This window comes from Sinorhizobium sp. CB7 (assembly GCF_041357635.1).
GTDB lineage: Bacteria > Pseudomonadota > Alphaproteobacteria > Rhizobiales > Rhizobiaceae > Rhizobium.
The window spans coordinates 454,276-627,236 of sequence record NZ_JAULLL010000002.1 but is presented as its reverse complement, the minus strand read 5'-3'; the positions used below and the strand labels follow the sequence as shown (position 1 = coordinate 627,236).

Sequence of the window (172,961 nt, the reverse complement as noted above, 5' to 3'; positions counted from 1 at the left end):
GGTTCCCTAATGCGCTCGACGGAGACCACCTTCTCGTCCTTCGCAGTCGAGAAGAAAGCCGTTCAATCAGAAACACAGCGTATTCTGAATATCGGTCCTGCACCATTTGCGAACTGATTTTTGAACCCGGGCGCAGTCGTCGTGCCCGGGTTTCTTGCGTCATAGTCTTCCAGAAACGAAAAACCGGACGGTTTCGCCGCCCGGTTTTTGCTTATTCGTCAATGGCGAAGAGTTACTCCTCGCCGTTAGACTCTCCGGTTTCCGGGGCTTCCGCCTCGGCGACGAGATCCTCGGCTCCCTTTTCCTGTTCCGGTTCCCTAATGCGCTCGACGGAGACCACCTTCTCGTCCTTCGCAGTCGAGAAGATTGTAACACCTTTCGTCGCGCGGCTGGCGATGCGGATGCCGTCCACCGGGACGCGGATAAGCTGGCCGCCATCCGAAACCAGCATGATCTGATCTCCCAATTCAACCGGGAAGGCGGCGACGAGCTTGCCGATCTCGCTGGTCTTCGACGTATCGGTGGCCCGGATGCCCTTGCCGCCGCGACCGGAAATGCGGAAATCGTAGGAGGACGAGCGTTTGCCGAAGCCTTTTTCCGAGGCTGTCAACACGAATTGCTCGAGCGCCTTGAGCTCTTCATAGCGCTCGTCGGAGAGCTGTCCCTCTTCCGTCACCTCCTCGCCGACCAGAGCGATTTCTTCCGCCTCGCCGGTAACGGAGCGCCGTTCGGCGGCCGAGCGCTTGAGATAGGCGGCACGTTCCCACGGTTCGGCATCGACGTGGCGAACGATCGTCATGGAAATGATGCTGTCACCGTTCGCAAGCGTAATGCCGCGCACGCCGACCGAGTTGCGTCCGGCAAAGACGCGCACGTCGGAGACGGGGAAACGGATGCATTGGCCGATGGCGGTCGTCAGAAGCACGTCGTCATGTTCGGTGCAGGTCTCGACGGAGAGGATTTCATCACCCTCCTCATCGAGCTTCATGGCGATCTTGCCGTTGCGGTTCACCTGGATGAAATCCGACAGCTTGTTTCGCCGCACGGTGCCTCGCGTGGTCGAGAACATCACGTCGAGATTATCCCAGCTCTCCTCGTCCTCGGGGAGCGGCATGATCGTGGTGATGCGTTCGCCGGGCTCCAGCGGCAGCATGTTGATGAGTGCCTTGCCGCGCGACTGCGGCGTGCCGATCGGCAGCCGCCAGACCTTCTCCTTGTAGACGATGCCGCGTGAAGAGAAGAACAGCATCGGCGTATGGGTATTCGCAACACATAGCCAGGTAACGAAATCCTCGTCGCGCGTCGTCATGCCGGAGCGGCCCTTGCCGCCACGGCGCTGAGCGCGATAGGTCGTCAGGGGTACGCGCTTGATGTAGCCGAGGTGGGAAACCGTGACGACCATGTCCTCACGGGCGATCAGATCCTCGTCATCCATTTCGAGGCCGCCATCGACGATTTCCGTGCGGCGCGGCGTTCCGAACTCGTCGCGGATGGCTGCAAGCTCGTCCTTGACGATCGTCTGGATCCTGATCCGTGAAGACAGAATTTCAAGATAATCCTTGATTTCCAAGCCGATTTTGTTGAGCTCGTCGCCGATTTCATCGCGGCCGAGAGCGGTCAGACGGGCCAGACGCAGTTCGAGGATGGCGCGCGCCTGCTCCTCGGAGAGGTTATACGTGCCGTCCTCGTTGATGCGGTGGCGTGGGTCATCGATCAGGCGGATGAGGCTTTCGACATCCTCGGCCGGCCAGCGCCGCGTCATCAGCTCTTCGCGGGCCGACTGCGGATCCGGTGCTTGGCGGATGACACGGATGACTTCATCGATGTTGGCGACCGCAATCGCGAGACCGACGAGGACGTGAGCGCGCTCGCGCGCCTTACGCAACAGGAATTTCGTTCGCCGGCTAACGACCTCTTCGCGGAAGGCGACGAAAGCGCGCAGCATGTCGAGCAGAGTGAGCTGCTCCGGCTTGCCGCCGTTGAGCGCCACCATGTTGCAGCCGAAGGACGTCTGCAGGGGCGTGTAGCGATAGAGCTGGTTGAGAATGACCTCGGCATTGGCATCGCGTCTGAGCTCGATGACGACGCGGTAACCCTGGCGGTCGGATTCGTCGCGCAGATCCGAGATGCCCTCGATGCGCTTTTCACGCACCAGTTCAGCCATCTTCTCGATCATCGTCGCCTTGTTCACCTGGTAGGGGATCTCGGTGATGATGATCTGTTCGCGGTCACCCCGCATGGGTTCGATGTTGGCGACGCCACGCATGATGACGGAACCGCGGCCTGTCTCGTAAGCCGAGCGGATGCCGGCACGGCCAAGGATCTTGGCGCCTGTCGGGAAATCCGGGCCGGGAATGATTTGCATGAGCTCCGGTAGCTCGATCGCCGGATTGTCGATCAGTGCAATACAGCCGTCGATCACTTCGGACAGATTGTGCGGCGGAATGTTAGTGGCCATGCCGACGGCAATGCCGCCAGCACCATTGACCAGGAGGTTCGGAAACTTCGCGGGAACGACGACCGGCTCGCTCAGCGTGCCGTCATAGTTGTCACGGAAGTCGACCGTCTCCTTGTCGAGGTCATCGAGCAAGGAGTGCGCCGCCTTCTGAAGCCGGCATTCGGTATAACGTTCGGCCGCCGGCGGGTCCCCGTCGACCGAGCCGAAGTTGCCTTGCCCGTCGATTAATGGCAGTCGCAGTGACCAGTTCTGTGCCATGCGCGCAAGCGCATCGTAGATCGCAGCATTGCCATGCGGGTGATATTTACCCATGACATCGCCGGTCACACGGGCGCATTTCACATATTTCTTGTTCCAGTCGATGCCGAGTTCCGACATGCCGTAGAGAATGCGCCGGTGAACGGGCTTCAACCCGTCGCGCACGTCCGGAAGTGCGCGGCTGACGATCACGCTCATGGCGTAATCGAGATACGACCGCTGCATTTCCTCCATGATGGAAATCGGTTCGATGCCTGGCGGAAATTTCCCGCCGCCTATGGTGCTTTGTTCAGTCAAAACAGATCACGATCTCTCTTAGAATCACTGGAAGATTTATAGCGGAAAGCCTGCTGCAGCGCCAATTTGGACGCGGATTTTTGAACAGTCTTTTGCGTTCTTAAGACGGCAATCCAGTCATTTCCATGGCCGTTTTTGTGGGACGAATGCATGTCGCTCAAAAGTGCGCAGCGATTTTGCGGCAACGACATACCTGAAAGCAATTACCTAAAGCCTTCCGCGTGTCTCTTTTCACGTGACAGGCTTTAGGTGGGGCAGTCTGGCTTTCCTAATCGGAAATCCGTAGATAACAATCGCAATCGCGAGAATCCAGTGCTGCCGGAGCCCATATGGCAAGTCCCGATCTGTTGATCAACGCCTTCACGACGCTGCTTGTCACGACCGATCCCCCGGGACTGGCCCCGATATTCCTGGGGCTGACGGTCGGCATGAGCCGCGTGCAGCGCAGGCAGGTTGCGCTGCGCGGTTCGCTGATCGCCTTCGGCATCCTTGCTGTCTTTGCCCTTTTTGGCGCCGGTGTGCTGAACGTACTCGGCATATCGATCGGCGCATTCCGCATCGCTGGCGGCCTGCTCCTGTTCTGGATCGCTTTTGAGATGATTTTCGAGAAGCGACAGGATCGCAAGGAAAAGACGTCGGAAACCGCGATCACCAAGGATCACATGCACAATGTGGCTGTCTTTCCGCTTGCCCTTCCCCTGATAGCCGGGCCGGGAGCCATTTCGGCAACCATCCTTTTGGCCGGCAGGCTTGAAAGCGCTGTCGATCGCATCCAGCTGATCGCCTTGATCGCCCTCTGCCTTCTTATCGTGTTTGCCGCACTTGTGATCGCCGACCGGCTGGACAAATTTCTGGGCGTTACCGGCCGCACGATCCTTGAGCGGCTGCTTGGGGTCATCCTGGCGGCACTTGCCGCCCAGTTTGTCGTAGATGGCGCCAAGGCGGCGTTGGATCTTTCGGCAGTCGTTAACGGATAACGGAATGGAGTAGTTGGCTGCTCCATCCTTTAGTCATCCTCAGAATGGGATGTCGTCGTCCAGGTCGCGAGAGAAGTTTCCACCGCCTCCGCCACCGCGGTTGGAAGACGAAGGCGCCGACTGACCGTAATCGTCACCATAACCGCCGCCGTAATCGTTGTTGCCGCGACCTCCGCCCGACGATGCGGGCATTCCGCCGCCCTCGCCGCGTCCATCCAGCATGGTCAGCGCCGAGTTGAACCCCTGCAATACGACCTCGGTGGAATATCGGTCCTGACCATTCTGATCCTGCCACTTGCGGGTCTGCAACTGACCCTCGACATAGACTTTGGCGCCCTTCTTCAGATACTGCTCGGCTATCTTGCACAGGCCCTCGTTAAAGATGACCACGCGGTGCCATTCCGTCTTCTCTCGCCGTTCACCCGAATTGCGGTCGCGCCATGTCTCCGAGGTGGCGATGTTGAGGTTGGCGATCGGACGGCCATCCTGCGTGCGCCGGATTTCCGGATCAGCGCCCAGATTTCCGACGAGAATTACCTTGTTCACACTACCAGCCATGTCACCCTGCCTGCCGCCTGCCAGCGGCCTTTAAACCAATCGACGCACCTTAGACTATTGCCGCCTTATGGTGCGATTATATGCCGCCATAATCCACAAGGATTTTGTTCTTTATTTGTTCTAGTTTGTCTATATGATCTTGTCAACCGAATCGAAAACCTGACCCACCCTGGAATTTCGGTCTCGACTCGCCGGCGCCTATCACTAAATAAGGGGCTGGCACTCCGACACCAAGATCAAGCAGAAGACGATGAGCGAACTGAAGACGATCTCCATCCGCGGCGCGCGCGAGCACAATTTGAAGGGCATCGACCTCGACCTGCCGCGCAACAAGCTTATCGTGATGACTGGCCTTTCCGGATCCGGCAAGTCTTCGCTCGCCTTCGATACGATCTATGCGGAGGGGCAGCGCCGCTATGTCGAAAGCCTGTCGGCCTACGCACGCCAGTTCCTGGAAATGATGCAGAAGCCGGACGTCGATCAGATCGACGGGCTCTCGCCAGCGATTTCCATTGAGCAGAAAACCACCTCGCGCAACCCGCGCTCCACGGTCGGCACCGTCACCGAAATCTACGACTATATGCGCCTGTTGTTCGCACGCGTCGGCGTACCCTATTCACCGGCGACGGGCCTTCCGATCGAAAGCCAGACGGTGAGCCAGATGGTGGACCGCATTCTCGACCTCGGTGAGGGAACAAGGCTCTACATTCTGGCGCCACTGGTGCGCGGCCGTAAGGGCGAATACAAGAAGGAACTGGCGGAGCTCATGAAGAAGGGCTTTCAGCGCGTCAAGGTTGACGGCCAGTTCTACGAGATCGCCGATGTTCCGGCGCTCGACAAGAAGTACAAGCACGATATCGACGTAGTGGTCGACCGCATCGTCGTTCGGCCGGATGTTTCCGCCCGTCTCGCCGACAGCCTGGAGACCAGCCTGAAGCTCGCCGATGGCTTGGCCGTTGCCGAGTTTGCCGACAAGCCGCTGCCGCCTGAAGAAACCGCCGCCGGCGGATCGGCGAACAAGTCGCTGAACGAGACGCATGAGCGCGTTCTGTTCTCGGAGAAATTCGCCTGCCCGATCTCCGGCTTCACCATTCCGGAAATCGAACCGCGCCTTTTCTCCTTTAACAATCCCGCTGGTGCCTGCCCCACCTGCGACGGCCTTGGCTCTCAGCAGAAGATCGATCCGGACCTGATCGTGCCGGAACCCGAGCGCACCTTGCGCGACGGCGCGATCGCGCCCTGGGCCAAGTCGACCTCGCCTTACTACAACCAGACGCTCGAGGCGCTTGGCAAGCACTACGGCTTCAAGCTCGCCAGCCGCTGGAGTGATCTGCCGGAAGAGGCCAAGGACGTCATCCTGAACGGCACGGACGAGAAGATCGAGTTCCATTATGCCGACGGCGCCCGGTCCTATACGACGCACAAGAATTTCGAAGGCATCGTTCCGAACCTGGAACGACGCTGGAAGGAAACGGATTCCGCCTGGGCACGCGAGGACATCGAGCGCTTCATGTCGGCCGCCCCCTGCCCGGCCTGCGCCGGCTACCGTCTGAAGCCGGAAGCACTGGCGGTGAAGATCGACAAACTCCATATCGGCGAAGTGTCGGACATGTCGATCCGCATTGCGCGCGATTGGTTCGAAGCGCTGCCGGCAACATTCACGGCAAAGCAGAACGAGATTGCCGTTCGCATCCTCAAGGAGATCCGCGACCGCCTGCGTTTCCTCAACGACGTCGGCCTTGAATATCTGAGCCTCTCGCGTAATTCCGGCACGCTCTCGGGCGGTGAAAGCCAGCGTATCCGGCTCGCCTCTCAGATCGGCTCAGGGCTGACCGGTGTGCTGTATGTTCTGGACGAGCCCTCTATTGGCCTGCATCAGCGCGACAACGCCCGTCTTCTGGAGACGCTGAAGCACCTGCGTGATATCGGTAACACGGTGATCGTCGTCGAGCATGACGAGGATGCGATCCTGTCGGCGGACGACGTCGTCGATATCGGTCCGGCGGCCGGCATTCATGGCGGCCAGATCGTGGCGCATGGCACGCCGCGGGAAGTCATGGACAATCCGAATTCCCTGACCGGCCGGTATCTATCGGGCGAACTCGGCGTGCCGGTGCCCGCCGAGCGGCGCAAACCGAAGAAGGGCAAGGAGATCAAGGTCGTTGGTGCCCGCGGCAACAATCTGAAGAATGTCACGGCGGCGATCCCGCTCGGCGTCTTCACGGCCGTGACCGGCGTTTCCGGCGGTGGAAAGTCCACCTTTCTCATCGAAACGCTCTATAAGTCCGCCGCCCGTCGCGTCATGGGCGCACGCGAAATTCCGGCCGATCACGACCGTATCGACGGCTTCGAGCATATCGACAAGGTGATCGATATCGATCAGTCACCGATCGGCCGCACACCACGGTCCAACCCGGCAACCTATACCGGCGCCTTCACCCCGATCCGCGACTGGTTCGCAGGCCTTCCCGAAGCGAAGGCGCGCGGCTATCAGCCCGGTCGTTTCTCCTTCAACGTCAAGGGCGGCCGCTGCGAAGCCTGCCAGGGTGACGGCGTCATCAAGATCGAGATGCACTTCCTGCCGGACGTCTATGTCACCTGCGACGTCTGCCACGGCAAGCGCTACAATCGTGAAACCCTCGATGTCACGTTCAAGGGCAAGTCGATCGCCGACGTGCTCGACATGACCGTCGAGGAAGGCGTCGAATTCTTTGCCGCCGTGCCCGCCGTTCGCGACAAATTGCAGTCTCTGAATGATGTCGGCCTCGGTTACATCAAGGTCGGCCAGCAGGCCAATACGCTTTCCGGTGGCGAAGCGCAGCGCGTCAAGCTCGCCAAGGAACTGTCGAAGCGCTCGACAGGCCGCACGCTCTATATCCTCGATGAGCCGACGACCGGTCTGCATTTCCACGACGTAGCCAAGCTTCTGGAAATGCTTCACGAGCTGGTCAACCAGGGCAATTCGGTTGTGGTCATCGAGCACAACCTGGAAGTCATCAAGACTGCCGACTGGATCCTGGACTTCGGCCCCGAGGGTGGTGACGGCGGCGGCGAGATCGTCGCGACCGGCACGCCGGAGACGATCGTCAGGGAAAAGCGGTCCTATACCGGCCATTTCCTGAAGGAACTGCTGGAGCGCCGGCCGTTCAAGAAGGCCGTCGCTGCGGAATAGTTGATCGGGATATTTTGGGAGGAATGAATGGCGAAATCCGGCACAATCCGCACAGGCATCGGCGGCTGGACCTTCGAGCCCTGGCGGGGGCATTTCTATCCGAATGATCTGAAGCAAAAGGATGAGCTCAACTTCGCCAGCCGGCAGTTGAAGGTCATTGAGGTCAACGGCACCTATTACAGCACGCAGAAGCCCGAGACCTTCGCCAAATGGGCGGCCGATGTGCCGGAAGGTTTCGTTTTTTCGCTGAAGGCAACCCGTTTCGTCACCAATCGGCGTGTTCTGGCCGAGGCCGGGGAATCGATGGAGCGCTTTCTTTCCTCCGGCATCAGCGAACTCGGCGATCATCTCGGGCCGTTGCTCTGGCAGTTTGCGCCGACGAAGAAGTTTGATGCTGAGGATTTCGAAGCGTTCCTGAAGCTTCTGCCGGGCAAGCAGGATGGGTTGCCGCTACGTCATGTGGTCGAGGTCCGGCACGATTCCTTCAAGGTTCCGGAATTTATCGCGCTTTTGGAAAAGTACGGCGTTGCGCCTGTCTGCGCGGAACACTTCGAATATCCGATGATTGCCGATGTGACTGCAGATTTCGTCTATGCGCGGCTGCAGAAAGGCTCCGACGATATCGAAACCTGCTATTCGCCGAAGGACCTGAAGACCTGGGCGGGACGGCTGGAGACCTGGGCCGAGGGCAAGGTGCCGGACGATCTGCCGCTGATCGATGAAAAGCGCAGCGTCAAGCAGGAGCCGCGCGATGTCTTCGCCTTCATGATCCACGAGGGAAAGGTCAATGCGCCGCATGGTGCGATCGCCTTGCAGAAAGAAGTGAAGGTGTAAAATCTCCTTGCATGTCCAATCGGACACGCAACTTCGAGCGGACATATACGCTAAAACGGCGCTACCGCGGCGACGAGCTCTTCCGCCGTCAGCCCCTTCCCGGCGCGCTGACCCGCTTCGCCATGTAGCCAGACGCCGGCAGCCGCCGCCTCGTAAGTTGGCATGCCCTGAGCCAACAATCCGCCGATGATGCCGGCGAGTACGTCGCCCGAGCCGGCGGTGGCAAGCGAGGGCGGCGCATTCGTATTGATGACGGCGCGGCCATCGGGCGATGCTATGACAGTATCGGCGCCTTTATAGACAAGCCCTGCATTGGCGCGCGTCGCGGCGGACCTGGCTTTCTCCACCTTGCCCATGGCATCGTTGGCTGCGATGTCGGGAAAAAGGCGGGCGAACTCGCCCTCATGCGGCGTCAGCACAAGTCTCGCTTCGCCACCGGCGAAGGCGTCGAACAGTTCCTCCGGCGCGTCCCGGAAAGACGTGATGCCGTCCGCGTCGAGTACGAGGCGGCGCTCGCTCAGAGCTTGCGCGAATTGCCGCGCCTTTTCTCCCGCCCCAAAGCCGGGGCCGAGAACGAAGGTCTGCAGGCGCTTGTCGTCCAGCCACGTGGCAAGCGCATCACCGTCCTCCACAGTATGCAGCATGATTGCCGTGAGATGGTTCGCATTGACGGCGAGAGCATCCTTTGGCGAAGCGACCGTCACAAGGCCAGCTCCGACCTTCAATCCGGCCATGGCGGTCAGTCTGGCTGCGCCCGTTGCTCCCGAATTGCCCGAAAAGACGACAAGATGCCCACGCCTGTATTTATGCGTTTCGATATTCGCTGCGGGTACATGGTCTTGCCATTGGAACGGACCGTTTTCCGCAATCTGCCCGGAGGCGTGGCTCCGGACGATCCGCTCCGGAATGCCGATGTCGAAAACCTCGAGTGTTCCGCAGAGTTCTCTCCCCGGCATCAGCAGGTGAGCCGGCTTACGGGTCATGAAGGTGACCGTGTGAGCGGCGCGGAAGGCGGCACCGAGGACCTGCCCGGTTCCTCCATGCAGCCCGGACGGCAGGTCGACGGCAATCACCGGAATGCGCTCCGCCGTCACGCGGTCGACAAGGGATTGGACTGCCGGGGGCACGGCGCGCGCCAGTCCGGCACCGAAAATCGCATCTATGATGGTGTCGCCCGGCTCGGGCATGTAACGTTCTATATCGTCCGTGGAAAGCGGGCACAGATCAAAGGCTCGGGCCGCATCGCTCTTGAGCTTTTCCGTTTCCCCGAGGTGAAAGAGTTCTACCCGAGCACCAGTCTGAACCAATGCTCTTGCGGCGACATAACCGTCTCCGCCATTGTTTCCCGGTCCGCAAAGGACGACGAAGCGCCGCGTGGCTGGAAACAGCCTGAGCGCTGCGGCCGCGACCGCCTGCCCCGCCCTTTCCATAAGGTTGAAAGAGTCGATTCCTGATGCTGCAGCGCCGGCGTCGACCGCGGCCATTTCCGAGGGCGTAAGAAGAAGATCGGCAAGTTTCGATGTCATGGTTCCATTGAATTGCAAAACTGCGCAAAAAACAATCGTCGTTGCATCTTCTGGTGTGGCTGATAAATATGCAAATGATGAATTTTAAGGCGTTTACGCTGGGAAAATCATTCGGCTGCGGAAGTTGGATTTTTTTGGTTTTGGGCTGTTTTTTGGCCTTTCGACATAAATCCTGGGCGGATTCAATGTATTTTTGCCCAGTTTACACTCGGATTCGTGCGTTTGCGGTCAGTTAATGCCAATTTTTCCCAAGGTTGGCTGCAGACTGGCACGATAAGTGCATCATGCAGGCGAAGCGGGATATTCCTGCTGTAACGGGAGAAGCGGAGAGATATTTTCTCATGAAAAAGATCGAAGCGATCATTAAGCCTTTCAAGCTTGACGAAGTGAAAGAAGCACTTCAGGAAGTCGGCCTGCAGGGTATCACTGTCACGGAAGCAAAAGGCTTCGGTCGTCAGAAAGGCCACACGGAGCTTTACCGTGGTGCCGAATACGTCGTCGACTTCCTGCCCAAAGTGAAGGTCGAGGTCGTATTAGCGGACGAGAATGCGGAAGCGGTCATTGACGCAATCCGCAAGGCCGCGCAGACCGGGCGCATCGGCGACGGAAAGATTTTCGTCTCCAATGTGGAAGAAGTCATTCGTATCCGCACCGGTGAAACAGGCATAGACGCTATCTAACCCGCCTCGCCGTTCGGTCGAGGTCATAATCGTCATCCAAGTCAAGGGAAGCATTTTAATGACGACTGCCAGTGAGATTTTAAAGCAAATCAAGGACAACGACGTTAAGTTCGTAGACCTGCGCTTTACCGACCCGAAGGGCAAGCTGCAGCATGTCACCATGGACGTCGTCTGCGTCGATGAAGATATGTTCGCCGATGGCGTCATGTTCGACGGCTCCTCGATTGCGGGTTGGAAGGCTATCAATGAATCTGACATGGTGCTGATGCCGGACCCGGAAACGGTCCACATGGATCCGTTCTTCGCTCAGTCGACCATGGTTATCATCTGCGATATCCTCGACCCGATCTCCGGCGAAGCCTATAACCGCGACCCGCGCGGTACCGCCAAGAAGGCCGAAGCCTATCTCAAGGCCTCCGGCATCGGTGATACGGCTTTCTTCGGTCCGGAAGCCGAATTCTTCGTTTTCGACGACGTCAAGTACAAGGCTGATCCGTACAACACTGGGTTCAAGCTTGATTCGAGCGAACTGCCGTCCAACGACGACACCGACTACGAAACCGGCAATCTTGGCCATCGTCCGCGCATCAAGGGCGGATACTTCCCGGTTCCGCCAGTCGACAGCGCACAGGACATGCGTTCCGAGATGCTGACGGTGCTCGCCGAAATGGGCGTCGTCGTCGAAAAGCATCACCACGAAGTGGCTGCCGCCCAGCATGAGCTCGGCATCAAGTTCGACACGCTGGTCCGCAACGCCGACAAGATGCAGATCTACAAGTATGTCGTACAGCAGGTCGCCAATGCCTACGGCAAGACGGCAACCTTCATGCCGAAGCCGATCTTCGGCGATAACGGCTCCGGCATGCACGTTCACCAGTCAATCTGGAAGGGCGGCAAGCCGACCTTCGCCGGCGACGAATATGCCGGTCTTTCCGAATCCTGCCTCTTCTACATCGGCGGCATCATCAAGCATGCCAAGGCCATCAATGCCTTCACCAATCCGTCGACGAACTCCTATAAGCGTCTCGTCCCGGGCTATGAGGCACCGGTTCTGCTTGCCTATTCAGCTCGCAACCGTTCGGCTTCCTGCCGTATCCCGTTCGGCTCCAACCCGAAGGCAAAGCGCGTCGAAGTCCGCTTCCCCGACCCGACTGCGAACCCCTATCTCGGTTTCGCCGCCATGCTGATGGCTGGTCTCGATGGCATCAAGAACAAGATCCATCCCGGCAAGGCCATGGATAAGGATCTCTATGATCTGCCGCCGAAGGAACTGAAGAAGATCCCCACGGTTTGCGGCTCGCTGCGTGAGGCCCTCGAAAGCCTCGACAAAGACCGCAAATTCCTGACGGCCGGCGGCGTCTTCGACGACGACCAGATTGACGCCTTCATCGAGTTGAAGATGCAGGAAGTCATGCGCTTCGAGATGACCCCGCATCCGGTCGAATACGACATGTACTACTCGGCCTGATCGGCTTGAAAAGGAAAGCCCCGGCGCCCATCGGGGCTTTCACCAAATGATCGATGTCTCCACGGCCGGGATCGGCTATGTGACAGTCATGTGACGAAATGCCTGCAAAAAACTTGATTTGCGTGGGCCCGATCACCAAATTTGGTGATGAAAGGAAGTCGTACCATGAAACAACGCAATGCAAAGTTCAGTATAGGTGAAGTGGTCCGGCACAGGGTCTTTCCGTTTCGCGGCATCGTCTTCGATGTAGATCCGGAATTTGCCAATACAGAGGAATGGTGGAATTCCATTCCCGCCGAAATGCGGCCCAGCAAGGATCAACCGTTCTATCACCTTCTCGCTGAGAATGATGAAACCGAATACGTGGCCTACGTCTCGGAACAGAATCTCGTAAGCGATGAGAGCGGCGTACCGCTCCGTAATCCGCAGATCTATCAGATTTTCGACCGCGCCCCGTCCGGCCAGTTCAAACCGAAGATGAGTTTCGCTCACTAACCTCCCTGAGCGAAATCTGGGGATTCTGCTCCCAGGAATCCCCTTCTTTCCCAATTACCTCAATAAATAAAAAACCCGGCAAAAGCCGGGTTTTTCTTTAATCCATGGTCGCCCGCTTATTGAGCCTTGGCGGCCTTCTGGGCGTCTTCCAGCTTTTTACGGGCTTCTTCTGCCTTTTTCTGCATGCCTTCCTGCAGGCTGCGCTGGGTTTCGGCGAGCTTCGATTCAGAGATCGGCTCGCCGTCATAGGCGCCGGTGAAGCCCTGGAGCGAAACCTTGATCGGGTTCGGGGCGCGGCGGAAGTTGATCGAAGTAAAGACCACTTCGGTGCCCTTCTTCAGGCTGGCAATCATCGCATCGGTCAGCGGAATTTCAGCCGTGCACTTGTCGGGAAGGCAGACGGCATAGTCGATCTTCTGTGCCTTGCCGCCGTCGATCTGCATGCCAATGCCGGGCGGGATAAGACGCGCGGTCGGGACCGAGACCTGCAGGATCTTGCGGTTGATCTTGCCTTCGACCGTGATCAGGCCGACGGCCGTAACCAACTGGCCGCCATTGGCAAGTACGAGGTTCTGGACGACGCAGATGTCGTTGTCTTCCTGCTTGTTGCAGGTCTTGTACCAGCCAAGACGCGGAGCACCCGGTGCTGCCTGCGGGGGGGCAGCGTTCTCGGGGGCAGGCGCCGCCGCAGCCGGGGCGGCAGCGTCCTGCGCGAAGGAGGCCGACGGAGCCAATCCCGCGCCGATCACTACCGCCAAGGCGGCTGCTGCCACCTGCATTTTCTTGTCAGACTTGAACACCATAACGAAATCCGTCTCCTGAATTCGCCCAAAGGGCAGCGCCTCTGCCGCCCACTCTACCGAGCCGATTGCACTCCACCTTTCGAAAAAATGAGGCAAATGCATGACCCGAACCCTTCTGGCACTCCTGTTACATCGCAGCGGCCATGATATCCAGCCTTTCTTTGATTTTTCTCATCCGCTTGCCCCAAAACCGCCGTTGAATGTTGGATTTGAGACCCCTCGTGCTAGTCTGCCGGCGAATCGCGCCTTCTGCCGGAAAGGATTTCAATGGTGCTCCGGATCGCTTTTTGCCTGCTTCTCACGCTTTTGCCCGGTCTTGCGGGCGCCGAGCCGTTGCACGCGATCGCAATGCATGGGCAACCCGCCCTGCCCGCGGATTACAAGCACTTTCCTTACGTCAATCCGAGCGTGAAGAAAGGGGGAAGGATCACCTATGGCGTTGTAGGCACCTTTGACAGTCTCAACCCGTTCATTTTGAAAAGCATGCGCACGACGGCGCGCGGCATGTGGGATCCGGAATTCGGCAACCTCGTCTATGAGCCGCTGATGCAGAGATCGCGCGACGAGCCCTTCACCCTCTACGGCCTGCTCGCCGAAAGCGTCGAATGGGACGAGGATCGCACCTTCATCCAGTTCAATCTCAATCCGAAAGCCCGTTGGTCGGATGGTGTTCCCGTCACACCTGATGATGTGATCTTCACCTTCAACCTTCTGCGCGACAAGGGGCGCACGCCCTTCAGCAGCAGACTCGATGCGGTCGCAAAGATGGAAAAGGTGGGAGACCACAGCGTTCGCTTCACTTTCAACGACAAGGCGGATCGCGAATTCCCGCTGATTCTGGCTTCGGCCACTCCAATCCTGCCGAAGCACGCCATCGATCCGGACAGTTTCGATCGCAGCTCGCTTGCCATTCCAGTCGGCTCCGGCCCTTACCGGATAAAATCGCTGAAGCCCGGCGAGAGCATCACCTTCCAGAGAAATCCGGATTACTGGGGCAAGGACATCCCGTCCAAAGTCGGCTTCGATAATTACGACGAGATCACGGTGATTTACTTCCTTCAGGACACCACACTGTTTGAGGCTTTCAAGAAAGGCGATGTTGATATCTATGCCGATGGCAGCCCGGGGCATTGGGCACGCGCCTATGATTTTCCGGCGGTCGCCTCCGGCGAGGTGGTCAAGGAGGTCTTCGAGCCGGAGCTGCCGAGCGGGATGTTGGGCTTTGTCTTCAACACGCGCCGCGCGATCTTCTCCGATCCAAAGATCCGCGAAGGCCTGTCACTTGCCTTTGATTTCGAATGGGCGAACCGGACGCTGTTTTCGGAAGCCTACAAACGCACCCAGAGTTTCTGGCAGAATTCCGATCTATCCAGCCTGGGGGTGCCTGCCGATGCACGCGAACTGGCGCTCCTGGGTCCGATCAGGAACCGTATCGCGCCGGATATTCTTGATGGAACCTACAGGCTTCCGGTCACCGACGGATCCGGTCGCGACCGCGCGGTGCTGCGCCGGGCCGTGGAACTGCTGAAACAGGGCGGCTATACGATCAAGGACGGCAAGATGGTGGATAGCGCCGGCAGGCAGCTCTCCTTCGAGATCATGACGCAGAGTGTCGATCAGGAGAAGCTCGCCCTCATCTATCAGCGTTCGCTGCAACTGCTCGGTGTTGCCGTATCGATCCGCACGGTCGACGATTCGCAATATCAGAGCCGCACCATCAACTTCGATTACGATATGATCATCAAATCCTTTTCGTCATCGCTCTCGCCTGGCGCCGAACAGCTTGGCCGATGGGGCTCGGCTGCGAAGGAGCGTGAGGGCAGCGAAAACTTCGCCGGTGTCGCCGACCCGGATGTCGACACGCTGATTTCGCATATTCTAACGGTTCATTCGGCGGAGGATTTCCAGGCGGCCGTACGCTCGCACGACCGGATGCTCCTGGCCGGTCATTACGTTCTGCCGCTTTATCATGTCGGTCAGCAATGGGTCGCCCGTCACAAGCATATCGTCCGTCCAGATGCGCTTCCGCTTTATGGCTATCAGCTTTCCACCTGGTGGGACGCGGACGCGCAATAGCGAACGTTTGACCGAATGCCGTTGGTTCCCTTTCGGTAACCGGTTGAACGAGCGTCTGCCAGGGCCTAAATGCCGCTTGTCATTAGTCGGAAAAGAGGAAGCTGCCATGGAACGCATCACCATCGACATCATCTCGGACGTCGTCTGCCCGTGGTGCTATCTTGGGAAGGCACGCATGGAACTGGCAATCGCTGAAGTGCAGGCCGAAATCGGCGTCGACATCAATTGGCGGCCCTACCGCCTCAATCCCGACTATCCGCCCGAGGGCGTTGACCAGAAGAAGATGCTGGCCCGAAAGCTCGGCGGCGAAGAGCGTGTCGCAGAGGCACACAAGATGCTTACCGATTTCGGTCGGGAAGTCGGTATCAATTTCAATTTCGATGCAATCAAGATTGGCCCCAACACGCTCGATGCCCATCGGCTCATCCATTGGGCGATGACGGAGGGCCGCGACGTGCAGGAGAAGGTCGTATCCGCCCTCTTCAAGGCCAATTTCGAAGTGGGCCGGAATGTCGGAGACCATGCTGTTCTGCTCGACATCGCTGAGCAGTCCGGGCTTGATCGCGCAGTCATCGCATCGCTGCTCGCATCAGACGCCGACCGCGACACGGTGCTTGCCGAAATCGATGCGGCTCAGCAAATCGGCGTCAACGGCGTGCCCTTCTTCATCTTCGATCAGCAATATGCCGTCAGCGGCGCACAAACGCCGGATGTACTTGCCGGCGCCCTGCGCGACATTGCCAAGGCCAAGGCGGAAGCGCGCTCAAGCCTGAACTGAAGTCCCTGCAGTCTGTTTCGCCAATTCCGCGAGCTGCGTCATAACGACGGCGGCACCCTGCAGCCGCTTTTCCGGCGTCGGCAGGTCGCGCGTCAGAAACACGCTCTGGTCAGGCCGGATCTTCGCCATCGTACCCTGCCTGGCGATATAGCCGACGAGCGCTGCTGGGTTGGGGAATTCCTTGTTCCGGAACTGAAGGACGACGCCCTTCGGCCCCGCATCGAGCTTCTCGACATTGGCGATGCGGCAGAGCGACTTTATGTAGACGATCTTCAGCAGATGCTGAACTTCGATCGGCATCGGCCCGAATCTATCGATCATCTCCGCGCCGAAACCGTCGATGTCTTTCAACTCCGTGATCTCACCGAGGCGGCGATAGAGCGCCATGCGCAGATGCAGGTCCGGCACATAGTCGTCCGGGATCATGACCGGAGTGCCGACAGAGATCTGCGGCGACCAGCCCGTATCCTGGATTTCGTCGACGCCCTTGACCTCGGCGACCGCCTCTTCGAGCATCTGTTGGTAGAGTTCGAAACCCACCTCCTTGATGTGACCAGACTGCTCCTCCCCGAGCAGATTACCGGCGCCTCGGATATCAAGGTCGTGGCTTGCGAGCTGGAAGCCGGCGCCGAGTGTGTCGAGCGACTGCAGCACCTTGAGGCGACGTTCGGCCGTGGCCGTTAGTACCTTGTTGACCGGCAGCGTGAAGAGCGCGAAGGCCCGCACCTTCGACCGGCCGACGCGGCCGCGAAGCTGATAGAGCTGAGCAAGGCCGAACATATCGGCGCGATGGACGATCAAGGTATTCGCCGTCGGCACGTCGAGACCCGATTCTACGATCGTCGTCGACAGCAGGACATCGTAGCGCCCCTCGTAGAAGGCGTTCATGACGTCTTCAAGCTCACCCGCAGGCATCTGGCCATGCGCCACCGCGACCTTCAGCTCCGGCACATCGGATTGCAGGAAGGCCTGAATGTCCGCCAGATCCGCAAGCCGCGGACAAACGTAGAAGCTCTGGCCGCCGCGATAATGCTCGCGCATCAGTGTTTCGCGGATGACTAGCGAATCGAAGGGCGAAATGAAGGTTCGCACGGCCATGCGATCGACCGGCGGCGTGGTGATGAGCGAGAGTTCGCGCACGCCCGTCATGGCGAGCTGCAGCGTGCGCGGAATCGGCGTGGCGGAAAGCGTCAACACATGTACATCGCTTTTCAGCTCTTTCAGCCGCTCCTTGTGCTTGACGCCGAAATGCTGTTCCTCGTCTATGATGAGCAGGCCCAGATTGGCGAACTTTACGCCGGCGCCAAGCAGGGCATGCGTTCCGACAACGATATCCGTCTTGCCCTCGGCCACTTCTTTCTTCGTCAGCGCCAGGTCTTTTGAGCCGACGAGGCGCGAGGCCTGCTGAAGCCTGATTGGAAGACCGCGGAAACGCTCTGAGAATGTCTTGAAGTGTTGGCGCGCCAAGAGTGTCGTCGGCACGACAACGGCGACCTGTGCGCCATTCATGGCAGCGACGAAGGCGGCGCGCAGCGCCACTTCCGTCTTTCCGAAGCCGACATCGCCACAGACCAGCCGGTCCATCGGCCGACCGGCTCCCAGATCTTCGCGTACCGCCTCAATCGCGTTCATCTGGTCTTCGGTTTCCTCATAGGGGAAGCGTGCGGAGAATTCGTCATAGAGGCCATCCGGCGCAGTCAGAGCCGGTGCATGGCGCGTCAGGCGTTCGGCAGCGATACGGATCAGAGCATCGGCCATATCGAGCAGGCGCTTCTTGAGCTTGGCCTTGCGCATCTGCCAGGCGCCGCCGCCGAGCTTGTCCAGCTGGGCATCGGTCCCCTCGCCGCCATAGCGGGACAGCAGATCTATGTTTTCGACCGGCAGGAATAGCTTGGCGTCGTCGGCATACTGTAGTTCAAGACAGGCATGCGGCGCGCCTGCCGCCTCGATCGTCCTGAGGCCGATGAAACGCCCGATGCCATGTTCGGCATGGACCACGATCGAGCCTTCGTCCAGCCCTGCTACCTCGGAGATGAAATCGGCGGCGCGCTTGCGCCGTTTGGAGCGGCGAACCATGCGGTCGCCCAGAATGTCCTGTTCGCCGATCACGGCGAGATCGCCCGCCTCGAAGCCGGATTCGAGACTCAGCACAGCCGCTGCCGCCTCGCCTCTTGTGAGCGAGCCGATATCGTTCAGCGCCTCGATCGTCTTGACCCGTTCCAGGCCGTGCTCGCTGAGCACCTGCAGCAATCGCTCGAGCGAGCCTTCGGTCCAGCCGGTGATGAGGACCTTGGAGCCGGCGGAGCGGCGGTCTGCGATATGCTTGACGACGGTGTCGAAGACGTTGATGCGCTCTGCATCCGTGCCTTCTACCGACGAGCGCGCCCAGCGCGGTCCCTGCCGTGCTTCGATATTGACAACCCGGCGGCGCACCTCGCCCTCGTGCTCGTTGAACGGCGAAATGCGTATGGTGCTGAGCGCATCGAGCGTCTTTGCGAAGATCTTGCCGTCAAGATAGAGCTGGCCGGGCGTTACGGGTTTGTAGGGCGTGCCCTGCGCCATTTGGCTCTTACCCTGCTGACCGGCATTCAGGCGCGCATCGTAATAGTCGAAGACCAGCTTCGAGCGCTCTTCGGCTGCCTCGCGGACCGTATGATCGGTAACGAGTTGAAATCCCTGCAGATAGTCGAAGACAGTTTCAAGCTTCTCGTAGAAGAGCGGCAGCCAGTGTTCCATGCCGGCGTAGCGGCGGCCCTCGGAGACGGCAACATAGAGCGCGTCGTCGCGCGTCGCGGCACCGAAGGCGGAGAGATAATTCCTGCGGAAGCGGCTGATCGTGTCCGGCGTCAGTGTTACCTCGCTCATGGGATTGAGGTCAAGCGAACGTACCTGCCCTGTCGTGCGCTGGCTCGCCGGATCGAAGCTTCGGATGCTTTCCAGTGTGTCGCCGAAGAAATCGAGCCGGACAGGCTCTTCCGTTCCCGGCACGAAGACATCGAGAATGCCGCCGCGAACCGCATATTCACCGACTTCCCGCACCGTCGCGACGCGATCGAAACCGTTGCGCTCCAGGCGGTCCGCGATGTCTTCCATGCGAAGTTGGTTCCCGGGTCTCGCCGAGAAGGCCAGGCTCTCGATGATCTCCTGGGGCGGCACCTTCTGGAGCATGGCGTTGACGGTGACGAGCACGATCGCGGGATGTGGTTTTTTGCGATGCGCGATCAGTCCGGCAAACGCTGCTAGCCGCCTTGCCGAAGTGTCGGAGCTCGGCGAAACGCGGTCGTATGGCAGGCAGTCCCAGGCCGGCAGCATCAGCACCGGGATATCAGGGGCCACGAAGCCGAGCATCTGCTCGATATCCGCCATCCGCTGTCCATCGGACATCACATAGGCGACCGGCTGCCCTACCCTTGCGAGTTCCGCCAGCAGCAGCGGTTCGAGGCCGGAAGGCACATTGCCGAGCGTCAGCGGCTCCCCACCGGCGGCTAATTTCTTTACGTCAAATCCAGGGATCATTCCGGTTTCCTGAAACTATCCGCTAGAGCGGGATGCCGAAAAGTGTGCGCGGTTTTCGGGTAACATCCCGCTCTACCTTCTTGATGTAGAGACGGATTCAGATTTCAGGTCGATTCGACCTGAAATCATCCGGCTCCCGTCGATTTTCGAAATGGGGCTTGTAGGAGGAAAGCCGTTCAAAGAGCGGTGTGCGCAAACGCTCAGGAAGCGGCCATGTCCCCATGATCCATTTGAGGAGGTCATTGTCTTCCTCCGCCATAATCGTTTCGAATTCATCCAACTCGGCATCGGAAAGCGTCTTGATCTCTGCTTCGGCGAATTGCCCGAAGACCAGATCCATCTCGCGGATGCCGCGATGCCAGCACCGAAACAGAATCCGCCTGCGGCGCGGATCGAGATCGGCACTGCTGAGTGTCAGTCCTGTCATGAGAAAAACCTTCCTGTTGCTGCGCTCTATAAAGCATCGCTCGAAAAAGTGGGAACCGGTTTTTTGGAAAAAAGCGACGCATCGCGAAATCTTCGGCACAATGAGGCGTTAGAGCTTGGAATACGGCTTGTCAGCCTTGCCAAGACCGCAATTCTCGTTTCATTTGCGCAACATGCGGCCCGCTGTTCTCGATCCCCTTTTTTCCTCCGTCTCGGCGCTTGCCGGCGTCGGGCCGAAGATCGCCGAGCTTCTGGTGAAGCTGCTTGGCCGTGAAACGATCGAGGATTGCCGTGTCGTCGACCTTCTCTTTCACGCGCCCTATTCCGTGATCGACCGTCGCCATCAGCCCGGTATCGCGCGGGCGCCGCAGGGTGCTATCGTGACGATCACAGGACGCGTCGATAGACACCAGCCGCAACCGCGCGGACGCAAGAACGTACCCTACCGCGTTTTCCTTCACGACGACACAGGCGAACTGACGCTGGTCTTCTTTCGCGGACAGGCGCAATGGCTGGAAAAGCAGCTTCCGATCAACGAGGAAGTCGTTGTCAGCGGCAAGATAGACTGGTTTAACGGCCGGGCCTCCATGGTCCATCCCGACTACATCGTTCGTAAGAGCGAAGCGGAGAATCTGCCGCTTATCGAGCCTGTTTATTCACTGACGGCGGGCCTGTCTCCGAAGTCGCTGCGCAAGATCGTCGAGACCGCCATCGCGCGGGTGCCGGAGCTGCCGGAATGGATCGATACGCCGCTCCTTCAGAAGCAGGGATTTTCTTCGGTAGCAGATAGCTTTCGCATGCTGCACGAGCCGCGCGATGCTGCCGATATCGATCCGCAGGCGCCCGCACGCCGGCGTCTTGCCTATGACGAATTCCTGGCCGGACAGCTGTCATTGTCGCTTGTCCGCCAACGGTTGCGGAAGGTCGCCGGCCAACCCGTTCATCCTACTGGAGCAATCAGCCGGAAGATACTGGAGACGCTGCCCTTTTCCATGACGCGCAGCCAGAGCGAAGCAATTGCGGATATCCTGCAGGACATGGCGGGCACGGAGCGCATGCTGCGACTGCTGCAGGGGGACGTCGGCGCCGGCAAGACGCTTGTGGCATTGATGGCGATGGCAGCCGTCATCGAAAGCGGTGGTCAGGCTGTGCTCATGGCGCCGACCGAGATCCTTGCTCGGCAGCACCACGCGACGCTCTCGAAATTCGTGGTCTCTGCCGGTCTTTCCATCGAGGTGCTGACCGGCCGCACCAAAGGCCGCGAGCGCGACGCCATACTCGATCGGATCGCCTCCGGCGAGGCGCAGATCATCATTGGCACGCATGCGCTGTTCCAGGAGAGTGTTTCCTACGCCAACTTGTTGCTCTCCGTCGTCGACGAGCAGCATCGCTTCGGTGTCCATCAGCGCCTGCGGCTGACGGCGAAGGGCATTTCTCCGCACATGCTGGTCATGACCGCCACGCCGATCCCGCGCACACTCGTTCTGGCAGCCTTCGGCGATATGGACGTTTCCAAGCTCACCGAGAAGCCCGCCGGCCGAAAGCCGATCCAGACCATTACCATTCCGACCGAGCGTACCGGCGAGATCATATCACGACTTACGAGCGCGCTTGCCGAGGGCCGCAAGGCCTACTGGATCTGTCCGCTTGTCGAAGAGTCGGAGGAACTGGATCTCATGTCCGCCGAGGAGCGGCATGAGATGCTGAGGAAAGCGCTCGGACCTGACATCGGTCTCATTCACGGCCGCATGAGCGGTCCGGAGAAGGACGCCGTGATGATGGCCTTCAAGAACGGCGAATTGCGGCTGCTCGTCGCCACCACGGTCGTGGAGGTGGGCGTCGACGTGCCCGACGCGACGATCATAGTGATTGAGCATGCCGAGCGCTTCGGACTGGCGCAGTTGCACCAGCTGCGTGGCCGAGTGGGCCGTGGCGAGGAGGCTTCGACCTGCATCCTCCTCTACAAGGGTCCGCTCGGCGAAACCGGCCATGCACGCCTCTCGATCATGCGGGAAACTGAGGATGGCTTCCGAATAGCAGAAGAAGACCTGAAATTGCGCGGTGAAGGCGAGTTGCTCGGCACCCGCCAGTCCGGAATCCCTGGCTTCCGCATCGCGAGCCTCGAAGACCATGCCGATCTGCTTGAAATCGCCCGCAAGGACGCCGCCTATCTGATCGAGCAGGATCCAGAATTGACGAGCGAACGCGGAACAGCGACACGCACCCTGCTCTATCTCTACCGTCGTGACGAGGCCATCCGGTTCCTGCGGGCCGGCTAGAGCAATTCCAGGAAAGGTGCGTAGCGGTTTTCCGTTCGGAATTGCGTAAAATAGAAGCTTAGAGTGGTTCTGCGATTCAAAGAAGCTAAACCGCTCTAACGGTTCGTTGCTTCCAAACCGCTTTAACCCTCGGCCGGCGCTACAAGCTTCTTGGGACGCACCAGTTTTTCCTTTTGCTCCGGCGTCACCAGTCCGCCCGAGATCAACAGCTTGGCGGCATCCTCTGGGCTCATGTCCAGAAGAACAATTTTTTCACGCGGGACAAAGATGAGGAATCCGGCGGTAGGAACAGGCGTCGGCGGCAGAAAGACTGTCACCATGTCCTGGCCCATGGCGTTGAACTTGGACGCGATTTCGCCCTTCGCATCGGTCGATATGAAGACCAGGGACCAGAGCCCGGGGCTTGGATATTCGATCAGCCCGACCTTTTTGAAGGAATTGGACTGTTCCTTGAGAACGGTCTCGAATATCTGCTTCACGCTCCTGTAGATGGTGCGCACCAGCGGCATGCGCTGCACGATGGATTCACCGAAGCGTACGATGCTCTGGCCGATCAGGTTCTTACCCAGAAGGCCAACGATCGTGATGAGGACGATGGCGATCAGCAGCCCGAAACCCGGGATGGCGAAATTCAGATAGCTTTCAGGATTATAGCGCGCGGGAATATAGGGCCGCACCCAGCTGTCGGCCCAATGGATGAACGTCCAGGTCAGCCAGATCGTGATTGCAAGCGGTGCGCAGATAATCAGTCCGGCAAGAAAATTGTTTCTGAGCCGCGTCGCGAAGGACAGCCGGTTCGGGTTCTCCGTCATTGCCCTTGATAAACTCCATTGAGCCTTTGACACGCCGGCCTCCCGGACGATTCCCCGCGTCGCTATCTGAAAAATTGCCAGAAAATAGCGACTTAGACAACCTGAAACACGGAGCTGTGGATGGATCTGGAGTGGTCGATCAGACTGTGGTCGCTATTCCACCGTGACGGATTTTGCGAGATTACGCGGCTGGTCGACATCGGTCCCCATGAAGACGGCCGTATGATAGGCCAGCAGCTGAATCGGCAGCGAGAAAATCATCGGCGCGATGATCTCGTCGACGTTCGGCAGGGCAATTGTCGCCATTGTCGGCAGCTTCGAGGCGTTCGCACCGTTTTCGTCGGTGATGAAGATGATCCGGCCACCGCGCGCCGCCACCTCCTGCATGTTCGAGACGGTCTTGTCGAAAAAGCGATCGTAGGGCGCAATGACGATCACCGGCATGTTCTCGTCGATGAGCGCAATCGGTCCATGTTTCAGTTCGCCGGCTGCATATCCCTCGGCGTGGATATAGGAGATCTCCTTAAGCTTCAGCGCGCCTTCCATCGCCAGCGGGAAGCTGGTGCCGCGCCCGAGATAGAGCACGTCCTTGAATTTCGAGAGCTCGCGCGAAAGGCTTTCCATCTGCGGCTGAATGAGGTTGAGGACGCGGCTCATGACACGGGGCATCTCGGCCAGGTGCCGGACCAGCAGCTTCTCGTCCTCAGCGCTGACAGTACCGCGTGCGCGCCCTGCCCCGAGCGCCAGCGAAGCGAGGACGGCGAGCTGGCAAGTGAAGGCCTTTGTCGAGGCGACGCCGATTTCAGGACCGGCCATGATCGGGAAGACCGCATCGGACTCGCGGGCGATTGTCGATTCCTGCACATTGACGATCGCGCCGATCTTCAGGCCGTTTTCCTTGCAATAGCGCAGTGATGCCAGTGTATCGGCGGTCTCGCCTGACTGCGAGATGAAAAATGCGGCCTGCGTCGGCAACAGCGGCATTTCGCGATAGCGAAACTCTGAGGCAACATCGATTTCGACAGGAAGGCGCGCGTAGCGTTCAAACCAGTATTTGCCGACGAGACCGGCAAGATAGGCAGTGCCGCAGGCCGATATGGCCAGCCCGGAGATCGACTTGAAATCGATTGCCGAGGCGTTCGTCCGTACGGTCTTGCTGGCGAAATCGACATAGTGGCTGAGCGCGTGGGAGATGACCTCCGGCTGCTCGTAGATTTCTTTCTCCATGAAATGGCGGTGATTGCCCTTGTCGACGATGAAGGCGGTCGCCTGCGATATTTGCCGGGCGCGTTCGACTGGCCTGCCGGAATAATCGACGACCGTTGCTCCGTCCCGCGTAATGATCGCGCAGTCACCGTCGGAGAGATAGGTGATCTCGTTCGTAAAGGGCGCGAGCGCAATGGCATCGGAGCCGAGGAAGGTTTCATCCTTGCCGAAGCCGATGGCAAGCGGTGGACCGAATCGGGCGGCCATCAGCGTGCCGGGGTCGTTGCGGAACATCACCACCAGGGCGTAGGCACCGGTGACCCGGTTCAGCATCTTCAACATTGCCGAGCGCGGATCGAACCCCTCGCGGGCGTATTTCGCCAAGAGATGCGCGACGACCTCCGTATCGGTCTGCGTTTCGAAGACGGCCCCGTCCACGGTAAGTTCATCGCGCAACTCGGAAAAATTCTCGATGATGCCGTTATGCACGACAGCGATGTCTTCAACGAAATGCGGGTGAGCGTTGGTTTCGTTCGGAACGCCATGGGTCGCCCAGCGTGTATGCGCGATACCTGTCGTGCCGGGCAACGGCTCTCCGTCCAGCTTCTTTTCGAGATTGAAGAGCTTGCCTTCCGCACGTCGGCGCCGCATCGCCCCTTCATGGATGGTCGCAACGCCTGCTGAGTCATAGCCGCGATATTCGAGACGTCTCAGGGCATCGACCAGACGGCCCGCCACCGGCTTGTTTCCGACAATGCCCACAATCCCGCACATAGGTTCCTCTCAGCTGGCAGCAATTCAACGTGTTACAGCGACCTTTGTGCGTCTAAGACGCGGTGCTGCAGTGGCGCCAGTCGTAGCAATTTTCTCATATTTCTCAATGGATACGGCAGTCACTTTCGGTTTCCGGCCGTTACCGAATTCGCAGTAGCGCGCCATGCATCCGGATGGACGCATAAAGGTCGCGCTAACCTATTGGACTACGCATCATGCTTTCCGATTTTCGGGCCCATGCGTTAGGCCTTCGCCTTTCTCGCTTCCTTTAGGGCCAGGCTCTTTGCCCGGATGGCCTTGGCTCTTTCCGGCTTTACCTCCTGACGCGCGCGGCCGAAGGCAAGAGCATCGTCAGGCACGTCTTCAGTGATGACGCTGCCGGATGCCACATAGGCGTTCTTGCCGATGCGAACCGGAGCCACCAGGGACGAATTGGAGCCGATGAAGGAACCGGCGCCGATATGGGTCTCGTGCTTGTTGACCCCGTCGTAATTGCAGGTGATCGCACCCGCGCCGATATTGCTGCCGGCACCCACAAAAGCGTCGCCGATATAGGTCAGATGGTTGACCTTGGCGCCCTCCCCGATCTTGCCGTTCTTGACCTCGCAGAAATTGCCGACCTTCGATCCTCGATCGAGGTCTGCGCCTGGCCGCAGTCGTGCGAAGGGGCCGACTTCGGCACCGCTGCCGATATGCGCCCCTTCGAAATAGGAGAAGGCATGGATCACAGCGCCACTTTCAATGACCACGCGCGGGCCAAGGACAACATTCGGCTCGATCAGGGCATCCTGGCCGATCACGGTGTCGTAGGACAGAAAAACGGTTTCCGGCGCGATCATGGTGACGCCGGAAATCATCAGTTCGTGACGCCGCCGCTCCTGCCAGAGACGTTCGATGATCGCGAGCTCCGCACGGTTGTTGCAGCCGGTCATCTCCACTTCCGGCGCATCCACCGCCGTCGCATGACCGCCGAGCGACCGGACGATTTCCACAAGATCGGTGAGATAATATTCGCCCTTGGCGTTGCCGTTGCCGATCCGCTGCAGGAGATCCAACGCCTTGCGGCCGTTGATGGCCATCAGGCCGCTATTGCACCATGTGATGGCGCGTTCGGCGTCCGTCGCGTCCTTTTCCTCACGGATGGCGATCAATTCGCCATCCTTTACGATCAGGCGGCCATATCCCGTCGGCCTGTCGGTGTGGAAACCAATGACGACGATATCGTTGCCTTCGGCAAGGCCCTGCCGGGCGGCGCGCAGCGGACCGTCGGTGATCAGCGGAACATCGCCGTAGGCCACGAGAATATCGTCATAGCCGCGGGCGATTGCTTCACGTGCGGCAAGCACTGCGTGGCCGGTCCCGAGCCGCTCCTTCTGTATGTAGCTCTCAACCTCGATCCCGTCGACGCGCGCCGCTGCCGCGACCTCGTCGGCATCGCGTCCGACGACGAGTGCGGCTGCCGATACGTCCGTCCGGGCAATGGCCTCCATCACGTGGGCGATCATGGGGCGATTGGCGATCGGATGCAGGACCTTCGAAATGGAAGATTTCATCCGGGTGCTGTCACCAGCCGCGAGAATGACGGCAAGGCAAGTGCGTTCCATGAGCTGCTCCATATGTCCTGTTCAGTGCGGGCGACCGCTTTCTCGCCTCTTAGCAGCAAGATGATACTGGGAGAAAGATCAAATTACGGCTGGATTGCCGCATCCGTTCGGCCGAGCGGCAAATGTCAGGGAAATGACAAAACCGGCGGTTGTTGGGGATAAGCCGCAATTCTCGTAATTGTGAAGTCGAAGGGACAGTTTTTACTGGTAGGGATTGTTCCATGCCGTGGAAGACCGGACATGATGTCCAGCTTCGGCATCTCCCGCACCGGTCCATGATGGGCCGGTGCGGTTCCATTTCGATCGGCAATTCCGCGAATGAAGAAGGGCGCCGATGGCGCCCCTCGCATGGACCGAATAAATCGGAGCTTATTGCGGCAGCTTGTCGTCGACACCTTCGACGTAGAAGTTCATGCCGAGCAGCGTCTTGTCGTCGGCCTTCTCGCCTGCCTTCAGCCAGGGCGTACCATCCTGCTTGTTGATCGGTCCGGTGAAGGGATGCAACTCGCCGGACTTGATCTTGGCTTCCGTTTCCTCAGCCATCTTCTTCACATCGTCAGGCATGTTGGTATAGGGCGCCATCTTCAGGATGCCGTCCTTCAGGCCATCCCAGCTCTGTTCGGACTTCCAGGTGCCGTCCAGAAGTGCATGAACGCGCTTGGAATAATAGTTGCCCCAGGTGTCGACGATCGCGGTCAGCTGCGCCTTCGGGCCGGCTGCAATCATGTCGGATGCCTGGCCGAAAGCATGGACGCCCCGCTCCTCGGCAACCTGCATCGGCGCGGTCGTGTCGGTGTGCTGCGTAATGACATCGACGCCCTGATCGATCATCGCCTTGGCGGCATCGGCTTCCTTGCCGGGATCGAACCAGGTGTTCACCCAGATGACCTTCAGCTTGAAGTCCGGATCGACCGACCTTGCGCCCTGCTCGAAGGCGTTGATGCCCATCACCACCTCGGGGATCGGGAAGGACGCGATATAGGCAGCTCCATGGTTTTTCGACGTCTTAGCGGCGATCTGGCCGAGGATGTAGCGGCCCTCGTAGAAGCGCGAATTGTAGGTCGCGAGATTTGGGCCAGATTTGTAGCCAGTCCCGTGCTCGAATTTCACATTCGGGAACTTGGACGCAACCTTCACGGTGGCGTCCATGAAGCCGAAGGACGTGGTGAAGATCAGCGAGCAACCGGAACGCGCGAGACGTTCGATGGCGCGTTCCGCGTCCGGACCTTCGGGTACGTTTTCGAGATAGGGCGTCTCGATCTTATCGCCGAATTCCTGCTGGACCTGCTGACGGCCCAGGTCATGTGCCTGCGAGTAACCGCCGTCCGTGTGCGAACCGACATAGACGAAGCAGACCTTCGTCTTGTCCTGCGCCTGGGCGGCGGAACTGAGGCTGATGATGGCCGCTGCCGCCGCAGCGAGTGCGAGTGATAGTTTCTTCATGATGACCTCTGTTGGTTTGAAGTTCGGAATTCCGTTTGGTTGTTGTTTTACCGCTCCGGCACGAACGCTTTTCCCAGCGATGCCGGCGTATTGATCAACGTCGTGCGGCGATTATGAGAAATGATGATGAGAACCACAATAGTTGCCGCATAGGGCAGCATGGACAGGAATTGGGCCGGGATGCCGATGCCGAACGCCTGCGCGTGAAGCTGCAGGATCGTCACAGCGCCGAAGAGATAGCCACCGGCAAAGACGCGCCATGGACGCCATGAAGCGAACACAACGAGCGCCAGTGTGATCCAGCCGCGGCCCGACGACATGTTCTCCACCCATTGCGGCGTGTAGACGAGCGAGAGCTGTGCTCCGGCAAGCCCTGCGCACGCGCCGCCGAAGAGGACGGCGAGATAGCGGGTGCGAATGACATGGATGCCAAGCGCATGGGCGGAGCCGTGGCTATCGCCGATGGCGCGGAGCTTGAGACCGGTCCGGCTGCGGAAGAGAAACCAGTTCACGCCGATCACAAGCGCGATGGAGAGATAGAAGGTGAGATCCTGGCGAAACAGCACCGAGCCAAGAAGCGGAATTTCGGACAGGAACGGAAAGACGATCGGCTGCAGGCGTATGCCGGGCACGCCGACATAGCCTTCGCCAAGCATGCCGGATACACCGAGCCCAAGCAACGTCAGCGCCAGGCCGGTCGCGACCTGATTGGCGACTAGCGTCAGCGTAAGAAAAGCGAAAAGCAGCGAAAAAAGCGCGCCGACGACGATGCCGGCAATCAGGCCGACATAGGGCGATCCGGTCATCTGGGCACCGGCGAAGGCAGCGATGGCGCCCATGATCATCATGCCTTCGACGCCGAGATTGAGCACGCCGGAGCGTTCCGCCACCAATTCGCCGAGCGCTGCGATGACGAGCGGTGTCGACGCGGTGATGACCGTCAAAAGGATGGCTTCGAACATGCTCATACCGCACCTCCCCTGATCCGCGACCAAACAATGCGAATTTTGTAATAGATCAGCGTATCGCAGGAGAGGACGAAGAAGAGAAGCAGGCCTTGGAAAACGCGCGTGACCTTGTCGGAGACCCCGATTGAAAGCTGTGCGGCCTCGCCGCCGAGATAGGTCAGCGCCAACACCAGCCCCGAGGCAATGATGCCGAGCGGATTGAGGCGGCCGAGAAAGGCGACGATGATTGCCGTGAAGCCGTAGCCGGGTGAAATCGCCGGCTGCAGATGGCCGATCGAGCCGGAGACTTCGGCAATGCCGGCAAGCCCCGCGAGTGCTCCGGAAAACAGGAAGCTGAACCAGATCATCTTCTTTGACGAGAATCCGGCAAAGCGCCCTGCCCGTTCCGACCGGCCGAGAACGACGACCTCGAAACCCTTCAGCGTATAGCGCATCATGAACCAGACGAGGACGGCTGCGACAAGGGCGAAGATGAAGGCCCAATGCGCACGACCGGAAGCTTCCCATATCGCCGGCAAGGTCGCTTCCGGGGCAAAGCTTCTGGTTTCCGGAAAATTATAGCCTTCGGGGTTGCGCCAGGGACCGCGCACCAGCCAGTCCAGGAAAAGCTGGGCGATATAGACCAGCATTAGGCTCGTCAGAATCTCGTTGGTATTGAAATGCGCCTTGAGCAGCGCCGGGATAGCGGCAAAAAGCGCGCCGCCGATCGCTCCCATGACCATCATCGCCGGCAGGACCAGCGGCGAATGCCAATCGTAGAAGAGGACCGGCAGAATTGAGCCGGTGATCGCGCCGACAGTATACTGGCCTTCGGCGCCGATGTTCCAGTTATTGGAGCGGTAACAGACGGAAAGCCCGACCGCGATCAATATGAGAGGTGCTGCCTTGATCGCCAGTTCGTGCAGCGACCAGACCTCCAGCAGTGGTTGGACGAAAAATGCATCGAGTGCCGCAAACGGGTCCTTGCCTAGCAGTGCAAACATAAGGCCGCCGACAACGAGTGTCAGCGCCAGTGCCATGACCGGCGACAGGAAGGCGAAGAGCCTCGAAACCTGGGGCCGCCTTTCGAGCTCAATGCGCATGCGCGGCCTCCGGCGAGCCGGCGCGATCCTCGTGCAGACCGCCCATCATCAACCCGATCTTCTCGCGTGTGAGTTCGCCGGCCGGATAGGCGGCCGAGAGCCGACCCTCGGAAATGACGGCGATATTGGTTGCCACCTCGAAAATCTCATCGAGGTCCTGGCTGATGACGAGCACGGCCGAGCCGTTGCGCGCGAGATCGACAAGCGCCTGACGAATGCGGCTGGCAGCACCCGCGTCGACGCCCCATGTCGGCTGATTGACGACGAGGACGGCGGGCTGCCGGTCGAGCTCGCGTCCGACGATGAATTTCTGCAGGTTGCCGCCGGAGAGCGAGCCGGCGGTAGGATCCTCGCCACTCTTGCGCACGTCCATGGCTTCCGAAATTCGCCTTGTTGCCTGTCTGACCGCACCATGGCGGATGATGTTCAAGAGCCCGCCGCCGAGGAAGGCCCTGCGATCAGACTGGCTGCGTGCGAGCACGAGATTGTCGGAGAGCGTCATCTCCGTCACGGCGGCGTGCCCGTGACGCTCTTCCGGAACGAAGCCGGCGCCGAGCAAGCGCCGGGCCGTGATTCCGCGTCTGCCGACGGGTTTTCCGCGAATCGAGATCATTTCGTCGGATGCAACAGGGTACTCACCGGAAACGGCGTCGAAGAGTTCACCCTGTCCATTGCCGGCAACGCCGGCGATCGCAAGCACCTCGCCCGTCCTGACCCTGAGCGACACATCCTTTAGCGAGACGGCGAAAGGCGTGCGCGGAGCCACACTTAGCCCCGTTATTTCAAGCTGAACGGGTCCCTTCTCCCCGCGGTCGTCATGCGTCACGCTGGGCACATCGTTGCCGACCATCATTCGCGCCAGCGATGCGGTCGTTTCCCGCTTCGGATCGCATGCCCCTGTCACCTTGCCGAGCCGCAGAACGGTTGCACGATCGCAGATGCGCTGTACTTCCTCCAGACGATGGCTGATGTAGAGGACCGATCTTCCCTCCGACTTCAGCTTGATCAGCGTCTCGAACAGCCGGTCGGCCTCCTGCGGAGTCAAGACAGAGGTCGGCTCATCGAGAATGATGAGCCTCGGGTTCTGCAGCAGCACGCGCACAATTTCGATGCGCTGGCGCTCGCCGACCGAAAGATCGGCAACATGCGCGTGCGGGTCGAGCGGCAGACCATAGGCGCGCGACAGCGTCGCCGCCTCCTGAGCGATCCTGCCGATCGGAATCGTATCATCGAGCGAAAGGGCGATATTCTCGGCGACCGTCAGCGCCTCGAAGAGCGAGAAATGCTGGAAAACCATGCCGATGCCGAGGCTGCGCGCCTCGCCGGGCGAGCCGATCGTAACAGGGCGGTCTTCCCAGAAGATCTCGCCGTCCGTCGGCTCGAGGATGCCGAAGAGCATCTTGACCAGAGTCGACTTGCCCGCCCCATTTTCTCCGAGCAGGGCGTGGATCTCGCCGGGCTGTAAGTCGAGATCGATTCCATCGCAGGCAGTAAAGCTGCCAAAAAGTTTCGTCAGCTTGCGAACCGACAACAACGCACCGGTTCTCAGCATATCGGATGACGACACGGTCCCCTCATTTCTGCCACTGCCAGCCCGTCCGTTCCGGATCTTTCAAGGAATGAGCAGTGTAGTACCAGTTGTTTTTCTTGCTTCCAGATCCGTATGGGCCCGTCCCACATCCCGTAGCGGATAGGTCTGGTTGATATTGATACGCACTTTATTGCTTTGCACAACAGCAAATAGCGCGTTTGCCGAATCCCGCAGCTCTTCGGGAGCGGCAATATAGGTAACCAGCGTCGGTCGTGTTGCAAAAAGCGACCCGCGCTGCGCCAGCATTGCGAAGGTGAAATTTTCGATCGGTCCTGAAGACTGGCCGAAGGAGGCAAATAGCCCGCGCGGTTTAAGACAGTCAAGCGATTGCGGGAATGTATCGCGTCCGATCGAATCATAGACGACATCGACACCCTTGCCCGCTGTGAGCTCGCGTACCCGTTCGACGAAATTCTCCGTGCGGTAGTTGATGACATGGTCATAGCCATGCTCGAGGGCGAGGTTCACCTTCTCGTCGGAACCCGCCGTGCCGATGACCGTCGCCCCGAGCGATTTCGCCCACTGGCCGGCAATAAGCCCGACACCGCCGGCGGCGGCATGAAACAGCAGCACTGTCCCGGGACCGACCTTGAACGTGCGGTTCAAAAGATATTCCGCAGTCATGCCCTTCAGCATCATCGATGCCGCCATTTTGAGCTCTATATCATCAGGGACTTTGACGAGATGGCGGGTTTCGACATTGCGCTCGATACTGTAGGCGCCGTCGGCATTCGCATAGGCGACGCGGTCGCCGACCGCAAAATCCGTCACGTCGGGTCCGATATCGATCACTGTGCCGGCCGCCTCCCTGCCAGGGATGAACGGCAGATGCGGCGCCTTGTAGACACCACTGCGGTAATAGACGTCGATGAAGTTGAGCCCCATCGCGGCATGCCGGATCTGAACCTCGCCGACGCCGGGTGATGGCAGGGCCACCTCCTCAAGTTTCAACACATCCGGTCCGCCATTTTCGCGAAAGAGTATTGCCTGTGTGGTCTTCATCGCCAGGATCCTTCTATTTTCCGAGCTTGGGGAAAAATTGCAGAACGGCGCCGATACAGTAGAGATAGATGCCGGTTACGATGAAGGCAATCAAGGCCCATTGCGGCGTGTTGAAATTGATAGAGAGCGAATAGACGCCGAGCGCGGACCACAGCAGGAAAACGCCGAGATTAAGCGGCCGCAGCCGCTTGACCCGCACGGGATGCAGGAAGTTGATCGGCAGGAATGTCAGCACGACCGAGACGATGATCAGCGCCATTGCGGTGGTTGCGTCCGCCTGGATGACGAACAGCGTGAAAATCACCATGTTCCAGACGACCGGAAAGCCTGAAAAGAAGTACTCCTCCGTTTTCATGCCCATATCCGCGTAGTAGATGGCGCTTGAAACCACGATCATGCCGGCGGCGACGAAGGACCAGGGCTCGCCGATCATGCCGCTCTGATAAAGCGCGAAGGCCGGCAGCAGGACGTAGGTCACATAGTCGATGATGTTGTCCAGCGTATCGCCGGACCAGTTGGGAAGCACTTCCTTGACGCGGACCTTGCGCGCAATCGGACCATCTATGCCGTCGACGAGCAGCGCCAGTCCCAGCCACCAGAACATGTGCGTGAAGTGATGTTCGGCCGCCGCGACGACGCCCAGGAAGGCCAGAAAAGAGCCCGACGCAGTCAGGATGTGCACGGAAAAGGCGCGCATCTCCGCGTAGGGCACCCTTTTATAGTTGAAGATTTTCATGCTCCCCTACCGTTCTTATGCGCCACCCGACAGGCGATGGTTTTTAGTAAGCACTCTTTGCATCAATTCGCCAGCGCAAAGTATTAGATCCAACGGCAGTTCCGGTGAGAGATCATCATTTTCGTAGCTGCGATATTTCACGCCATGGATTTCACCCAGGTAACGGATTAGGCTTATCGGAATTCACAGTGGAAGCAACAACATGAAGCATTTCGATATAGCGGTGATCGGCGGTGGTCTGGCAGGCTTGATCGCGGCGGTTGCCCTGGCGCGCGGCGGCCGGAAGGTCGCACTCGTTTCCATTCCTCAGGGTAAGGCTGACAAGCGGACGACAGCGCTGATGGACCAGTCGATTCGCTTTCTCGAGCGTCTTTCGCTCTGGGACAAGATCGCGCCCTCGGCGGCGCCGCTCAGCACGATGCAGATCATCGACGGGACCAACCGCCTGTTGCGGGCGCCGACGGTCGCCTTTCGCGCCGCGGAAGCGGGACTCGACGCCTTTGGCTACAATATCCCGAACGCGGCGCTGATCGCGGTGCTTGAAGGTGCCGTCCGCGCGGAGGGAAACATCACCTGGGTTGAGGAATTGGCGCAATCCGTCGCTGCGGGCGAAGACGCCGTTTCGATCGGGCTCGAAAGCGGCGAAACCATTTCCGCTGACTTCGCGGTTGGGGCTGACGGTCGGGGCTCACGCTTGCGTGAGGGTGCCGGAATCGCGGTGCGGAGCTGGTCTTATCCGCAGTCGGCGATGGTCCTGAATTTCGCCCATTCCCTGCCCCACCGGAATGTTTCGACGGAATTTCATACTGAAAGCGGTCCGTTCACGCAGGTTCCGCTCCCAGGCAACCGTTCCAGCCTCGTTTGGGTTCAAAAAACAGCCGAGGCCGCCGCAAGAAGCGAACTTCCGCTTGAAGAGCTCGGCCGCCTTATCGAGGAGCGGATGCAATCGATTCTCGGCCAGGTGACGGTGGAGGAAGGCGCGCAGGACTGGCCGCTATCAGGCATGATGGCGCATCATTTCGGCAAGGGAAGGATCGCGCTCGTCGGCGAAGCTGCCCATGTCTTTCCGCCGATTGGCGCCCAGGGCCTCAATCTTGGGCTGCGTGACGTGATGACCTTGGCCGAGATCCTCTGTTCTCATCCGGAGGCGCCGATTGGCAAAGCTGCCGGTGACGCCTTCGACCGCAAGCGGCGCGTCGACATCATAAGCCGCACCATGAGCGTCGACCTGCTGAACCGCTCGCTGTTGTCCGATTTCCTGCCTGTCCAGTTGCTGCGGGCCGCGGGCCTGCACATTCTCTCGGCCATCCCGCCGCTACGTTACGTCGTGATGCGCGAGGGCGTCGAGCCTGGGCGCGGCTTCAAGGCGATGCCGTCGGCGCTACGGGAAAAGCTGCGGCGGTAGCATCCCGGATTTGATGACGATCAAAACCAGAGACACGCTGACCACAGAAAGCGCAGTCGTGATGAGAATCGTGGCCGAAGCGCGCTCCTGCCAGACGCCATATTGTTGGCCGATCACGAAGACGTTGGTGGCCGTCGGCAGAGATGCCAGCAACACCGCCGCATAGATCCAGATCGGTTCGAAACCGCCGACGGCTTCGAGCGCGATGTAGACGACAAGCGGATGCAGCAGCAGTTTCGCCGGAACAATATAGCCGATTTCAGCAGGAATACGTTTAAGAGGACGCAATGCCAGTGTCACGCCCATGGCAAAGAGAGCGCAGGGCGCTGCTGCCTGCGCCAGATAGTCGACCAGCCTTTGGAACGCTACCGGTTGGCCGATCGAGAAGGCAGCGGCAGCAAAGCCAAGCGCTGTGGAGAGGATGAAGGGATGCAGCCCAACCTTCCGCAGGATGTCGACCGCAAGCTCGCTCTTGGAGCGCTTGTCGTCCCCGGCGACCGCCATCAGTGCGGGCGCTACGATGAAATGCACGGCATTTTCGAGACAGACGATCAGCGCGACCGGAACCGCCGCACCCTCGCCGAGCGCCAGCAGCGCCAGGCCCGGTCCCATGTAGCCGATATTGCCATAGGCGCCGGCGAAGGACTGGATAGTGCAGTCGTCGAACGAATTTCGGCGCAGGAAGCGTCCGACGATGAACAGCAGAATGAAGATTGCATAGGTAGCCGCGATGTCGGTGACGATGAAATCGACGCGCGTCAGTTCCTCGATTGGTGTGCGCGAAACGAGCTTGAAGAAGAGTGCCGGAAGGGCCGCATAGATAATGAACGTGTTCAGCCAGCCAAGCGCTTCCGCCGGCTGTTTCGTGGTGCATCCCGCAATGTAGCCGATGAGGATCAGGCCAAAGAACGGCAGCAGCAGACTGATGATGTCAGTCAACGGGGTCTCTCGTTCCGACTGGAGTTGAGGATGAGATAAGGAGTCCTCTAGCCGATTTGCATCAGGATAGGAAAGGTCTGCTGGAACCAGATGGCCACGTCGCTGACGAAACCGAACATGAAGGCGAGCCCGGTCAGCACGAGAAAGCCGCCCATGACCTTCTCGACCGTGCCGAGATGGCGACGGAAACGAGAAAGAAAATTCATGAAGGCGCCGGAAAAGCCGGCGGCGATCCAGAAGGGAATGGCAAGGCCGAGCGAGTAGACGGCAAGCAGGCCGGCGCCCGAGCCCACCGTTTCACGCGACGCCGCAACGCCGAGGATCGCACCGAGAACCGGTCCGATGCAGGGTGTCCATCCGAAGGCGAAAGCAAGCCCCATTATATAGGCGCCCGTCAGTGTTGCCGGCTTGCCGCCTCCCTGAAAACGGGCCTCGCGCGCCAGGATGCCGAGACGAAAGACGCCGAGGAAGTTGAGCCCCATGACGATGATGATGAGGCCGCCTATCTTGGCGAGCACATCCAAATGCTGGCGCAGCAACATGCCGATACTCGACGCACCCGCGCCAAGCGCCACGAAAACCGTCGCGAAGCCGAGCGTGAAGAAAAGCGCCGAAAAAAGCACGCCGCGGCGAATGTCAGGGCCGATGACCGCAGCAGATCCGCCGCGGAACTGCTCCACCGAAATGCCGGCCATGTAGCACAGATAGGGAGGAACGAGCGGCAGCACGCAAGGAGACAGAAAGGACAATGCACCCGCCAGCAAAGCGCTCAGCAGCGAGATATCTGCAATCGACAAGGGGCTCTCCGGCTAAAGATTTGGTGATTTCTAGCCCTCCCGCCCTGGGAATGCCAATCACCTGATGGTGAGCGCGATGGGATTCGAACCCATGACCTACTGATTAAAAGTCAGTTGCTCTACCGGCTGAGCTACGCGCTCCCACCGCCGCGGGTGATTTGCACCCCGGCTGGAAGTGCGCGGAACATATGCAGGCACCCCAATGCGGTCAACCGAAAAATCGTCGAATTCCGCTCATTCATCACTTTTCTTGGTGCAAGCGCCACGTTCCCCGGATTCGATCGCATCAAAATCTTTGCAACCGTGATATGCCTGACTGCAGCAGGCCGGAACGCGCCGCGGTCCCGGGTTTTCCGGAGCGGGAGAAGTCTGGAGAATAAAAAGAAAACGCCATATGGGCGCTTCATAGGTGGGGAAGTGAGAATGCGGATCGGACGGGTTAGAAGCTCGCCTGCCGATTCGTTGGCCATAGGGAGAAAACGGAAAAATCCCTATGTTCTCCGTCCCCGTCGCGTCCGTTTGACACGATCCGCAATCTCGTGAAGGGAACGGGCCTTCTGCAATTAGGTTCCATCTTTACGGCGTACGCGCAGCGATTTCGTGTGCCGTGGCCTGAAGCTGCCTGACTCTTTCCAAACGCTCCCACTGCCCTACCTCCCACAATGACGGACAGGAGGCTAGGATGACAGGAGTTTCGACACATGGTCCGGCGCGCAAGGTCATGCGTGGAAGACCTTACAGTATGTCCGAATTTGCCAAGAAGTATCGCCTGGACCATGCGGAGGCCAAGCGGCTTTATGAAAAGTTCGGACCTTCAGCGACCGAGCTTGATCTGCTGATGGCTGCCAAACGACGGCCGCCTCGTCTTCCAGAAAATCTGAACGGCTGATTCGACCAATGCCGCCCGGTGGAAAAGAACAAACTGAGCGGACGGGCGGCTGCCTTTGCGGAGAGGTGCGCTATCGCGTCGACGGCAAGCCTCTTCGCATCGGTCTTTGTCACTGCGCCGATTGTCGGAAAACAAGCGGATCGGCTTTCGTCACCTTCGCAGTCTGGCCGCGGCAGGCTTTCGCCTTTTCGGGGGATATCGCCACCTTCCAGGGCAGAAGCTTCTGCCCGCGTTGCGGGTCGCGACTTTTCTGTCTGGGCGAGGAGGAAACCGAAATCCGCGTCGGCTCACTTGATGACGCGCCGACCGATCTTTCGCCGACCTATGAAATCTGGGTCAAGCGGCGAGAGCCCTGGCTCGCTCCCCTGCCCGGCCGCGCTCAATATGACGAGGACGCGCCCACGGGATAGCAACCGCCGGTTCAGCTCATCCTTGCCTGAGCGGCTGTTACAAAACCTTACATTACCAATATTTCATTCCCCATATCGGGCGTAGTATGTCATCGAGACTGCGACGGTCATCGCCGGTTCAGTTTACGGGGCTTATTTGAAAGCCAATGGTTCGCGACCGGCCTTAGGCCGATGATCGCAGAAATGCCCGAGGATATCGATGAACGCGCCCTTAAACCCGAACGACACTCAGGTTGTTACAGACCGCAGCACGGAGCTCGGCTCCATTCTGGCTGCATCCAAAGCGCGCAGGAAAACCGGCCGCTGGCGCCGTTGGCTGACGTCCCTTGTCCTGGTCCTGTTGGTCGGCGGGGCCGCTGCCTATTTTTATCTCGGGCGCGGGGCGAACGAATACACCTATACGACGCAGCCGGCGAAGCGCGGCGATATGACGGTCCTTGTCACAGCGACGGGCTCCGTTCAGCCGACGGAGAAGGTTGACATATCGAGCGAGCTTTCCGGTACAATGCGCGACGTTAATGTCGACTATAACAGCACGGTCAAGAGAGGCGATGTTCTGGCGGTTCTCGATACCAACAAGCTGGAAGCCGACGTCAAGAGTTCCCGCGCCAAACTGAATTCCGCCAAGGCAAATGTCCTGAAGGCGACTGCCGATCTCGAATCGGCACAGACATCGCTGGAGCGCCTGCGCAACCTCGTGAAGAGCAATGTTTCGACGCAGCAGAGCCTTGAGGATGCGACCTACAAGTATGATTCCGCTGCCGCCACCAAACAGATCAACGAGGCGGATGTGCTGGCTGCGGAGGCGGATCTGCAGCTTGCGGAAGTCAACCTTGCCAAGGCGCGCATCATTTCACCGATCGACGGCGTCATCCTTACCCGTGCCGTCGATCCCGGCGCGACCGTCGCAGCCTCGCTATCCGCTCCGGTTCTTTTCACCATCGCCGGCGATCTGAAGAAGATGGAGCTGCAGGTCGACGTCGATGAAGCCGATGTCGGACAGATCGCCGTCGGTCAGAAGGCGACCTTCACCGTAGACGCCTTCCCCGACCGCACCTTTCCGGCCGAGATCGAACAGATCCGCTTTGCGTCCGAAACCACCAACAATGTCGTCACCTACAAGGCGGTCCTCTCGGTCGACAACAAGGAACTTCTGCTTCGCCCGGGCATGACGGCGACCGCGGACGTCACGGTCAAGTCGATCAAAGATGCGTTGATGGTACCGAATGCGGCACTGCGCTATGCGCCGCCGGCGACAGCGACAAACCGCAGCTCCGGTATTTTCAGTCTTTTCCGCCCGCCGCGCATGGGACGACGCAATGCGCCTGAAAAGGCTTTGACTGGTTCCGACCGGCGCGTCTGGGTGCTGAGGAATGGCCACTCGGCTCCTGTCACGGTTCAGGTCGGCTCTTCGGACGGACAATTTACGCAGATCGTAAGCGGTGAATTGGCCGAAGGCGATGCCATCATCACCGATGCGACCGCGCGGACGCGATAGTTCGGAGGATGTCATGGCCAAGCCGCCTCTGATCGAATTCCGCCAGGTATCCAAGATCTATGGTGCAGGAGAAGCGGCGATCCACGCGCTTAACCGGGTGAATCTGTCGATTGCAGAGCATGAATTCGTCGCGATCATGGGGCCGTCCGGCTCTGGAAAGTCGACCGCCATGAACATCCTCGGCTGCCTCGACGTGCCGACATCCGGTGAGTATTTTTTTCAGGGCATACCGACGAGCGGGTTCGACCGGAGCCATCTGACGCTTCTGCGGCGTCATATGATCGGTTTCGTCTTTCAGGGCTTCAATCTTCTGGCGCGAACCTCCGCCGTCGAGAATGTTGAGCTGCCGCTGATCTATCGAGGCATGGCGGCCGGCGAACGCCATCGCCGTGCGCGGGAAGCGCTCGCGCTTGTCGGTCTTTCTGGTCGCGAACACCATAAGACGCAAGAGCTGTCCGGCGGCCAGCAGCAGCGCGTGGCTATTGCCAGAGCGATCGTCACCCATCCGGCACTTTTGCTCGCGGACGAGCCGACCGGCAATCTCGATACGAAAACCAGCATCGAGATCATGGATCTGATAACCCGGCTCAACCGCGAACAGGGGATCACCATCGTCATGGTGACTCATGAGAACGACATCGCCGCCTATGCAAAACGCCTGCTGCGGTTTGTCGATGGCAAGCTCGAAGTCGACGGAGCGCATAGGCCGGAGGTGGCCCATGTTTCTTGAGACCCTTAAACTGGCGTTGCGGGCCATCAACCGCAACATGCTACGCTCCTTCCTGACGGTGCTCGGTGTGGTCATCGGCGTTGCCGCTGTGATCGCGCTCGTAACCATCGGCAATGGCACGACGGCACAGGTGTCCGCCGAGCTTTCGCGCCTCGGCACAAACATGCTCTTTGCGCGCCCCGGCCAATTCGGCCCTGGGCGTGCCAGCTCGGAAGCGAGACGATTCACGATCAAGGATGTCGATGCCATCCGCGAACAGATTTCCGGTCTTCGCGCAGTCGCACCTCTCAATCAGACAACCGCGACCGTGATTTACGGCGGACAGAACCATTCAACCACCGTATATGGCACGACGAACGAATATCTCGTGGCGCAGGACTGGAATCTGGTGCTTGGCCGAGACTTTCTTCCATCTGAAGAACGTGGTCAGGCCAAATGCATCATAGGTGAAACGGTGCGTTCCGAGCTGTTCGGCGCCGCCGATCCTAGGGGACAGCAGATTCGCGTCGGAAAGGTTTCCTGCGGCGTCATCGGCGTGCTCGCGAAACGCGGCCAGTCCGGTATGGGCAACGACCAGGACGATGTGGTCATCATGCCGGTCAAGGTTTTCCAGCGCCGCATCGGCGGCAATGCAAACGTCTCGCTGATCGTGATCTCGGCGCGTGACGGAGTCTCCACAACCAAGGTGCAGTCCGAGGTGGAAAATTTGCTCAGGGAGCGACGCAAGATCATTATCGGCCGCCAGGATGACTTCAACGTCAACGACATGACCCAGATCGCCGATGCCATGACAGGTACGACGACGCTGCTCACCGGTCTTCTCGGTTCCGTGGCGGCGGTCAGCCTTCTTGTCGGCGGCATCGGCATCATGAACATCATGCTGGTATCGGTGACAGAACGAACCCGTGAAATCGGCATCAGGCTCGCCATCGGCGCGCTGGAAAGTCAGGTCCTGATGCAGTTTCTCGTGGAGGCAGTCGCCTTGTCACTCTTCGGTGGCATTGCCGGAATCGTGCTCGGCCTGGGACTTGCGTTCAGTGCCGTGAGCTTTCTGAAGGTCCCGTTCGTCGTGAGTCCTTTCATCATCTGTGTCGCCTTCGTCTTCTCAGCCGCCATCGGCATGATCTTCGGCTTTTTTCCGGCGCGCCGCGCCGCTCAGCTCAACCCGATAGAAGCGTTGCGCCACGAATAAAGGGCGGGGGCATCGTTCCTGGTCGCTTATGGGGCCGCCCTCAAGATAGTGATATATCAGCTAAACTTGTCATCCCGCATGCGGCATGTCAGTATGTGATATATCACGACCTGACGGATTCGGCTGCATGCAGGACTCACAAAGCCACCGCGCTTACCTCGCCCTAGAGCATCTGATCGTAACGCTGGCGCTTCGTCCAGGGGCACTCGTCACGGAAAGACAGCTCATCGAATTGGCGGGGCATGGACGGACGCCGGTGCGTGAGGCGATCCAGAAGCTTGCCTGGCAAGGGCTCATCCTCGTCAAGCCGCGCGTCGGCCTGCAGATCGCCGAGATCAAGGCGGACGACCATGCTCATGTGATGCAGGTGCGCCGGGAGTTGGAACCGATCGCCGCAGCGCTGGTCGCCGATCATGCCACGGACGATCAGCGCCTGCAGCTTCTGGAATGCGAGCGGCTGATGACGGACTGCGCCGTCACGGGTGACCTCGCCGGTTTTTTTGCAGCTGACAAGACCTTCGATGAGATCCTCGAGGACGCGTGTCCCAATGCGTTCATTACGGCCGCTCTCGGCCCGGTGCAGACCCATTCACGGCGGCTCTGGTACTCGACAGCGACGCCTGATCGCATGCAGCGCTCGATCTCGCTGCATGTTGGCGTCATAAAGGCCATCCATCAGGGAAAGGCTCAAGAAGCGCAAACCGCCATGGCGACCTTGATCGACTATCTGGGCGGCAAATAAAAAGCGGCCCCGTCTCCGGAGCCGCCTAAAACATAGATCCTACGCCGATCAGCCGACGAAGGCGCGTTCGATTACGAACTCGGCCGGCTTGCTGTTGGCGCCCTCCTCCATACCGGCCTTTTCGAGCAGTTCCTTCGTATCCTTCAGCATCGCGGAGGAGCCGCAGATCATGCCGCGGTCGATGGCCGGGTCGAGAGGCGGTACGCCGAGATCGGCAAAGAGCTTGCCATTGGCGATAATGTCGGTGATGCGGCCCTTGAGCGGATAATCCTCGCGCGTCACTGTCGCGTAATGACGAAGCTTGTTCCCGACGATTTCGCTCAGGATCTCGTCGTTCCGGATCTCGTTGATCAGATCGAAGCCGTATTTCAGCTCGGCCACCTCACGGGTCGTGTGCGTAAGGATGACCTCCTCATATTTCTCATAGGTCTCCGGATCCCGGATCAGGCTCGCGAAGGGCGCAACGCCGGTACCGGTCGAGAACATGTAAAGCCGTTTGCCGGGTGTCAATGCATCGAGAACCAGCGTCCCCGTCGGCTTCTTGCGCATCAGCACCTGGTCACCCGGCTTGATGAGCTGCAGGTGGGACGTCAGCGGGCCGTCCGGCACCTTGATGGAGAAGAATTCGAGCTCCTCGGCCCAGGCGGGGCTTGCGATGGAATAGGCACGGAAGATCGGTTTGCCCTCAATCATGAGGCCGATCATGGCAAACTCACCCGAGCGGAAGCGGAAGCCCTGCGGCCGGGTCATCGTGAATCGGAAGAGCCGGTCGGTATAATGCGTCACACTCAACACCGTCTCGGCAAAGACGCCGGCGGGGATGGGGGTGGCAAAGTCTTCTGTCTTCGTAGGGGCGTTCATTCGGTATCGAATCCCATTCGTCTCAGATCTGTCTCGATAACGGGCAGTTATTATAAAACTTCCCGCCTTTAAAGGCATTCCATTTCATGCATGCACGCCATCAAGAAATATGCATGCGACACTCAACATTCAACCTGTCATCATCGGTCCGGATCATGCCGCAAGCGAGGCACGCCGCCTTGATGTCGCTCAAATTGCCGCGACGGGTTCTTGATCAGGCCGCAGGCTTGGCTTGACGACGCCAGCTAAAGCCCTCCCCACCTTCCGCCTTGCGCGCCGTCGGCTGGTAGTGATGCGGTATGCCCGTCAGGCGGCTTTCGGCAAGCCGTTTCAGCGCGGTCGCGTTGGTCACGGCGAAACTGTCGATGCCGACGCGTAGCATCAGCGGGATCTGATCGATCAGCACGTCACCGACCGCGCGCAGCTCATTGGTATAGCCGAGGCGCTGCCGCAGCAGTGAGGCGTGGCTGAAAGCACGACCATCGTTGAAAGCCGGGAAAGCCAGGGCGACGATCTCTAGGCGATAGAGGTAAGGCTCCAGCCTGGTCACGTCGTCCGCTGGCTTGATCACGACGCCAAGGCCGATGTCGTTGCTTTCTTCCGCCTTGGCGATCAGCTCCTCGAGACCAAGCAGAGATTTTTGCTCTTCCGTCGCCTTCACATCATCGGTCTCGATCACCCAGGGGTCATTTTCGACAAAACCGGTCTCTCTCCAGATCTTCGTCATCATCCCCTCCTTACGCAGCTTCCGCAGCCGAGCCGTAGAGCGCATCCTTGAAAGGTTGCGGTCCGACGCGGCGATAGGCAGCAAGGAAAGTCTCGGACGGATCCAGGCGCAGGCCGAGATATGTATCGACGATCGTCTCGACCGCATCGGTCACCCTATCCGGTTCGAACCCACGGCCGATGATCTCACCGATCGAGCTATGTTCGTCACCGGATCCGCCGAGCGTGATCTGATAGAGTTCCGCTCCCTTCTTCTCAACCCCAAGCAGGCCGATGTGCCCGACATGGTGATGGCCGCAGGCATTGATGCAGCCGGAAATCTTGATCTTCAGTTCGCCGATCTCTGACTGCCGCTCGGGCGAGCCGAAACGCCTCGAGAGTTCCTGCGCAACCGGAATCGAGCGTGCATTGGCAAGCGCGCAATAGTCCAGCCCCGGACAGGCAATGATATCCGTGATCAGCCCGGCATTGGCCGTCGCCAGACCGATCGCAACGAGCCCGCGATAGACGGACTCAAGATCGGCCAGCGCAACATGCGGCAGGATCAGGTTCTGCTCATGGCTGACGCGGATTTCGTCGAAGGCATATTCCTCGGCGATGTCGGCGATCGCATCCATCTGCGCATCGGAGGCGTCGCCCGGGATACCGCCGATGGGCTTCAGCGAAATCGTCACCATGCCGTAATCGGGGTTCTTGTGCGGCTGCACGTTCTGCTGCACCCAGCGGGCAAAGTCCGGATCGGCCTTCTTCCAGCGTGCAAGATTTTCCCAACCTTCCGCTCGCTCCGGGAGAGCCGGCGGAGCAAAATAGGCAGCGATCGCCCGCACGTCGGCATCGGGCAGCTTTAGCTCGGTGTCCTTCAACTGGGCGAATTCGGCTTCAACCTGCCGCGCCAGTTCCTCCGCGCCGGTTTCATGCACGAGGATCTTGATGCGCGCCTTGTACTTGTTGTCGCGGCGGCCATGAAGATTGTAAACGCGCACGATTGCGGTTGTATAGGAAAGCAGATCCTCTTCCGGCAGGAAGTCGCGGATCAACTTGGCGATCATTGGCGTACGCCCCTGCCCGCCGCCGACGTAGACGGCGAAGCCAATCTCGCCCTTTTCATTTTTCTTGAGATGCAGACCGATATCATGCACCTGGATTGCCGCACGGTCGCGCGCGGCGCCGGTGACGGCGATCTTGAACTTGCGTGGCAGGAAAGAGAATTCCGGATGGACCGAGGACCACTGACGCAGGATTTCCGCATAGGGACGCGGATCGGCGATTTCATCGGCCGCAGCGCCTGCAAAATGATCAGCCGTCACGTTGCGAATGCAATTGCCGGAGGTCTGGATCGCGTGCATCTCGACCGAAGCGAGTTCCGCCAGCACGTCTGGAATGTCGGAGAGCTTCGGCCAGTTGAATTGCAGGTTCTGGCGTGTGGTGAAATGCCCATAGCCGCGGTCGTAGGTGCGCGCGATATGGGCGAGCATCCGCATCTGACGCGAGCTCAGCGTGCCATATGGGATCGCGATGCGCAGCATATAGGCGTGGAGCTGCAGATAGACGCCATTCATCAGCCGCAGCGGCTTGAAGGCATCTTCCGAGAGTTCGCCCGAAAGGCGCCGCTGGACCTGATCGCGGAACTGCGCAACGCGTTCGGCGACAAAGGCGTGGTCAAATTCGTCGTACCGGTACATAGTCTTCCTCAGACTGCAATGAATTCTGGATCCGCCGGCGCATAGCCGGGCGCATATTCCATGGTCGGGCCCTGTGCGCGGATGCGCTCACGAAGGCGCAAAGGCCAGAGCGTGCCATTGGTTTCCTGGACATCGACGACATTCACGTCGACAACCTTGTTGTCGCTATAGGCCTTCTTGCCGATTTCCTCGAGCGCGGCCACAGCTTCCGCATGACGGGCGACCAGCGCTTCCTGGAGGGTGGTCGTCCATTCACCGTTCGCGTTCAGCCAGACGGCGATGCCATCGGTTAGCCGATTGGCCGTCAGAACCTTGTCTACCATATTCATCTCCTGGAAAATTCCGAGGCGATCGCCTCGCGGCGGACAAGCGGCTCGGACAATTCGAAATTAGCGCCTGCGACCGCATCGCCGATAATGACCATCACCGGTCCGGTCAGTTCATCGCGATGCTCAAGATCGGGAAGATCACGCAAAATGCCATGCAGCAGTCGGCGGTCATTGCGGCTGGCATTCTCGATGATCGCGACCGTCGTCTCGGCTGGCAGACCGGCCTGCATCAAGCGCCCGGCGACGGATGCGGCGACCGTTCGGCCCATATAGACGGCGATCGTGGCACCAGACAGCGCAAGGCTCGCCCAATCGGGAAGCACGTCGCCTGTCAGGTCATGGCCGGTGGTAAAGATCAGCGAGGAGGCAACCCCCCGCAGTGTCAGCGGCAGCTCGAAATCGGCGGCCGCCGCAAAGGCGGAGGTGATGCCTGGCACGACTTCGTAGGAGATGCCGGCTGCACGCAACGCTGCCATTTCTTCCCCTGCCCGGCCAAAGACCAGCGGATCGCCCGACTTCAGGCGGACGACGCGCTTGCCTTCACGGCCGAGATGAACGAGAAGGTCGTTGATCTCCTCCTGCGACTTCGTATGGCAGCCCTTGCGCTTGCCGACGGAAAGCCGCTCGGCATCGCGGCGAGCCATATCGATGATCGCCTGGGGTACGAGCGCATCGTAGACGATGACATCGGCCTCCATCATCACGCGCTGGGCACGCAAGGTCAGAAGATCCTCTGCGCCGGGACCTGCACCGACGAGCCAGACATGGCCATGAACCCTGTCGCCTGACTGCAGCAGGCTATCGGCGGCGCGATGCGCCTGCGGCAGGTTTCCCCGGTTGACCGCGTCCGCGACAGCTCCGGAAAAGAACCGCCGCCAGAACACGCGGCGCGCAACGCCGCGCGGTATGAGATGTTCGACCGACTTGCGGTAGCCTGTGGCAAGTTGAGCCAGCTTGCCGAGCGAAGGCGCCAGCATCTGGTCGATCTGTGTCCGGATCATCTGCGCCAGGACCGGCCCGGCACCCTCGGTGCCGATGGCAATAGCGACGGGCGCGCGGTTCACTAAAGCCGGCGTGAAGAAATCACAATAGTCCGGCTGGTCGACAGCATTGGCCGGTATTTTCTCCGCGCGAGCGGCCGCCACGATTGCGCGGTCGGCTTCGGCATCGCCGGTGGCTGCAAAGACGAGAGCGGCACCCTGCACCTGATCCGGCGAAAACGGGCGTCGGACGATGTCGATGGAATTGGCGATCAGAAAGGCATGATAATCGGCTTCCGGCCGATCGGCATGGGCAACGATCCGCGCCTGCGTGTTCATGAGCAGTCGCGTCTTCGCGAAAGCCTCATCGCCATTGCCGAAAACAGCCGCGATCCTTCCTTCCACGCGGAAGAAGGCGGGAAATGCGGCAAGCTGTTCAGTCTTGGGAGACATTATCATTCCACTTTCGAGATTGGCCGAATATGGCTGCAATTGCCCACGGATTGAAGAAACAGAAATTCATAAGGAATTGCCACGGCGTATTCTTTTACTCGACATTCAACGCATTTGAGCAAAACTCACCGGCGGCGTCCACCGGTATTAAATACAGGAAATCGATGGTATTTCAGGATTTCTCCGGTGCGCAGGCTCATATTCTCTGTGGTGAAGCCGGCGGATCTGTCATTTCCGCTTTCCGCACGGCTGGCATTGCGGATAAGGTGGCAACGAATTCAGGAGCAAGCCCAATGTCTTCACGGTCGATCGCCGCCCGCCTCCTCGACGTGATTGAGGAGAATATCCTCCCTTTGACCGACATGGGTGTCGCGATGGGAAACAAGATTTTCGGCGCCGCCATCCTGCGCAAATCGGATCTTTCGGTCGTGATCGCGGAGACCAACAACGAGCTGGAAAATCCGCTATGGCATGGTGAGGTCCATACGCTGAAGCGCTTTTACGAGCTCTCTGACAAACCGGCGACGAAGGATCTGATCTTTCTTTCGACCCACGAGCCCTGCAGCATGTGCATGTCGGCGATTACATGGGCCGGATTTGACAATTTCTACTATTTCTTCAGCCACGAGGATTCGCGCGACAGCTTCGTCATTCCCCATGACCTGAAGATCCTGAAGGAAGTTTTTGGGCTGGAGCCTGGCGGTTATCGCCGGCAGAACGCCTTCTGGAAGAGCTTTGCACTCGTCGATCTGATCGAAGCCGAGGCCGAACCTCTGAAGAGCCGCCTCAAGCAGCAGGCGTCGCTCATCAGATCCGCCTATGCAGAACTGTCGAAGACCTACCAGGCGTCCAAAGACGCCAATGATATTCCTCTGAGCTGAGCAGAACTCCGAAGACCCATGGAAGCATCGAAAGACATTTCACGCCTGATCGAGATCATGGCCGCGCTGCGCAATCCCGAAACCGGCTGCCCCTGGGATATCGTCCAGACCTTCGAGACGATCAAGCCCTATACGATCGAGGAAGCCTACGAGGTTTCCGACGCGATCGAACGGGGGGATATGGACGATCTTTGCGAGGAGCTGGGCGATCTGCTGCTGCAGGTCGTCTTTCATGCCCGCATGGCGGAAGAAGCCGGTGAATTCTCCTTCGGCGACGTCGTCGAGGCGATCACCCATAAGATGATCCGGCGCCACCCCCATGTCTTCGCCGTCGCGGACGCGTCGACACCGGACGCCGTCAAGGTGCAATGGGACGTGATCAAGGCCGAGGAGAAGCGCGAACGGACCGAGCGACGTCTCAAACGCGGCATTGCAGAGGATTTCAAGGCTGGCTTCCTGGGGTCGGTACAGCGCAGCTTCCCCGCTCTTACGGAAGCCCTGAAATTGCAGGAGCGTGCGGCCAAGGTCGGCTTCGACTGGTCGGCGCCGGAGCCGATCCTCGACAAGATCGAGGAGGAAATCGGTGAATTGCGCATGGCGCTGAAGGACGGCGATCGGGCCAAAGTCAGTGACGAACTGGGCGACTTGATTTTCGCAGTCGTCAATATCGGTCGCCATATCAAGGCCGATCCGGAACAGGCACTGCGCGGCACGAACACCAAATTCCGCCGTCGCTTCCGGCATATCGAAAACACTCTGGAAGCAGAGGGTGCTAGGCTGGAAGAAACGGCGCTCGAGCGCATGGAGGAAATCTGGCAGGCCGCCAAGGCGATCGAGCGGCAGCTCGGCTAACTGCGCATAACCCCGAAAATCGGATCGATTTTCGGAAAGGCTTATGCGCCGACTAATCAGCTACGAAAGCCGCTCTATTTCCAGTCCTCGCGCTGCGGCTTCGGGCCGTAGCCCATGCGCCGTTCCAGTTCCGCGGCCTCCGCTTCCGTAAGGCGGACATCGAGCGTCACCGACCCGTCTTCATTGTCCTCGCGAACGTCGACGATGGCGTGATCATAAATCCAGGGCAACAAAGCGAGCTTGTCGATGGGCAGGACGATCGTCGTCTCCGTCATCACGCCCGAAAGCCTGCGGCTGATCTCCGCCATCAGCCGGTCCACGCCTTCGCCGCTGATTGCCGAAACTGCCACGATGCTATCGTTGCCGGCAACCTTCTGCACCATCGCATCATGGGCCTCGGGCTCCAGCCGGTCGATCTTGTTCCAGACCTCGATGATGCGCTTCTCCCCTTCCGCCTCGTCGATACCGAGATCGTCCAGGATGCGCAGGACATCGGCGCTCTGGGCCTGGTTGTCCGGATCGGACATGTCGCGCACGTGCAGGATGAGATCGGCTTCGAGCACCTCTTCAAGCGTCGCCCTGAAGGCGGCGACGAGATGGGTCGGCAGGTCCGAAATGAAACCGACGGTATCGGACAGGATAACCGTGCGCCCATGCGGCAGCTTCATGCGCCGGAGCGTCGGATCGAGTGTAGCAAAGAGCATATCCTCGGCCAGGACGCCCGCGCCGGTAATGCGGTTGAAGAGTGTCGACTTGCCGGCGTTGGTGTAACCGACGAGCGCCACGATCGGATGCGGTACCTTCTTGCGCTTGGCGCGGTGCAGCTGACGGGTACGCACCACCTGCTCCAGTTCGCGCTCCAGCCGCAGGATGCGCTCCTGCAGAAGCCGCCGGTCGGCTTCGATCTGTGTTTCACCGGGGCCGCCCATGAAACCGGCGCCGCCGCGCTGACGTTCAAGGTGGGTCCAGCTCCTGACCAGTCGCCCTTTCTGATAGTTGAGGTGAGCGAGTTCGACCTGCAGCGTGCCCTCCTTAGTGGAGGCACGGCGACCGAAAATTTCCAGGATAAGGCCGGTCCGATCGATGACCTTGGCGTTCCATTCCTTTTCGAGATTGCGCTGCTGCACAGGTGTCAGCGGGTGATCGACGATCACGAGACCGGCGTTGGACTCGTCCAGGAGAGCGCGAATCTCGTCAATCTTTCCGGTGCCGAGAAGCGTTGCGGGCCGTGGTTCATTGACGGGAACGATGATGCCGGCGACCACATCGAGGTCGATCGCAAGCGCAAGTCCCCTCGCCTCGTCGAGCCTGCTTTCAGGGGAACGCGCAACGGCGATCACGCCTGTTTCGCCCTGGTTACCGCGCCCACGCACCGTTTTCAGGACCGGAACGGCCACAACGGCGTGCATATCATCCCGGTGCTTCTGAGTTTCCGGAATGATGGAATCGTTTCTGGTATCGCGTGTCGTGATAGTGGCTCGTCCTGTTTAGGAGGCGGCTTCTTCGCTCTCGAACATCTGCATCGGTTGACCCGGCATTATCGTCGAAATCGCGTGTTTGTACACGAGCTGAGAATGCCCATCGCGGCGAAGCAAGACACAAAAATTGTCGAAGGATGTAACAACACCGGTCAGCTTTACACCGTTAATCAGGAAGATTGTCAGTGAAATCTTTTGTTTGCGAACAGTATTGAGAAATAAGTCCTGCAGATTCTGAGAACGTTCCGCCATCGCGCCGCTTCTTTCTTTATTGCCGACCCTCCCGAGCCGGTAGAATATTTACATAAGATTCGGGAGGAGAACCCTCATCTCTCCCCTCCAGAAAATCTAGGTATCAAATCATGGTCTTTTCCGCAACGTCGAAAAAGGCTTCGCGAATTTTCTGCGAAACGCTTCCCGGATGGCCATTCGCGATCGTGCGGCTGTCGATGGAAATCACGGGAAAACAAATGCTTGTAGCCGCGGTAATGAAAACTTCCCGCGCCGCCATCATCTCTTCGACAGAGAAAAAACGTTCCGCCACGGGCATGCCGAGTTTGGCTGCAACATCTATCAGGGTGGTGCGTGTAATACCCCTGAGGATGCCGTGGTCGGCCGGTCGCGTCACCAGCGTTCCATCCTTGTCGACGATCCACACATTGGTCGCGGCACCTTCTTTTACGGTATTGTCCTGATCGACGAAGATCGCCTCCTGAGCCCCGGCCTCCTTGGCCTGCTGGCGTGCGAGCGCATTCGGAAGCAGTCCCACGCTCTTGATATCGACGCGGTCCCAGCGGTTGTCCCGGACGGTGATGGCCTTGATACCATTGGCATTTTTCTTGGCGATGACGGACGGATCGGTGCTTTTCGCGGTAACGACGACCGAGGGACGCGTGCCGTCAGCGGGGAAGACATGATCACGCCGTGCTACCCCACGGGTGATCTGCAGATAGAAAAGGCCGTTGCGGACCTTGTTTCGGCGCAGCACCTGCCGGATCACCTGCGTCAGAGCCTGCCTGCTCATCGGCCAGTCGATCCTGAGCTCTCCGAGCGAACGGTTGAGGCGATCGAGGTGACGTGTCAGGTCGACGATATAGCCGTGGCGGACCTCGCAGACTTCGTAAACGCCATCGGCAAATTGATAACCGCGATCCTCGACATGAACCATGGCACTCGAATGCGGCAGATAACGACCGTTCACATAAGCTATTCTCGGCATAGGGCTAACCTGTGTAGATGCGGTGTTGAAGAACTGCGGAAGAATGGACCAGTTGGGCTGGAAATACTTTGTTATTCTATAGAGAAGCGCAAAAAAACGTTCGATTTGACGGATGGTACTGCCGCTCACGAAAGAGCGGCTGTACCGAATGAATTACACGCCCAGAGATTTCAGCTTCCGGTGCAGCGCCGACCGCTCCATGCCAACGAATTCCGCCGTACGCGAAATATTGCCGCCGAAACGATTGATCTGCGCGATCAGATAGTCTCGCTCGAACATTTCCCGCGCCTCCCGCAGCGGCAAGGTCATAATATGGTAGTCGTTCTTGGCCGACACTTTCGGCAGCATGTCGCCGAGATCGGTGGGCAGCATCTCCGCGGTGATCGGCGCGTCGGGGCCGTCCGAACGGGCGAGGATCATCAACCGTTCGATATTGTTGCGCAACTGACGGATATTGCCCGGCCAGTCATGCGCCTGCAGCACCGCCATCGCGTCATCTCCGATGCGGCGTGGACGAATGCCAGCCTGCTCGGAAATCTGCCGCATGAGCTGATCGACAAGGAAGGGAATGTCCTCGCGTCGCTCCGACAGCGCCGGAACCCGGATCGGCACGACGGCGAGCCTGTGATAAAGATCCTCACGGAACCAGCCTTCGGCAATCCGGCTCTCCAGATTATAGGCGGTCGAAGAGATGATGCGCACGTCGACCTTGACCCGCTTCGACCCACCGACCCGCTCGAATTGCTGGTCGACAAGAACCCGCAGGATCTTGTTCTGCGTTTCGCGCGGCATCTCGCCGACCTCGTCCAGGTAGAGGATGCCTCGATGAGCCTCTTCGAGCGCACCGATCTTGCGCGGTTGTCCGGGCGTTCCTTCGGTTCCGAAAAGCGCGACTTCCATCCGATCCGGGGTGATATTGGCGGCATTGAGCGCGACGAAGGGGCCGCTGGCGCGGGCTGACTTCTTGTGGATCATCCGGGCCACCAGTTCCTTGCCGGAGCCGGAAGGACCAAGGATCATGACGCGGCTGTTCGTGGGCGATACCTTTTCGATAGTCTGGCGCAATTGCGAGACCGCGACGGAGGTTCCGATCAGTTCAACGGCGTCACCGGCCCTCTTCTTCAGTTCGGAGACCTCGCGTTTCAGCTTGGAGTTCTCCAGTGCGCGCTCGGCAATCAGGATCAGCCGGTCGGCCTTGAAGGGCTTCTCGATGAAGTCGAATGCGCCGCGCTTGATGGCGGAGACGGCTGTCTCGATATTGCCGTGACCGGAGATCATCACGACTGGCAGATCGGGATGGCGGACCTTGATCTCATCCAGCAGGGAAAGTCCATCGAGCTTGCTGCCCTGCATCCAGATATCCAGAAAAACGAGCCGCGGCACGCGATCCGAAATTGCTGCCAGTGCGCTGTCGCTATCATGTGCGGTTCGCGTCTCATGCCCCTCGTCTGAAAGAATCCCAGAGACGATCTCACGGATGTCGTGCTCATCGTCCACTACCAGAATGTCAGAGGCCATAAACGCTTTCCTTGTCACTATCGGCATGGGTGGTCGTAGGAGCCAATTCCCGGCGCGGCAGATGCACGCGGATCATGGCTCCTCTGCCCAGGTCAAAATCGGCGGGAGCATCGTGCAGTTCGAGCTGCCCGCCATGTTCTTCGATGATTTTCTTGACGATGGCGAGACCGAGCCCGGTGCCCTTTTCCCGCATGGTCATATAGGGTTCGAGAATGCTGTGCCGGTTCTCCACGGGCAAGCCGCGACCGTTGTCGATGACGTCGACGGTGAAGCGATCCCGCTCGGCGTCGAGAGAGGAGCGGACGAGAATCCGGCGACCCTCGCGGATCTCTCCGCTCGGAATCGCCTCAATCGATTCCACGGCGTTCTTGATGAGATTGCCGAAGGCCTGGCCGAGCATGCGGCTATCGAACAACCCCTCGAGCGGTGCGTCGCCAAGTTCCTGCAGGAAAGTCACGTGGTGATTGCCCATCTCGCGCAGGAATATTGCGTCGCGCAGGATGCTGCGCAGATCGGTCGGCTCCTTCGTCGGCTTGGGCATCCGGGCGAAGGCCGAGAATTCATCGACCATTCGACCGATATCGCCGACCTGGCGGATGATCGTGTCGGTACACTGATCAAAGACCGCCCGGTCGTTCTCGTCGATGTGCTTGCCATAACGACGGCGGATGCGCTCGGCCGAAAGCTGGATCGGGGTCAGTGGGTTCTTGATTTCGTGGGCGATTCGGCGGGCCACATCTGCCCAGGCGGTCGAGCGCTGGGCGATCACGAGATCGGTGATGTCATCGAGCGTGATCACGTAGGACTCATTCAGGTCGCGAACTTCTTCACGCGTGACCTGAACGCTGAGGGTGCGAACCGTGCCGGCCCTCACAAGGCTGATCTGCTTGCGGAAATCATTGCGATAGCGTGCGGCCGCCTCCGTCAGCACCTGATCCACCTCGGGTGCGACATCGGAAAGCCGCTTACCGATCAGTTCCGCGGCAGGCAGCGCCAGCAATATCTCGGCCGAGGTGTTGGCAATCGTAATGCGCCTGTCCTTTTCGACGCCGATCACCGAGGCCGTCACACCGGAAAGCACCGCTTCGATGAAACGCCGCCGGTCGTCGACCTCGTCCTTGGCTTCCAGGATCTCATCGCGCTGCGTCCGGATCTCCGAAATCATCTTGTTGAAGGTGCGCGCAAGATTGCCCACGTCGCCATCGACCGTACGCACGGGAACGACGACGTCCATGTTGCCCGACGCGACACTGTCTGCCGCCGTGATCAGCAGCCGGATCGGTCGCACGATGCGATCCGCGACGGCAATCGCCGTCCAGATCGCCGCCAGAAGAACGATGAGTGCAAAACCGATATAAAGGACGGCGAAGGCGATTTGCAGCGACATTCGTCCCGCCTCCATCGCCTTGTATTCGACGCTGTTTTCCTCCATCTGCCGCATGGCGCCCATCACTTTCGGATCGACGGCTCTGACGGTGTAGAGGAAGGCGCTGGGGATTGCCTCCAGCTTGATGATGGCGCCGACGAGGTTCGTGACGCCCGGCGGAATGAGCGTCGGCTGGCCCGCCGCCGCCTTGTCGAGTGCGTCGGTGGGAATAGCGGGCAGCGGCTTCTCCGTCTTGATGTCCGCCTGCACGATGACCGACCCGTCGCGGCGCACCAGAAACGCGCCGAGCAGGCCGCGCCCTCGTGCCTGCCGCGTCATGAGATCGCCAAAACCTGTCCGGTCGAGATTGAAGAGAGCCCGATTGCGCTCGAGGTCATTTGCCATCGAGATCGTCTGCCCCTGCAGATAGCTGGCATTCTCCATCATGTAGGCTTGGGCGACGTTGCGCGAGGAGCTGACGATCGACTGGGTGCGAAGCGAAAACCATCGGTCGAGGCCGACATTGAGCGTGAGACTCGCGAATATCGCAACGAGAATGGCCGGCGTTATCGCGACGATGGAAAAGAGCGAAACGATGCGAATGTGAAGGCGAGCGGCCGCCCGCCCACGGCTGCGTGCCCTCAGCAGCCGGCTGACCTCGCGGCCGATCAACGCCATCAGGCCGAGCACGAAGAACGAATTGATGACGACCGACGTAATAACGACGTGTGATGTCGGAGCAATGGGCGTCAGTCCGAGAAGGATGAAAAGCGTGACCGTCGCACAAAGCAGTGCTCCGCCCGCAAGCACGAGGCCGGGCAAGGCAAACGAGGCACGGCGGTCGTTCAAGGTGACCGCAACCGCCCCGTTGCTCGCCTTCGGCGGGACCGCATCCTGCTTCATTCCGTTTTATCTCCAGCAAAGGCGCATGAGCGCCCGCCTCGTCGCAATTGCATTTGCACCGTTTGCTGTCGGAAGGAGATTGATAGAGACGCCGAACTTTGAGCAAAAAAATACCCGCGAAAATCAGTGCCTGATCAAGAACACCAGGCACAGAGTCCCCGCAGACCCTCTCCGCTTACAAACGCCAATCACCCCTCGGCCGACAAACTCGGACCAACTGCGTTGCCTTTAAGCAACGTATTGTGGCGAAAATGCAACGCACCCCATCACATTGTCAAGCCGAGCGGGAGCTTCGATAGACTGATACCCCGAGCTCGCGAATTTTCTTGCGGAGCGTATTTCGGTTGAGGCCAAGGAGATCGGCCGCCTTGATCTGGTTACCGCGGGTGGCGGTCAATGCGGCAAGAATCAGCGGATATTCCATCTCCGTCAGTACTCGATCGTAAAGGCCTGGCGGGGGAAGGCCGTCGCCGAAACTCGCGAAATAGCTTCGCATGTTCTCCTCCACCGCCTGCCCGATCGACATGGAGCCGGAGCGAATCGGACCCTTTTCGATGGGACTGTCAGGAACGTCGGCGCGGAGCTCGGCATCGATGATCTCACGGGTTATGACGTCCTGTGGATAAAGTGCCATGAGCCGGCGAATGAGATTTTCAAGTTCGCGCACATTGCCCGGCCAGGGATAGGCTTTCATCAGCTCAAGCGCTTCCTGATCGAAACGTTTCGAGCCAAGTCCTTCCTTTTCCGCCTGCTGCACAAAGTGCCGCACGAGATCCGGAATGTCCTCAGCGCGGTCGCGCAGTGGAGGCAGACGCAGCGGCACGACATTGAGCCGGTAATAAAGGTCTTCCCGGAAAAGCCCCTGATTGATCGCCTGTTTCAGGTCCTTGTTGGTTGCCGCAACGATGCGGACATCCGTTCGGATCGGCGTGCGTCCGCCGACGGTCGTGTATTCTCCCTGCTGCAATACGCGCAGGAGGCGTGTCTGGGCATCCATCGGCATGTCGCCGATCTCGTCCAGAAACAGTGTTCCGCCCTCTGCCTGTTCGAAGCGGCCGGTCGAGCGGGTCTGCGCGCCGGTGAAAGCACCCTTCTCATGGCCGAACAGTTCCGACTCAATCAGGTCGCGAGGGATCGCGGCCATGTTGATTGCGACGAAAGGACCGTTGCGGCGCTTGCCATAGTCATGCAGTGCGCGGGCGACAAGTTCCTTGCCGGTCCCGGATTCGCCGGTGATCATCAGCGTCAGGTCGGTCTGCATCAGTCGTGCCAGGACGCGATAGATCTCCTGCATGGCGGCGGAACGGCCGACGAGCGGCATGCCATCCTGCATGTCGTCTTCGAGCTTGGCCGGCTTGCGCTTCGGCTCCGAGAGGGCTCGGCCGATGATCGCGATCAATTCGGTCAGGTCGAAGGGCTTTGGCAGATAATCGTAGGCACCCTTCTCCGAGGCCTTGATGGCGGTCATGAAGGTGTTCTGCGCACTCATGACGAGAACCGGCAAATCCGGCCGCGCCTTCTTGATACGGGGCAGCAGGTCGAAAGCGTTCTCGTCCGGCATGACGACATCCGTCACGACAAGATCGCCCTCGCCTGCGGAAATCCAGCGCCAGAGCGTCGCGGCATTGGATGTGATGCGCACGTCATATCCCGCTCGGCTCAGGGCCTGATTGAGTACGGTGCGAATCGCTGCGTCGTCGTCGGCGACTAGAATCGTGGCTGTCATCTGGAAGGTCCTGTGGAGTTCGGGGCATTTTCTTCATCGGGTACCATGCCCTTGGATGCTGGCATGAGTACACGGAAAGTCGTCCGGTTGTTCTGGCTGTCACATTCGACGATTCCTCCATGATCGCCGATGATCTTGGCAACAAGGGCAAGGCCGAGGCCGGTGCCGTTCGTCTTCGTCGTAATGAACGGATCGAAGAGATGCGGCAGCAGATCGGCCGGCACACCCGGCCCGTTGTCGATGACGCAGAATTCCAGCGGCAGCGAGATTTTCTCCCTCGTGCCGGCAACCGATAAGCGTATCCCCGGCCGGTAGGCAGTCGTCAGCATGATCTCGCCATCCGGCCTCTCGCCAACCGCTTCCGCCGCATTCTTCACCAGGTTCAGGAAAATCTGGACGAGCTGGTCACGATTGGCAAAGACCGGTGGCAGCGACGGGTCGTAATTCTCGGTGATGCGGATGTTGCGGGCGAAGCCGGCCTTGGCGACAGCCTTCACGTGGTCGAGGACCGAATGAATATTCACCGGGACGCGATCCACAGGCCGCTCATCGGAAAAGACTTCCATGCGATCAACAAGCGAGACGATTCGGTCCGTTTCGTCGCAGATCAGCCGGGTGAGCCCGCGGTCGTCGTCGGACACCGACTGTTCGAGAAGCTGGGCCGCGCCGCGGATGCCCGAAAGCGGATTCTTGATCTCGTGCGCCAGCATTGAGGCAAGCCCGGTGACAGATCGTGCCGCAGCGCGATGCGTAAGCTGCCGGTCGATCTTGTCGGCCATCGATCTTTCCTGGAAGACGATCACCACCGCCCCCACTTCGCTGGCCACGGGCGCGACATAGATATCGACAAGCTTGTCCTGCCCGAGGCGAGGCGAGCTCAGATCGACGCGGTATTCGTTGACCGGGGCCTTGCGTTCGCGCACCTGATCGATCAGCGCCAGCAGCGGGCTGCCGAAGGGGATGAAGGTCGAAATTTTGTAGCGGGCCAGATGGGAGGCGCTGGCGCCAAAAAACGCTTCAGCCTCCCAGTTGGCAAAGGCGATCAGACCGGCGTCATTGACCATGATCACCGGGTTCTGGATGGCGTTGAGCACGGCCATTGCTACCGCGCTTCCCACATGGTCGGTGGCCGGGACATTATCGCCGGAATTCATGCAGCCTCCAGAGCCGGAGTGAGCGCCTCGGCGCCTGCCGTAAGCACACCGTGGAGAAGCGAAGTCACCTCTCCCGCATCCCTTGATGTCATGATCAATGCCCTTTCGGCTGCGCCAACGGATGGCGCGTATCGATCGAGATACCAGCCGAGGTGTTTGCGCGCGTGCCGGACCCCGGCCGCTGTCCCGTAGAATTCCAGCATCATATGATAATGCTCGCAGACGATGTCGGGGATATCGGCCCGCTGAGGGCCAAGTTCTCCGGCCAAAACGCCGGCATGCCATGGCCGCCCTTGGCAGGCACGCCCTACCATGACGGCATCGGCGCCAGAGCGGCGGAGGATTTCCTGGGCATCCCTCGCTGTCTCGACATCGCCGTTGGCGATCAATGGCACCGAAATGACGTCCCTTACCGCCCGGATCGCATTCCAATCCGCCTTGCCCTCGTAGAACTGCATGCGTGTTCGCCCATGGACGGTGATGAGCTGCACGCCGGCTTCTTCCGCGCGTCTCGCAATATGCGGTGCATTGATGGAATTTTCGTCCCAGCCGAGCCGCATTTTCAGCGTCACCGGAACAGTGACTGCTTTCACCGTCGCTTCTACCAAGCCGAGCGCATGATCGGGATCACGCATCAGAGCCGATCCGGAATAGCCGCCGGTCACTTTCTTCGCCGGGCAGCCCATATTGATGTCGATGATGTCGGCGCCGTTGTCGGCCGCGATCCTGGCTGCTTCGGCCATCCAATGCGCCTCGCGGCCGGCAAGTTGCACGACATGCGGCTTGAGACCGGCATTCTTCAGTCGTGCCCAGGACTCCTGACTGCTGTGGACGAGCTCGCGGCTTGCCACCATCTCGGTCACAACCAGTCCTGCACCATATTTCCAGGCCAATTGTCGGAAAGGCAGATCCGTCACGCCGGACATGGGCGCCATCGCGATGCGGTTCCGCACCGGGATCGGCCCGATCTGAAATGCCGCTGCAAGATCTCGTGAATGCAAATGATTATCTTTCAGGCACACCATGTAGCTGCACTATTTTTAGACATTGTTGGATGGTTTGCCAAGGGGCTTGGAGAGAGGACCGATATTTTTTGGGCAAATGCTGGAAAATACCCATTCGAAACGTTAGACCACAATCATCGCGTTCATGGCCTGCGAGGATTTAGGAAACAAATGCATCCAAGGCAACCGGTGTCGGCCGGGATAGTCATCGTTGCCGCCGGGCGTGGCGAGCGTGCCGGTTCTTCCGAGGAAGGACCGAAGCAGTATCGCATGATCGGCGGTAAGCCGGTTATTGCTCATACCCTTGAAAACTTCATGACTTGGGAGCCCACCTCGCACATTGTGGTCGTCATCCACCCCGATGACGAGGCGCTTTTTGCCAGGGCCTTCAGGCATGTCCTCTCGGCGACGCCTATCGAAACCGTGTACGGGGGCACGACGCGGCAGCAGTCGGTGCTTGCCGGTCTCAGGCATTTGAAGGGCAAGGGAATAACGCACGTTCTGATCCACGATGCCGTTAGGCCCTTCTTCGATCATTCTCTCCTCGACCGCGTCGCTGAAGCGCTTTCTGCCGGTGCGCCCGCCGTGCTTCCGGCAATCCCGGTGGCGGATACGTTGAAGCGCGCCGATGCAGACGGAATGGTGAAGGAGACGATATCCCGTGCCCATCTCCACGCAGCCCAGACGCCCCAATCCTTTGCTTTCAACGAAATTCTCGACGCCCATGAGAAGGCGGCATCGGAGGGCCGGACCGACTTTACCGATGACGCTTCGATCGCCGAATGGGCCGGACTTCCGGTCACAATCATCGAAGGCATGGCCGATAATATCAAGCTGACGGTCAAGCGGGATCTTGCCGTGGCTGACGAGAGGCTTTCGGGCGCCCTGCCGGACGTGCGCACGGGTAACGGCTATGACGTCCACCAGCTCGAGCCGGGCGACGGTGTGACGCTCTGCGGGATCTTCATCCCACATGACCAAAGGCTAAAGGGCCATTCCGACGCCGACGTAGCGCTGCATGCCCTGACCGACGCCCTGCTCGCCACTTGCGGCGCCGGCGACATTGGTGATCATTTCCCGCCCTCGGATCCGCAATGGAAAGGCGCTCCCTCCCGCATATTCATCGAACATGCGGCCAGGATCGTGCGCGAACGCGGCGGCACCATCATGAATGCGGATGTTTCGCTGATTGCCGAAGCGCCGAAGATCGGTCCACACAGGGAGGCGATGCGCGCCAGACTTTCCGAATATCTCGGCATCGCGATCGACCGCTGTTCGGTGAAGGCGACCACCAACGAGAAGATTGGCTTTATTGGACGGCGCGAAGGTATCGCGGCCATCGCCACGGCAACCGTCGTCTATCGCGGAGGCAAGGCATGAGCGCGTTTCCCGAGGAAATCCTGACGCTCGCCCGGAAGATCATCACCGAATTCACGGCACGTGGGCTCATGGTCGCAACCGCCGAATCCTGTACCGGCGGTCTTATCGCCGGCGCACTGACCGAAATCTCCGGCTCCTCTGCCGTTGTCGACCGTGGCCTCGTCACCTATACCAATGTCGCCAAGATGGAGATGCTCGGCGTGCAGGAAGGGACGCTGGAGCACTTTGGCGCGGTTTCGCGGGAAACGGCTCTGCAGATGGCCCACGGCGCCCTCTACCGCTCCCACGCCGATTTTGCGGTCGCCGTCACCGGCATAGCGGGTCCGAGCGGCGGTTCGGCGGAAAAGCCCGTCGGCCTCGTGCATCTGGCGGCTAGGTCGAAAGCCGGCGGCCTCATCCACCGCGAAATGCGTTACGGCAATATCGGCCGCGACAAGGTCCGGCTTGGAGCAGTCATGACTGCCCTCGAGATGCTGCTGGAATTGTCTCAGGCGTAGATCTTGGTTGCGCGCGTTTCGAAGGCTTCGGAGAACATGCGGAAAGCACGATCGAACATCGATCCCATCAGTGCACCGAGAATGCGGCTTTTGAATTCGTAGTCGATGAAGAAGTGAATGGTACTGCCGCCTTCCGGTCGGTCCTCGAAGCGCCAGCGGTTATCGAGATATTTGAACGGCCCGTCGATATATTTGACGTCTATCACGTGCTCGACGCTGTTGAGCAGGACCTGCGTCGTGAACGTCTCGCGAATTGCTTTATACCCGACGGTCATGTCGGCAATGAGCAGCACCTTGCCGTCCCGTTCCTTGCGGCTGCGGATCGAAAGGGCCTCGCAAAGAGGAAGGAATTCCGGATAGCGTTCCACATCGGCGACGAGGTCGAACATCTGGTCGGAGGAGTGCGGTACGGAGTGATGGGTTTCGAATTGCGGCATAAGCCGCAATTAAGCGGGGCCGCCCAGAAGATCAAGAAGCCGGCGCATTTCCCTTCTGCTTTTCATTTGAAAAACCGGCACATCCGGGCCGTGCTCGATGAGACCGGCAATGACGCGCGGCGTGAACTTTTGTTCGAAGGTCCAGATATACTGCAGAAATTGCCATTCCACTTTCTCGATGCATCCTGGTGCCATTTCGGGACGCGTGCGGCCGAGCCATCTGAACCAGCGTCCGAGCACGCCCCATATGCAGATGAGGCGTGGCATGCGCACCCAGATCACCATGTCTGTCCGCGGCAGTCGCAGATCGAAGGTCGATGTGTTGGTGCCATCCATGATCCAACGCGCTTCCTGAACACGGTCCGCGATGATCTGCCGTTGTTCGCGCTTGTTGCGTTCCTTCCAGCCGGGCAGCCAAAGGACATCGCGGTCGATCGAGATGTAGATGAGGTCGAACCTGGCTGCGATCCATTGTGACAAGGTTGACTTGCCGCCGCCAGAGCAGCCGACAACGAGGATGCGGTCGGCGTTCCGCACGAGATCTGAAACGAGATTGATGTCGGTCACATAGTTCGGCGCCAATGGCTTCGATGATAGATCCACGATTGAGCCCGCCCAGCCCTGGCTGTAGACCTATTCCACAGCAACCGACCGGTGAGCGCACTATCCTGTTCGCGTGACAATCAAATTACAGGACGCGATTGTCTTGGATCACTCAGCAGCCATCAGCACTTTCTTCTCGCGGGCAGCTCTCAGCCGCGCGAAATCGTCGCCGGCATGGTGCGACGAGCGCGTCAGCGGGCTCGATGCGACCATCAGGAAGCCTTTGCTGTAGGCGACCGTCTCATAGGACTTGAATTCTTCGGGCGTGACGAAGCTCATGACCTGATGGTGCTTGCGCGTAGGCTGCAGATATTGCCCGATCGTCAGGAAGTCGACATCGGCCGTGCGCAGGTCGTCCATGAGTTGCAGCACTTCATTGCGCTCCTCGCCGAGGCCGACCATGATGCCCGACTTGGTGAACATGGTCGGATCGAGTTCCTTCACCCGCTGCAGCAAACGGATCGAGTGGAAGTAGCGGGCACCCGGACGTACCGTCAGATACTTTGACGGCACGGTTTCGAGGTTGTGGTTGAAGACATCCGGCTTGGCCGCGACGACGCGTTCCAGAGCACCCGGCTTGCGCAGGAAGTCCGGCGTCAGAATTTCGATGGTGGTTGACGGCGAAGCCGCACGGATTGCGAAGATCACCTTCTCGAAATGTTCGGCACCGCCGTCATCGAGATCATCGCGGTCGACCGAGGTGATGACGACATGGCTCAAGCCCATCTGCTTGACGGCCTTGGCGACATTTTCCGGTTCGGCCATGTCGAGTGCGTTCGGCTTTCCAGTCGAGACATTGCAGAAGGCGCAGGCGCGCGTGCAGATCTCGCCCATGATCATGAAGGTGGCGTGCTTCTTGTCCCAGCACTCGCCGATGTTGGGGCAGCCTGCTTCCTCGCAGACGGTGACGAGCTTGTTTTCCTTCACGATCGAGCGCGTTTCGGCATAGCCCTTCGAAGTGGGCGCCTTGACACGGATCCAGTCCGGCTTGCGCATGACTTCCGTGTCCGGGCGATGCGCCTTTTCCGGATGTCGAACGCGCTTTGCATCGGGATTGATCGTGTCGAGAATCGTGACCATCAGACTTCAACTTTCCGCCGCGCTAAATGCGGCCAACACGCAGCAATGCTTCCAATCAACGCCGCACCAGCCGCGCGAGGAATATCAAAAGGCATGCACCGAGGAAACCCGTGACGAAATAACCGAGCCGCCCGCCGGCGACCTGGATATGGAACTGTGCCAGGACTGCGGTCGCGACCACCGAGCCGACTATGCCGAGAACGATGTTCAGGATAATCCCGTAGCGAGCCTCCATCAGCTTGCCGGCAAGCCAGCCCGCCAGTCCACCGATGATGATCGCCGCAATCCAGCCCACACCTTCCATCGTTTCCTTGCCCCCTACGCTATCGCCCTTGCAATCAATACCACGACGATCGCGCCGACCGTTGCGTGAATGATCGATACCACCAATGCATTTTCGATGCCCAGCGAGATCCCGAGCGCATTAAACAGGAACCCGCCGACGAAGGCACCGATCACGCCACTCAGGAGGCAGCGGATCAATCCGCCGCCGCCAACGACTAGGCTGGCAAGAAACCCCGCCACCAGACCGATCAAAAGAAAGACAATCCACGCCTGCGTACTCAAAGACATGATGATTTCCTTTCACTTTTTCCACCCCCGAGATAGAGGGCGTGGGCAGAAATTATCAAGCGTTGAGCACTCGGCCGTAAGCGTCCAGCACCGCTTCCTTCATTGTTTCCGAAACGGTCGGATGCGGGAAGATCGTATGCATCAGTTCTTCCTCTGTCGTCTCGAGATTCATCGCCACGACGAAGCCCTGGATGAGCTCGGTCACTTCTGCGCCGACCATATGTGCGCCGAGGAGTTCGCCGGTCTTGTTGTCGAAGATCACCTTGCAAAGGCCCTGGTCTTCGCCGAGCGCGATTGCCTTCCCGTTTGCCGCAAAGGGGAAGCGGCCGACGCGGATGTTGCGGCCCAGTTCCTTGGCCTTGGCTTCCGTCAGCCCTACCGAAGCGACCTGCGGCTGGCAGTAGGTGCAGCCCGGAACCTTGCCCTTGTCGGTTGGATGCACGCCGGGAACGCCAGCGATCTTCTCGACGCAGACGACACCTTCGTGCTCGGCCTTATGGGCGAGCATTGGCGGACCGGCGACGTCGCCAATCGCATAGATGCCGGCGACATTGGTCTTGCCGTAGCCATCGGTGACGATGCAGCCGCGGTCAGTCTTCACGCCGAGCGCTTCCAGGCCAAGGTTCTCGATATTGCCCTGAACGCCGACAGCCGAGATCATGCGATCGGCGGTGATCTGCTGCACCTTGCCATTCTCGGTTTCGACATGTGCGGTGATGCTGTTGGCTGCCTTATCAACCTTCGTGACCTTCGCCTTGGTGAAGATCTTGAGACCGCGCTTTTCGAGCTGCTTGCGCGCAATGGCGGAGATTTCCGCATCCTCGACGGGGATGATCGTCGGCATGATCTCGACAACGGTGACGTCGACGCCCATCGAGCGGTAGAAGCTTGCAAACTCGATGCCGATTGCGCCCGATCCCATGACGACCAGTGACTTCGGCATGGTCTCCGGCTTCAACGCTTCGAAATAGGTCCAGATCAGCTTGCCATCCGGCTCGATGCCGGGCAGAGAACGCGGACGGGCGCCGGTCGCAAGAATGATGTGCTTGGCAGTGTAAGTGCCCTCACCCTTGACGTTCTTGGGCACCGGATGCTGCGGTTCGACGGCCGGCTTGGACGGCTTGCCGACAACGATCTCTCCCGGCTTCGTGATCTTCGCTTCGCCCCAGATGACGTCGACCTTGTTCTTCTTCATCAGGAAGCCGACGCCGTTGTTCAGCCGGGCCGAGACGGCGCGCGAGCGGCCTACGACCGCCTTCGTATCCGGCGTCACCTTGCCGTCGAGAACCAGGCCATAGTCCTTGAAGTGATTGGCGTGATCCAGCACCTCGGCGGAGCGCAGGAGCGCCTTGGTCGGGATGCAGCCCCAGTTCAGGCAGATGCCGCCCAGATGTTCACGCTCGACGATAGCGGTCTTGAGGCCGAGCTGACCGGCGCGTACGGCGGCGACATAACCGCCAGGACCGGAACCGATAATGATGACGTCGTAATTCTCAGCCATATTTTCCTGCCTTTGTGCGAGCGCGATGCCGAAGGGTGAGAAGCGGCTTTAGGGGCATCAAACTCTATGTTTAAATCCAGATTCGACCTGAAATTACCTGCCGTTAGAGCGTTGCTTTCGAGCAAGGCTCTAACCCCTTATCTCCAGAGCACGATGGGAACCATCGTCAAAGCCCCAGCATCATCCGTATGATTGGCTCCAGGCCGCGCCCGAGCGCCCGCGTATTCTCCGCGTCCATGTGGACACCGTCGAGCGGGGTCGTCTTGGCAACGGAACTGCCATCGAAGAAACCGCAGCCGAGCTCGTCGGCAAGGTCACGATAGAGCGTTGCGAGCTTTGCCGATTCCGCGACACCGCCTGCATAGGAGGCTGCGAAGGGCGCATTCGCCGTCTCGCAGAGCATTGGCGGGGCGACGATCAGAATGTCCGGCCCATCGAATTCGAAGGGCCAGATATGATTGCGGATCAGCCGGACCAGCCGTGCGATGCCTTGGCAGGCTGCGAAAGCCGACCCTGCCACGACCGGCTTCATATCGTTGCTGCCGAGCATGATGACGACGAGATCAAGCGGCGCATGCGTCTGCAGGATGGTCGGCAGGAGGCGAGCACCGTTGCGATCGCAGTCAGCAAGATGATCATCGAAAGCGGTCGTGCGCCCATTCAGGCCTTCGGCAATGATACGGACCTGATCGCCGAGCGCCTTCTGCAGCACGCTCGGCCACCGGTCTTCATAGGCATGACGTCCGATTGCCTCGGGGTCGTAGCCCCAGGTCAATGAATCGCCATAGCAAAGAACGGCCTTGGTCATTTCCGCCTCCGCTTCAAGCTCAGACAAGCATTCCCATCGGATTTTCGATGTAGCCCTTGAAGGCGGCCAGCAGCTCCGCACCAAGCGCACCGTCGACGCAGCGGTGATCCGTCGAGAGCGTGACGCTCATCACGGTCGCAATCGCCATCTCGCCCTTCTTGACGATGACGCGCTGCTCACCGGCACCGACGGCAAGGATCGTCGCATGCGGCGGGTTGATGACGGCTGAGAATTCCTTCACGCCCATCATGCCCATATTGGAGACCGACGTGGTGCCGCCCTGATATTCCTCGGGCTTTAGCTTGCGGTCCTTGGCGCGTTTGCCGAGATCCTTCATCTCGTTGGAAATGACGGACAGCGTTTTCTCGTCGGCCTTGCGGATGATCGGCGTGATCAGACCGCCGGGAATGGAGACAGCGACACCGACATCAACTTGGTTGTGCTTGACCATGTTGCTGTCGGTCCAGGAGACATTCGCATCGGGAACGTCGCGCAGCGCCAGCGCCATGGCCTTGATGACCATGTCGTTGACAGAGAGCTTATAGGCCGGAGCGCCATCCTTGCGCGGAGCGGCGTCGTTAAGCTGCGCACGAAGCGCAAGCAGCGCATCGAGCTCGCAATCGACGGTGACGTAGAAATGCGGAATCGTCTGCTTGGATTCGACCAGGCGCTTGGCGATCGTCTTGCGCATGCCGTCATGCGGTACGAGCTCGTAGGAGCCTGGCTCGAAGAGCTTGAGCACGGCCTCTTCGGAAGGTCCCTTCGCCATGGGCGCTGCGGCCGGAGCGGCTGCAGGCGCTGCAGCCGGAGCGGCCTTGGCGGTTCCGCCGGCGACGGCGGCTTCGACGTCCTTCTTGATCACGCGGCCATGCGGGCCGGAACCGACGATCGCCGTAAGATCGATGCCGGATTCCTTCGCCAGGCGCCGGGCAAGCGGAGAAGAGAAGGTGCGATTGCCATCAGAAGAGACGGCAGCGGGTGCTGCCGGAGCCGGTGCTGGGGCTGGCGCGGATTGCGCCGGCGCGGGCTGGGCGGCCGGAGCGGCCTCTGGCTTCGGCGCCGGAGCGGCGGCGGGTGCCGGGGCGGCAGCGCCGGAAGCGGCGGAGGAGACGTCTTCACCCTCGCCCGCCAGAACCGCGATCAGCGCATTGACCTTGACGCCTTCAGTGCCGGCCGGAACGACGATCTTGGCAACCGTGCCCTCGTCAACGGCCTCGACTTCCATCGTCGCCTTATCGGTTTCGATCTCGGCAATCACGTCACCGGATTTAACCGTGTCGCCTTCCTTGACCAGCCACTTGGCCAGATTGCCTTCTTCCATGGTCGGAGAGAGGGCAGGCATTGTGATGTTGATAGGCATCGAAAGGCCCTCCCCTTATTTGTAGCAAACGGCTTTCACCGCATCGACCACTTCCGCAACACTCGGTAGCGCCAGCTTCTCGAGGTTTGCCGCGTAAGGCATGGGAACATCCTTGCCAGCGATCGTCAGGATCGGCGCGTCGAGATAGTCGAAGGCCTGCTGCATGACGCGGGTCGCGATTTCCGTGCCGACCGACGACTGCGGATAGCCTTCCTCAACGGTAACGAGACGGCCGGTTTTCTTGACCGATTCAATAATCGTCTGCAGATCCATCGGGCGGATGGTGCGCAGGTCGATCAGCTCGACGTCGATACCCTGGCTTTCGAGCTCGGCGACCGCCTTCGTCGCATAGGTCATGCCGATACCGAAGGAGACGACCGTCGCATCCTTGCCGGAGCGGTGGATACGGGCTTTGCCGATCGGCAGGACAAAATTGTCGAGCTTCGGCACATCGAAATGCTGGCCGTAGAGAATTTCGTTCTCAAGGAAGATGACCGGGTTTGGATCGCGGATCGCCGCCTTGAGCAGGCCCTTGGCGTCAGCGGCCGTATAGGGCATAACGACCTTGAGGCCCGGTATATGGCTGTACCAGGCGGCATAGTCCTGACTGTGCTGCGCTGCCACGCGGGCGGCAGCGCCGTTCGGACCGCGGAAGACCATTGGGGCACCCATCTGGCCACCGGACATGTAAAGCGTCTTGGCTGCGGAGTTGATGATCTGATCGATCGCCTGCATGGCGAAGTTGAAGGTCATGAACTCGACGATTGGCTTCAGACCGGCCATGGCGGCACCGACGCCGAGACCGGCAAAGCCATGCTCGGTGATCGGGGTATCGACGACGCGACGCGGGCCAAATTCCTGCAGCAGGCCCTGCGTGACCTTGTAGGCGCCCTGGTATTCGGCGACTTCCTCGCCCATGACGAAGACGCTCTCATCGGCACGCATTTCCTCGGCCATGGCATCGCGCAGCGCTTCGCGCACCGTCATCGACACCATTTCCGTGCCGGCCGGAATGTCCGGATCGCTTGCGACCTGCGCCTTCGGCGCTGCCGGAACCGGTGCCGCTGCGGAACCGGTATCCGTTGGCTTTTCTTCCTGGGCGACCTGTGGTGCCGCAGCCGGGGCCGGCTGGGCAGCGGGCTTAGCCGACGAAATATCGGAAGCGGATTCTCCGTCCTGAAGGAGGACGGCGATGCGGGTGTTCACCTTGACACCTTCGGTGCCGGCATCGACCAGCAGCTTCCCGATCGTGCCTTCGTCGACGGCTTCCACTTCCATGGTCGCCTTGTCGGTTTCGATCTCGGCGATCACATCGCCGGAGGTGACCTTGTCACCCTCTTTCTTGAGCCACTTGGAGAGCGTGCCTTCTTCCATCGTCGGAGAGAGGGCGGGCATGAGAATATCGATGGGCATGGATCGTCCCTCCCCGATTAGAGCAGAATGTCGGTATAGAGTTCGGAAACGGCCGGTTCCGGATCGGCCTGGGCGAAATCGGCGCTGTCGGCGACGATGTCGCGGACGTCCTTGTCGATCGCCTTCAGTTCGTCTTCCGACGCCCAGCCCTTTTCGAGCAGGCGCAGCCGCACCTGCTCGATCGGATCATGCTCGGAACGCATCTTCTGCACTTCGTCCTTGGAACGGTACTTCGCCGGATCCGACATCGAGTGGCCGCGGTAGCGGTAGGTCAGCATTTCCAGAATGATGGGGCCCTTGCCGGAGCGGCAATGCTCCATCGCCTCGTCTGCTGCAGCCTTTACGGCACGCACATCCATGCCGTTCACCTGGAAGCCTGGAATGTTGAAGGAGGCGCCGCGCTGCGAGAAATCGGCCTGGGCCGTAGCGCGCGCGGTCGAGGTACCCATGGCGTAGCGGTTGTTCTCGATCACGTAGATGACCGGCAGCTTCCAGAGCTGCGCCATGTTGAAGCTTTCGTAGACCTGGCCCTGGTTGGCTGCTCCGTCGCCAAAATAAGCAACGCTGACGCTATCATTGCCGCGGTACTTGTTGGCGAAGGCAAGGCCGGTGCCGAGCGAGACCTGTGCGCCGACGATGCCATGGCCGCCGTAGAAATGCTTCTCCTTGGAGAACATATGCATCGAGCCGCCCTTCCCTTTGGAATAGCCGCCCTGGCGTCCGGTCAGTTCCGCCATTACGCCACGCGCGCTCATGCCGGTCGCCAGCATGTGGCCGTGGTCGCGATAGCCGGTGATGACCTGGTCGCCTTCCTTCAGCGCCATCTGCATGCCGACGACGACTGCTTCCTGGCCGATGTAGAGGTGACAGAAGCCGCCGATGAAGCCCATGCCATAGAGCTGGCCGGCTTTTTCCTCGAAGCGACGGATGAGCAGCATCTCGCGGTAAGCTTTCAGCTCAGCGTCGCGATCGAATTCCGCGATGGTGCCGTTGGCGAAATCTTTCTTGGCAGGTTTTGCCGAAGTCTTGCGGCTGGAAACGATCGCGGATTTTCGCGGCGCCATTCAACCCTCCCTCTGCTTGCTATCAGATCAATGGTGCGGCGTACCATATGCAAGAAAAGTCGACACAGCAATGCCATAATTGCATGGCTCGTATTCTAGTCTAAATCATTGATAAGGCTGATGAAATCGTGATTAACTTATTTCCGGTTAATTCAGGTGGGAATTGAAGATGACGATTTCATCCGCGCGGGAAACATTGAGCTGGTAGCGGGCTTTTTCATCCAGCATGTCCTTCTCCAGCGATCCGTCGCTCATTAGTGCGACCTGCCGCTCGAGATGCTCGCGCTGAGTGGTCAGGACGGCGAGTTCCTTTTCGCGCTGAAGGCGCTGTCGCTCGAACGTTTCTGTCGCCCTCAGGCCATAATCGCCATGGATGCAATGATAGCCAAAGTACGAGACGAAGGCGATAGTGATCGCCGGAAGAACGAAACGGCCAAGTCTTCTTTTCTTATGATATTTTGTCCACATTCTCGCATGCTCTATACGCAGAACCCATTCCGCAAAACTAGCGTGGAGATGTTAACCGTCCGTTGACTCTGGCGCGCGGCCGCGAAAATCAGATGCGATTTTCGGAAAGAATATTCACGGATTCAAAATGATAGGCCGCCTCGGCACGTTGTCGTGGATCTCTTGTCCAGACAAACAAAACCCGCACCTTTCGGGGCGCGGGTCTTGATCGCAAGTCGGATGATCAGCCGCGAATGATCGAGCGGCCGGCATATTGCGCCTGCGGGCCGAGACCTTCCTCGATGCGGATGAGCTGATTGTATTTGGCGAGACGGTCGGAGCGCGAGAGCGAACCCGTCTTGATCTGTCCGCAATTGGTGGCGACGGCGAGATCGGCGATTGTCGAATCTTCCGTCTCGCCGGAGCGGTGCGACATGACGGCGGTATAAGCCGCCTTATGCGCCGTTCCGACCGCGTCGAGCGTTTCGGTCAGCGAGCCGATCTGGTTCACCTTGACGAGGATCGAGTTCGCAACGCCCATGCGGATGCCGTCGCGAAGGCGCGCCGAATTCGTGACGAAGAGATCGTCGCCGACGAGCTGGCAGTTGGCACCGATGAGATCGGTGAGCGTCTTCCAGCCGTCCCAATCGTCTTCCGCCATGCCATCTTCGATCGAGATGATCGGATATTTGCCGACCAGTTCGGCGAGATATTCGGCCATGGCGCCCGATTCCAGCGTGCGGCCCTCGCCTTCCATGACGTACTTGCCGTCCTTGAAGAATTCGGTGGAAGCGCAGTCGAGGCCGAGAAAGATGTCATCGCCCGGCTTGTAACCGGCCTTCTCGACCGATTTCATGATGAAGTCGAGCGCTTCTGGCGCGCTCTTCAGGCCCGGCGCAAAACCGCCCTCGTCGCCGACATTGGTGTTGTGGCCCTGGGAAGCGAGTTCCTTCTTGAGCACGTGGAAGACTTCCGAACCCATGCGCACGGCGTCGGCCAGCGTGTCGGCGCCGACGGGCAGGATCATGAACTCCTGGAAGTCGATCGGATTGTCGGCATGTGCGCCGCCATTGATGATGTTCATCATCGGAACGGGTAGCAGATTCGCACTGGCTCCTCCGACATAGCGGTAGAGCGGCAGCCCGGACGCCTGCGCGGCGGCCTTGGCCACGGCGAGCGAAACGCCGAGGATGGCGTTGGCACCGAGACGCGACTTGTTCGGCGTGCCGTCGAGCTCGATCATGATCTTGTCGATCTGGATCTGGTTTTCAGCGTCAATGCCGCCGATCGCGTCGAAGATCTCCGTGTTGGCAGCCTCGACGGCCTTTTCGACACCCTTGCCATGATAGCGCTTGCCGCCGTCGCGCAGCTCGACCGCTTCATGCGCGCCCGTCGAAGCGCCCGAGGGAACGGCCGCCCGGCCCATGCTGCCGTCTTCGAGATAGACGTCGACCTCAACGGTGGGGTTGCCACGGCTGTCGAGGATTTCGCGGGCGATAATGTCGGTAATTGCGGTCATGATTGCTCCCTGCTCGCTGGGTGTAAGAAATCTATGATGACGGCCTGTCTTAATCGAAGGCATGGAAATTACAATGCCAGACCGATGCCGTCATGAGGCCCATTCAGCCCGCCTATCGCAGAAAGATGTCAGACTTTTGAAAGCGCGTGACGAGCCGCCGCTTCGAAGCGCCGATCGTCCGGATCCTCGGCCGGTGTCCTGCGTAAGAATAGGAAGGCTCCCCGGCGTTGGCGGTTGCATTTCCGAAAGCACCCAATCTTGGTTACCCGTATCGGTTTAAAATTTAGGAGTCGGTAACCATTTTTCCCTTATTTTTCAGAGGGAACAAAGGGGCGTCGCGAAGGGGAAGCGCGACGTTGCATGAAGCTGGCCCCTTTTGCGGTCAACGCCTGCGTAATGGCGTGGCGTCGCCGCCCTGCATCCATGATTCACTGAGCATTTTCGCGGGGAGCCTTCGAGGCGACCGACATGCACGTTTCCATGAGGGGCAAGATGAAATTCAACATCGCACGAAGCCTTGCGATATTTGGCGCAGTGGTCATTCTGGGACTGATCACCTCGATCGGCATCCAGAACTACGCATTCAACAAATTGCGGGTCAACGGGCTTCTGTACAAACAAATCATCTACGGCAAGGATCTTGTCGCCGACATCCTGCCGCCGCCGCTCTATGTGGTCGAACCTTACATGCTCGCCCTTGAGGCGGTCCAGCAGCCGGCCGCAGCCAAGGCCAATATCGAGCGCATCAAAAGCGTGCTGCAGCCGGCATACGAGGATCGCCGCAGATACTGGTTGGATACGCCGCTCAGCGACGATCTCAAACGGAAGCTTCTGGACGATGTCCTCGTCAAGGGCGATGAGTTCTGGCAGGTCATGAATACCGAGATGGCTCCGTCGATCCTTAATGACGACAGCAATGCCATAGCGCCCGTTTTTGAAAAGCTTGCGCAGCGTTTCCATGTTCACGAGAAGGCGGTGAACGAACTGGTTGAAATGGCAAACAGGTTCCAGGCCTCGGCCGAGAAGGACGCCGCCGAACAGACCGAGTTCCTCTCCGCCATCAGCCTTGCTGCCGCAGCGGTTTCATTCGCCCTGCTCGTCGGTGGGCTCTATCTGCTGCGTCGGCGTGCCATCGTGCCGCTTTCAGCCATGCGCAACTACGTGACTATCCTTGCCGGCGGCGATTACTCGCGCGAGGTGCCCTATGTCCGGCGGGCGGATGAAATCGGCGAGATGGCGCGTGCGGTTACCGTCTTCCGTGAATCGGCTAAGGAACGCGATGACATTCGTCTCCGGCAGGATGAGGAGCGGCGGGCCCAGACGCAGCGCGACGCCGACAATGCTTCTGCCAAAGCCGAAGAGAATGCTGTCCGAGAACGCGTCATTGCGAGCCTCAGCGATGGGCTGGAGCGTCTTTCAGCTGGCGATCTGACCGTCCAGCTCGACGAACCTTTTAGTGCCGCCTACGAAAAGCTCCGTGAAGAATTCAATACCAGTGTCCGAATGCTCGCCGATGCCATGAGGGAGATTTCAGCCGCGACGGACATTGTCCGTACCGGGTCGAAGGAGATCGCCTCCAGCACCGACGACCTGGCGCAAAGAACGGAGCAGCAGGCGGCTTCGCTCGAGCAGGCAGCATCCGCTCTCGACCAGATCACGGTCACGGTCAAGGCCGCGTCGGAACGCGCTCAGGAGGCAAATGCGATGATGTCGGCGACGAAGGACAGCGCCGGGCGCTCGGCCGCCGTCGTCCAGGACGCCGTTGGTGCCATGGAGAAGATCGAGGAATCCTCCTCGCAGATCCGCAAGATCATCAACGTCATCGACGAGATCGCTTTTCAGACCAATCTTCTGGCGCTCAACGCCGGCGTCGAGGCAGCACGCGCCGGCGAAGCAGGCAAAGGCTTCGCCGTGGTAGCACAAGAGGTTCGTGATCTTGCCGGACGTTCCGCCAATCTTGCCAAGGAGATCAACCTTCTGATCGAGACGTCATCGAGCCAGGTCGCCGCCGGCGTTTCTCTTGTCAACCGGACTGGCGAGGCGCTCGGTGACATCGACCGGCAGGTGTTGAAGGTGACGTCGCTGATCGAGGCCATCGTGCGCTCGTCTTCCGAACAGTCGACGGCGCTCGTCGAGGTCAACGCCGCCGTTAACAGGATGGACCAGGTGACCCAGCAGAACGCGGCGATGGTCGAGGAGACGAATGCGGCCTGCCGCGAGCTCGGCGACGAGGCGCTTCATCTGAATCACCTGCTTTCCCGCTTCCGTCTGGAAGGCGCTGGGGTCGAACCGGTCATCCTTTCGACCGGCCCTACGCCATCAAGAATCAGAGTGGTGGCCGCTCGCTGATTAATAGGTACGAGTAGCCCTGGTGGGGCGAAGCAACTCTTCGCCCCACGGGCGATTTCACAACCTCTTGGCAATCGCGTCGAAGGCAAGAAGCTTTTCCAGAAGCTGCGGCATGTCCTTCAGATAGACCATGGTCGGGCCATCCGACGGCGCGTTGTCCGGATCTTGATGCGTTTCGATGAAGACGCCAGCAACTCCGACAGCAACCGCGGCGCGAGCCAAGGTTTCCACGAACTCGCGCTGACCGCCAGAGGATTCACCCTGACCACCCGGCTGCGCGACCGAATGGGTGGCGTCGAAGATGACCGGGGCGCCCGTCTCAGCCATGATCGGCAGCGCCCGCATGTCGGAGATCAATGTATTGTAGCCAAAGGAAACGCCACGCTCGCAGAGGAGAACGTTCGGGTTGCCGCTGGAATTCAGCTTGCCGAGAACGTTTTTCATATCCCAAGGCGCCAGGAATTGGCCCTTCTTGACATTGACGACACGGCCGGTTTTGGCTGCCGCGATAAGCAGATCGGTCTGGCGGCAAAGGAAGGCCGGGATCTGGAGCACGTCAACGGTTTTGGCGACGATCGCGCATTGTTCCGGCGTGTGGATGTCCGTCAATACCGGGAAGCCGAATTCCCTTTTCAGATCGGCAAAGACTTCCATGGCGCTTTCGAGCCCGATGCCGCGCTTTCCGGAAATGGAGGTGCGGTTCGCCTTGTCGAAGGAGGACTTGTAGACGAGCCCGATACCGAGCTTGCTGCAAATTTCTTTCAGTGTGCCGGCGACCATGAACGCATGGTCGCGGCTTTCCATCTGGCATGGCCCAGCGATCAGCGACAGCCGTCCGCTGTTGGAAAAGACAACTTTAGAGGCGCCTTCGCCGACGGTCACTTCGGAATTGGTGGGACTGCTCATGATATCTCCTCGAAGGCAAACAGCGCGCCCTGCCCAGGCGTCGGCTTTACCAGAATGCGGTTGTTCTTGCGCGTATAGGTCACGCCGTTAGCAGCCAAATGCGCTTCTGTCACGCCAAGATCGCGAATCTTGAAAACGATCGCCTTGCCTCTCAGGCCCCGCCCTTCCGTGACCGGGGACAGGTCGAAGAAGGCTTCCATGCCCTCTGGCGTTAGAATGATGATCCTGCAATTGGCGGCCTGTGCGGTGATTCCGAAGGCGTGCCTCATGACATCGGCGCCGCCCGACGCACTCTTCAGGAAGGCTTCAAAGGTGCGCGGCTCGGGCTCGCAGAGTACGACCTCCGATATGCCGAGCACGCCGTTGAAGTGCGTTTCGAGGGGCGACCGGTCGCTGGGCACCGGATTGACCCTCTGGCAGCAGAAAAAGAAGAAGTCGGGCGAGCGCAGATCCGCCGCAAAGGCAAGCTTGAAACCCGCCGAAAATTCAGTCCCGTCCGGCATGCGGCTTGGCCTGAAAAATTCCAGCATGTCGCCGCCGGAAACGGCGTCGCTTATGAAGCGAGCATGGTCGACGGCAGCATCGGCCGTGCCGAAGCCGATCCCAGAGAATCCATCATCGCCGCAGCGGAAGCGGAACGCCTGGTCACGGGCAACAAAGACATTGCCATTTGCCGCCGCCGCTTCGCATTCGTCCTGGTTTGCAATGGCAAGCGGTTCCAGATAGGTGTTGTCGGAGAGGAAGACGCAGGCATTGTTTGTGCCGAAAGGATGGCGCCCATCCGCTGCTACCGTGAAGCCAAGCTTGCCAAGCCGTTCGCGTGACACGTCCAGATTGGACACGGGCAGAACGAGGTGATCGACCGGATGCGGTGAAACTGAAGCGGTCATGGCGGTTCCCCTTCGCTGATCGCTGATGTGCGCCGTTTATCATCGCTTTGCAAGTGTCAAACGTTTGAGCGGCCGCCCTCCTCCCACGCAAAACGCCCCTCTCCGGTAGCGCAGACCGGATCGAGGCGTCGATAGAACGATAAATACAGCCTAACGGCGGCTCATCAGACCAAGAATATACGCGATGCCTGCGGTGACAGCGAGCGCGAGAATCGGCTCTTCTCGTACCTTGTCGCGCACCCTTTCGGTCATCAGCGATGCTTCATCCACCACCACCGTTTTTGCGCCCTGTCCGATCGCCATGACACTTTCGGAAAGTCGCGCCAGATCCTGGCGCAAGGCTGCCACCTGCGCGGAAAGATCCTCTGCTGCGACTTCCTTTTCGACGCGCGCGGCTGCGGACTGTGCGGAGGCGGACTTCAATTCGGCCATGATCTGCTCCTCTCTGAGTGGATGCGGCTTCAACGAGATCGCAGGCGTAAAAGTTCCGATTTGCACCGATTTATTCGGCATTTCTCCTCTCTACATTGCGGTGGATCAAGGCACTGGACAGCGGCACAATGCTTTTCGTGCAATATGCCTTCAATTCCCCTTCGGATTGTTCTAAGGAACGTCGGATGCTTCGCCCTTGGGCGAAACGGCGCATGAGGCCGGATTCGGAGTAGTTTCGGAAGGCTTATGCGCGAATTTGAAATCGTTCTGGCGCCTTTGTGCTTCTCTGGAGGCGCGGCGCTGGGAAGTCATGTGAGGTCGCGTTGCAATGTTCGAACTGCTGAGGAAAGCCGCTAAAACCTGGGTTGCCAAGGGCCTTATGATTGTCCTGATCGCATCCTTCGGTATATGGGGCGCATCGCGGTCACTGGTGAGTGGATCGAGCAATGCGGTCATTTCCGTCGGCGACCAGCAGATCGACGCTACCGAGTTCAGGCTCGCCTATCAGCGCCAGCTCATGGCGCTCAGCCAGCAGATCGGCATGCGGCTGACACCCGATCAGGCCCGTGCCTTCGGAGTCGATCAACAGGTCTATGCCCAGCTCGTGGCCGGTGCCACGCTCGATCAGCTCGCCGACGACATGCATCTCGGTCTTTCGGAGGACCGCCTGGCGCAGTTGATCGGTGACGATCCGGCTTTCAAGTCCGTCAACGGGCAGTTCGATCGCCAGCTTTTCACCTCACGCCTGCGCAATGCCGGAATTCCCGAGGACGCTTATATCAAGGAGCGCAGCAAGGTCGCCGTGCGCAGCCAGATCGTTGATGCGGTCTCTGACGGCTTCAAGGCTCCCACAACGCTGGTCGATGCCCTCAAGCAATACCGCAATGAAAGCCGCGACATCGACTACCTGATCCTGACCAACGCCAATATCGACCCGATCAAGGCGCCGGCCGACGACGTTCTGGCAAAATGGTTCGATGGCGTCAAACAGCGTTACCGCGCGCCGGAATATCGCAAGATCGCCTATGTGAAGCTGCAGCCGGAGGATATCGCTGATCCGTCATCGGTCACGGATGACGCCGTACGCGAGGAGTTTGAAAAGAGCAAGGACAGCTTCCGCACACCCGAAACGCGCACGATCGAGCAGCTGACCTTTGCCAGCAAGGATCTGGCCGATGCTGCCGAACAGGCGCTCAAGACGGGCACGAGCTTCGATCAGCTCGTGACCGATCAGGGCAAGACGGCAACGGACGTCCTGCTTGGCGAATTCACCAAGGACAAGGTTCCGGATCAGGCGACTGCCGATGCCGCATTCGCTGTGACCATGGATGGCGGCACCACGCCGGTCGTCCAGGGCGCTTTCGGCCCGGTTATCCTGCGCATCACCAATATCAAGCCGGAGAGTGCTAAGACTTTCGACGAGGTGAAGGAAGAGATCCGCAAGCAGCTTGCGCTCGTCAACGCTTCCCAGCAGATCATCGACGTTCACGACCGTTTTGAGGATCTGCGCGCTTCCGGATCCACACTGCAGGACGCCGCCAAGGAGGTTAAGCTGAAGGCTGTGGTCATCGATGGCGTCGATGCCACGGGCCAGGACAAGAGCGGCAACGAGATCAAGGATGTCCCTGCGAAAGACCAATTGCTCGGCGAAGCATTCAAAAGCGATGTCGGCGCTGAAACGACGGCTCTGACGCTCGGCAATGACGGCTATCTTTGGTACGAGGTGGAGGATATTACCCCCGACCGCGACCGCCCCCTGGATGAGGTTCGTGAAAAGGCCGTTGCGGACTGGACTGCGGAGCAGCAGAAAATGGAACTTGCCAAGAAGGCCGAGGAGTTGAAGCAGCAGGCCCAGAAGGGCACCTCGCTTGCCGATATCGCAGCCCCGCTCGGCATTGCTGTTGAAAGCAAGAGCGGTCTTACGCGCGGCACCGACGATCCGGTCCTCGGTCGAGGCGGCGTGAGCGCCGCCTTCTCCGGCCCGGTCGATACCGTTGCAAGCGCCGTCGGTGCTGATCCGGATACACAAATTCTTTTGAAGGTGACTGCAGTCAATCCGCAGGCGACTGGCGACGTTCTGAACAACCAGGATGCGCAGGTCACCGCGATAGCCAATGCTGCCGGAGACGACATCCTTGATCAGATGGTCAATCAGCTACAGACCGAATATCGTGTCCATATCGATCAGAAGCTCGCCGAGCAATCGACATTGCGGTAACCGGAGGATCCAATCTTTATGGCCGATTTGAAGCCACTCCTAGCCAAAGTCGCCGGTCGCTCGGCGCTGACGCGCGATGAGGCACGGGAAGCCTTTGAAATCCTGATGTCCGGGGAAGCCACGCCATCACAGATCGGCGGATTTCTGATGGCGCTGCGCGTTCGCGGCGAAACGGTCGATGAGATTGTCGGCGCTGTCACAACCATGCGCGCCAAGATGCTGCCGGTCGAAGCGCCGGAGGATGCGATCGACATCGTCGGAACCGGCGGCGACGGCACTGGTACCTACAATATCTCGACGCTGGCGGCGCTGATCGTAGCGGGCGCTGGAGTGCCGGTCGCCAAGCACGGCAACCGTGCGCTGAGTTCGAAATCGGGAGCCGCTGACAGTCTCGCCGCGCTCGGGGTCAACCTTGACATAGAGCCGAAACTCATCTCCCGCTGCATCCGCGAAGCGGGCGTCGGGTTCATGTTTGCACAGCTGCATCATTCCGCCATGCGTCACGTAGGGCCCTCGCGTGTCGAGCTCGGCACGCGCACGATCTTCAATCTGCTTGGGCCACTTTCCAATCCCGCTGGTGTCCGCCGTCAGCTCCTCGGAGTCTTTGCACCGCAGTGGGTTGTGCCGCTTGCCGAGGTATTGAAGGATATGGGTTCGGAAAGTGTGTGGGTCGTGCATGGTGACGGTCTCGATGAGATCACGACGACCGGGAAGACGAGCGTCGCGGCGCTCGAGAATGGCAAAATTCGGACCTTCGAACTGACACCTCAGGATTTCGGAGTCGAGGCCTGTGTGCTCGCCGACATCAAGGGCGGCGACGGTGTGGCAAATGCCGCCGCCTTGCGTGGCGTACTAGGCGGGGCGCGCAACGCATATCGCGACATAGCGCTCGCGAACGCCGCCGCATCTCTGGTGATCGCCGGCAAGGCGGAGACGCTTCACGACGGCATGCGGATCGCAACGGACGCACTCGACAGCGGACGGACGGCTGCGGCGCTTGAAGCGCTCATAGCGGTCTCCAATGAAGCGAGTGAGGGTTGAGGACCCATGACGGATGTTCTGAAGAGGATCGAGACCTATAAACGCGAGGAAATTGCTGCAGCGATGGCACGCGTTTCGCTCGCCGATCTGAAGGCAAGGCAGCAGGATCAAGCGGCCCCGCGCGGCTTTTATAAGGCGCTTGTTGCAAAGCGTGAGGCTGGCAAATACGGCCTTATCGCCGAGATCAAGAAGGCAAGTCCTTCGAAGGGTCTGATCCGCCCGGACTTCGATCCCCCTTCCCTTGCAAAGGCCTATGAAGACGGTGGGGCCGCCTGCTTATCGGTGCTGACCGACACGCCGAGCTTCCAGGGTGCACCCGAATTCCTGACAGCCGCGCGCGCCGCCTGTGCGCTTCCGGCGCTACGCAAGGATTTCATGTTCGAGACCTATCAGGTGCATGAGGCGCGCGCCTGGGGAGCCGATTGCATTCTGCTCATCATGGCATCGCTTTCCGACAGCGACGCTGAACGGCTGCAGGACGAAGCTTTCTCGCTCGGCATGGACGTGCTGGTAGAAGTTCACGATGCCTCCGAGATGGAGCGGGCTTTGAAGCTCTCTTCTCCGCTTCTCGGCATCAACAACCGTAACCTGCGCACTTTCGAGGTCAGCCTCTCGGTCAGCGAAACGCTGGCAGGAATGGTGCCTGACGGCCGCCTGCTCGTCGGCGAAAGCGGCATCTTCACCCATGCCGACTGCCAGCGGTTGGAAGGCTCCGGCATCACGACCTTCCTCATCGGGGAGAGCCTGATGCGCAAGGACGATGTTGCAGCCGCGACAAGGCAGTTGCTGACTGGTGAAGCCGGTGCGATGGCGGCTGAATAGATGAGCGCGCAAGAGCCGGGCCTCACGCATATTGGCGCTTCGGGCGAAGCGAATATGGTCGATGTCGGCGATAAGGTCGAAACGGCCCGCAGCGCCACGGCCGAAGGTCACGTGAAGATGGCAGCGGAGACGCTGCGCCTCATCCGCGAGGGCAATTCCAAGAAGGGTGACGTGATCGGGACGGCGCGACTTGCCGGCATTATGGCCGCCAAGCAGACGGCAAGCCTCATTCCGCTCTGCCATCCGCTGATGCTGACCAAGATCTCTGTCGAGATCACCGAAGATGAAAACCTGCCGGGCTTGCGCGTCGCGGCAACGGCAAAGCTCACCGGCAAGACGGGCGTCGAGATGGAAGCGCTGACCGCTGTATCCGTTGCCTGTCTGACGATTTACGATATGGCCAAGGCTGCTGACAAAGCCATGGAGATCGGCGGCATCCGTCTTCTTGAAAAGTCGGGCGGCAAGTCCGGCACCTTTCGACATCCGGAGCACATGAAATGAGCCTCCTGCCAGTCGCCGATGCCCAGGCCCGCCTGCTCGACAAGGCAAAGCCCGTCGCCCAGACGGAAAGGGTACCCCTTCTCGAGGCAACGCGTCGTGTCTTGGCAGTGGATCTGACGGCGCGGCTGACACAGCCGCCGTTCAATGCGTCCGCCATGGACGGCTATGCGCTGCGAGCCGAAGATGCAGGCGAGCCCGGCGCGATCCTGAAGGTGATCGGTACCTCCGCTGCCGGCTATGCCTTCGATGGAGCGATCGGCAAGGGCGAAGCGGTGCGTATTTTCACCGGAGCACCAATCCCATCGGGAGCCGACAGCATCCTGTTGCAGGAGGATGCCGAGAAGCTGGATGACGCCATCCGTACGACCTATTCTGTGCGGCAGGGCCAGCATGTCCGCCCGCTCGGCCAGGATTTTACCGAGGGCGAAGCCGTCTTGACGGCGGGCACTATGCTCGATTTTTCCCGGCTGACGGTCGCTTCCGCCATGAATCACGCGGAGCTCACCGTTCTCCGCCGTCCGCTGGTGGCAGTCCTTGCGACCGGCGATGAACTGGTGGCGCCGGGTACCGAACCAGGCCCCGCCCAAATCATTGCCTCGAACACATTCGGGATTGCAGCTCTCATCAGGGAGGCCGGCGGCGAATTGCTCGACTTGGGCATCGTGCCGGACGACAAGGCTGCAATTGCCGCGGCGATCGATCGGGCACGCTCGGCAAAGGCCGATGTGATCGTGACACTCGGCGGTGCCTCCGTCGGGGACCGAGATCTGGTGCAGGCGACGCTAATCGAGGCGGGTATGCAGCTCGACTTCTGGCGCATCGCGATGCGTCCGGGCAAGCCGCTGATGGTCGGCAATTTCGGAGATACTTATGTGCTCGGTTTGCCTGGAAACCCGGTCTCCAGCCTCGTTTGCGGCTTGCTTTTCCTCGAGCCACTCGTTCGAAAGCTCGCCGGTCTATCGCCGATGAAGCGGGAAAGCACAGCCGAGGCGGCCGTGGTGCTTCCGGCCAACGACAAGCGGCAGGACTACGTGCGCGCAAGGCTCACGCGATCCTCCTCAGGCGCCTTGTTGGTCGAACCTTTCGGCAAGCAGGATTCTTCGATGATGAAGATCTTCGCCCATTCCGACTGTCTCATCATCCGCCCGCCGCATGCCCCGGAACTGCCGGCCGGGATGCCCTGCCCGGTTCTTTTGTTGAGGCCCGATCTGTCGATTTGATCGGGGCGATATGCAAATGATACGGACAACCTAGCCGGCGCGCATAGATTTTCAGCGGGACTGGAAGCTATTTCCTGACGAGCCGAAGAGAACCGTTGCCATCAGTCCTGGCTTCCAGATACTCATAGGTCGATATGGTGGTGTGTCCGGTTTCGATCGGATGCGTATGGGTTGCCGTCATGACCATAACGTCGGCGCCGGCCCCCTCGCCCGCCAAAATACCGGCTGCCACGTCCTCAAAGACAAGGCAATCCTGCGGCCGGGCGCCGAGCCGCTCCGCACCGAGGATATAACAGGCGGGGTTGGGCTTTCCGACCTTCACGTCTTCGGCCGTCACCAGCGTGCGCGGCAGCGGTATGCCGGCAGCCGCAAGGCGTCGTTTGGCGAGTTCGATTGGCGAGGATGTGACGATCGCCCATTTCGCCGGCGGTAAGGATGCAAGGAAAGCGATAGCGCCCGGCAGCGGCACGATGCCTTCGACATCGGCAATTTCCGCAATCGCGATTTCCTCTGCCTCCCGCTCCGGATCGACGCCGGGCAGACCAAGGCGGCGGATCGTATCCACACCGCGCGCGCCGTGCATGGTCGGCAGGAAAGTTTCCACATCGAGGCCATGACGCCTCGCCCAGGCGCCCCAGACGCGTTCCGCAGCGGCGATGGAGTTGATGATCGTGCCATCCATGTCGAAGAGGAAAGCTGAAAATGCCTTATCGAAAACGGAGGGTGCTGTAACGGACAATGCAAATCCCCATCGGCTGATGATCTCATGCGAGCGGGTAACCCGCCCGTGGCTTTTCTGCAAGAGCGGCTCCCCTTTTTATAAGGCTTGTCGCCAAAGATAGACGGTCATTGAGCCGGAACGTCCGCGGATCTTCGTTTCCAACGGCCCTTGCAGCGTCCCTTGATGATACGGAGCGCTGTCTTGACCGGCCGCCTTCAGCAATTCGTCGCTTATGACCAGTTCGACACCGTTGCGCGCCGCGACCTCCATCAGACGGCTTGCGACGTTGACGGTATCGCCGGTGGCGGTGATCTGCTGATGCCCGGTGCCGCCGAGCCTCGATGCAACCACCGTGCCGAAATGCGCTCCAATCTTAAAGCCGATGCGTGCGGCGGTCGTATCCGGCAGAGCGTCTAGCCAATCCCTGGTGCGGTTGCAAAGGTGGATCGCACAGGCGCAACCTCGAAACGCATCGTCGCGTGCCGGCTGCGGCAGGCCGAAGAGGATCATGGCGCCATCGCCCATGAAGCTCGTAATGATGCCGCCGCAGGCCGTGGCTTCCTCGTCCACCAATGCATAGAAGTCGTTCAGCACCTCGCGGATCGCGGTCGGTCCGACGCTTTCGCTGAGCCCGGTAAAGCCGGAGAGATCGATGAAGACGACGGCAGCATCTTGACGGACGGGCTCGCTGAGAAAACCTGGATTGCGGACAAGCCAATCGCTGAGGCCTGGAGCCTGGACGCGCTGCAGCAACTCGCTCTGCCGGGCGAATTGAGAGGCCCGCCGCCTGTCGAGCCAGAGCTGCGTTGCCCCGAAGAGCACGGCAGGCGGGATCGCCGCCGCCATCGGCAAAGCCGCGCTCAACCAGATGCCGTGTGAAAAGGCGCGGATATTCACTTCCGCCCAGATCACCAATACGAGGACGATCGCCGTCAGGCCAATGGTGCTTCGCCGCCATGCCACCAGACCGACGAGGATCATCGGCAACACGATCGCGATACCGAAGTCCACGAGGCGCACGCTTCGATCGCGTATGATTCCATCATCGGCCATGAGATGGGTGATCGCTGTGGAAATGACCTCGACGCCCGGCAGCACAGGATCGAAGGGTGTTGGAAAGACATCACCTCCACCCGTTACCGTCGCGCCGATGACGACGATGTGGTCCTTGATGGCATCGGCCGGAATCTGCCCGTTGAGAACGCTCGCCGCACTGATCGTCCTGATCGTACCGCGCGGGCCGTAGAAGGTGAGCGGCAGTACATGACCGATATCGGTGCGGATCGGCTTTCCGTCGAGGGTCAGACCGCCTGGTTCTATGCCTGGATCCGTTCCGGCTGCAAGGGACGCGACGCGCAGCGGAAAGGAGGATTCGATCCTGTTCCCGCTCTTGAACAGCATGGGCATGAAGCGCGGTGTTCCCGTCTGGTCGGTCGTGACATTGACGATGCCGACCGCCGCGGCATTGGAAAAGCGTGTCAAGGGCAGAAGGAACGCGCCGGCGTCTGGCACATGCGCGAGCGTTCCGCCGCCATTGCCAGGGACTTCCTGCTCACTTGAGGAAAAGACGGCGGCGGCCGCGATAACGCTTTTTTTCCGCCGCAATGCTTCCGCCAATATCCTGTCGCCTTCCTCATCAGCGCCTGGATCGACCAACAGCACGTCAAGGGCGACAACCTTTGGCTGAAGCGGCGCGATCGCATCGATAATGCGTGCGAGCGTGGCGCGCGGGAGAGGATAGCTGTGTTCTTGCTGGACGACTGCATCATCGATGGCGATGATCGTAACCACATCAGGCGGCGGTTCGCCGCCGAGCAGGATACTACGCAGATCGGTCATCGTGGCTTCGATCCGCTCCAGAAGCCGCATGTCGCCACGAAGATGCATGGCGCCGAGCCCTGCGCCCCAGAGACCCGCCACCACAAGCGCAATCAGGGTCTGGAGGCGCAGTCGCTTCATCGATTCTCACTGACCAAGGCGAGCCAGCAAGGCGGCAACACGCGCAGGCGGCCAGCGGCGCACTGTTAGCGGCGCCGTCCCGGGCTCGACATCCACGCCTTCGCCTGGACCAAGAAAGACGCTGTCGCCTGCGGGTCTTCGCACGGCGACGCGGCCACGCACCACAAGGACGGAGGTTTTGCGGCCTTGAACATCGACCGCCCAGCGCGTGCCGCGCACGGCGGCGATCGCCTGTGGCGTCACGACCTGGAAGCCGCCCTGGCGCCGACCGCTATCAACGTCGACGAGCACGGCCTTGCTTCTGAGCGACATAGCATCGGGCCGGCCATCTCCATTGCGGTCCACGAGATTGTAACGGGCGCCGCCTTCCGCGATCACGGTCAAACCATCCTGGCAGCGCAGAATCTGCCGCGACGTGCCGGCAACGGCTTCAAGCGCGCATCCAGCAGAAGCCGCTTGCCCAGATGCGGTGTCGGCCCAGACAATGCAGGCGATTGCCGCCGCGGATATGCAGCGCAGAAACCCGGTGATCACCGTCATGGAATTCCCCTTCCTGATCATGCACCTTAAACGAAAAGTCGCCCACATCGAGAATGGCCGCATCGAGCATGATTGTCTGGTTGCCATACAAGCATGCTCTAGCACAGCTATCACGATAGCCAAATTCAAATATTTCGCCTGGCGATAATCCCGAAGGCTATTCGTCACGGCTTCCAACCGCCGGTGCACGGCCGACATAACGTGCCCGCGGGCGGATGAGCTCACCGCTTTCCGCTTGCTCCATCGCGTGGGCCAGCCACCCAACGGATCGCGCGAGCGCAAAGATGATGAGGGGTGCATGTTCGGGAAGATTGAATGTAGCGGTCATCGCTGCGAGCGCGAAATCAATATTGACCTTCTCACCGACCATGTCTTCGGCTGCGTTGCGTACCTCCGCGAAGATCGGCGGCAGCGTAAAGCGCGACATGAGTGCCACGGCACGGATGTCTCCGTCCGGATAAAGCCGGTGTCCGACCGCCGATAGCGGAGTTCCCTGGGCAAGACACCGCCGAACGGCCTGCGCCGCGCCGATGGATCGCGCAGTTTCGATCAACGCTTGTACCCCCTGCCACGCTCCGCCGTGAAGCGGCCCGGTAAGCGTCGCAAGGCCGGACAGCACAGCGGCCGAAAGGGTCGCCCCGGTCGAGGCCGTCACACGTGCGGCAAATGTGGAGGCATTGAGTTCGTGGTCGGCAAGAAGCACCAGCGCCGAGCGAATGCAATCGTTGGCTTCCGGGCGGCCCCAGCCTTTGGCAAGGCGCTCATGCAGGGCACACCCGCAGACGGGCGGCGTGAGCGCATCCGCCAGGGTCATGAGCACACTTTCGGCTTCGGGCAGCAAGGCAGATGACGCGCGCCCAAGCGACGGAAGATCCATGTTCGCGCGTCGGGCAAGCGTGACAAAGCCCGCTTCGAGGGAAAGCGCGGCTGGTCGATCTTCCGTCCGATCGGTGATCGAAATGGGAGCATCCCCGCCCCAGAGGAGCGCGGCGATCTCCTCCAGCGTGGCTTCTTCAGCGAGGATGGCGGCATCGCTTCCGCAATAGAACAGGCGCCCGTCGATGATCGTCGAGATCGCCGATGGCAGGACCGGGTCTCCCCATCGAATGGTTTGTGCCGCAACCGCCTCGGCCTTGCGGCGGCCGGCATGGCGGGACGCGAGTCGCTCCACATCTTCGCCGTGATAAAGACTTCGCCGCGAATCGGCAGGGTCCGGTTTCGCGCGGATCCGCCCGCGGCTGACATTGGCGTAGAGCGTTTGCGATTTGGTGCCGAGCAGAGCGAGCGCCTGCTCCGAGGTCAGCCAGGACATGGCAGCTCACATTGATCAATTGCATCAAGATTGACGTCAATGACAATAGGAGTGAACTAGGGATGCAGTAAAGGAGAAAGACGATGAAAAGTGGTTTGGAAGATGTGATTGCGGCCGAAACCCAGCTCTCCGATGTGGACGGTGAAGCCGGTCGCTTGATCATTCGCGGTGTGTCATTGAATAGACTCGTCGGCGAGAGCAGATATGAGGACGTCGCCGCGCTGCTGCTGGATGGTCTTCTCGAACGCAGCCTGAGCGCCGAAGAATTGGCGGCGGAACTCGGCAGGGCGCGCGTCGAGATATTTCTGCATGTGGGCGCAGCCGATGGAGCGCTTTTGGCGCTGCCGCCGGTCGACGCCATGCGTGCCCTGCTTGCGCGCCTTGCCGACGGAGATGACACGGCGACCGCGCTGCGCCTACTGGCGGCACCGGCCGTTTTCCTTCCGGCCGTCCTGCGGCTGCAGCGAGGCGAAAGCCCTGTTGAACCGAATGCCACTCTCGCGCAGACGGCAGATATTTTGCGCATGCTGAACGGCAGCGTTCCCAGTCCGCAACAGACAGCCGCGCTCGACGCCTATCTGGTGACGATCTCCGATCATGGGCTCAACGCCTCGACCTTCGCCGCCCGCGTCATTGCCTCGACGCGCGCCGGCCTTACATCCTCGGTGCTCGCCGCCCTGAGCGCGTTGAAAGGGCCGCTGCACGGTGGGGCGCCTGGTCCGGTGCTCGAAATGCTTGATCGGATCGGCACACCGGAACACGCCCGTTCATGGATTGCCGCTGAGCTCGATCGTGGCGAACGGCTCATGGGCTTCGGCCATCGCATTTATCGTGTCCGTGATCCGCGTGCGGACGCGCTCAAGAACGCGTTGAAGCCACTTGTCGCTGCGGGGCAGGTGGATCGCAAGCGTATCGAGCTCGCCGAGGCTGTCGAAAAGACTGCGTTGGCGCTGCTGAAGGAACGCAAACCCGACCGGCCGCTCGATACCAATGTCGAATTCTATACCGCGCTCCTGCTCGAGGCGCTCGGCTTTCCACGTGACGCCTTCACCGGTCTCTTCGCAATCGGCCGTATGGTCGGATGGATTGCCCATGCACGGGAGCAGGCCCTCGATGGCCGCCTCATCCGGCCACGTTCGCTTTATGTGGGTCCCCTGCCCGAAGCGGCCTGATCGCGTCCTGCAAAGAAAAACCCGGCCGGAGCCGGGTTTTTTTCTATCTTGGCCAAACTATACCAGTCGGCTCTGTTCCAGTGCTGCCTCGATGAAGCTCGAAAACAGCGGATGCGGATCAAGCGGACGGCTTTTCAGCTCCGGGTGATATTGCACGCCGATGAACCAGGGATGGTCGGCATATTCGATCGTCTCCGGCAGTACTCCATCCGGCGACATGCCCGAAAAGACAAGACCGCAATTCTCAAGCCGGTCCTTGTAATCGATATTGACTTCGTAGCGGTGGCGGTGGCGCTCGGAAATATCGGCGGTACCGTAGATTTCCGAGATCTTCGTGCCTTTCTTGAGCGCCGCCCGGTAGGCTCCAAGACGCATCGTACCGCCGAGATCGCCCGTTGCCGTGCGCTTCTGCAACTCGTTGCCCTTCAGCCATTCGGTCATCAGACCGACGACCGGTTCCTTGGTCGGACCGAACTCGGTCGAGGATGCGTTCTTGACACCCGCGAGGCTACGGGCCGCTTCGATGACAGCCATCTGCATGCCGAAGCAAATACCGAAATAGGGAACCTTGCGCTCGCGGGCAAAACGGGCGGCCAGGATCTTGCCTTCCGAGCCCCGCTCGCCAAACCCGCCCGGTACGAGGATACCATGGACTTTTTCGAGATAGGGTGCCGGCTCCTCTTTCTCGAAGACTTCCGACTCGATCCACTCGAGATTCACTTTGACACGGTTGGCAATGCCGCCATGATGCAGAGCTTCGATCAGCGACTTATAGGCATCCTTGAGGCCGGTATACTTGCCGACGATCGCGATCGTCACCTCGCCTTCCGGCGTACGAATACGATTGCAAACGTCTTCCCAGGCTTCCAGCCGTGGCTTCGGCGCCGGCTCGATGCCGAAGGCGGCCAGGACTTCATTGTCCAGGCCTTCCTTGTGATAGGCCATCGGCACGTCGTAGATATTGGCGACATCGAGGGCCTGGATGACCGCGGACGGGCGAACGTTGCAGAACAGCGAGAGCTTGCGGCGTTCCGCTTCCGGAATTTCGCGATCGGCACGCACGAGCAAGATATCGGGATGAATGCCGAGTGCCTGCAGTTCCTTGACCGAGTGCTGCGTCGGCTTGGTCTTGAGTTCGCCTGCCGCCGGAATATAGGGCATCAGCGTCAGGTGCAGGTATATCGCTGAGTTGCGAGGCAGATCGTTGCCGAGCTGGCGTATCGCCTCGAGGAAGGGCATCGCCTCGATATCGCCGACCGTGCCTCCGATCTCGCAGATGACGAAGTCGTAGTCGTCATTGCCCTCGGTGACGAAGTCCTTGATCTCGTTGGTGACGTGCGGAATGACCTGAACGGTGGCGCCGAGATAGTCGCCCCGGCGTTCCTTGTCGATGATGTTCTTATAGATGCGGCCGGTGGTTATGTTGTCGGTCTTGGTCGCCGAGCGTCCGGTGAACCGCTCGTAGTGACCGAGATCGAGGTCTGTTTCGGCTCCGTCGTCCGTGACGAAGACCTCGCCGTGCTGGGTCGGGCTCATTGTGCCCGGATCCACGTTCAGATAGGGGTCGAGCTTGCGAAGCCGCACCCGATAGCCACGGGCCTGCAGCAACGCTCCGAGAGCCGCGGCCGCAATTCCCTTGCCGAGAGAGGAAACCACGCCGCCAGTGATGAATACGTATCGCGCCATGGGAGTCACCGGATACCTTTTCAAAAATGATTCCACCAGCCCAAAAATTCTTTTCCAGAATTTTTGGGCAGATGGCGGAATCTTGGACAAAAGAAAACCGGCAGGTCCGAGGACCTGCCGGGATGATGTCTGAAGTCCGGCTTATTGACCCGTCGGTACGCCGGAATTGCCTGGAGCCGGAGCAGCCGGCGCGGTAGCCGCCGGTGCCTGCGGTGCTGGCGCTGTCTGCGTCGCTGGTGCCTGCGGAGCAGCAGGAGCTGCCGGTGCCGCGGCGCCGCCGTTCGGAACGCCGTTACTCGGCGCCGGTGCCGGCTGCTGCGTACCGTTCGAGCCGCCGAGCGAATCGAGGATGCCGTTGCCCTGGCCGCTGGTCGCGGGAATACGGTCAAGGATATCCGTCGGGCGGCCTTCGTAACGCGACAGGATGTTCATTCCCAACGCCAGCACGAAGAACAACGTCGCGAGGATGGCGGTGGTGCGCGTCAGCGCATTGGCCGTCCCGCGCGCCGACATGAAGCCGGAACCGCCCCCAATGCCGAGGCCGCCGCCTTCGGAGCGCTGAACCAGCACGACGCCGATCAGGGCGATGACAACCATGAGATAGATGACAAGCAATACGGTCTGCATGAGTCCAGTCCTGCCCGCCGTAGCGGGCATAAAGAAGATAAGCTGGCGGCTCTTTACATGAGGCTATCGCCTATTCCAAGTCCTTTCGACTTTGAACCGCGAACCGATATGCATTTACGCCAGGAGTTGCTCGTAAACCCGGTAGATGGCGAGGAAGTCGGCGGCTTTCAAGCTCGCTCCGCCAATCAGTGCGCCGTCAACATTGGCAACCCCCATCAACTCCATGGCATTATCCGGCTTGACCGAGCCGCCATAGAGGATGCGCATCTTCCTTCCTTCGTCGCCGAAGCGGCTGATCAGTTCTGAGCGCATCATGGAATGCGCCTTCTCGACGTCCTCGCGCGTCGGCGTAATGCCGGTACCGATCGCCCAGATCGGCTCATAAGCGATGACGGTGTTCGCAGCGGTGGCATTGTCGGGAACGGAGGCTGCAAGCTGGCGTCGGATGACTTCCAATTTCTGACCGGCCCGGTATTCGTCCGCTGTTTCACCGATGCAGATGATCGCCGTCAATTCAGCAGCGAATGCAGCTGCGGCTTTGGCCCGGACGAGATGGTCCGTTTCGGCATGGTCGGTCCTTCGTTCGGAATGGCCGACAATGACATACGTTCCGAAGCAGTCGGCGATCATTTCAGCGGAGATGTCGCCAGTATGTGGTCCGCAGGGCTTCTGATGGCAGTCCTGGGCTCCGATCGCAAGCGGGCTGTCGTCGCAAAGGGCGGTCGCCACATAGAGCAGTGTTGCCGGCGGGCAGATCAGCGCCTCGACCTTTTGGGAAAGTGGCGTCTTTACACCCTCGGCAATCGCTTTGATCTGATCCAGCGAGGCGCGGGTGCCGTTCATCTTCCAATTTCCCGCGATCAGCGGGCGCACGTCTGGCGTCATTCGGACCTTCCGATCTTGTTGCTGCTGTCGCCTTAGCAAAACCATGCCGCAAAGGGAAGCTTATATGCCTGACGTGGGAGAATCTCGGCCAGAATGGCCCCGCCGTTCCGGAAACGGCATGTCCGCAAAGGCAAAATACGTCTATGACGCCAGGATCCAGTTCAAGACCTTGCGCCAGTCGGTCATGCGTATCGGTGTTCCATGATTGCCGGTTGCAAACAATGTAAAGCGGGTCGGATAACCGCCCTTGTAGAGCTTTTCGAAGAAGGCTTCCTGATCCGCTGCGGCATAGACCGGATCAAGGCTGCCATGCACGAACCACAGGGGGAGTTTTGCCTTGTAGAAAGGGCTTTTCCTGAAGTCCGGATCAGCGGTGCCGCTCATGACGAGCATGCCCTTCAGCCGCTTGACGCTTTCTGCGTCGCGGGTAATCCCCCAGCAGATGAAGGTGCCCATCGAGGCGCAGGAAAGGACGACCGGCCGGCCTTGCGACTGGTTGCTGGCATATCGGATCAGCGCGGCGATGCTGGCGACCCCGTCGCTGTCGAAAGTCTTGATAGTCGGTGAGTAGTAGGTCCCGCCATTCTGAACGACCAGATTCTTCAGCCGGTTGAAATTGCCGCCAAAGGTATAATCGTTGGCCCCGAGCCGCCGGTCGCCGTTTCGGCCATGGATGAAGATGACGGTGAAAGCGGCATTTTGCGCCGGCCCGGCTCGGACGACGTCCAGCCGCCGGTCACCCAGCATCAAGGACTCCTCGTCCTGTTGTCGGCGAATGCCCAGAGAAATATAAGCCTGCCTCACGCGCCGTTCCGGAACCTGGTCGCGGCCATTGATGTCGCGCATTTCCTGATAATCAATCGTTTCGAAGGCGCCATTGTCACGGCTTTCGAGTACGGTCTGGCGGGAAAACAGGTCGTCCTTGAATGGCTTCAATACTTCAGCCGAAGCGCCGCCAGTGGGGGCGAGCGAGAAAATAGCCGCAATTGCAGTGATTATGACGAAATGAATTGTGGACATCGGTCTGCCGATCGTTTCCATGAGGCGCTCATGCCTTGCCATCGGCGGGTCGGCAACGCAAACCACTTTGGACAAATCCCGCCGGACTGGCGGGAATCGCGTCTTGCCGCGCGTTCTGGCAGAATCTATGTGATTCGCAAGCGTGACGGCAAATACGGTGATTTTGGGGTCTGTCTTCCGACAACCGGTCGATAACCCTGGTGATGGATCAAGATCTGAATAGTTCCATGGACGAAAGCAAAGACCTCTTTTCTGGACTGCCTCTTTCCCAGAAGCAGGAAGCGGCGGAAAAATCCACGGCTGCGCCGGCGCGCGCTGCGGCCGCCGCCCCTGCCCCGCGCGCGGCGCCGGTTTCCGCGGCTGCCGACACCTACGACGCTTCGGCGATCCGCGTGCTTGAAGGACTTGAGCCTGTGCGCATGCGCCCGGGCATGTATATCGGCGGAACCGACGAGAAGGCGCTGCACCATCTATTCGCCGAAGTCATCGACAACTCGATGGACGAGGCTGTCGCCGGGCATGCAGACTTCATCGAGGTGCATCTCGATCTGCAGGGCTACCTGACCGTCACTGACAATGGTCGTGGCATACCCGTCGAAAACCACCCGCAGGTCCCCGGCAAGTCCACGCTCGAAGTGATCATGACCAAGCTGCATGCCGGCGGCAAGTTCGACGGCAAGGCCTATGAGACCTCCGGCGGCCTGCATGGCGTCGGCGTCTCGGTCGTCAATGCGCTTTCCGATTATCTGGAGGTCGAGGTCGCGCGTAACCGCAAGCTCTACCGTCAGCGCTTTTCCCGCGGCATCCCGCAGGGAGGGCTGGAAGAGCTCGGCGACGTGCACAACCGTCGCGGCACAAAGGTTCGCTTCCATCCCGACGCGCAGATCTTCGGCGAGCATGCGAAATTCGATCCGGCCCGTGTCTTCCGCATGGCCAGATCCAAGGCCTATCTTTTCGGCGGCGTCGAAATTCGTTGGAGCTGCGACCCCGGCGTACTGCCCTCCGGCTCCGAGGTGCCGGAAAAAGCGGTCTTCCACTTCCCCGGTGGCCTGAAGGATTATCTGCAGGCCACGATGGGCAAGGAATTCACCGTCACGCGCGAAATCTTCGCCGGTAAATCTGAAAAGGCGAGCGGCCATGGGTCGCTCGAATGGGCGATTACCTGGTATGGCGGCGATCCGCAGGTGCATTCCTATTGCAACACTATTCCAACCGCCGAGGGCGGTACGCACGAGGCCGGTTTGCGCCTGGCGCTGACCAAGGGTCTGAAGAATTATGCCGAACTCACGCAAAACAAGCGCGCCGCCGCCATCACCACCGATGACGTGATGATCTCCGCCGTCGGCATGCTGTCCATTTTCATCCGGGAACCGGAATTTGTTGGGCAGACGAAGGACAGGCTCGCGACCGTCGAAGCCCAGCGCATCGTCGAGAATGCGCTCCGTGATCCTTTCGATCATTACCTCACCGACAACCCGGCGGAGGCCGAGAAGCTTCTGGACTGGGTGATCGAGCGTGCCGAGGAACGGTTGCGCCGCCGCAAGGAGAAGGAAGTCAACCGCAAGACGGCGGTACGCAAGCTGCGCTTGCCCGGCAAGCTCGCCGACTGCGCTCAGAATACCGCCGAGGGGGCAGAACTCTTCATCGTCGAAGGGGATTCGGCAGGCGGCTCTGCCAAACAGGCCCGCAACCGCGCCAATCAGGCGATCCTGCCACTGCGCGGCAAGATCCTGAACGTCGCGAGTGCCGGGCGCGAAAAACTGTCAGCCAACCAGCAGATCGCCGATCTCATCCAGGCACTCGGCTGCGGCACGCGCTCGAAATACCGCGAGGAAGACCTGCGCTACGAGCGCGTCATCGTCATGACCGATGCCGACGTCGACGGCGCGCATATCGCCTCGCTGCTCATAACGTTCTTCTATCAGGAGATGCCGGAGATGGTGCGTGGTGGCCACCTGTTCCTGGCGGTGCCCCCGCTCTACAAGATCACCCAGGGCTCCAAATCGGTCTATGCGCGTGACGACGCGCACCGTCAGGAATTGATGGAGACGGAATTCAAGGGCAAGGGCAAGATCGAGATCAGCCGCTTCAAGGGGTTGGGTGAGATGCTTCCCGCACAGCTCAAGGAAACCACCATGGATCCGACGAAGCGCACGCTGCTGCGCGTGCTGATAGACGAGGTGGATTTCGAGGGCACGCGCGAAGCCGTCGACAATCTCATGGGCACCAAGGCGGATGCCCGCTTCCGCTTCATCCAGGAGCGGGCGGCGTTTGCAGAAAACCTCGATATATGATGCAGTGACGACGTCGGCGCCGCCGGATAGCGGTTCGCGGGAGGAGTGGGCATATGACCGATTTTCGTGTGGACGCGATCGTCGTCGGTGCTGGCGTGATCGGTCTCGCCGTTGCTCGTCGCCTTTCCTCTGTCGGTCTCGAAACGCTGGTTCTCGAAAAGGGTCCGGCGATCGGCATGGAAACCTCCTCACGCAATTCTGAGGTCATCCATGCTGGCCTCTACTATCCGAAGGGCTCGATCAAGGCTCGCGCCTGTGTTGCCGGACGCGAGATGCTTTACCGCTACTGCGATGAGCATGGCATCACCGCCAGGAATTGCGGAAAGCTGATGTTGGCAAGTTCGGCGGGGCAATTGCCTGGACTGCACGCGATCTGGGATGCCGCCACCGCAAACGGCGTCGCGGAACTCACCTGGATTAGCCCTGAAGAGGTGGGCGAGATCGAGCCGGAAATTCGCTGCGTCGGCGCATTCATGTCCCAGAGAACCGGCATCATCGACAGCCATGCCTATATGCAGGCGCTGCAGGCCGACATCGAGGCGGCTGGTGGCGCAGTCGTCTTTCACACGCCTGTCTTGAAGCTTATGCCCGAGCGTGCTTCCATCCGGATCTTCACCGGCGGAGACGAGCCGGCGGAAATCGGCGCGGATCTTGTTGTCAATGCCGCCGGTCATGGCGCCCCACGTCTTGCGGCATCGACCGAAGGCATTCCAGAAACTGCGATACCTCGGCAATGGTACGCGAAGGGGAATTATTTTTCGCTTGCCGGGCGCCAGCCCTTTTCGCGCCTGATCTATCCTCTGCCGGAGGTCGCCGGATTGGGCGTTCATGCGACGATCGACCTGCAGGGCCGCTGCCGCTTCGGTCCCGATGTCGAATGGGTGGACAGCGACACGGACCTGGCTGTCGATCCGGCCCGGGAAGCACAATTTTATCGGGCCATCCGAGCGTACTGGCCGGGTTTGCCCGACGGTGCGCTCCAGCCGGATTACGCCGGCATCCGTCCCAAGATTCATGGTCCGAATATGCCGGCACCTGACTTCCGCATCGACGGACCGCAGGAGCACGGGATATCCGGTCTCGTCAACCTCTTTGGCATCGAAAGTCCGGGATTGACCGCCTCACTGGCGCTTGCCGACATGGTAGCGGAAAAGCTGGGACGCTAACCGCACCGCCGGGCCGTCACTTGAATTTCATCAAAGTGACGGAGAAGCTTCAAATAAATGTCAAGGAGCGGGAGCACAGGTGTAGCCTGCCCGAAGCCCATCGGCCGATCGCTATCGTTTTTCTATAAGCCCTTTCAGGAACGGATTTGCCATGAAGACCCGCATTCTTGCCTCCACCATGCTGATCTCCACCCTTATGGCCACAAGCGGAGCTGTAGCTACGGATATCGGTTCGACCATCGATACCCCCTGCCCCTTCGGTGATTGCAAAGCCGGCATCGCGCTTTCCTATCTCGGCGAATTCAAAATTCCGACCGGCCAAATGGAAAACGGCGTCGAATTCGGAGGAATTTCCGGTCTCGATTTCGATGCTGCAAGCGGCCATTACATCGCCATCAGCGACGATCGCTCCGAAAAAGCGCCTGCCCGTTTCTATGAGCTGGATATCGACGTCAGCGCGGCCGGCCTCAAGGGCGTGTCGGTGCTGAAGACGGTGACGCTCAAGGACAAGAACGGCGAAGCCTTTGCGGCAAAGACCGTTGATCCGGAATCGGTTCGCGTTGGCAAGGACGGAATTTACTGGAGCAGCGAAGGTGATGGAAAGGCGCTTCTCCCGCCTTTCGTGCGTGTTGCGGCGACTGATGGCGCGTTCGTGCGCGAATTCAAGCTGCCGGAAGGCTTTGCTCCGACAGCGGACAAAAGCACCGGCATCCGCGATAATCTCGCCTTTGAGGACATGACTTTCCTGCCGTCGGGCGACCTACTCGTCGGGCTTGAATCCGCACTTTACCAGGATGGTCCGGCGACGACACTGACGGCCGGCAGCCTCTCGCGCATCATCCGCTACGATGTGGTAAGCGGCGAGCCCAAAGCGCAATATGCTTATCCGGTCTCTCCCATTCCGCAGGCTGCCGTGAAACCGGACGGCGCAAACGACTACGGTCTGTCGGAGATGCTGGCTCTCGACGACCGCCACGTCCTCATGGTCGAGCGCGGCTACGCGCAGGGTTTCGGCAACAGCGTCCGGGTGATGATGATGGACATCGGTGATGCGACCGATGTTTCCGGCGTCGCCTCGCTCGCCAAGCCGGAGGGGCGGATCGTCCCGGCGCGCAAGAGCCAGATCCTGGATCTGCGCGCGCTCGGCCTTGCTCCCGACAACATCGAGGCCATGGCCATCGGCAAGGCCAAGGACGGCACGGACGTCCTGATCCTGGCGGCTGACAACAATTTCAACCCCTCGCAGACGAGCCAGTTTTTCGCCTTCAAGATTCTCCGGCGCCCGCAATGACAAGGTCCCCGCAGCCGGAATTTATCCGGGGGTGACATTGGCCGTCGATGGCGACGGTTTATATACCCTTTCCGGCTGCGCCTCTTGAAACGGCCCAGATGATGGCCCATAACAAAATGATAAACATAAACCGGAAACACAGTCCCATTGGGTGTATTCGAACGTCATAAGCCGAAAAACGGACCGCAGTGGCTGGGCCCTTCTGCGCCCGCCAGGATCGCGCTTATTCCGTCGATATCGGCCGCACGGTGGTTGCTTATCCTCATCGCCGCGGCCGGGATTTATTTCTTCTACGGCTTTCTGGTACCGGTCCTGGCCGCGCTCGTGATCGGCTTCGCAAGCTGGCCGCTTTATCGCGACCTGTCGCGTCGTCTCGGCGGCAACACGACGCTGGCCGCGACGATCGCGATCATCCTCATCATTACCTTCCTGGTCATCCCCATCGCGCTTGCCGTCAGCTATACCACCGGCGAGGTCAAGCAATGGGTGGCCTGGGCGATCCACGCCAACCGCGTGGGTGCCGATACGCCGCAATGGATCGTGGCGCTGCCCGGCGTCGGCAGCTGGCTCGATGAGCAATGGACCAAATATATCGGAAGTCCCGGCTCCATCGGCGATCTGATCCAGGCTGTCAGCGGTGCCAATATCGGCAATATCTATCGCGCGATCGTGGCGGCCGGCGGCGGCGCATTCCATCTGGTGCTGACGCTGCTTTTCATGCTGATCGCGCTCTTCTTTGTCTATCGCGACGGAGCCGCCTTCTCGCGCCAGATCGATCTTCTCGGTGAGCGAATCCTTCCGAACCGATGGGAGCGCATTTCGCGGGTGGTGCCTGCGACGATCAGTTCGACCGTCATGGGCATGACGATGATTGCCATCGGCGAAGGCATCGTTCTCGGGGTCGCCTATTGGATTGCAGGCGTTCCCTCGCCGGTAACCCTCGGCGTGCTGACGGGGCTGATGGCGCTCATCCCGGGCGGTGCACCCACCTGTTTCACGCTCGTTTCGATCTATCTCGTGGCTAGCGGATCGCACTTCGCCGGCATAGGCCTCTTCATTTGGGGCACGGTCGAACTCTTTATCGTCGACAAGACGCTTCGCCCCAAGCTTGTCGGCGGACCGATCAAGCTGCCCTTCCTGCCGACCTTCTTCGGGCTTGTCGGCGGTGTAAAGACCATGGGTTTCCTCGGTATTTTCATCGGACCGGTGCTGATGGCACTGATCGTCGCCATCTGGCGCGAATGGGTGCGCGAGGTCGAAGCCACGCAGGAACAGGAAGCGCGCCCACAGATCGTCGTCGACGAGGCGCCTCCGCCACAGCGCGCCGCCGAGCGCTGATCCTAGAGCGATTCAGCTTTCCATCGAATCGCAGAATCGCTCTAATCTATTGGTTGTACGCAATTCCGAACGGAAGACCGCTGCACACTTTTGCGCGACATGCATTAGAGCCGCTTTTCCATGAAAAGGCTCAAGGGATCGGGCTGATAGTTCCCGAATGGGCCGATCTCCACATAGCCGTATTTTCGATAGAGCGCGATCGCCTCGGGCTGCTTGATGCCGGTTTCGAGACGTAGAGCTGAAAGCCTTCCGGCTCGCGCACGATCCTCCAGCGCATCCATGAGGCGGCTCGCGATCCCAAGCCCCCTCGCCGCCGGATCGACGAACATGCGCTTGATTTCCGCAGTGCTGTCGCCGGCTTCCACCAGGGCGCAGCAGCCGCAAATAACGCCGTCGTTACGGGCGACGAAGAAGGTCACCGCCGGCTTCTCCAGTGACGCCATGTCCAGCAGATGGTTGCTTTCCGGCGGATAGAGCGATTGCGCATAGGCATCGGAAAGCTCGAGAAGACGGATCACGCTCTCCTGGCGCGGTGGTTCGACGGCAATGGTGATGCTCAAGATGACATTCCTGCGGGATGGCTATGGGTGTTCGATCGAAGGCACAAAAGGACGCTACAATTCCTTGATTCCAGAGCGCTTTTTGCACTCAGACGGATACAGAATCCGCTCTAAAGCCTGTCGTGTGAAAAGAGATTCACGCGACAGGCTTTAGGTTGTTGTTTTCATGCATGTCGTTGCCGCAAAACCGCTGCACACTTTTGCGCGACATGCATTAGGCCGCCAGCGATACGACGGATGCATAGCTCCGCGCCGACTGACGCTGTTCGGCGATATACAGCTTTTCCACCATATCGAGAAGTTCCGTGACGACATCCGCTTCCCCATCCCTGCGGCGGAATTTCTGAAGGAGCCGCGCAGAGACGTTTTCCAGAGCTGCGCCCGACGCGGCTCTAGCAGCCTCACGCCATAGCAAAGTCGCCTCGACAAAAATCATGCTGATCTCACGTGCAATGCCGGCGGATTCATAGAGCGCCCTGACGGCGTGCATCCGACCGGTCGCAAGGATCGAACGCACCCGCCTTTCCTCGCAACCGGAAAGGTTGCCGATCGCTCCCGCGAAGAATTCGACCTTCCCCGAGCACAGCGTATGCATGAGGAAGGAAGGCGTCAGGCGCCCGGCTATCCGTAGATATTCGACCAGAACCGGGATCTCGTCGTGGATTACGGTACCGGCAATGGTGACTGTGGCAGCGTCGTTGGCCTCGCGGGTAATCCGCTGTAGGCGCGTGGCACCGATGGCGGCCTGTGCAAGACTGAAGCTGTTTAAAGCGTCGCTGACATGCTGCAGTAGAACGTGGCGTGCATCCGACGGAAGATTGCTGCGTTCCAGCAGCAGGTTGCGGATGTCGCAACTTCCGCCCAGGCGTTCGGCAATTCGCTTGAGGGAAAGCCGCGAAATCGATGCCTCGGGATTTTCGAGGAGGCAGAGGACTTCTTCCTCGCCGCCGATCTCGGCAATGGCTGCCGATACGGACCTTGAAATCGGCATGCGTGCTGCGATCAGCATTCGGGTTATGAAATTTCCCTTCGCCGTCAGATCGACCAGATCGTTGTCATCGAGGAGCGGCGAGCAGGTAATGACGTGACAGGCGATTTCAGCCTGATCCTCGGCGAGCGACAGAATGATACCGCGCGGAGCATCGGGCGAGCGACACAGCGCTTCGGCAAGCGCCAGACGAACGCGCGGCGACGGGTCGTCCAGCAGATAGGTGATCGCCACTTCGGCGGCGCTGCGCTCGTGCGTGGACATTTCGGAATAGAGATAAGCTCGCCCCAAGGCATTTGCCGCTTTCGCCCTGTCTCCAGCCTTTGCGGTCGCGGCCCAACGAAGAAATGCCTCTACTATCACCTTGACGCCTCAACATCTGCGGAGGAAAACCGCGCCTCATCTGCGTAAGTCACGCTAGCGCCAAAAAGTTTAAGATTGGTTCACCATGTTTCTTAACCGACACCGACAGGGCTTGTGCGGTGACCTCTCCCCTTGCCGCGTAAAGAGGACTAAAACGAGGGGGAAGGATTGCGCTGCCGGCGTTTCGCCGAGGAAGATTGCATGACACGTTCATGGTTTGCCGCCCCGGCGGATGATGCGGAAAAACTGGTCGAAGGTCTCAAGAGTGGCGCGGATGCGCTGATCATCGACCTGTCGCAGAGCGATTCGGCCAATGCGCCACAGGCTCGCGAGAATGCGGTACGCCTCCTCCGGCAAGCCAGGCCAACCACCGCTCCGGCTCTCTATGTGATGGTGCACGATGGGAAGAGCGCTATACTGCGGGAGGATATCGCAGCCGTCATCCCGTTGGCGCCTGCCGGCGTCATCCTGCCCAGCGCGGAAGCGGGTGCCGATGTCCAGAAACTCGATGTGATGATTTCCGCACAGGAGGCGCTGGCGGGCTTACCCCCCGGCAAGATTCGCATCGTGGCGATGGCGGCGGACACGGCGGCGGGGCTGTTTTCTGCAGGTTCCTACGGTGCCAAATCGTCCCGCCTGCAGGCACTTGCCTGGTCGGCCGACCGGCTTGCTGCTGATCTCGGAGCGCACGCCGCCCAGGATACGAACGGACGCTGGATTGCGCCACTTGAAATGGCGCGCAGTCTAGTCTTGCTGGGGGCTGCCGCCGCCAGGGTCGAAGCCATTGATGCCTCGTCGCCGGACAGTGATATTGCGGCGTTTGAAGCGGAATGCCGGGCAGCGAAGGCTTACGGATATTCAGGAAAATTCGTTCTGAACGCAGAACAGGTTGCAATCGCCAGTCTCATTTTCCGGCGCTGATTCTGCATCCCTGCCCTGTCAGATTTGCGGGACCTTTGGCCGCAGCAACTCGAAGACCTCGCTGCCTTCGCTGTAATCCATGTAGCCCATACGTGCCATCGGCCGCGCAATGCTCATGTCGAGCCGCCCGTCCCTGATAATCGCTTCATCGATATGAATGCCGACGACCTCCCCGAAGATGAGGACATTTTCGCTCGGTTTGCCAGAGAGCGTTTTCGGTTCGATGATTTCCGTGACGCGACATTCGAGAGCGGCGTAGGCTTCGCCGACATAAGGTGCATCAATCAGAATGCCGGACTTGGCCGTCAGTCCCGCCAGTTCGAACTCATTGACTCCATAGGGGACGGCAGCAGAGGTCAGGTTCATTTTTTCGACGAGGTCACGGCTGACGAAATTGGTTGTGAAGACGCCGGTTTCCTCAGCGTTGCGATGGCTGTCCTTGCGGCCGCTCGAGGAAAACATCACAAGCTTCGGCCGATCGGCGACAGCGTTGAAAAAGGAATAGGGGGAAGGTTGATGGTACCGTTTATGCCTTTGCTGCCGATCCAGCCGATCGGGCGTGGCACGACGATCGCCTTGAAGGGATCGTGCGCCAGGCCGTGCTGATTTATATCGGTGATGTAGAACATCAGCTCTTCTCTCCGCCCACCCACGTGACGGTTTCGCTCAGCTCCGGACGCGGACGTTCGACGGCGGGAAAGGTAGTCGAACCGATATGGATGAAGCCGGCGATCTTCTCGCCGGGCTCGACGCCGAGCAGTGGGTAAGCGCGCTCATCATAGGCGAACCATTCCGTCAGCCAATTGGCCACATATCCGTGCGCATTGGCCGACATCACGAGATTGAGGCAGAGCGCACCGGCCGACATGATCTGTTCCCACTCGGGAATCTTGATATGCGGTCCTGCCTTGCTGACGACACCGATGACAACAGGAGCGCGAGTGAAACGGGTACGCTCGACCTCGATCATCTCTTCCGAGAGATCAGGCTTGGTAGCGAGCGCCAGCTTCAGCAGTCCCTCGCCGATACGGACACGCTCGGCGCCGCGGTAGACGATGAATCGCCAGGGAGCGAGCTTCCCGTGATCAGGCACACGCGATGCGAGACGCAGAATTTCTTCGATTTCGACCTTACCAGGACCTGGCTCGCACATCTGGAAAGCGGGTATGGAGCGGCGGATGGCCAGATAATCGATGAGCTTGATATCACTTTTCATGCAAGGAGGCTTTCATTTTTACCGATGGAAAAAGTTGGGTCTTGAATTTGCCATCGGGTTGGTCTTGAAGTGGCCTCTGTCACTCAAGAAGTCAATCGGTTCAAAGCGCATGTCGGGTATTTCGGCTCTTTATCGGATCGGTTTGGTTTTGGCGATATTTGGCGCCCTCATCCCGGCAGTGCGAGCGCAAGACGCCTTCAGGAATTTCAAACAGCTCGACAGCACCACCAAGATGCCCAAGCTCAATGCCTTCACGGCACCGGGGGCTGCGGGTAGCGCTGGCCAGACGCTAAAAGCGGTGAGCTTCCAAGCCAAACTGACCGCTGAGGGCGAAGCGGTGCAACAAGGCCTCGCCTGGTACGTCTTCAGCCCGATCGCTGGCACAGACGGCAAGCTTCCATTGGTCGCAAGCTCGCAAGGCGGCGACGCCGACTTCCAACTGCCACCCGGCGATTACTTCGTCAACGTCTCCTTCGGGCGCGCCGGTGTTACCAGAAAGCTTACGGTCCCTTCGTCCGGTGAGATGGAAAAGCAAGTCATGGTGCTCGACGCCGGTGGATTGCTGCTCAACGCGGTATCGGGCGCCGATACCCGTATCCGTCCGGACCAGCTCAGTTTCTCGATCTACTCCTCGGACGTCCGCGCCGACGGTGAGCGCGGCCTGATCATGGCGGATGTCAGGCCGAATACCTTGGTGCAGCTGAATGCTGGCACCTACCATGTCGTCTCCGAATATGGCACGGTGAACGCCGTCATACGCGCCGACATACAGGTGGAGGCGGGAAAACTCACGGAAGCGACGATCCAGCACCGGGCGGCGCAAATCACCTTTAAATTCGTCTCCGAGCCGGGCGGCGAAGCGATTGCCGATACGGCCTGGTCCATCCTGACCGCCGCCGGCGATATCGTCGGCGAAAGCGTCAGCGCGTTTCCGACCATGGTTTTGGCGGAAGGTGAATATACGGCCGTGGCGCGCAATAAGGACAAGATCTACCAGCGCGACTTCAGCGTGAATGCCGGTCAGAACACCGATGTCGAGGTGCTGATGAAAGACCAGCAGCCACAATCGCCGCAACAGAGCGACGGCAGCGTCGACTGACAGCGTCAGATCGGGGCGCGTTCAGCCAACCCGTTTCAGGGATGGTCGCTTCGGAGGCGCCATCGAGAAGACGGCGCTATAGAGACGGGAGAGCATGTCCTTGCGGTCGCCGCAGCTCAGAGCCTCCCAGGTGATGATCTCGCCGACATGCGAGGTGATCGTGCTGCCCGAAAGCCTGCGAAATTCGCGGATCAGCAGCGAAAGGCGAAGCGTCAGCGAAATACGGCTCACAAGATGAAAAAGGCGTCCGTTCTGCCCTTCGAAATAGACGGGAATGACGCTCGCACGCGCGGATTGGATGAGTTTCGCCGGAAACATCTTCCACGGCAGATCCTCGGCTTTGCCGAAGCCTTTCTTCGCGGTCGCGACTCCGCCCGCAGGAAAGACGATGATGGTCGTGCCTTCCTTCAAAAGCCGCACGGCCTCGTGCCGGGTCCTCATGTTAATGGCCATGGCCTCCTTGGTCTCTTCGAAGGAGACCGGCAAAGAATAGGGCACCATCTCCGGCACCTTCAGGAGATCGTTGTGAATGAGCACCTTGAACGGTCGGCCGAGTTGCTCGGCAAGCGCCAGCACGGCGATGCCGTCGCCAATACCGAAGGGATGGTTTGCGACGATCACGATGGGGGTATCCGGGATCGGTTTGGGCGGCCAGGCACCCCTGACATCGAGCTCGACATCGATGAGGTCGAGCATCTTGCCGAAAACACGTTCGCTCCTGCCAACGATGTCGCTGCGCCAGATGTCATAGAGCCGCACATAGCGGTCGCGACCGGAAAGGCCCTCGATTGAGCGAATTAGCCAGCGTTTGAGGCGCGGGTCTCTTTCATTGGCGTACGACAGTTCTTTAAAGCGCAAATATGCGTCGGTGTTACCCGCTCCCGATAAAACGAGACCTGCTTATATTACAGTTGCATGACAGGGCTCTGACAGCACCGGAGCGGGATGCCGAAAAGTGTGCGCGGTTTTCGGCCGACATCCCGCTCCAGCTTTTTGATTGAGAGGCGGATTCTGATTTCAGGTCGATCCGACCTGAAATCATCCGGGTCTAAGGAAGTGCTGCCAGACCGGACAGGCAATCAGGCAGCTTTCGCCCTCCTTGTTTCGCGCTTGCGTCGAATATCGGGCGGGGTTGCTTCGAGCGCCAGTGTGGAGATCGCCTCGCTGAGCGGCATCGCAGTCTGTTCCTGAGAGCCGAGACGGCGGACGTTGACTGAACGCTCTTCCGCTTCCCGTTTACCGCAGACGATGATCACCGGCACCTTCGTCACCGAGTGTTCGCGGATCTTGTAGTTGATCTTCTCGTTGCGGAAATCGGTCTCGACGTTGAGGCCGGCCTCACGCAACGCTTCGGCGACTTCTTCACCATATTCGTCAGCCTCGGATGTGATCGTTGCGACGACGACCTGCAGGGGCGAGACCCAGAGTGGCATATGACCGGCGAAGTTCTCGATCAAAATGCCGAGGAAGCGTTCCATCGAGCCGCAGATGGCCCGGTGAATCATGACCGGCTGCGTCTTTTCCGAATTGCTGTCGATATAGAAGGCGCCAAAGCGTTCCGGAAGATTGAAGTCGACCTGCGTCGTGCCGCACTGCCATTCACGACCGATGGCGTCCTTCAGCGTATATTCGAACTTCGGACCGTAGAAAGCACCCTCACCCGGCAGAATGCCTGTCTTGATACGATTGCCAGATTGAGCTTCGATCGTCTTCAGAACGTCCATCATGACGGCTTCGGCGCGATCCCAGAGGGCGTCGGAGCCGACGCGCTTTTCCGGGCGCGTGGAGAGCTTCACGATGACTTCGTGGAAACCGAAGTCCTCGTAGACGGAAAGGATCAGATCGTTGATCTTCAAGCATTCGGCAGCCATCTGCTCGTCGGTGCAGAAGATATGCGCATCGTCCTGCGTGAAGCCGCGCACACGCATCAATCCATGCAGCGCTCCCGATGGCTCGTAGCGATGCACGGTCCCGAATTCCGCAAGTCTTATAGGAAGTTCACGATAAGACTTCAGACCATGCTTGAAGATCTGGATATGACCAGGGCAATTCATCGGCTTCAGCGCGAAAACGCGGTCATCGTCCGTATCGTCTCCGGCAACCGTCACCTTGAACATGTTGTCGCGATACCAGCCCCAATGGCCGGACGTTTCCCAAAGCGACTTGTCGAGCACCTGCGGCGCGTTGACCTCCTGATAGTCGCCTTCAAGCCGGCGGCGCATATAGGCGACCAACGTCTGGAACATCCGCCAGCCTTTACCGTGCCAGAAGACGACACCCGGGCCCTCTTCCTGGAAGTGGAAGAGATCCATTTCGCGGCCAAGACGGCGGTGGTCGCGCTTTTCGGCCTCTGCAAGTATGTGCAGATAGTTGTCGAGATCGGCTTGTTCGGCCCAGGCCGTGCCGTAGATACGGGTCAGCATCGGATTGTTGCTGTCACCACGCCAATAGGCACCCGCGACCTTCATCAGTTTGAAGGCCGTGCCGATCTGGCCGGTGGATGCCATATGCGGACCGCGGCAAAGATCGAACCAATTTCCCTGAAAATAGATCTTCAGGTCCTGGCCTTCAGGGATCGCATCGACGAGCTCAACCTTGTACTGCTCTCCCTTCGCCGCAAATACTTCCCTCGCCTTCTCACGCGACCATATCTCCTTGGTGAAGGGCGCGTTGCGAGCGATGATCTCCTTCATCTTCTTTTCGATCTTCGGCAGATCGTCGGGCGTAAAGGGCTCGTTCTTGGCGAAGTCGTAGTAAAAACCATTCTCGATAACCGGACCAATAGTCACCTGCGTGCCGGGCCACAGCTCCTGCACGGCTTCCGCCATCACATGGGCTGCGTCATGCCGGATCAATTCCAGCGCGCGCGGATCATTGCGGGTAATGATCTCGATCTTGCCGTCCGTTATCGGATCGGAAAGATCGCGCACGGTACCGTCGATGGCGATTGCGACGGCCTTCTTGGCAAGAGATTTGGAAATGGATTCAGCGACATCGCGACCGGTCGTGCCAGCATCGTAGCTGCGCACGTTGCCATCGGGAAATGTCAGGGAAACGGATTGGGACATCGAATTCTCCTTGTCCAGTCCCGCCAACGAATGCGGGTGGTGTTAAAGATCGAGATATGTTGGGAGTCATTTATCTCGCGCCGCCTGATAAAGGCTTTTCATGGCAGAGTAAAGGAAAAGCGGGCTCATTGCGCCACCATCTCGGCTAAACGGCGCACCGTGTTCCAGTTGCGCAACGTGCCGACGCCCATCCGTTTGGTGGTAAGCGCGGACGGTAACCTGGATTCGCTCGGCTTGCCGTTGAAGTCGATCCAGAGATCTCCATCGACGAGCCGAATGCGTTCCTTTGAGGTCTGATATCGGTGCAAGATTTCCATTGCCGAAGCGTTGAGCGGCTGGCGCATCACACGCACGATCACGTCGCTTCCCACTCCTTCTGGGAAAGGGTTTGCCTTTGCGAGCTTTAGCCAGGCGCCGCCCTCGCGAACGATGATGTCGACATGCTTGCCGAATCTCTTCGCGAAACCCGCCTCCAATTGCTCTTCGATATCGTGAACGGTGGCGGTGCCAGCCTCGAAGACTAGATTTCCGGTTGCAACCAGAGTGCGCGGATCGCTGAATCCAAGTGAAATCGCCATCGCGCGCAAATCCGACATGACCACGCGCCGACCATGGCCGAGAACGATACTGTGAAGAAGCGCCACATAGGTCGTCATATTCGCCAGAACTCTTGCGCTCCTTTCGGAAGGTGCCCCAGAACGCGATCGAAAGTCGCCTCGTCGATATTCCTGCGCAGTGCGGCCGCCACGTCGCGAATGGCGGAGCCCGGCGAAAAATTATGGTCGCGTCGCAGTGACTGCACCTCTCTTGTCATCACGGCATGGTCCTCGAAGGCGCGCACCGGTTCCGCCAGATCCCAGTCGGCAATGAAGATTGCGCGCAGAACAGGCGGCAAGGCATTGGCGAAAAATATGCCCTCGGAAAGGGAGAGACGCCGCCGGAATACCTGAAGGACGCCTTGAACCATCGTGTAGGTCTGGTTCCTCGTTTGCAGCATCGCGATGTCGCATGCGTCAGCCAGGAAGCGTTCGAAATCCCGTGACGCCTGCTGGTATTCCATTGGAATCGTCATGGCGTTCATCCGCCTTTTCGGCCGATCGCGAAATAGCGCCAGGGCGTCCACCAATGAAACTTTGAGTCGATCGTCTCCGGCACCGGATCGAAGCCGCTGGTTCCGCCCGGCCCGCAGCGAGCCACGCGAAACAGCGTCATCCAGCCGCCGGCCCACAGTCCATGGCGAGCGATCGCCTCATAACCATATTCGGAACAGGTCGGCAGATGCCGGCAGGAATTGCCGATGAAGCCCGAGAGCGTAAGCTGATAGAGGCGGATCAGGCCGAGACCGAGAAGGCGATCGGGTGTCCTGCGAAAAAGACCGGCCCAGTTGCGGCCACGACCACGGGGGCGCGACTGTGCCTCGCTATGACTGCAATTCCGCTCCGTGCACATGTCGCTATCCAGCGGCGAGTGCTTCTTCGCGACTCGCCTCGATCTGACCAACCGCATCGACCACCGCATCGAAGGTCAGCATGGTGGAAGCGTGGCGAGCCTTGTAGTCCTTCACGGGCTTCAGATACCGCATGTCCTCGAAGCGCCCCCCTGGCCCCTCGCCATCGGCCTTCAGCATGGCAAGCATATCCTCGCGCGCCCTGCGCAGCTCTTCGGATGAGGCCCCGATCACATGCCGGGCCATGATAGATGAGGATGCCTGACCGAGCGCACAGGCCTTCACGTCATGGGCAAAACCGGTCACGATATCGCCGTCCATCTTGAGCCAGACCCTGACCCGAGATCCGCAAAGTTTTGAATGCGCCTGGGCAGTGGCATCGGCATCCTCAAGCGTTCCGGTGAGAGGAATATTGCCCGCGAATTCAAGAATTTTGCTGTTGTAGATATCATCCATCATCGATTCCGCTCCGAAACGCGCTCGATTGGCGGCCTCGTATCCGAACAAAAAACACATCGTCTTGTCTCTGGACACTTTCACACAGCCACCGGCATACTATATGTATGTCGTTCGAAGACCATGAAAATGCAATGGTCTCGTGTAAGTTTGATTGGGAAACCGTGCAGGAAGGGCGACATGCCGCCCGGAACGCCCCGGAGCCCGCCAAAGGTACACAGTCTCCGGAAACGGAGGATGGCCGTGGCGAGTCCGAAAGCAAAGATCTGCGCCGCGGATCAGGAGACCACGATAAATGGACGCCATAGTAAAGAATTTTCCGCATAGCCGTGAATCGGATCGCCCGTCACAGCAGGAAGCGGAAGAGGCAGTTCGCACGCTGCTGCGTTGGGCCGGCGATGATCCGACCCGCGAGGGATTGATCGATACGCCGACCCGCGTCGTCAGGGCTTATCGCGAGCTTTTCGCCGGCTACGGCATGAATGTCGAGGATGTGCTTGGCCGCACTTTCGAGGAAGTTGCCGGCTACGATGACATGGTTCTTGAGACCAACATCACCTTCTACTCGCATTGTGAACATCACATGGTGCCGATCATCGGCAAGGCTCATGTCGCCTATCTGCCGGATGGGAGAGTTTTGGGCCTCTCCAAGATCGCACGTGTAGTTGAAATCTTTGCACGTCGCCTGCAGACGCAGGAGACGATGACGGCGCAGATCGCCAAGGCGATCGACGAAACGCTGCGTCCGCGCGGTGTTGCCGTGATGCTCGAGGCCGAACATATGTGCATGGCGATGCGCGGTGTGCAGAAACAGGGCGCATTCACTCTGACGACAACCTTCACCGGTGCGTTCAAAAGCGATCCGGCGGAGCAGGCTCGCTTCATGGCAATGGTGCGGGGCCGTTAAACTTGGCAAGGGGGCTGCGTCGATGACCCTGACATTCAACGTACCATCCACCGACAAGTCCGAACTCGAGGATGCGGGCGATTTCACCCCCCGCTTCGATGATCGCGGCTTGATTACCGCCGTCGTCACGGATGTTCGTGACGGCGAGTTGCTCATGGTTGCGCAGATGAATGCGCAGGCACTGGCGCTGACTATCCAGACGGGCACGGCCCATTATTTCAGCCGTTCCCGCGGCAGGATCTGGAAAAAAGGCGAAACATCCGGCAATCTGCAGACAGTGAAGGAAATCCGCACCGACTGCGACCAGGATGCCATATGGCTCAAAGTTGAAGTGGGTGGTCACGATGCTACCTGTCATACCGGCAGGCGATCATGTTTCTATCGGACGGTGAACCTTGAAGACGGAAAGCCGATGCTCAACATCGTCGATGACGAGCTGCATTTCGATCCGAAGGAGGTTTACGACCAATAGGCTGATGGGGCGTTCTCCTGCGTCCTTATTGCGCAGGAGAGATCAAAATATACTATTTCGAAACGAAAAAGAGACAGTAATTTAAAAAAGGGGCGAGTGCCTGGAGGAAGGCATGAAATGCTGAACTGGACATTGTATCGCGAAGCTTCTCCGCCGGCATCGTCAGATCCAGCTCTTTCGCCCCCACAGGAAGTGACAATCCCTACCCCCAATCCCGCTTCTCCCCCGAGAACAAAATTGGCGCTCGCCTTAGGCGGCGGAGCCGCGCGCGGCTGGGCGCATATCGGTGTGTTGCGGGCGCTCGATGAAGCCGGCATCGAAGTCGGCATGATTGCGGGCACGTCGATCGGTGCGCTGGTCGGCGGCTGCTATCTGGCGCAAAAACTCGATGAGCTGGAGAGCTTTGCTCGCTCGCTGACGATGCGGCGCATCGCCAGTCTCCTCGATCTGACCATCGGTGGCAGCGGGCTTTTCGGCGGCATGCGCCTGACCAAGCGCATGCAGGAACATCTCGAGGGTCTCAACATCGAGGATCTCGACCGGCCGTTCGTGGCCGTTGCGGCGGAAGTTAATACCGGTCACGAGGTCTGGATCGCCAATGGCGCGCTGATTACGGCGCTGCGTGCTTCCTATGCCCTGCCGGGTATTTTCGAGCCCGTGCGCAGCAACAACCGTACTCTCGTCGACGGCGCTCTCGTCAATCCCGTGCCGGTCTCGGTATGCCGCGCCTACGAGCAGCAACTCGTCGTTGCCGTTAATCTTCACTACGATCTTTTCGGGCGCTCCGCGGTCGTCAAGCACAATGCCAGCCTCACGCCGCTTGAAATGCAAAAGCAGCAGGAAGCGCCCTATGCCAAGCTCGGCATGACCGGTGTCATGGTGCAGGCCTTTAACATCATTCAGGATAGGATCTCGCGCGCAAGGCTGGCGGGCGATCCGCCGGACATTGCCCTGCATCCGCGTCTGAGCGATATCGGCCTTTCGGAATTCCATCGTGCGGGTGAAGCGATCGATCGCGGCTACGAGGAGACCAAGGCTCGGCTTCCCGAGCTGAAACGATTGCAGGAAGCCTTTGCCACGCGCTGATAGCGGATGGTGTCGAAGCAGCTCGCCGCGTCTTTCTCAACCAGCGATATAGGCCTTTATCTGTTCGGCCTCCAGCTCGATTTCCTTGATATGCGACTTCACCACATCGCCGATCGAGATGATGCCGGCAAGCTTGCCCTTGCTCTCCACGGGGACATGGCGGAACCGGCGACTGGTCATGATTTCCATCAACTCGTTGACCGTTGTCTCTTCCTTGCAGCGATAGACTTTCGGCGTCATCAGCGAGGCTACCGGCTGGTCCAGGCTCTCCTTGCCAAGCCGTGCAATGGCGTGAACGACATCCCGCTCCGTGAATATTCCGGAGATCCGACCCTCCATCCCGACGATGACGATCGCGCCGATGCGATGCTGGCTTAAAATACCGGCGGCCTCCATTAGCGTCGTATCAGGACCGGCCGTCACGACGGAACGGCCCTTGAGATCGAGAATGGCTTTGACGGACGACATTCAAACCTCCCTGTCGAAAGTGGACTGTCTTAGGATCACGGGGGCATTCTCTCCGGCTATCCCCCGGGGCGCGGGTCAGGAGATGGATGGTGCACTGCTCGGCCGGAGATTGCAATATTCACACTGCACTTAATTAGGAATTTCTTCAGGGGGTTTTCGATCAAAGAAGGCGAAGAGGAAAAAGCCAAAAACGAATCCGCCTATGTGTGCATCCCAGGCGATCTCTTGGCTGCCGTCTCCCACGAGCGGAACGCCAACGGCGATGAGAGCGTTGGCCAACAGCCAGAACAGCGTGAACATAACCGCCGTCCGGCTTTGCATGGATTGGAGGATCGACAGGCGCGGATTGTGATGGGCTTCGACGGCTCCACGCGCACCTCGCCCCGGAAAGGCGAAGCGGCAGGCTGCTCCCATCAAGGCGGAGACGACGCCGGACGCTCCGATCAGCACTGTGTCGTTTCCCCAGTTGAGTACGGCGTGCAGGGATGCCGAAGCGGCAGCCGAAAGGATCCAGAATACGACGAAGCGCGTGGTGCCGATCCGGCGGATGACGGGCGCGCCGAATGCCATAAGCCATAATCCATTGAAAACGATGTGTTCTACGCTGCCATGCAATAGTGAATATGTGACCGGCGTCCAAAGCCACTCGGGCCCCTGTTGTGCGAGCGGAACGACATAGCGCAGAGGAATGAAGCCAAAAGTGAAATCCAGCCAGCGCACGGCATTCTCGGACAGGAAGCTCTGGATGAAATAGATGGCCGCCAACAGGCAGAGAGCAACAAAAAGCGCCGGCGGCAGGTTGAAAACCGGGTTGCGGCTAGGTTCTTGATTGTCGCCATTGTCCTCGGGCGTCTGCGCGGCTTCTTCGTCCATGGTTACTCGTTCCTGGCGACCGGAAGCCAGAGCCATACAGGAGCCGCATCCAAAAAAAAAGCCGTTCGGTCTTGCCGAACGGCTGGTCGAGCCCCCTTTTCCCCGGCCCGATCAATTGTGCTGAAGGTCGATCTCCCCTGACCTGATGATCTCAAGGTCCCACAGGACATCGATATGCGCAATGCAAACCGCTTCTTAACCTTAACGACCGCGTGTTGGCACGGAAAAAGCAAGGCATGCTCCTGAGACCGTAATTGGCGCCGGGTATGACCCGGATTGATACAGGATGGCGTATGCATCAGAGAACGAGCATAGAGTTATTTAACTATTGGAACCAGATTCGCGGTACCAACGCGGCGCCGTTGCGCGCGCAGATCGATCCCGCTTCCCTGCCACGGCTTTTGCCGGAATTGTTCATCCTTGAAATGCCCGCCAGCGGTCAGTCGCAGTTTCGCCTTGCCGGCACGCGTGTTTGCAGTTTCTTCGGGCGCGAGTTGCGCGGCAACCTCTTCGCGTCCCTCTGGGCAAAGGAACAAGCATGGGATGCCGAGAGGGTCGTGACCGGTGTGATGACCCACTCGGTACCCGCACTGATCCATGCAACGGGCTACGCCGGAAGCGGCTACACCATGGCTTTCGAACTCCTCCTGTTGCCAGTGCGCTCCGCCGGCGATCTTTGCGACCGCCTCCTTGGAGCAGCAGTGCCCGTCGGCAATGCGGCGTGGTTGGGTGGCGCATTCATCGAATTCCTCGTCGTAGAGCGCAGTCGCCTGCTGAACGAGCACGGGGGCGCGCCAACCGACATGTCGGACGATGATGATGGTTTGGATGTGCCCTCGCCTCTGCGGATGCGAAATTGGGCCCAGACGATGCTGCGGGCGATGCATCTGAAAATTTTCGAAGACGTGCGTTCGCGCTGATGATCCAATTTGAAACGAATGGCCGACTGTTCCGTCTCAGAGCGCGGAAACACCATATGAACGACGCGCGCTGGCAAACCTTCTATTAACGGATTGCAGTTATTGGTCAGAGTGTAGAATTTTCATAAAGAAGCCCTTTGGATGCACTCGTTTCAGCAAGCTCCAGCAACACGGCCAGTCCCTCGCCCTGATCAGCGCAATTTTCAGCGCGTTCCGATCAACATGCAGGGCCGCCTGATGCTTGCAAACTACGAGGAATTCGAGTGCACCGTCATCGATATGTCGCCTGGCGACATGTACGTGACCTGTGTCGGGCGTCCGCGGGCCAGCGAGCGGGTTGTCGCCTACATCGATCATCTCGGCCGGGTCGAAGGCAATGTCCTCATGCTCGACAATCGTGGGTTCACGATGTCGGTCAACGCCACGGACCGCAAACGTGAAAAGCTCGCCGCCCAGCTTACCTGGTTGGCCAACAAGCATGAACTCGGCTTGCCGGAAGACCGGCGCCATGATCGCCTCACACCGCGGCAGGCGCAGAGCGAGATAACGCTCGATGACGGCAGTCGCTACATCTGCCGGATCATGGACCTGTCGCTTTCAGGTGCCGCTGTCGACGTCGAGGTTCGCCCACCTATCGGTACCCCCGTTCGGCTCGGCAATATGCGTGGACGCGTCGTGCGCCACTTCGTTGAGGGTGTCGCGATCGAGTTTCTGTCGGTCCAGTCGCGCGAAACGCTTCGCGAATTTCTCTGACCGCGCTTCCTTTAGAAGCCGCATTTGCTGTCATCGTTCTGTCACGTCACTCGCCGATGAATGCGTTCGCGGCTTAACGCCAGCCCCTTCATCGGGCATCGCTCTGACATCGAACGCGCTTTACTCGGAGATCGAGTCCCACGACCACGGCACACCGTCTCATGGGAATTCCGGGCGTAACGGTTCAGGGTCGGCTTGACCTCCAGGCACCACGGGGAACTCGTCGTTCCCGAATGCGGCTCATTCGCCCGCCGGCGCAGGAATGAGCGAGGCAATCGTCGCAGCTTCCAACCGGCTGCGCGAAAAATCATCTGAAAAATTTCTGGCCGTGTGCTTCCTGAAAGGCCAGTCAGAGGAATTTCGGGCAGGCCAAAGCGATCTCCACATGTCTGTCTGGAACTGTGCCATTATGATCCAACGGTTCGAGAGATCTCGTCTCAACCGCGAATTCCGCAGGCTCCTCAGAATAATCATTATATCAAATAGATGTAATGAAATGCCTCCTTGAAGATCCAGCAAATTTTACGCGTTTTTGAACTAAATAAATTGCGTCTTTAATATGTATTTTCGATGTGTTTTATGAAAGTTTTCTGAGCATTTGAATCTATTAAGTCCTTAATTTGACTACGTAATTTTGCGTGCAATAAAAATCTCTGTGTCAATGTCTCCTCATAAACGGGGAGATAAAAATGCACATCGGAAAACTACTCCTTGGCGGTCTCGTTGCCACACTGTCGATCTTTGCAGGAAGCCAGTCGACCCAGGCCATGCCGGCCAGCATGGCGCTTGCGGGCAATGCCAGTCCGCCGGTCGGCCACTATGAATTCTGCAAGGCAAATCCGACGGAATGCGCCTTTGCCGGCGGGGACGCTGGTCCGGCGATCCTGACGGAGGAGCGTTGGAAAACGATCCTCAAAGTCAATTACACCGTCAATACCACCATTCAGCCGATGACAGACGAGCAAATCTATGGCGTTGAGGAACGTTGGGCCTATCCACGCACTGTCGGCGATTGCGAGGATTATGTGCTCCTGAAGCGCAAAATGCTCATCGACGACGGGTTCTCGCCTTCCGACCTCCTGATCACGGTCGTTCTGCAGCCAAATGGCGACGGTCACGCTGTCCTGACCGTAAGAACGGATCGCGGTGATTTCGTTCTCGACAACATGCGCAACAAGGTCCTGTTGTGGTCCGACACGGAATATACCTACCTGAAGCGCCAGTCGGCCGATGATCCGGCGCGATGGGTGAAGCTTCAGGATGGCCGCACTGTTGCGGTCGGTAGCGTGAAGAAAAAATAGCTGCTTTCCGAAGTCCCACTGCATGGTTCCTTAAATCGGAACCGATTTAAGGATGAAACCATGCAGCGATTCAAAGTGTTACAGCGACCTTTGTTCGTCTTAGACGCACGGCCCTGTAAGGACAACGGCAAGCGGCCATGATCAGGCCCGGTCAAGTCCCCCGCATCCCCGTCCCCGACCGGCGCCCGGAGCTGTTCCCGCTGTCCCGGGAACGGCTCCTCCTTTTGCGGGAAGCGCGATTGTCGCTTAAGTATTCGTTAACCACGATCCTGCCATCATCGCCTCGCAAAAAGCCGCTGTCGCCTCGCGTATGGTCCGCACGGCTGTCAACGCAAAGGTCACGATGATGGCTCCCTCCTCGCCTCTTTCTTCCGCTGTCATCGAAGAAGCTCCCTTGATTTCCCCGAGGTTTCTCGCGCGCGTAACTGTTGTGGTCGCCGCTCTCGCCGCATTGACCCTGGCAATAAGCGTCGCTGGGCGCTGGTTCGGCCAGCACATCCTGCTCGCAGGCCACACGACGAGTACGAAAATCGTCGAACTGACGATCGGCGAGGATCGCTTGCGACTGCCCGAAAACACAATCCGTTTCGAGAGCCAGCGGCGCGATGGTGAGGCGGAGCGCGTTGATCTCTATCTGACCTGGCCGCAGATGCAGGGCTATACCGCGGCGGACCGTCACAGGTTTGATGACATCTCGCAGTCGACGGGACTGATTTTTGTCCAGATAACGCAAGGCACCATGTCGCGCGATATGTCGGGCCGGCTGGAGCCGATTTATTCACACCTTGTCGAGGGCGAGCCAACAAATATCGACGCTGGCCTGACGTTGCGTCGCTTGCGTGAGGATGCGGGCTATACCGATGAGGTGCTCTTGACAGCACCTCGTCTCAATGAACCGGATTATGCCGTCCGCTGCATGTTGCCGTCAGCCCCGGACAAGGCGACAAGCGGAGACTGCCAGCGCGATATCAAGGTTGGAAAGGATCTCAGTGTCCTCTACCGCTTTTCAAGCGTGCAATTAGGCGATTGGGACCATATTGATGCCGCTATTCGCACATTTGTGGAAAAGCGTCTCGTTCAAGGGCAGCCGGGTAGCTAGATGCGCAGTTTTGCAACAAAAAGATAAAAACGGGGAGGCAGATGACACAAAAGATTCATCATAAACGGATTGGTAACGCCAAGACGGTAGGTTCATTCAGACGGTCGTGTTTCGGAGGCGTCCGGGCAGTCGGATTTGAAATGCAAGCAAAGAGTTGAATAGTGTCAAGGTCAGTTCCTACCGTATCGCCATCAAGGCGCGGCAATTTTCTAATGAGAGTGTTCTTCGGTCTGTCGATGGTCGTGGCGGTCATCGCGTCCGGTTCGGTCGCGGCGGAAGCAGCTGCGAATAATCCGAAATATGCGGGTATCGTCGTCGACGCCAAGACCGGGAATGTTCTCTACAGTGAAAATGCCGATCGCCTCCAATATCCCGCTTCTCTGACCAAGATGATGACGTTGTATCTGGTCTTTGAAGGCCTTGAGACGAAACGCATTCGCCTCGATACGGTTGTTCCCTTTTCCGCGCATGCTTCCGCTCAGCCGCCGACCAAGCTTGGCGTGAAGCCCGGCAACTCCATCACAGTCGAGCAGGGCATTCTTGCGCTCATCACCCTTTCCGCCAACGATGCCGCCACTGCTCTTGGCGAGTTTCTGGGTGGCGGTAGCGAAGACCGCTTTGCTCAAATGATGACCGCGAAGGCGCGTGCGCTCGGCATGACGCGCACGACCTATCGCAACGCCAATGGTCTTCCCAATACGGCGCAGATGACAACGGCGCGCGATCAGGCCCGGCTCGGCATCGCACTGCGTCAGCATTTTCCTCAGTACTACGGTTATTTTTCGACCCGCAGCTTCCGCTTCGGCAAGCGGATCATCAATAGCCATAATCGCCTGGTCGGTTCGGTGCGCGGCGTCGATGGCATCAAGACCGGCTACACGCGCGCCGCCGGGTTCAATCTTGTGAGCTCGGTTCAGGTTGACGGTAAATCGATCGTCGGCGTCGTGCTTGGCGGGGCCTCCACGCCTGCCCGCGATACGCAGATGCGCAACCTGATTGCCGCCTATCTTCCGAAGGCTTCGGGCCGCGGCGGAAATTCCAATTTGATCGCCCGTACCGCACCCGAAGCGCCTGTTGCACCCGAGGCGCCTGCCGCACCGGTGGCGGTGGCTGCAGCCGCGCAGAATTTCGACTTACCCAATAGCGGCCCAGTTCCCGATGCGCGCTACCAGGCGGCGCGGGCTGAAGTCAATCCGGAGGTGGCCTATACGGAGACCTCGCCCTCCAAGTCCGCCAATCCGTTGTTGAGCCGTCAGGCGGCCCGTCAGACCGTTCAGGCCAAGGTCGCATCCGTCGCGACTCCGACGCCCGCTCCAGCCTCTGTTCCTGTTGTCAAACAGCAGGATGATGCGGAGGAGCAGGGTGATGCGACGGTTGACAAGGTCACCACCGCATCAACCGCAGCTGCCCGGGCCGCATCGACGACCGGCTGGGTCGTCCAGGTGGGAGTGTCTTCGGACAAGCAGATGGCCATGGACCTTCTCAACTCGGCCAAGAACAAGGGCGGCAAGGCGTTGCAGTCGGCCAAGCCTTTCACGGTCGCTTTCGGTGAAGGTGGTGATCAGCTCTATCGTGCCCGCTTTGGCGGCTTTGACGATCAGCGCTCTGCGGTCAATGCCTGCAATGCATTGAAGAAGGCTGGCATCAAGTGCTGGGCAAGCATGCAATAAGACGATAGCGCGCCGGCTCCGATCCCCCGGCGCGTCTTTAGGCAGGATATCCAGTCCTGCGTGAAATCAGGTATTTAGCGGATCATCGAATTCGAACCAGACCTGTGATTGTTTTGCGTAACGGGGAATACCATGTCGATCAACGAGAATAGCCCGGATTTCCCATCCGATGCAGGAAAGGCAAAATGGAGCCGCTCCACTTTGCATCCGCTTCATGAAGCCGCGCTTCGATTGGCCGATCTGGGACTTCATCGTTCGCGCTCAAAAGCAAGAACGAAGGATTTGATTGCCCTGCTGCTCTGCCACGGGGCGCGCGCCTGGCGTTATTCGCAGCCGCAGGCCCGGATTCATCTGCACGTGACCGCGCCATCGCGGTGCGCTCCCGTGATGATGCGTTTGCGCTGACCAGAGCTTGAGCAGCTCTTAATGCATGTCGCGCAAAAGTGTGCAGCGGCTTTGCGGAAACGACATGCATGAAAAAACAAGCTAAAGCCGGTCGCGTGAACCTACCTTCACGCGACCGGCTCTAGCGGTTCAGCTTTTGATGGAAACGCAGAACCGCTCTAGAGAAGCCCGAGCTCCGAAAGCGTGCGTCGCAACTCCGGTGGCATTTCACTAATGCCATCGCCCAATCTTGCCAGATCGTGCGGCGCGTCCTCATCCGTCAGATAGCGCCAGCCTTGAAAGGCGCGGCGCGGCTGAATGGCGGTTTCAATGACTTCCGGTCCCAGCACCAGATTGCAGCGCGAAATACCTTCGCTGTCCGTGAAGGTCTTGATGTCGATAAGCTTCTGACGGGCCTGAACCTGTCCTTTGATCACCCAATAGAGCGAACCGTTGTCGAGAAGCTCTTCGATGCGCTTCGGCACCATGCGCGTCGTGTGAATCGTATGCGGTTCCTGACCGGCCGCTATAGCGCGAAGCGAGCGCTCGGCAACCCACTCCCTCAGATCCTCGATCGAGTCGGCGCCGACGCACAGTTTGATGAGATGTAAAGCCATGCTGCCGTTGAAATCCTTTTGGCGGGCAGCGTCAAGTCGGAAGAGAGGCGCTCCACAAACTCAGCATTCGACGACATTGACCGCGAGGCCGCCGGTCGAGGTCTCTTTGTATTTTTCACTCATGTCATGGCCGGTCTGCCGCATGGTCTCGATACAGGCATCGAGCGGCACAAAATGGCGCCCGTCGCCTTTGATGGCCAACGAAGCAGCGGTCACCGCCTTGACCGCGCCGAGCGCGTTGCGTTCGATGCAGGGAACCTGAACCAACCCCGCGATAGGATCGCAGGTCATGCCGAGATGATGTTCAAGCGCGATCTCGGCGGCATTCTCGATCTGCTCGGGTGTTCCGCCCATGACAGCGGCAAGCCCGGCCGCCGCCATCGCAGCAGCCGAACCCACCTCACCCTGACAGCCCACTTCTGCGCCTGATATCGAAGCGTTGTGCTTGATGATGCCGCCAATGGCGGCTGCGGTCAGCAGGTAGTCGCGAATGCCGTTCTGATCCCAATCCTCATGGAAATGCTGGTAATAGCGGATTGTAGCGGGAATGACGCCCGCTGCACCGTTCGTCGGCGCCGTGACCACGCGTCCGCCAGCCGCATTTTCCTCGTTGACAGCCATCGCATAAACACTCAGCCAGTCATTGGCGAGCAGTGGATTGATCCGGTTGCTGCGCCATTCCTCCTGCAGTTTGTCATGGATGGCGCGCGCCCGGCGACGCACCTTCAGGCCGCCCGGCATGATGCCCTCGCCCTTCAAGCCGCGATCGATGCAACTGTTCATCGCCTCCCAGATGCGGTCCAGCCCCTCATTGAGAGCGGCACGGCTCATGTGGCTCTCCTCATTCGCACGCTTCATCTGTGCGATCGTCAGGCCGGAGCGTTCCGCCATCTCGAGCATCTGTTTCGCGGTGGCGAAGGGAAAAGGTATCTTGTTGCCTGACGTGTCTTTCTTTTTGGAACGCATGACCTCAAGCTCTGTATCGGTGACGACGAAACCTCCACCGACGGAATAGTAGATGCGTTTGAGCAGAAGCCGCCCGTCCTTGTCGTAGGCCGAAAAGGCCATACCGTTGGCGTGGCCCGGCAAAGGCACTTTCTTGTCGAAGACAAGGTCGGTCTTCGGCTGGAAGTCGTAGCCGGGATGGCCTGGGGGTGTGATTCTGCCGGAGCGTTCGACCTCGTCGATGATGCCGTCCATCCGGTCGGGGTCGACGCGGTCAGGTGCCTCACCCGTGAGGCCGAGAACGACCGCCCTGCCCGTTCCATGTCCGATGCCTGTAAAAGCCAGCGAGCCGTGCAGGCTAACCTTGATCGCCGTTGGCTGGGCTCCTGTCGACGGGCGCGGCCATTCGTTGGAAAGCAGCAGTTCCAGGAAGCGGTTCGCGGCCGACATCGGGCCCATCGTATGCGAACTGGACGGGCCGACGCCGATCTTGAAGACATCGAATACCGAAAGAAACATGGAACTGATCCTGACAAAGTTGGCCGGAACAACGCTACGTGAACCGGATTGATCGGCACGGTGATCGACCGACATCCGGTTTTATGCGAGCGACATCGGGAAATAAAGGATCGACCCGACGCGCCGCACTCAAACGAAATATCGTCGGAGAACATTGCCGAGTCATTGCGGCATTGGATTGCATCTGTAGACTCCGGCAAAACAAACGCAGGGTGCCCATATATGACAATTGCCGATTATGCCGCGCTGGTCTTTTTCGCTGTTCTCTGGTTCGGCTATTCTCGGATTCTGCAAGGGGCGCGCCTTTTCAATCGCACCAGCCTGACCCATGCCATGATCGAGCGCCGACGCGAATGGATATATAATTCGCTTCGGCGAGATCTGAAGATGATCGATACGCAGATCATGGCCGGGCTGCAGAACGGTACGGCGTTTTTCGCCTCGACCTCCATCTTCGCGATTGGCAGCTGTTTCGCGCTGCTCGGCGCCACGGACAAGGTTGATGCGGTCTTTGCCGATCTGCCTTTCGTCTTCCATAGCAGTCGCACCGCCTTCGAACTCAAGGTCGGCGGCCTTGGCGTCATCTTCGGCTATGCCTTCTTCAAGTTCGGATGGTCCTATCGGCTCTTCAACTATTGTACGATACTCTTCGGCGCCATACCGATGATGCGCGACACCGAGGCGGATCTGATCGCGGCTGAGCGGGCGGCCGAACGCGTCATCCGCATGAATGTCATCGCCGGCAGTCACTTCAATGAGGGACTGAGGGCAATCTTTCTTTCAATCGGATATCTTGGCTGGTTTATAAGCCCTTACGTGTTCATGCTGACGACGACGCTCGTCATCATCGTTCTCACCCGTCGCCAGTTCTTTTCCGAAGCACGCCTCGCTATCATGGATCAGGGTCTGCCATCAAATCGCCTTGCTTCTCTTGTTCGCCGCGACAAGTCCCAGCAGGCGGCTGGAAACGATATTTCTGAAGGACTTTGATTGATGGTGGCCATTGCCGACAGCACGGACGCGCCGCGTAAGATGCCGCGCGTCGGCATTCTCGATACGGCGCGTGGGGTCGCGCTCATTGCCATGGCGACCTATCACTTCACCTGGGATATGGAGTTCATGGGCTATCTGGCGCCGGGAACCGCCGAAACCGGATGGCTGAAGATCTATGCCCGGGCGATTGCCTCAAGCTTCCTCTTCCTCGCAGGAGTGAGCCTCGTTCTTGCTAACTATCCGGAAATACGCCCGCGGCCATTCTTGAAGCGACTTGGGATGATCGTGGTCGCAGCGGCTCTTATCACCGTGGTGACCGTCTTTGCGATGCCGAACGGCTTCATCTTCTTCGGCATATTGCACAGCATAGCCGCTGCCAGTGTCCTTGGTTTGCTCTTCCTGCGTCTGCCGCCGGCAATTACGATCCTCGCCGCTGTTGCTGCTGTGGCTGCACCAAACTATTTGCGTTCGGCCACCTTCGATGCGCCTTGGTTTTGGTGGATAGGGCTGTCCGAGCACCTGTCCCGCTCGAACGATTACGTGCCGATCCTGCCGTGGTTCGGTCCATTTCTGTTCGGGTTGGGCGGAGCGCGCATCGCAATTTCGCTGGGTTGGCTCGAACCGCTGGCGTCGCTCGGCACCGGCGATAGCCCGTTCGCGCGCCTGGGGCGCCATAGCTTGCTGTTCTACCTCCTGCATCAGCCGATCCTGATCGCGATAGCCTATGGTCTGTCGATCGTCGTCCCACCCGCCAAGCCAGATCCGACCGAGACCTATCTCAATCAGTGTCAGAGTGGCTGCGCGCAGCAGCAGCAGGAGGAAGCGCTCTGTCGACGCTTCTGCCAATGCACATTGGATAAGCTGCAAGCGCAGAACCTGTTTACGCCTTTCCAGTCAGGCGCAATTCAGGCCGATAAGGATGAGCGGATGTTGGCGCTCGCGCAGGAGTGCTCCGCAGCCGCAGAGCAATAGTTTTGCTACTGCATGTTTCCTTAAGTCGGGATCGATGTAAGGATAAAAACATGCAGCAATTCAAACTACTACAGCGCCCTTTGTGCGTCTTGTAACACGCACGGCGCTGTAGGAGGTTCAGGTTCCGACCCCGATCTCCGCCAGCCGTGTCAGGCAGGCTTCCTCGATGTGATCGAGTTCAGTCAGCGTATCGTCGATGTCCTTGCGCTTCTGGCGCAGCTCCTCGCGCTTTTCGTCGACACGCTTCATGAGCAGCTTCAATTGTCCCAGTTCTCCGGGAGGCTCTTTGTAGACCTGGATGATTTCCCGAATTTCCGCGATCGTGAAGCCGATGCGACGACCGCGCAGGATTTCCTGGATGAGACGACGATCTGCGGGCCTGAAAAGGCGCGTACGCCCGCGCCGTTCGGGATGGATGAGCCCCTCATCCTCGTAAAAGCGCAACGTGCGCGTCGAGACCCCGAATTCGCGCGTTAGCTCCGTTATGCTATAATATTTATTCACCAGCAGTTCGCCCCCGTCTTGGACGGATGATAATATTGACTTTTACGTAATAGTCAATTTCCTGTCAGCTAACGGATTTGGAACCACCAGGTCGCAAGTCCGAGGAAGGCAAAGAATCCGGTGCAATCCGTCACGGTCGTCACGAAAACGGATGAAGCGATGGCCGGATCGGCGCCGAGCCTGTCGAGCAGCAGTGGCAGGAGAATGCCGGCCAGGGCCGCCGCCATCAGGTTGATGATCATCGCTGCAGCGATGACGCCGCCGAGCTGATAATCATGAAACCAGAGGGCTGCGATCGTCCCCATTATGGTCGCGAAAAGCGCGCCGTTGACGAGCCCCACCCCCGCCTCCCTGCGGATGATGCGACCGGCATTATAGATGTCCAGATCGCGGGTTGCGAGTGCGCGAACCGTCACCGTCATTGTCTGCGTGCCGGCATTGCCCCCCATTGATGCGACGATCGGCATCAGCACGGCAAGTGCGATCATTTTTTCGATCGAGACGTCGAATAGGCCAATAACACTCGCCGACAGCATGGCAGTGCCAAGATTGATCACGAGCCACATGAAGCGCGAGCGTACGGTCGACACGATATTGTCCGACAGTTCTTCGTCACCGACACCGCCAAGACGCTTGATGTCCTCGTCCGCTTCCTCATGGATGACGTCGACCACGTCATCGATCGTCAGCACCCCGACCAGCCGGCCGTTCTCGTCGACCACAGCGGCCGAAAGCAGGTCGTATTGTTCGAAGAGCTGCGCTGCCTCCTCCTGGTCCATCTCTGCCGGTATCGGATGGGTGGTCTCGCGCATGACGGTTTCGATCTTCGTCTGCCGCTTGGTGCGCAGGATCCGGTCGAGATCGACGGCGCCGAGAAGCTTGAAAGTCGGATCGATGACAAAGATCTGCGAGAACGAATCCGGCAGCTCTTCCTCGTCGCGCATGTAGTCGATCGTCTGCCCCACCGTCCAGAATGGCGGCACCGCGACGAATTCCGTCTGCATGCGCCGGCCGGCCGAGCTTTCAGGATAATCGAGGGCGCGCCTCAGCCGCACCCGTTCGGTGAAGGGCAATTGCGCAAGGATCTCTTCCTGGTCTTCCCGGTCGAGATCTTCGAGAATGTAGACGGCATCGTCGGAATTCAGCTCGCCGATCGCGGCGGCGATCTGCTCGTTCGGAATCTGGTCGACGATTTCGCGCCGAATGGCCTCGTCGACCTCGGTGAGCGCCGTCATGTCGAAGTCGTCGCCGAGCAGGTTCACGAGCGCCAGGCGCTGATCCGGCTGTATCGATTCCAGCAGGTCGCCTATTTCCGATTCGTGCAGACGCGCAACATTCTGCCGCAGGAAGAGCGTGTCGCGATCGGCAATCGCTGCTCCGACGAGCGCCAGGAAGTCCGATCTGACGTTGCCGTCCTCATCATAGATGTCGGCGTCTTCGCTGCCGGAATGCTTGCGGATGCGGTCATCTTCGTCGGTGGTCGTCATCTGCCCGCCCTCGCGCATTCGAAGTTACACGGATTGCCAAAATTACACGAACTGCCAGACCACCATCGAGAATGGTGGTCGAAAAATCATTGTCAACAATTGGATAGCCAAATGTCGGCCGCTCCGCCGGAAGCGGAAGCACCTGTCCCCTGCTAGCCCAATCCCGTGTCAAGGTCCAGCGGGAAACCGACCCGAAACGAGACCGATAGGCTGCGCCGGACCGTTGGAGGTGCGAATGATAATTGGATGACAGACAGGCGGCCGCAGGCTACTTCTCCGGTATCATTCATGAACAAAGAGCCTGTACGCCTTGGCTGTCCGTCCCATCCTCCGCTTTCCTCATCCCGGCCTGAGCAGGGTTTGCGATCCCGTTACCGTCTTCGACGAAGCGCTGCGGCAATTGACCGGTGACCTCCTTACTACGATGCGTGCCGCACCCGGTATCGGCATAACCGCGGCGCATATCGGGATATTCCAGCGCGTGATTGTCCTGGAGCTTAGCAAGGAGGATGGTGTGCGCGTCCAGATCAATCCGGAAATCCTGTGGTCTTCACCCGAGTTGGCGCGTTTTACAGAAGGCAGCGTCTCCATGCCCGGCGTGACCGACGAGGTGACGCGACCGAACGCGATACGCCTGCGCTACCAGGATCTGGACGGAGAAACGCACGAGGAGGAGGCTGAAGGCTTTTTTGCCATCTGCATCCAGCATGAGATCGACCAGCTCGACGGCATTTTCTGGCTGCAGCGCCTTTCCAGGCTGAAACGTGACCGGCTGATCAGGAAATGGGAAAAGGCACGGACCTGATACCGGTCAAACTTTTGGAGAACCAATCTCTCGTGGCTGCGTTTCCAAAAAATAGAAACGCAAGGAGTGGCGAAGATGGCGATCAATCGCAAGACCTCCCGCACGGAGGATTACCGTGACTATGAAGAGCGCAACCGCGACGAGGGCTGGCCCTACTCCGATGTTTCCGGTTCTGCCGGAACAGGCCCGGATAACCGCGCCTATGGAGAAACGGAGGCGAACTTCGAAAGCGATCCCAACGGTGGTTTCCGCGTAGACGGTGTGGACGCGAACGGAAACGAAAACCGCCTGAAGGATTCGCTGCGGCCCAACACGATCGATCGTGATGACAGCGATGAGCTGGAGGTGAAGATCTCTGAAAACCTGGAAAATATCCCAGATGTCGACACCAGCAGCATCGACGTTCACGTCGACGGCCATGTCGCGACCTTGGAAGGGACTGTTGAGACAATCGGCATCGCGCGGAAGGTGGAACTCGGCGCCCTCTCCGTCGACGGCGTGCATCATGTGCGAAACAGGCTGCAGTTATCGGGCGTGGATGCTAACCTCCCCAAAGAGGATTGACATACTCTATTCATATCTGAATGGAACCAGATAGCGCCTTCTGCTATTATTCCGGCAGGAGGAGAAAGCGATGAATCCTTTCGAGTATTTTTCGCTTTTTGACTTCATCCTCGTTGTCGCGCTCGGACTGGTTTTCTTGGCGTCGTTGCTGGATGAAATCAAGCACTAGGAGCGAGAGGCTCCGACGAAGATAGGATGCTCCGGCCTTCGGAGCATAACATCTGAGTGTTTGCTCGAATTCCACAAATCTGAAACGGAAGTGTCCAGTGGTCCGGCGCGCTGTAAATCACGCCGGTCGCAAACCAATCCCATTTTTCCTGAGTGATATCTCGCCGAACCTAAATGGTCGGCGGATCGAATGCAGTTTTGCCCTGCCAAGCCGTTCCTGCTGCACGCGTGCCAACAGGATCGCCAAAGCATGCAACTCGAAGCCATCGAACTGTTTCCTGCCCGCGTCCTTAACAACGGCTTTAACAGTTACGTACTTGCGCGGAAGGATGTGGCGGCGAAGCTACAGCCGTGCTCTGCCGTTTCACCAGTGCGCCAGGAACGAGTAATGCGGAGAGTTTTTCGACACTAAGGGGGGAAATGAGCTGTTGCTTATCGCTTCGAAACAACCGCTTCGCTCTGTAACGATCGATTATTTGTCTGGCCATGGGATAGATTTCAACGGAGGAAGACCGATCCGAGGAAGTATCGCTCATGCCATGCCCGAGGGGAGCGGGCAGAACTCCGAGAACGGGAGAGCAGCAGGGGGAACTGCTATGAAAGCTCGTGCAATCCAGATTTTCATCTGTCTTCTTATACTATCGGTCAGCACGTCGGCACGAGCTGCCGATCTGCTGCCCGCCTTGGCGCCTCAACCGCAGGCCGAAACCAAGGACGGCTGGTCGTTCACCGTCGCTCCCTATTTCTGGCTTGCGGGTATTTCCGGTGATACGGGCGTATTCGGATTGCCGACTGTCGACATCGATCAAAGCTTCAGCGACATTATCTCCGATCTCGATTTCGGATTCATGGCGGCAGGCGAAGCCCGCTACGGTCGCATCAGTATTTTGACGGATATCCTCTACATCAGGATAACGACCGACGCCGCAACCCCAAGGGGCATTATCGCTTCAGAAGTTGATCTGAAGTCGGAAACGTTCACTGCTTTTGTCGGCGGCGGCTACACGGTCCTGGAGGATAACAGGGGTCGTCTGGACGTCACCGGCGGTATTCGGGTGTGGGATGTCGATACCAAGATCTCATTCACCGGCGGCCTTCTCGGAGGCAGGTCCAGGAGTGATGGGGCAACCTGGGTGGACGGGCTCGGCGGCTTCCGGGGAACCTATTCGATCACGCCGCAGATTTACCTTACAGGCTGGGCAATGATCGGTGGCGGCGGCGCCGATCTCGATTGGGATGTCCTGGCGGGCATCGGGTATAATTTCGATAACCGGATCTCGGCTGTTGCCGGTTATCGCGCGCTCGGCGTGGACTACAGCGACGACGGCTTTGTCTTCGACGCCATCCAGCACGGACCGATCCTTGGCGTGGCGATCCGCTTTTGAGACAGGCCGCACCGGGAGGACTTTTCTCGAAAAAAGAACGGCGGATGAATACAATTTCCCGCGCCGGCCGGGCATGCTTTATCGGCAGCCTTCACAGAGCGTCAGCTGACATATACGTTACAGGAGATTTGAATGCGCGAGCTACGATCATGCGACTATGTCGCTCGCATGGGCCGAACGAAGAAACAATTCGACTTGAAAAATGGTGCGGTCGAGAAGACTCGAACTTCCACGGGTTGCCCCACAGCGACCTCAACGCTGCGCGTCTACCAATTCCGCCACGACCGCATCGTGGTAGGTGCCGAATTGCTCCGGCGCGGCTGCATGTAGCAAAAGCCTTTGGGGTGCACAAGGGCAGTATGACAGTTTTTTTGAAAACCGTTCGGGCATTTGAATAACGTCCCGGAAAGCGCCATATAACTTCCTTCATTGCCCGGCCGGCGCTGCTTCGCCGTAGGGCGCGAAGGGCTTTTCATGCTGCGCACCGATCTCGAATTTTCCATGCTCCCCCTCGCCGGCTCTCCCCCGGTACGCTGGCGTATCGCCGAAGGACTTGTCCCCTATGAGGAAGCCGTTGCGACAATGGAGCGCGAGGTAGCCGCAATAGCCGAGGGCACGGCCGATGAGCTGGTTTGGCTGCTGGAACATCCGCCGCTCTATACGGCCGGCACGAGCGCGACCGCCGACGGACTGGTGCAGCCTGACAGGTTTCCGGTTTTTGCGACCGGCCGCGGCGGCGAATACACCTATCACGGCCCCGGACAGCGCGTTGCCTATGTCATGCTCGACCTCAAACGGCGGCGACAGGATGTGCGCGCTTTCGTGGTCGCACTCGAGGAAGTCATCATTCGCACGCTCGATTCGATGAATGTCAGGGGCGAACGCCGCGAGGATCGTGTCGGCGTCTGGGTGCGACGGCCGGAAAAGCCGACCCTGCCCGATGGGACGATGACCGAGGACAAGATCGCGGCACTCGGCATTCGCTTGCGCAAATGGGTGACCTTTCACGGCCTGTCATTGAACGTCGATCCCGATCTCGACCATTTCAGCGGCATCGTGCCCTGCGGGATATCCGCCTATGGCATCACAAGCCTAATTGATCTCGGACTGCCGGTGATGATGGCGGATGTCGATATCCGTCTGCGCCAAGCCTTCGAATCGGTTTTCGGGGAAACGATAGGCGACGGCCTGCCGAAAGCTTAATGCGTGTCGCGCATAAGTGTGCAGCGGTTTGCGGCAACGACACGCATGAAACAATATCTAAAGCCTGTCGCGTGGCGACAGGTTTTAGTGTGCGACGTCTTTGCCGAGACTCTTGAGCCTCAACTGGTGATCGAGACGGTCGAGCTGCCGGCTGGTCGATTCGATGAGCCGACCGATGTCCTGATAGGCGGACTTGAGGCGGGAAAGCTCGATCCTGACCGCCTCTATCGCACGTTCGTCACTAACCTCACCCGGTCCCGTTCCGGCACCTGTCATCAGCCACATCGGGGACACGCCGAGAATCCCCGCCATATTGAGGAGCCGTGACGGGCGCGGTTCCGAACGGTCGGACTCCCATGCCAGCAAGGTTTCGCGCCGCACGCCGAGTTGATTCGCAAATGATTCGACGCTGATGCCGGCCGCCTCACGCGCGGAGGACAAGCGTCCTCCAAGTGTGTCGTCACTTTCGTCCGAAAATACGGTCGTTTCCTGTTGTGCTTTCAACATCCGGTACGCTCCTTATGGACCATGCCGCTCAAGCATCGCGCGTCTGTCTCGCGCTTTTTCACTTTTGAATTTGCGCATTTCCCCGGAGGACCTGCTCCAACGGGGCATGCGCTGAGCATTGCGGCATATCTAACGAAATTCGTCCGTCAACATAGGTCTGCCGACGTCATGCGACCACCCCGTTGCGGCCATATTGATGAAATGTCGGGCGACTCCGGAATTCATACGGTGCCTTGGATGTCCTGAAAGATGCTTGCGCTTGATCAGGTCGTCATCCTGTGGTTGATGGCAGCAAAGAGAACCTGTCCCCGATGTCCGATATCGCAGCAACTTCCACCCATAACAACCGTCTTCAGGGAATGGCCATCATGGCAAGCGCCATGATTATCCTGCCGGCGATGGATGCGATTGCAAAATATATGGCAACCTTTGAGGCCATGTCGCCCGGGCAGGTGACGTTCTACCGCTTCTTTTTCCAGCTCGTGTGCACCCTGCCGCTGCTTCTTGCGATGTTCGGCCTTTCGGCGCTCTCGGCAAAACGCCCCTGGATGAACCTGCTGCGCGGCGCCCTTCACGGTGCGGCAAGCCTCCTGTTCTTCGTCGCGGTCAAATACATGCCGCTCGCGGACGTATTCGCCATCTATTTCGTCGAGCCCTTCATGCTGACGGCGCTCTCCGCGCTCTTCTTGGGCGATAGGGTTGGCTGGCGGCGTTGGGCGGCGATCGTCGTCGGCTTCGGTGGCGCCATGATCGTCATTCAACCGAGTTTTGAAATTTTTGGATGGAAGGCGCTGCTTCCGGTCGCCTGCGCCTTCCTCTTTTCGCTCTATCTGTTCATGAACCGCGCGATCGGCGAGGCCGATTCGCCACTGGCCATGCAGACCATGGCGGGTATTGGCGGTACGATCTTCATGGCGGGGGCACTCGTCGTTGGCAGTGGCCTTGGCGTAGACGATTTCCAGATCTCGCTCCCCTCCTCCTGGCTGGGCCTCGTGCTGCTGCTGATCCTGGGATCGATTTCGGGCTACGCGCATATGCTGATTGTGCGTGCCTTCCGCATGGCGCCGCTGTCCCTCCTCGCACCCTTTCAATATTTCGAGATCATCTCCGCAACCGTGCTTGGCTACGTCCTGTTCGGCGATTTTCCGAACCTTTCGAAATGGATCGGCATCGCCATTATTGTGGGTTCCGGCCTTTTCATCATCTGGCGCGAGCGACTGCAGTCGCGATCCTTAAAATCCTCCTGAATTCGGTGAAGCGGTGTTAACTCCGCTTATTGAGACATCTTAAAGACCGCGGAGCTAGAACCAATTCCGGTTTCATGAAGAAACCTGGAGATGAAAGATGAGCGAGTTTCGCCTCTCTTTTCCGGCATGTATCGTCGCCGGGAAGCATCGGTTGGCGACCGACGACCTGTTGATGCTGCGCAAGTTCACCTTTCCGGACGGTATTCGGACCTGTGACGACGTGGTGACGGTGCTGGCGCTGCAGAATTCCTGCCCCGAAAAATGCTCCGAGTGGGACGCCTTCTTTGTGGAGGCCCTGACTGAATTCATCGTCCATTACACCTATCCGCAGGGATCGCTGGACGAAGTCAACGCCGCCTGGCTCATCAAGACTTTTGCGACGGACGGCGTCGTGAACTCAGTCGTGGAATTGGAATTGCTCCTCCACGTTGTGGAAGTCTCGGCCCATGTCCCAGGCGATCTCAGCGCTTTCGTGCTGGATCAGCTTCGCATAGCCGTCACCGACGAGGTCGGTGCCTACCATCTCTCGCGACCGATCGCCCGGAAGGGGATCACCCGCCACGATGTGGACTATGTTCATCGCGTGCTGCGGCGGTCGACAAATAACGGCGGGATCGCACTTTCTCCGCCCGAAATCGCCGTCCTGGAGCGGATCGACATGGAGATGACGGCCGCATCGTGCCATCCTCGGTGGTCCGACTTGATCGACGCGGTCCATATCCGCGACATGGACAAGGAGGAACCGCGCAGAAGCCGCTGGCTGCGGGTTGCAGATAATATGCTGCGCCCCGATACCGACGAAAGCCTCCCGTCTTCCGACCGCTTTGCCGCGGCCTAATGCATGGCGCGCAAAAGTGTGTAGCGGTTGCGATAACGATACGCATGAAACTAGTCCAAAGCCCGTCGCGTGAATCTCTGTTCACGCCGCGGCTTTAGTATCCGGCTCATTGAATAGCCCCGCCTTTTATGGCTAAAACGCTGGAATAGATTTCGAGGTGGGGTGGAGTCCTATGTTCAAGAAAATCCTAATCGCTAACCGTGGCGAGATCGCTTGCCGCGTGATCAAGACTGCGCGTCGCATGGGGATAGCGACGGTTGCAGTCTATTCCGACGCGGATCAGGACGCCTTGCATGTCGAGATGGCGGATGAGGCCGTGCATATTGGTGCCGCACCGGCATCCGAGAGCTATCTTGTTGCCGAAAAGATCATAGCCGCCTGCAAGGAGACGGGCGCCGAAGCTGTTCATCCGGGTTACGGCTTCCTCTCGGAACGGGCGTCCTTTTGCGAGTCGCTGGAGAAAGAGGGTATCGTCTTCATCGGTCCCAAGCCGAAGGCTATCATGGCCATGGGCGACAAGATCGAATCCAAGAAATTCGCCAATAGCGCCAAGGTCTCCACCGTGCCCGGCTATCTTGGCATCATCGAAGATGCGGACCATGCCGAGAAGATCGCTGCAGAGATCGGCTATCCGGTGATGATCAAGGCATCTGCCGGCGGCGGCGGCAAGGGCATGCGCATCGCCTGGAGCAAGTCAGAGGTGCGTGACGGTTTCGACCGGGCCCGCTCCGAGGCCAGAAGCTCTTTCGGCGATGATCGCGTCTTCATCGAGAAATTCGTGGTTGAGCCGCGCCATATCGAAATCCAGGTTTTGGCCGATGCACACGGCAACGTCGTCTATCTCGGCGAGCGCGAATGTTCCATCCAGCGTCGAAACCAGAAAGTGGTTGAAGAAGCGCCCTCGCCTTTTCTCGACGAAAAGACGCGCAAGGCCATGGGTGAACAGGCGGTGGCGCTGGCCAAAGCTGTAGATTACCAGAGTGCTGGTACCGTTGAATTCATCGTCGACCGCGACCGCAATTTCTATTTTCTGGAGATGAACACGCGGCTGCAGGTCGAGCACCCCGTGACCGAACTCGTAACCGGCATCGATCTCGTGGAGCAGATGATCCGTGTGGCGGCCGGCGAGAAACTGCCCTTCCGACAGAAGGATGTCGCGCTCGATGGCTGGGCTGTCGAAAGCCGCCTTTATGCCGAAGACCCCTATCGCAATTTTCTGCCTTCGATCGGACGCCTGACGCGCTATCGCCCACCGCGGGAAGGCCGGTCCGGCAATAGTATCGTCCGCAACGACACCGGTGTTTTCGAAGGCGCCGAGATTTCAATGTACTATGATCCGATGATCGCCAAACTTTGCACCTGGGCGCCGTCAAGGCTCGAAGCCATAGACGCCATGGCCGAGGCGCTGGACGGCTTCGTCGTTGACGGTATCGAGCATAACATGCCCTTCCTCTCCGCCCTGATGAAGCATCCGCGCTGGCGCGAGGGACGGCTTTCGACAGGTTTCATCGCAGAGGAATATCCTGACGGTTTCGCGCACATACTGCCGGAGAAAGCCGAGGCCGAAATCCTGACGGCGGTCGCCCTCTCCGCCGCGCTGATCGAGGCGAACCGTCGGGAACGCTTCGCCGATCGGCTGCGTCCCGCATCCGGGCCTGTACCGGAGGAATGGATGGTCAAGCTCGACAAGGACTACATACCGGTGAAACTGCTGGAGGGTCTTGTCACCGTTCCCTTCGAGATGGATATGCAAATCGACGGTAAGGCAATCTCCGTCCGCACCGATTGGCGCCCGGGCGACGCGGTCTGGATCGGCCTGATCGATGGGCGCAGGGTTACCGCCCAGATACGCCCCATCCTCAACGGTCTCCGTATCGACTGGCAAGGCTTTTCGCTCAGCGCCCGGGTGTTTACGCCAGCCCAGGCCGAACTCGACAGGGTAATGCCGGTCAAACTGCCGCCGGATACGTCGAAATTGCTGCTCTGCCCCATGCCTGGCCTAGTCGTGGCGATCGCGGTCGCCGAGGGCCAGGAGGTCAAGGCCGGCGAAACGCTTGCCGTTGTCGAGGCCATGAAGATGGAGAACGTCCTGCGTGCCGAGCGCGATCTGATCGTCGGCAAGATCAAGGCGCGGCAGGGCGAAAGTCTTGCAGTCGACGCCGTGATCATGGAATTCGCCTGATCTCATGCATGCCATCATCTTCGTGATCGACAGGCTCTCTTGACGCTTCTGTGCAAGCCTGCGACGCGGAGGGACAAGGTTGCCGAAAAGTGGGGCGGATGGCGGGATTTCGCTTGAGCAGTCCCCTTTTGCCATGCGAAAATAGCGCAATCAAATCAGCAAATCAGCAGGGAGACTTCAGAAGATGGATGTACGCGCCGCCGTTGCCGTTCAGGCAGGAAAACCGCTGGAGATCATGACCGTCCAGCTTGAAGGCCCGAAAGCTGGCGAGGTGCTGGTCGAGGTGAAGGCGACGGGCATCTGCCACACCGACGACTTCACTCTGTCGGGCGCCGATCCGGAAGGTTTGTTTCCGGCAATCCTCGGCCATGAAGGCGCCGGCATCGTCGTCGATGTCGGCCCCGGCGTTACCTCGGTGAAGAAAGGCGACCACGTCATCCCGCTCTATACGCCGGAATGCCGGGAATGCCCGTCCTGCCTCTCGCGCAAGACGAACCTCTGCACAGCGATTCGTGCCACCCAGGGCCAGGGCCTGATGCCGGACGGCACGTCACGCTTCTCGATCGGCAAGGACAAGATCCACCACTACATGGGCTGCTCGACCTTTGCCAATTATACGGTCCTGCCGGAGATCGCCGTCGCCAAGGTCAATCCTGATGCACCCTTCGACAAGATCTGCTACATCGGCTGCGGCGTGACGACGGGCATCGGCGCCGTCATCAATACGGCCAAGGTCGAGATGGGTGCGACGGCAATCGTTTTCGGCCTTGGCGGCATCGGTCTCAACGTCATTCAAGGCCTCAGGCTCGCCGGCGCCGACATGATCATCGGCGTCGACCTCAACAACGACAAGAAGGCATGGGGGGAACGCTTCGGCATGACGCATTTCGTCAATCCGAAGGAAGTCGGCGACGACATTGTCCCCTATCTCGTCAACATGACGAAGCGCGGAGCGGATCAGATCGGCGGCGCCGATTATACCTTCGACTGCACCGGCAACACCAAGGTGATGCGCCAGGCGCTGGAGGCTTCTCATCGTGGATGGGGCAAATCCGTCATCATCGGCGTCGCCGGCGCCGGTCAGGAAATCTCCACCCGGCCTTTCCAGCTCGTCACGGGCCGGACATGGATGGGCACGGCCTTCGGCGGTGCACGCGGCCGCACCGACGTGCCGAAGATCGTCGACTGGTATATGGAGGGCAAGATCCAGATCGATCCGATGATCACCCATACGATGCCGCTGGAAGATATCAACAAGGGCTTCGAGCTGATGCATTCGGGCGAAAGCATCCGCAGTGTGGTCCTATACTGAGAGAACGGGGGGAGCCCGTCACGACTTTGAAATAGCGCACGGCCTTTTCGCAAATCGATCGTGATTTCGTAGCCGTGGACAATCCATCGCATCATTTCAAAATCGGAATCGATTTAGGAGCGACGCGGTAGATTAAGTGAGCGCGCCCTTGTGCGTCCATTTCGGAGGCTCGGCGCGCTAGGAAGAGGAGCTGAACATGCCAGGTCAAGTATCGATACATCCGGCGATTGATGGCGGAGTGAAGGCGGGACAGGCGAACTTCAGCGGCGGGACGCTGGTCTGTGCCTGCACCGAGCGTCCGGTCAAAGTCGAGATAAAGGGAACGATCGCCCACAATCACGCTTGTGGTTGCACCAAATGCTGGAAGCCGAAGGGTGTCGCCTTTTCGATCGTTGCCGTCGTCCCGCATGAGAACGTTACTGTCCTCGAAAACGGAGACAAGCTGCAGATCGTTGATCCGGACGCGCTGATCCGCCGCCATGCCTGCAAGCAATGTGGTGTGCATATGTACGGGCCGGTCGAACGCGACCATGCCTTCAAGGGGCTCGACTTTATTCATCCCGAGCGCTTCGAGGAGGGCGGCTGGCCAGAGCCCACCTTCGCGGCCTTTGTCTCGTCGATCATCGAGTCCGGCACGCCGCCCGCCGAAATGGCCGCCGTGCGTACCCGGTTGAAGGAACTCGGTCTGGAACCCTATGATTGCCTTTCGCCAACGCTGATGGACCTCATTTCCACCTTTGTGGCGAAGAAGTCGGGTGCCTTGAAGGAACGAGCATAAATCCTCGGATCGGGATTGATTTAAGACGCTCACATCCAATAAGCCATGACTGCGCGTCTTCCCAGGTGCGCAGTCAAATGAAGAAGATTGTTTTCATGATCTACGTCGACGCAGACGCCTGTCCGGTCAAGCCCGAGATCCTCAAGGTTGCTGAACGCCACGGCATTGAAGTGACATTCGTTGCCAATTCCGGCCTTCGGCCATCTCGCGATTCGATGGTGCGCAATGTCATTGTCTCCAATGCCTTCGATGCGGCCGACAACTGGATCGCGGAGCATGCCGGACCGGGCGACGTCGTCGTGACAGCGGATGTGCCGCTTGCAGGTCGCTGCGTCGCCGCCGGTGCATTGGTGACAGGGCCGACGGGGCGGATTTTCGACAACGCCAATATCGGCATGGCGACTGCTATGCGCGACCTTGGCGCCCACCTGCGCGAGACCGGCGAAAGCAAGGGCTACAATGCCGCTTTTTCGCCTCGCGACCGTTCGCAATTTCTCGAAACCTTCGACCGGCTCTGCCGGCGGGCGAAGAGCCTGAAATCATCTGGAGATGAATGATGAAAGTCCTTTCCCAGAATACCGCCTTCGGCGGGATGCAGGGCGTATACTCGCATGAGTCCGAGGCCTGTCAGTGCGAGATGACCTTCGCGGTTTTCGTACCGCCAAAGGCGATCAAGGAACCCTGCCCTGTTCTCTGGTATCTTTCGGGCCTGACCTGCACCCATGCCAATGTCATGGAAAAGGGCGAGTACCGACGCATGGCCTCCGAACTCGGTCTCATCATCATCTGCCCGGATACCAGCCCGCGCGGCAACGAGGTTCCTGACGAGCTGACGAACTGGCAGATGGGCAAGGGTGCCGGCTTCTATCTCGACGCCACGGAGAAGCCCTGGGCCGAAAATTACCGGATGTATACCTATATCACCGAAGAACTGCCAGCTTTCGTAAGCCAGCACTTCCGCATGGACATGGAAAGGCAGGGCATCTTTGGCCACTCGATGGGTGGGCATGGCGCCATGACGATCGCGCTGAAGAATCCTGATCGATTCCGGAGCTGCTCGGCCTTTGCCCCGATTGTCGAGCCATCGACCGCCGATTGGTCGGCGCCGGCCTTTGAAAAATATCTGGGAAGCGATCGCAGCGCTTGGCGTCAGTACGATGCCTGCGCCCTGGTAAAAGATGGGGCACGCTTTCCGGAATTCCTGATCGATCAGGGCAAGGCGGACGGCTTTCTCGAAACCGGCCTCAGGCCGTGGCTTTTCGAAGAAGCGGTCAAAGACACGGAAATCGCTCTGACCTTGCGCATGCATGAGCGATACGACCATTCCTATTACTTCATCTCGACCTTCATGGACGATCATCTGAAGTGGCATGCCGAGCGGCTGGGATGACGAAGATCCGCATATGGCCTTGAACTCCGAACCGTAACGACGCATATCAATTCAGCCGCAGACGACTGCGGCTTCGCTTCACCGGCGAAGCATATCGCGGGGACGGCCTCGCTCCTCAAACGGAGAATAAGATGGCCTGGTTCCTGTTGTTTCTCGCCGGCTTGTTTGAATGCGGCTGGGCAATTGGCCTCAAATATACCGAAGGCTTCACGCGTCCCCTTCCCACCACATTGACCGTTGTCTCCATGGTCGTCAGCGTCGTGCTTCTGGGGCTGGCGGTTAAAAATCTTCCGATCGGCACGGCCTATGCCGTCTGGACCGGTATCGGCACGGTGGGAACGGTCTTGCTCGGTATCTGGCTTCTCGGCGATGCGGCGACCGTGACGAGGCTTGCCTGTATCGGTCTGATCGTCGCAGGCATTGCCGGATTGAAGCTTACGGCATGATGAGCCAATCGATGCAGCGAACAATGTATCCGTTTAGGATCTCAAACTCGTCGTCCGTCTAGTGACCAGGCGCCGGCGCCGGCAAAGACGAGGTAGAGGAAAATGAAGCAGAACAGCACCGCCCCGTCGCCTTCGTTGATGGCGGGAAAGAAGCTTACAGGCAGGTGCTCCAGGAAATAGGCGAACGCCATTTCGCCGCTCAGGATGAAGGCGACCGGTCGCGTGAACAACCCAAGGAGCACCAGTATCCCGCCGATAAGCTCGATGACGCCGGCGACGATGAAGATCGTCGGCATCTGATCGCCGAAATTAGCTTCCGGAAAATTGAAAAGCTTCTGTGTCCCGTGTTCGATGAACAAGAGTGCCGTGACTATCCTGAGTAAAGCCAGAGCAAATGGTCGATATTGCTCGATGCGCTCGTAAGCCGACATGATACCCCCCGTTCGATTTGGCGCTGCAACCGCCCACTACAGCGCCGTGCGCCTTATAAGACGCACAAAGGTCGCTGTAGCACTTTGAATGCATGTTTCCTTAAATCGGCTCCGATTTAAGGAAACATGCAGTAGAGCCGGATGATTTCAGGTCGAATCGACCTGAAATCTGAAGCCATTTCTCAGTCAAAAGTTAGAGCGGGATGTTGCCCGAAAAACCGCAGACACCTTTTCGGCACCCCGCTCTAAGGGGACTTGCGAATGCAAGAAAAGCTATTATTGCCGAGGCGATCGACCTCGGCACCACATTAACACGCCAGCGCCGGATTTATTCGTTATAGCGGAATATTGTCGTGTTTCTTCCAGGGATTGGCGAGATCCTTGTTGCGCAGCATCCGAAGTCCGCGCGCCAGCCGGCGGCGTGTCGAATGCGGCATGATGACTTCGTCGATATAGCCCCGTTCCGCCGCCACGAAAGGCGAGAGGAAACGGTCCTCGTACATCTTCGTATGGGCGGCGATCTTTTCCGGATCGTCGATATCCTTGCGGAAGATGATTTCAACCGCGCCCTTGGCGCCCATCACCGCGATCTGTGCCGTAGGCCAGGCATAATTGAGGTCGCCGCGCAGGTGCTTGGACGCCATCACGTCATAGGCGCCGCCGAACGCCTTGCGGGTAATGACCGTCAGTTTTGGCACGGTTGCCTCTGCATAGGCGAAAAGGAGCTTGGCGCCGTGCTTAATCAGGCCGCCATATTCCTGCGCGGTTCCCGGCAGAAAGCCCGGAACGTCGACGAAGGTGACGATCGGAATGTTGAAACAATCGCAGAAGCGCACGAAACGGGCCACCTTGCGCGAGGCGTCGCTGTCCAGGACACCGGCAAGCACCATCGGCTGATTGGCGACGAAGCCGACGGTCGAGCCCTCAATCCGCCCGAAGCCGCAGACGATGTTCTTGGCAAAGCTCGCCTGGATTTCGAAGAAATCGCCCTCGTCCACCGTCTTGAGGATCAGCTCTTTGATATCGTAAGGCTTGTTGGCATTCGCCGGAACAAGCGTATCGAGCGACATGTCCATATCGGTCACCGACTGATAACATTCGATCTCCGGCAGCGGCGAGGTATTGGAAAGCGGCAGGAGATCGACGAGGCGCCGCACCTGCAGCAGCGCATCGATGTCATTGTCATAGGCACCATCAGCAATCGAGGACCGAGTGGTGTGAACGGTCGCCCCGCCGAGCTCTTCGGCTGTGACCGTTTCATTAGTGACGGTTTTGACGACATCCGGACCGGTGACGAACATGTAGGACGTGTCGCGCACCATGAAGATGAAATCAGTCATCGCCGGCGAATAGACGTCGCCGCCTGCGCAGGGTCCCATGATGATCGAGATCTGTGGAATGACGCCGGATGAAAGCACATTGCGCTGGAACACCTCGGCATAGCCGCCAAGTGCTGCCACGCCTTCCTGGATACGGGCACCGCCTGCATCATAGATACCGATGATCGGCGCACGATTCTTGAGCGCCATGTCCTGCACCTTGACGATCTTTTCCGCGTGCGCTTCGGAAAGCGAGCCGCCGAAGACCGTGAAATCCTTGGCGAAGACGAATACGGTGCGGCCGTTGATCGTGCCCCAGCCGGTCACAACGCCATCACCCGCAATCCGGGCCTTGTCCATGCCGAAATCGGTGGAGCGGTGTTCGACGAACATGTCGAACTCCTCGAAGGAGTCTTCGTCGAGAAAGATCGCGATGCGCTCGCGCGCCGTCAGCTTGCCACGCTTGTGCTGCGCCTCGATGCGGGCCTGACCGCCACCGAGCCGGGCGCTCTCACGCCGTTTTTCCAGTTCTTGAAGCACTTCCTTCATCGGCTTCCTCTTCCCGTTGATGCATCGGTTTAGCATGCGGCTTCAACGCTTTGAAGCGCCGATGACATCCGTCGCAGAAATCCGGATCATCGACCGGGCGGCGTATTCAGAGAGAATATTGCGCGCACGCGCGCTGCGACATCCTCCGCCATGATCTCGTCGACAAGCCTCGGGTCGCTTGCAATTGTCGTTACTTCGAAAGAGGTAACGGCGATGACTTCGCCGCTATCCACCGATGCGGCATTGACTTCGATCTTCGCGCTGTTGCGATCCTTCTGATAGCCCTGCTCCTTTTCCACGCTGACGACACGGATTGTCACCACGACCCGCGGCAGCGGCGTGTCACGGACAGTTGCCGCGATCGCCGCGTTCACGCGATCGGCGATTCCTGCAAGAAGCTCACGTGGAATATTGGGCCCCGACAGAACGACGGCGCTGCGCACATCGTAGACCGGCGACGGCGGCGGTTTGTTGAGAAGACTACCGCAACCGCTCAACACCAGGCATATGACCAGAGGCCGCCACAAACGCGACGCCGTCAACAAAAGCATGATTCGAATCCCGACCGAGAGCAAGCCGGGCAAGATTTCGTCAGGACGCGTTGTAAATCAATATGTTTCAGCTTCTTAAGGCTGAAAAAACATCTACCGCGGCCTGAAAGTCCTCGAAGCGTTTCGTCCGCCTCTGCTCCGCCTCCTCGTCGCGGCCCCAATGCTCAATCGTCCAGTCCTCATCCAGATGGGCAAGCGACCAGATCTCATCAAGCGGGAAGCGCCCTTCGGCAAAGGCGAGTGCGAGAAGCGCCGAACCTGTCAGCGTCGTTATGGTATGCAGACTGGCAAGCTCCAGCGCCGTGTCGTACTTGCGCAGACTCACGGCGAAGGCCGCGACCGCTTCGCGCGGCTGTTCCTGGTGGATGACGCCTTCGGCAAGGATGAAGCGTGCGCCGAGATCCTGCGCCGCCCAATCGATCACCGGATCCCAGCGGTCGGATTGGCGGGCGACGAGATTTGCCGGCCCTTCGGCACGATAACAGACAAGATCCGTTGCGGAAAATCTGAGGATGTCTTCGAAAACGGCCTGCCGATCCGTCGCAACGCCGTCCAGGGCGGTGTTGACCAGGCGCGTCACCGGCATCGTACCGGGGTCGACCACGTCAATCTGACGCTGCCACTCCGTGGCGACGAGCTCGGCAAGAGCCTTTGTCGGCACGACGAGAAGCTGGCGTGCGGGCGTGCGTACCGGCCTGCCGTCCAGTTCTATGGCAAAGTCATCGCCGCTCTCTGCGACGGTAGCATTCTTATAGAACCGCTTCGGCAACGGTCGCTTCATCTGGATCTGGGCTCGGCGAATGGGATCGGCATGGCTGAGACCCTCGGAAAGATCGTTCAACAGATCGCGCATGGCGTCACCTCAGGGAATATGGCTCAACAAGTCTTGCCGATGATGGATAATGGCGTCGGCACCCGAATTCACAAGGTCCTCGACGCTTGCATAGCCCCAGGACACACCGATCGCCGTCGCACCGGCGGACTTGGCCATCTGCATGTCATAGACGGCATCGCCAACGACAATGCTGTCCCGCGTATCGAAGCCAGTCTCCTGGCAGCATTCGGTCACCATTGCCGGATGTGGCTTCGAGGGGCAATCGTCGGCTGTGCGTGAAGCGATGAAATGGGGCGCAAACCCATGTGTTTCAAGGACATGTGTCAGTCCCCGACGCGATTTGCCGGTGACCGCGCCAATCAGCAAATTGTCATGGGAGGCAAGCGTCTCAATCAGCAGGCGGATACCATCGAACAGCGGGACCGTCATGCCAGGTTCTGCGCGGACATCGCCATAGATGGCCTTGTAATGGGCGGTCATTGCTACCGTCTCGTCGTCCACATGCGGTTTGCCTTGCAGGCGGGCTATGGCGATGTCGAGCGTCAGACCGATGACGCCCTTGGTCGCGAAGACCTCCGGGCGCGAATAGCCGAAGTGTGTGAAGGTGCGCGCCATGGTCTCGTGAATCACCCGCACGCTATCGACCAGGGTTCCATCGCAGTCGAAAAGGACGAGCTTCATGCGTCATCCGGATCGTCGGCGGCATCCAGGTCGAAGCCGAGCAGGTTCCAGCTCTGGACCATGTGTGGCGGCAGCGGCGCGGTTACGCGTAAACGTCCGCCGGAAGGATGCGGTATGTCGATATGGCGGGCATGGAGGTGCAACCGCTTCTGGATACCGCCGGGAAAATCCCAGTTCGGATCATCGATGAAATACTTGGGATCGCCGATGATTGGGTGACCCATGTGGAGCGCGTGGACTCGGAGCTGATGGGTTCGGCCGGTATAGGGCTCCATCTCCAGCCATGCGAGACGCTGTGCTGCGGTTTCGATGACGCGGTAGTAGGAGACCGCATGATCCGCCCCCTCCTCGCCGTGTTTGGCGATGCGCATGCGGTCGCCGTCGGCCGTTGCTTCCTTGACGAGCCAAGTGGAGATTCGGTCCTCGTGCTTGCGCGGCACGCCCTTGACAAGGGACCAGTAGGTTTTCTTCGTGTCGCGCTCACGAAAGGCGGCCGTCAGCTTCTGTGCTGCGCCGCGGGTGCGCGCCACGACGAGGACTCCGGACGTATCGCGGTCGAGCCTGTGTACGAGCCGCGGTTTCTCGCCCTTTTGGCTCGTCCAGGCGTCGAGCATCTTGTCGATATGGCGACTGACCCCGGATCCGCCCTGCACCGCAAGACCTGCAGGCTTGTTGAGCACATAGACCTTGTCGTCCTCGTGGAGCAGCATGCGCGCCAGAAGCTCCGCGTCGCCGGAATGCTTCAGCTCCCTTCCTGCGATGGGGCCGTTCTTTGCCCCTTTGGCATCGACCTCGAGCGGTGGCACGCGCACCATCTGGCCCGGCTGAATGCGGGCATCCGTCTTCACGCGGCCGCCGTCGACCCGCACCTGGCCCGAGCGCAGGAGCTTCTGCAACTGCCCGAAACCGAGTCCCGGATAATGGACTTTGAACCAGCGGTCGAGCCGCATGCCGGCCTCGTCGGGCTCCACCTTGATATGCTCTATGCCAGCCATTCCTGCTCTTTCAAAAAGTCGCGAAAATACGGCGGTACCGCCTTTTCATGCTGGCTTTAGATCATTTTCAAGCAAAGTGGAAACCAGAATCATCGCCGCGAAACCGCTTTATTGACGCCTGCCTAAAAGGAACGCCTTAGAACAGTGTGCGAACGACAGCCAGCCCCGCGAACACGGCCGCCAGCGAAAGGCAGATGCTTGCCGCTATGTAAATGGCCGACAAGCCGGCTCGGCCGCTCTCGAAAAGTGAAAGCGCATCGAGCGAGAAGGCAGAAAATGTCGTGAACCCGCCGAGAAAGCCGGTGATCAGTAACAGTCGAAGTTCAGTGGAGGCGCCGAACTTGCGAGTGATCAGCTCGGCAAGAAGGCCGATGACAAAACACCCGGCGACATTGACGGCCAGCGTGCCCCACGGAAAGACAGGCCCCAGCAATCGCAGAGCCCAGACCCCGACATAGTATCTCAGAACGGAACCGACAGCGCCGCCGGAGGCGACAAGGAGAGCTTGCGTCATGATCGCCGTTTAACCCGGCGGAAGCGGATTTCCAAGCACCGGAAATGCCGCAGCCCGCGAATTCTTACCAATGGTTAAAATGCCAGCGGATTTCTTCAGAAAAGACCAACGGCTAAAAGATATGAAGGAAAGATTACAGACGCGAATGGATGAGGAAATTGACGCAGGTCATCACCGTTTCGGCCAATACGGCGGCCTATGCCATGGAAGCCCTCAAGCCGCAGGCCAGGGTTCCGAGCAGTATGGCTGCGCGTGAGGCCAAACGCCTGGCTGCACGGCAGGAACGGGACGCCGGCGACTTAGATGCCCCTCTCCTGACGATCAGTTCCACCGAGGTCGCGCTTGAGCTCCTGACCATGGGTAATCGCCAACCGCAGGCAGGCGTCAGGCATGCGATCGAATCCTACGAGGAATCTTCGGATCACACCGGATCCGAAGAGTAACTCGCGGACGGCAGAAGGCCGCTGGGGTCGTCCCTTCCCTGCGGCCTTTTGCATTTCTACTTGCCCCGGGCCGAGACGGTCGGCAGTTCGATATCGATCTTGCCGGCCTTCTCGAAGGTGAGCGTCACTGGAACCCTGCCGCCTTCCCTGAACGGCTCTTTCACCTGCTCGAACATCATGTGTAGCCCGCCGGGAACAAGCTCTACCGTCGCGCCGGCTGGAACAGAAATGCCGTCCTTGAGCTCACGCATCCGCATGACGGTCCCCTGCATCTGCATCTCGTGCAGCGCGACGTGACCCGCTGTGCTCGAGGTAACGGAGACCAGCCTGTCATCGCTCTTTCCGCTGTTATGAATTGTCAGGAATCCTCCGCCGACCGGCTGGCCCGGGAGCATCGCTTTGGTGAAGCCCGCGGAAATCTCGATCTCGCCGATCTTTGCCCCCGCAACCGACTCCGGAGTGGCTGCTGCTGCGGTCATGCCGCCCATCTTCATGCCGCTCATATCCATTCCCGCCATATCGTGATGGCCATGACCTTCTGCCGCGATGATTCGCAGAACCGGTGCTGGGCTCTTCAATGAATGGGGATTGACGCCCTCGGCCGCGACCTGATCCCAGACTTCCGAAACATCCCCGCAGACCTGCGTGACCGGGAAAGCCAGCGATGCCCCGGCGGCAATTCCGGAAATCGAACCGCGCAGGACGAAAGTATCGTAGAAATCATCGGAAAGATCGCCGTTCTTCCAACGGACTTCGAGCGGCCCGGACTTCACCTGCTCCCCGTGATTGTCATAGCTCTTCTGATAATCGCCCTTGATGACCTCGAGCTCCCAGCCCGGCTTTGGCTGCGGTTTTGCGAAGGCAAAGCCTTCGGGAAGTTTCACCCGGATTTCTGTCGTGGCCTTACCATCGCAACCGTGCGGAACCTGGAGGGTTGCGATGAAAGTGCTGTCCTGCGGGGCGTCGCCATCGAGGAATGTCACATGGGCATGGGCTGCCGACATGATGATGGGAGAAAGGATGGCCGCGAGACCGAACGTCTTAACTGCTTTCATTGGATATCTCCTGCCCGGCTGCCGCGCTTCGTTGCCTGGCATACGGGATTTGCCGCTTGGGCGGCATTGATTGACGTCAATGATACGGACTGGCTGGAGATCAGGCCAGTCCGGGTGGCGCACGCGAATTGGCGCGGTCGATCGAACGATTGCCGAAGATCGCTGTCTGGGAGGGGAGCGGATTGTGCAACGACGCGAGGCTGTGGCGCAGCCACGCTTCATCGTCGGGCTCCGGCAGGATGATCAAAGCGGTCAGCCTGCAGGCTTCGCAATTGGGTTTGTAGACAGGCTTGCCGCCGTCGTCCTTGACCGTCACGCAGAGCGACGCATAGGTGCCGTCGGGCAGCTTATATTGGGCGGTGCTGTAGTCCGGGTTCGCGCCGGCAGCCTGTGGAACCTGATGGGCAAAGCCCAGCAAAAGCAGGCCGATCGCGCAGAGCGCGTGCAACGCCACCGCCAGGGCCCGGCTGCTTTTTTTCATCTGGTCCCTCTTCCAGCTGGAAGTCGCGATATCCGTTTTTCGCATCAAATGCAAAAGCCCATTTGCCGCAGTCTCCCATAGCTTGGGATCATTCGTGGGCTTGGGCACTGAAGCCGGGAGCCGAAGTCGCGACAGAAATTTGTTTTGCAACGACATTTGTCTCTTGCCAACTCACGCGGCGCCCAGATAATGGCGAACGACCTTGTTGGGAGAAGCTGGCGACGCGCCGGTGCCGAAGGAGCAACCGCCCCGGAAACTCTCAGGCAGAAGGACCAGCAGGGGCAGACGGAACTCTGGAGAGAAACGCTTCAAGGCGTTCGCCGAAGGGATAACAATCTCAGGCAACGGGACAGAGGGGGCTCAAGAGACGGGCGCAGCCGTGCCCATGATTTGAGCCGCGCTTCTATAAGCGCAAACCCGGAGGCGTCATTGGACGATACAGCTGCCCTCAAGAAAACTCCGCTGCATGCCCTGCATCTGTCGCTCGGCGCCCGAATGGTGCCTTTCGCCGGCTATGATATGCCGGTGCAATATGCGCAGGGTGTTTTGAAGGAACACCTGCACACGCGCGCCGAAGCCGGCCTGTTTGACGTTTCGCATATGGGGCAGGTCCTCATCCGTGCCCGCTCGGGCAAATACGAGGATGTCGCACTGGCGCTGGAAAGCCTTGTCCCCGTCGATATCCTCGGCCTGGCGGAGGGGCGTCAGCGTTACGGCTTCCTCACCAACGAGAACGGCGGCATTCTCGACGATCTCATGATCACCAATCGAGACGATCATCTCTTCGTCGTCGTCAACGCCGCCTGTAAGCATGCTGACGTCGCGCATCTGGAGAAGCATATTGGCGATCGCTGTGAGATAGCCCTTATGGAGGATCGTGCGCTTATCGCCCTGCAGGGGCCGCGTGCCGTCTCCGTTCTCGCCGAACTCTGGGCCGATGTCGCCGCCATGCGCTTCATGGATGTGCGCCATGTGCGCCTGCACGACGTCTCCTGCCTCGTCTCCCGCTCCGGCTATAGCGGCGAGGACGGCTTCGAAATTTCCGCGCCGGCGAGCAAGGCGGAAGACATCGCGCAGCGACTGCTCGAACATCCGGATGTTCAGCCGATCGGGCTCGGCGCTCGTGATTCGTTGCGGCTGGAGGCTGGGCTCTGCCTTTACGGCAACGATATCGACACGACGACGTCGCCGGTGGAGGCCGCGCTCGAATGGGCCATCCAGAAGGTCCGCCGCAATGGCGGCGCCCGCGCCGGTGGTTTCCCAGGCGCCGATCGCATTCTAGGCGAATTGGACAAAGGCGCTACCCGGCGCCGCGTCGGCCTCAAACCGGAAGGCAAGGCGCCGGTACGCGGCCATGCCAAGCTCTATGCCGATGCCGAGGGCAAGACAGAAATTGGAGAAGTGACTTCCGGCGGCTTTGGCCCGAGCGTCGAGGCCCCCGTTGCCATGGGCTACGTGCCGACGTCTCACGCCGCCGAGGGCACGCAGATATTTGCAGAAGTGCGCGGCAAATATCTGCCGGTGACCGTCGCTTCCCTGCCCTTCATCACACCGACCTACAAACGTTGAAAATCGCTCCCAGAGAGGACTATCCTATGCTGAAATTTACCGAAGAACATGAATGGCTGAAAATCGACGGCGGGATTGCGACCGTCGGAATCACGACCTACGCGGTTGAACAGCTCGGCGATCTCGTCTTCGTCGAATTGCCTGATGTCGGCGCCAGCTTCTCCAAGGGAGACGATGCGGCGACCGTCGAATCCGTCAAAGCGGCTTCCGAGGTCTATTGTCCGCTCGACGGCGAAATCACCGAGGTCAACGAGGCAATCACCGCCGATCCATCGCTCGTCAATTCCGATCCGCAGGGTGCTGGCTGGTTCTTCAAGCTGAAGCTCAAGAATCCTGCCGATGCCGACGGGCTGCTCGACGAAGCGGCCTACAAGGAGCTTACAGCGTAATGACGACACCGACTGAATTCCAGTTTACCGATTACCAGCCCTACGATTTTGCGAACCGTCGCCATATCGGCCCCTCGCCGTCCGAAATGGCCGACATGCTGAAAGTCGTGGGCTACGACAGCCTTGACGGGCTGATCGACGCGACCCTGCCCCCTTCGATCCGTCAGAAGGCGCCTCTCGTTTGGGGCGCGCCGATGACGGAGCGCGAGGCGCTCGACAAGCTGCGCGAAACCGCCAACAAGAACAGGGTTCTCGTCTCGCTGATCGGCCAGGGTTATTACGGTACAATCACCCCGCCGGTCATCCAGCGCAACATCCTCGAAAATCCCGCCTGGTATACGGCCTATACGCCTTACCAGCCGGAAATCAGCCAGGGTCGCCTCGAGGCGTTGCTGAACTACCAGACGATGATCTGCGATCTGACCGGGCTCGACGTCGCCAATGCCTCGCTGCTCGACGAAGCGACGGCCGCCGCTGAAGGCATGGCCATGGCAGAGCGCGTCGCGAAATCCAAGGCGAAGGCCTTCTTCGTCGATTCCGAATGCCATCCGCAGACGATCGCCCTGATCCGTACCCGCGCCGAGCCGCTCGGCTGGACCGTCATCGTCGGCAATCCGTTCAAGGATCTGGTTCCGGCCGATGTCTTCGGTGCGATTTTCCAATATCCGGGCACCCATGGCCATGTGCATGATTTCAGCGACGTCATCGGCAAGCTGCACGAAGCAGGCGCAATTGCCGTCATGGCGGCCGACATATTGGCGCTGACGCTTCTGAAGTCACCCGGCGAAATGGGCGCTGATATTGCCGTCGGCTCCTCGCAGCGTTTTGGCGTCCCGGTGGGCTACGGCGGTCCGCATGCGGCCTACATGTCGGTCAGGGACGCCTACAAACGCTCAATGCCTGGCCGCCTCGTCGGCGTCTCCGTCGATGCGCGCGGCAATCGCGCCTATCGTCTTTCGCTGCAGACCCGTGAGCAGCATATCCGCCGCGAAAAGGCGACCTCGAATATCTGTACCGCCCAGGTTCTGCTCGCGGTCATGGCGTCGATGTATGCCGTCTTCCATGGGCCGAAAGGCATCAAGGCGATTGCCCAGCAGGTGCATCAGAAGGCCGTGCTTATGGCGAAGGGCCTCGAAAAGCTCGGCTATTCGATCGAGCCGGAAAGCTTCTTCGACACGATCACCGTCGAGGTCGGCCACATGCAGGGCCTGATCCTGCGCGCGGCCGTTGCCGAAGGCGTCAACCTGCGCAAGGTCGGCGAGACGAAAATCGGCATGAGCCTCGATGAGCGTACCCGGCCGGCAACGCTCGAAGCTGTCTGGCGCGCTTTCGGCGGGAATTTCGCGATCGCCGATTTCGAACCCTCCTATCGCCTGCCGAAGGGATTGCTGCGCACCAACGATTACCTGACGCATCCGATCTTCCACATGAACCGCGCCGAAAGCGAGATGACCCGCTACATCCGCCGGCTCTCCGACCGCGACCTCGCGCTCGACCGCGCCATGATCCCGCTCGGCTCCTGCACGATGAAGCTGAACGCGACGGCGGAAATGCTGCCGATCACCTGGCCGGAATTTTGTGACATTCATCCCTTCGTGCCGGCCGATCAGGCGCTCGGCTATCGCGAGATGATCGACGATCTCACGGAAAAGCTCTGCGTGGTGACAGGATACGACGCCTTCTCCATGCAGCCGAATTCCGGCGCGCAAGGCGAATATGCCGGCCTGCTGACGATCCGCAATTACCATATCGCCAATGGCCAGGGGCACCGCGATGTCTGCCTCATTCCGACTTCGGCGCATGGCACCAACCCCGCCTCCGCACAGATGGCCGGCATGAAGGTGGTCCCGGTCAAGGCGAAGGAAAACGGCGACATCGATATGGAGGACTTCCGCGCCAAGGCGGAACAGTATGCGGCAGATCTCTCCTGCTGCATGATCACCTATCCGTCGACGCACGGTGTCTTCGAGGAAACCGTCAAGGAGATCTGCGACATCGTGCACAAACATGGAGGTCAGGTGTATCTGGACGGCGCCAACATGAATGCCATGGTTGGCCTGTCCCGTCCCGGTGACATCGGTTCCGATGTCAGCCACCTGAATCTGCACAAGACCTTCTGTATTCCCCATGGCGGCGGCGGCCCCGGCATGGGACCGATTGGCGTCAAGGCGCATTTGGCGCCGTATCTGCCGGGTCATCCCGAAACCGATGGTCGCAGCGGTGCAGTTTCGGCCGCGGCTTTCGGCTCCGCCTCGATCCTTCCGATCTCCTGGAGCTATTGCCTGATGATGGGCGGTGAAGGCCTGACGCAGGCGACAAAGGTGGCGATCCTCAACGCCAACTATATCGCCGCGCGGCTGAAGGGCGCCTATGACGTCCTTTACAAGTCGAAGAACGGCCGTGTCGCGCATGAATGCATCATCGATACGCGCCCATTGGTCGACAGCGCCGGTGTCACCGTCGACGACGTTGCCAAGCGCCTGATTGACTGCGGTTTCCATGCTCCGACCATGAGCTGGCCGGTTGCCGGCACGCTGATGATCGAGCCGACGGAATCCGAGACCAAAGCCGAACTCGACCGCTTCTGCGAAGCGATGCTGGCGATCCGCGAGGAAGCCCGCGCCATCGAGGAGGGCCGGATGGACAAGGTCAACAATCCGTTGAAGAACGCACCGCACACCGTCGAGGATCTCGTCGGCGAGTGGAACCGACCCTACTCCCGCGAACAGGCCTGCTTCCCACCGGGCGCCTTCCGCGTCGACAAGTACTGGTCTCCGGTCAATCGTGTCGACAACGTCTATGGCGATCGCAACCTGATCTGCACCTGCCCGCCTGTCGAGGCCTACGCGGAAGCGGCGGAGTAGTTCTGAGGAATTAAAAATGCCCGGCATCGCCCGGGCATTTTCTTTTAATGCGTTACAACGCAATATCGACATACGGCCGTTATGAATCCGATTTAATGGCCTACCCAACCATTTGGCGGCAATGGGATTTTTTATGTCGGAGTTTGCGGGATTCCATTACACGGCGGGACGCGGTGATTCTGCCGCTCGCCCGCTGTTGCTTCTGCATGGAAGTGGTGGAAATGAAACGGATTTGCTGGCGCTCGCCGATCAGGTCGCGTCACGGCATCCCTATATGGCCCTGCGCGGTGGCGTGAGTTGGGAAGGCGGTTTCGCCTTCTTCCGCCGCAATCCGGACCGCTCTCTCGACTATGGCGATCTTGCCCTGCAAACAGCCAGGCTCTGCTCGTTTATCGAGATCGCGAGAGAGCAAGCTCTTCTGCGCGAGGCACCCATTCTCCTTGGTTTTTCCAACGGAGCCATCATGGCTTCATCGGTGTTGCGCCTGCCGGACCTGGCGCAGGCCGCGATCCTGTTGCGGCCGTTGTCGCCGGCACCTGACGCGATATTTCCGCCAATGCCGGCACATCGTAACCTGATTGTCGCCGGATCCCATGATCAGCGTGGGGCATCGGGGGATGCCGTCCTGATGAGGGAGCAATTCGAGAATGCGGGTGCGGATGTCAGCAGCTATCTGTTGCCGACCGGCCATGGACTGCATGAGACCGAGGTCCATGTAATTGGGGATTGGATTGTAGGGAAGGTTTTTGGGGATGGTACCGGGGATAACTGCCAATGAGAGTGGCGATTTTCTAGAGAGCGGGAAAACGATCGAGGAATATGTAGGGGCGGCCTTCGAAACGGAGGATCCGGTCTCTATCACCAAGGCTCTGGGCGAGGTAGCCCGAGCCAGCAGCATGAGCCAGTTGGCGCGTGACGTCGGAATGAGCCGCTCGGCGCTCTACCGCGCCCTGAGCGGTGACCGGAATCCGGAATTTGCGACAATCTTGAAGGTGATGAAGGCGCTCGGCCTGACGTTGCGACCCGTACCGCAATGCGATGGCGGCGAGACGCCGCCTGATCATCGTCAGGAACGCGCGACCGCTTCCGCCTGACGCTGTGCGGCCAGCGCAGCCAGATCGGCGGGCTTCAGTTCGACGGATTCACCGCAGCCGCAGGCCGAGGTCTGGTTCGGATTGGTGAAGGTGAAACCGGAACGCAGCTTCGTCGTTTCGAAACTCATTTCCGTGCCGAGCAGATAGAGCACGGCCGAGGGGTCGACCCATACCCTTGCGCCATCGCGTTCGATGAGATCGTCCTTGGCATCGGGTTCTGTCACCAGGTCGATGGTATATTCCATGCCGGCGCAGCCGCCCTTCTTGATGCCGACACGGACACCTTTGGCGTCCGGTCCGGAATTTTCCACGATCGCCTTCACGCGGGCCGCGGCGGTCTCCGTCATGCTCATTACTGCAAAGCCCATGGGCCTTCTCTCCTGACGCATCGAGCCGAAAAGCGGATTTCCGGTAAATCAATGCGGACCAAAAATGCAACCGGGGTCAAGATCCGGTGCTTCATGATTCAAATGTAATGCCCGTTCGTGAATGGATCAATACCGGGGTCGGTTAGCCATAGCAGCGATATCAATACCAGCCGACCGCCACCTGCGCCTCTTCGGACATGCGGTCCGGCGTCCATGGCGGATCGAAGGTCATCTCGACCTCGACGCCCGACACGCCCTGGACGGCACCCACCGCATTCTCGACCCAGCCAGGCATCTCGGCCGCAACAGGGCAACCGGGAGCGGTCAGCGTCATGACGATCTTTACCATGCGATCGTCCTCGATATCGATCTTGTAGACGAGACCGAGTTCGAAGATGTCTGCCGGGATTTCCGGGTCATACACGGTCTTTAGCGCGCCGATGATATCATCGCTGAGGCGGGCAAGCTCTTCCTGCGGAATGCTCGAATGCACGATGCCGTCGCGCACGTCTGTCTTCTGTTCGCTTTCGTCGAGACTCATCGTCTGCCTCCTGATTGCATGTCCCCGGAAAATGGGAGCTGGCTTTCCGTGAAAGACATGCAGAAACAATCATGCAAAGAACTTGCGGGCATATTCCAGCGCATCGGCCAGGGCATCGACTTCCGCGCGGGTATTGTACATGCCGAAGGATGCACGGCATGTGGAGGTGACGCCGAAGCGTTTCAAGAGCGGCATCGCGCAATGCGTACCTGCACGGACCGCAACACCCTGCCGGTCTATGACCATCGAGACGTCATGGGCGTGAATGCCCGCGAGTTCAAAGGAGAAAATACCACCCTTGCCGGGCGCCGTGCCAAAAATCCGCAGCGAGTTGATTGATTGCAGCCGTTCCTGCGCATAGGCGGCAAGATCGGCTTCGTGCCGGGCAATTGCCTCTCGTCCGATCCCTTCCATATAGTCGAGCGCATAGCCGAGCCCGATCGCCTGCACGATGGGCGGCGTACCGGCCTCGAAACGATGTGGCGGATCGTTGTAGGTAACGTTGTCTTCTGTCACCTCGAAGATCATCTCGCCGCCGCCCTGGAATGGGCGCATCTCGCGCAGACGGTTCTTCTTTCCGTAGAGCACGCCGATTCCCGACGGACCGTAAAGCTTGTGGCCGGTCATCACGTACCAGTCGCAATCAATGTCCTGCACATTCACGGGCAGATGTACTGCACCCTGTGAGCCGTCGACCAGAACCGGTATGCCGCGCGCATGGGCGATGCGGCAGACTTCCTTGACCGGAACGATCGTTCCCAACGCATTCGACATATGCGTGATGGCGACGAGCCTGGTGCGCTCTGTCAGGCTTTTCTCGAAATCCTCGATGTGGAAGGCGCCCTCATCGTCGACCGGCACCCAGACCAGCTTGGCGCCTTGCCGTTCGCGAATGAAATGCCAGGGCACGATGTTGGAGTGATGCTCCATGATCGAGATGACGATCTCGTCGCCTTCACTGAGCGCTTGCATGCCCCAGCCATAGGCGACCGTATTGATCGCTTCGGTGGAAGACTTGGTGAAGATGATGTCTTCGACGGAAGGCGCGTTCAGGAAGCGCCGCACCTTCTCACGTGCCCCCTCATAGGCTTCCGTCGCGACATTGGAGAGGAAATGCAGGCCCCGATGCACGTTCGCGTAGTCGTTGGCGTAGGCATGCGACACGGCATCGATTACCGCCTGCGGCTTCTGCGCCGAGGCCCCGTTGTCAAGATAGACCAGCGGTTTGCCGTAAACCTGCTTCGACAGGATTGGAAAATCCCGTCGAATGGCTTCGACGTCATAGGTTGTTGCTGGCTGTATCTTGTCCATGACACTTATCCGATCAGGCGTGCTTCTCGAGCCAGGCCGAGATGACGTCTTCCAGCGCCTCGACCAGCGTTTCGTCTTCCAGTTCTTCGACGATCTCCGCGACGAAGGCGTTGACAAGCATTGCCCGCGCCTTGTTCCTCGGGATTCCGCGCGCCATCATGTAATAGAGATGGTTCTCATCGATATCCGCAACCGTCGCGCCGTGGCCGCACTGGACGTCGTCGGCGAAGATTTCCAGCTCCGGCTTGACCGAAAACTCGGCATCGTCAGACATCAGAAGCGTATTGCATGCCATGCGGGCATCGGTCTTCTGAGCATCGGGCGCAACCCGGATCATGCCCTGGAAGATGCCGCGAGCACGGTCGAAGACCACATTGCGGACTACTTCCGTCGAGCTGGTGTTTGGAACATTGTGGCCAAGCACCATCGTGACGTCCGTATGGCTGTCGCCGCCGAGGAGGTTGATGCCGCGAAGCGTCAGATCGGTGCCCTCACCCGTCACCTTCAGATGCAGTTCCTGGCGCACCAGCTTGCCGCCGGTGTTGATGACGAAGAGCTTGACCTTCGCGCCTGCACCAAGATCGACGCGGATCTGGCCGAGATGCGTGTCGTCCGCTCCCTGCTGTTGCAGGATGATCCAGGTGAGTTCCGTGCCCTCGCCGACAGTGATGTCACTGACATGGGACACGAGTGCCGCGTCGCCTGTCACTGATTGGTGGCGCTCGATTACGACCGCCTTCGAACCCGCCCCGAAAGAAACCGGAAGGCGCGTATGCACCTGGCCGCCTGCATGCATGAGCTGGATCTCAAGCGGTTTCTCGAGTTCCGTACCCGCCGGAAAATCGACCACATAGCCGTCGCGCACGAAGCTGCCGTTGATGCGGCCGACGGCATCGTCGGCATCGATCGCGCCGAGCCCGCTCGCGGCCGAACCGTTCAGCAGATGTTCGGAATAGATGGAAATCTCCAGACCGTCTGCCGAAGCCTTGTGATCGGCTCGCCCCTGAACGAGGGACAGGAGCTGAGAGCCTGCGACCAGCGGCGTCGGTTCTTTCGCGCCGGCATCGCCGGCTTCCACTGGTACGACGCGTAGCAGGTTCTTGAGATCGGTATAATGCCACGCCTCGATGCGGCGCGTCGGCAGGCCGGCCTTCTTCAGGTCGTCCAGAAGACGGTCCCGGATCGCGATGACCGAACCGTTGCCCGGCAGATCACCGATCTGGTTGTTGAATGCCTCGATCAGCGCCGCCTCGGCTGCGGTAAGGCGGCTCGTCGTCTGCATGTTCATGAGCGTCGTCCTTTCCGCCTTCCTCAGGCTGCAGCCCCGATGATATCGGCATAGCCGTTGGCTTCCAGCTCGTGTGCGAGCGTCTTGTCACCGGACTTGACCACCTGGCCCTTGTAGAGAACGTGCACGGTGTCCGGGATGATGTAGTCGAGCAGACGCTGATAGTGCGTAATCACGACCACAGCGCGATCCGGCGAGCGCAGGGCGTTGACACCGTCGGCAACGATTTTCAGGGCGTCGATGTCGAGACCGGAATCCGTTTCGTCCAACACGCAAAGCTTCGGCTGAAGCAGCGCCATCTGCAGGATCTCGGCGCGCTTCTTCTCGCCGCCGGAGAAGCCGACATTCAGCGGACGCTTCAGCATGTCGGTATCGATATGAAGCTTGGCGGCGGCTTCCTTCACGCGGCGCATGAAGTCAGGCGTCGTCAACTCGTCCTCGTCGCGCGCCTTGCGCTGTTCGTTCATGGCCACCTTCAGGAATTGCATGGTGGCGACGCCCGGAATCTCCACGGGATACTGAAAGGCGAGGAAAATGCCCTTGGCAGCACGCTCGGCAGCATCCAGTTCGAGAATGCTCTCGCCATTGTAAAGGATGTCGCCCTCGGTAACCTCGTAGTCCTCGCGGCCGGCAAGAATATAGGAAAGTGTCGATTTGCCGGAGCCGTTCGGACCCATGATGGCAGCGACCTCGCCGGCCTTTACGGTCAGGTCCAGGCCGCGGATGATTTCGGTGCCGTCTTCGGCGATGCGGGCGTGCAGATTTCTGATTTCAAGCATGGTCTTTTTCCATAGAAAAGCGATCGGGGAAAAGGCGCGTCGCGCGCGCCCTCGCGGTCATTCCAGTAAGGGCTGTCAGCCGACGCTGCCTTCCAGCGAGATGCTGATGAGCTTCTGCGCCTCGACAGCGAATTCCATCGGCAGTTCCTGCAGGACTTCCTTGACGAAGCCGTTGACGATCAAGGCGATCGCCGCTTCTTCCGGAATGCCGCGCTGCAGGCAGTAGAAGAGCTGGTCCTCGGAAATCTTCGATGTCGTCGCCTCGTGCTCGAAGTGCGCCGTTGAATTCTTGGCCTCGATGTAAGGCACCGTATGCGCACCGCACTTGTCGCCGATGAGCAGCGAGTCGCACTGCGTGAAGTTGCGCGCATTCGACGCCTTGCGGTGCGACGAGACCTGGCCGCGATAGGTGTTCTGTGAAACACCGGCGGCAATACCCTTGGAGATGATGCGGCTCGACGTGTTCTTGCCGAGATGGATCATCTTCGTGCCACTGTCGACCTGCTGATGACCGTTCGAAACCGCGATCGAGTAGAACTCGCCGCGGCTGTCGTCGCCGCGCAGGATGCAGGACGGATATTTCCAGGTGATTGCAGAACCGGTCTCGACCTGAGTCCACGAGATCTTCGAGCGAGCACCGCGGCAATCGCCGCGCTTGGTGACGAAGTTGTAGATGCCGCCCTTACCTTCCTTGTCGCCCGGATACCAATTCTGGACGGTGGAATACTTGATCTCGGCATCGTCAAGGGCAATGAGTTCGACCACGGCGGCGTGAAGCTGGTTCTCGTCACGCTGCGGTGCCGTGCAGCCTTCCAGATAGGAGACATAGGCGCCTTCATCGGCGATGATCAGCGTACGTTCGAACTGGCCGGTGTTCTTCTCGTTGATGCGGAAATAGGTGGAAAGCTCCATCGGGCAGCGCACGCCCTTCGGCACATAAACGAAGGAACCGTCGGTGAAGACCGCGGAGTTCAGAGTTGCATAGAAGTTGTCCGTGATAGGCACAACCGAGCCGAGATACTTCCGAACAAGGTCAGGATGCTCGCGGATCGCTTCCGAGATCGACATGAAGATCACGCCGGCCTTCTTCAGCTCTTCCTTGAAGGTGGTCACGACCGAAACGGAATCGAAGACTGCGTCGACGGCGATCTTGGATTTTTCAACGCCTGCAAGAATTTCCTGCTCGCGCAGCGGAATGCCGAGTTTTTCATAGACCTTCAGCAGTTCCGGATCGACCTCGTCGAGCGATTTCGGGCCGGATGTGCTTTTCGGCGCGGCGTAATAATGGATTTCATTGAAATCGATCTTTGGATAGTTGACGCGGGCCCAGTTGGGCTCCTGCAACGTCAACCAGCGCCGATAGGCTTCGAGCCGCCATTCCAGCATCCATTCCGGTTCGTGCTTCTTGGCGGAGATGAGGCGGATGATGTCTTCGGACAGGCCCTTGGGTGCCTTGTCCATCTCGATGACAGTTTCGAAACCGTATTTGTACTGGTCCACATCGATCTGACGAACGCGATCGATTGTTTCCTGCACAGCAGCCATGTCGTTCTCCAATCTCGCCGGATACAAGGTCCGGCAGCTTGTCGTTCGGCAGATTTACCTGCCCTTATGTAGGTGGCCAAAAGAGACTTTTCAGCCCGATTGGCAAGCGGAAATTTGCATTTCCGCAAATTTATGAAGCGTTCACGCCGCCTCGCCCGCCGGCCTGCGCCGGGTGGCAATTTTCGCAAAGACGGTGATCGCGCGGTCGACCTCTTCCTCCGTGGTCGAAAAACCGAGCGAGATGCGCAATGCGCCAAGCTTCGGATCGCGGCCCATGGCGACAAGCACATGGCTTTCGCCGACCTTCCCGGAAGAACATGCGGAGCCCGCGGAGAGCGCCACGCCTTCGAGATCGAAAGCGATCTGTCCCGTTTCCGCCTTCAGGCCTGGAAGCGTGAAGAAGGAGGTATTGGATACCCGCTCACGATCTGCGCCATAAATGAGGACATCGGGAGCAGCACGGCGCATGCCGCCCTCCAGCCGGTCTCGCATGCTTGCCACCGCGGTATTGCGCGCATCAAACTCGGCAAGCGCCGTTGCGGCGGCAGCACCGAAGCCGATCACTGCGAGCGAATTCTCGGTTCCCGAGCGATGACCCTTTTCCTGCCCGCCGCCATGGATGAGCGGCTTCGGCATCAGAATTTCACCGCGGCTGACAAGGGCACCGGCACCCTTCGGACCCCCGATCTTATGCGAGGAGACGATCATGAAATCGGCACCGAGATCATTGATGTCAAGCCTCAGACGTCCGGCCGCCTGGACCGCGTCCACTACCAGAAGGCCGCCATGCGCCTTCACGATCTCGGCCGCATCCCGAACCGGCTGGACGATCCCGGTCTCGTTGTTGACGAGCATGATCGCCACCATCGGCATGCCCGAAGACTTGTCATGAGCGGCAAGCAGTGCCTCCAGCGCTTCGAGGTCGACGACGCCGTCCTGCGTTACCGGGACCTCCGTCATCCTTTCGCTTGGGAAACGCCCGCCTTCGCGTAGCGCCGGATGTTCGATCGCCGAGAAATAGAGCCTGCCGACTGCAAGTGGCGTGCGCCCCATGCGAAATTCGGGCGTGAGAACCATATTGGCGGCTTCGGTCGCACCGCTGGTAAAGATGACATGGTTCGGATCGGCACCGGTCAGCGACGCCACCTGACGGCGGGCCGCCTCTATTGCTGCGCGGACACTGCGTCCCTCGCCATGGACGGAATTGGGATTTCCGAAGAGATCGATGGCGCGCAGCACTGCGTCCCGCGCCGCCGGATGAAGCGGTGCGGTCGCGTTCCAATCGAGATAGAGGCGCGCTGTCGCCATGATTCTCGTTTCCGCCAGACGGAACTCGTAAGAGCGAACGCTCATTTTTCTTGAAATTTCCGTCAGGCCTGTCTTATGACACATCCTCGATGTGTGGTGTGCCATACAAGTTTCGAATTGTTCTAAACTACGTTTTAGAAAAGTTGACAACATTCGTCAAGTCAACTTGTTGCCTTACGTAGCGTGAACACGAAAAAATAACCCGGAGTACCGATGCCCGAAGTCATATTCAACGGCCCAGCCGGCCGCCTTGAAGGCCGCTATCAGCCGTCCAAGGAAAAAAGCGCCCCCATCGCCCTTATCCTGCATCCACATCCGCAGTTTGGCGGGACGATGAACAACCAGATCGTCTACCAGCTCTTCTATATGTTTCAGAAGCGCGGTTTCACCACCCTGCGTTTCAACTTCCGCGGCATCGGCCGCAGCCAGGGCGAATTCGATCATGGTGCCGGCGAACTTTCCGACGCGGCCTCCGCGCTTGACTGGGTGCAGAGCCTGCATCCGGATTCCAAGACCTGTTGGGTTGCGGGCTATTCTTTCGGTGCCTGGATCGGTATGCAGCTCCTGATGCGCCGTCCTGAGATCGAAGGTTTCATGTCGATCGCGCCACAGCCGAATATCTACGATTTCTCGTTCCTGGCCCCCTGCCCTTCGTCCGGCCTCATCATCAACGGCGATTCGGATAAGGTCGCTCCGGAAAAGGACGTCAACGGTCTCGTTGAAAAGCTGAAGACGCAGAAGGGCATTCTGATCACACACAAGATCGTGCCTGGCGCCAACCACTTTTTCAACGGCCAGGTGGAGACGCTGCTCGGCGAATGCGAGAACTATCTCGACCGACGCCTGAACGGCGAACTGGTGCCGGAACCGGCCGCAAAGCGGATTCGCTGATTCAGGCGGAAGGCTCGAAGGTCGGCCTTTTCAAGTGCCCAGAAAGCTGCTCCCGAAAGGTAGCGCGTCGTCTCCATCGTCAAATGCAGGTCACGGATCAGTACGGCATCACCCTCGTCCCACATCCTAAGGACCAGGCGGGGGTGTTTCGAGGATGATTTCACCGGTCATCAGCTTTTGTCCGTCGGATGCGCGACTATTCCACCGGTTATCGCCTCCCGGACGCCCGTCGTGCCGGGATAGGTCAGCGGCAGGCGATCGAGCGAACGAACCGCGAGATAGGCCCAGGCTTCCGCTTCCATGGCGTCGCCGTCGAAGCCTGCATCCTCGGCGGTGATGACTTCGGCCCTCTGGCTTGCGGCAAGATCGGAGAGATCCTGCATGAGCACCCTGTTGAGGCGTCCGCCGCCGCAAACGATGAAAAGCGTCGGTCTCTCCGGCAGATGTCCGGCGGATTTGATGATTGAGGCTGCGGCGACATAGGCGAGCGTTCGGGCGCCATCCGCCAATTCTGCCTCGCTGCCGGATGGGGGGAAGAAATCGTTGCGGTCGAGCGAACGGCGCTTTTCCGAACGAAAGAACGTGTTTTCGAGATAACGCTCCGCCAGATCCGACACGATCCGCCCCTCGGACGCGATCATGCCGCCCTGGTCGAACGGGATCCCCGCATGAGCCTCGACCCATTGGTCGATCAGCGTATTTCCAGGTCCGCTGTCATAGGCAATGATCGCGACGTCGGCGCCGATATAGGTCAGGTTGGATATGCCGCCGATATTGACGAAACAAATCGGCAATCGCGCTTGCTTAAGCCCCCTGGCGAGCGCGGCGTGGTAGGCTGGCACGAGCGGCGCACCCTGCCCGCCATGCACCATATCATTGGCGCGCATGTCGTAGACGACGGATATGCCAATTTCTTTCGCCAGTAGTGAGCCATCACCGATCTGAACCGTCAGGGCCTCATCCGGCCGATGCAGTACGGTCTGTCCATGGAAGCCAACGACATCAATTTCGGAGGCCGCCAGACCATTCCGACCCAGAAACTCCCTAACGGCAATCGCATGCCGCGCCGTCAATTCGCGTTCAATGTCGGAAAGGCGACCCGGCCTCTCATCGCGCTGCCTGATCTCTTTCGCCTGCTCCAGTGCCTCCTTCAGTTGCATGCGAAATTGAGGATCGTAGGGAACGCTCAGAAACGCCCCGCGCTCGACGAGCCCGTCGCCGTCTGTCCGCAGGAGAGCCACGTCGATGCCATCCATCGATGTTCCGCTCATCAGCCCGATCGCAGTTCTCATCGCCATGAGGGGTCTCCCAAAAACAATCGCTCTCCGATAGTGCACTTTCGGCAAAACAGTGCTAAACGCGCCGCGACAGTTCAACAATAGCCAATCCTAAATTCGCCATCCGAGAGACTGAGGTCATGTCCGAGTTCAAATCCGATTTCCTTCGCACGCTGAAAGAGCGGGGCTTTATTCATCAGGTTTCTGATGAAACCGGCCTCGACGATCTCTTCACCAAGGAAACCGTGACGGCCTATGTCGGTTATGACGCTACCGCGACGAGTCTTCACATCGGCAATCTCATCTCCGCGACGATGCTCTACTGGCTGCAGGAAACCGGTCACCGCCCGATCGCGCTGATGGGCGGCGGCACGTCCATGGTGGGCGATCCTTCCTTTCGCGACGAGCAGCGCAAGCTGCTGACGCCCGAGGCAATCGAGACGAACATCCAGGGAATCAAGAAGATATTCTCCCGCATTCTGCGTTTCGGTGACGGTCCGACCGATGCATTCATGGTCAACAACGCCGATTGGCTGATGAAGCTGAACTACGTCGAATTCCTGCGCGACGTCGGTCGGCATTTCTCGGTCAATCGCATGCTGTCCTTCGATAGCGTCAAGCTCAGGCTCGACCGCGAACAGTCGCTGTCCTTCCTCGAATTCAACTACATGATCATGCAGGGCTATGACTTCGTCGAGCTGAACCGGCGCTACGGTTGCCGCCTGCAAATGGGCGGTTCCGACCAGTGGGGCAACATCATCAACGGCGTCGATCTGGGGCATCGCATGGGTACGCCGCAGCTCTATGCCATGACGACTCCGCTGCTCACCACAAGTTCCGGCGCCAAGATGGGTAAGACCGCTTCCGGCGCCGTCTGGCTCAACGAGGATGTCTTCAGCCCTTATGATTTCTGGCAGTACTGGCGCAACGCGGAAGACGCGGATGTGGGTCGGTTCCTGAAAATCTTCACCCGCCTTCCGCTTGACGAAATCGCGCGGCTGGCAGCCCTGGGGGGATCGGAAATAAATGAGGCGAAGAAGATTCTCGCAACCGAGGCGACTGCTATCGTTCACGGCCGCCAGGCTGCCGAAGAAGCCGCAGAGACCGCCCGCACGACCTTCGAAGAGGGGCGCGTTGCCGAAAATCTCCCCTCCGTCGATGTTCCCGCCTCGGAGCTCGACGCCGGCATCGGTCTTCTTTCGCTGATGGTCCGCGCCGGCCTTGCCGGTTCGAACGGCGAGGCTCGCCGGCACGTTCAGGGTGGCGCGGTGCGCATCAACGACGAGGCCATCAGCGACGAGCGCAAGATGGTTGGCAGCGGCGAGATCACCGCTGACGGCGTCATCAAGCTCTCGCTCGGGAAAAAGAAGCACATCCTCATACGCCGCGCGGCATGAGGAAACCGCTTCAAAGCGCTATCGATGAACCGGCGGCAGCACCGCCGGTTTTTTATTGGAATTCGAAGATTTGACGGAAGACGCCTGGCGCGATCACCGAAAGCGGATTGATCAGCAGATTGGGCGAATCGAAGTTGCCCGTCAGCCTGAATGTGATACCGATGAGACCACGGTCAGTACCGTTACCGAGGATGACGCCGATCAACGGCAATTCGGCGAAGAGACGATTGAGGCCATAGGCCGGCATGAAGGTGCCGGTCATGTTCATATTTCCGCTCTCATCGCGAATGATGCCCTGGAACGTCGCGCCCACCTGGTCACCTCGAGCAACGCCGTTCTCGACGCCGACGATTCCATTCTGTGAGACGATGCGGGCAAAGGCGCGCTGGAATTGCTGGGCACTGGTATCGATGTCGCGTCTGACTGCTGAATTAAGGCTGCGCTGATCTGCGCCAACCGGCGTCGAGACGATGGAGTGCAGGCGCTGTTCGTTGACCAGCGCGAACTGTCTGATATCGATCGAGCCGTCCCAGTCTCCGCCGGCGCGCAATCTGACCCTCAGGTTCAGGAGGCCGCCGTCCATATGGCGATAGAGATCGACAAATCGCGCGACGGCACCGGCGTCGCCGCTGGTGATGCTGATGATCGGACTGCTCCCTCCGCCTCCGGTCTGGCTGACGACAGCTTGGCCGCTGGTGGTGACGCCGGAGAAATTAAGCGTTTGCAACTGCCCTGCACGGGAGGCGTAGGTCGCTTCGAAATTACCGATTCTCTCGTTATTGAAGCCCGTGATGGCGTTCAGCTTGGCGCGAATGAGGACGGCCGGGCCCTCATCCTTGCCATCTCCGTCCTTGCCCTTCAGCCGCGCAATGATAGGCCGCATGTCGGCCGTCTCCCCGGTGACGGATATGTCATAGCCGCCTTTGCTGCGCTTCACGGACAAGGCAAAATCGTCGGCCGCCGACAGCTTGATGTTCGAGAAATCCGCCGAAGCTAGTCCGCCATTGCTGACGGCGAGATCGCCGCTGGCGCCGAAACCATCGCCCTTGAGCTGGAAGTTCTGGATCGACATGGAATCTGGCGCACCCGAGGCCTCGAATTCCGCATTTGCGGGAATCCCGCTGCCCTTGGACCAGCCGACCCACGGCACACTGAGGGTGGCCTGCTTGAGATCGACCTTCACACCTTGTCGTTCTTCATCGAGACGGGTCAACTCGACCTTGATGGTACCGTCGATGATATCCGAAAGCCCCGGGATGATCGTGTCTCTCTGGGAATTGTTGAGCGTCAGCGTGATCACACGCTGGCGAGCGACGTCGGAGGATGGTCCCGCGGGCTCTACTAAGTCGATATCTGCGGGCACGCCGTCGATCTGTCCTTTCGCGTCGAGCCGCACCTGCTTGGGATCCGCTTCGAGCGTGCCATCGAGCTTGGAGATCTTGTGTCCGGACATCGGCTTTGCGAGCGCCATGTCGGCAAGGCGCAGATTTGCCTTCCACTCCGCCGGCGGCGGGTTCTGCGCCGTTACCAAACCGAAATGCGCCTCGACCGTCGCATCGACCTGTCCACTAAGATCCGGCGGTTCAAATCCCGTCCTCTGAAGCACCTGCACCGGCTTGAAGGTCAACAACTCGGCAATCGCGTCGGCGGATCCGGAAATGGCGAGCTTGAGATCTGCCATCAACGGCTTGTCGTAGGTCGACGGAATCACGAATTCGCTCGGGCCTAGGGTGACCGAGCGTCCGGAGGCGAAATAGGAGGTGCCGCCGTGGATGCTGACGGTGGCAACCGGGCCAGTCAGGTCGAAATGCGCGGCGGTATCGCGTATCGGCGGAATGTCGCCGGCGACGTTCATGCGGGTCTCGGCAATATCGAATGTGATATTCAGCTGTTTCTCGTCCAGCCTGAGGCCCTTGCCGACCGCTTCATCCAGTCTGCCTTCCGGAATGAATACGGAAATCGAAGCGTTGGTGACCGTTCCGCCGAAGAGATTCCCAAGTACCCAGGTGCGTGCCCTCGGGGCCATCCAGAAAGGCCATAACTGCTTGATGGCGGCGGTCTGCATCCGCTGCGACTGACCGACGAAGCTGATCTCCGGAGAAACGTCGGAGAAGCGCATGTGAAGCGATCCGAAAAGTGCGCCATGTGGGGTCGAGACCGCGATGTTGTTCATCTGCAGTTCGTTGGAACCCGTCAGAAAGCGGCCCGTCGCCTGCGCATCGAAATCGACTGGCGCCTCGCCCGACCCGGTAGGTGCTGCCTTGCCGCCGCTGATGAGCAGATCGACGCCAAAGCCTTTTCCCGCGGATGGATCCAAGCGATCGAGATCGATAATGCCGCCGGTAAATGGAATGGAAGTCGCCGCAAGCTGGGCATCAGATTTGGTGATTTCCAGCGTTTGCTGCGCGAAGTTGTAAGCGGCGTTGAGTGTGGCGCGGCTGAGCTGCTGCTCGTCGCCGTCGACATAGAGCAGACCCGGCTTGAGATCGACGGAAGCGTCGAGCTTCGGCTCCATGCCCTCTCCCTGCCGCACAGCCGAGACCGTCAGATCGCCGAAGCTGTTCACCCCCTGTCGCGCTTCGCCCAGGTCGTTGCGCTTGAGGAGAAAGGGCGTGAGGTCTGCATTTCTGAGCGAGGCCGTCAGCAAGGCCGTGCGGCCAGCGCCCTGCTGTGCGACGACATCCAGCACTGCTACGGCGCCGTTGACGGCGATCTCTCCCTTGAGCCGCAGCGACTGCGGCCCGGCACGCGCCAGCGACAGGTTGTCGATGACGATGGAAAGTGGTGCTGCGTCGTTCTGGGCAAACTTCAATTCGAGGCCGGAGATACGCACCGAGCTCGTATTGCCGCGTTCGACGAAATTGTCGAGCATGTCGAGATAGGAAAACGCCGTCTCCATCGCGGCAGGCATCGAATCCACCCTGATGTCGTCGAGCTTGATCGGATCTCCCGACGGCAGGAGTGCGGTATCCAGCGCAATATCCTGGGCCTCGATGGCAGCGAGCGCCACGTGCCCGCGCAACAATGCGAGCGGATCGAGCGCCATGCGCACTGCCTCGGTGGTAGACAGGTGCCTGCCGCTTTCCTGATCGATCAAATTGACCTGACGCGCTTCAAGAGCCAGGCGGAAGTCTGAGGTGAAGCGAATGACGGCCGAGCCGACCTCTGCCTTGTAGCGCGGACCAATTGCGCTATTGAGCGCGGTTTGCGCCCTCGCTGAGAGCGGCGCATCGAAAACACCGCTTTCGATGGTCGCAATAAGGACCGCGCCAAGAAGCAGAATTATTCCCGCAAGTAAACCACAGATTCGAGTTGCGTGTCCGACGCGCGAACGCGGTGGCGGGCAATGAACGATAATCGGGTCTTCGACCTGAGACGAAGGCAGGTGGTCGAGGGAAACGATATCTTTCTTGCGAAATGTGACCTTTTCGCCCCGAATTGCACTCATTTCGTCTCGATGGTTTCCCTAATTTTCAGGTAAGCAACGTCCTGACTGGACGATTTTCGCCGCACTATATAACGGATGTGACGATAATCATCCAAAATCCCGGCAAAAGAAAGGTTTCCACATGGCGGCCCCCGGCATCGGCACACTTGCTCCAAACTTCGATCTTCCGCGGGACGGAGGTGGCCGCGTTTCGCTCTCCGAGTTCAGCGGTAAGCCGGTGGTCCTGTTCTTCTACCCCAAGGATGACACCACCGGCTGTACCGCCGAATCGCTTGCATTTACCAACCTTGCCGCCGATTTCGAAGCGGCCGGTGCTGTCGTCATCGGCCTGTCGCCCGATTCGGTCGCCTGCCACGATAGATTCAAGAAGAAGCATGATCTGTCGGTCGTCTTGGCTTCGGATGAGGAAAAAACCACGCTTCAGGCCTATGGCGTTTGGAAGCAGAAGAGCATGTACGGCAGGAGTTTCATGGGAGTGGAGCGGACGACGTTTCTTGTGGCTCCGGATAGCCTCGTTGCTGCCATCTGGCAGAAGGTGCGGGTTCCCGGACACGCCGAGATCGTGCTCGAAGCGGTCAGAAATCTCTGAGCCCGGCCACAGTCCATGGATGCGACCGAGCAAGCCACGATAGCTTCCCTTCGCGGCGGCGCTATCCGCGCTATCGCCTCCGCCGATCTTGATAGGAAAACGGAAATCGCCCAGCAGACGGCGAAGCGCTGGCTCGCCCGCTCGCTCTCCTTGCGCTCGCCGTTGGACGCACCTCTGCCCGAGCGACCAGGCAGGCCAGAAAGACCTGTTCTCATCCCGCCAACACAGGTGGAAAAACGCTCGCTGCATACCGTGAAGGGCCGGATCGCACTTCTCCACGCGATTGCCCACATCGAGCTCAACGCGGTCGATCTCGCGCTCGATATCGTTGCGCGCTTTGCCATTGAACCAGTGCCAAACTCCTTCTTCGACGGTTGGATGCAGGTCGCCTTCGAGGAGGCCAAGCATTTCCGCCTGGTCCGCCAGCGTCTGCGCGATCTCGGGGCTGATTATGGCGACCTTCCCGCCCATGATGGATTGTGGCAGGCGGCGCATGCGACGCGCACGGATCTGACAGCGCGTCTTGCCGTCGTGCCGCTCATTCTCGAAGCTCGCGGGCTGGATGTCACACCTGCGCTTCAGGCGAAGATGCGCGAGACCGGCGACCTGGAAAGCGCGGCCATTCTCGATGTCATCTACAATGACGAGAAGGGCCATGTTGCCGTCGGCGCCAAGTGGTTCCGTTTTCTCTGTGCACGAGAAAGACGCGATCCGGCCCGAACATTCCAGGAGCTCGTGCGCGCCAATTTCCGAGGTCCTCTAAAGGCACCCTTCAACGATATAGCGCGTGCCGAAGCTGGCCTGACGCCCTCCTTCTACCGGTCCATGACATCGACCAGCAGCGCCTGATCGGCCTTCCCAGAGGCTGTTCCGGTTCCTTCTGCAAATAATTGTTAACCTTAATAATGTGTAATTCTCCAATCGGCGCGCAAAGGCGTGAATTGGGAGATTCTCCGTGACAAGCGGACATCAGAACCGGGTTTTTGGAAGGCGGGCGCAGGAACATATCATCATCCTGGCGAGCGGCGACAAGGTTCGCCACATGACCGTCCGGCCCTGGATGGCCGCTCTCGGTTTCTGCTTCGGTGGCGTTTTCGTCATCGGTTATCTGCTGGCGACCACCTATCTGGTTCTGCGCGACGACCTGATCGGTGCGACGATGGCGCGTCAGGCGCGAATGCAGCATGATTACGAAGACAGGATCTCGGCGCTGCGGGCGCAGGTCGATCGGGTGACCTCCCGTCAGCTCCTCGATCAACAGGTCGTCGAGCAGAAAGTCGACAAGCTGATGGAACGGCAGATGTCGCTGACCTCGCGCCACGGTAAGCTGGGTTCGCTGATCGACCGCGCCGAAAATTCCGGCTTGATGGATAAGAAATCCCCTGCCTCGGGCTATGTCCCAGAGGATGCCGGTGGAAAGCGGGCCTCGCGTTCAGGCGGCGTTCGGCCGATTGAGTCGCTGATCTCCGGAACGGGCCAGGCGCAAGCCTCGGCCGAGAACGCTGTCCCGCTCGATGCGCGCGGACTGGAGACCGTCGCCGATCGGGCCGACCGCGTCTTTTCCAAGGTGACGCAGTCGCTTAAACACATAGAGCAGGAACAGAAGAGCCGTGTGGAGCAACTGACTGACGACGCGGACGAAACCGCGGATGCTATTCAGGCCATTCTAACTCGTGTCGGCATAAAGATGCCGGCGAATGACACCAAGCCGCGCACCGATGATAGCGCTGTCGGAGGTCCATTTGTCGAACCTGAAAGCGAGGATGAATTCGATGCATCCCTCGTCCGGCTCGACAATGCGCTGAACCGGCTCGATACGGTGCGCAGCACAGTGGTATCCCTCCCCTTCGGCAATCCGGCCCTCGGCAAGGAAATTACCAGCCCCTTCGGCAACCGCGTCGACCCCTTTCTCGGTCGCCTGGCTTTGCATTCCGGCATCGATTTTCGCTTTGCGCCCGGGGACAAGATCAGGCCGACGGCGCCTGGCAAGGTCGTCGCTGCCGGCTGGACGGGAGGATACGGCAATATGGTCGAGGTCGACCACGGCAACGGTATTTCAACCCGCTACGGCCATATGTCCCAGGTACTCGTTAAGGTGGGCGACACGGTCGGCCCGAATGACACCATCGGCCTTGCAGGCAGCACCGGACGATCGACGGGAACGCATCTTCACTACGAGATCCGCCAGGACGGCCGTCCAGTCGATCCGATGTATTTCATGAATGCCGGCGTAAAGCTCGCCAGTTATGTCAAATAGCAGCTACAGTTTTTGCGCGTATCGGCCCGCGATCGGCTAGCGCAGATGCGGATTTATTCTTTATTTACGCTATCCGGCCGTCGAAAGCATCATTGACAGCCGGTAAGACGGCGGAAGCCCTTGCATTCCTTGACTTCACGCCGTTTTAGGACTATGTGGCGCTGCATTGCGGCATGCGGCATGCCGACTCATTGGTGTTCGACCGAACCGGAACGGAAACAGTTTTCCCCTTGACGACATTTGCTGACCTTGGCTTGAGCCAGAAAGTGCTATCCGCCGTTGCTGACGCCGGCTACACGACCCCCACTCCTATTCAGGCTGGGGCTATCCCCGTTGCACTGCAGCGCCGTGATGTTTGCGGTATCGCTCAGACCGGCACGGGCAAGACAGCTTCCTTCGTCCTGCCGATGCTGACACTTCTGGAAAAGGGCCGTGCCCGCGCTCGTATGCCGCGCACCTTGATCCTTGAGCCGACGCGCGAGCTTGCTGCGCAAGTTGCAGAAAACTTTGAAAAATACGGCAAGAACCATCGGTTGAACATCGCATTGCTGATCGGGGGCGTCTCCTTCGAGGACCAGGATCGCAAGCTGGAGCGCGGCGCCGATGTTCTCATATGCACGCCCGGTCGGTTGCTCGATCATTTCGAACGCGGCAAGCTCCTGATGAGCGGCGTCGAGATCCTTGTCATCGATGAGGCGGACCGCATGCTCGACATGGGCTTCATCCCTGATATCGAGCGCATTGCCAAGCTCATTCCTTTCACGCGGCAGACCCTCTTCTTCTCGGCGACCATGCCGCCGGAAATTCAGAAGCTTGCCGATCGCTTCCTGCAGAATCCGGAGCGCGTCGAGGTCGCCAAGCCCGCTTCGACGGCAAAGACGGTGACGCAGCGCTTCGTCGCCTCGCACGGCAAGGACTACGAAAAACGCGCCGTCCTGCGCGATCTCATCCGCGCTCAAAGTGATCTCAAGAACGCGATCATCTTCTGCAACCGCAAGAAGGACGTTTCCGAGCTCTTCCGTTCGCTCGACCGCCACGGCTTTTCCGCCGGCGCGCTGCACGGTGACATGGACCAGCGCTCGCGTATGACGATGCTGCACAATTTCAAGGAGGGCAATCTTCAGCTGCTGGTTGCCTCCGACGTCGCTGCCCGCGGCCTCGACATTCCTGATGTCAGCCATGTCTTCAATTTCGATGTCCCGATCCATTCCGAGGATTACGTCCATCGTATCGGCCGCACCGGGCGAGCGGGACGTTCCGGTGCAGCATTCACCATCGTGACCAAGCGTGATCAGAAGCACGCCGATGCCATCGAAAAGCTGATTGGCGAGAAGGTCGAATGGCTGAATGGCGATGTCGCCTCGCTTCCGCCCGCCGCCGACGACGATCATGATAACGATCGTTCACGCAGGAAAGGCAAGAGCAGCAGGGACAAAGGCCGCAGCAGTCGCCAGGCGCCGAGTCATAAATCTGATATCAACGCCGACGATAATGGCGCAGAACCAATCGCAAAAGCAGCAAAGGCCGAAAGTGTGAAGAACGAGCGCAAAGAAAACAAACCGCACAATAACGCGCGCAGCAACCGGCCTTATCCTGCTAATGACGATAACCGCGATCGCCGCCGCAACAATCGCGATCATGACGACGGCCCGACCCCGGTCGGTTTCGGCGACGATATTCCCGCTTTCATGCTGATCGCGGCAAACGCCAAGATCTAGGTTTCTTCCGTGAGCAAGCCGGGCATCGATTTTCCCGGGCTGGGCGCTGGCCTGGTCGTTTTGCGTGCCGGAAAAATCCTGCTTTACAAGCGGCTCAATGCCCCTGAGGCCGGTTGCTGGAGTATCGTCGGCGGCAAGGTCGACCATATGGAGCCGGCAGCGACCGCTGCTCGCCGCGAGGCGGTGGAGGAAACAAACCTTGCCATCGGCCATGTCGATTTTCTCTGCAGCGCCGAGTTGATCACCGAGGCTGACCAGCAGCACTGGATTTCGCTGATCTATATCGCGCGGGATGTCGCCGGCGAGCCGCAACTGACGGAACCGGACAAGCTCTCCGATTTCGGCTGGTTCGGTCGCGGTGAGCTGCCGAGCCCACTATCGGCTTTCGCTGAGGCCGCAATAGCTCGTCTCACGGAAGATGAGTTCCGCTAGAAGCAATTCTCCGGGAAGACAGAAGGTTAGCGGTTCTTTAGGACGTCCTTTGTGCGTTCTCTCCGCACCGGTGACGCTCTGCTTCTAATTCGTATTGGCTCGCAGCGCCGCCTCATAAGCAAGCCGTACCCAACGTGCCATGATGTCAGGATCGTCGAAAGCATCTTCGGGGATCGACCAATAAGGCATCTTCACCGCTTTGCCTTTCTTGCCTTCGTAGAACCATTGCAGCGCACCGGCCGCCTCGAATTCCGGCGCGCTCATATTGTCCGCCTTCAGCAGGATCTGATCATCGACCTCGACCGCTACGATCAGCCCAAGATGATAGATGCCCTTGCCGCCGAACATCCGCTTGATCGTGACGGGTCCGAGCGCCTGGAACATCTCTTCGATCGCGGCATTGTCCATCGATCTAGCCCTTGAGAATGCCGCCGGCGGCAATAACCGCTTCCGGCGTGTCGACATCCAGATGGGCAGCATCGCCGATATCCACGTCGACGACGGGGACGCCGGAGGTTTCGATGATATGACGGGCGCCCACATCCCCTTCGAGTTTCATAACAGCATCGTAGACTTGGCGCGGCAGGATGACCGGATTGCCGCGTTTGCCGCGGGAAACGGCCCGCACGATCGCTCGCCCCTTCTCCCGCCGAAAAGCGGTGATCAGCATGTTTAAGTCATCGGCGGTCACACCCGGCATATCGGCCAGCATCACCAGGATACCGTCGGCGCTCTTTGCCCCTGACGATAAACCCGTAATCAGCGAACTTGCCATGCCGGAGGCGAAATCCGGATTGTGCACCAGCGTCAGGTCAAGCCCCGCCAGCGCCTCGCCGATTTCTTCATTGCGGTAGCCTGTGACGGCCACGACCGGCGATGTTCCGCTTGCAAGCGCGACGGCAGCGGACCGCCGGACCAGAGGGACGCCATCGAATTCCGCAAGGAGCTTATGCGATCCGGTCTCGCCCATGCGGCTCGCCCGGCCGGCGGCCAGGAGAACGATCGCGACGGAAACCGACTCCGCCGGCTTGCCATTGGTGTCGCGCAGCCGTGGCCGTGTCTGGATTTCCATAAGCAGGCCCCCTACGCCCATGCCGCTGATATCATACGCTGTCGGAACCTCTCCGGCGAGAACGCGATCCATGACCCAGTCGAATCCGTTCTCCTTCGGACTGCGGGCACAGCCCGGCGCACCAAAAACCGGCACGTCGCCAACCCATCCCAGGACAAGCAGGTTGCCGGGATCGACCGGCATGCCGACCTGGATCACCTCCCCGCCCGCCAGTCTGATGGCTTCGGGAATGACGTCACCGGGATCGATGACGGCGGAGGCGCCGAAGACGATAACCAGCTTCGGATCGTCGTCCGGTGCTTCGCAGGCGGCGCGGATCGCTGCGGCGACAGAAATGGCGTCATGCGCGACCCGCTCCTCGCGCTTTAGGATGCTTCCGGAAGGCATGAGACGCTGCGCCAGCACGCGCGCGGTCTTGTCCATAACCGAAGGCTTCAGCGACGGCAGTTGCGTTGCGACGAGCGAGACAGCATGTGGCCGGAAAGGCTTGATCTCAAATGCCGTCGCCGCTTTCAGGATTTCAACGCCGGCATCGATCTTAATGCCAGGCACAGCCAACGGAATGATCTTAAAGGTTGCGACCATGTCCCCGCTGCTGACGACCGAGTGGTCGGCGAGACAGGCAAGCGTGATTGCCGGGTCGATGCGGTTCAGGCGATCGACGACGGTTTTGTCGGCAACAAACAGGCCATTGACCGTCGAATAGACGTTCACCCGACCGGTTGCCGCCTCGGAAAATCGCAGGTGATCCGGTGCAATCGTCTTTGCCAACCTGTCGGCGGCTTCGTCCTCCATGAGATCGCCGGGTTCCAGGCGGGCAGCGATGACTCGGTCCTTCCCCGCATTGGAGAGGCGATCGATATCAGCCCTTTCGAGGACATGACCCTTCGCAATGCGTCCGTCTTCAAGCCTGACCGAATGGGCCAGGATTGCACCTTCAGCTTCATCGAGCGCTAAATCACGGAAGATCATGACAGGATAGCCTTCGTTGTCGAGACGTCGCGCGTTCTCAATGCCTGGATGATTTGGGCGAGGATCGCGACTGCGATTTCCGCGGGGCTTGAAGCACCGATGGGAAGGCCGATCGGTGCGTGGATACTCACCAGCTCCGCTTCGGTGATCCCCTCCGCCAGCAGCCGTTCCACCCTTTTGGCATGAGTCTTCTTGCTACCCAGCGCGCCGATGTAGAAGCACCCGGTTCGCAAAGCCTCAGCGATCGGGAAATCATCAATCTTGGGGTCATGCGTGACGGCAACGAGTGCCGTATAGGCATCGAGTGGATGATCCTTCAGGACATCAACAGGCCAGTCGGCAACGAGATCGACGCCTTCGAAACGCTCTGGTGTGGCGAAAGCCGTCCGCGGATCGATGATGCGGATGTCGAAGCCGGCAAGCTCGGCCATCCGCGCCAATGTCTGGCTGATGTGAACGG

At 59.4% G+C, this 172,961-nt stretch carries 159 protein-coding genes, 2 tRNA genes, 1 pseudogene and 1 riboswitch (1 of these 163 running past the window's edge); of the genes and pseudogenes, 69 read left to right on the top strand and 93 right to left on the bottom strand.

What is annotated here, in order from left to right; genetic code table 11:
• Positions 1–232: 232 nt before the first annotated feature.
• Entirely contained in the window at positions 233–3,013 is a 2,781-nt protein-coding gene (gyrA, locus tag AAE029_RS07115) for a DNA gyrase subunit A (RefSeq protein WP_371072084.1), read from the bottom strand.
• Between the two features lie 329 nt (positions 3,014–3,342).
• Here gyrA and AAE029_RS07110 point away from each other — a divergent pair, with 329 nt between their 5' ends.
• Positions 3,343–3,990 carry a MarC family protein gene (locus tag AAE029_RS07110; RefSeq protein WP_371072083.1) on the top strand — a complete coding sequence of 216 codons (648 nt, stop codon included), beginning with the start codon at positions 3,343–3,345 and terminating at the stop codon, positions 3,988–3,990.
• Positions 3,991–4,029: 39 nt separating this feature from the next.
• On the opposite strand, the gene AAE029_RS07105 is transcribed toward AAE029_RS07110, so the two are convergent.
• Positions 4,030–4,548: a single-stranded DNA-binding protein gene (locus tag AAE029_RS07105; RefSeq protein ID WP_371072082.1), complete on the bottom strand. Its 519-nt coding sequence runs from the start codon at positions 4,546–4,548 to the stop codon at positions 4,030–4,032.
• A gap of 250 nt (positions 4,549–4,798) precedes the next feature.
• Here AAE029_RS07105 and uvrA point away from each other — a divergent pair, with 250 nt between their 5' ends.
• Positions 4,799–7,720, top strand: coding sequence for an excinuclease ABC subunit UvrA (uvrA, locus tag AAE029_RS07100; protein ID WP_371072081.1), 2,922 nt, complete (start codon positions 4,799–4,801; stop codon positions 7,718–7,720).
• Positions 7,721–7,747: 27 nt separating this feature from the next.
• Positions 7,748–8,554 carry a DUF72 domain-containing protein gene (locus AAE029_RS07095; protein WP_371072080.1) on the top strand — a complete coding sequence of 269 codons (807 nt, stop codon included), beginning with the start codon at positions 7,748–7,750 and terminating at the stop codon, positions 8,552–8,554.
• Positions 8,555–8,604: 50 nt separating this feature from the next.
• On the opposite strand, the gene AAE029_RS07090 is transcribed toward AAE029_RS07095, so the two are convergent.
• A complete protein-coding gene (locus AAE029_RS07090) occupies positions 8,605–10,080 on the bottom strand; it encodes an NAD(P)H-hydrate dehydratase (protein WP_371072079.1) in 1,476 nt (491 codons plus the stop codon).
• Between the two features lie 341 nt (positions 10,081–10,421).
• Here AAE029_RS07090 and AAE029_RS07085 point away from each other — a divergent pair, with 341 nt between their 5' ends.
• The 3 genes from AAE029_RS07085 (at position 10,422) to hspQ (ending at position 12,723) form a co-directional block, all read left to right on the top strand.
• A complete protein-coding gene (locus AAE029_RS07085; RefSeq protein ID WP_003539626.1) occupies positions 10,422–10,760 on the top strand; it encodes a P-II family nitrogen regulator in 339 nt (112 codons plus the stop codon).
• A 58-nt stretch (positions 10,761–10,818) separates the two neighbouring features.
• Positions 10,819–12,228, top strand: coding sequence for a type I glutamate--ammonia ligase (gene glnA / locus AAE029_RS07080; RefSeq protein ID WP_371072078.1), 1,410 nt, complete (start codon positions 10,819–10,821; stop codon positions 12,226–12,228).
• Positions 12,229–12,393: 165 nt separating this feature from the next.
• Positions 12,394–12,723 carry a heat shock protein HspQ gene (hspQ, locus tag AAE029_RS07075; RefSeq protein ID WP_371072077.1) on the top strand — a complete coding sequence of 110 codons (330 nt, stop codon included), beginning with the start codon at positions 12,394–12,396 and terminating at the stop codon, positions 12,721–12,723.
• 116 nt (positions 12,724–12,839) lie between these two features.
• Here hspQ and AAE029_RS07070 read toward each other — a convergent pair whose 3' ends face one another.
• Positions 12,840–13,526: an invasion associated locus B family protein gene (locus AAE029_RS07070; RefSeq protein WP_371072076.1), complete on the bottom strand. Its 687-nt coding sequence runs from the start codon at positions 13,524–13,526 to the stop codon at positions 12,840–12,842.
• Between the two features lie 270 nt (positions 13,527–13,796).
• Between AAE029_RS07070 and AAE029_RS07065 the strand changes: the two genes are divergently transcribed.
• Positions 13,797–15,602, top strand: a complete 1,806-nt coding sequence (locus AAE029_RS07065; RefSeq protein ID WP_371072130.1) for an extracellular solute-binding protein — start codon at positions 13,797–13,799, stop codon at positions 15,600–15,602.
• A gap of 106 nt (positions 15,603–15,708) precedes the next feature.
• Complete coding sequence (locus AAE029_RS07060; RefSeq protein ID WP_371072075.1) at positions 15,709–16,380, top strand: DsbA family oxidoreductase; 672 nt, start codon at positions 15,709–15,711, stop codon at positions 16,378–16,380.
• On the opposite strand, the gene mfd is transcribed toward AAE029_RS07060, so the two are convergent.
• A complete protein-coding gene (gene mfd, locus AAE029_RS07055; protein WP_371072074.1) occupies positions 16,366–19,896 on the bottom strand; it encodes a transcription-repair coupling factor in 3,531 nt (1,176 codons plus the stop codon). The genes AAE029_RS07060 and mfd overlap by 15 nt on opposite strands.
• A gap of 97 nt (positions 19,897–19,993) precedes the next feature.
• Entirely contained in the window at positions 19,994–20,323 is a 330-nt protein-coding gene (locus AAE029_RS07050; RefSeq protein ID WP_371072073.1) for a succinate dehydrogenase assembly factor 2, read from the bottom strand.
• Positions 20,324–20,495: 172 nt separating this feature from the next.
• Between AAE029_RS07050 and recG the strand changes: the two genes are divergently transcribed.
• Positions 20,496–22,601, top strand: coding sequence for an ATP-dependent DNA helicase RecG (recG, locus tag AAE029_RS07045; protein ID WP_371072129.1), 2,106 nt, complete (start codon positions 20,496–20,498; stop codon positions 22,599–22,601).
• A 122-nt stretch (positions 22,602–22,723) separates the two neighbouring features.
• Here the strand turns inward: recG and AAE029_RS07040 are convergent, their stop codons facing one another.
• The 9 genes from AAE029_RS07040 to pcsA all read right to left on the bottom strand — a co-directional run bounded on the left by AAE029_RS07040 (position 22,724) and on the right by pcsA (position 33,819).
• Positions 22,724–23,413 (bottom strand): DUF502 domain-containing protein, encoded by a 690-nt coding sequence (locus tag AAE029_RS07040; RefSeq protein ID WP_371072072.1) that lies wholly within the window; start codon positions 23,411–23,413, stop codon positions 22,724–22,726.
• A 153-nt stretch (positions 23,414–23,566) separates the two neighbouring features.
• Entirely contained in the window at positions 23,567–25,393 is a 1,827-nt protein-coding gene (gene glmS / locus AAE029_RS07035; RefSeq protein ID WP_371072071.1) for a glutamine--fructose-6-phosphate transaminase (isomerizing), read from the bottom strand.
• A 242-nt stretch (positions 25,394–25,635) separates the two neighbouring features.
• A complete protein-coding gene (gene glmU, locus AAE029_RS07030; protein ID WP_371072070.1) occupies positions 25,636–26,997 on the bottom strand; it encodes a bifunctional UDP-N-acetylglucosamine diphosphorylase/glucosamine-1-phosphate N-acetyltransferase GlmU in 1,362 nt (453 codons plus the stop codon).
• Positions 26,998–27,366: 369 nt separating this feature from the next.
• Positions 27,367–28,440, bottom strand: coding sequence for a BMP family ABC transporter substrate-binding protein (locus AAE029_RS07025; protein ID WP_371072069.1), 1,074 nt, complete (start codon positions 28,438–28,440; stop codon positions 27,367–27,369).
• A gap of 47 nt (positions 28,441–28,487) precedes the next feature.
• Positions 28,488–29,408 (bottom strand): ABC transporter permease, encoded by a 921-nt coding sequence (locus tag AAE029_RS07020; RefSeq protein WP_371072068.1) that lies wholly within the window; start codon positions 29,406–29,408, stop codon positions 28,488–28,490.
• Complete coding sequence (locus AAE029_RS07015; RefSeq protein ID WP_371072067.1) at positions 29,405–30,490, bottom strand: ABC transporter permease; 1,086 nt, start codon at positions 30,488–30,490, stop codon at positions 29,405–29,407. Before AAE029_RS07015 ends, AAE029_RS07020 begins: the two co-directional genes overlap by 4 nt.
• Positions 30,480–32,042, bottom strand: coding sequence for an ABC transporter ATP-binding protein (locus AAE029_RS07010; protein WP_371072128.1), 1,563 nt, complete (start codon positions 32,040–32,042; stop codon positions 30,480–30,482). The genes AAE029_RS07015 and AAE029_RS07010 overlap by 11 nt, the downstream gene beginning before the upstream one ends.
• Before the next feature lie 60 nt (positions 32,043–32,102).
• Positions 32,103–33,083 carry a quinone oxidoreductase gene (locus tag AAE029_RS07005; RefSeq protein ID WP_371072066.1) on the bottom strand — a complete coding sequence of 327 codons (981 nt, stop codon included), beginning with the start codon at positions 33,081–33,083 and terminating at the stop codon, positions 32,103–32,105.
• A 13-nt stretch (positions 33,084–33,096) separates the two neighbouring features.
• Positions 33,097–33,819: a phosphatidylcholine synthase gene (gene pcsA / locus AAE029_RS07000; protein ID WP_371072065.1), complete on the bottom strand. Its 723-nt coding sequence runs from the start codon at positions 33,817–33,819 to the stop codon at positions 33,097–33,099.
• 202 nt (positions 33,820–34,021) lie between these two features.
• Here pcsA and AAE029_RS06995 point away from each other — a divergent pair, with 202 nt between their 5' ends.
• On the top strand, positions 34,022–35,224 hold the full coding sequence (locus AAE029_RS06995; RefSeq protein ID WP_371072064.1) for a UbiH/UbiF family hydroxylase: 1,203 nt from the start codon (positions 34,022–34,024) through the stop codon (positions 35,222–35,224).
• Here the strand turns inward: AAE029_RS06995 and AAE029_RS06990 are convergent.
• The 3 genes from AAE029_RS06990 to AAE029_RS06980 form a co-directional block, all read right to left on the bottom strand.
• The gene (locus AAE029_RS06990; protein WP_371072063.1) at positions 35,201–36,163 is read right to left on the bottom strand and encodes an AEC family transporter; all 963 of its coding nucleotides are present in this window, start codon (positions 36,161–36,163) and stop codon (positions 35,201–35,203) included. The two genes, AAE029_RS06995 and AAE029_RS06990, sit on opposite strands and share 24 nt — an antisense overlap.
• A gap of 47 nt (positions 36,164–36,210) precedes the next feature.
• Positions 36,211–36,960 carry a cytochrome c biogenesis CcdA family protein gene (locus tag AAE029_RS06985; RefSeq protein ID WP_371072062.1) on the bottom strand — a complete coding sequence of 250 codons (750 nt, stop codon included), beginning with the start codon at positions 36,958–36,960 and terminating at the stop codon, positions 36,211–36,213.
• A 65-nt stretch (positions 36,961–37,025) separates the two neighbouring features.
• Positions 37,026–37,101 (bottom strand) — tRNA-Lys (locus AAE029_RS06980).
• Between the two features lie 541 nt (positions 37,102–37,642).
• Between AAE029_RS06980 and AAE029_RS06975 the strand changes: the two genes are divergently transcribed.
• The 6 genes from AAE029_RS06975 to AAE029_RS06950 all read left to right on the top strand — a co-directional run bounded on the left by AAE029_RS06975 (position 37,643) and on the right by AAE029_RS06950 (position 42,421).
• A complete protein-coding gene (locus AAE029_RS06975) occupies positions 37,643–37,849 on the top strand; it encodes a hypothetical protein (protein WP_371072061.1) in 207 nt (68 codons plus the stop codon).
• Positions 37,850–37,857: 8 nt separating this feature from the next.
• Positions 37,858–38,259 carry a GFA family protein gene (locus tag AAE029_RS06970; RefSeq protein WP_371072060.1) on the top strand — a complete coding sequence of 134 codons (402 nt, stop codon included), beginning with the start codon at positions 37,858–37,860 and terminating at the stop codon, positions 38,257–38,259.
• A gap of 199 nt (positions 38,260–38,458) precedes the next feature.
• Positions 38,459–39,757, top strand: a complete 1,299-nt coding sequence (locus tag AAE029_RS06965) for an efflux RND transporter periplasmic adaptor subunit (protein ID WP_371072059.1) — start codon at positions 38,459–38,461, stop codon at positions 39,755–39,757.
• 13 nt (positions 39,758–39,770) lie between these two features.
• Complete coding sequence (locus tag AAE029_RS06960; RefSeq protein WP_371072058.1) at positions 39,771–40,487, top strand: ABC transporter ATP-binding protein; 717 nt, start codon at positions 39,771–39,773, stop codon at positions 40,485–40,487.
• Positions 40,477–41,679 (top strand): ABC transporter permease, encoded by a 1,203-nt coding sequence (locus AAE029_RS06955; protein WP_371072057.1) that lies wholly within the window; start codon positions 40,477–40,479, stop codon positions 41,677–41,679. Before AAE029_RS06960 ends, AAE029_RS06955 begins: the two co-directional genes overlap by 11 nt.
• A 127-nt stretch (positions 41,680–41,806) precedes the next feature.
• Entirely contained in the window at positions 41,807–42,421 is a 615-nt protein-coding gene (locus AAE029_RS06950) for a GntR family transcriptional regulator (protein WP_371072056.1), read from the top strand.
• 48 nt (positions 42,422–42,469) lie between these two features.
• Here the strand turns inward: AAE029_RS06950 and AAE029_RS06945 are convergent, their stop codons facing one another.
• From AAE029_RS06945 to cysG, 5 genes are all read right to left on the bottom strand, one after another.
• Positions 42,470–43,282, bottom strand: a complete 813-nt coding sequence (locus AAE029_RS06945; protein ID WP_371072055.1) for a ferredoxin--NADP reductase — start codon at positions 43,280–43,282, stop codon at positions 42,470–42,472.
• A gap of 214 nt (positions 43,283–43,496) precedes the next feature.
• On the bottom strand, positions 43,497–44,009 hold the full coding sequence (locus AAE029_RS06940) for a DUF934 domain-containing protein (protein WP_371072127.1): 513 nt from the start codon (positions 44,007–44,009) through the stop codon (positions 43,497–43,499).
• A 10-nt stretch (positions 44,010–44,019) separates the two neighbouring features.
• Complete coding sequence (locus AAE029_RS06935) at positions 44,020–45,690, bottom strand: nitrite/sulfite reductase (protein WP_371072054.1); 1,671 nt, start codon at positions 45,688–45,690, stop codon at positions 44,020–44,022.
• Positions 45,691–45,698: 8 nt separating this feature from the next.
• Positions 45,699–46,013 carry a DUF2849 domain-containing protein gene (locus AAE029_RS06930; protein ID WP_371072053.1) on the bottom strand — a complete coding sequence of 105 codons (315 nt, stop codon included), beginning with the start codon at positions 46,011–46,013 and terminating at the stop codon, positions 45,699–45,701.
• Between the two features lie 2 nt (positions 46,014–46,015).
• On the bottom strand, positions 46,016–47,452 hold the full coding sequence (cysG, locus tag AAE029_RS06925) for a siroheme synthase CysG (RefSeq protein ID WP_371072052.1): 1,437 nt from the start codon (positions 47,450–47,452) through the stop codon (positions 46,016–46,018).
• 293 nt (positions 47,453–47,745) lie between these two features.
• Here cysG and AAE029_RS06920 point away from each other — a divergent pair, with 293 nt between their 5' ends.
• Positions 47,746–48,333 (top strand): nucleoside deaminase, encoded by a 588-nt coding sequence (locus tag AAE029_RS06920; protein ID WP_371072051.1) that lies wholly within the window; start codon positions 47,746–47,748, stop codon positions 48,331–48,333.
• Positions 48,334–48,351: 18 nt separating this feature from the next.
• The gene (gene mazG / locus AAE029_RS06915; protein ID WP_371072050.1) at positions 48,352–49,185 is read left to right on the top strand and encodes a nucleoside triphosphate pyrophosphohydrolase; all 834 of its coding nucleotides are present in this window, start codon (positions 48,352–48,354) and stop codon (positions 49,183–49,185) included.
• A gap of 74 nt (positions 49,186–49,259) precedes the next feature.
• On the opposite strand, the gene hflX is transcribed toward mazG, so the two are convergent.
• The 8 genes from hflX to dusB form a co-directional block, all read right to left on the bottom strand.
• A complete protein-coding gene (gene hflX, locus AAE029_RS06910; protein ID WP_371072049.1) occupies positions 49,260–50,594 on the bottom strand; it encodes a GTPase HflX in 1,335 nt (444 codons plus the stop codon).
• Between the two features lie 78 nt (positions 50,595–50,672).
• Entirely contained in the window at positions 50,673–50,915 is a 243-nt protein-coding gene (hfq, locus tag AAE029_RS06905; RefSeq protein ID WP_003539403.1) for an RNA chaperone Hfq, read from the bottom strand.
• A 103-nt stretch (positions 50,916–51,018) separates the two neighbouring features.
• Positions 51,019–51,882 carry a D-amino-acid transaminase gene (locus tag AAE029_RS06900; protein ID WP_371072048.1) on the bottom strand — a complete coding sequence of 288 codons (864 nt, stop codon included), beginning with the start codon at positions 51,880–51,882 and terminating at the stop codon, positions 51,019–51,021.
• Between the two features lie 153 nt (positions 51,883–52,035).
• Positions 52,036–53,400, bottom strand: a complete 1,365-nt coding sequence (locus tag AAE029_RS06895) for a sigma-54-dependent transcriptional regulator (RefSeq protein WP_371072047.1) — start codon at positions 53,398–53,400, stop codon at positions 52,036–52,038.
• Positions 53,390–55,669: an ATP-binding protein gene (locus AAE029_RS06890; RefSeq protein WP_371072046.1), complete on the bottom strand. Its 2,280-nt coding sequence runs from the start codon at positions 55,667–55,669 to the stop codon at positions 53,390–53,392. Before AAE029_RS06890 ends, AAE029_RS06895 begins: the two co-directional genes overlap by 11 nt.
• A 274-nt stretch (positions 55,670–55,943) precedes the next feature.
• Complete coding sequence (gene ntrC / locus AAE029_RS06885; protein WP_371072045.1) at positions 55,944–57,395, bottom strand: nitrogen regulation protein NR(I); 1,452 nt, start codon at positions 57,393–57,395, stop codon at positions 55,944–55,946.
• Positions 57,392–58,549, bottom strand: a complete 1,158-nt coding sequence (locus AAE029_RS06880) for a nitrogen regulation protein NR(II) (RefSeq protein WP_371072044.1) — start codon at positions 58,547–58,549, stop codon at positions 57,392–57,394. The genes ntrC and AAE029_RS06880 overlap by 4 nt, the downstream gene beginning before the upstream one ends.
• Entirely contained in the window at positions 58,546–59,574 is a 1,029-nt protein-coding gene (gene dusB / locus AAE029_RS06875; protein ID WP_371072043.1) for a tRNA dihydrouridine synthase DusB, read from the bottom strand. Before dusB ends, AAE029_RS06880 begins: the two co-directional genes overlap by 4 nt.
• Positions 59,575–59,724: 150 nt before the next feature.
• Here dusB and AAE029_RS06870 point away from each other — a divergent pair, with 150 nt between their 5' ends.
• Positions 59,725–60,933 (top strand): bifunctional 2-C-methyl-D-erythritol 4-phosphate cytidylyltransferase/2-C-methyl-D-erythritol 2,4-cyclodiphosphate synthase, encoded by a 1,209-nt coding sequence (locus AAE029_RS06870; protein WP_371072042.1) that lies wholly within the window; start codon positions 59,725–59,727, stop codon positions 60,931–60,933.
• The gene (locus AAE029_RS06865) at positions 60,930–61,430 is read left to right on the top strand and encodes a CinA family protein (RefSeq protein ID WP_371072041.1); all 501 of its coding nucleotides are present in this window, start codon (positions 60,930–60,932) and stop codon (positions 61,428–61,430) included. The genes AAE029_RS06870 and AAE029_RS06865 overlap by 4 nt, the downstream gene beginning before the upstream one ends.
• Here AAE029_RS06865 and AAE029_RS06860 read toward each other — a convergent pair.
• The 12 genes from AAE029_RS06860 to eno all read right to left on the bottom strand — a co-directional run bounded on the left by AAE029_RS06860 (position 61,421) and on the right by eno (position 72,235).
• Positions 61,421–61,867 carry a type II toxin-antitoxin system RatA family toxin gene (locus tag AAE029_RS06860; protein WP_371072040.1) on the bottom strand — a complete coding sequence of 149 codons (447 nt, stop codon included), beginning with the start codon at positions 61,865–61,867 and terminating at the stop codon, positions 61,421–61,423. The genes AAE029_RS06865 and AAE029_RS06860 overlap by 10 nt on opposite strands.
• Before the next feature lie 9 nt (positions 61,868–61,876).
• The gene (locus AAE029_RS06855; protein WP_371072126.1) at positions 61,877–62,449 is read right to left on the bottom strand and encodes an AAA family ATPase; all 573 of its coding nucleotides are present in this window, start codon (positions 62,447–62,449) and stop codon (positions 61,877–61,879) included.
• A gap of 129 nt (positions 62,450–62,578) precedes the next feature.
• Positions 62,579–63,550, bottom strand: a complete 972-nt coding sequence (gene lipA, locus AAE029_RS06850; RefSeq protein ID WP_371072039.1) for a lipoyl synthase — start codon at positions 63,548–63,550, stop codon at positions 62,579–62,581.
• Positions 63,551–63,605: 55 nt separating this feature from the next.
• A complete protein-coding gene (locus AAE029_RS06845; protein ID WP_371072038.1) occupies positions 63,606–63,854 on the bottom strand; it encodes a GlsB/YeaQ/YmgE family stress response membrane protein in 249 nt (82 codons plus the stop codon).
• A 14-nt stretch (positions 63,855–63,868) separates the two neighbouring features.
• Complete coding sequence (locus AAE029_RS06840) at positions 63,869–64,123, bottom strand: GlsB/YeaQ/YmgE family stress response membrane protein (RefSeq protein WP_371072037.1); 255 nt, start codon at positions 64,121–64,123, stop codon at positions 63,869–63,871.
• A 55-nt stretch (positions 64,124–64,178) separates the two neighbouring features.
• On the bottom strand, positions 64,179–65,624 hold the full coding sequence (gene lpdA / locus AAE029_RS06835) for a dihydrolipoyl dehydrogenase (RefSeq protein WP_371072036.1): 1,446 nt from the start codon (positions 65,622–65,624) through the stop codon (positions 64,179–64,181).
• Positions 65,625–65,790: 166 nt separating this feature from the next.
• Positions 65,791–66,432 (bottom strand): SGNH/GDSL hydrolase family protein, encoded by a 642-nt coding sequence (locus tag AAE029_RS06830; RefSeq protein ID WP_371072035.1) that lies wholly within the window; start codon positions 66,430–66,432, stop codon positions 65,791–65,793.
• A gap of 19 nt (positions 66,433–66,451) precedes the next feature.
• Positions 66,452–67,792 carry a pyruvate dehydrogenase complex dihydrolipoamide acetyltransferase gene (locus AAE029_RS06825; RefSeq protein ID WP_371072034.1) on the bottom strand — a complete coding sequence of 447 codons (1,341 nt, stop codon included), beginning with the start codon at positions 67,790–67,792 and terminating at the stop codon, positions 66,452–66,454.
• A 15-nt stretch (positions 67,793–67,807) separates the two neighbouring features.
• Positions 67,808–69,205 carry a pyruvate dehydrogenase complex E1 component subunit beta gene (locus AAE029_RS06820; RefSeq protein ID WP_371072033.1) on the bottom strand — a complete coding sequence of 466 codons (1,398 nt, stop codon included), beginning with the start codon at positions 69,203–69,205 and terminating at the stop codon, positions 67,808–67,810.
• A 17-nt stretch (positions 69,206–69,222) separates the two neighbouring features.
• The gene (gene pdhA / locus AAE029_RS06815; protein ID WP_371072032.1) at positions 69,223–70,269 is read right to left on the bottom strand and encodes a pyruvate dehydrogenase (acetyl-transferring) E1 component subunit alpha; all 1,047 of its coding nucleotides are present in this window, start codon (positions 70,267–70,269) and stop codon (positions 69,223–69,225) included.
• A 147-nt stretch (positions 70,270–70,416) separates the two neighbouring features.
• The gene (locus tag AAE029_RS06810; RefSeq protein WP_371072031.1) at positions 70,417–70,737 is read right to left on the bottom strand and encodes a septum formation initiator family protein; all 321 of its coding nucleotides are present in this window, start codon (positions 70,735–70,737) and stop codon (positions 70,417–70,419) included.
• A gap of 223 nt (positions 70,738–70,960) precedes the next feature.
• Positions 70,961–72,235, bottom strand: a complete 1,275-nt coding sequence (eno, locus tag AAE029_RS06805) for a phosphopyruvate hydratase (protein ID WP_371072030.1) — start codon at positions 72,233–72,235, stop codon at positions 70,961–70,963.
• A gap of 492 nt (positions 72,236–72,727) precedes the next feature.
• Here eno and AAE029_RS06800 point away from each other — a divergent pair, with 492 nt between their 5' ends.
• Positions 72,728–74,584: a methyl-accepting chemotaxis protein gene (locus tag AAE029_RS06800; protein ID WP_371072029.1), complete on the top strand. Its 1,857-nt coding sequence runs from the start codon at positions 72,728–72,730 to the stop codon at positions 74,582–74,584.
• Between the two features lie 57 nt (positions 74,585–74,641).
• Here the strand turns inward: AAE029_RS06800 and kdsA are convergent, their stop codons facing one another.
• The 3 genes from kdsA to AAE029_RS06785 form a co-directional block, all read right to left on the bottom strand.
• A complete protein-coding gene (kdsA, locus tag AAE029_RS06795; RefSeq protein WP_371072028.1) occupies positions 74,642–75,490 on the bottom strand; it encodes a 3-deoxy-8-phosphooctulonate synthase in 849 nt (282 codons plus the stop codon).
• A complete protein-coding gene (locus tag AAE029_RS06790) occupies positions 75,487–76,380 on the bottom strand; it encodes a VOC family protein (protein WP_371072027.1) in 894 nt (297 codons plus the stop codon). The genes kdsA and AAE029_RS06790 overlap by 4 nt, the downstream gene beginning before the upstream one ends.
• Positions 76,381–76,530: 150 nt before the next feature.
• Positions 76,531–76,812: a hypothetical protein gene (locus tag AAE029_RS06785; RefSeq protein ID WP_371072026.1), complete on the bottom strand. Its 282-nt coding sequence runs from the start codon at positions 76,810–76,812 to the stop codon at positions 76,531–76,533.
• 328 nt (positions 76,813–77,140) lie between these two features.
• On the opposite strand from AAE029_RS06785, the gene AAE029_RS06780 reads away from it, so the two are divergent.
• The 5 genes from AAE029_RS06780 to glp are packed head-to-tail and all read left to right on the top strand — an operon-like array spanning position 77,141 to position 82,614.
• Positions 77,141–79,030 (top strand): SurA N-terminal domain-containing protein, encoded by a 1,890-nt coding sequence (locus AAE029_RS06780; protein WP_371072025.1) that lies wholly within the window; start codon positions 77,141–77,143, stop codon positions 79,028–79,030.
• 18 nt (positions 79,031–79,048) lie between these two features.
• Positions 79,049–80,071: an anthranilate phosphoribosyltransferase gene (trpD, locus tag AAE029_RS06775; RefSeq protein ID WP_371072024.1), complete on the top strand. Its 1,023-nt coding sequence runs from the start codon at positions 79,049–79,051 to the stop codon at positions 80,069–80,071.
• 6 nt (positions 80,072–80,077) lie between these two features.
• A complete protein-coding gene (gene trpC / locus AAE029_RS06770) occupies positions 80,078–80,893 on the top strand; it encodes an indole-3-glycerol phosphate synthase TrpC (protein ID WP_371072023.1) in 816 nt (271 codons plus the stop codon).
• Positions 80,894–81,394, top strand: coding sequence for a cyclic pyranopterin monophosphate synthase MoaC (gene moaC, locus AAE029_RS06765; RefSeq protein ID WP_371072022.1), 501 nt, complete (start codon positions 80,894–80,896; stop codon positions 81,392–81,394).
• Positions 81,391–82,614, top strand: coding sequence for a gephyrin-like molybdotransferase Glp (gene glp / locus AAE029_RS06760; RefSeq protein ID WP_371072021.1), 1,224 nt, complete (start codon positions 81,391–81,393; stop codon positions 82,612–82,614). Before moaC ends, glp begins: the two co-directional genes overlap by 4 nt.
• A gap of 67 nt (positions 82,615–82,681) precedes the next feature.
• On the opposite strand, the gene AAE029_RS06755 is transcribed toward glp, so the two are convergent.
• From AAE029_RS06755 to AAE029_RS06740, 4 genes are all read right to left on the bottom strand, one after another.
• Positions 82,682–83,377, bottom strand: coding sequence for an HAD family hydrolase (locus AAE029_RS06755; protein WP_371072125.1), 696 nt, complete (start codon positions 83,375–83,377; stop codon positions 82,682–82,684).
• A gap of 54 nt (positions 83,378–83,431) precedes the next feature.
• Positions 83,432–85,294 carry a CHASE2 domain-containing protein gene (locus AAE029_RS06750; RefSeq protein WP_371072020.1) on the bottom strand — a complete coding sequence of 621 codons (1,863 nt, stop codon included), beginning with the start codon at positions 85,292–85,294 and terminating at the stop codon, positions 83,432–83,434.
• Positions 85,295–85,300: 6 nt separating this feature from the next.
• Positions 85,301–85,834 (bottom strand): FecR domain-containing protein, encoded by a 534-nt coding sequence (locus tag AAE029_RS06745; RefSeq protein WP_371072019.1) that lies wholly within the window; start codon positions 85,832–85,834, stop codon positions 85,301–85,303.
• Between the two features lie 157 nt (positions 85,835–85,991).
• Complete coding sequence (locus AAE029_RS06740) at positions 85,992–87,146, bottom strand: citrate synthase (RefSeq protein WP_371072018.1); 1,155 nt, start codon at positions 87,144–87,146, stop codon at positions 85,992–85,994.
• 83 nt (positions 87,147–87,229) lie between these two features.
• On the opposite strand from AAE029_RS06740, the gene AAE029_RS06735 reads away from it, so the two are divergent.
• Positions 87,230–88,318, top strand: a complete 1,089-nt coding sequence (locus tag AAE029_RS06735; protein WP_371072017.1) for a citrate synthase/methylcitrate synthase — start codon at positions 87,230–87,232, stop codon at positions 88,316–88,318.
• 57 nt (positions 88,319–88,375) lie between these two features.
• Here AAE029_RS06735 and AAE029_RS06730 read toward each other — a convergent pair whose 3' ends face one another.
• From AAE029_RS06730 to AAE029_RS06715, 4 genes are all read right to left on the bottom strand, one after another.
• Complete coding sequence (locus tag AAE029_RS06730) at positions 88,376–90,004, bottom strand: CTP synthase (protein WP_371072016.1); 1,629 nt, start codon at positions 90,002–90,004, stop codon at positions 88,376–88,378.
• A 141-nt stretch (positions 90,005–90,145) separates the two neighbouring features.
• Positions 90,146–90,631: a preprotein translocase subunit SecG gene (secG, locus tag AAE029_RS06725; RefSeq protein WP_371072015.1), complete on the bottom strand. Its 486-nt coding sequence runs from the start codon at positions 90,629–90,631 to the stop codon at positions 90,146–90,148.
• Positions 90,632–90,745: 114 nt separating this feature from the next.
• Positions 90,746–91,516: a triose-phosphate isomerase gene (gene tpiA / locus AAE029_RS06720; RefSeq protein WP_371072014.1), complete on the bottom strand. Its 771-nt coding sequence runs from the start codon at positions 91,514–91,516 to the stop codon at positions 90,746–90,748.
• Between the two features lie 141 nt (positions 91,517–91,657).
• Entirely contained in the window at positions 91,658–92,557 is a 900-nt protein-coding gene (locus AAE029_RS06715) for an alpha/beta hydrolase (RefSeq protein WP_371072013.1), read from the bottom strand.
• Between the two features lie 206 nt (positions 92,558–92,763).
• Between AAE029_RS06715 and parE the strand changes: the two genes are divergently transcribed.
• The 4 genes from parE (at position 92,764) to AAE029_RS06695 (ending at position 98,625) form a co-directional block, all read left to right on the top strand.
• Positions 92,764–94,830: a DNA topoisomerase IV subunit B gene (parE, locus tag AAE029_RS06710; protein ID WP_371072012.1), complete on the top strand. Its 2,067-nt coding sequence runs from the start codon at positions 92,764–92,766 to the stop codon at positions 94,828–94,830.
• Between the two features lie 53 nt (positions 94,831–94,883).
• Positions 94,884–95,996 carry an NAD(P)/FAD-dependent oxidoreductase gene (locus AAE029_RS06705; protein WP_371072011.1) on the top strand — a complete coding sequence of 371 codons (1,113 nt, stop codon included), beginning with the start codon at positions 94,884–94,886 and terminating at the stop codon, positions 95,994–95,996.
• A gap of 151 nt (positions 95,997–96,147) precedes the next feature.
• Entirely contained in the window at positions 96,148–97,287 is a 1,140-nt protein-coding gene (locus AAE029_RS06700; protein ID WP_371072010.1) for an esterase-like activity of phytase family protein, read from the top strand.
• A gap of 147 nt (positions 97,288–97,434) precedes the next feature.
• Positions 97,435–98,625 (top strand): AI-2E family transporter, encoded by a 1,191-nt coding sequence (locus AAE029_RS06695; RefSeq protein ID WP_371072009.1) that lies wholly within the window; start codon positions 97,435–97,437, stop codon positions 98,623–98,625.
• A gap of 104 nt (positions 98,626–98,729) precedes the next feature.
• Here AAE029_RS06695 and AAE029_RS06690 read toward each other — a convergent pair whose 3' ends face one another.
• Entirely contained in the window at positions 98,730–99,185 is a 456-nt protein-coding gene (locus AAE029_RS06690; RefSeq protein ID WP_371072008.1) for a GNAT family N-acetyltransferase, read from the bottom strand.
• A 214-nt stretch (positions 99,186–99,399) separates the two neighbouring features.
• Entirely contained in the window at positions 99,400–100,536 is a 1,137-nt protein-coding gene (locus tag AAE029_RS06685) for a DUF2336 domain-containing protein (RefSeq protein WP_371072007.1), read from the bottom strand.
• Positions 100,537–100,737: 201 nt separating this feature from the next.
• Between AAE029_RS06685 and AAE029_RS06680 the strand changes: the two genes are divergently transcribed.
• Positions 100,738–101,457 carry an aldolase/citrate lyase family protein gene (locus tag AAE029_RS06680; protein WP_371072006.1) on the top strand — a complete coding sequence of 240 codons (720 nt, stop codon included), beginning with the start codon at positions 100,738–100,740 and terminating at the stop codon, positions 101,455–101,457.
• An 18-nt stretch (positions 101,458–101,475) separates the two neighbouring features.
• Here AAE029_RS06680 and AAE029_RS06675 read toward each other — a convergent pair.
• Positions 101,476–102,086 (bottom strand): annotated as a pseudogene (locus AAE029_RS06675) (flavin reductase family protein).
• A complete protein-coding gene (locus tag AAE029_RS06670) occupies positions 102,086–102,673 on the bottom strand; it encodes a nitroreductase (protein WP_371072005.1) in 588 nt (195 codons plus the stop codon). The pseudogene AAE029_RS06675 and the gene AAE029_RS06670 overlap by 1 nt, the downstream one beginning before the upstream one ends.
• A gap of 109 nt (positions 102,674–102,782) precedes the next feature.
• Between AAE029_RS06670 and AAE029_RS06665 the strand changes: the two genes are divergently transcribed.
• Positions 102,783–103,772, top strand: a complete 990-nt coding sequence (locus AAE029_RS06665; RefSeq protein ID WP_371072004.1) for a hypothetical protein — start codon at positions 102,783–102,785, stop codon at positions 103,770–103,772.
• 21 nt (positions 103,773–103,793) lie between these two features.
• Here AAE029_RS06665 and AAE029_RS06660 read toward each other — a convergent pair whose 3' ends face one another.
• The 6 genes from AAE029_RS06660 to AAE029_RS06635 form a co-directional block, all read right to left on the bottom strand.
• Positions 103,794–104,630, bottom strand: a complete 837-nt coding sequence (locus tag AAE029_RS06660) for a lysophospholipid acyltransferase family protein (RefSeq protein ID WP_371072003.1) — start codon at positions 104,628–104,630, stop codon at positions 103,794–103,796.
• A 221-nt stretch (positions 104,631–104,851) separates the two neighbouring features.
• A complete protein-coding gene (thrS, locus tag AAE029_RS06655) occupies positions 104,852–106,840 on the bottom strand; it encodes a threonine--tRNA ligase (RefSeq protein ID WP_371072002.1) in 1,989 nt (662 codons plus the stop codon).
• Between the two features lie 125 nt (positions 106,841–106,965).
• Entirely contained in the window at positions 106,966–107,496 is a 531-nt protein-coding gene (locus AAE029_RS06650; RefSeq protein ID WP_371072001.1) for a DUF1697 domain-containing protein, read from the bottom strand.
• Positions 107,493–107,921 carry a DUF2267 domain-containing protein gene (locus AAE029_RS06645; RefSeq protein WP_371072000.1) on the bottom strand — a complete coding sequence of 143 codons (429 nt, stop codon included), beginning with the start codon at positions 107,919–107,921 and terminating at the stop codon, positions 107,493–107,495. The genes AAE029_RS06650 and AAE029_RS06645 overlap by 4 nt, the downstream gene beginning before the upstream one ends.
• Complete coding sequence (gene yidD, locus AAE029_RS06640) at positions 107,918–108,289, bottom strand: membrane protein insertion efficiency factor YidD (RefSeq protein WP_371071999.1); 372 nt, start codon at positions 108,287–108,289, stop codon at positions 107,918–107,920. The genes AAE029_RS06645 and yidD overlap by 4 nt, the downstream gene beginning before the upstream one ends.
• 4 nt (positions 108,290–108,293) lie before the next feature.
• Positions 108,294–108,743 (bottom strand): iron-sulfur cluster assembly scaffold protein, encoded by a 450-nt coding sequence (locus tag AAE029_RS06635; RefSeq protein ID WP_371072124.1) that lies wholly within the window; start codon positions 108,741–108,743, stop codon positions 108,294–108,296.
• 295 nt (positions 108,744–109,038) lie between these two features.
• Between AAE029_RS06635 and folE the strand changes: the two genes are divergently transcribed.
• From folE to AAE029_RS06620, 3 genes are all read left to right on the top strand, one after another.
• Positions 109,039–109,650, top strand: coding sequence for a GTP cyclohydrolase I FolE (folE, locus tag AAE029_RS06630; RefSeq protein WP_371071998.1), 612 nt, complete (start codon positions 109,039–109,041; stop codon positions 109,648–109,650).
• A gap of 22 nt (positions 109,651–109,672) precedes the next feature.
• Entirely contained in the window at positions 109,673–110,122 is a 450-nt protein-coding gene (gene hisI / locus AAE029_RS06625; RefSeq protein ID WP_371071997.1) for a phosphoribosyl-AMP cyclohydrolase, read from the top strand.
• A 117-nt stretch (positions 110,123–110,239) separates the two neighbouring features.
• Positions 110,240–111,208 carry a patatin-like phospholipase family protein gene (locus AAE029_RS06620; RefSeq protein ID WP_371071996.1) on the top strand — a complete coding sequence of 323 codons (969 nt, stop codon included), beginning with the start codon at positions 110,240–110,242 and terminating at the stop codon, positions 111,206–111,208.
• Positions 111,209–111,244: 36 nt separating this feature from the next.
• Here AAE029_RS06620 and AAE029_RS06615 read toward each other — a convergent pair whose 3' ends face one another.
• Together AAE029_RS06615 and AAE029_RS06610 are read right to left on the bottom strand one after the other, a co-directional pair.
• Positions 111,245–111,676, bottom strand: coding sequence for a CBS domain-containing protein (locus AAE029_RS06615; RefSeq protein ID WP_371071995.1), 432 nt, complete (start codon positions 111,674–111,676; stop codon positions 111,245–111,247).
• Between the two features lie 129 nt (positions 111,677–111,805).
• Positions 111,806–112,549 (bottom strand): rhomboid family intramembrane serine protease, encoded by a 744-nt coding sequence (locus AAE029_RS06610; RefSeq protein WP_371071994.1) that lies wholly within the window; start codon positions 112,547–112,549, stop codon positions 111,806–111,808.
• Positions 112,550–112,803: 254 nt separating this feature from the next.
• Here AAE029_RS06610 and AAE029_RS06605 point away from each other — a divergent pair, with 254 nt between their 5' ends.
• The 6 genes from AAE029_RS06605 to AAE029_RS06580 all read left to right on the top strand — a co-directional run bounded on the left by AAE029_RS06605 (position 112,804) and on the right by AAE029_RS06580 (position 118,697).
• On the top strand, positions 112,804–113,469 hold the full coding sequence (locus AAE029_RS06605) for a PAS domain-containing protein (protein ID WP_371071993.1): 666 nt from the start codon (positions 112,804–112,806) through the stop codon (positions 113,467–113,469).
• Positions 113,470–113,610: 141 nt separating this feature from the next.
• Positions 113,611–114,222, top strand: a complete 612-nt coding sequence (locus AAE029_RS06600) for a PilZ domain-containing protein (RefSeq protein ID WP_371071992.1) — start codon at positions 113,611–113,613, stop codon at positions 114,220–114,222.
• A 689-nt stretch (positions 114,223–114,911) separates the two neighbouring features.
• Positions 114,912–115,523, top strand: a complete 612-nt coding sequence (locus AAE029_RS06595) for a transglutaminase-like cysteine peptidase (protein WP_371071991.1) — start codon at positions 114,912–114,914, stop codon at positions 115,521–115,523.
• A 343-nt stretch (positions 115,524–115,866) separates the two neighbouring features.
• Complete coding sequence (locus AAE029_RS06590; protein ID WP_371071990.1) at positions 115,867–116,622, top strand: hypothetical protein; 756 nt, start codon at positions 115,867–115,869, stop codon at positions 116,620–116,622.
• Between the two features lie 212 nt (positions 116,623–116,834).
• Positions 116,835–118,292 carry a serine hydrolase gene (locus tag AAE029_RS06585; RefSeq protein WP_371071989.1) on the top strand — a complete coding sequence of 486 codons (1,458 nt, stop codon included), beginning with the start codon at positions 116,835–116,837 and terminating at the stop codon, positions 118,290–118,292.
• 132 nt (positions 118,293–118,424) lie between these two features.
• Positions 118,425–118,697, top strand: coding sequence for a hypothetical protein (locus AAE029_RS06580; RefSeq protein ID WP_371071988.1), 273 nt, complete (start codon positions 118,425–118,427; stop codon positions 118,695–118,697).
• 158 nt (positions 118,698–118,855) lie between these two features.
• On the opposite strand, the gene AAE029_RS06575 is transcribed toward AAE029_RS06580, so the two are convergent.
• Together AAE029_RS06575 and AAE029_RS06570 are read right to left on the bottom strand one after the other, a co-directional pair.
• The gene (locus tag AAE029_RS06575) at positions 118,856–119,293 is read right to left on the bottom strand and encodes a DUF1489 family protein (protein WP_371071987.1); all 438 of its coding nucleotides are present in this window, start codon (positions 119,291–119,293) and stop codon (positions 118,856–118,858) included.
• A 60-nt stretch (positions 119,294–119,353) separates the two neighbouring features.
• Positions 119,354–120,757: an L-serine ammonia-lyase gene (locus AAE029_RS06570; protein ID WP_371071986.1), complete on the bottom strand. Its 1,404-nt coding sequence runs from the start codon at positions 120,755–120,757 to the stop codon at positions 119,354–119,356.
• Positions 120,758–120,979: 222 nt separating this feature from the next.
• Between AAE029_RS06570 and AAE029_RS06565 the strand changes: the two genes are divergently transcribed.
• The gene (locus AAE029_RS06565) at positions 120,980–121,747 is read left to right on the top strand and encodes a DUF599 domain-containing protein (RefSeq protein WP_371071985.1); all 768 of its coding nucleotides are present in this window, start codon (positions 120,980–120,982) and stop codon (positions 121,745–121,747) included.
• A 3-nt stretch (positions 121,748–121,750) separates the two neighbouring features.
• A complete protein-coding gene (locus AAE029_RS06560) occupies positions 121,751–122,722 on the top strand; it encodes a heparan-alpha-glucosaminide N-acetyltransferase (RefSeq protein WP_371071984.1) in 972 nt (323 codons plus the stop codon).
• 117 nt (positions 122,723–122,839) lie between these two features.
• Here the strand turns inward: AAE029_RS06560 and AAE029_RS06555 are convergent, their stop codons facing one another.
• Positions 122,840–123,232: a MerR family DNA-binding transcriptional regulator gene (locus tag AAE029_RS06555; RefSeq protein WP_371072123.1), complete on the bottom strand. Its 393-nt coding sequence runs from the start codon at positions 123,230–123,232 to the stop codon at positions 122,840–122,842.
• A 62-nt stretch (positions 123,233–123,294) separates the two neighbouring features.
• The gene (gene mgtE, locus AAE029_RS06550) at positions 123,295–124,713 is read right to left on the bottom strand and encodes a magnesium transporter (RefSeq protein ID WP_371071983.1); all 1,419 of its coding nucleotides are present in this window, start codon (positions 124,711–124,713) and stop codon (positions 123,295–123,297) included.
• Between the two features lie 310 nt (positions 124,714–125,023).
• Here mgtE and AAE029_RS06545 point away from each other — a divergent pair, with 310 nt between their 5' ends.
• The 3 genes from AAE029_RS06545 to AAE029_RS06535 all read left to right on the top strand — a co-directional run bounded on the left by AAE029_RS06545 (position 125,024) and on the right by AAE029_RS06535 (position 127,635).
• Positions 125,024–125,518: a peptide deformylase gene (locus AAE029_RS06545; RefSeq protein ID WP_371071982.1), complete on the top strand. Its 495-nt coding sequence runs from the start codon at positions 125,024–125,026 to the stop codon at positions 125,516–125,518.
• A gap of 75 nt (positions 125,519–125,593) precedes the next feature.
• Positions 125,594–126,082, top strand: coding sequence for a BON domain-containing protein (locus AAE029_RS06540; RefSeq protein WP_371071981.1), 489 nt, complete (start codon positions 125,594–125,596; stop codon positions 126,080–126,082).
• A gap of 764 nt (positions 126,083–126,846) precedes the next feature.
• On the top strand, positions 126,847–127,635 hold the full coding sequence (locus tag AAE029_RS06535; RefSeq protein WP_371071980.1) for a hypothetical protein: 789 nt from the start codon (positions 126,847–126,849) through the stop codon (positions 127,633–127,635).
• 203 nt (positions 127,636–127,838) lie between these two features.
• Here the strand turns inward: AAE029_RS06535 and AAE029_RS06530 are convergent.
• Positions 127,839–127,923, bottom strand: a tRNA-Leu gene (locus AAE029_RS06530).
• Positions 127,924–128,109: 186 nt separating this feature from the next.
• On the opposite strand from AAE029_RS06530, the gene lipB reads away from it, so the two are divergent.
• Positions 128,110–128,838, top strand: a complete 729-nt coding sequence (gene lipB, locus AAE029_RS06525) for a lipoyl(octanoyl) transferase LipB (protein WP_371071979.1) — start codon at positions 128,110–128,112, stop codon at positions 128,836–128,838.
• Positions 128,839–128,922: 84 nt separating this feature from the next.
• Here the strand turns inward: lipB and AAE029_RS06520 are convergent, their stop codons facing one another.
• The gene (locus AAE029_RS06520; protein WP_371071978.1) at positions 128,923–129,345 is read right to left on the bottom strand and encodes a helix-turn-helix domain-containing protein; all 423 of its coding nucleotides are present in this window, start codon (positions 129,343–129,345) and stop codon (positions 128,923–128,925) included.
• Positions 129,346–129,656: 311 nt separating this feature from the next.
• On the opposite strand from AAE029_RS06520, the gene AAE029_RS06515 reads away from it, so the two are divergent.
• From AAE029_RS06515 to sugE, 8 genes are all read left to right on the top strand, one after another.
• Positions 129,657–130,592 (top strand): DMT family transporter, encoded by a 936-nt coding sequence (locus AAE029_RS06515; RefSeq protein WP_371071977.1) that lies wholly within the window; start codon positions 129,657–129,659, stop codon positions 130,590–130,592.
• Between the two features lie 97 nt (positions 130,593–130,689).
• Positions 130,690–131,430 carry a hypothetical protein gene (locus AAE029_RS06510; protein ID WP_371071976.1) on the top strand — a complete coding sequence of 247 codons (741 nt, stop codon included), beginning with the start codon at positions 130,690–130,692 and terminating at the stop codon, positions 131,428–131,430.
• A gap of 172 nt (positions 131,431–131,602) precedes the next feature.
• On the top strand, positions 131,603–133,612 hold the full coding sequence (locus tag AAE029_RS06505) for an acetyl-CoA carboxylase biotin carboxylase subunit (RefSeq protein WP_371071975.1): 2,010 nt from the start codon (positions 131,603–131,605) through the stop codon (positions 133,610–133,612).
• 184 nt (positions 133,613–133,796) lie between these two features.
• A complete protein-coding gene (locus AAE029_RS06500; protein ID WP_371071974.1) occupies positions 133,797–134,924 on the top strand; it encodes an S-(hydroxymethyl)glutathione dehydrogenase/class III alcohol dehydrogenase in 1,128 nt (375 codons plus the stop codon).
• A gap of 196 nt (positions 134,925–135,120) precedes the next feature.
• On the top strand, positions 135,121–135,702 hold the full coding sequence (gfa, locus tag AAE029_RS06495) for an S-(hydroxymethyl)glutathione synthase (protein ID WP_371071973.1): 582 nt from the start codon (positions 135,121–135,123) through the stop codon (positions 135,700–135,702).
• A gap of 95 nt (positions 135,703–135,797) precedes the next feature.
• Positions 135,798–136,259 carry a YaiI/YqxD family protein gene (locus AAE029_RS06490; protein WP_371072122.1) on the top strand — a complete coding sequence of 154 codons (462 nt, stop codon included), beginning with the start codon at positions 135,798–135,800 and terminating at the stop codon, positions 136,257–136,259.
• Positions 136,259–137,092, top strand: a complete 834-nt coding sequence (gene fghA, locus AAE029_RS06485; protein WP_371072121.1) for an S-formylglutathione hydrolase — start codon at positions 136,259–136,261, stop codon at positions 137,090–137,092. Before AAE029_RS06490 ends, fghA begins: the two co-directional genes overlap by 1 nt.
• Before the next feature lie 131 nt (positions 137,093–137,223).
• Complete coding sequence (gene sugE / locus AAE029_RS06480) at positions 137,224–137,538, top strand: quaternary ammonium compound efflux SMR transporter SugE (RefSeq protein ID WP_371071972.1); 315 nt, start codon at positions 137,224–137,226, stop codon at positions 137,536–137,538.
• A 41-nt stretch (positions 137,539–137,579) separates the two neighbouring features.
• Here the strand turns inward: sugE and AAE029_RS06475 are convergent, their stop codons facing one another.
• The 7 genes from AAE029_RS06475 to crcB all read right to left on the bottom strand — a co-directional run bounded on the left by AAE029_RS06475 (position 137,580) and on the right by crcB (position 143,413).
• A complete protein-coding gene (locus AAE029_RS06475; protein ID WP_371071971.1) occupies positions 137,580–137,969 on the bottom strand; it encodes a DoxX family protein in 390 nt (129 codons plus the stop codon).
• A 335-nt stretch (positions 137,970–138,304) separates the two neighbouring features.
• Entirely contained in the window at positions 138,305–139,837 is a 1,533-nt protein-coding gene (locus AAE029_RS06470; protein ID WP_371071970.1) for an acyl-CoA carboxylase subunit beta, read from the bottom strand.
• Positions 139,838–139,923: 86 nt separating this feature from the next.
• A complete protein-coding gene (locus AAE029_RS06465; RefSeq protein WP_371071969.1) occupies positions 139,924–140,388 on the bottom strand; it encodes a hypothetical protein in 465 nt (154 codons plus the stop codon).
• Between the two features lie 67 nt (positions 140,389–140,455).
• Entirely contained in the window at positions 140,456–141,241 is a 786-nt protein-coding gene (locus AAE029_RS06460; protein ID WP_371071968.1) for an ATP12 family chaperone protein, read from the bottom strand.
• Positions 141,242–141,250: 9 nt separating this feature from the next.
• Positions 141,251–141,904, bottom strand: a complete 654-nt coding sequence (locus tag AAE029_RS06455; protein ID WP_371071967.1) for an HAD-IA family hydrolase — start codon at positions 141,902–141,904, stop codon at positions 141,251–141,253.
• Positions 141,901–142,899, bottom strand: a complete 999-nt coding sequence (locus AAE029_RS06450) for an RluA family pseudouridine synthase (RefSeq protein ID WP_371071966.1) — start codon at positions 142,897–142,899, stop codon at positions 141,901–141,903. The genes AAE029_RS06455 and AAE029_RS06450 overlap by 4 nt, the downstream gene beginning before the upstream one ends.
• 136 nt (positions 142,900–143,035) lie before the next feature.
• Entirely contained in the window at positions 143,036–143,413 is a 378-nt protein-coding gene (crcB, locus tag AAE029_RS06445; RefSeq protein WP_371071965.1) for a fluoride efflux transporter CrcB, read from the bottom strand.
• 158 nt (positions 143,414–143,571) lie between these two features.
• Here crcB and AAE029_RS06440 point away from each other — a divergent pair, with 158 nt between their 5' ends.
• Positions 143,572–143,856 carry a hypothetical protein gene (locus AAE029_RS06440; RefSeq protein WP_371071964.1) on the top strand — a complete coding sequence of 95 codons (285 nt, stop codon included), beginning with the start codon at positions 143,572–143,574 and terminating at the stop codon, positions 143,854–143,856.
• Between the two features lie 56 nt (positions 143,857–143,912).
• Here AAE029_RS06440 and AAE029_RS06435 read toward each other — a convergent pair whose 3' ends face one another.
• Positions 143,913–144,911, bottom strand: coding sequence for a DUF1775 domain-containing protein (locus AAE029_RS06435; RefSeq protein WP_371071963.1), 999 nt, complete (start codon positions 144,909–144,911; stop codon positions 143,913–143,915).
• Positions 144,912–145,011: 100 nt separating this feature from the next.
• On the bottom strand, positions 145,012–145,392 hold the full coding sequence (locus AAE029_RS06430) for a hypothetical protein (RefSeq protein ID WP_371071962.1): 381 nt from the start codon (positions 145,390–145,392) through the stop codon (positions 145,012–145,014).
• Positions 145,393–145,588: 196 nt separating this feature from the next.
• A riboswitch (glycine riboswitch) is annotated at positions 145,589–145,677 on the top strand.
• Positions 145,678–145,821: 144 nt separating this feature from the next.
• Between AAE029_RS06430 and gcvT the strand changes: the two genes are divergently transcribed.
• From gcvT to AAE029_RS06405, 5 genes are all read left to right on the top strand, one after another.
• Positions 145,822–146,961: a glycine cleavage system aminomethyltransferase GcvT gene (gcvT, locus tag AAE029_RS06425; protein WP_371071961.1), complete on the top strand. Its 1,140-nt coding sequence runs from the start codon at positions 145,822–145,824 to the stop codon at positions 146,959–146,961.
• A 26-nt stretch (positions 146,962–146,987) separates the two neighbouring features.
• Positions 146,988–147,350, top strand: coding sequence for a glycine cleavage system protein GcvH (gcvH, locus tag AAE029_RS06420; RefSeq protein WP_371071960.1), 363 nt, complete (start codon positions 146,988–146,990; stop codon positions 147,348–147,350).
• Positions 147,350–150,214 (top strand): aminomethyl-transferring glycine dehydrogenase, encoded by a 2,865-nt coding sequence (gene gcvP / locus AAE029_RS06415; RefSeq protein ID WP_371071959.1) that lies wholly within the window; start codon positions 147,350–147,352, stop codon positions 150,212–150,214. Before gcvH ends, gcvP begins: the two co-directional genes overlap by 1 nt.
• A 121-nt stretch (positions 150,215–150,335) precedes the next feature.
• Complete coding sequence (locus AAE029_RS06410; protein ID WP_371072120.1) at positions 150,336–150,992, top strand: alpha/beta hydrolase; 657 nt, start codon at positions 150,336–150,338, stop codon at positions 150,990–150,992.
• Positions 150,967–151,308, top strand: coding sequence for an addiction module antidote protein (locus tag AAE029_RS06405; RefSeq protein ID WP_371071958.1), 342 nt, complete (start codon positions 150,967–150,969; stop codon positions 151,306–151,308). Before AAE029_RS06410 ends, AAE029_RS06405 begins: the two co-directional genes overlap by 26 nt.
• Here AAE029_RS06405 and sufA read toward each other — a convergent pair.
• The 7 genes from sufA to AAE029_RS06370 form a co-directional block, all read right to left on the bottom strand.
• A complete protein-coding gene (gene sufA, locus AAE029_RS06400) occupies positions 151,281–151,676 on the bottom strand; it encodes a Fe-S cluster assembly scaffold SufA (protein WP_371071957.1) in 396 nt (131 codons plus the stop codon). The genes AAE029_RS06405 and sufA overlap by 28 nt on opposite strands.
• 160 nt (positions 151,677–151,836) lie before the next feature.
• Positions 151,837–152,217 (bottom strand): SUF system Fe-S cluster assembly protein, encoded by a 381-nt coding sequence (locus AAE029_RS06395; RefSeq protein ID WP_371071956.1) that lies wholly within the window; start codon positions 152,215–152,217, stop codon positions 151,837–151,839.
• Between the two features lie 69 nt (positions 152,218–152,286).
• The gene (locus AAE029_RS06390; protein ID WP_371071955.1) at positions 152,287–153,528 is read right to left on the bottom strand and encodes a cysteine desulfurase; all 1,242 of its coding nucleotides are present in this window, start codon (positions 153,526–153,528) and stop codon (positions 152,287–152,289) included.
• A gap of 13 nt (positions 153,529–153,541) precedes the next feature.
• A complete protein-coding gene (sufD, locus tag AAE029_RS06385; protein WP_371071954.1) occupies positions 153,542–154,816 on the bottom strand; it encodes a Fe-S cluster assembly protein SufD in 1,275 nt (424 codons plus the stop codon).
• Between the two features lie 23 nt (positions 154,817–154,839).
• Entirely contained in the window at positions 154,840–155,595 is a 756-nt protein-coding gene (gene sufC, locus AAE029_RS06380; RefSeq protein ID WP_371071953.1) for a Fe-S cluster assembly ATPase SufC, read from the bottom strand.
• A 75-nt stretch (positions 155,596–155,670) separates the two neighbouring features.
• The gene (sufB, locus tag AAE029_RS06375; RefSeq protein ID WP_371071952.1) at positions 155,671–157,140 is read right to left on the bottom strand and encodes a Fe-S cluster assembly protein SufB; all 1,470 of its coding nucleotides are present in this window, start codon (positions 157,138–157,140) and stop codon (positions 155,671–155,673) included.
• Positions 157,141–157,281: 141 nt separating this feature from the next.
• Positions 157,282–158,448 (bottom strand): cysteine desulfurase family protein, encoded by a 1,167-nt coding sequence (locus AAE029_RS06370; protein WP_371071951.1) that lies wholly within the window; start codon positions 158,446–158,448, stop codon positions 157,282–157,284.
• Positions 158,449–158,661: 213 nt separating this feature from the next.
• Here AAE029_RS06370 and AAE029_RS06365 point away from each other — a divergent pair, with 213 nt between their 5' ends.
• Positions 158,662–159,339 carry an alpha/beta hydrolase gene (locus AAE029_RS06365; RefSeq protein WP_371071950.1) on the top strand — a complete coding sequence of 226 codons (678 nt, stop codon included), beginning with the start codon at positions 158,662–158,664 and terminating at the stop codon, positions 159,337–159,339.
• A gap of 170 nt (positions 159,340–159,509) precedes the next feature.
• On the opposite strand, the gene AAE029_RS06360 is transcribed toward AAE029_RS06365, so the two are convergent.
• Positions 159,510–160,637, bottom strand: a complete 1,128-nt coding sequence (locus AAE029_RS06360; RefSeq protein ID WP_371071949.1) for an anhydro-N-acetylmuramic acid kinase — start codon at positions 160,635–160,637, stop codon at positions 159,510–159,512.
• Positions 160,638–160,756: 119 nt separating this feature from the next.
• On the opposite strand from AAE029_RS06360, the gene tyrS reads away from it, so the two are divergent.
• Positions 160,757–162,013 (top strand): tyrosine--tRNA ligase, encoded by a 1,257-nt coding sequence (tyrS, locus tag AAE029_RS06355; RefSeq protein WP_371071948.1) that lies wholly within the window; start codon positions 160,757–160,759, stop codon positions 162,011–162,013.
• 52 nt (positions 162,014–162,065) lie between these two features.
• Here tyrS and AAE029_RS06350 read toward each other — a convergent pair whose 3' ends face one another.
• Positions 162,066–165,461: a DUF3971 domain-containing protein gene (locus AAE029_RS06350; RefSeq protein WP_371071947.1), complete on the bottom strand. Its 3,396-nt coding sequence runs from the start codon at positions 165,459–165,461 to the stop codon at positions 162,066–162,068.
• A gap of 121 nt (positions 165,462–165,582) precedes the next feature.
• Between AAE029_RS06350 and AAE029_RS06345 the strand changes: the two genes are divergently transcribed.
• The 5 genes from AAE029_RS06345 to AAE029_RS06325 all read left to right on the top strand — a co-directional run bounded on the left by AAE029_RS06345 (position 165,583) and on the right by AAE029_RS06325 (position 170,457).
• Positions 165,583–166,050 carry a peroxiredoxin gene (locus AAE029_RS06345; protein ID WP_371071946.1) on the top strand — a complete coding sequence of 156 codons (468 nt, stop codon included), beginning with the start codon at positions 165,583–165,585 and terminating at the stop codon, positions 166,048–166,050.
• A 15-nt stretch (positions 166,051–166,065) separates the two neighbouring features.
• Positions 166,066–166,899: a ferritin-like domain-containing protein gene (locus AAE029_RS06340; RefSeq protein WP_371071945.1), complete on the top strand. Its 834-nt coding sequence runs from the start codon at positions 166,066–166,068 to the stop codon at positions 166,897–166,899.
• Positions 166,900–167,005: 106 nt separating this feature from the next.
• Positions 167,006–168,307, top strand: a complete 1,302-nt coding sequence (locus AAE029_RS06335; protein WP_371071944.1) for a peptidoglycan DD-metalloendopeptidase family protein — start codon at positions 167,006–167,008, stop codon at positions 168,305–168,307.
• Between the two features lie 173 nt (positions 168,308–168,480).
• Positions 168,481–170,025: a DEAD/DEAH box helicase gene (locus tag AAE029_RS06330; RefSeq protein ID WP_371071943.1), complete on the top strand. Its 1,545-nt coding sequence runs from the start codon at positions 168,481–168,483 to the stop codon at positions 170,023–170,025.
• Positions 170,026–170,034: 9 nt separating this feature from the next.
• A complete protein-coding gene (locus AAE029_RS06325) occupies positions 170,035–170,457 on the top strand; it encodes an NUDIX domain-containing protein (protein WP_371071942.1) in 423 nt (140 codons plus the stop codon).
• Positions 170,458–170,541: 84 nt separating this feature from the next.
• On the opposite strand, the gene AAE029_RS06320 is transcribed toward AAE029_RS06325, so the two are convergent.
• The 3 genes in view from AAE029_RS06320 to AAE029_RS06310 are tightly spaced (at most 4 nt apart) and all read right to left on the bottom strand, a layout consistent with a single transcriptional unit that may run on beyond the window.
• Positions 170,542–170,865: a TfoX/Sxy family protein gene (locus tag AAE029_RS06320; protein ID WP_371071941.1), complete on the bottom strand. Its 324-nt coding sequence runs from the start codon at positions 170,863–170,865 to the stop codon at positions 170,542–170,544.
• 4 nt (positions 170,866–170,869) lie between these two features.
• Positions 170,870–172,501 (bottom strand): NTP transferase domain-containing protein, encoded by a 1,632-nt coding sequence (locus AAE029_RS06315; protein ID WP_371071940.1) that lies wholly within the window; start codon positions 172,499–172,501, stop codon positions 170,870–170,872.
• A protein-coding gene (locus AAE029_RS06310; protein ID WP_371071939.1) for an XdhC family protein crosses the window boundary here: on the bottom strand, positions 172,498–172,961 show its 3' portion. It continues 247 nt past the right edge of the window; the window shows 464 of its 711 coding nt (coding positions 248–711); its start codon lies off the right edge, out of view — the gene reads right to left on this strand; the stop codon is at positions 172,498–172,500. Before AAE029_RS06310 ends, AAE029_RS06315 begins: the two co-directional genes overlap by 4 nt.

What these genes read in the sequence shown, in the direction of transcription:
- AAE029_RS07110 (WP_371072083.1), top strand. Translation starts at nt 3,343, where the DNA reads ATGGCAAGTCCCGATCTGTTGATCAACGCCTTCACGACGCTGCTTGTC.
- AAE029_RS07105 (WP_371072082.1), bottom strand. Translation starts at nt 4,548, where the DNA reads ATGGCTGGTAGTGTGAACAAGGTAATTCTCGTCGGAAATCTGGGCGCT.
- uvrA (WP_371072081.1), top strand. Translation starts at nt 4,799, where the DNA reads ATGAGCGAACTGAAGACGATCTCCATCCGCGGCGCGCGCGAGCACAAT.
- AAE029_RS07095 (WP_371072080.1), top strand. Translation starts at nt 7,748, where the DNA reads ATGGCGAAATCCGGCACAATCCGCACAGGCATCGGCGGCTGGACCTTC.
- AAE029_RS07090 (WP_371072079.1), bottom strand. Translation starts at nt 10,080, where the DNA reads ATGACATCGAAACTTGCCGATCTTCTTCTTACGCCCTCGGAAATGGCC.
- AAE029_RS07085 (WP_003539626.1), top strand. Translation starts at nt 10,422, where the DNA reads ATGAAAAAGATCGAAGCGATCATTAAGCCTTTCAAGCTTGACGAAGTG.
- glnA (WP_371072078.1), top strand. Translation starts at nt 10,819, where the DNA reads ATGACGACTGCCAGTGAGATTTTAAAGCAAATCAAGGACAACGACGTT.
- hspQ (WP_371072077.1), top strand. Translation starts at nt 12,394, where the DNA reads ATGAAACAACGCAATGCAAAGTTCAGTATAGGTGAAGTGGTCCGGCAC.
- AAE029_RS07070 (WP_371072076.1), bottom strand. Translation starts at nt 13,526, where the DNA reads ATGGTGTTCAAGTCTGACAAGAAAATGCAGGTGGCAGCAGCCGCCTTG.
- AAE029_RS07060 (WP_371072075.1), top strand. Translation starts at nt 15,709, where the DNA reads ATGGAACGCATCACCATCGACATCATCTCGGACGTCGTCTGCCCGTGG.
- mfd (WP_371072074.1), bottom strand. Translation starts at nt 19,896, where the DNA reads ATGATCCCTGGATTTGACGTAAAGAAATTAGCCGCCGGTGGGGAGCCG.
- AAE029_RS07050 (WP_371072073.1), bottom strand. Translation starts at nt 20,323, where the DNA reads ATGACAGGACTGACACTCAGCAGTGCCGATCTCGATCCGCGCCGCAGG.
- recG (WP_371072129.1), top strand. Translation starts at nt 20,496, where the DNA reads ATGCGGCCCGCTGTTCTCGATCCCCTTTTTTCCTCCGTCTCGGCGCTT.
- AAE029_RS07040 (WP_371072072.1), bottom strand. Translation starts at nt 23,413, where the DNA reads ATGACGGAGAACCCGAACCGGCTGTCCTTCGCGACGCGGCTCAGAAAC.
- glmS (WP_371072071.1), bottom strand. Translation starts at nt 25,393, where the DNA reads ATGTGCGGGATTGTGGGCATTGTCGGAAACAAGCCGGTGGCGGGCCGT.
- glmU (WP_371072070.1), bottom strand. Translation starts at nt 26,997, where the DNA reads ATGGAACGCACTTGCCTTGCCGTCATTCTCGCGGCTGGTGACAGCACC.
- AAE029_RS07025 (WP_371072069.1), bottom strand. Translation starts at nt 28,440, where the DNA reads ATGAAGAAACTATCACTCGCACTCGCTGCGGCGGCAGCGGCCATCATC.
- AAE029_RS07020 (WP_371072068.1), bottom strand. Translation starts at nt 29,408, where the DNA reads ATGAGCATGTTCGAAGCCATCCTTTTGACGGTCATCACCGCGTCGACA.
- AAE029_RS07015 (WP_371072067.1), bottom strand. Translation starts at nt 30,490, where the DNA reads ATGCGCATTGAGCTCGAAAGGCGGCCCCAGGTTTCGAGGCTCTTCGCC.
- AAE029_RS07010 (WP_371072128.1), bottom strand. Translation starts at nt 32,042, where the DNA reads ATGCTGAGAACCGGTGCGTTGTTGTCGGTTCGCAAGCTGACGAAACTT.
- AAE029_RS07005 (WP_371072066.1), bottom strand. Translation starts at nt 33,083, where the DNA reads ATGAAGACCACACAGGCAATACTCTTTCGCGAAAATGGCGGACCGGAT.
- pcsA (WP_371072065.1), bottom strand. Translation starts at nt 33,819, where the DNA reads ATGAAAATCTTCAACTATAAAAGGGTGCCCTACGCGGAGATGCGCGCC.
- AAE029_RS06995 (WP_371072064.1), top strand. Translation starts at nt 34,022, where the DNA reads ATGAAGCATTTCGATATAGCGGTGATCGGCGGTGGTCTGGCAGGCTTG.
- AAE029_RS06975 (WP_371072061.1), top strand. Translation starts at nt 37,643, where the DNA reads ATGACAGGAGTTTCGACACATGGTCCGGCGCGCAAGGTCATGCGTGGA.
- AAE029_RS06970 (WP_371072060.1), top strand. Translation starts at nt 37,858, where the DNA reads ATGCCGCCCGGTGGAAAAGAACAAACTGAGCGGACGGGCGGCTGCCTT.
- AAE029_RS06965 (WP_371072059.1), top strand. Translation starts at nt 38,459, where the DNA reads ATGAACGCGCCCTTAAACCCGAACGACACTCAGGTTGTTACAGACCGC.
- AAE029_RS06960 (WP_371072058.1), top strand. Translation starts at nt 39,771, where the DNA reads ATGGCCAAGCCGCCTCTGATCGAATTCCGCCAGGTATCCAAGATCTAT.
- AAE029_RS06955 (WP_371072057.1), top strand. Translation starts at nt 40,477, where the DNA reads ATGTTTCTTGAGACCCTTAAACTGGCGTTGCGGGCCATCAACCGCAAC.
- AAE029_RS06950 (WP_371072056.1), top strand. Translation starts at nt 41,807, where the DNA reads ATGCAGGACTCACAAAGCCACCGCGCTTACCTCGCCCTAGAGCATCTG.
- AAE029_RS06945 (WP_371072055.1), bottom strand. Translation starts at nt 43,282, where the DNA reads ATGAACGCCCCTACGAAGACAGAAGACTTTGCCACCCCCATCCCCGCC.
- AAE029_RS06940 (WP_371072127.1), bottom strand. Translation starts at nt 44,009, where the DNA reads ATGACGAAGATCTGGAGAGAGACCGGTTTTGTCGAAAATGACCCCTGG.
- AAE029_RS06935 (WP_371072054.1), bottom strand. Translation starts at nt 45,690, where the DNA reads ATGTACCGGTACGACGAATTTGACCACGCCTTTGTCGCCGAACGCGTT.
- AAE029_RS06930 (WP_371072053.1), bottom strand. Translation starts at nt 46,013, where the DNA reads ATGGTAGACAAGGTTCTGACGGCCAATCGGCTAACCGATGGCATCGCC.
- cysG (WP_371072052.1), bottom strand. Translation starts at nt 47,452, where the DNA reads ATGTCTCCCAAGACTGAACAGCTTGCCGCATTTCCCGCCTTCTTCCGC.
- AAE029_RS06920 (WP_371072051.1), top strand. Translation starts at nt 47,746, where the DNA reads ATGTCTTCACGGTCGATCGCCGCCCGCCTCCTCGACGTGATTGAGGAG.
- mazG (WP_371072050.1), top strand. Translation starts at nt 48,352, where the DNA reads ATGGAAGCATCGAAAGACATTTCACGCCTGATCGAGATCATGGCCGCG.
- hflX (WP_371072049.1), bottom strand. Translation starts at nt 50,594, where the DNA reads ATGCACGCCGTTGTGGCCGTTCCGGTCCTGAAAACGGTGCGTGGGCGC.
- hfq (WP_003539403.1), bottom strand. Translation starts at nt 50,915, where the DNA reads ATGGCGGAACGTTCTCAGAATCTGCAGGACTTATTTCTCAATACTGTT.
- AAE029_RS06900 (WP_371072048.1), bottom strand. Translation starts at nt 51,882, where the DNA reads ATGCCGAGAATAGCTTATGTGAACGGTCGTTATCTGCCGCATTCGAGT.
- AAE029_RS06895 (WP_371072047.1), bottom strand. Translation starts at nt 53,400, where the DNA reads ATGGCCTCTGACATTCTGGTAGTGGACGATGAGCACGACATCCGTGAG.
- AAE029_RS06890 (WP_371072046.1), bottom strand. Translation starts at nt 55,669, where the DNA reads ATGAAGCAGGATGCGGTCCCGCCGAAGGCGAGCAACGGGGCGGTTGCG.
- ntrC (WP_371072045.1), bottom strand. Translation starts at nt 57,395, where the DNA reads ATGACAGCCACGATTCTAGTCGCCGACGACGACGCAGCGATTCGCACC.
- AAE029_RS06880 (WP_371072044.1), bottom strand. Translation starts at nt 58,549, where the DNA reads ATGAATTCCGGCGATAATGTCCCGGCCACCGACCATGTGGGAAGCGCG.
- dusB (WP_371072043.1), bottom strand. Translation starts at nt 59,574, where the DNA reads ATGGTGTGCCTGAAAGATAATCATTTGCATTCACGAGATCTTGCAGCG.
- AAE029_RS06870 (WP_371072042.1), top strand. Translation starts at nt 59,725, where the DNA reads ATGCATCCAAGGCAACCGGTGTCGGCCGGGATAGTCATCGTTGCCGCC.
- AAE029_RS06865 (WP_371072041.1), top strand. Translation starts at nt 60,930, where the DNA reads ATGAGCGCGTTTCCCGAGGAAATCCTGACGCTCGCCCGGAAGATCATC.
- AAE029_RS06860 (WP_371072040.1), bottom strand. Translation starts at nt 61,867, where the DNA reads ATGCCGCAATTCGAAACCCATCACTCCGTACCGCACTCCTCCGACCAG.
- lipA (WP_371072039.1), bottom strand. Translation starts at nt 63,550, where the DNA reads ATGGTCACGATTCTCGACACGATCAATCCCGATGCAAAGCGCGTTCGA.
- AAE029_RS06845 (WP_371072038.1), bottom strand. Translation starts at nt 63,854, where the DNA reads ATGGAAGGTGTGGGCTGGATTGCGGCGATCATCATCGGTGGACTGGCG.
- AAE029_RS06840 (WP_371072037.1), bottom strand. Translation starts at nt 64,123, where the DNA reads ATGTCTTTGAGTACGCAGGCGTGGATTGTCTTTCTTTTGATCGGTCTG.
- lpdA (WP_371072036.1), bottom strand. Translation starts at nt 65,624, where the DNA reads ATGGCTGAGAATTACGACGTCATCATTATCGGTTCCGGTCCTGGCGGT.
- AAE029_RS06830 (WP_371072035.1), bottom strand. Translation starts at nt 66,432, where the DNA reads ATGACCAAGGCCGTTCTTTGCTATGGCGATTCATTGACCTGGGGCTAC.
- AAE029_RS06825 (WP_371072034.1), bottom strand. Translation starts at nt 67,792, where the DNA reads ATGCCTATCAACATCACAATGCCTGCCCTCTCTCCGACCATGGAAGAA.
- AAE029_RS06820 (WP_371072033.1), bottom strand. Translation starts at nt 69,205, where the DNA reads ATGCCCATCGATATTCTCATGCCCGCCCTCTCTCCGACGATGGAAGAA.
- pdhA (WP_371072032.1), bottom strand. Translation starts at nt 70,269, where the DNA reads ATGGCGCCGCGAAAATCCGCGATCGTTTCCAGCCGCAAGACTTCGGCA.
- AAE029_RS06810 (WP_371072031.1), bottom strand. Translation starts at nt 70,737, where the DNA reads ATGTGGACAAAATATCATAAGAAAAGAAGACTTGGCCGTTTCGTTCTT.
- eno (WP_371072030.1), bottom strand. Translation starts at nt 72,235, where the DNA reads ATGACCGCAATTACCGACATTATCGCCCGCGAAATCCTCGACAGCCGT.
- AAE029_RS06800 (WP_371072029.1), top strand. Translation starts at nt 72,728, where the DNA reads ATGAAATTCAACATCGCACGAAGCCTTGCGATATTTGGCGCAGTGGTC.
- kdsA (WP_371072028.1), bottom strand. Translation starts at nt 75,490, where the DNA reads ATGAGCAGTCCCACCAATTCCGAAGTGACCGTCGGCGAAGGCGCCTCT.
- AAE029_RS06790 (WP_371072027.1), bottom strand. Translation starts at nt 76,380, where the DNA reads ATGACCGCTTCAGTTTCACCGCATCCGGTCGATCACCTCGTTCTGCCC.
- AAE029_RS06785 (WP_371072026.1), bottom strand. Translation starts at nt 76,812, where the DNA reads ATGGCCGAATTGAAGTCCGCCTCCGCACAGTCCGCAGCCGCGCGCGTC.
- AAE029_RS06780 (WP_371072025.1), top strand. Translation starts at nt 77,141, where the DNA reads ATGTTCGAACTGCTGAGGAAAGCCGCTAAAACCTGGGTTGCCAAGGGC.
- trpD (WP_371072024.1), top strand. Translation starts at nt 79,049, where the DNA reads ATGGCCGATTTGAAGCCACTCCTAGCCAAAGTCGCCGGTCGCTCGGCG.
- trpC (WP_371072023.1), top strand. Translation starts at nt 80,078, where the DNA reads ATGACGGATGTTCTGAAGAGGATCGAGACCTATAAACGCGAGGAAATT.
- moaC (WP_371072022.1), top strand. Translation starts at nt 80,894, where the DNA reads ATGAGCGCGCAAGAGCCGGGCCTCACGCATATTGGCGCTTCGGGCGAA.
- glp (WP_371072021.1), top strand. Translation starts at nt 81,391, where the DNA reads ATGAGCCTCCTGCCAGTCGCCGATGCCCAGGCCCGCCTGCTCGACAAG.
- AAE029_RS06750 (WP_371072020.1), bottom strand. Translation starts at nt 85,294, where the DNA reads ATGAAGCGACTGCGCCTCCAGACCCTGATTGCGCTTGTGGTGGCGGGT.
- AAE029_RS06745 (WP_371072019.1), bottom strand. Translation starts at nt 85,834, where the DNA reads ATGACGGTGATCACCGGGTTTCTGCGCTGCATATCCGCGGCGGCAATC.
- AAE029_RS06740 (WP_371072018.1), bottom strand. Translation starts at nt 87,146, where the DNA reads ATGTCCTGGCTGACCTCGGAGCAGGCGCTCGCTCTGCTCGGCACCAAA.
- AAE029_RS06735 (WP_371072017.1), top strand. Translation starts at nt 87,230, where the DNA reads ATGAAAAGTGGTTTGGAAGATGTGATTGCGGCCGAAACCCAGCTCTCC.
- AAE029_RS06730 (WP_371072016.1), bottom strand. Translation starts at nt 90,004, where the DNA reads ATGGCGCGATACGTATTCATCACTGGCGGCGTGGTTTCCTCTCTCGGC.
- secG (WP_371072015.1), bottom strand. Translation starts at nt 90,631, where the DNA reads ATGCAGACCGTATTGCTTGTCATCTATCTCATGGTTGTCATCGCCCTG.
- tpiA (WP_371072014.1), bottom strand. Translation starts at nt 91,516, where the DNA reads ATGACGCCAGACGTGCGCCCGCTGATCGCGGGAAATTGGAAGATGAAC.
- AAE029_RS06715 (WP_371072013.1), bottom strand. Translation starts at nt 92,557, where the DNA reads ATGGAAACGATCGGCAGACCGATGTCCACAATTCATTTCGTCATAATC.
- parE (WP_371072012.1), top strand. Translation starts at nt 92,764, where the DNA reads ATGGACGAAAGCAAAGACCTCTTTTCTGGACTGCCTCTTTCCCAGAAG.
- AAE029_RS06705 (WP_371072011.1), top strand. Translation starts at nt 94,884, where the DNA reads ATGACCGATTTTCGTGTGGACGCGATCGTCGTCGGTGCTGGCGTGATC.
- AAE029_RS06700 (WP_371072010.1), top strand. Translation starts at nt 96,148, where the DNA reads ATGAAGACCCGCATTCTTGCCTCCACCATGCTGATCTCCACCCTTATG.
- AAE029_RS06680 (WP_371072006.1), top strand. Translation starts at nt 100,738, where the DNA reads ATGACACGTTCATGGTTTGCCGCCCCGGCGGATGATGCGGAAAAACTG.
- AAE029_RS06670 (WP_371072005.1), bottom strand. Translation starts at nt 102,673, where the DNA reads ATGAAAAGTGATATCAAGCTCATCGATTATCTGGCCATCCGCCGCTCC.
- AAE029_RS06665 (WP_371072004.1), top strand. Translation starts at nt 102,783, where the DNA reads ATGTCGGGTATTTCGGCTCTTTATCGGATCGGTTTGGTTTTGGCGATA.
- thrS (WP_371072002.1), bottom strand. Translation starts at nt 106,840, where the DNA reads ATGTCCCAATCCGTTTCCCTGACATTTCCCGATGGCAACGTGCGCAGC.
- AAE029_RS06650 (WP_371072001.1), bottom strand. Translation starts at nt 107,496, where the DNA reads ATGACGACCTATGTGGCGCTTCTTCACAGTATCGTTCTCGGCCATGGT.
- AAE029_RS06645 (WP_371072000.1), bottom strand. Translation starts at nt 107,921, where the DNA reads ATGAACGCCATGACGATTCCAATGGAATACCAGCAGGCGTCACGGGAT.
- yidD (WP_371071999.1), bottom strand. Translation starts at nt 108,289, where the DNA reads ATGTGCACGGAGCGGAATTGCAGTCATAGCGAGGCACAGTCGCGCCCC.
- AAE029_RS06635 (WP_371072124.1), bottom strand. Translation starts at nt 108,743, where the DNA reads ATGGATGATATCTACAACAGCAAAATTCTTGAATTCGCGGGCAATATT.
- folE (WP_371071998.1), top strand. Translation starts at nt 109,039, where the DNA reads ATGGACGCCATAGTAAAGAATTTTCCGCATAGCCGTGAATCGGATCGC.
- hisI (WP_371071997.1), top strand. Translation starts at nt 109,673, where the DNA reads ATGACCCTGACATTCAACGTACCATCCACCGACAAGTCCGAACTCGAG.
- AAE029_RS06620 (WP_371071996.1), top strand. Translation starts at nt 110,240, where the DNA reads ATGCTGAACTGGACATTGTATCGCGAAGCTTCTCCGCCGGCATCGTCA.
- AAE029_RS06615 (WP_371071995.1), bottom strand. Translation starts at nt 111,676, where the DNA reads ATGTCGTCCGTCAAAGCCATTCTCGATCTCAAGGGCCGTTCCGTCGTG.
- AAE029_RS06610 (WP_371071994.1), bottom strand. Translation starts at nt 112,549, where the DNA reads ATGGACGAAGAAGCCGCGCAGACGCCCGAGGACAATGGCGACAATCAA.
- AAE029_RS06600 (WP_371071992.1), top strand. Translation starts at nt 113,611, where the DNA reads ATGCACTCGTTTCAGCAAGCTCCAGCAACACGGCCAGTCCCTCGCCCT.
- AAE029_RS06595 (WP_371071991.1), top strand. Translation starts at nt 114,912, where the DNA reads ATGCACATCGGAAAACTACTCCTTGGCGGTCTCGTTGCCACACTGTCG.
- AAE029_RS06590 (WP_371071990.1), top strand. Translation starts at nt 115,867, where the DNA reads ATGATGGCTCCCTCCTCGCCTCTTTCTTCCGCTGTCATCGAAGAAGCT.
- AAE029_RS06585 (WP_371071989.1), top strand. Translation starts at nt 116,835, where the DNA reads ATGAGAGTGTTCTTCGGTCTGTCGATGGTCGTGGCGGTCATCGCGTCC.
- AAE029_RS06580 (WP_371071988.1), top strand. Translation starts at nt 118,425, where the DNA reads ATGTCGATCAACGAGAATAGCCCGGATTTCCCATCCGATGCAGGAAAG.
- AAE029_RS06575 (WP_371071987.1), bottom strand. Translation starts at nt 119,293, where the DNA reads ATGGCTTTACATCTCATCAAACTGTGCGTCGGCGCCGACTCGATCGAG.
- AAE029_RS06570 (WP_371071986.1), bottom strand. Translation starts at nt 120,757, where the DNA reads ATGTTTCTTTCGGTATTCGATGTCTTCAAGATCGGCGTCGGCCCGTCC.
- AAE029_RS06565 (WP_371071985.1), top strand. Translation starts at nt 120,980, where the DNA reads ATGACAATTGCCGATTATGCCGCGCTGGTCTTTTTCGCTGTTCTCTGG.
- AAE029_RS06560 (WP_371071984.1), top strand. Translation starts at nt 121,751, where the DNA reads ATGGTGGCCATTGCCGACAGCACGGACGCGCCGCGTAAGATGCCGCGC.
- mgtE (WP_371071983.1), bottom strand. Translation starts at nt 124,713, where the DNA reads ATGACGACCACCGACGAAGATGACCGCATCCGCAAGCATTCCGGCAGC.
- AAE029_RS06540 (WP_371071981.1), top strand. Translation starts at nt 125,594, where the DNA reads ATGGCGATCAATCGCAAGACCTCCCGCACGGAGGATTACCGTGACTAT.
- AAE029_RS06535 (WP_371071980.1), top strand. Translation starts at nt 126,847, where the DNA reads ATGAAAGCTCGTGCAATCCAGATTTTCATCTGTCTTCTTATACTATCG.
- lipB (WP_371071979.1), top strand. Translation starts at nt 128,110, where the DNA reads ATGCTGCGCACCGATCTCGAATTTTCCATGCTCCCCCTCGCCGGCTCT.
- AAE029_RS06520 (WP_371071978.1), bottom strand. Translation starts at nt 129,345, where the DNA reads ATGTTGAAAGCACAACAGGAAACGACCGTATTTTCGGACGAAAGTGAC.
- AAE029_RS06515 (WP_371071977.1), top strand. Translation starts at nt 129,657, where the DNA reads ATGTCCGATATCGCAGCAACTTCCACCCATAACAACCGTCTTCAGGGA.
- AAE029_RS06510 (WP_371071976.1), top strand. Translation starts at nt 130,690, where the DNA reads ATGAGCGAGTTTCGCCTCTCTTTTCCGGCATGTATCGTCGCCGGGAAG.
- AAE029_RS06505 (WP_371071975.1), top strand. Translation starts at nt 131,603, where the DNA reads ATGTTCAAGAAAATCCTAATCGCTAACCGTGGCGAGATCGCTTGCCGC.
- AAE029_RS06500 (WP_371071974.1), top strand. Translation starts at nt 133,797, where the DNA reads ATGGATGTACGCGCCGCCGTTGCCGTTCAGGCAGGAAAACCGCTGGAG.
- gfa (WP_371071973.1), top strand. Translation starts at nt 135,121, where the DNA reads ATGCCAGGTCAAGTATCGATACATCCGGCGATTGATGGCGGAGTGAAG.
- AAE029_RS06490 (WP_371072122.1), top strand. Translation starts at nt 135,798, where the DNA reads ATGATCTACGTCGACGCAGACGCCTGTCCGGTCAAGCCCGAGATCCTC.
- fghA (WP_371072121.1), top strand. Translation starts at nt 136,259, where the DNA reads ATGAAAGTCCTTTCCCAGAATACCGCCTTCGGCGGGATGCAGGGCGTA.
- sugE (WP_371071972.1), top strand. Translation starts at nt 137,224, where the DNA reads ATGGCCTGGTTCCTGTTGTTTCTCGCCGGCTTGTTTGAATGCGGCTGG.
- AAE029_RS06475 (WP_371071971.1), bottom strand. Translation starts at nt 137,969, where the DNA reads ATGTCGGCTTACGAGCGCATCGAGCAATATCGACCATTTGCTCTGGCT.
- AAE029_RS06470 (WP_371071970.1), bottom strand. Translation starts at nt 139,837, where the DNA reads ATGAAGGAAGTGCTTCAAGAACTGGAAAAACGGCGTGAGAGCGCCCGG.
- AAE029_RS06465 (WP_371071969.1), bottom strand. Translation starts at nt 140,388, where the DNA reads ATGCTTTTGTTGACGGCGTCGCGTTTGTGGCGGCCTCTGGTCATATGC.
- AAE029_RS06460 (WP_371071968.1), bottom strand. Translation starts at nt 141,241, where the DNA reads ATGCGCGATCTGTTGAACGATCTTTCCGAGGGTCTCAGCCATGCCGAT.
- AAE029_RS06455 (WP_371071967.1), bottom strand. Translation starts at nt 141,904, where the DNA reads ATGAAGCTCGTCCTTTTCGACTGCGATGGAACCCTGGTCGATAGCGTG.
- AAE029_RS06450 (WP_371071966.1), bottom strand. Translation starts at nt 142,899, where the DNA reads ATGGCTGGCATAGAGCATATCAAGGTGGAGCCCGACGAGGCCGGCATG.
- crcB (WP_371071965.1), bottom strand. Translation starts at nt 143,413, where the DNA reads ATGACGCAAGCTCTCCTTGTCGCCTCCGGCGGCGCTGTCGGTTCCGTT.
- AAE029_RS06435 (WP_371071963.1), bottom strand. Translation starts at nt 144,911, where the DNA reads ATGAAAGCAGTTAAGACGTTCGGTCTCGCGGCCATCCTTTCTCCCATC.
- AAE029_RS06430 (WP_371071962.1), bottom strand. Translation starts at nt 145,392, where the DNA reads ATGAAAAAAAGCAGCCGGGCCCTGGCGGTGGCGTTGCACGCGCTCTGC.
- gcvH (WP_371071960.1), top strand. Translation starts at nt 146,988, where the DNA reads ATGCTGAAATTTACCGAAGAACATGAATGGCTGAAAATCGACGGCGGG.
- gcvP (WP_371071959.1), top strand. Translation starts at nt 147,350, where the DNA reads ATGACGACACCGACTGAATTCCAGTTTACCGATTACCAGCCCTACGAT.
- AAE029_RS06410 (WP_371072120.1), top strand. Translation starts at nt 150,336, where the DNA reads ATGGGATTTTTTATGTCGGAGTTTGCGGGATTCCATTACACGGCGGGA.
- AAE029_RS06405 (WP_371071958.1), top strand. Translation starts at nt 150,967, where the DNA reads ATGGTACCGGGGATAACTGCCAATGAGAGTGGCGATTTTCTAGAGAGC.
- sufA (WP_371071957.1), bottom strand. Translation starts at nt 151,676, where the DNA reads ATGGGCTTTGCAGTAATGAGCATGACGGAGACCGCCGCGGCCCGCGTG.
- AAE029_RS06395 (WP_371071956.1), bottom strand. Translation starts at nt 152,217, where the DNA reads ATGAGTCTCGACGAAAGCGAACAGAAGACAGACGTGCGCGACGGCATC.
- AAE029_RS06390 (WP_371071955.1), bottom strand. Translation starts at nt 153,528, where the DNA reads ATGGACAAGATACAGCCAGCAACAACCTATGACGTCGAAGCCATTCGA.
- sufD (WP_371071954.1), bottom strand. Translation starts at nt 154,816, where the DNA reads ATGAACATGCAGACGACGAGCCGCCTTACCGCAGCCGAGGCGGCGCTG.
- sufC (WP_371071953.1), bottom strand. Translation starts at nt 155,595, where the DNA reads ATGCTTGAAATCAGAAATCTGCACGCCCGCATCGCCGAAGACGGCACC.
- sufB (WP_371071952.1), bottom strand. Translation starts at nt 157,140, where the DNA reads ATGGCTGCTGTGCAGGAAACAATCGATCGCGTTCGTCAGATCGATGTG.
- AAE029_RS06370 (WP_371071951.1), bottom strand. Translation starts at nt 158,448, where the DNA reads ATGGCGACAGCGCGCCTCTATCTCGATTGGAACGCGACCGCACCGCTT.
- AAE029_RS06365 (WP_371071950.1), top strand. Translation starts at nt 158,662, where the DNA reads ATGCCCGAAGTCATATTCAACGGCCCAGCCGGCCGCCTTGAAGGCCGC.
- AAE029_RS06360 (WP_371071949.1), bottom strand. Translation starts at nt 160,637, where the DNA reads ATGGCGATGAGAACTGCGATCGGGCTGATGAGCGGAACATCGATGGAT.
- tyrS (WP_371071948.1), top strand. Translation starts at nt 160,757, where the DNA reads ATGTCCGAGTTCAAATCCGATTTCCTTCGCACGCTGAAAGAGCGGGGC.
- AAE029_RS06350 (WP_371071947.1), bottom strand. Translation starts at nt 165,461, where the DNA reads ATGAGTGCAATTCGGGGCGAAAAGGTCACATTTCGCAAGAAAGATATC.
- AAE029_RS06345 (WP_371071946.1), top strand. Translation starts at nt 165,583, where the DNA reads ATGGCGGCCCCCGGCATCGGCACACTTGCTCCAAACTTCGATCTTCCG.
- AAE029_RS06340 (WP_371071945.1), top strand. Translation starts at nt 166,066, where the DNA reads ATGGATGCGACCGAGCAAGCCACGATAGCTTCCCTTCGCGGCGGCGCT.
- AAE029_RS06330 (WP_371071943.1), top strand. Translation starts at nt 168,481, where the DNA reads ATGCGGCATGCCGACTCATTGGTGTTCGACCGAACCGGAACGGAAACA.
- AAE029_RS06320 (WP_371071941.1), bottom strand. Translation starts at nt 170,865, where the DNA reads ATGGACAATGCCGCGATCGAAGAGATGTTCCAGGCGCTCGGACCCGTC.
- AAE029_RS06315 (WP_371071940.1), bottom strand. Translation starts at nt 172,501, where the DNA reads ATGATCTTCCGTGATTTAGCGCTCGATGAAGCTGAAGGTGCAATCCTG.